The following is a 230,686-nucleotide window of genomic DNA, read 5'->3' as shown; positions in this document are numbered from 1 at the left end:
CAGTTTTAAGAAGGGCTAAATCGCCTTTAGCTGTCAGTGCCGAAATGGCGACAATGCTCTGCTGTCGCTTACTTAAAAATTCTTTACTTCCAGAGATTGTGGTTCCTTTTAAATATTCCTCATCACCTACTTTTCCAAGCCATACAACCGGGCCTTTATCGGCATTGGGGCCGATAGCAATATGTGTCATCCGGCTATCCGGTGAGGCACCATGCCAATGCTCCGTATTTGGTAAACATGTAACCAGATCACCTTTATGAAGGATTCTCTTAGGCTTACCTTTCTCCTGGTAATAGGCCGTACCTTCTTCAATCAGCAAAATCTGACCGCCGGCGTGCGAATGCCAATTGGTTCTTGCCCCAGGTTCAAAACTTACACTGCCTACTGAACAATCCAATCCATTTTTCGCATCCGTATGCATCTTCACTGAGGTCTTTCCCGTAAAATGAGAAACACTTGCAGGTGCTTTCTGATCTTGCGCGCTGGCCGCTGTAGCCACAAAAACTGCGCAAAAACTCGTACCTGCAATGATATTTTTTATGGTCATATCTTTTGGTGTTTTTAAGGAATCATTTTTAATTTACGCAGCCAGGTTTCTACCTGCACAGCAACCTCCCGTTCTTTATTGCCTTCCATCACAAACATCACTCCATCTCTCTCTATTCCACCTTTTGTAGAAAAACCTTCGAGGACTGTACTCTTTGGGGCCGTTTCTTTTACCGTTTGAAAAGTATTTCCTATCCCGTATCCTGCATTGGTATTAAAGGGGATGATCGTTTTCCCACTCAAATCATATTGTTTAAGAAAGCTTTTCATTGGAGGCGGCAGCTGCATACCCCATGTAGGGAAACCAAGAAAAATCGTATCATACTGACTGATCTTATCAATTTTTGTTTTCAGGGGCGGAAGAAAACCTGTAGAATTTTCATTCGATACCTGATCAACTATCTTTTTATAATCCTGAGGGTACGGGTTTACCAGTTCAAGCGCAACCATATCTCCACCCACTTTCTTATGAATAATTTGTGCGACTGCCTTGGTATTGTTTGTTCTGGACAGGTAAACTATCAGCACTTTTTTATTGATGAGTGAATCATTTGTTTCTGCCAGCTGGTCCTTGATGGCGGAAGTATTGCTTTTTGATTTCGAGCATGCCGCAAACAGGGCGCTGGACAGAACAATCAAAAAGCTTAGAGTGATCAGGTATTTCATAATGGAGTCCTCAAATTTATAACTACTTTTTCAAAGATGGATCTGCCCATATTTTTTTGGACTTTCACCAACTAATTTTTTAAAGCTGCGTGAAAAATGCTGGGGGTATCTGAAACCGAGTTCATAAGCAATTTCATTGATATTCTTTTCCCTGGAAAGAATCCGTGACTTGGCTTCAGCAAATAACTTTTCCATAATATAGTCCCTGGCGCTGATGCCAGTTTCTCTTTTCACTAAGCTGCCAAAGTAATTGGCAGAAAGTTCCAGCTCCGCAGCACAATAGGCCACTGAGGGTGTACCATATTTGAGCAAGCGAAGCGAGGCGAAATAATGCTCTAAAAGCATATCTAAACGTGATAAAACACCTTCTCCAGTAGAATTTTGCTGGTTTCCTGTTGCTGACATATGATTAGTTTGTCTGTTACAGGATAAAAATCAAAATAATAATTTGGGCTTATACCCCTAGTGGGAACAAAGCGAAAATCAGGGCATTTAAAACGAAGAAAAAATGAAAACTATTCTTTTGTCTGTCCGTTGACCATCCAGGATTTGAAATCTGCTGCCTTGTTTTTACTGATGTAGATGGGTTCCGGCACGACGGTATTCAGTGTGAGCAGCAAGCGGCTATCAAACCAAATAGTGATATTTTCAATGTTGCTGCGGGCAATAATGTATTGCTTGTTTGCCCGGTAAAAATGAGCAGGATTCAGAGAAGAATAAATCTGATCAAGTGTGTTCAAATAATTTAGCTGAGTGCCGTCTCGTAAGCAAATCAATGTATTCTTATCTGAGGTATAGAAGTATGAAATCTGCGCAACTTCTACCGGTATCAATTTATCTTTAACAGGAACCAGAATTTTATCATTATAGCTTTTTGGTATTGCCAACTGAGAAACCTTTGATAAGTAAGATATCACATCAACAGGTGATAACTTACTGAATTTCGACAATGCCCGTTGCATATCAGAGGTTTTTATCGGTTTCAGCAGGTAATCAATACTATTTACTTTAAAAGCTTCAATTGCATATTCATCGTATGCAGTGGTAAATATGATTGGAACATCTACGTCAATATAATTAAATATCAGGAAGGCAGAGCCATCGGATAAATGGATGTCCATGAATATTAAATCTGGTGCAGGATGAGTCTTAAGATAGTTAACCGTCTGACTCACGCTTTCTGTGTTTCCCAAAACCTTTGTATCCGGACATACTTCTTTCAGGATTTCCAGGAGGCTTTCATAAGCAGCAGTTTCATCTTCAACGATCAGCACCTTCATCGGCATTTATATCAATGGTAAATAAACCGTAAACATTTTTCCATCATTCTCCACCTTTATTGATTTGTTTGTCAACAACATACAGCGGCTCTCTAAATTTTCCAGACCGGTACCATTGGTGACAGGAACTGTCAACTTTGGATAAACAGGGTTAGAAACTACTAACTCATTTTCACTATTGGTTTGTATCACAACGTTCATCTTATGATCACTATCAATGCTGTTATGTACTACAATATTATCCAGCAGAGGAAGTATTGAAAGTACCGGTAACCTCAGGTTAAGTGCATCAGGATCAATATCAATTGTATATTTCAACTTGTTGGCAAAACGTACTTCCATCATATAGCGAAACGAATCTGCAAAAGCCAGTTCTTCATTTAGCGTAATTAACCCTTTTTTATCACTCTGGAGGATATAGCGGAACACATCAGAAAGCTTGTTTACATAATCGAGGGTCATCTCATCATCCTTCTTTCGGATCAGGGATGTAAGTCCGTTAAGCGAATTAAAGAAGAAATGCGGATTGATCTGATTGGTTAACGCATCATAGCGGCTCTGTAAATTTTTGACAATCAGTTCTTCGATCTGCTGTTCCTTTTTCCTCTTCTCGTGGTACAAAATAATAATATGCCCACCCAATGAAGTTAAAATGGAAACCATAAAAAACTGAAACAGTACAAGACTCCCAAAATGTCTCACCCTGGTAAAGATCAAAAATGATATGAATCCATATACGGCATAAAAACCCACAGCGATCAGGGTACTGTATATTACTCTTTGTTTGAATAAAGTTGTGGTAAGTTTATGCAGATTGATCCTGACCAGAAAAAATATCAGCACAACAAAGGAAATATACCTGAAGACAAAAAAGTAAACATGGTTTATCCAGTCTGAATGGTTGAGGCCACGCAGTTCAAATGGCAACCAGGTAATATCCGGGTATAAAATGAATAATGCAGCAACCAGACTGATGGCTATTAATTGATATATACTGTATTTCTTAGGCAATGTAATTCTCTCTAAAAATATTGATGATGCGGTAAAAATACATCTTCTTATTTTAAATCATGATGCAGAACATATGAACCGAATCAAATGAGTGAAAATGGTATAAATAACAGAGTTTCAGCACTCAGATACCAATTATATTTTCTTGAGATTAGCGATCTGTAACACTTAACCATTTATATTATGAAAAGCTCAGTTTTCACATTATTCCTAATCATCCTGGGTCTACATATATCCCGGGCGCAAACTTCTCCTCTTGAACAGCAAATTAAAGACCTGTCTGCCGCGAAATGGCAGTGGATGTCAGATAAAAATGTAGACAAGCTTAATCTTCTCTTCCATGATCAGGCAAAATTTGTACATATGAGCGGAACATGGAAAAAGAACGAGGAATTGGATATCATCAAAACAGGAAGCATCTGGTATAAAAAAGCTGATGTTCATGACGTAGCAGTAGAAGTTATTGATAAAACTACTGCCATAGTCTGGAGCCGCATTACACTTACTGCTGTAGTTCGGGGTAATGATGCAGTTACTGAATTTACCGTTACAGAAGTTTATAAAAAAGTAGGCAAAGACTGGAAACTGCTGGCATTAACATTCAGTAGTGTCAGGGATACACATGTGATCAAACACTAGTTTTCAACTGCACAAAAAAGGATGGATTAATCAGACGGCTTCGCGCTGAGTTTAAAATACTACTAAAAATTTATCTGCGCCTGTATCCTCAAAAGATTTCCCGTCTGCAGATTATCTGGCACCTCATGATCCTCAAAACGGCGTGAAGAAATCGTGTATTGACATACCAGCTCAAACTGTTTTACGGGCTGCCATTCCATACCAATCTCCAGCTCCTTTACATGATACATACGGGCATCTAACTCATGTTTTTTGCCCCCGTTGTAGTAATGAGCCCTGGTAAATGGTATAAAGACCTGGTTTTGAATCTTTGTTCTGTACGAAAGTGTAACGTAAGCACCGTCTAATTTTCTAACTTCAATAGAATCGGTAAGCTTATCATATGCTGGTCCCCTCCCCATGTTATATTCAGCCTGTATACCGAAAGGTTTAGGATAAAGTACAAATGATGCCGCCACCCTTTGGTCAGTATAATTGTGATCGGCAATGTATTTTGTTCCGGGACTTACATCATCTGAAGTAACCACATATTTGCCGGTATATGCCTGAAGAGAGGGCTCGATAATCTGATCCCCCACAAGGAAAGGGTAAGTAATTCTTCCCACCCTATGTTGCTGGTTATTCTGCTCCGGCTTGTTTGCAGTTTGTCCGTTGAAAAAACCAAAACCAAATACCCCGTAGTCGCCTGATCCTTTTAAACCACTGGAAACAAGCATGGCAAATCTCTCTCTGATCTTTTTAGGTGCCCAGTAGAAGAACACGCCCAAATCACGCTCATTAACAAAACCATTGGTACCATCTGCCCGGTCCAGTGGCAAACGATTCTGACTTGACTGCATATTTTCGAAACCAAATGGAATCTTACTTTGTCCTACCCTGAACCTATACTCATTGTCTTTATCAAGGCCTAAGTCGACATACGCATCCCGTAACTGTCCGAAATGCAAGTTATCGGAAGACACAGAACTTGCAAAATCAGGCTGAAGATAGAAATAAACCCTTTTACTAATCTGGCCTGAAAACACCAGACGTACCCTTCGGATAAATAATCCGCCGCCATCTCCCATACTTTTATCGCCCTGTTCATTGGTTAACTTCGGATTTGTTTCAAGAAGGCGATTATATCTGAATTGGGCATAACCCCTGATGTTAAAAGATTCATACCATTTGGGATCTTTAGCGGTATTGGTGCCAGTGCTATCCTGAGCAACCGCACTGAAAGTTAACACTGTAAGAAATAGGAATTGACAGATAAAATAAGAAAAACGCATCAGCAGCTATTTGTAAGACTATTATTGGCTCTAATTAATGTTACAAAAGTGTTAAGTACATGTTACCTGTAAATAGCTTTAATGTTAAGATTATATTATCAATACGAATTACTTAACATTCATATAAGAATAGATTTACATACAAGAAGGCTATCCTACATCAAGATCAACACTGATCAGGATTTTGTCGCAAATTCCCTTTAAATTGTCGCGTATAACCCCTTTCTACTAATCAGTATTTGCTGCATATTTGTTATGCAAGTTTTAATCTTTAAAACCACTCTTATGTCAGACAACAGCGTTTCATTACACAGAGTTATCAAAGCATCTCCTGAAAAGGTTTACCGTGCTTTCACAGAAGGCCTTGCACTGGCTTCATGGATGCCACCCTATGGCTTTCTCGGTACCGTTCATGAAATGGATGTAAAAACAGGAGGTACGTTCAAAATGTCTTTCCAGAATTTTACGACTGGAAAGACTGAAACTTTTGGAGGCGAATACCTGGAGGTTGTCCCGAACGAGCTGTTGATCTATACCGACAAATTTGATGATGCAAGCCTCCCTGGCACGATGGTGAATACTATTTGGTTTGAAAAAACATCGGTAGGTACAGACCTGAAAATTCTGCAGGAAAACATCCCTGAAATGATACCAGCGGAGATGTGTTATCTGGGATGGCAGGAGTCACTTGAAAAGTTGATTAAACTGGTTGAGCCGGAAATACCGGATGCTTAAGACGCCAGTGAAAAAGCCTCAGATCATTCCAAGGCTTTTAGATAAATTTTGTTTCAGTTACAAATCCTGTATACTCGTATCAGGGATATCGTTGATAATTGATTCTCCATAAGCTGAGGCCGGAGACTGGTAGCCCGGTTTAAATTCTCCGTTTAAGATCCGGGATGCAACTGCAACTACCGATAAAGGCGTTAGCGTATATCCTGAAGGTGCATCGACGATAGAACGAACCACCTTGCCGTCGGCATCTGTTACCTCCGCAGATAGCTTGGTTCTTCCTTCGGCCCGCTCTTCTTCAGTAGGCCCGTCAGGTAAATTATCCATGTCTAAAGATGGCATTCCCGCAGCCGGTAATTTAAGTTGAAAATATTCTTCGATATTTGGTATACCTGTGGATTTGAATGACAGGATGATCCCTCCCAGAGGTGTAGGCAAACATTCCTCTTCACCATTCCCAAAATCAAAAAACTTAGGCTCGGGGTCTTTCCAGAGTTTTACTTCAGCGGCTTCGCGAAAAAGCATACCGATATCCATAATATTTTTGCTGCTTTTTACAGATCCGCGGGAGAATCCTCCAAAATGTCTGAATGCAACGCTTAATTTTTGTGGAGAATTTACTCTTCGTGCGGTATGCAGCGCCAGCGCATCATAACTCACAAACATGCCAGCTCCGGAAATCAACATTACGCCAGCTTTTTTTGCCTCAGCATCCAGGCTCTCGGCAAGCTGATAACTATCCAGTTCTGCACTGATATCCAGATAATGAACTCCATTTTCAATACTTGCCTTCATTGCGTGAACAGCCGTTTCCTTAAATGGCCCCGCAGCATTGATCAAACAATCGACATCTGTCAAAGCATCTTTCCATGCCTCCTGATCCTCTACCGGAAAGGTATAAAACCCTACACCCAGAGCTGCAGCTAAAGATTCAAGAGCATCTGACGATCTCCCGGCTATGACAAAATCAAGGTTCAGCTCTTTAGCCCGCTCACTGATTAGTTTGCCTGTGTATCCTGTAGCTCCATAAATGAGCAATTTGTTTTTTGGCTTATTCATAATTATGTGTTATTGATGTAAAATATGACTCGGTCATTTCAGAATAAACTTCAAAAACAAACTCAAACCATATCCATGACAAAGTTACCCATAATTATAAAACAATTGTTTCAGAATTGTAAAGTAATATATGCTAAAAAAACATCTGAATAAAAGATCTCATTTTGAGATATGACTGATTAAATATTTAGCCATGTTCTTAATCCTGGCAGGGTTCTGATGCAATATGTATGATTCATACCAGCCGGTAAAAGCATTGAGAATATATTCCGTGATCATTCCTGCATCTTCTTCCGGATTAATTTCCCCCATGGCCATTGCTTTTTCTACCAGATCCAGCAGGAAAGCATAGGTAGAATCACTATCATTTTTTAGAATTACCTGAATATCCTGATCAGTAGCAGCAAGCTCAAATGTGGTTTTGATAGCCAGGCAACTGTTGCTGTTATACAGAATGGTATTTACAGAATCATTGATGAAGGCTATAACCGCCTTCAGAGGTGATTTAATTTTTGATGCATGCGCTTTGGTTTCAGCCATGCGACTTTCCGTATAATTATGGATACACCTTACAAAAAGCTCACGTTTATCTCCTATGCTGTTGTATAAACTACTGCTATTGATCTGCATGGCATCAGTCAGATCGCGCATTGAAGCTCCGTTAAAGCCCTTTTTCCAGAAAACTTCCATTGCTTTCTGAATAGCCTTTTCTTCATTGAATTCTATATTTCTTGCCATAATCTAGGTCAAAGATACTTATCTGATGATTAAATGGCGTATGTTTGAATTATTGCCGCACCTAAGAAAGGAGAAATATGTCTCATCAAATTATAGCCCCTGTTCGTCATGTCAATTACGGAAAAAAATGGGTACCGGAAAGTAATGAGATGCAGGCAGTTTTTCAGGTGCTCCCGATACCAGCAGATAATCAGCCTCTGATTTGCAAGCCATACAATATAAAGGGCCTCTTTAAGATTAGTATTCACCATGGTCATAACCGGATTCATTATGCCGATAAAGTAATTGAATTTAAAGAATATGCGATTCTCTTTTCCCGCACCAATATGGTTTACCAATTTGAACCTCTTGGGCCGCAACATCCAGGTTATTTATGTGTTTTCACGAATGAGTTTTTTGACAGGTTTGTAAACATTATTGATTATCCCCTTTTTGATCCGGAAGTTTCTCCTTTAATGGAAATTACTGAAGAGCAGATGAGCGCCTTCACAAAGGTTTTTCAGCAGATGGAGCAGGAGTTGGCCGAGGATTTCAGCTATAAATACGATGTAATCAGAACCATGGTCCTGCAGCTGATTTTAGATGCACTTAAACAACAGCCGGCGCCTGAGCTGCAAATCAGAGAGTCTAACAGTGCTCTGCGGATAGCCAGTCACTTTAAAGAACTCCTTGAAGGACAGTTTCCGATTATCAGTACTTCTCATAAAATACTGCTGAGACATCCCGTTGAATTTTCTGAAGCAACCGCCGTTCATGTGAACCATCTGAATCGTTCACTCAAACGGGTTACGGGTAATACTACCAGCCAGCTCATTGCAGAACGCATTGCTAAGGAAGCAAAAATATTATTACAGGATACCGCATGGAATGTGATTGAGATTTCATGGTGTCTTGGATTTGAAGACATTACCCATTTCAATAAATTTTTCAAGAAACATACAGGTCAGACCCCCAGCGCTTTCAGGAAAACCTTAGTTATTTGATTGGGCTTTCAAACCAGCCCTCTGCAGAATGACGATCATCCTTCTGCAGAGGGTAAAAACATTCGTTTTAAATGTCAGTGAGAACTGTTGAGTCGCCCGAGCGCCACACATTGTCGATCGTGACACGCTGAATAACCCATGCATCTCCCTGTCTGAGCAGCTCGACATCATACCTGTTTTTCATGAGATAATGACGTGAGTGGTCATTTGAAGGCAAGTGCTGTGCTTCTACCAATGCATCCATCACGGCTTTGTCACCATCAATGATAACTCTTTGATTGCTGATAGAATGTGTAGTATCAATTTTGCTAAGAGAACCCCTGAGTGCACTGACGATAGTTTCCCGGCCTTCCAGTACGGGATACTCAAAACCTGCCTTTTTTCCTGCAGGTCTGAAATCGGATATCGCATTTTCTGCAAAAGCAGAATTTAAAAGGTCATTATCGCGCAGGTCAAGCCCTGCCGCAAAGCGATTAAGTGTCTCAATTACAGCAAATTTATCTGCGGTTTCCTGAAGATTTTTCATGTGAATTCTATTTGAATAAATGGTATAATTTATATCACAAATCTCTGGATTGTACATCAGCGAAAGTGGGCATTTTCAAACCAATAACAGGCAAAATCAAGCAGTTGCCAGGATTAGTTATTGCCGCGCCTGGTTTACTTACCAACTAGTTTCTCTGTTTTAGTCAGAAACCGATCGAGTGCATCCTGTATATCAATATCCATACGTTTGGCCAGCACTATCAGCCACCAGATACTTTCCCCAAGTTTATGTTCCAGTTCTTTATTGGAATCTTTGCCCGCAGGCCATCTCCCCTGCTGCGACATGGTCAGCCTGCCTACCAATCCTGCATCTGTTAAAAATGCCAGAGCATCTTCTTCTACTGTCCATTCAGTACCATGATGCTGCACTTCCAGTTCATGGTAGCGCTCCCTGATCTTAAGGGATCTCTCTACCGCTTCATTAAAATCTAATTTTTTCATATGATTTATCTTAACCTGCTGCCCGTTTAGTTACCAGAAGCGAGGATAGTTGTGTATTCTGTTTATAAACTGCTTTAGTTAAATGATTTCCTGAAATCTGCCGGTGATAGTTTTGTCTTTTTGTTAAAGATCCGGTTAAAGGACTGAGGATGTTCAAATCCCAACTTGTATGCAATTTCGCCGATTGATAAGCTGCTGACTGACAAGAGTTCCTTGGCTTTTTCAATCATTTTTTCATGGATATGCTGTTGAGTATTTTGCCCGGTAACAGCCCTTAACATATCACTTAAATAATGGGCTGAGACATTCAATTGACTGGCGAGCTGTGCAACCGTTGGTAAACCGGTTACAGATGGCTGGTCAGTTTCGAAGTATTCGGACAGTATGGATTCAAAACGAACCAGCAGATCATTACTTCCTGTTTTACGGGTAATAAATTGCCGGGTATAAAAACGTTTGCTGTAACTGAGCAAGAGCTCGATTTGTGAAAGCAACACATCCTGACTGATCTGATCAATGGCTGACTCCAGTTCAGCTTCTATCTGATCAAATATTGATATGATCACTTTTTTCTCCTTCTCTGAAAGATAAAGGGCTTCAGCTACTGAATATTCAAAGAATCCATAAGTCCTGATCTTTGTCCCCAAAGCATGTCCCAGAATAAAATCCGGGTGTACAAGCAAGGTATACCCTCCATAATCTGCTTCATCCTCCAGTGCGGTAATCACCTGGTTTGGAGAAAAAAAAGATAATCCACCTTCATCAAAATCATAATGGCTTTGTCCATATTTTATCTTTCCTGTAAAGCTCTTTTTATAAGAAATTTTATAAAAATTGAAGACCATACCCTTTTCCAAATCAGAAGTATCAGTCTTGACATCACTATAGTCTACAAGGCTAATCAGCGGATGAAGCGGTTTTGGTAATCCCAGTGCCTTATGTAATTCTGATATCGAATTAAAGATGATGGGTTGTTTTGATCCTGTTTTCATTTGAATGGGCTTTTCAGGTTTAGGTAAGCTGTCAGGTCCTTACGATATGCTTCGGGTCCCTGGGCAAGTCGTTTGGCATATAAACGTACCGCATCATTCCCTGCTGGATAAGTCAATTGGTCTTCATCATCCGTCGCAGCCCGGTAGACGACTTCTGCAATGAGCTCAGGTTCCGTGAACTCCATTAGTGTACCATCCTGAAATCCTTCCATCATTTTCGCCATTGTCGCCTCGTATGCTTTATCTTCAGCTACTTGCATAGCTTTTGTAAAATCTGTTTTAATACCTCCCGGAGCTACATTTTTTATTCCTATTCCGAACTGAGCAAGGTCATATGACATGCTCTCCGCAAGTCCTTGCAGGGCCCATTTTGAAGCGTTATAAATCGCTGATTGGGGGTTTGATGTTAAACCGCACAATGAGGTTGTATTGATAAACAGCCCTGCTTGTTTATTTCTAAAGTAAGGAATAAATTCCTGGATCACCCAAACTGTTCCAAAAAAGTTGGTTTCAAACTGTGCCCTGATCTGTTCTTTGCTACTCGATTCCACTGCGCCAATCAGCCCGTAACCTGCATTGTTGAACACGACATCAATGTTTCCCAGGCTGATTGCTTTCTCTACCGTCTGCCTGATTTGTTCAACATTTGTGATATCAAGAGGTAGTAAGGTTACATTTTGCAGCTGGCTTAATTCTCTATCCTGCTCCGGGTTACGCATCGTTGCGATAACTTTCCATCCCTTAGCCAGAAACAATTTTGCTGTTGATTTTCCCAATCCGGTTGATGCTCCGTTAATAAAAATAGTTTTCATAATTTCGGTTGTTATTTGTAGGACAAAGTTGCTGAATAACAGCTTTACCCAAATAACCGAAACGGATCAGGTTGTAACCGAATTGAAGATACGTAGTGATTCTTTGCTGATCATGACAAAGGAAAAGGCGAATTAAGTATAGAATGATGATTATTAATTCTTCGAAATCTTCAGCTTAGATTACTATGAATACTTTTTTTTACAACTTTTGTTTTATCCATACGCTGTCCTTTCTGCAAAGACTGGGAAATAATAAAAGTTACCGCAGCAGCTCTTTCTTTTACAGGTTTACTCAACCAGTATTCCATGTCGTGCTGCTCGTCTTTAGCATCTTTCATCATTACCCTCCTCAACACAGGAACTATTTGCCTTATCTCAGTTTTGGCAATGGTCTTAGGTTTTGAGATTACATCTTTCCTTTCGATTCTAATCTCCTGGTTATCGTAAGCCATTTTAGCTTTGCTCAGATAATTACTGATAGTGTTATAATTATACTGCGGATAACTCTGGCAAAAGTTCTTCAAGTTCAAAAATATTTCAAACGGTTGTTCCTGTTTTTTTTTCCAAAAAACAACAATTACTCTTTTAGTTTGACATTTGCGAGATTTCATCTGAACAAATATCAGAATCATATTGCTCAAATGAAATAAAAAGAGGCAATGTAAATCTTAGATATTAGGTTATACCTCCTGGTAATGGCTAAATAATTTTATTTACACGAAAATCGAATTATATTTGGTTTAATCCCCTGCGGCATGACACAAACGAATAAACACATCAAGCTGATCATTATTATTTTTTGTACTATCAAATTGGTGCTTCATTTGGTTGCAGATGCTCATTCAGGTTTCCAGGGAGATGAATTGTTACATATTGAAACGGGTAATCACTTGGCTTTCGGCTATATGGAGTTTCCGCCGATGATCGGGCTCTTCGCTTTTCTTCAGAACCTGTTTAATTCTCAATCGGTATTTGTACATCATATCTTTCCACATTTGGCGATGTTGCTCATCATTGTTTACCTGGGAAAGATCATAGTAGAGCTTGGGGGCGGGGCTATTGCAGTATTTCTAACACTTTTTTGTCTGTTGATAGCTCCAGGATTTGAAGGTTCCCAGCAACCCTTTCAACCTGTTGTTTTTAGTCAGTTATTTTGGGTTCTCTGCTTTTATCAGCTGCTAAGATTTATCAAATATGAAGACAGGAAGTATTTGTGGTATCTAACAATCTTCAGTGCAATATTCTTTCTGACCAAATATGATGCATTGTTTTTTTGCTTTGGCCTGATATTGTTGTTGTTCTTTAGCAGAACCAGAGCCGCTTTAGTAAAGGCGAAATACTGGCAATGTGCGATGGTGGGGTTGATCATTTTGCTACCCAATATCATTTGGCAATTTGTAAATGATTTCCCTGTATTACAGATGTTTCACCGGCTGTATGAAACTCAACTGGATAAGGTAAGACCCTTACAGCTGCTGCATGACTTATTTTTAGCAGTAAATCCTATTGTATTTATACTGATCATCCCTTCTCTGTTTTTTATGTTTGCTCAGAAAAAAAACAAACTTTTATACAAACCCCTTGCCTTGTCAATCCTATTGTCGGCAGCCTTTCTCGCTTATTCAAAGGGAAAAGACTACTATTTCTTTCCAATCATTCTTACCGTACTGCCTTTCTGTGGTATATTTTGGGAAGGAGTCCTTCAGCCGAAAAGAAAATGGTTACTCTACCCATTGAGCTTAATTTTGCTGGCAGGAGCTGTACTGATCCCCTTTGGAATGCCTGTATATTCGTTTTCTCATTACCTGACCTCTGTCTATAAATACTATCCCGAAGAACTAAAGAACGGCAAGCGGGTTTTTCCTATCCAGGAATATTATGCTACGGAAAAATGGGAAGTAACGATGCAGGAGTTGCGATCGGTTTATAACAGCTTACCGGAAAAGGAAAAAAAAGATTGCCTGATCTGGGGGAAGCATTATTCTCAAGTGGGTGCAGTTAAATTGTTCAAAACGCAATACGGACTTCCGGATGCGTTTTCTTATCACGGTAGCTTTTACAGCTGGGCGCCATTGGGGCAGATGCCTGAAACAGTTATCGCTATTTGTTATAATGATGCAGGAAATGATTTCTTTAACCCCTATTTTTCTGACGTTACTCCGGCAAGAAAGATCTATAGCAAGTATGCAAGCAGTGAAGGCTGGGTGGTACAGACAATTTATGTATGTAAAAAACCGAGGCAGGATTTCAATATGATGAAGGAGCTGTTTAAGAAAAGGATATTTGAGTAATACTGTTTTCGTTAAGGGATACTGGTATTCAGATATTTGCTGTATATAATAGCTCTGAGAATCCTTTGGGAAGCGTTAGGGATGGCTTCGAGGCAATGCCGGATTAACAGGGGGCCAATAGCGGACCGGAGGCGGTCGTCAGGCGGTGATCAGGCGGTGCTCAAGCGGGGCTTGTATACCCCCCGCCCCCCTATGGACCGCTATTGATCCGTTATTGATCCCTTGTTGTTGAGCTGTTGCCTCGAAGGCATCCATAACAGATCCTAACTCATTCTTAACTTATCTGGCGACAAATTGGTATTATCGCGACAATGCTTTGTTTTTCAGTTGATTATAAAAATTTGTTATTTACTTTTGGGTTCACTCTTAACTCAAAATATAATGGCTATACAAAAAAATGGTTTTTTAGGACCCTTTACCGGGAAGCTCGGAAAGGTGATTGGTTATGTAGATCAATTTGGCCAGCAGCGGCTACGTACTATTGGCGAACGCAACTACGATAACCCAAGTATTGGTATGCAACAAACCTGGCGTAAAACAGCGCTGGTGACAGAATTGCTTAAGCCTGTGATGGATTTCATCAGACTCAGCTTTGCAGCAGAAGCCAAAGCAAAAAAGATAAGCGCGTATAATGTGGCATATGCTGAAAACAGAAAAGCAGTAACGGGAGTTTTTCCGGATTTGCAAATGGATTACAGCAAGGTAGTTTTGTCTAAAGGAGATCTGCTGCCTGCACAGAACCCAGAGGTTATTGCCATGAATGAAGGACTGATGTTCGCCTGGGATTATCAGTATGATGGTAAATTTTCTAAACCTACAGATCTGGCCATGCTGATGGCCTATTATCCGGCCGAAGGCCTGGCATTTTATCTCAAAGCGGCAGCTTCACGCAAACAGGGATATGCTGTCATGGATATGCCCTTCAGCCCCAATGGCCAGATGCTGGAAACGTATATTGTTTTCATTTCAGACGACCACAAGAGGATTTCCAATAGTGCTTATCTGGGGCAGATTGTCTTTGACAAGCCCTAAATTTCAATACCATTTGGTTAACATTAAATCAGATATCAGGATTATTTGGCAAAAATAAGTCGACTATCTCACGGCATCTAAACAACATTTATAAAGAAGAAGAACTCATCAGGGAAGCAATTGTTGCAAAAAATGCAACAGTTCAAATAGAAGCAAATAGGCATGTAGAAAGAAATATTGAATATTATAATTTAGATGTGATCATCTCTATCGGAGATAGGGCTAATTCAAAACAAGGGACAGCATGTAGAATTTGGGCCAATAAGATTTTAAAAGATCATCTGCTGATGAGTTATTCCATTAATGAAAAGCGCTAAAAGGAGCAGAATGAACAATTAAAACCAAAAAAGCCTTAGATTTCTCTAAGGCTTTTAGGCGTACACCTTAGCAACCTAGAATCACACCAGTTTCTGAATGGTTTGGCGGAATTAGCAAATATTCCAGACTTTCTTTCCGACAATATTCTAGGTAGGGATTTTAAGGGAAAGTACCGACGACGATTCACGGAGAAAGAGACAAAAGACAAGTCATTGCCCCAAATTTGGAAGGAAGCGGGGATAAATTTTTATACAGTACCAAGAAGCTAGAACATAATGCAAAATCTCTAGTAGTGATGAGTAATGCACTTATTTTATTTGTATCATCACTACTGTATATATTTCTAAATTGCCAGACTCATTTGGAAGAAAAGTATATTCAAAGAAATATAAAAAGATGTGATTTTTGATAGGATAACTAAATTAAGCTGGCTGATTCATTATTAGTTTCCGATTCGCCAGTGTCCATGATAAAACGCCGGAAATCTCCTCTTCATAATTTAAGATCTCAATATATCTTGCAACTCTTGTCTTTGTTGTGTGATTATGACGATCATAAACTATCGTTTGCTTATCGAATTTTTTGGTAACAAAATAATAATTGGCTTTCCCGATTGCTAGCCACTCAATTAGTTGCTAGAATATTATGTAAAAGTTGATCTATAAAAACGTTAACTAACCTGTGAGGTGTGGCAGATCAATGGCAAGCACGCGCAGCAGATCGATGAGATATTCCTGGAAGATCCTCGAAACAAAGTAAAGGATGTGTGTGATGAATTTAAGACGCGATATCCCTGGGGAAAAGTATCTGGATTGTTTCTGTATGGTGATCGTAAGTCAGTGAAGGAGGACACGAGGCTGGAGAAAGGAGAGAACTTCTTCAGTGAGATTGAAAAGCATTTAAAAGCGTACGGCCACAGTTACGTTTGCAGAGCCGAAACCCATCGGTGGCCCAGTTTGGAAACCTCATTAACGAGATCTATGATGGAACCGGCAACTCTGGTATAACCATCAGCATAAGTGATCGATGCAAAAATCCATATTTGATTATCAGTACACTATTGAAGATTCTGATAGTACCATCAAAAAGACTAAGAAGAGAAACAAGGTTACTGGGGTTACAGATGAGGAATTTGGGCATGTTTCTGACGCAAAGCTATACATTATCACCACTCCATTTGGTAATGAGTATACGATGTTCCTGAATCAGAAGAAAGAACTTGGTGTAAGGCTTTGAGTGAAATATGATCTCATCTATTTGATACTGAACTACTAAATTAACAAATAAAATTCCAATCTGTCATTACGATCCTATAAGTGTTGGTTCACGTTCAGTTTGGATTTCTGTTTCCACCTGTTCTTTAATAAGAACCAAAGTTTTTTGAGAATACCTGTTATTTACTGGATCAATGAAATATATATCAATAGCTATTTGTACTCCGTTAGAAAGATATACATCTTTCGGGCATGTAATAAGATATTGATGGTGAAAAATGGAGTTAACATGAATATGGTGTTTATAGAATTGTTTAGGAGAATTGTCTGTCAAATTAGAGTTTGATGACGTTAATACAATGGACACATACTGTATATGGCAATCTTCCAAAGTATAATTTATCAGCATTTCGCACAAGCATTGATCATCTTCATACTTATGTGAAAGTGACTCAATTTTAACGGTGAATCTTGGCATAGAGTCACGTCTATATTTTTCATTCTCAATTAGTGTTATTTTAGCTTGAAGTCTTTGGACTTCAAGCTGTGATTTTAGCGTTTCAACAAGGTAGTAAAGTGTATAACAAGTTACCATGACCATCGCCCATTCAGACATATTACCCCAAACATCTGATACGAAGGGGAACGTCTTTAGATCTGAATCTGTTATCAGAGAAGTGGTAACTACAATTATGATCAACCCAATAGCAATTACCTGAGGAATTCTTTCCTTGATCCTGCTATATATCCAGGTTATTAGCCAATACTTATCATTAATAGGAGAGCGAGGTTTACTAAACATAACAAGTAAGTATAGTAAAAAAATCGAACAAAACCGTTCCGTTATTTTTGTTTACATTGGAGCTAATCGAATTACAGGCACTTCTTGCCACACCTAAAGAACTTATTGAAGCGGTAAAGGAATTAGAACCTGTAATTCCAGATTACGTCTGTAATATTGAGCCTGAGGATCACAGAGCGATCAAGCATGAACAGTATCGCCCGTGGCGGGATGTTGAGGTTGCGACTGGCGTTCTGGATGCTGGCGGCAACATGACTTATCGAACTGAAAAGAAGGATGTTATTCGTATTCCTTCTTTTACCTAAAAAGCAGATACGGGACTGGGCTGGTCGGATGAACCTGAGCGGGGTAGTGATATTGATTCAACTATACATGAGGGAGTTGCAACTGACGAAACCATGTATGCGCCGCCATAGCTAACTATCGAAAAAGATGATAAGCCATTTTAATTTAACTTCATGGAAGTGCCCTCCAAGATGTGTTTAGCGATATCGGGTCTTAGTTTTTGTACAATTTGATCAAAAATTTCCTGCACCCCATTAGCAACCCAATATTCTGAATCTTCAGGTGGGGTCATATCACATTCCAAATGATCCATGTAATCTGAAGAAACCATATAATGTTCAGCGATAGAGAATATGTAAGCCAAATGCATCAAAATTAAGTGTTTTAAGTCATGTTGGATTGTATCTAAATACTTGCCTCGGTTCTCATTATAAACCTTACTATCATTAAGCATGACATTTCGGTAGAAATTGTAATGTGTATTATTATTGCAGCGATCTCTTATTCTTTCATATCGATCATCTTTATTAATTAAATTGTACAATGCCTTAGTATCTTTGTGATCCTTAATATAGTTGGTCATAGCTCGAAAATTTGGTAATTGTTCCGAACCTTCCATCCAACCTTGTATTTTCGTAACGATAAAATTATCTAAACTATGGTTATCCGAAAGATATAATGTGGTGTAAACATTCATTATAATCGCATCTTGATACTTTCTTATTAATGCGTATGCATCATTAATTTGACCATCCTGAAGCACCAGCTTAATTGACTGCAATGTCCCTTGGATCGATGAGTACACATATGTATCGATATTTATGACTGATTTGGTACCGCTAGTCATAAATGACATTATCGAAAATGACCACCAATCATAATAAGTGATAAGTTCATCTAGTAATTTGAATACTGTGTGGCCTTGATATCCAGCAGATTTTACATCCATAAATTATTTGTTATAATAAGCCCACTTTAGATTTCAAAAGTTGCATACCGTTAATTCAATACTTAGCACTTCTAAATTTAATTATTATCACATGACTTCTTAAGAAGATTTGGGAATTTATCTTCATAGTAATAATTTCCCTCGCCTAGATATCTAGCTTTTTAACACAGTCTTTTACAGCCGGGATCAAGGTCTCAACCGAGTTTGCCCGTGTAAAGGGAATTGGTTCGTTTTTTGAGACAAATTTAAAAGCGAATGTGAACGCCTATCAAAAATTCACCATTTTTTGATAGAAATTGAGATGAGTATTTGATAAACAGTTATAGAATTATTATGTCTTTTCTAGCAGGCCAGCGATGAAGTAAAGTCTACAGATGTTTCCTTTCAACCATTAAGAAAATGGAAGAATATAAGTTATCCTATGAGAGATTTTTAGCTATATTGTAATCACTTACATTTATTGAAATGAAAAACGACAAAACATCACAAAACTACACGTTAAACAGACGTAATTTTGTTACTGGAATTATCCCGGTGATAGCTGGTGCGACAATACCATCCTGGGCTTCCGCGAAGGAGATTCAACAAACCAGTCAAGACAGTGAATTTCCAGGACTTATTACGCGAGAGAAAAAGCCATTAAATATGGAGTTTCCATTTCCTACGTTAAAAAACAGGATTACTCCAAATAACCAGTTCTTCATCAGGAGTCATTTTAACATCCCCAATATTGATGCTACAAATTGGGAATTAGAGATTGGCGGCAACACCAATCATGTCATAAAGATCAATCTGAGCGAACTTAAAAAGCTTCCTGCAAAAAAGGTAATGGCTACTATAGAATGTGCCGGAAACGGACGTGCTAACCTCGCCCCAAAAGTGAAGGGTTTAGGATGGGAACAAGGTGGGATCAGCAATGCTGAATGGACAGGAGTACCTTTATCCGTATTGTTAAAGAAGGCTGGCATAAAGGTGGGTACGGTAGACATTATTTTGGAAGGGAATGATGAGGGGATGATTACAGAAGAGCCGAAATCACCAGGAAAAATCAAATTCGCCCGAAGCATTCCGTTAAATATAGCAATGCAGGATCACATCATCATCGCCTATGAAATGAATGGAAAACCATTGAGTGCTGAACATGGTTTCCCGGCAAGGGCAATTATTCCAGGATGGTATGGTATGGCATCTGTGAAATGGCTGATGAAAATTACTGCATCTGAAAAGCCGTTTGATGGCTATTGGCAGACGATTGAATATGCTTACTGGAAGCGTGTTGAAGGACTACCTACCTTGACGCCCGTAACCACTACATTGGTTAAGTCTGAAATATCAAGGCCGGTATTGTTTGAAGCGGTGCCGGCTGGAAAACCTTATCAAGTAAGGGGTGCAGGATGGTCAGGTGATAGTAACCTATCGAAAGTAGAAATAAGCACGGATAAAGGAAATTCATGGCAACCAGCAAAATTAATTGGTCCTGCTATCCCTTTCGCCTGGCAGCTATTTGAATTTGAATGGGTGGTTCCTGCTAAGACTGGAAGATATAGTTTAATGGCTAGAGCGACAGATCAAAATGGCAAAACGCAACCCATGGAGCATGATTTAGACAGAAGAACTTACATGGTTAATTTTATCTCGCCAATTGATGTAGATGTAATATAGCTCAATAAGAACAAATTTCAGGATCTTGCGGTTATCGCATAAGGCTTGTTTGGCATAAACAGTTTATCACAATTAATATTCTACATCAAACCATGATCAGATTCACGTCTATACTTCTACTATTTGCTAGTTTCTCTGCACGAGCACAACATGAACACATGCAAATGGCAACTAAAAAAAATGTCTTCCTTGGGCAAATGGCTCATATGATGATGAAGATGGATGAAATATCAGCTACCACATCTGCAGACAGAGATTTCATACAAATGATGATCCCACATCACCAGGGTGCTATTGATATGGCAGAAGAAGAGATTAAGACCGGAAAAAATAAAGAAATGATTCAGCTAGCTAAAAGTATCAAAGCTGAGCAACAAACCCAGATTCAGCAAATGCGACTCCTGCTCAGCCATCCTGAAGGATTTATCGCTACAGGCAACCAACATCAAAACGCCAACCAGAAGATGATGAAAGTGATGATGGAACAAATGCCTGAAGAAAAACAATTGTCTGATACTGATCTGTCCTTTGCAAGGATAATGCTTCCTCACCATCAGGCTGCCATCGACATGGCTAAAGTTGAGTTGCGGTATGGAAAAAATAAAAATGTAAAAAGACTGGCCGAGAATATTATCTCAGATGAACAGATAGAAATCCAACAAATGAAGACATTTACAAACTCCCATTAACATATGAAAAAGATATCCTTGTTTACGCTATTAATATTCAGTTTTGCCCTACAATCAAAAGCACAATCAATCTATGCCCAAGACAGGGTTTATACAGGCAATCAGATATCTAATACGGTTTCTGTCTTAGATCCCTCAACACAAACGCTATTAGGAAATATTGTTCTTGGTAAACCCCAACCTGATATCTTAAGTCCTCTATATAAGGGACAGGCCCTGGTTCATGGCCTGGGTTATTCCCCTAAAAGGCAATTACTAGCAGCGGTTTCCATTGGATCAAATTCAGTAACCTTTATTTCAACAGCAAAAAATAAAGTATTAAAAACTGTTTATATCGGACGTTCACCGCATGAGGCAACCTTTAACCCTTCAGGATCACAGGCATGGATATCGGTAAGAGGAGAATCGTATATCAGCGTAATTGATGCAAATAAACTGATTGAAATCAAGCAAATCCCAGTAGCCGACGGCCCGGGAATGGTTGCTTTTACTCCAGATGGAAAATGGGCTTATATTTGTTCCAGCTTTACTGCAGAAGTGGATGTAGTGAATGCAACTTCTTATGCTATTGTAAAGCGTATTCCAGTAGTTAGTCCATTTTCTCCAAATATATTCTGTAGTCCTGATGGGAAATGGATTGCATTGACACATAAGGATGTAGGGAAGATCACTGTCATCAGCACGGAGACAAATACGATACATACAGTACTAAATACAGGTCCAATTACCAACCATGTCACTTTTACTTTAGTTAATGATTCACCTGTGATGCTGGCAACCATTGGCGGAGAAAACAGCTTAAAAGTATTTAGTGTTTCACAAGATTTCAAGCTTACTGATAGCGTTGCGACAGGATCATTGCCACATGGCGTCTGGACTTCGGCAGATGGTAAATTTGCATATGTCGGATTAGAAAATGATGACCAGGTACAAGTGGTTGATCTGGTAAAAATGGCCGTTGTAAAAACCATTGCTATTGGACAATGTCCGCAAGCATTGTTGTACGCCGCTAATGCCAGCCCTGCAAATGCCTCAAAAGAAAATTTAACCCCGCTTAATCTTGCAGACAAAAGTCAGGTGATTAAATTGATGAATAAGGATAATTCAATGTCATCAGGCATGCTAAACGTAAGAAGCGTAGGCTTGACTGATCTTGTCCAACAGGACTTTAAAAAACTCGAGCCAAATACTTCGTATACTTTAGCGTTAACCAACTCCTCAAATGATACGTTTAACGCAGATTATGTCATCAATTCTTTTAAGACCGATGAAAAAGGAGCTTTTAGCGGTCAATCCTCGGGGATAATTAAGAGTGTAGGAACAGGTGGCGCCGATTATAAACATGTGGTTCTTATTGATGATCTTTCAAAAAAGCTGGTGATGATCAGTAACTAATGTATTTTAAACCAAAGATATAACTGCCCATAATGCAGCACTTGAAATTACTATCCATAAAATTACGCCTTGTAACAGTGGCATTATCCCCACTGCTTTCAAGATAGTAAATGAGAGTCCGCTTCCTATCAGGAACAAGGTTAAAGTTAAGCCTGCTTTTGCTAATGCTACAAAGTAGGGCGCAAAAGGCTTAATAAAAGGTAAGTAGGTGTTGGCGATCATTGCCAGGATAAATAGCCCTATAAAATAGGGTATACTAACTTTGCTATTGTTGCTTTTGAACAGGAAAGATGTACCAAACGCTACGGGAACAATCCATAGTGCTCTGGCTAACTTAACAGTTGTGGCTATCTGTAGTGCTTGTTCACCATATTTACTGGCTGCCCCAACAACAGAACTGGTATCGTGAATAGCAATGGCACACCACATACCAAATTGTGACTGTGACAAGTTAAGCGCATGTCCGATAGCGGGGAAAAGAAATAAGGCCACCGAGTTGAGTATAAAAACAGTACCCATTGCAACGGAGATCTGTTTTTCTTCTGCGTTCATTACAGGCGACAATGCAGCAATAGCACTTCCACCACAGATCGCCGTTCCAGCTGATATCAAAAAAGATGTTTTACGTTCTATTTTAAATACTTTTCCCAGGATAAAACCAATGATAAGCACTCCGAAAATAGAAACTACGGTAAACAGTACGCCTTCTTTTCCTGCTTTCATTGCACTGAATACATTCATTCCAAATCCTAGCCCGACAACAGAAATTTTTAGCAGCAGGTTTGTGGCCTTGTGATTTAAATGCAGATAGGGATGTTCCATTAGTTGCGCCAATACTAATCCTAGCAATAAGGCTAAAGGAGGCGACATAAATGGAAAGAGGCACAGCAAAACTGCCAGGATGAAGATAATTTTACGGGTGTTTAAATTTAAGTTTAGCAGGTTACCCGCCTTTATTTTAGAAGAATTTGAATTGTCTTTGATTTGTGTCATAATTTTGATTGTCTTTATTTTCTAATTCAAAGATCCATAACTAATAAACCCCGATCAAATCATTAAAACTTATCTTCCATAACTTCATGTTATAGAAGATAAGTTTTTAGACATTATTTATTCCCAACCCCATTTTTTGAAAATGAGATGTCCTTTATCGGATTGCATAAACTTGATAAAATCCTCAGTTTCCGACTTATGCGTACCAGTGCTACCCCTCACTACAGGTGTACCTCTATAGACTGTTTGTGTAACAGGAATCCTAACCATTGAGGTGAGGTCTGGTAAACGGTTATGCCAGGAGCCAAATGTTATCCAGGCATCATATTGAGGATCATTTTTCCATGCAGCAATACCCAATGCCGAATTTGCAAATGTACCTGCTATACGCTGCTGTATGTTTGCAATCAGATCTTGTCGACCTGCCAAATCTTCCCAAAGCCCCATTTGCCCAGCCCCATTCACATCAAGAATTTTCACACCTGGTTTACAGAGATCGCCCAGATTTTTGATGTTTTTAGGATTGCCGGGCCGTACCAGGATCGCTGCCGCACGTTTATATAACTCTGTCCGAGAGTTCGCCACTATCATGTTTGGGTGGTCAGACATGAATTTTGAAAGCATGTATTCTGCTCCTCCAAAGAACAGATCTGCATGTTTCATTGCATCCGGCATCCATTCATTATCTGGCCCGGCAGTGACTTTAATTACGATATCATGCTGCTTTCCAAAAACCTTCGCACATTCATTGATCGGTCCGAGCGGCCCACCGGGACCATAGACATATAAAGTATCGTTTGGGATTTGTGCATTCCCAATGGTCACTACAGCAACGACTGACAATATGGTTAAAAATATATTTTTCATTGTGTTTATGTTTAAGGTAAATCAAAACCAAACTTTTTGTAGATGGCAGCAGCCTGCGGACTGATCAAAAAATCCATAAAATCTTTTGCAGCGGCCGGATGTGGCGCATCTTTTAACTGTCCCGCTATATATTGCGCATGGATATTCTCTTTTTCAGGAATTTCAATGAGCTCAACAGGATGGCCAATCATTTTCTGATAGTAGGCCTCAGTATACCATACTGGAGCGGCGTCACTTTCGTTGTATAGGATCCTCATTGGTGATTGGCGATGATGGATCATGGTAAGATAAGTAGTCTTATCTTTAACTTTATCTTCCATGATGGTAGATTTTAATGTTTCCCCTCCAGCTTTCACATAGGCTTCTTCAATACGTTTACCGATCCCTTCATTCTCTGGATTGGGCATACTGATCCTCAGCTCTTTATTTGCTAAATCTTTGAGTGACTTCAATGCCTTCGGATTTCCCTTTTGGACCATGATTGCCAACCTGTTTCTAGCATATAAAGTCGTTTTGCTAAACCATTCAGGGGTCATGTCTATCCGGTTCTTACCAGCTGTATAAACATCCGGCTTTAAGGTAATTCTCATGTTGCCCACCACAATGCTACCGGTTTTTATTTGTTGGGCTAAAATGCCTGGGGGAAGCGTTTCGGCAAATACCCGCTGATAATGTGGATATGACTTTTTAAAGGCTGCAATTAATTCGTCAATGCACATAAACTGGTTACCGGCAAAGAAAACCACAAGTTGGGGATCATTAATGTCTCCAAAAAGATCAGGCACATTGTCTACTCCAGGTACTGTGAACTGAACTTTACTTTCAGGTGGAGTATTCCAGGGCGGATCAAAGCGATGATCCTGGGCCTTAACATTTCCACAAAGCAATAAAAATGCAACTGTGGCTAAAAAGGTGTGATTTATATATTTCATGATTTTCTAATTATTTGGTTTAAGGATGTACAACTGCCCATCCCTGATATTGACGGATGATGATTTCACCATTGCCGCTGGGTACATAACTGATAAAATCAAATAAGGTATTTTTTTCGATTTTCCTTTCTCTGACGGTATTTTCACATTGTGCAAGAATTACTCCTCTGGATTGCAGTTCTAACAATGTTTTTTCAAAAGATCCGTTCTTCTGGTAAACAGCTACGCCATCTCCAAAGGCAATAAGTTCTGCATTGATTTTCCCTTTTAACCTGGGATCGTCGAGTGCATTTTTTAGGTTTCGAAGTGTTCCTGCAATCTTTTTCTCATCACCGTTATTGATTACATACAGTGCCTTATAATTTTTCAGGGTGGCTTTTGCCCCTGTAAAATTAGCAGGTGTAGCTTGGGCAAAAGTGGCCGAGGTTGCTGCGATCAGCAAAAATAATGTACAGATTAAGGTTATTTTTTTCATGATTTTAGATTTTGATGATTTATTTAGTTGTTAGTTTTACTTGTTTTTCGGAGGTTACAATTGGTGCAAATGGACCATACTTATGTTGATTTTCAGAAAATTTGTCGGCATATGGTCCGTATGGCGCATCAAAAGGTTTTTTTAACAAATCAGGGTAATCTTTTCCCTGATCTTTATGTGGTCTTGGCTGTGAGTTCACAAAAGCAGCGAGATCCCAGGCCTCCTCATCACTTAACTGCGCATCTCCATATCTGGCACCATATGGCATATTGTTCTTTACGAACCCCGCAAAGTTACTGAGTCTATACATCCCTGCGCCATCATTGTAGCTGTGTTTGCCCCATAATGGCGGATAAACATAAGTTAGTTTGTCTTCATCGAGTATTCCCTCACCATTTGCACCATGACAACTTTGACATTTACTGGTATATAAAATCGCTCCATGTTTGACATTCGCTGCCCTATCCAGGAATTTTAATTTTTCGGTTCCCGTTCCAAACACTTTCTCCCCTTTTTTTACACCTGTTCCAAGCCATTTCATATAAGCCAGCATTGCCTGTATCTCTTTACTAGATTCGTCTGGTACTTTGCCTGCAAGACTTCGATTGAAGCACTCTGCAATACGTGCCGATGCAGGTTCAACCTTTCCTGATCTGCCACTCATTTTAGGAAAACTGGAAATAAAACCAGCATAATTATTTCCGAACAGTTTGGTTCCACCCTCGAGGTGACAATTCTGACAGTTCATACCATTTGTAATACGGGCTATGGATCCATTTGGCCCAAAATATTTGCTCGTATGTGCTATTAATTCTTTGCCATACCTAATCATCTGGCCGTACTTGGTGTCCGCCGGAATCGTATTTTCATCAGGCGCTTTCCAGGCATCAGCAGGTACAACCTGGCTTTTGACTTTAACAGCAGCTATACCGGTTTCCACATCCTGTTTGGTTTTTGCTGTCAATTCTACATCTGGCTGCCCATTAAAGAATAAAGTGCAGATGAAAATAGTTCCACAAGCAACAAATAGAATCGCAATGATAGCCGTTGTCCTGGCTGTATATATAAGTGCTTGTCTGATTTCTTTTTCTTTTGATTCCTTATTCATAACCAATGTTTTTCTGTTACAAATGTGCATTTATTCTACGCATCAGAAAAAGCATAAAAAGTTATTGATGATAACATAAGGTTATGATGTCAGTACCTGTTGAAACAAATTGTTTGTATCTTAGCTTATCTACTAAAACCGTGTATGATAGATTTCCGTTTGCAAGTATTTTATGCTGTCGCTAAAAGGCTGAATTTTACAAAGGCCTCGGCAGAGTTATTTATCAGTCAGCCTGCTGTAACCAAACACATTAAAGAATTAGAGCAGGAGTTCAAAATGTCATTATTTGAACGCAGTGGAAACAAAAAAATCAGCCTCACCCCAGCCGGCGAATTATTGTTGCATTACGCAGAACAGATTTTTGGAACCTACCGGGAACTGGAATATGATATGAATCTACTTACTAAACAGCATAAAGGAATATTGAGGATTGGTGCCAGCAGTACTGTGGCACAATATATCATTCCACCTGTATTGGCACAGTTTCACAATAAGTTTAAGGATATACAAATCCAACTGGTTACCGGAAATACAGAAGATGTAGAGCAGCGTTTGATTGCTAAGGAAATAGATTTTGGAATCATTGAAGGCATCTCCCGGAACCCACAGATTAAATACGAACAATATCTAAAAGATGAGCTGGTGCTGGTGTGTTCTGGTCACAATTATGCCATGAAAAAGGAAATAATCAAACCGAATGAGTTGAAGGATTATGATTTATTACTTCGTGAACCTGGTTCTGGTACACTAGATGTTATTGCATATGCTTTAAAAGCACACCGGATAAAGGTGGGGGACTTAAATATAGAAATGCAGTTAGGTAGTACCGAAAGCATTAAATCCTATCTGATTCACAGCAAATGCCTGGCTTTTTTATCTATCCACTCCATATTGAAAGAGCTCAAGAACAATGAATGCCGCATCATAGATATCAAGGATATGGTTATCGAAAGGCCGTTTCATTTCATTCAGCTTCATGGTCAGCCGGACGCTCTGGCGGAACTATTTATGCGCTTCGCTAAAAGCTACAACTACAATGTATAGTGTTACCGAAATTTCGAGGAAATATCAGCCAGCTAAAGTGCTGCTGCTCTTTGTTTCTGAAGCTCCTGGAGGTGGCGATAAACATTTTTACCTGGGAAATACTAATCTGTTTCGAACAATTTATCTTGCATTTAGTGAGGTATTTGGCGATTTTAAATCTGTAGAAGATTTTTTGCAGTTCTTTAAGGGCACTGGATGCTTTTTGGAACATCTAACTTGTACACCTATTGATAAATCGTCAGTGAAAATCAGAAAGAACCAAAGGCAGGGTGGAATAGAGCAATTAGCTCATAAAATCAGAACATATCAACCCCGATTAATCATGATCCTAATGAAAAGCATTGAACAAGAGGTTAAAGAATCTATTGACCTATCAGGCTTATCGTTTATCGAAGAAATTGCAGTTACCTGCTATCCTGCCGGCACTGAATCAAACAGGCTTGCTTGCATCCGGGATACCAGGGTTATCATCTCCAAACTGGCATCGATATTGACATAACATGCAAAATATGTTGCTTATATACCGATACAGAACAAGATGAAAATTCAAGAACAAGAAAATACCAAACAGCATGCAGGAGACCATTTGGCTAATGAAAGAACATTTTTGGCCTGGATCAGAACCAGTATTGGTATCATGGGATTTGGTTTCGTGGTAATGAAATTCTCGCTATTTATCAAGCAGATCAGTGCTGCACTGGGGAGTAAAGTACCACTGCACCAAACCGGAGATTCCCGCATTATCGGGATTTTTCTAGTTGCCCTGGGAGCAATTACTATCATTTGTTCTTACTTAAGATATAATTCAACGAAAGAACAATTGAATCAGGGGGTGTATTACCATTCAACACTTTTTGTTAAAGTTTTAACCGCTTTAGTTTTCATAGCTAGTATACTTTTACTGCTCTACCTTATTAAAACAACATAGGCAGTTAAATCATCTGTACTTGATGCTTTAGAAAAGAGAGGAAGGAAAGCGGTCGATATAGCGTTGTTTTTTGATATAAATTGCTGATTGCATTGGTCAAGGATCTTATAAAAATTTCACCTCTTTATGATAATCCACAGGAACAGGATAAGTCAATATTTTATGTTCCCGTAAATATTTTGGGTACCGCAATACGCTGTGAAGAATATATACCTGAATGGCCACTGAAAAAATAGGCTGTAAAACAGGCTACCGCAAAAAACATGGTGTATTCACTACCAAAAAGTTCTATACCCATAATCGTACAGGCAAGGGGTGTATTCGTTGCACCAGCAAAAACAGCAATAAATCCAAGGGCAGCAAACAAACTAACTGGAGCATTTAATAAGGTCGAAAGTGCATTGCCTAATGTTGCGCCAATATAAAACAAAGGCGTTACCTCACCACCTTTAAATCCAGTTCCTAATGTTAAAGTTGTGTAAATGGTCTTCCATAACCAGCTCCAAGTATCTGCTCCACCAGGCTGAAAAGCAGAGGGAATTGTAACGGCTCCTTGGTATTCGCTATCCACGCCCAAACTTAAGTAATCCGGTTTCCCGATGGCGTAAGTCAAGCCTATAATAATCAGACCACCGATAACAGCAATAAGCCACTGGATCTTACATACTTTAGAAAAAAAGGCCTTGATCTCATGCACCATTACAGCAAACAGGTAGCTGGCCAGACCAAACAATGTGGATGCTAGAATAACCTTACTAAGCAGGAGTAGGTTTACCGGCAGGTATTCAGATAGAAAGTAGGCACTTTTCTCTATGAGATCGATGTGATAAGCGGTATGATGGATGCCCCAGGCAGAGACAGTAAGATCACCAAGCACGCTGGCAATTAATGCGGGAAGTAAAGCCTTGTACTCTATTCTTCCAATGGCCAGAACTTCCATTGCAAATATGGCACCGGTGAGCGGTGTTCCGAACACCGCCCCAAACCCGGCTGCAATTCCCGCGGTAAGGAGCATCTTGGTGTCTACCTCATTTAGCTTAAACCAGCGGCTAAACATTCCTGCGATGCTTCCTCCGATTTGTACCGCGGTTCCCTCTCTTCCAGCCGATCCGCCAAACAAATGGGTAATCACTGTAGTTATTAAGATTACTGGCGCCATCTGCCTGGGCACTCCACCACCCGGCCTATGGATTTCATCCATGATCAGGTTATTTCCTTTTTCTGAGGACCTACCAACTGACTGATAAATCAGGTGGATCACAATACCTGCTAAAGGTAGCAGAAAAATGAGACAGGTATGCTGAAAGCGAAAGTGAATGGCCCAGCCTAGCAGCCAAAGGAACAAGGCAACCATACTTCCTATTGCAATGGCAACAGGAAGTATAAGCAGCGTCCATCGAACCGCATATTTAAAAACCGAAAGGTGTTCAAATAAAAATTTATTATGTTTCATTGTAGGTTAGCGGCTGATTTATAATTTTTTATAAAAAGTATTGATTCCTGCAAATGATGCCCTATCACCAAGTTCTTCTTCTATCCGAAGCAACTGGTTAAATTTAGATACCCTTTCAGAGCGGCAGCCACCTCCTGTTTTGATGTGCCCCGCACCGGTAGCGACAACCAGATCCGCAATTGTCGTGTCTTCAGTTTCACCACTGCGGTGAGAAATAAAGCAATTGTAACCGTTTTTTTGGGCTAGTTCTACGGCCTTTAGCGTTTCGGAAACTGTACCGATCTGGTTCAATTTAATCAGTACGCTGTTTGCAATGCCCTGGTCGATTCCCTGCTGGATAATACTCGGGTTGGTGCAGAATATATCATCTCCAACCAATTCCACTTTGTCTCCCAAAAGGCTGGTCAGCTTTTTCCATCCCTCCCAATCGTTTTCGCCCAACCCGTCTTCCAACAGGATAATTGGGTACTCTTTTAACCATCCTTCCCAAAAGCCAATCATTTCATCTGTTGTGATCCGTTCTTTAGAACTTTTATAAAATTCATATTTTCCATTATTCCACATTTCGCTGGTCGCTGGGTCAAGACAAAGGGAAATATCCTTGCCTGGAGCAAAACCGGCAATATGTATCGCTTCCATGATGATTTGGACGGCTTCCTCATTAGAACTCAGATTTGGCGCAAACCCACCTTCGTCACCAACTCCGGTATAATAGCCTTTCGCTTTTAGCAGACTTCTCAGGGAATGAAAAACAGCTTCGCCCATACGGATACTTTCCTTAAACGAGGGGGCGTTATGAGGGGCAATCATAAATTCCTGAAAATCGATGTTGTTATCAGAATGCCTTCCCCCATTAATGACATTCATGCACGGTACGGGCATTACGTAACCTTCCCTTTCCACTAGCTGCCTATACAAGGGAATCCCTTTTGCAACGGCCGAAGCCCGGGCGAAGGCGATTGAGGCCGCAAGCATCGCATTTGCGCCGAGCCTTGATTTATTCTCGGTTCCATCCAGACCAATTATATGATCATCGAAGGCCTGCTGACCCTCAAAGGATAAGCCGGTGACTGATTTGCCGACTTCGACGTTAATCCCTTTTACTGCTTTTTCCACGCCTTTACCATTATAGCGCTCTGGATCACCATCTCTAAGCTCTACGGCTTCTTTTTCACCCGTACTTGCCCCGGATGGAGAAATACCCCTTGCTGTTGTTCCGTTAAGAGTGACTTCTACTTCTACTGTCGGATTGCCCCTGGAATCCAAAATTTCACGGGCATGAATTTTAGTTAATTTCATAGTTTTTTGTTTTATATTGATTTTTAGTATTTCGGTTGCTTACAAATAATTGAGTTTCTCAAAAGATCAAAACCAGTGTTCCCCCAATGATCAGCAGGGCACCAAAGAATACTTTCAGGGTAAGAGCTTCTTTCAGGAACACCATTGCAAGTATAATAGTTAGGGCAACACTCAACTTATCAAAAGGGGCGACCTGGGACACTTTCCCGATCTGCAAAGCCTTGTAGTAGAATATCCAGGACAAGCCGGTGGCAAGGCCAGATAAAAAAAGAAATAGCAGGTTATGCTTTGACAGTTCCGTAATTCCTTTAAGTTCGCCTCTGGCCATTACGATCCCCCAGGCTACAATCAGTATTACCACCGTTCGTATGGCAGTAGCCAAATCAGAATTGACATTGGTTACGCCGACTTTTGCAAAGATGGCCGTAAGGGAAGCAAAGAAAGCTGATAATAGCGCGTAGATCCACCACATAGTTTTATGTTAATTTTCCGTTATTGAATAATTCCAAAGTAAATGAGTACAAGAACCGTTGCTCCGGCAATGATCCGGTAAATGCCGAACCAGCGGAAAGAATGCTTTTGAAGATAGGTGATGAAAGAGCGGATGGCCATCCATACATCCCACCCGCACCTGCTTTACTTAAATGAATGATCGTAGTTAGATTCGGTTCATGGGAAGGGCGTAGACGCTTAACGGTGTTTTTAATCAGTCCTGAAGCAATCTGATCTGCACTAGCAACTAGTAGCGCAATGGTAATAAGAACCTGCCAAATTTTTTTGCAGAAATTCTGGAAGAGGCAATAAATAATGAAGGCATAAAAAGGAAGCCAAAAACGCTTATCACTGGCCCAGTACATGATCGTATCCCAGAATGCATTATGGTGCTGATTTATCCACAAGAACCATTCAGTTTCAACCGGCAGGACCATTGCTAACACTGATCTCACTTTGGCAGACAGACAAAGTAAGACAAGCGCAATTAAGATAGCTGCCAGCAATAAGAGTTGAGAATTTATTTTTAATTTTTTCACCTACAATACTTTGACCGGCAGATTTTATTACCTGCTGGAATTTCTATTGTAGGCGCCATCAGCTTTTGAAAAAAGCGGTTGAATCGGAAGGACACCATTTCCGTATTGCAAATATAATACTAATAAAATGATGTGCAAAATCTTAAAGTAGGTGTTGAGAATTTAATTTATCACTATTCCTCCTTATTTGAATACGAGAACCAGTTTCTTATTCTTCTACCGTTTAAACAAGCATCATATCACGGGATTAAAGCTTTTCTTAAACAAAATGAAACCGCCTGGAAATAACCATGTTATCTATATAGGAATTTTTTTTATAACCCTAAAAAATTAAAGTTATGGGATACCATGAATGGAAAAACTGTATTGATGCATGCTTAAAGTGTGCTTCAATTTGCAATCATTGTGCAAGTTCATGCACTCAGGAAGAAGACGTGAAAATGATGGCGCGGTGTATTGAGCTTGATATGCAATGTGCAGCCATCTGCTACTCTGCCGCTCAATTGATGAGTATGGGTAGCTCTTTTGCTCAAGACATTTGCCGTATTTGCGCAGATATTTGCCAGCAATGCGGAGATGAGTGTAGTAATCATCATACCCAGCATTGTCAGGAATGTGCAGATGCTTGTAAGGCTTGTGCGGAAGAATGCAGAAGAATGACAGGAGTAGCTGCTTAAGATGCCAATCACCGTGAGCATTAATTGATTAAGGGCAGCATTCTAGTTGCCCTTTCATTTTTATAAATAGGCAAATTTATTCCATTCATTTTATTTTCATTATTCCCTGATTATTTAATAAGTTTTCAGGAGGCGTGGCTTAAGAATGGATTATACTTAGCAGAGTTGCCTACGATTATACTGCTGTACTCCGCTTTTTTCCTATATAATCATAAACTCATTTCATTAATCAAACTCAATTTTTAGTTTTTGATAATGAGTAAATGATAAAATATAATGACAAATTAAAGTTCGTTTTTTGAGACACCTCGCTATTTATATGGGGTAATTTAAGCCCTTCATTCATGAAAAAGTATAATATTCATTATTTTCTTGAATTTACAGGATTAGAAAGATAATATTTTTTCCTGATGTAAAAAGCAAGGTTCACCAGGGCGATCAGTGCAGGGACTTCTACTAAAGGTCCGATCACTCCGGCAAATGCCTGACCTGAATTGATCCCAAATACGCCAATGGCTACTGCAATAGCGAGTTCAAAATTGTTCCCGGTTGCCGTAAATGCGATAGAAGCGCTCTTGGAGTAATCTGCCCCAAAATAACGTCCTGCAAAAAAGCTCATGACAAACATGATGGAAAAATAAATGACCAGTGGAATGGCAATTCTAACCACATCCATCGGGATGTGTACGATTAACTCTCCTTTTAAACTGAACATGATCACAATCGTGAAAAGTAAAGCAATAAGGGTAATGGGCGAAATCATAGGTACGAAGACATTATTAAACCATTCTTTTCCCTTAAGACTGATCAGCGCATATCTTGAAATGATTCCAAGCGCAAAAGGTAACCCTAGATAAACCGCCACACTTTTTGCAATTTCGCCAATGGTAATATTGACTTCCAGGCCTTTCAATCCAAAATAAGGCGGCAATACCGTAATAAAAATATAGGCAAATACACTGTATAACAAGACCTGGAAAATACTGTTTAAGGCAATTAGTCCCGCTGCATATTCCCTGTTTCCTTCGGCAAGTTCATTCCAGACCACCACCATGGCAATACATCTGGCAAGTCCAATCAGGATCAGTCCCACCATATATTCCGGATAGTCTTTTAAGAATATGATGGCCAAAAAAAACATTAGTAAAGGCCCGACTACCCAGTTTAGTATTAGCGAAACGCTCAATACTTTGGTGTCTTTGAATACTTCTCCCATTTTTTCATAACTCACCTTTGCAAGCGGAGGGTACATCATCAGGATCAGTCCAATAGCTAAAGGGATATTTGTAGTGCCACTGGAAAACGAATTAATAAACCCGGAAGATGAAGGAACGAAATAACCTATGCTCACTCCCAGCGCCATAGCAATGAATATCCATAAGGTTAAATACCTGTCAAGGAAACCAAGTTTCTTTCTTTCGGACACAGGGGCACAATTATTTGCACTCATTAAATCTTTTGGTTTATATGTTCGCTGATAAAGTCAGCCGAGTAAACTTTGATCAGGTCTCTGACCCTTCTGAATTCGTCCATGATTTCTTCATCCGTTCCTGTTGCTTTTGCAGGATCCGGAAAGTTCTGGTGAAAGCGTTCTACCTTGCCTGGGAAATAAGGACAGGCTTCGTTTGCATTGTCACATACGGTGATCACTGCATCAAAATGAATAGACAAGTATTCATCTACGTGGTTAGAAGTGTGGGATGAAATGTCAATGTGGTCTTCTGCCATGACCTGAACCGCTTTAGGGTTCACACCATGAGTCTCAATCCCGGCACTATAGATATTGGCTTTACCTTCTGCATAATGATGCAGGTAACCTTCAGCAAGCTGGCTTCTGCAGCTATTTCCTGTACACAGGACTAATATATTTTTCAATTTACTTTAAATTATGGTTTGACTTCTTCTTTCTAATAGGACGGTATCCCGCCAAATGCCATGTTGTTTTCCAATCTTTTCCCTAATACCAAGGATCCTGAAACCAGCTTTCTCATGGATTTTTAAGCTTGATGCATTTTCCGGAAAAATTCCAGCCTGCAAAGTCCAGATGCCTTCCTGTTCACTTGTTTTGACTAGCTTATTAAGCAGACTAGATCCAATACCTTTTCCACTAAATGCCGGATCAACGTAAACGCTGACTTCTGCAACCCCGGCATAAACGCATCTGGAAGAAACAGGGGTTAATGCTGCCCATCCACGCACAATACCATTGAGATCATGGACAAACCGACAAGTTTTTAAATGTGAATCGTCCCATTCCTCAAAGGTTGGGGCAGTGGTTTGAAAAGTGGCATTGCCAGTCGCAATTCCCTTTTCATAAATAGATTTCACCTGGTCCCAATCTGAAGTAACTAAAATTCTAATCCCCATGTGCTTTTATTTAGCAGCAGCCACCACCTGGAGTACAAGTATTTGCATCACCTGCCAGGTTTACCATTTCCAGTTTTTCTTTTTTTGCCGGAATGCCGCATTTGTCCATGGCAAGGCAAGCAGTCGTTTTTGAGATTAAAACAAAGTTATCCCCATCAAAGGCTAGGTCATATTTACCAATGGTTTCAGATTGGTATTCTACTTCTATATCAAGATCTTCCATACCGATAACCTGCTCAGACAAAGAAATGATGTTCAATAATTTTCCTGCTTTCAAACGGTGCTCAAAGTCATTGGCATCCCAAAGCTGGAAATTTGCTACTTTCTCATGGCGCACGGTACCTCCACAGTCAATAAAATCTTTTGTGATCACACCAACTTCAGTAACATGAAAATGCTCAGGCACAGCCTGACCGTTCTCTAGTTTAAAATTAACACTTTCTCTTTTAGCCAGGATTTCTTTAATTTCTGATAGTTTCATAACGATATATTTAATATTGCAATTTAACGATTGATTTAATCTTTAAAAAAACTAACAGCAGTCAGCTTCTTGTTTGTAAGCGCCTAAAAAAGCGCCCATTCGGGTCTCTATTAATTTCCAGGTTACCGGATCAATACAGTAACAAACACTTACCCCTTCAATGGTACCCTGAATAATTCCAGCAGTTTTTAATTCTTTCAAATGTTGGGATATAGTAGCCTGGGCTAGACCCAGTTCTTCTACCAGGTCGCCACAAATGCATGTATTCGAAGCAAGGATCCTCTGCAAAATTGCGATACGGGCTGGGTGGGCCAGCGCTTTTAATAACGTTGCCAATTCATTCTGTTCAGTGCTGAATATTTCTGTTCTTGTAAGTCCCATAACTATGTATTGCAATATTACGATATATAATCTTATAGTGCAAACTATTTCTAATTATACCTTATGAGTTATTTTATTATTCTCTAGTTGGTAATCATTGATACTTAATGTTCGTTTTTTGAGAAAAATTTGAAAACTCCTAGAAGGTTGATTTTCTACCCTTCCAATATTAGATGTATATATTAATACAAAATAGGTAGGCATCCTACAAAGTGCATACAACGAGATAGAACCTTGTTATCGGTAGTTTTAGTTGCGTCAGTGAATCTTTGTCGGTTGTGCTTTTATCTTATTAGCCCAGCACTCATAAATAGGATACCAAACATGGTCACCGTTAGAGCCATTGCTAAGCAATATTAATCCACTTTTTGTCGGTAAATGCAAAAACATTGCAGCGCTCCAGCCTTCGTTCTCACCGGTGTGTCCAATCGTTCGAAAATTGTCATAATTTAAAAACCGGTATCCAAGACCACTTTCTCCTTCATTAGATGATGGGAGAATAGGTTGTTCCATTAATTGTATTGTCTCTGGTCTCAAAACATTGTGTAATTGCCTGGAATTAGTTGTAATAGATAATTCGGCGAAGTGGGCTAAGTCTACCACCGTTGTTTGTAATCCTGCTGCTGCCTGTTCTGTAAATATTCTATTTTTTATCGGATTACCCGAAGTGTCGTAAGCGGTTGCAGAATTTTTCATCATTTCTGCTGTCCATTCATAACTTGTATGATTTAATCCTAAAGGTTTGAAAACATTTCTTTTCATGTAGCCTGCAAATTTTTCTTTTGTCTTTTCTTCAAGAAGTAACTGCGCAAGAGTATAACCTCCTCCAGAATAGTCCCATTTTGTTCCTGGCTCGTTTATAAGTCGTACACTTTCCCGGTTTCTTTTTGTTTTACCATCAAGAGATTCCTCTAAACTTAACAATTGTGTTCCCTGTTCAATGCCTCCATAGCCATGTACAGAAAGTCCTGCTGTATGACTTAATATTCTTCGTAGTGTTACCTTTGATACATCATATGAAGATTTGGGTAATTTCCAACGGGTTAAAGATTGATCAACAGGGTCATCTAATTTTAAAAGCCCTTTTTCTGTCAACTGGATAAATCCCCACGCAGATATTACTTTGGATATTGAACCAATGTTAAAGATTGTCTGAGCAGTTACAGGTTTTTTATTTGCCACATCAGCATATCCAATACACTGTATCCATGCAACTTTTCCGTTTTGGATAACAGCCACTGCCATCCCAGGAACATTGTTCTTTTTGGTGAGGTCTAAACCAAGTCTTTGGATTTCGTAATAGAGTGAGTCTGATTTTTCGTGTACACCATTTTTTTTAATGGTCTCTTTCGTTGTCGAGCAAGAAAAGAGAATTATAATAAACGCTACAAATAAGAATTTGAATTTATTAATGCTCATTTGCGCTTCCATTTATTTTGTAATACTTTATGGTGTCAGTAAATATACTGTTTTAAGTGAAGATAGGATCTCAGAATTACCGCTGACGTATGGCAAGCAAACTGATAACGTTTCCGGGCTTTGAGATGCATGAACAAAGTTAAATATTATAACTTTTAATAAGTTCATTACCCAATATTATTGACTGGCGAAACGGAAAATATGATCGTTTTCTAAGATCAATTAGTTAATCAAAGCTCCATGTTAGGTTTGCTAGGATTAAAGAGATTCCATATCTCATCCAATGCACGATTGTAGTCATCATCCAAATTTTTTAATTTGTCTAGAATTTCTGGAACGTCTTGTTGGTAGACATTTTCCACTAGAACAGTGTAGGCATAATCTGAAATTGCATTTTTAAACTGATCTGGTTCCTCAGAATTCAGCCAATCTTTTATTTTAAGGGCTGGATTTAATAATCCAAATAATGAAAAAACACGACTGATTGCCTCTTCATCACTAATGTGTTCCCCAGGAATATGAATTTTTCTTGAGCTTTTGTCAATATCGACATAGAATGCCATTTCCTTTTCAACCGAGAATTTCCCCCTTGGTATAATTTCAGTTAAGAGCGGATCTGTAAGATTGTTAAGTTCTATTCGAATTGTGCAAAAAAATTCATACAAAAATCCTCTTGATGCCTTTAGATCATGTGAACGCCACTCTTTCCAGAATAATTTCCAATTAGAAATTTTGTGAGCTATTGAATATGCAGCTAATAAAGAATATGATTTTCCAAGTTCCTCTAAAGCAAGCTCAGCGATGCCAAGACTCACATACTTTTTACCCTCATACGAGGTGGCCATGTGCATAGAGGCTTTGAACAACTCAAAACAATTATCTATTGTCGCATTGTATAGAGCCAGAACTTCCCTTTTTTCCAGATTCATTTATTGAAATAACAATTATCACAGTTATTACCTTTTCTCCATTTTTTTTATTTCTTCATTGGTGTGGGTATCAAGAATCTTTGCATATCTATAGAAGGTTGCTCTTGTTAATTGAAGCCCTTTATAAATTTGCTCTGGTGTTTTATCCATATCCTTATAAACCGAACGCATAACCAACAATTTGGAAATCGTATCTTTGGTAAAACCTTTCGGCCTGCCTCCCGTACGGCCTCTTGCCCTCGCGGATTCTAAACCAGCTTTTGTTCTTTCTCTAATTAATTCCCTTTCATATTCAGCTAATGAAGCCATGATATTTAAAAAAAGTCGACCATTAATTGTTGAAGTATCAACTCCATCGGTTAAACCTTTGATAATAATTCCTTCTTCACTTAATCTTAAAACTAAATCAATTATATGTTTTAAGCTTCTTCCCAAACGGTCCAATTTCCAAACAACCAATTCATCACCTTTTCGAAACTGGCTAATCATTTTATCAAGTTCCGGGCGAACTTTTGTTGCTCCAGAAATTGTTTCTCTGAAAATGATTTCACACCCCGCTTTTTCGAGTGCTTCAATTTGCAAATTTAAATTTTGTTCTTTAGTAGAAACTCTAGCGTATCCGATCTTCATTGTTGTATCACTAAAACCTTTCTTTGTAAATTTAATAAACTTTGTTTTGTGATACAAGTTTTTGGGAAGCTGGGGTTTTAGAATAATGATTCAATCCTACACAGATTTGAAAATCTCATAAAACCACCGTTTATTTAAACAACCTTTTGCCAACTTACTGCGATCTGAAATAGGCATCGGTTTTCCTTTTCGCCTTTCAAAACGCAAACAAAGCAACCCAGGAACGACCAAGTTATAACCTTGCCTTCCTTTGTTGATAGAAAATTTCGCCTTCTATATGTTATTCCAGAACAGCAAACAGGGGCTATCACAGACTGACTAGATAAATTTGTATTGTTTTTCAATTCCCAACACCAAAAAAAATAATTTAATTAGTTTCTGTAAAACAATAATTAATTGTAGTTTTGCAGTATCAATTCAATTATATGAAGACTGTTAGAATAATTTCAACAATTCTGGAAATAACCACCAGAATCTTAGCAGCAGGTTATTTCTTCTCGTTCCTGCTTTCGGTAACTGCGTTTTCAACCGGCTGGTCATTAAATCTGATTAATGATAATCGCCGCTTTGAAATCTGCTATCCTTTCACCCAGACACCTTATCTTTTGGGTGAGTACAATGATGGCTATATCCTGATATTCGTTTTGCTGCTTGGCCTCTATTCTTTATTTTTCTTCCTGGTCGGCAATGTGTTCGCAGTGTTTAGTAAACCCAAGCTATTTACGGCTTATGGTGTACGTCAGCTCAGGCTTTTTTATCTGGGCAATCTAGTGCTGCCTTTAGCATCTGCCATCCTCGTCTCCATTTTTTATGACATGGAATCGCCGGCCGAAATCCTTATTACCCTACATATAATTCTCGGCGTGTTCTCTTATTTTATGGCCGCTATTTTTAAGGAAGGGTACCAGCTGCAAACCGAAAACGATCTGATCCTTTGATATGGCTATTATAGTAAATGTAGACGTGATGCTTGCCAAACGAAAGATGCAGAGCAAAGAACTGGCAGAAATCCTCGATATGACGCCAGCCAACTTTTCCATCCTAAAAACTGGAAAAGCAAAAGGGATCAGGTTTGATACGCTCCAAGCAATCTGCAAAGCACTGGATTGCCAGCCCGGGGATATTCTGGAGTATGTAGCTGACAAGTAAATATTATAAATAACGATACATAAGTTAAACCCTTCAAAACGAAGGGAAGGCCACCCTTTTGTCCAAAATTTCTCGATGATATGAATACATTATCAATTAAAAACCTGAATAAAACTTATCAAAATGGCATAAAAGCCTTTGATGATTTATCTCTAGAAATACATAACGGTATGTTTGGCCTACTCGGTCCTAATGGTGCCGGTAAATCATCATTGATGAAAACATTAGCAGGGCTACAACTTCCTGATAATGGCGAAATATACTTCAACGGTCTTGACATTGTGGACGACCCGCAGATAGTGAAAAAACAATTAGGCTTTTTGCCACAGGATTTTGGGGTGTATCCAAAAGTCTCCGCTTATGATTTGCTCAATCACATTGCCGTATTAAAGGGCTTAAACCATGCGCCATCCAGGAAGGAACAGGTGATGGCACTATTAGAACAGACCAACCTTTATGCGCAACGTCAAAAAGAAGTCCATACTTTTTCAGGAGGCATGCGTCAGCGATTTGGCGTAGCTCAGGCCTTGCTCGGTAATCCGCAGCTCATCATTGTAGATGAGCCAACCGCAGGTTTAGATCCTGAGGAAAGAAATCGCTTCAACAATTTACTTAGCGAGATCGGCGAAGAAAAGATCATTATCTTGTCCACTCACCTGGTTGAAGATGTCAAAAATCTGTGCCACAACATGGCTATCATGAACAAAGGAAAGATCATTGCCAGCGGACAACCAGCTGATTTTATTACTACTCTCGCGGGTAAGCTATGGCAGAAAACCATAGCCAAAAAAGATAAGCCATTTTATGAAAAGCAATTCCGCGTGATCTCCGCCCAGCTTAATCTAGGGAAGCTCACTATCCATGTTTACGCAGATGGCGATCCCGGAAGTGGATTCGAACCGCTTGCACCCGCTTTGGAGGATGTTTACTTCCACTTGCTTACCTCAAACAACTAACTCATGATCGCTTTATTGAAATTTGAACTGGGCGCTTATCTAAAGAAGCCTGGGATTTATATTGTCTTTGCTTTGCTGATAGCGCTTGGCTTTTTTATCGGTTTGAAACTGTCTTTTAGCCCAGGAACCGAGATTTATCGAAACGCGCCATATACAATCGCTAATATGGTGGGCTTGCTAAGCCTGACCGGGATTTTTATCACGACTATTTTAGCTGCTCAGATTCACTTTAAAGAGCATGATGCTGGATTTGGGCTAATCCTGTACGCTACGCCTGTCTCCAAAAGACAATATTTAAGTAGCAGGTTTTGTGCACTTTCCGGCCTTAGCTTCATTTGTTTTATCCTACTCGTGGCCGGTTACCTCACTGGTCATTTAGCTGACAGCGACAAACTGGCTTATCGTGAGTTCAATCTCTGGTTTTACCTGCAGCCCACCCTGTTGCTGGCACTTCCCAATATCTTTCTTTGCTCGGTATTGGTCAGTACAGTAGCATGGTTTAGCAGGAACAAATTGATAGTTTATATAACCGGCTTGTTCATCTACATAGCTTATCTGGTCGTACTAACCTATTCCGGTTCACCTTTGATGGCGGGTGGTTTGCCACAGTCAGCGCAGGCGCTCGAGCTGGCAGCAAAAGCTGACCCATTTGGTCTGTCTGCTTTTTATCAGCAAACAAATCTTTGGACCGCCGGGCAAAAGAATACATTACTGATAGAACTGACAGGAGATATTTTGTTAAACCGGTTGGTCTATCTGACTGCTGCTGCTGCACTATTGTTAACAGTTTATTTCAGATTCAAGTTGTACGTTGATAACAATGATAACACTCGATCCAAAAAAGCAGTGCCTGAACAGGATGAAGGCAGTGGAGCCTTTGCATATCAACCACTTTCTGAACTAAAGCAAGGCTTGAGCTATCAAACAGACGCGATCCGAAGTTTAGTTAGATTGGATACCAAAGTGGTATTTAAAAGCATCCCTTTTGTTTTGATTGCAGTAGGCCTGGTTTTTTATATGTGCATGGAATTCTATGGCAGCATTGATCAGGGTATCCGTTTGCCGGAGCAGTATGCCAGTAGCGCCTTGATGGTCAACCGTATCATCTATAATCTTCCGGGCTTGCTGCAGGTGGTGACTTTATTTTATGCGCATGACCTTTACTGGCGAAGTGCGGGTTCACGTTTTGAACTGATCGAGAATAGTACACCTGTAACCAAAAGCACCTTGTTGGCAGCTAAACTAATCACACTGTTAGTTGTCATTATACTGCTGACTTCGATTATAATTTTCACGGGTATCATTTTTCAGGCCATCTATCGGTATACTATGTTTGACTGGACGGTGTATGCTGCACTTTACTGGACCATCGATCTGCCATTAGGGATTTGTGCCGGCTTAATGCTCCTTATACAACAGTGGGTACACCGTAAATGGGCAGGTTTGCTCATTACCTGCATAGTGATCCTTCTGCTCACTTCTTCAATTGGTAAAGCCGCAGGCATTTTACATCCGCTTTTACGTTTTCCAGGGGCCTATATAGCAAAATATAGCGAAATGAATGGTTGGGATGACTATCTGCGAAGCTTTTCCTGGCGAATGTTGTATGGGGCAAGTCTAATTACAACTTTATGGATGATGACCACTACAAAGAAAAAAAACTTTTCGAGCCATAGCTGGAGTCCAGGCCTGCCGCTAACTATCTGTATTCTGACCGGAATTTACATTTATAGGCAAACGCCTCCATTAGAAACTGAACAAGATCTGCACAACCAGCAAACCTATGAACAGCGCTACCGCAAATACAATGAGCTTCTACAACCTGTAGTAACTGCAGTGAATACTAATGTCGATCTCTTCCCGGAAAGTAATGCTTATCAGGTCAGCGGCCGTTATATCTTGAAAAACAAAGGTAACAAGCCTATCGATTCGCTGTTAATCAACATTGACGAGGATGTAGTAATGGAAACAGCCACCTACCAATATGGCACATATAAGCAACCCGTTAGCAATAAAACCGGCTTGTTGAGGTTACTACAACCGCTTATTCCTGGTGACTCTGCCTTATTCCTTTTTAATTTTTCTTATCACTGGAGCGGATTCAGCGGGCACCAATCGTTTAATGCGATCGTTGACAATGGTTCCTTCATTCGGATCAGTAATTATTTCCCTCGATTTGGGTATCAGATGGAAAGGGAGATTAACTCAGCTGCTGAACGGCGCAAGCGGCATTTAGGCAAACAAACGCCATTAGTGAAATTACAAGCGCCGCGTGGCAGGAACGATTTTATCGACCTGCAAATGGCAGTGTCGGTTCCTTCAGGGCAAAGGGTGATTGGCGTAGGTGAACTGATACACGAATGGAAGGTTCAAGGCCGGGATCACTTTCTCTACCGGTCCGACAGGCCAATTCCATTCCGCTTCGGGCTATCTGCAGCACGCTATCAAAAGAGGGTGGTTACCTATAAAGGCATAGCAATAGAGGTGTATTATCATAGCAGACACTTTGAGAATGTGAATAAACTGATCCAAAATGCTTGTACGACCATGGATTACTGCCAGTCAAACTTTGGCCCTTATCCTTTTAAAAGCATCCGTTTTGCAGAAGTATCTTCCTTTACAGACGGGTTCGCCGGCACAGCATATCCCGCAACAATTTTTATGACCGAGCATTTGCTTTTTCATAATAACTTACAAGGAGACAAGGGACAGGATGTGATCAATGAACTTGCCGCCCATGAAGTATCACACCAATGGTGGGGCACTGCCCGACTTGCGCCAGACGAACGCGAAGGTTCAAAGATACTCACTGAAACTCTGGCTATGTACACCGAACTCATGCTGGCTAAGCATTTAGAAGGGGCTACTGCAGTAAAGGAAAAATTGACTGTTCACAAAGCGATTTACTTAAGTGAACGTGGCTTTGCCAAAGAAGCTCCGCTCTTGAAGGCAAATTCCGGTAACACGCATTTGTATTATTCAAAAGGACTATTGGTAATGGCTAAGCTGGAACAATTGACCGGTGAGAAAAATGTCAACAAAGCCCTCAGAAACCTTTTGAGGAAACACGCCTATCCTTTACCGCCACCAGTTGCCAGCGATTTATTAATTGAACTATATCAAGTCAGTGATCCAAGATTACATACCCAAATCGAAGATCTGTTTTTGAAAATTAAAAGTTTTAAATAGTACGGAGGCTTTTGATGGAAACATATGTGTCTCAACGACATATTAATTATGCCAGAATTATTGAAAGATAATATAAGTTCAGTTTAAATTTTACTTATTATATAGTATATGTATAATTGTATTGATGAATGGAATGCAACATTTTGAGGCAATTAAAAGTCTAATTGGTAATTCAAGTACCTATTATCTTATAGCAGTCGGTATGGATTCAAATTATACTTATCTGAATAAGCATTATTTAGAAAGGTTCAATCCCATTCATGGCGATCTTGTTGGTAAAAATTATGCTATAACCATCCATCAAGATGACCACCATACATGCCGTGTTGTTGCTGAAAAAGCTTTTATGCATAAGGAATCCGTTTTCCCGGCTACGTTGCGTAAACATGATGGTAAAGGTGGTTTTATTATCACCCGATGGGAATATAAGGCTATGTTTGATAATAGCGAGGTGCCTTTAGGTATGTTTTGTATTGGTCATGATATTACCGAACTTGTGCAAATAAGCGGTGAACTGCATGATATAAAGAATACTCAGTCTCACTCGATTCGTAGATATGTTGCAAATTTATTAGGCCTTAGCAAAATAATCCAAGAGTCTACAGAACTTGGTGATGTTCAAGATGCTGCAAAAATGATTCTCCAAAGTGCGACAGATTTGGATAACGTTATAAAAGACTCTGAATGATAAAAATATTTGATGTATCAAATCATCAATGATATACTTATGGAACTAGGGTTTAATTATGAACAAAATGGCCAGTTTTAACACGTTTATATATAAAAGATTTATTTAAATTCTTTGATTAAACATCAAACTGCACTGCGGCCTACCGTAAATCTGACTGTCTGGATGGAGGATACCCAAACTTATTTTTGTACGCTACTGAAAAATGGGACAAGCTTTCAAAACCCAGATCGAGGTAAAAGTCTTTAGGCTTTCTACCTAAGTGGTTAATCAAATAATGTGCTTCTTCCAACCTTTTGATAACAAGCCAATGGCTAGGCGTATCATTAAAGATCGTCTTAAAATCTCTCTTGAACGCCGATAGACTTCTGCCGGTTAAGGTAGCAAATCTTTCGTTGCTTACATTAAAAGCATAGTGTTTGTTCATAAAGGCTTCCAGATCTATTTTTCCCGGTTTTCTGAAATCAAACAGCACATCCGTCAAATCCGGATTTACTTTCAAAAGAATAAGAAGCAGTTCTTCGTATTTCACAGTTTCAAATTCTTTTTCCAGTTCCATAATTCCTTTATGGTAAGGCTTTATGGATGTAATGAAACTATTGATGAGCTTATTTTTTTGAAGTATTATAAAACTGTCCCTGATACGGATACCTTTGGTCTGTATGTTGTGCTTTAATTTAAATTCTCTCAAGAAATCTTCTTCGAAGCAGAACACAATGGGTTCAAAAGTGTCTCTGTTTACCGACAATTCATATTTTGCCAACCTGTTCTTTTGGGCAATGACAGCATCTCCCCTTTTAAAAAGGGATCTTTTATTCCCATCGTAAGTCTGGATTGTTCCTTTTGCAACGAACAAAAATATAGTATCCGGAATAAACTGTTCTTTCAACACACTGACTTGTCTGTCTGCACTCATTACAGTATTATAAGGATAGATTTTTTAAAGGATGGCCTAAATATATGAGGGTCAATGGCATCATTATAAATGGAATTTCAATCAATGCAAATTTATAATTTCCAGCTTTAAGCGCCAAAGCCATCATCACGACCAGGAGTATAGCCCTGAGCGTATTGCCCAGGAAAAATGTCTTGGGAAAAAGGATGAACAATGTAGAAAAAATAGAAACTACACCAAAGGCAATCCTCATTGGGCCGGTAATCTCTAACGTGTGCATCATTTCAAAATACTGTGCACTTGGTTTTTGAAATACCCGTGCGCCGTGGCTTAAGCCAAAATAGACGGTGAGGACTAAAAGTATTCCGCTGATTATTTTTGCTGTCATTTCGGTCGATTTTTAAAGTAATTCATATTTTTTCAGTGTGTCTACCGCGGCCAGTATAGTTTCCTCCTGAGTGGCAACAGGCTTCCAGTTCAGGATGGTCTTTACGTTTCGGGTACTCAGATTGCGGTTCATTTTGGCCAACAATATACCCTCTTTGGCCTGATGATTAAACAAGGAAGCTATGCTGAGCACGAAGTTGGGCATTCTTTTGGACGAAACTTTTTGCGACAGTTCGGGTCTTTTCCATTTTAAAAGCTCAGCAATTTCGGGCAACGAGATCTGGCCATCGGCCGAAGCGATAAAACGCTTTCCGTTGGCTTCCGGTATCTCCATCGCCTTGATATGGAGGCAAGCTACATCCCTTACATCCACAATGTTCAGGGGAATGTTAGGAATTACTTTTATCTTTCCGTTTAATAAATTTTGCAGCAGATGAAAACTACCTGAAACGTGTGCATCCAGTGATGGACCTAAGATAGCCACCGGATTGATGGTCGCAAATTCCAGGTTACCACCGTCTTTTCTAATGAACTCCCAGGCAGCTTTTTCCGCGATGGTTTTGGATCGTTCATACACTGAAACTGCTTTGTTCGTGGTGTCTGTCCAGTCTGCTTCAGTAGTTTCACGGGACGTGTCAGTTTGCGTAAAGCCCACGGCGCCAAAATTGGAGGTCATCACCACTCTTTTTACGCAGGCTTTTTTAGCATATTTTAGGATGCGTAAGATCCCTTCCGTGGCAGGTCGAAAAGCTTCTTCTTCATCTTTGGGTTTGTCAAAAAATACAGGCGATGCAACACTAATTACATAGTTGCAGCCCTGCATCGCTTCTTCCCAATTATTGTCCATTGTGAGTTCGGCCGCTATAAACGTAAGCTTTTCGAAGGATCGAATGTTGTTTTTGCGGAGGGTCTCTATGACCTGATCTGCACTTTTGAGATCTCTTACCGTAGCTTTCACGGTATAGCCATTTTCTAATAGCTGCAATATGATTTGCATTCCAAGAAATCCGGTTGCCCCGGTTACGAGGACGGTTGCTTTATCTTCCATTTGCTTACTGTCTATATTTATACTGCAAATATCGGGATGGCTACGAACCTACTGGTTGTCTGAAAAGTTCAAAACACTTTATTGAGCGGTTCATTTTAACCATGATACCAATTTTTCTGAATATGCTTTTTTCAACAAGATTGATCCAACTTTAAAGGGATATTTTCGCTTTTTTGGTCGATGGTGTGGAAAGCAGTCATTTCCGAGATAAAAAAGTGGGATAGTAATTGTCCCACGCGAAATGTCGCGACCTGTTTGATTAAATGAAGAAGATACAGAAATTTCTCTGTTACTTACCCTTCAGTTGCATAACCGGCATTGTTAAGCAGCAAGTCAATTTCCTGAAAGCGGATCTCCCTTTAACCATAGCCCTAATCGATTTGACCGGCGACAGCATTATAGCAACGCTTTTCGAATTTTTTATTGGCTGGCGTAACCAATTGTTTAATGAGCGAACAGAGTTAGCCTAGTATCTCGAAGCAATTACTTTCATTGAAGTGCCAGAATGAATATCACTGCAGATTCTCCATAGTGTGCATGTACGCAAAGCGGCCTGAGCAGATCGATGTCCATGATCTTCCCTAATTGTTTCAGTAGCCAAATCGTATATACCTGATCTTGTCCTCGACCCGTGGAAAATTCTCGATATCTTTTTGGAATCCATTATTTTTCACCGGCACACGGCAGGCAATGGTCATGCGTTCTTCGTGCATGTGATGGGCAGGGCCATAGAGAATCAGGGGGAAAAAAGCCCCTCATTATGTGAGGGGCAAACCAAATACATAATCGGCCACTGTTAAGGCCTATTACTCATCTACAACCGCATCCACGGATGTCCTAAACACTATTTATGTATTTGGCTATATTGTGTATCAAAAGATCAAAATTATTTTATTAAAACTTAATCAATTAGATACGTGCAAGTTTTTACATGGTGTTTATGATGATAACTGATACCATAACCTTTTGTTTTACTTTTTAATATAAAAGTTAAACTAAATATTTTTATATTTACCATAGGTCTAGAGAGCCAGTTTGTAATTGGGGATGGATCGAAAAATCCATTCCTTTTTGTAAAAAAGCCCTGCATTCATGCAGGGCTTACCAAATACATAATCATGTGAACTGCTACGAACTACATTGACTAACACCGAATCCACGGAGATCTTTGAAATCATCTATTTTTTAAACTTATTTATTCGTTGTCTCCGTATCTTTAGGCGATGATTAATTAATATTGGAATTAATTCATCAGCAGTAATTTTGGTGATTGATAGTGCAATCAGCAATCCATTAATTGTTGTGTTCATGTTTTTAGCGAGAAACTCCATATTACCACCATTATATGGTAAGATTCCGTTATGATTTAATGACGCAAAGTTTAATTTCATAGCTACAGGTTTTATATAGTCTAACCTGACGCTAATCCGATTGTTTCAACTATTTAAATATAACTTAAACTAAGCTATGATTTTATAAAAATAACATTATATTTACACTTAGGGTGTAGACAGCCCGTTCCATTTCGGGGGTGGCTCGGTGCGATCCATCCCTTTTTAAGTAACGCTGAAATTGTATTGGTTTGCCTTGACTTTAATGCTAATTCAATTGTTATAAAGCCAGTGCTCAAAATTATTATAAAAAGCTGTTTTTATTTAATAAGATAGCATTTCAACAGATTTTAACAACATCAAGGCTATTGTAGTTATATTTTTATTTGTTATATTCACTGAAAGATATTACCTAATAAAAAATCCGTCTACAAAATTGATACACCCTATTGAACAATTTACTATTGACTTTGTAATAAAACTCAAGCAAAAACATAATTTAAGGTCAATAGATATCGCAAATATTATTAATACTTCAGGTTCCTTTATCGGGAATGTTGAAAGTCCTACAAACCCGGCAAAATATAATCTGAAACATATTAATTCTTTAGCAGCTTATTTTAAAATATCTCCTCAATGTTTTTTGCCCGATGCGGCATTTAGAGATAAGGCAGAGGCTAATGTTCATACTATAACAAGTTTAGTTCAAGCTCTGTTAACGCATAGTACAGGATCTGGAGCTGATGGACAGATTTAACATCGTTTAATAGCGTATAACATCTATCGATATTAAGAGCAGTCATCCCATTTTGAGAAGATAAATGCATAATGGAGTTATTTATAAGATACCATTTATAAATCCTAAGCGCATCAACCGAAAGTTTGTTATCTTAGTAGGATTTGCTGAGGAATGACTGTTAACTTTTTATATTGGTTCAGTTGACGATAAATGCGGCACGCCTACTTGCTGAGTAACAATCCTATTCCCGCTGATACTAATCACAATATGCATTTTAAAGTTACCGGCACCTCCGGTAAGGTTAGATACCTATTCTTAAATCTGTTACTCTTACGATCTGTATTTATAAGTCGAAAATTATATTCGATTTTTCAAGAATCAATTTCCCATAACTTTGAATAAGCGTTAGTCGCACCACGTTAAATACCGTGAAAAATTTCAATAAAACACCGCCTCCAATTCGGCCATAGTGCGCGCTTTCGAAATTGATTGATAGTTTACTATTATTCCGGCAAAAAATTAAAGTTTCTATAATTACTATGGCTCAGTAAAGGACCAATTTGATAGGCATGAATAGGACTTCTTCCTAAATGAAAATATTTGTGCCTATATGAAGGAACTAATTTATCTTAAAAATCTCATTAAATTCATTTATACATTCCAATCTTATTTCCGCTAGGAGATCTTCCTTAACATACAATTCGATATTATGAGTATGATCATAGTAATAGCGGAAATAATTATAAATCTTATCCGGATAGTCTCCTGTTGTCATATTTATACGATTCTTGAACCAATAATCATTTTTCTGCTGTATAATTTCCATCTTTTGTTCAAACAATTCCCTCCTCCTAAAAAAAGCGTGAGTCAGCTATTATTGCTAGGTGTTGATTCATAATATTGTGTATCTATCTACTCAATACCATAAATCTTATTAAATGTTTTACTTATCAGAGCTCATTCGCCAAAAAATTAATTGTTATAAGTTGGTAAAGAGGAAAAGCCAAACTTTGGACTTTTGCTTAAAGTCAACAGTGAAAATTCTTGCCCTTACTTTTTTATGCCACTTTACTATTTTTAATGGCAAAATATCATAGAATATAATAATCATTAAGCATGAAAAATTGCTTCATTTTACAGGTGCCACAATGATTTAAAGGGATTTCTAATTAAAGAGGACGCTATTGACTGAAAGAAATAGCAAATATGCATAAGGATTATAAATATGCGCCGCGAAGGAATAGCAAGGCTAGTGCTAAGGATAACTCCATATCTATATAAAGCCTAGCATTTCTTCGCTCAATTTGCTATTGACTATTCAAATTTCGATCATCATAATGGAATTGTAGAGCAGAGCGACCTGTCCCTTGATCAGATGTGATAGAATTGTAGGAAAAGATATGATACTATAGACCAAGATGCTGCAGTAATATTTAATAAACACACTAACTTTTAAGTCACAATACTGTTTTTTAATTGTTACAATTCAGATTATGATGTAACATAGCAAAACTATTATATAAATCTAAAATAATGATGATTTTCATCGTTTAAATTTATATTGTACATTTGCTAAAACAAATAGTAAAACATTGGATAAAAATTTTCTAAACTCCACGATCATCTGTGAAGAGAATTTGTTAATCGCATTATCTCAAGCTTAAACTTTGACAGGCGCTCAGTTTTCTGCCTCCCATACACTACCTGAATAAAAGTGGCAAGATTAGCAAAACCGTTAAGATGCTAATAAGTGCGGGACGCTTACGAATTTACAATGTCCTTCAACAAAATAGGTTTACAATCTTTAGGTTTTGTCAACCTTAAAATTGTAAACCTATTCCAAAATTAGACGATCAACCCCATTATCAAAGCCAATCCCGGGAAGGACAGCTACCCTAAAAAAGTTAAAATTTAACCTTTTCTGGCCATATCAATCATCATAGAAATCTCCTCAACCGCGATATCATTTCCTCCTTCAAAACCCATGAGGTTAAAGCGAATATTCCCTTTTGGATCGATCACAAACTTTGACGGAATTCCTTTAACCTTATAGTCACCCACCACTTTATTCGCTTTAGTTTCAGGATCTTTAGTATCCATCAGCACATCAAATTTGTAATTCATGGATTTAATAAATTCAGATGCATCTTTTGTAGGAGTTGCCGACCTTTCCCAGGTATGGATAAACAGAAACTTGACATTGGGATCTGCTTTATACTTGTTCACTGCCATTTGCATGGCCGGGAAGGAAGCTTTGCAGGGACCACACCAGGTTGCCCAGAAATCCAGGATCACCACCTTCCCTTTCAGGCTGCTCAAAGTCACGGTGTTGCCGTCAATATCTTTTAGGACAAAGTCAGTAGCAGGCGCATTCAACATCTCTTTTTTAAGCTTCTGCTGGATATTGGCAAGAATACCTTTTCTGATCTCTGCGGCATATTGGTCAAATCCCTTTTCAGTTCCTTTAACCTTAACATATAGCTTCTTGAAGGCTTGGCTCATCTCATCATTTGCTTTGCCGGATTTTACTGCTTCTTCCAGCTTGGCATAGGCTTCTTGATTTCTGTTAAGTGCCATCAAAATCTTTGCATATTGGTAATTAGACGTTGGTGATGCTGTTTGCGGGTTCTTCATCACCATCTCTGCATATGTCAAGGCTTCCTTATAGCGCTTCATTTCAAAAAGCAGATTAGCATAAGTCATTGTCAGGCCTGGGTATCCCGAAGCAGCAAATTTGGAAGAGTTTTCGTCGGGAAGTTTTTCATCATAGTAAGTCTTGGCACTTTCCATCGCTTTTTTTAGATAGATCTCTGCATTGGTCAGGTCGCCAATAGCTTTAAACGCACCGCCCAAACCAGAGTAGGCATTTCCCATCCAGAAATCTACACGTAATTTGTTGATAAACTCAATTGCTTTTGACGTGTTCTTCTTTTTGGCATATTCCTGCGCAATACTGCTAACCATATAATCATTAATCAGCACATCCTCGCCATTTCCCTGCGGATTAAATTTCTGTATCCAGCCTCTGTAATCTGTATCCTTCTCCTCTACTGTTTTCAGCTTAAAGATCTCCTGTGCCGCTTCGTTACGCGCCCTCATACCTAGCGGGAATTTCTTGATCTGCACTGCTGAAAGAGAATCACTTGACCTCATATTTTCGCCGCGTGCGTAAAACACCACGGCCATGTCCACATCTTTTTCACTTTCGGAAGCAGACAAAACCTGAAGCTTCTGGTTGAATAAAGCTTTGTCGGTAGGTTCCTTTGACATCAATAATTTATTTAGATACGCTCTCGTGGTATCAGCAGGTTTGCTTTGCGATTTTACAACCGGTGCAAGGGTAAATACTGCCGCTGCAGACAGTATGATCGCTTTGTTTATTTGTTTCATACAATAAAATAGATAAGTTAGTTGAGTTCAAATATTATCGGGCTACTTTGTGTATATCCGGGTTATGGTTAAAATGGTTCCTAGTAACCTGGGTTCTGTGTTAAATTGGTATTTGCAATAATTTGTGACTGTGGTATCGGGAACAAGAGTGAAGTTGTTTTAAAGGCTGGTTTTAAACCCGTAAGGACCTGTACTGCGCGATCTGTGCGTTTCAGGTCAAACCAGCGATGGCCCCATTCGCCAAACAGCTCTACTTTACGCTCTTGTTCTACTGCTACTAACACTTCCGGTTGTGTTAATGTAGTACTGAGGGTTGGCAGTCCCGCTCTTGTTCTTACTGTATTCAAGTCCGCTCTTGCACCGGCAAGATTGTTCAGCTGTGCCCTGGCCTCCGCACGGATCAGGTATACCTCTGCCAGTCGCAGGACGACATTATACTCGTTGCCGCTTCCTGCACTCACTTTATACTTCGTGATGCCGTAGTAAGTTTTGCCGCCAATATTTTTCACTATCGTCCAGTTACTCCGTCGCAAGTCGGCAGGGCTCTCAAAGCTTCTGTAAATGACATCCCCAAGCGTGTAAGTCGGAATCACATTCACCGGCGTAAGGTATGACGCCCCCTGAATACTTATACCAAGGTTTGTCGCAATCTGCCATAAAATCTCATTACTTGAATTTACAAAAGCCAGTTCAGGTGCCGGCAGTGAATAGGTACCACTGGAAATTACCTGTGTAGCCTGTACATCAGCATTGGTATAGTCTTTTAAATAAAGATAAACTCTGGCAAGTAATGCCGTTGCAGTATATTTATTGATGCGCCCCCTTAAAGTCCCCGCATAGGCCACAGGCAGTAATGCCTGCGCTTCAGTAAGATCCTTCACTATCTGTGCATAAACCTCTGCTACCGTTGAGCGGGGCAAAAGCGCTTTATTAAACGCATCCTGGCCATCCGCCAGTACTAGAGGGACACCGCCAAAGATATTTACCAGCTGAAAGTAACAGAAAGCACGGAAGGTCTTAGCCTCACCCAGCAGTTGCGATTTCACCGCAGGCGTCAACGTATTGGAAGCTTCCAGCCCCGTAATACAATTGTTGGCATTCTTAATTGCTGAATAGCTAAGGCTCCAGTTAGACAAGGTGTATCCATTGGTATTTAAAATCGCGTTGTTCGCGAGCTCCTGTATAGAGGGATCTGATGCAGCATTGTACTGTAAATCATCACTTGATACACCCGTATAAAAATGATGATTTGCCAGGTATCCATTGCCGGACGTATTAACAAATGTATACATTCCCAGCGTTGCGCTTGTTGCGGAAGCATCGGTTTTAAAAGCGTCCTCCAAAACCACCTGCGTCGGTGGTGCCCCCAGTTCCACAAATTTTTTGCAGGAGCTAAAAGTTGCTGTCATCAGCATCATAGATACCTTTACATAGCTATGTCTTATCAATTTCTTCATTTTCTATGATTTTAGAATGTACAATTAAGTCCAAATACAATAGTTCTGAGGGGAGGTAAAACCTGCCCGAGTGTACCTGTTCCAAGGCCAGATGGACCGCCCTGGATAGTAGTTTCTGTATCAAGGGTATATTTGTTTTTAGCCCATGTAAAAAGGTTCTGACCCTGTACGAAAACATTGCAGGCAGATAAGCGTGCAGGTTTCAGCCATTTAGATGGCAAATTATAGGACAGATTTACCGACCGCAATTTCAGGTACGAAGCATCACCATATACCGCATCCGAGTTGGTGTAATTGTTATACGATGCAGAAACTGGTGTCCCAGCAGTAGCAGATGAACCGGGGATGGTGGAACCAGTATTTTCAGGGGTCCAGCGACCCAACCAATATTCATTCTGATTTGTCAGCGCTCCGGGACGAGTGCTTACAATATTTGTTACCCCAAAACGGTGGTTGAATTGGAAAAATACACCCAGCTCAAAACCCTTGTAAGTAAAACTATTGTTGAAGCCGCCGTAATATGGAGTACCAATATCAGCTACATACCGATCATCTGCGTTGATAATTCCATTACCATCCCGATCCTCATATGTTGCCGTACCATTGGCAGGGTTTACACCGAGATAGTGATACAGGCGAATTACGTTCACTGGTTCTCCAACCACGTACGAAGAGGCATAAAATGAAGAAGCAAGGTTAGGAAAATCCAGTAATTTGTTATTGGTAAAACTCACATTCAGTGCACTTTTCCAGCTGAAATCCCCGGCTATAACATTGGTGGTATTTAGTTCCAGCTCTATTCCTTTGTTCTGAATTACTGCAGGCAGGTTCGTTACATAAGAATTAAAGCCGCTTTGTGTCGGCAGAGCGTTAGAAGTGATCAGGTTTGAGGAACGGTTGCGGTAATAATTCGCCGTCAGATAAATACGGTCCCTCAGGAAACCCAGCTCCAATGCCAGATCAAGCTTTTTCGTAGATTCCCATTTGATCCCCTCGTTGGGCAGGCTAACGAGGTTCATCGCTGCGTTTCCTAAATAAGTACTGGCAGCAGAATACAATGGAAGATAAATATAGTTGGCAATCTGGTCATTACCCGTATTTCCGAAACTTCCGCGTAGCTTACCAAAGCTTAGGAAAGGCAGACTGTTTTTGACGAAATCCTCATTGGAGAAAATCCATCCGGCACCCAGGGCTGCAAAATTTCCAAACCTGTTTTGCGGACCAAACCTGGATGATCCATCCCTGCGGTAAGTTGCATTAATCAGGTATTTATCTTTCCACTCATAGTTAAGCCTTCCGAATATCGCATCATACTTATACTTCACAATGTTATGATAAGATACGGTGACAGTACCCGCTGCCGTGAGCGTGCCTAATAAAGCTTCGTTGCTGTAGTTTGTGCCACGTAAAAATAAAGTATTGGAGCTATTTTGCTGATAACTGGTACCAATGAGAGCAGTAAGCTTACCACCGCCAATATTTTTGGAATAATCGAGTGTTGGCTCAATAATCCAGTTCTGTGCATTTCCATTTGTAAAATCTGCCAGGCTATTAGGGTTGGCGGCAGGATTCTGAGAAGATGCAGGGTTCTTAGCAATCTGATCTAATCGATTACTTGTGTAACCAAAGTTAACCTTAGCATTCAAACCTTCTATTATCGTATACCTCAGATTTGCATTAGAAATCAGGTTATTGGTTACCCCTGAATACGTTTTTAGCAGAGAAGCCAACGGGTTGTTAAAATTTGTCGACCAAAAGAGCTTGCCCTGATCATCATATAGTGGTAAGTTGGGTGGCAGATTATAGGCCGATGTTACATCTGTTGTCGGTACAGTAGTATTATCATTTGTGTAAGAAACAGAAAGCGCTATTGCAAATTTCCTGTTTGCCGAAGTATGGTCAAGGTTCAGCCTGTTGGAGAAACGGCGACTTGCATTATTGCCTTGATATACGGTACTTTCTCTTCTGTATCCAGAATTGAAGAAGAATCGTGTCTGGTCATTTCCGCCTGAGAGTGACATCTGTGCTTCATTTACATATCCTTTATTTCCGAATAGCAATTTCTGGAAATCAGTACTCTTAGTTTGATCCCACACCGTCAGGTCTGGTGCATTACTGGTATTTGGGGTGACCCCGTCATTGGCAAAGGCCTCGCGGCGCATAGCAAGGTACTGCTCAAGGTTCATCATAGGGATTTTCCTATTTACTTCCGTGAACCCTGTATTCAAATTAACGTTCACTTTCACTTTACCGCTTTTACCTTTCTTCGTCGTGATGAGCACCACACCATTTGCACCACGTGATCCATAGATAGATGTAGCGTCTGCATCTTTTAACACATCTATCCTTTCAATATCCGAAGGGTTAATCATGCTAAAAGGACTAAGTCCACCGCTGGCGCCGGAGGTACCAAAAGCATTCAGGTTGTCCGTAGCCGGAGAACCGCCATTAAAGTTGGTGAAAGGAACACCGTCAATTACGTAAAGCGGGATACCTCCTGATTGCAAGGTATTTTGTCCGCGGATCTGAATCTGTACGGCACCGCCAGGCACCCCATTGTTCTGTGCAATCAGTACACCTGAAAGGCGGCCTGCCAGCGCCGCAAGGGGATTTCCTACAGGCTGCTGACCGATTTCACGTGCTGTTATGGAAGCCAGTGAACCTGTGCTTGTTTTGCGTGTGGTAGTTCCGTAGCCAATGATCTGTACTTCGTTCAGGCTGCCGGCGTCCGGGCTCATACTCAAACGCAGCGAGTTTTGTGTTCCAATAACCATCTCCCTGCTGGTGTAGCCGGTATAGCTGAAAATCAAAGTAGCATTTTTTGTAGCCGGGTAATTCAGGTTAAAATGACCATTCACATCAGTGGCGGTGCTATATTTATTGTTGCCTTTGAGACGCACAGACACACCCGGAAAAGGAACCCCGGATTCATCGGTGACCATACCTGCTACAGAAAGGTCTTGCGAGGCTGTTACATCTTTTGCAGCAACCATAATTTTCTGGTCCAGCTGTGTATAGGTCAATCCTGTATTGCGGAAAAGCAAATCAAGAGTTTCCTTTAAAGTGCGCGGTGCAGCGGGGATATCTCCTACTTTGACATTCTGCAGTTCCTCGTTGCGGTAAACGAATCTGAAGACAGTCAGTTCCTCAATCTTATGAATGGCAGAAAGGATATCGTCATTATTTGTGCTAAGTGTAATATTTACCTGTTCAGCATTTTGAGCCTTCACGTCTGTCGCCAATAAGCATTGCAATGTTGTCAACAGAAGGAAGGTAGTTAGCAAACCTATATGTATAAGTTTGCGTGAGAATTTAGAATAGCGCAGTTCTGCAGCAGAGGAAAGTGCATTTCTCTCCCTGCTCTCTGGTGATAAAGTAGAAAGGGGCATTAATTTCTGTGTTAAATGTTAATCCTTAAATTATTAAAGAGAGGCCGTTTTGCAGGCAACGCCTTTCAGTGTGGGTGACACTTTGGAGTTTAGTCAGGGATTCTAACAGGGAGTAAGTGTTTTGTAGTTGTTGGTCATGTGATTAGGTTTAGTTAATAGAGTTGATTATAAGCAGCCGGGACCGTTAATAATAATTCCGTCAGCATTTTTATGGTATTGGGCATTATTAAATGAACAAATCACCTTCAGCACTTCATCCAGGGTTTCGCCCTGAAGAAAAGTAGCAGTAAAACGACAGCTTTTTGCTTTGTCATCTGCTATGGTGATAGGTGTATTAAACTTTTTGGACAGGATGACCGTGGCCGCATCAAAGGTTATATTGTCAAAAAACAAGTCATTCTCCTGCCACTTGATAGAATTGCTGGCGACAACAGTTAAAACTTGCGGCCGGACGCCTGTTTGTGGTACGATGATGCGCTTGTTTGGCGTAAGTATGCCAAGGACATTGTGCCCGGATAAGACACTAACTTTACCACGGGTAACGGTAACTTCTACCTTATTGTTAATGTATGCCCTTACGTTAAAAGCTGTGCCAAGTACAGTGGTTTTCACTTTGCCGCTGCTCACAATAAAAGCCTTTTTGATATCATGTTTAATATCAAAGTACCCCTCACCAATAATCTCAACTTCACGCCTCTCCTGGTTGAAATTGCTTGCAATTTTTAGTGTACTGTTGTTATTCAAAATTACTGTACTGCCATCAGGAAGCGTAACCTTTTGATGTTCATTAGTAGTTACATAAGACCTTTTTGCTACAGGAACGGTCAGAGCCGACAACTGTCTGGCTGGCGCCGCAATTGGATCAGCAGGGCTTGGTTTAAAGAGCAGTACAGAAGATACAATCAGCGCTATGGCTGCTGCAGCAACTGCGATCCAGTTTTTATTTTCAAATAAGATTTTGTGACCCCATTTCACTTCTTTATGAGCAAAGATCTTTCTGAGAATATCTTGAGAAACTGTGGTATCTAACTCCACATCATTAGATGCAATCCAATGTTCATCCATGAGCCTGGAGGCAACGTGATCAAATTTGCCGCTTTTTAGCATTCCGGTATATTCCCGGTATTCCAATGCTGAACACTCGCCCTTCAGCTGTTGATTAAATAAGTAGATGAATCTTTCCTCTGTCATATAGTGCTAACAGGTCAGATTGATATAGAGTATTCAATCAGCCTCTTTATAAGATTGACAATCGTAAACAATAAAAGGGGTAGTGAGAATTAAATTATTTTGTGAAAAATAACTAATAGGCTCCCGAGCGTCCTGTTATGTACTACCAGAAAGCTGCGTATGCTCTTAAGTGCTGATTTAAGATGGGTTTTGGCCGTAGATGGTGTAATATGTAATTGCTCAGCAACGTCATCTAATTTAAGTCCTTCAATATTGAGCAGACTGTATACCTTTTTCTGCTGAGGAGGTAGACGATCAATGGCGAGATCCAGGATTTTGCGGGTTTCATTGAGCTGAATTACATTTTCGGTACCTGGGTCTAATTCAGATTGTGTAGCTTGCATGGCCTGATAATGCTTTTGCTGTACGGCTTCTTTTTTTAATGCATTTAAGGTTTCATTTCTTGTGCATACAGACAAATATGCTCCAAAATTACTGACATTTTTGAGTATGCGCCGGCGGATCCAGATCTTCATGAATACATCCTGAACTATTTCCTGAGCCAATGTTTCATCCTTAAGAAAGCTTAGGGCATATCCATAAACGCTTCTATGATAAAACTGATATAAAGTGGTGAAAGCAGCTCTATTTCCGGTAGTAATATCGGAAAGAATCAATTCTTCATCGGCCATTGCTGCTCTCATGCGACTAAATTATAAAGTTTATTGCAGAATAGCTATTTTGTCTACTAAAATAGTATACAAAACAATCTATGCTGTAACTATTTTATCAAGCACTAAGCATCATCTTCCCACCTAAATCAACTGAGCATGATTTGAAGTGACATTGATCTGAATGCTTAAACATAGATCAATTTTCTTTTCTGAGACACCAATCTAAAATAAATGTCATTAATTGACTCAAGAACTACACTAATATACCTGAGGTCAAACTGATTTAAAAGAATCTGAAGTTTATCAACGTTATTGGTACCATTTTTTTACTAAAATACTAATTTATCATAGTTAAGTTTACGCATCATTAGTTAAATAGAGAAAAAATACAAAATGATGTTTGTTTTAACCCTCAATAAATCATCGCAAACATCTTTATCCCAGCACTAGCCTTTCTTTTTAATGCCAAAAAAGTAAATGTCCTTCCCGCTTATTCCATAAAGCCTGTTATCGACAATCTTTACTGAAAAGTCTAAAGGATTTACACCCGACAGTTTCTTCAGGGCTTTGCCTATGGTATTCACAGAATAAACATTGTCCGGTCGGCTGCATAATATGTGAGGCTTTGGTTAAGATGTTCAGTATTTAAACCGCTGTGAGGTAAAGCGGCAACCAAACCTACAACCGAAGTAAATGACAGACAGCTTGGGGCGTTAAATGGTCCCGTAGTCCAACGGATAGAATAGAAGTTTCCTAAACTTTAGATATGAGTTCGATTCTCGTCGGGACCAAACTCTTTTGCAACAAAATAGAATAAAAAGCTGTAAATGAATGATTTACGGTTTTTTGTTTTTTCAGAAAAACCCCGTTTTTGCCCCCTTTTTGACCCATTCTGGTGAGCAATTGGTGAGCAAATCCGAAAAATCAAAAGTGCTCACCAGAAATGGCTTAACGAATTGACTATCAACATGTTCTAACATCGAACATCTTGTGTTTTTAGACCTCCAAAGGTACTTTTGCTAAACATTTTTTATCATTTCTGGTGAGCACTTTATGAAAACGAAATTTAGCCTGTTGTTCTATCTTAAGAAGAGAAGCAACTATCAATCTGGTAATGTACCTGTATATCTGAGGATTACGGTATGTGGAGAGCGGAGCGAAGTCGATATTAGCCGCGATATTGACCCTCTTAATTGGGACGTGAAAAAGGAAAAAGCGAGGGGCAACAAAGAAGAGGCAATCGAACTTAACCGACATATCGATAGCATTTCTACAAAGCTGAAAGCCCTCCAGAGCCAACTGGAAAAGGATGAAATCTCCTACACTGCCGAAGAACTTAAGGACGAATTTCTGGGAAGGGGAAGCAGCGGCAAGTTCCTATTGGAAGTTGTTGCGGAACACAACCTTGAGATGCAGAACGAAATCGGAAAGGAGAACGGATTTAGTTTGAATACCTTGAAGACTTGGAGGAGCACCCACTCGCATTTGAGGCGGTTCATTTTGGAAAAGTACAAGAGCGAGGATATCCAGATCCGAAAGATCGATGTCAATTTTATAAACGAGTACAGAAAGTTTTTGAGGAACAACAGAAACTGTATTCCCATTTCGGCCGATAAATATCTGAAGCACCTGAAGAAGATTATCCTTTTGGCACTCTCGAGAAAATGGATCATCGAAAATCCGTTCCTGTTCGTAAAGCTTACCGCCAGGCCTTCGCCACGTGAGTATCTGACCTCCCATGAACTTGAGGCTATCCGCACAAAGGAGTTTACGATAGATCGAATGGTTCATGTGAGGGATATCTTTGTTTTCTGCTGTTATACGGGACTGTCTTATGCCGATGTAAAGAAACTCCACAAGGATGAAATTGGGATAGGCGAGGATAATGGATAAGTCCTGTGAAAGCTACTTGATTTGTTTACTATTATATACTTGCAAAGCTTATCTAGAAATAGATTAGAACTAATGAACTCTCGCCAAATTGTGAAGCTTAAATGGTGGAGTTTCTGTCGTAAATTTCATGTAGCACTCCTAGAATAATAGGAGAATTGCCTGTTAACCCCAGTCATCCTCACCCTATATTCAATCATTTCAATACTCGCATTAAAATGTTCTGATAATTGATGATTAGTCATTTTCTTCCTTAAGCCCCACAAAAGACCTTCCCGAGTTATTTGTAAGCAAGAACCGAGGCATTTTGCTTCTTCTTCAAATAATTCATTATAGCTCCTCATGCCCATTGGCACCTCGAAATCAAGTTCTTCATCATTGAACGTATGATCACATATTATGTGGGAAAGTTCATGCATGACATCACTTTGTTGGCGAGCAGGGGTACTAAAAGGATTATGAATAATGATTTTCTTACCTGATGCTGGTATCATTGCTAGCGCACTCCATCCAAAATCATACGCTTGCATACTAGATGCTTCTTCAGGTAGGCTTAAAAATTCTGTAGCCTTACAAACTTCAATAGAAAGATGATCGGCTAATTTAAAGGCGCATAGTGGTGCTATTTCAGGTAAATCTAGTTCCTTCCTGTATCTAACGGCTGTGCGTTCAGCTTCAGCTTTAAATCCGCGTTTAAGTATACTTTTGAAAGCCAAATCTTTATCATTTAGAAGCGTATGCCAAATCTATCATTTTTAGCAACATATTTAAAGTTTCTTGAGGTAATTCTCTATCGGCTCTTAAATGTGCTAATACATGTTGCTTACTTGAAACAGGGGTAGTTGAATTACCACCTTTGATAAAGGTTTCTGTTGAGACTTCCAGCCATTTACAAAGCTTAATATAAGTTTCAACATCTGGAATTTTACCTTGTTCAATCCTTGACAATGTGGCGGAACTGATGTCACACTCCACTGAAATAGCCCTTAGGCCCTTTTTTCCTCTTTTGCCTTTTAGCATACCGGCAAGCAGTTCGGTGTTAAGTGTTGATTGCATGTGGAAAAATAATTATAAAATAATTCATGTCTCACTTGTGAAACGCATCGCCATGATGTATCTTTGATGATACAAAAACTATATTCGTCTTACCAATGAGACAAATATAAAACTAATAAGCCGAATATTAAAGGGAAATGTGATAAAAACAATAAACAAAAGTATGGATATCAACATAAACAATAAATATGAACTATAAAAAAGTACTGGGGCTGGAGCCGGGAGATAGGATTATTGAACCACTTTTCCAAACTGGATTTTCAAAACACCACGCTATTTATTTAGTAACCATAAATAATACAGACGAATTAATTGCTGAGAACCATAAGTTTAAAGGTGTGCAATTGATAAAAGCGAGTGATTATTTTGCTTCTGTAAAATCAATTGACCGAATCATTAAGTTTCAAGGCGATGCTAGCCAAAGATATAATGCTCTAGAGAGGGCAGTTGGCCTAAAAGGAAGGCGATATGATTTAGTCAACTACAATTGCGAGCATTATGCCAACGAAGTTCAAAATGGTGCTCCCATAAGTCATCAGGTAAGAAATGCTTTTCTAATATTTCTAGCTGTATTAGCTTTTTTAATTGCTTTACAATGGAAGTGATAAACATAACCGATAAATCTAAAAGGTTCAGAATTCTGTCAATTGATGGTGGTGGGATTAGGGGAATAATCCCTGCGAAGGTTTTAGCAGACCTTGAACAACAATTGCAGCAAATAGAGCCCGACAAAAAGCTACATGAATATTTCGACCTTGTCTGTGGAACTTCGACTGGTGCAATCCTTGCAATAGGAATTGCACTAGGAATTCCTGCGAAGGACTTGGTCAAATTCTACAAGGAAAATGCTAATGCTATTTTCCCCAAGTGGTATTTTCTAACAAGACAGGCAAAAGCGCTTATTTCACCTATCTATAGCAATAAGCAACTCAGGAAGCTATTAAAAACTATCTATAGTGGAGCAAATAACGGTATCCCCCCATTGCTAAATGATTTGAAGGTAAAAGTCTGCATCCCTGCATTTAATGGCGGTACTGGTGAGATAAATATTCTTAAAACTCGACATCATCCCGATTATACAAGGGACTATAAGCTTCCGGCGCACGAGGTTGCTTTATCAAGTGCATCAGCACCTGTTTATTTTCCGCCGCATTCCTTTGAATATGATAATGAATTTGGAAGTGGCGCAAATATAAATATGATTGACGGTGGCATCTTTGCTAATAACCCAACACTTGTTGGTGTACTTGAAGCTACTGAGAAGTTGGGCAAGGATTTTAAGGATTTACAAATTATATCACTGGGTACGGGTCGAGGCAGGCAGGTTATTAAGAAGCATTGGCTTCCAAAAAACTTCTGGTACTGGTTTCTGCCTAAGCCACGGCTACTTGACATTACGTTAGATAGCCAAGCAAAAATCACAGAGTCATATATAAACTTTATCAATAGTATACTTTCGAAGCAAGAGAATAGCTTCGATTATCAAAGGGTACAATATGAGTTTGGTAATGATTTAATTGCACTAAATGCTTCAAAGAAAAATGATCTCGATAAGCTCGAGGCCATTGGTGGAGAACTGTCAAAAAAACACATACATAATATTATTAAACTTATAAAGAAAGATAGCCATGGCGAACTGTAACAAATTATTTAATCAATACCAACAGGAAATCGCACTACCTGCTGGGAAAAAAAATAGGATGATAACTTCTAAAGATGCACTAAGATCTAGGATAAGAAAGTACTTTGAGGAGAACCATCCAGAATATGAACCGTTCTTTTATATACAGGGCTCTTACAAAATGGGAACTGTTATTCGCACTAAAGATGATATATGTGATTTGGACGATGGTGTATATTTTTTCAGAAAGCCTGGTATAAATGCAGAAACACTTCAGGGTTGGGTATGGGATGCTGTAAATGGATATACATCTAATCCGCCCGAACACCGTAAAAAATGCATCAGACAACCGTTCGTGAATGACTATGAAATTGATTATCCATGTTATTGCAAAGAAGAAAACAAGGAATACCAAATAGCCGTTAAAAATTCGGAGTATGAAAATAGCGATCCTAAATCAATGGTAAAATGGTTCAATAAAGAAAAGGATTCAAGGGGTATACTGGTTCGGGTCGTAAAAGATTTGAAAGGCTGGTGTGACAATTTAAGAAATAAAATGCCAAGTGGGCTCGCAATGACGATACTAGCTGCCAATGCCAAAAGCATGATAGTGCTCAATGAGCGTGAAGACATTTCATTGCGAGACATATTGAAGGAAATTAAAAAACAGCTGAATATCAAATTCGAATGCATAGTTCCTGCTGTTCCAAACGATGACCTTTTCGAAAATTATGATGAAAGCAGGAGGAAGAACTTTTTAGATTCGTTAGATAGATTTATAAATGATGCGGACCAAGCCCTTCAAGAAAAAAATCAGTTGGCTGCCAGTAAACTCTGGAGAAAACATCTTGGAAGTAGATTTCCTTTAGGTGAAGATAAAAATGAAGAAGGAGATGCAACAAGTACGGCGATAGCAGCGGGTGCCGCGACTTCAAGACCATGGGGGGATGAGTGATAGTGAATTGATGTTCAGAGAACAAGCGCTATTGATTTCTGACGATTTTCCAGAACTTGTGTTCTGCGAAGAAAACGGAAAACCATTGCTGAAGGGTCAGATAATTCTAAATGATTCCGATGGAAAATTCATCGATCAATATGAGGTTACAATCGAAGCAGTTGAAATGTATCCGTTTCGATTTCCATATGTTTACGAAACAGGAGGAAGACTCCCGATAAATGTTGATTGGCATTTATTTTCTGATGGACATTGTTGTATAAAAACGATTCCAGAAGAATACCTTCTTTGTAAGAGCGGCATAAATTTAAAGTGGTTTATCGAGTCGCAGTTAATACCATATTTTTTCAACCAAAAGCATCGTGAGATTCATGGATACTATTTGAACGAGCGGCCTCATGGCGGTCAAGGTGTTATTGAATTCTTCGAGGAATTATATGGCAGCGATAATTTGATGCATATCGGGAAATCGCTTCTCGGTGTTAGAAGCATAGGTACACCAAATAGGGTATCACTTTGTTTTTGCAATAGTGGTTTGAAGTATCGAAAATGCTGCCGCCCCCAATTTGAGACTGTTAGTCAATTTACAGCCGAGGAAATAAATTTCTTTTTGAAAATCATCACTAAATCTCCTAGATTTAACTAGCATTTAAACAGGGTTCTTGATTAATTGCGCTTCGCTTTTATTCATTTTGAAAAAAAAGATATTCCCTATATTACTATCATTTGGAGTCAAACCATGTCAAACGGTTTAGGTAAGCAATTGGTCGAAATAGTTGCGAAAAACCTCATTTGAGCGACAAAGTCTGGATAATGATTCGCTAATCGTTTCAAAAAAAATGATGGCAAATTTGCCTGAAAATCCTGGGCCGATCATATTGACGAATTTTCAGTGAGTTAATAGAAGATAAGTCTAAGCTGGAAGGATACATTTTATATGAAATGCATTTAAAAACCGACCACTTACTTAAAGTGATTTAATAGTAAGTGAAAACAGGAGTAAGACCTATAATTAGGGACCTGGAGCATTTAGTAATTTATTTACGACCACGTGGGGCCGGATAATTCTCAGGATATGTCAGTGGTTTTTGGAAAATATTTTGTTATGAGTTCCGCCTCATGATTAAATTCGTTTTCAGTTAGTAATTGCGATAATTTCTCACCATCTATAAAAATATCGAATTGGGATGGTTTTAGTGGATTTTTAGTGCTTTTAATAATTAAGTCTTTAGTGTCCGAATGGAAGCTCCCTGTAGTGATGTACAATGCTGTGATTTTATATTCGGAAAGCGAGCCATCGGCTTTATAGTATTCTTTGGCAACTGGGATACTGCCTTTTATAAAATATTGAAGAGTGTCCCTTGTATCTGCATCACCAAGTCGTATGAACGACTTTCCGGTGTAGCCTTTAAGTTCTACCAAAATGATTTCTTTAGGGTGGGAGGAAATAAAGATCAAATCGAATTTGCGGATTTTTTTCTTTTTTGGATTGCTGAGTAGTCTAGACTGTAATACCTGTGAATTTGGATAAAATCTTTTGATTACTGGATGCATCAGCGCCTCAAACAGCGCGCTTCTAATGGAACGCAACTCCTCCGTATGTCCACTTTGTTCAATTGCTTCCAAGACAGGCTCGATCTCTGCCAAGGCCAGTTCCTGACCGCCAAAAATACTTTTAAAGTTTTCAATAACAGCAGTGATGTTTCTGCCGAACATGGTTTTGATGTCAAAAGACAAGAATCCCAAGAGCTTCGCTCTGTTCAGGGTAATCTCGTCAATTTCATTGAATACGATGATAGGCATAGCTTTACGTTTACCTTCCTTTACAGAATTTAAATTGATTTGGACACGAGCCAGGAAACCATCTAAATCTACCTGCAGATATTTTCTGTGTATCACCACGTCGAGCACGACTAATGTTTGTTTTTCCGGTTCGTTCGATTCTGAAGCCCGGGCACTATTTATCCCAGTGGTTTTTGTGAAGGCAAATGCGTCCCACATGACATCATTCACTTTTACGCCAGTACCGGGAGTGATTACGTTTCTGTACGCGATTCCGGAATCTACCAGATTAATTTTTTTGAGCCAGAGGAGGATGTCGGGTATCAATATCGTGTCAAGTTTCATCGATCGCAGGTGCTGTTCGACTGCGAGGTCTTCCTGAACATCACGATGCCACTCTGGAGGAAAAGCCTCTTTGGTTAAAATATAATTATTCCCCCAACCATCTGTTTTTGTAAAAACGATGCCGAGCTTCTCCAGGTCATTAACCATATCGACCAACATAGAGATTTTCGTACTTCCTTTTTCATCTGGAGATGCTGTAATCTTTAACCCTTCATAAAAACTGATGAGGTGATAACCTTTTAACAATTCAAGCAGCCGGTGCAAAGGTTTTCTGGCGTTCTTGCTCGCCTCCCTTACCATGTCCAAGCCGAAATATTGACCAGGTTTAGCATATAGAAACTGACCTTTCCCGAAAGTCAGGGGCGTACTCGAGATGATCGTCCCTCTGTTTGTTGCGCGCTGGATTATTTTTCGCGCATTGTCCGGCTCAACACCAAACTTTTCGATAAGCGCGTCTGAAAGTTCGCTTCCAAGTCTGGACCATTTTTCATTAATCAATCCAAATATAAACTTATCATACTTGCTCATAAAACCTTATAAAATGTCACGCTGCCCTTATATATTAATTCTTTTTAATAATGGGTCAATATAAAAAAAATACAACAGAAAATGAATAGTTATAAATATTTGAAAATCAATTGATTAAAATCAATTTAATGCTTAGTAAGATGCGGTAATTGGAAAAATTATAGCACCTTTTGTCCTGAACGTATATTTTAGATGTATTATTTTGATTGAATAGCTTTACGTTTCGATCAGATTTCTTCTCTATTAATCCAAAGTAAAAGTTGACTGATCGCGCTCCGCCAATAATCTGGCGCAGAAAAATATCGACAAATTGAGCTATCTTTCGATACAATTAAAACTTCAAATCTAAACTGATGAATGCTCAATGGTTTAACGTTTATAGTGAAATAGCCAAACTGGTCTTTTCAAAGTTTCGGGATGAAAAGGATCCCGGAAATGCGCTTTTCAATCTTTTAATTTCGCACCCGAATTTCGTAGATGAAAACAATACCTGGCTCGACCGTATCGTAACCAATCAAAGCCAATGCATAGATCCCATACATCTCTTCGCAAGTTTTAATGCCAGCAATTTGACAGAAGAAAACCGGATGAGAAAAATAAACATCATTTTAAAAATTCTGGGTTCCATTTCCTTCTATCGCAAAGTTGATTTTCTCGGATGTCCAACCCCCAGAATGATTTACATTAATGCTCCCAGAAACCCCACAGTGGTGGCTGAAATCTGGCAGGTTTTCATAAATGTGATGCAGGACGGAAAATCCGCGCTTTCCCAATCAGTGTTCAGCCGTTTCAAGTCCTGGTATGGAGTTGATATACCTTCGTTTACCATTTTTCTGTTTTGGATCGATTCAGACACTTTCCTTTCATTAGATAAAAACACGGTTAACTATTTGATGAGCCGGGAAGTCATTAAAACTGAACCGAAGAATTATCGCGAATATGCTGCCCTATTAGAAAACCATTTGATAGAAAATTACCGCGTATTAAGCATAACTGCTTTGGGATTCAGTCCCCCTGAAAAACTTCCGGTGCAGCTTATAGTTAAGGAAAGAAAAACGAAACCGGAAATAAGAGCAGTAAATACAACGTTTTCTGATGCCCCTACGAAAGACTTCTCTGATTGCAGGATTGTTGGAGTATACCTTTACGAGCAAACGGACAGGAATCTCCGCAAGGTTCTTGAGGCAGGGGAGTACTTTTTTTATAAAGCTTTTCAGTTTGACCACAAAAAGAATTGTATATCCTTTTCACCGGAAAAAGATTTGCGGATATACCATCAGGAAGGTCTATCGATTAATATTTCCGCAATTGTCGGTGAAAATGGATCAGGAAAATCAACTCTGTGTGAACTGATTTTCATCGCGCTAAATAACTTATCCAAAAAAAGTAAGGCTATACCTGCCGGTAAGCTAACCTATGTAGAAGGGCTCAATATGGATCTTTTTGTGATTTCTGGAAGTATGTATAAGATTATGTTCAGGGAAGAAATCACCATCGAACGTTACCATTACAATACATCGCAAGCCCAATACGATAGTCCGACGCAGGTTACTTTGGACAAATTTAGTTTTGAACAATTTTTCTATACCATTGCGGTTAACTATGCACAGTATGGCTTAAATTCTTTGCAGGTCGGTTCTTGGATCCGGAATATGTTTTATAAAAACGACCAGTACCAGGTGCCGATTACCTTAACCCCTTTCAGGGATGAGGGTAACATCAACATCAACAGGGAAAATGACCTGTTAAGTTCTAGGTTGCTGGCCAATCTATTGATGCCGACTGGTAGAGACGATGAAAAAAATGGCGTAGATAATGTCAGAAAGCTGACACACAATAAATACGCTCAGAAGATTTCGCTTAGGTTAAACCGTGAAAAATTAAAAACCATTTATAAAGACAAGACACTAACCATTGAACGTAAGGATCTTTCGGTCTATTGGAAAGACGTTTTAACCCAATTTACCGATTCCTTCAAGCTGACATTAGAATTTCCACAAACGGTGCCAAAGCAGATAACAACCTATGAACAGGCGACCTGGATTTATATCGTTAAGAAGATCATTAACATTGCGGCTAATTACTGGCAATATAGTGGGTTCTTTGATCCAGTAACCAATACATTTATTGAATTGAAAGTCTACCTCGACAGACTGGCCACCAATTATACTCACGTTACCCACAAACTTTTTCAGGCAATCCATTTTTTAAAATTTGACCATATCAGTAAATATAAAGGTTTGCATACGCTTCCTTTTGAAATTACCTTGGCGGACCTTTCTGATGATGTTTTTGATGCCAAATCACTATCCGGTGACGAGCGCCTGGACCTCATTCACTTTCTTCCACCTTCGTTTTTCAAAGTTGAGGTTGTCCTTACCGGAGATATTAACTTCGATTCATTGTCTTCAGGACAAAAGCAAAAGATATATTCCATCAATTCGATTATCTATCATTTAAAGAACATTGATTCGATCAGCAGTGATTCTGGCCTCATTCCTTACCGTTTTGTAAATGTGATTTTTGATGAAGTTGAGCTGTACTTTCATCCTGAGATGCAAAAAAATTATATAGATTATTTCCTGAACTACCTTAAACTTGTCAAGTTTAAAAGGCTTTCGGGGTTAAATGTTCTCTTTATAACGCATTCGCCTTTCATTTTGTCGGACATACCTGCCGATAATATCTTGTTTCTGGGCGGTGCTGATCACGTTCAAATACGCACTCTTGGAGCAAATATCCACCAATTGCTAGCTGAAAGCTTCTTTCTAAAAAGCTTCATGGGTGATTATGCAAGAAAAAATATCAATGACTTGATTGATTTTTATACGTTGAAAGATTATGTTCATAATGATACGTTAAGAAAAGAACCATGGAATGACACAAATGCATTCAATTTCATAAACCGGATAGGCGAACCACTAATCAGAGAACGCTTATTAGATTTGCACGAGGAAAAGTTTAACTCTGGCCAGGACACTGTCGTTAATGCTTTAATGGCTAGGATAAAAGAATTAGAAGATGAGAAGAATAAAAGTTGACCCACAATTCCACCAAAGGGTTGTTGCGTTTAACAGCAGCCTCTTCTCAACCAGGAGCACCAAATTTAAAAACCCGCTTGCTGCACTTGGAACGATGTCAGTGCTTAAAGGGACAAGAAAAAAGTATGGAATCGAGAATACTGTTGCTGAAGCATACGTCAAAGCGATCATTGCAGAATATCAACATATCCTTTCTGCCGATGAGGCGGAGATGCAAATACTTATAGTAAAGTTTCGCGGTATTCTCCATGAAGACAACATTACCGAAAAATTCTGGAAGGCCATTGTGAAAGCAATGCAATATAGTGCCCTTCGTGGGAAAGAAATGCTGCAGTTTCTTCAAAAATCCAATATCAGGACCTGCGTCTACTGTCATTCACAACTAACTCTTGTGGTGAATAAAACAAAGACAACCCTGAAGGGCCTTCTCCAACTTGACCATAAATACCCAAAGTCTAAGTTTCCTTTTCTCTGTACATCTTTCTATAACCTTTATCCAATCTGCAGCAACTGCAACATGTCTAAGAGTGATGATCCGACTGACTTCAATTTTTACTGCAAAGATGATCAGCTGGATTTGTTAACCTTCGGAGTTAAAAGTTCCAGCGTGTTGCAATATGAGCGTACTGGTAATCTAGAGGATTTGGTGATTACAATAAAACAACTGGACCAGACCACCGACTTGAGCGAATACCATAGAATGTTCAACATAAAAAATATATATGAAACCCAAACGGATATTGTGCAGGAATTGATCGAAAAGAAGCAGGTCTATAACAATCCATACAATCAAACCCTGATAAATAACTTTAATAGGCTGTTTTCCGATCAAAGTATGATCAAACGTTTAATTATTGGGAATTATGATCGCCCAGAGGACATGCTCCAACGTCCAATGGCGAAGTTTACTCAGGAAATTGCTAGGGATCTTAAACTCATCAAATGATCAAACAGATGTAATTATCTATTTTGATCCATGTCGAATAAGACAGATCATTCTCTGCTATAAAAAGGCTATTGAGGTGGTGTGATTTTTAATTATTGCGGCAGTTTGATGATTAATTAACGAAGGCCTGTTATGAAAGGATATGCAGCCCATCTGTAACTTGATAGGTTTTGTAGCTAAAAGTTAAGAAAGGGATTTAAGCTTAAAAGCCATCCGATTTTTGGTTCTAAAAAACATTTCTTATCTTAGTATATCATTTGGAGCCAAAGCACGTCAAACCGTTTTGGTGAGCACATTGGTCGAAATCGTTGCAAAAAACCTCATTATAGGTAACGGGGAAATACTTCAATCATTCTCGTCGGGACTACTAGATAGCTAGTCAGAATGTATATAACGGCCTTATTTATACAATTAAGAACGTTTTGTTTTGTAAAGGATATCCAAAATATATGGCATTTGACTAGCATTAGGAATTTACGTCATATAAAAGAAAGGAATACGACTGTCCTGCCCTACTTCAGAGTCTACCAACATGTTCTAGCTGAACAGTATCGGCTTCACTTTCCAGATACACCTCGACCGGCTCTTTATGCTTAGTTTCGATCTATTAGTGCGCGAGTTCCAGACGTTCCTCTATTAACCAATTTTGGGGTGTGGTGCAAGAGGTCTTCTTGAAATCCATCTTAAATGAATTTGAGAGTGATAAATATTATAAAATGTGACATGGTTTCGAGTAACTATTTTTATTGATAATAAAAATGCGACAGTAATTTAATTTTCTCCAGTAATCTTTTTCAAGAGATCAACTTTCTCACGTTCACTAGCAAGCAGGCGTTCATACAGTTCAACAACCTTGTCAATAGGATTAAAAGTTGGGTGGATATTTATTGCATTGATGGTTGAACTATCATTGCTGGTGAACGTATTTGATATAATACTTAGTATAGATTCTTCATTGAAATGCTTTATAGCTTCTGCACTTACTCCTAATATATTAGCAATCTTTTCTAATACCGAATCTTCAACTTCCTCGCTTTGTTCAATTTTCGATATTGCTTGCTGGCTCATATTAAGTGCCGAAGCCAGATAGTCTTGTTTAATACCTCTAATCTCACGAATACGGCTAATTTTCTTGCCCAAGTACATTTTGCTAGATTTAATAGGTGTTTCCATAAAAACAAATATAATAATTTCTAAGATAGTAAAGAACAATCAGATGCTGGTAAAATACCACTGCAATTGGTGGGATACGGTTAATACAATAATCAATTTTGAGATCATAACTAAACCATTTGCCTATGAAAACCAAATTTCCACCATCTAGAGATGTTCCGAAAAATTACCTTTCACTTTTCCTCAATGGGTTAATCGGAAAGTTTCAACCGATTTACATATATTCTTTCGGTAGCAAAATAGAATCATTTGTTAAAGCCGGATGCTTTACGGAGCATGTTAACCAAGAGACCCATCATTATTTTTTACTACTCATAACTGAAAGCAATACCAGAATCGATCATGAAGTGCAAGAATACGCAAGTACACATTATAATTTCGGTTCAATAACGATTTTATCTCATGGTCAAATAGCAATTAAAGAAGCTATTAATGACGGTAGTAGATTTTTTATTTCAATTTATAATGAAGGCCAACTTTTATACAGCCACAATGGCTTAAGTAACTTTGAGCATATTGGAAAGGTTGATCCCGAAAAATCCGTAATGAAGGCACAACAATATCTTGAGCATCGTTTATCACTGGCTGAAGGTTTTTTGCAAGGTGCGCGAGAGTGTCTAGTTCAGAAAAAATATACAATTGTGAGCTTCATGCTTCACCAGGCAGTTGAGCAATGCTGTATTCTATTAATAAAAGTTCATCTCGGGTATAAATCAGAAATTCACAATCTCCTGCGTCTGCTACGCCTATGCCAATCTTTCTCCGATCGGCCAATAAAAACTTTTTTATCAGGTAGCCCGAAAGATGAAAAGCTATTTCATTTATTACTTAAAAGTTATTCTGAGTCTCGCTATGGGAGTAGTTTCTCAATAACTCAGAATGACGCTGAAAGTTTATACGAGCGCGTTACATCGTTCATTCTTCTCACAGATGAAATGTGTAAAGCTAAAATCGAAATTTTGAAGGCTGGAATCATTTAATCGATATGGGTAATTCAGTGATCAAAAGCCAAAAAGATTAATACTAATCATTTTAAATATTAGCTACATGAAAAGAAGAAAAATCATCAGGAATTTAAATTATCAGCCTTGCAAGCTTCAAAATTATCAGTTAAAAGCTCCCTTGACAGTTATGATTTATTTTTTTACCGACTATCCTGTGCATGAAGTCCGCGATAAACTTGCTGAACTCTATACCGTATGGTTACGGTATTCAGCAGGTCATGCAAGTAAAGAAACAATAATTGATACGCTAGATTTTTATACACAGTTCAAAGAATTGGTTGAAATCTGCTACTTCGACACAATGATGAAAAGGAGCATCAACAATGACTTATGAAGAAAAAGAATAATAAGACATTACAGATCCCAATAAATTTTCAAATTGCCTGTACACTTTGTAAGATCTGTCCAGTTGAAGTTCTTCAAACTTTTATTGATCACACTAATTTTTATAACCTTTTTGACGATACTTATGATGAAGGGTATTGGGAGGTCATGACAAGTATCAGAATATATATCAGTGGAAAATCAGGCCGTCTTCGCGAAAGTAAAGCTATAAGGAAATGTGCAAGCACTTTTGATTTGTGCATAGGTCAGTTAAGTATGATTGCTGACAAAGTAAATAATCAATTATCAATGGCCACAAAGCGCGAATACGCGAGACATGCAATCAATGCAATATTTGAGGAGATGGAACAGCCACATACAGCACTAAACGCGGTCTATTTAGATGAGTTTACATCTTTGAAACTAACTAAAGATTTTTGCATCCTCTGTGAAGTTTACAATTGTTATCCAAAAGAATATCTCGAATTCTTTATGGGAGTCATTTCTTTATCTCATGCCCATGCCCATATTGGATTGAATTTGAAATATGACATGCCCAGTTTTATATTCTTTATGAAGGTTGTTAATGGTTCTTTTGGGAACCACCGTCCACCCTCTATACTCACCGAAACGGAAGAAGAGTTTCGTGAGATAATGGCAGAAATTCCGCTTAAAATATATCACATAAGGAACGTTGAAAGACGGCATGAGCTTCTTTGCGAAGCATATTATCAACAGTATGAAAAACTTACCAAAAACTAAAAACCTATGGAAACTAGCATTCAGATAAGCTTAACAGATGACTTTAAAGATCTTTGCTGTATTTATCAAATAAGACCAGATGTATTTTTGCAAACAGTAATAGACCAGATTTCATATCCCAAATATTATAGTAACCCCCTTGGACATAATCGATGGGCGACATTTTGTTTCCTACATTTTATCCAGGAAGAAGAACCAAAATATCAGGTTAACCAGTTGATTGCGGATAAATATCTAGATCTCATCGATTCATCAATGTCGTATAACGTACACGCGCAAACGACAGATATTGAAATAGTATACAATAAAATTTCAAAAATTATGCAACAATGGCTTAAGGAGGTACTTGCACAGCGTTCCAGCTATATTACAGACCAATGGCAATCATTTGAATAGCGTTTATTTATATACACAAGATATATTTATAACTCACCTGTACATCTCCTTCCAAGATCTTATGCATAGATCTTGATTCTTAATTTATTCTATTAGAAGAAGTTGATGCCCGTTAGGGCAGCCCTCGTTTATATCTATTCGACATCAACGGGGGCTTATCCTCACAAGCTGTTACGTTTTAACAGTATAATAAAACAACTGCGAGTTTGAATTTATCATCCTTACTCCTCTCCGCAAATTTGATAATTCTGTCAATCACAAATAAACTGGTATATGTATAAAACAACTGATCAGAAAACACTTTACTACTTTTTTTCATATTATAACTATGCTTCTTTATGATGTCCATTGTGGCATTTGATAATGACAGCCAATAGCTAAATGGCATAAACGCAGTGTCCCACTCTTGCGAATAACTTTCTTTATTAGTTTCCAAGTCGATACATACTTTTTCAAGATGCTCTAAGAATATGGGCAACTCGTTAGGAAATAAGTCAAATAATAATTTATTTTTCATTGTGTTGGTAAATTCCAGTAATGGTTTCATATCTTATAATTTTTAAGGTCAAGTTTGACCGGTTTATAAATGGTTAATTAGGAGTTCATTGAAGTGTATGATCATAATCCTTTCTCCAGAATGCTTATCACTAATCCAGACATGATCACCTGATCGTCCAGTGATGTAGCTCTCCTCACATGGTTCTACATAAACTCTGCAATCACTGGCGATACATTTTAAAATAAAATTGCGATAGCTTTCTTTTGATCCTTTGTTTTGGGGATAGTTAAAACATGTTCGCCCTTCAGCGTTCCAAAAGGTTATACAATGAACCACTTCATATAAATCTACTGGTAGAGTATCGGCCTCCAAAACTCCTACTAATACCTCAGAATATTCACATTGGTGTCTATGCCCCCGAACAAAGTAAACTGCAACGGCAGTTTCAGCTCTTTGAGAATAGCCGTAATAATCACAGAAATTACTTGCCTGTTCTATGGTTTCCTCACAGTAATCACTGCTATCGACAAAAATTGGTAAACCATTATGATTAAATAGGATATATTGATCCTCTGGCGATTTAGAAATCCATTTCATAATATTGTTGATTAAAGGGGAACTAGGTTCCCCATATGAATTTTACATTGTTTAAAAGATTTTGCGATAACGTTTGGTCTTAATGACCTCTGAACCATATTTTTCGCGTATTTCATCAAGGGATTTCCTTCCCCCTTTGAAAACTTTATGCTCACCGGTTCTGAAGTACCAAGCGCGTTTCTTGGGCGCGAACAGATAACCTGCTGCTTTGAGATCTGCCCTGTGATGATATGTGCTGCCTGTAACCCAAATCCAAGAACCTACTACTTCAATCGTTATATCCTCAAAATGAACAATAGCCAAAATTGCTATTCTGTATTCTTCAGAGTTCTGGATTTCAGATTCTGTATCTTCTTCTGACAAGTTATTTTGATCAATAATTCGAGCTGTAGCAAAAGCGTACTCTTTATTAATCTCTTGCATTGTAATTGTATCACCTCCCAAATCTGGATGATACTGCTTAGCTAGAGATTTGTACAGGCCCTTGATCTGATCAAGGGTCGTACAGTTACCAAACCATTTCATAATCTGAGTCTGATGGTTTTTAGATAGCAATTAGGCTTTCAATGAGATTTGACCCTCTATCTCTGCCAGTTTCTCAACACATAAACTGTTGACGTTTTTTGCAACGGTATCAATGATAAAGGGATTTTTTGCGGAAAAGGTATTTCCTTGATCATCAGTAATCGTCAATGTACAGCCTTGAAAATGACTGGCAGTTGTTTCCTCTGCTTCGTCGAGTTGTTTGATTTCGAAAGCTTCGAGAGTGGCTATAGTTTCCATTAACTTATCCCTCTGGGAAGATAACCTTCCAAGTTCCTTGATTTTCTTTAACGTCTGCTCCAAATTCAGGGCTGGTTTATTATTTTCAAGTTCGGCCTTCAACTCTTTTTTAGTCTTTTCATGTTGGCCTTCCTTCTCCTGTTGGTCATTTTTAGGGGAATCCGAGGTCTCTGGGGATTGTTCTTTTTTGTTTGCATTAGGATCAGCAGGCATCACGCCATTAGCGTCTTTAGGAAATTCTTTTTTAACATCTGCCGTTTTTGATTCCTTGTTGACTGGATTTCCGGCCACAAATTTTTGCTCTTTGTTCTCTGCTTTTACGGTGTTAGCTACTTTAACTTGTCCGTTGTTTTTTGCATTAGTTTCCATTTTATTGGGGTTCTTAAGTTTGAACCTGCGTACTACATTTCGGCAGGAGCCTTTTCTGGCTTTTTGTTAAGCACCCTCATCTGATATAGCAGTTTAGCAATGCAAGGCTTTTTGAAAAAAAAAACAACCCGTAGGGTGGAGATTTTTTTTCAAAAACAAGCAGAGTTTACGGAGCCGCCTTGCATTGCTAAACTGCTAATCAGAACTTTCGAAACAAACAGCCACATAAGAATTCACAGATAATTTAAAAACCACACTTTTTCTTTCACTGAAATATAATTAAACAATTTTACATTGGGTATCTATATCGTTACAAATCTTAAACAAGACATACTCTCAAAATATTATATTTGCTAAATGAATTACTTATTTAACCCTCTCTCAAGTACAAGTGGTATATCCTCGCATTAGTTATAAGCTTCACTATAAGCAGCTGTAAAAAAGAATCATCTAATGATAACATTCTTACTAATGAGATTGACCAAGCAAAAGAAATCTTCGCTCTCAAATCAAAAAGCACTAGATTACAACATGGTGTAAACTCTTTGTTGCCGGATACAATTTTAAATGCCAGGGTACCAATGTGGGAAAAAGCATATGTCCGGCACTCAGGCGATACAAGCGTAGTGTTTGTCCCGATAGATCTGAAGTCAACAATCGTGGTCACCAAGGGTGGCAAAACAGGAAGCAATCTTAACAATAAAATATTTTTGCGAATCGTAGATTCAGGTAGGGGATTCGAAAACTCTCCAATTGAAATGGTTAGTATGATACCCAATCAAGATCAGTCTAGTAAAGATAGTTTCAGCGGGATTATGATTGTAGAAGACTGGTTCCATCCTGCTGCCCGTTTTATAGATTTAAGGTCAGGGTCTACAAAAAATACAAATAGAAAAATGTCGTCAACAAAAGGCGGTATGACAACGCAAGGCTATTACGAATGTGTACAAATTAATATAACTGCATGTGCTGGTGTTATAGGATATATGCACTGTGAAACTACAAGTTCAACAACTTGTTCAGGTGGTGGGGGGTCTACTGGTGGCAGTGGTTCTTCAGGTGAAGGGAGCAACCCAGGTAACGGGGGTGGTGGCAGCAACGGTAGCGTGACTGTCCCATTACCAGAATGGCTTCCAGTATCTAAAATATATAATCAAGTAACTGAACCTTGTTTAGCTAGAGTTATAGACGCTACGCTTAATAGTGGTGTAAAGGATGAAATCATGAATATTATCGATAAGTTTGTTGGTCGTGACCATTTAAATATCACGTATAAAAATGCCCCAATTTTAGAAAAAGGTGCAGATGCTAAAACTAAAGCTCAACGTACATTAGGTACGAATGGCGCTCTAGATCGGGTCGACGTAACTATTACTTTTAGCGACACAAACTTTGTGAATGTTAGTAAAGAATATATCACCACAACGCTTATTCATGAGGCAGTCCATGCGTACCTCAGAACTAATCCAAATACATTTTACGATTTAGAGGAGACTGATCATGAGACCTTATCTATCAGATATGTTGAGCCTCTAAGTGACTTTTTAATAAGTATGTATGGAATATCAGCTTTTGACGCATACTCTTTAACGTGGCGAGGACTCATGTCAACAAAGGCGTACAAAAATGCCAATAGTTTCAATGTTCAAGGTACAATCTACAGCAAAGAACTTATTGAACAGACTGGAGTTCAATATTTAATTTCACAAAAAGGACAACCCAAATGCGACTAACTAAGATCCTACTTTTCTGTATATGTTTTTTCTCTCTTTGTAAGAGTTTTGGCCAGGGTTCACAAAAAGATTTTAAAAAATTAAATACCTTTTTGCAACAGAACTTAACTCAGGGTTGGTTTCCAGACTCAACACATTTATACGTAGGTAAAGTTGAAATTTTAATACAGTCGGGTCTAAATTACAAACCAATTATCACTTCAACTGATACAACATTAACAAATAAGTTATCCAAATTTAGCACGCTTAAAGATTACGATTATAGATCTTTTATAATCAGGAATAAGACCATTCGTTTGATTGTACCCGTTTCAGTTAATTCCATCGCTTTCAAAGACAGAAAGAACCCCATGATTAAGGCAGATTCGCTGCACTTTGAATTATCAAAATTGTTTTATAAATCCACGACTGTAAAGAAACATGAAGTTATAATATATATGGAGCCAGTATTATTTCAAGTTCTTCATAGTTCAGGCTATTAAGATGAAACTTTCCAGCTTTAATCTATTGGTTACTGATGAGCGGTTATATCTTAAATGAAGCTTTTTGTATCTTAAGATTTAAATACAAGCTGCCGATATAAGTGGCAGCTTGTAAAAAAAGACGATATTCTGTCGGGAGGTTATCTAAATTCCAAGTCCAGCATCTTGGTCTTTCTGCCGTTGCTTGTTCTTTTCAACTCCAAACGATTTTTCTTTGTTCCTAGATTGACTCTGATCCTTCAAAAATGCTTCCCTCTTTTCCGGTTTTCCATCTGGTCGAAAGAAATTGATATTAGTATAACGGGGCACGGCTTCAACGTGTAATTTCATTGATTCTCCAGTTGAGTTGATAACCGTTATTAGAGGTCTACCACCATCCTTAATCTGGTCAATAATGAGATCCATCTTTTTAGGCTGATCGGCTTCCTTAATATTATATTTGGATAACTCCTTGGTCAAATCAAATCCATAGCCTTCGCTGAATTGCTTAACCTTATAATTATCATACCGATCTTTTGGCTCATTAAACTGGTATATACTCCAAGCTTTATATTGATTTCCTGCCCTACTGACCAAATCATCGCGATAAGCTGCACGACCTTGTAGCATATTGCCAGCTTGAACAACATTGAATCCGCGCCCATTATCAACGTAATGCGTGTTTTTTAAAACAGGACTGTAGAAAGTATTTTCAAATTGTTTAGCTACATAATCTACCCTACCCGCCTTCATGGACGCCAATCCTTGTTGAAACTTGAAGTCGTTAGGGTTTCCAACAGCAAGGGTGGCAGTGCCTTTCTGATCTTTAAAATAAGTCATGGCTTCGATCACGCTATCAAACTTGCGTACCAAGTTACTTCCCGATTTTTCAACGTTGGGAGTAATTACCATGTATTTTTGCCCTTCTTCAAGTGGCTTCGCTTTACTTAAGGCAACATCAAATTTGTTCAAGAAGTACAACCCCGAACTTTCACTAACTTTTAAATGAGCAGTTAAATCCAACTGCCCTCGATCAGCAGGAAGTTGTCCAGTAAATGTAATAGTGGGATGTCCTTCCTCCATACGTTTAATGATCTCTTTTACCATGTTTTCAGGCAACTTCAAGGCTGAAGCTTCTGCCTCGAACTTTTCTAATGCGTTTCTGTTCATATCATTAATATTTTATATGAGTCCAAAGACTTAGTACTTATTCTTTTTGGTATTATCCCTTAATAGCAAAGGATAACCTGCCTTGACTTTCTGTTTAACACGTTTAATCTTTTTATTAAACAGTCCCTTTGCTGCATCAATCCCGGCACCAGCTAACTGGGTGGTCACACCTTGATCAGATCCCATCAAATTAACTCCGGAAATTGCATCACTACTACCTCGATTAACTGCATCGATTAGTGATGCTTCTGGTGCATAAATCCCGGACATAGCGTCACGCCTGTCAAATACAGTTATATTAACTGGGATCACAGATGTTCCCAACCTAATATTTTTGATTTGCAGGTTCAAACGCTGATTACTGAACTCTGCCAACCCGAATATTGAATATCCTTTGGGAATCTTTTGATCATTAACAATAATGGTATCAGATAGAATGATTTCAACGACTGCACCTTGAACTACTTTTTGATCTTTTGCGATTGTCGCAGGAATGGCCTTAAAGAGACTATCAGGTTGTTCGGTTAAGCTTTGATTATTCTTTTCCTTAATCAATTCAGGATGTTGAATTTCCTGGATACTTTTTAAAATGCCAGCAAGTTGTTTCATTTCTGGATCTTCAGCCTGATCCGTTTTCATATTCTTCATCAACATTTCAAGCTTTGCTACATCTGCTGAAGTAGATGGAGATGAATATCCTGATGCAGTGGGTTGTTCGAGGTATCCTTTTGGTGAAATAGGAGTATTTATCTCTTTATTTATAGCAGCCAGCTTTTCATTGATCTCTGTAGTTCTACTGTCTTCGACCAATGGCATTTCTAATTTAGATGTAACCGCGTCAAAACCGTGATCATAACCAGATGACTCGTCCTTCGTCTGATTATAGACACTCATTTTGGTAATAGGCATCTCTTTTTTGAATTTCGCATCAGGCAGTTGGGAGTTGATACCTTTCGTCATAACTGAATTCAGATTCCCAGTCCCTCCTCCCATCAAACCAAAAGCGATGGCAAAGAATGGAAGTATTAATAAAGGCACAAATAAAAGTGCCTTCCGTTTGTCAATACGTTGTGTTTTCATATGATATTTAATTAGAAATTGGATAATAGATTACACATTAGCTCATCGTAAAGCATTCAATATCAAATTCAGGAAATACCCCCCGGATAGTAGACAAAAACCTAAAAGTATAAGCCTCCAGGTTCTCGCATTGAACCGATCTGTCTTTTTATTAAGATAGTTTGCAGCTTTGCGCTGTTTTTTCAAGATGATTAAAGAAATATTTTCAGCAAACCTCAACTGCTTGGGATTTAGACTATCCCTATTCTTGTGCGAAGATTTCATAATTGATCAGATTTATCTTTAATATCACTGTTTACTAATGTTTCCCACCTTTGAATTAAAAAACCATGAGGATTGTTATCCGTTTGAGTTTTCAAGATCCTGACTTCACCTTGAGTGACTAACTTCCTGAAGGTAGTGCTGCTTGACCTTACAAGTTTTTGCGTAGCATAGCACACAAAAGTATATGGCTGCGCATCAACATCTAACCTGATACTATCTACTTCTAATTCCTGAGAGATGTTCGCAGCTATCAAATTATTATAATAGCCAGCTTCTTTAAGATTCTCATATGCTCTCTTTGCACTTTCGTCAGCCAGATACAGAGCTTTAGATATACCTGATTGAATCGCTTTTTCATCAGGATCAAGGTTGAAAAAATACTGATGAAAGGTTTTAATGTGATCCCTTAATTCTACAGGCATATTTTGTTGTCGTGAGGCAGCGACAGCCTCCAATACTTTCCCATTGTAGAGGATATGTATTCGACCTTGAGCCTCGATGATCAGCTTATAGCTGAATAACAAACACCCAGCACAGATCAGGGCACATGATATGACAATAAAAATGCTGAAACGCTTAACATGCTGGAAGGCACTATCGATGTTTTTGAGTTGTTTAAACATAAGATCTAGTTTTATTTTCCTGACACCTTGTGTTTGAAGTAATTACTTCCACTTATTTCGGCCATTCCACCTGATAAGTTTCTTCGTGCATCATCAAAGCGGTCTACGATCATTCCTGCACCGCCTCTTGCTCCACCTACAGCAGCACTGGTTCCACCCATAACGAGAGAGTTTACTTTTGTCAGTATTCCATTTCCCCCTCCGGCATGTACAATGGCATTTGCTACGCTAGGCACCCGAGTATATCCTATGATACCAATGACCATGAAAACCAGATATGCAGTATCAGTAACTGTGAAAAAGGTATCTCCACCGCTACCAATTTGGGAAATATCGATCTTTAGCATATTCTCCTGAATCTTTCCAAGGATGCTTCCGAAGATATTTGCTACTGGCAGCCACATAAAAGTATTGATGTAGCGTGCAACCCAAACCGTTAAAGTATGCTGAAAGCCATCAAAAACCGCTATACCAAATACGATTGGGCCAAGAATTGCCAGGACAATGAGATAAAATGTCCGAATAGTGTTGATACACAGCGCAGCAGCAGCAAACAACAATTGCAAGATCTCACTCATCCACTGCTTGATGTTATTCCGGAAATTGTAATAACTTTTATCCATCCAAAATTTAACATCATTACCTATTCCTTCGAAAACCCCTTCCTGTGTACGCTCAGGATCAAGCGGGTGTGTCATCTTATACCATTTATCACTATCCCCCTGCCCGGTATCTCCTACATACATTTTCCACTGGTCACTTTTCTTGGTAGCTGCCTCTTTTATTTTTAATAAGGTCGCTATAGACTTATCCGAGTCAGTCACCATATCACGGGTGTATATGACGATGGGCTGTAGGATGCCATTCATTACTGAAATAACAACCGGAAATAACATAATTGCTAACCCGAGCCCAAATGGTCTTAATAAGGGATAGAAGTCAACCGCTTCCGCAGCCGCAATTTGGCGCCAGACTCTTGAGGCGATGTACCACAAAGCCCCAAATCCTGCAAGTCCACGTGCAACACCAATTAGCTTGCTACAAAGCGGTAGCATTTCATTATAAACATTATCCAATACCTTCTGTAGACCGCCAATCTCACCAGATAATCCTTGTGCGAAGGAATATTGGGGCAATAGCGTAGCTAAAGCCGCAAAAATTGCGATCATTAATACGTTCTTTTTCATAATTTTATTTAAGATTATAGAACTGCTTCTGATTTGCGTCTTCCAACTTTGATTGATGCTTTTGCAGGTTCAGCACATCCGCATGCCGATTAAAACTGCGTAAGAAAACGAGCTTATTTTCAGAATCTCCAAAGATTCGGTCAATAGCCGATAGGCGTTCATCGTCAGTCATTCGTAATTTACTACTTGTAATCACCATCAATAACTGATCAAGGTCATTTAGACTTTGCTTAAAGAGTTCATTGTAAACTTTTCCGAGGTAGTTCAGTTCATCTGCTGAGAAATTACCGTCGCGATTGTACCTTTTAAGGGCGGCCTTATATTCAACAACAAGCTTTGATTGGTAAGATATGATATCAGCTACCCGATGATATTTTTTCACCTCTGGACTAACTTTCATCAAACCATCCAAAAAAACTTCGTGAAGGGTAAAGTTCCCTTGTGCGATGTTCTTCACCGAATTATAGCCATTGGAGACGAGTTGATAACCCGTTTTCATATTGGAAAGAATACCTTTCAGTTGGCTTAATTTCTCAACATTTAAAAGAAGCTGCTCAACTTCCTGTGTCTGAGCGAAGGATATTTGTATGGAGCTAAACAATAAAATGATTAAAAATAAAGTTTTCATAGCTATTCTTTTATGAATGAAATCCTCTTCAGATAGCCAACATCGTCCTTTTCAGATTGCTTCTGACGAATGAGTTGATTGCTATTATTGATAAAATCTTGGGTAAAAGCTGATTTCTCAAGCATGCTTTGATAGATGCTCTCCAATCTCTTTAGCCTTTCATCATCATTCATTTCAGCTTTGCCAGAAGAAATCACTAATAACAGATCATCAAGATCCCCAGCGCATTCATTGAGAACTGCGCTATAAACTGACGAAACGTATTTACGATCACTGACACTTAAGAACTCGTTATCTTTTACTTTTGAAAAGGCTTTGGCAATTGATACTTGTAACACGAGTATCTCAGCGACGCGTAGATCATTTTTGATCACAGGGCTTACAAGTTTCAAGGAGCTGATAAAGAGGTTATGTAATTTAAATTCACCATTTGTAAACCCTTTTACTGTACTTAAACCATTGTCCACGATAGTATAACCTTTTTTAAGATACCCGGCATAAACCTGGAATGCGGCAATTTGCTGAAGCAGATACTTTTTTTGAGTCTTCCGCTGATTAAAAAATTCAGCAAATGTTTGCGAATAGACTGAAAGAGAACTGCAAAGCTGAATGATAAAAAGGATGAGACTAGCAATAATTCTAATTGATTTCATACATCTCTTTTAAAGTTTGCAACTCAAAGTTCGATTTTGATCGCTGAATGCTTAAAGTGATATTTTGGTTATTGAATTGTTTCAAGTCAGCATAATTTTGCTCCATCTGATCGGCTGCAATATTTAGCAGTTCTAATCTTTTAGCATCACTCATTTGTGTTTTAAAGGAATTAGTTACTACAAAAACTTGATCTAAATTCCTAACACTGGCATCTAGGATACCTCTATATACCCTTTCCATATATTCAAGTTCTTCGGGTTTAAAATGCTTGTCTTTTTTAAAAAGACTGATTGCCCATTTATATTCCTGAATGATGGCAGATTGGGTCTGAGCCAAAATTTTGATACGATTATAGGTAGATATTAATGCTTTAACCTTTACCAGTTCATCATAATAACCTGCGTACAATGTCTTTTGTCGCTGTGTCCAATCTGAAATCTCGTCCAATTTGAATTTGGACAATTGATTCTCAATAACCTTCTGGGCATTCTGAAGCCAAATTGTTTCATTTTGAAGACGCTGCACTTTGAGATCAACCGCCTTAATTACTTTTTTTACGCCTGCTTTAATGACCTCTGCAATTGCCAGTTGTGCATTCGCACCATTTGGAAGGGCAACTAGCAAAGTTATGGCACTAAGTGGCAGGACAACCATATAGGTTCTCATACGCTTAATGATATGTTTCATAATTCCGTTAATTAATTCGCTGGTGAATACTGTTTTTCAGCTTTAAGATTCCCTTGTCAAAATCAAATGAAATAATCCTTCCTTTTCGATTCTCTCGCAAAATTTGTGATTTCTCGTTGTATACTCCACTCCATTCCTCAGTATGAAAGTGGGTAGCTCCCGGTTTACCATCTGTTATCAGTTTAAATCCCGCTCTGCGATGGATGAGGTAATTATTATCTTTTTCATGCTCCACAATTAGTGTGTCCTCAGCAATGCTATACTCACTTTCAGCGTGGTTTACATATATACCGGGCAGGAGTAAAACAGGGTTTGAGTTGCAAGATGCAAGAAGTGAGATCGAAAAAATAATCATTACTGAAAAGTGAAGTTCTTTGATGTTTTTCATTTGATTAAAGATTAAAGGTTTACAATTTTGTTATTCCCTTACGGATATCATCTGCAAGCGCGGCAACACCTTTATAGATATCACCTTCCCTCGCAGAATATTCCTCGACTTTTAATTTTTCAGATTCTTCAGTAGTGTAAAGAAGATATTCTTCAAGAGACAATTCGTTCCTGTACACATTCATAAACTGCCCACCTTGATCTACAAAGATTTCTCGATAAGACCTACCATCTTCATTGGCTTTGTTGAGTGAGAGTAACAAGGTTTTAGCTTTTTCAGATAGTCCCAGGACTTCCTGCAACTTGTCAAACTTGTTCATGAATTTCCTCATGTCCAATAATAACTTTGTATCAGAAAGGTTGATTACTGTCTCCTTGATGATAGGTGAGCTAATTAAGTCATCTACCTCCTGAGTAACCAGAGCAGCGATTCCATTGAATTTTCGAACGGTTTTATACAGATATTTGATAAAATTCGCCATGCCAGACTTTGCAATTGCAATCCATGCCTCATCTATTGCAAGAATTTTCCTTTTGCCCTTCAGCTTACGCATTTTAGAAATAAACATTTCCATAATGATTATCGTAACTACTGGAAATAGGATTTCATGTGATTTGATGTTATCCAACTCAAACACAATAAATCTTTCATTAAGAAGATCAAGGTTTTCGGTCGCATTTAGTAGATAATCGTATTCTCCGCCCCTGTAATACGGATTAAGTACGTACAGAAAATTTGAAACATCAAAATCCTTGTCTTTTACATCTCCGTTCCTTAAAACAATCAAATATTCCTCCATCAGGAAATCGTAGAAGGAATTGAACCCGGGAAAAACATTTGGATTATCGTTTAAATAGGAATAATACAGATTGATCGCAGTGGAAATTGCAACGTATTCAGAACGATTGTAGTCATCGCTATCCTTTTTCCATAAAGCTATCAGCAATGTTTTTAGGCTCTCTTTCTTTTCGACATCTAAAACATCATCTTTTCCGAGATAAAACGGGTTAAATCGAATGGGTTTATCTTCTGTATAAGTGAAATAATAACCGTTAACAGCGTTACACAAGCCCTTATAACTACCTCCAATATCTATGGTTACACAATGTGCGCCTTCATCGTACAGACTTCGAAGTAAATGATTCATAAAAAGAGACTTCCCTGCACCACTGCTCCCGCAACAAAACAAATTACGGTTTGTAATCAACCCTGATTTCATTGGTGCATTAAAAAGATCAAGAAACAGTGGTCTACCGTTTAAGCGATCACCTAAACGTACACCTACGCTATCTGATCGGTTTGCACCCTCAATGTTGAGAAAGCAAGCAGCTTGCTCCACGAACGTATCAAAAGTGTCATTCATAGGGAAATCAGCTTCATTACCTGGCATTCCGGCATACCAAATTTGTGGCGCCCCGTCCGACTCTTCTTTACAAACTGCATCCATGACAGCCATTGACGAACTCACTGTATTCCTCAATTCACCTATTTCCGACGGTTTATCTGTCCAAACCAAAACGTTAAAATGAGCTTTAACTGGAAGTTTTTGTGTCGAGATAGCTTCATTTAAAAAGTCATTACATGCGTCACGGCTAATTGCATTCTCGCGGGAGTATGCTGATAATGATTGCAGCCGTAGCTTTTTGGCCTCCAAAGCTTTGATGGTCTTTTGTGCGTCTCCAATAAAAACATACTGGTTATAAATATGATTACAATCCAGTAATTGCCCAAGAGGAGTAGCAAAACCTATACTGTATCTGGTTTTATCTGTGGAATATTTATCAAAGTTAATTCTTGAACCGCATACAGAGGGTAGTTCCGTAGGATCAGAAAGAGTATACAGCTTACAGTATTGATCACCCACTTGTAGTTGATCCTTAATATGTATGTCCCTGATAACAGAATTCTGATTTCTGCCCAGCAAGAAACAGTATTTCTCAATTATACCAGGTTTGTTAGCTGTTCCTGCAAGTTCATCCTCATTCAATCTTCGCAAAGTGACGCTCCCACTATCAGACACTATTCTTTCAAATTGCCCACACGAAGAGTAGAACGAAGAAAGTTCTTTTTCATCGTTCAACGTCACAGGTGCTATAGATTTTCGTAAGATATTTGAATAAGCTGACGAGGAAAGTTTTCGATTTTGTGGTTTCTGCGTTAAAAAAATAAAGCATTGATGATCCAGATAGGGTCTTCCATTGAAAAACATGGCTGCTGCATTTGTTATGGGTTTGGTAACATTTTCCTCCGTTTCAACGCGAGATTTTAAGAACCAGTCAGCCTTATGGAATATCATTCCATTGCTTAAGACTTTTATAGCCTTAATAAAAGTTTGATGTACTGATTCAAAATCTGATATCGATTGTGTTCCTATTACTGGTAATGTTACCTCGTAAGCGATTGTGACATCACCGAGCATAGAAACCATTGCTCCTGATTCCACTTTCCAAATAGGAAGGATGCTTTCTATTTGAATCATGATAACCTCCCTTCTGATTTCAATCTAATAAATACGCGTCTAGAACTAAACTTTATATAATTCGGAAGCCCTCTCTTTGCCATAAACTTGCCTAAACCATCTACGCCAAATCTCTTAGAAAGCCTCGTAACGATAATGAAAAGAGCAGTTCCCGATCCAATTACTAAAGGAAGTAGGAACAAAAGAGGGACATTTAGAATGTAAAGTAGCGTAAAGGCGATCATTAAAACTACGAGCCCTACAGCTAAATAGGCGATATATTGTCCATATAATCCCCGAAACTCTATAGGTTTGTTAATGCCTTTGTTGATTTGATATATCGAACTCATAATCTTTTGTGTTAAATATGAATGAACGGAGCAAGGTGCTATTCTTGCTCAAGCGATTTGCTCCGTTCACCTTAATTTTATTTGAAACCTATTCCTCAGAAGCTATATCCCAAAAAATGATTTTAACACTGTTGCCACTACCACTAAGAAGATACAGGAGCCAAACCATGCTGCAGCAACCTTATTAGTATCAGGTTCACCTGCATTCCACTTATTGAAAACTTTGACTGCACCAATTAAACCTACAACCGCACCGATAGCGTACATTAGGTCGCAACCAGTATCAAAATAGCTTACTACCTTATTTGTTGCTTCCTGAATACCAGCGACTCCATCTTGAGCCAATGCGACTGACGCATTAAATAAATTGTAAGCACAAAGCAGTATTGTAAGCAGCCTGAACTTGCGTATCAATTGTTTGTTCGGTGTTTTAAATTGTTTCTTCATGTAATTTTTAATCTAGAGTTCCTTACAAAGCGGTAACTATAAGCCGCCATTCAATTTTTGGAAAGGAACCTTAATCAATTTTGCATTCAGAAATATTTTCAGCCTAAATCCATAGGTTATTCAGTTCTTCGTCAGAGAGGTAAAACGGGGCATGATCCTTTATTAGCTCATTGAGTATGGGCACAGATTCAGATATCAACGTGTGCCGATACCTGCTACGTACTAATTCAAATAGTGAAAAAAAATCTTCTTTGCTGCCGTCTTCCGCTGCCAACAGATTGAAAGTGTCTTTGATCTCCTTCTGAAAATCCGCGATTACCTCCAAAGTATCTTCATCCTCCTCTCCGTTTCTGGTTTTGGAAAAACTGAAATCTTCAGCTTCAAGTACTTCTACACCTTCCGCCTCGGCTTTAGTCCCAACTAAGTCATCATCTAGAAGATCTACATGATCATCCCAATGATGAGGAAGAGGGTCTAACACATCATCGTTTTTCCCTGAAATGAAATTCAAAATCTCCTTTCGATAAAAGAACAGACCGATAGCTACATACCAGATGCTACTAAGGATCATGGCGGCAAGCAGAAAGTCCTGCCAAGTGAAATTGTTCAAGTTCATATTACTGTTCTTTAATCCAATGCGACATTGCAATGGAATACGAAAGCAAAGTTTCAAATCCTGCAAACGGGTTGATCTCTAGTAGTGATCAAAAAATATTAATTCAGTTCAGAATAGGCTTGTGTACAATGGGACTTAATTAATTATCATCCTTATCCATATAATCCAATAAATCTGATCGTAAAGAATCTAAAAAATGAGTTCGTGTGATCCGCTTTCTCCGTTTTATTTCTCTAAATCGATTAGCGGGAATACCTAACTCCACACCAAATGATTCCTCCAGCCAGCGGAAAATGTCTGCTAATGATGCTTTACCGTCATTCATTTGTTTGGATACATACAATGAATATCCCATTTCAACGATGTTGATCATTTCCCCTGTCCAATCGAATCGCTTTTTGTCTTTCCCCAATGATGGCAGACGACTAGCATCTTTATTCTCTAATTTTTTAAGCTCATCCAGAATGTAGTCCCGCAGTTGTTCATATGCTATGAACTTAGCGAACAAATAGTCTCCTCCGGTTGAGAATTCGGGATCAAGGTCAGGAAGATCGATTAGCAAAGGAGATGCAATCAAGGATTCCCTAAGAAACAAAGGCTCATCCAGTTCTGTGAAACCAGATCGGTAATACTCATAATAGAAGGCATGTTGTTTGAAAAAACGTGAAACAAAGGCAAGTTCGTCAACGAAATATGTTTTGATCATTTCCACAGTTCCAACAGGCTTTTGATTCAGCAAAGTGAATAAGGCAACCTGATAGATTTTTTGTGCATAGTATTCTGGCTTTTCAAACTTGAAAAAGTAGATTTCTTCAAATTTGTCCTGAAATGCAACGCTTGTGACCTGAGACCTAACTTCATGCAAGAAATCATTGACCAGGGCAATTGACTGATTGAATTTTTCAATGAGGCTTAAATTACGATCTGCTATTAGTGCATCTAACTTAATCAATAATTTACGAAAGTCTTGTTTTGCGATGTTTTTGTACATAGGATAGAATTTTAAGTTAGCCTAACCTGCCTGTTAACTGGCGATAATTGGTATACTTCGGATAGGTGTTTGTACAAATGTTCTATAGGCAAATAATTTAAGAGAGAACCAATTTCCTAAAACGCCCAGAAAAAAAAGTAAGGATTGTCCCTGATTTTTATATATAGGGATAGTTCACTAGAAAAGAATCATCTACGCAATCATACGTATCTTTGACTATCCAACATATCCTAGTACATTTCGCAAATCGATTTTTTTATTAACCCCTGTTTTTCCAAAGATCTTTTGTACATGCGCATCAACAGTATTTTCCGCAATAAATAGGGTTGCTCCTACCTCTTTATAAGTTAAACCTCTGCACAGCAACTCAGCTATTTCGCATTCTCGCTTCGTTAAGTTATAGTTCCTGCAATTTTGTTTAAAATCTTCATTTTGCTTTTTAATCAGCTCATCTCGATCAATAAGTCGCAGTTTTTCAAATCGTTCAGCCTTGCCGCGTCTTTGCAGAAAAAGTATAGTGATAATAATAAATCCAATATTTGTGAAGAGCACCTCAATCCACTGGGTGATATTGAAGTATGAAAAGACTGCTAGACAAACCCAGGGAAAGACGGCTAAGTAAACAAGCAACATTTCAGTTCTTTTCAGAGGATAGCCATCTTCCCTGTTAATTTTTATGTAATGGCGAATTGCTTTCAGAATTGCCCACAGAACATATAGTGAATAAAGAAACGGAATAATGAGTCCATAGTGAATAGCAAAACCGAGATCTCTAGTAAAAGAATATATAATGACAAAAAATATAATGTACGGTAGCAGCACAAAGATTGGTATACCGAAAATTGCGACAAACCGCAAGCTCGAAAGGTTGTATGCTTTATAGAAATAGAAAGGGAAGTAAGAAGCCATAATAAAACCCGATCCGTATGCCAGTATATTCTGAATATACACAGGAATTAAAGTGATATGCTCATCAGGAAAAAGCCCACCCGTAACATTATAAATGATCAGTAATAATAGCAAGATAAGATAAAGCAGTCGCGCTCGATCTTTTGGCCAGATATAATAAGACCAGCATTGTATGGCAAACATCATTAACTCGATGATCAGGAAGACAAAAGTCAACACGTGCATCTCTGAGCCAAAAACCAACATAATCCGAAAGAAGTATCAGGAAGCGGAATAGATTATTTTACAATTGATTTAAAAAAGTAAAGCTTATATCCTACATCCACATCCGCATACAACCTCAGACCATTGGCTACGTAAAAAGGAAGATTTCTCTCGGTAGAAGTCTCTAATAAAAGTTCCCGATCCAATTTTGAACTTTCATCTAATAATTGACGAAGCAGGTCTGTCCCAATCCCCTTACCTTGGAATCTCTCATCTACGCCCAGAAACCACAAATAAAAACGCGGTTTCTCAGCATTTTGGACTTTTTTTATTATGGATTCTTTTTTGAGAATTTTTGAAATGTTAGAAATTCCAATTACAGAGAAGATCAATTTTAAATCGCGAAATAAGGACATCAAGTTCCCGTTCTTTTTTTCAGGAAAGATCACTAGGGCGCAAGCTTTGAAATCTTCTGAAAGATAGACCATGCCTGTATCCATACACTCCGCGAAAGCATAATTCATGAGCGACTTCAGCCTCTTTTCAGATCCTTTCTCAGTTCCCACCAAGCTGGTAATACTTTTGTTATTTACAAATGAACTCATCAGGATTTCTACCACAGCATCCCTGTCTGAATGTTTGGCTGTTATCATATTCTAACTACAATATTAATTATAGGCAAAAGTTAATTACTACGCTTCAGAGAGAACGGGTGTATTTTCGCTGAGGAATATCAAGATAACGCTAAAGCAACTATAATATTATTCCTATTAGTTGTGAGAAATGAATTATTTTTTATCTATCATTTATACGACATGCCTCTTAAGGAATTTCTTAATATTGGTGCCCATAATCAGCTCGCAGATCATCACATGATGATGTATCTAAATTATATTTAAACATTGTGATAATTCTTCAATTCTTCCCTGCTTACGATGACGTGAACACTAGTACCGTATACCAAATGTGCAGTATAACGCAGGTCAATTCGTACTTCAGTCATGTTACATTTAATACACCACTTTCTTAGTACTGGTTTCAATTGTTCAGTAAAAGCATTACAATATCTTTGAAAATTTGGCTCTACATGCTTCTGTAGGTATTCCTTAGAGAGATAGGATAAACTTATCTGTACGGAACAATTGCCCAACTGCGTCAAAAACTTGCAAGGGTGATCAGGTAAAGCTTTTTTGATTCTCGAATTGTCTACCCAATCCATGATGGCAGGTAGAAGTGTACGTATTGCATAATAGCCCATATCGATTTCTTCCATAGCAGCAAACGTATACTAATATTTTTAGTAAAACAATATCAATGCAAATGTTGCTAAATAAAATATCAATATTCATTTTTTATTTGCGGGAGAAATATAGCTTGGGACACGCGAGAGTTTAAGCTTACTGGTTATCCAAAAAATGGAAGAGTTTATAGTTTACTCTACCCCTTCTAATAGTTGAAGTATCGATACTTCCAATGCCTTGGCAACAATAGTTAACATGGTAATACTCATATCAACTGTAGCATGTTCATAAGTGTAAATAGTCTTGTCCTGAGTATTACATTTGAATGCAAGTTCTGAGATTGTTAACTTCCTCAATAATCGGTAATGACGGATATTTTCACCTAATTTTTTAAGTGCTTTTTCATTACGTCTTTTCTTATTGATTTCATTACCCATTACAGGTACTAATTGAAAGAAAATTAACACCTCTGAAAACGTGATATATCACGTTAAATTTTGAAAATTCGTATATTTGTGGGAACCCAATATTAGGATATGACAGGTACATTTATAGGGAATCGGGCATATTATGCCGTAAAGAAAACATTCCATAGTGACACTTACAGCATCGCTTGTGCATTTTTGGCTGAAAACCCTGATAGCCAATTCAGTCTAGAAAATCCACTTCATAGGAATAGTTGCATAGGTTGGAAAATTGAGAACGCTAATTTGATAAAGCATGTGCCGTTATCAATTATGCATAGTCATATTAAAAATCAGCAGCAAGCTTTCAGATTATCGGCAAAATTTAACTTACAAGTATTAGAGCGGTTTTTAGATGAAGCTACAATTGATCAAATGAAGGCCTATGTAGAATTTAATATAGAAGTGATTATCATTAAAATTCTCAATTCGAATTGAAATGAAATAATTATTTGCTCTCTCCGCTGTAATACTATTTTCAGCGTGTCAAAGAATTAATGTGTCATTTGAGTTTGCCAGTTACTAGCTTCACAATGAAATTGCCTTAGTCTCTTTAATTGATTTCACTGGTTTCTTTGACGTTGGCCTTCCGCGAGTCTTCTTTGATTTTGATTCGACGTTCTTGGTAGATAGTGGCTTGTCAGGTTTTTGCTCCCCAAGCTGATTTAAGATTAATTGCTGAATATCATTCTTAATCTTCAGGTAGTTTTCCTGAAGATCTTCAAAAGAAACCTTGCGAATTTCTGGAAGTGGAACATAATTAGCATCCTCAAGAGCTATAGCATTATGATCGTTTTGAAATTCCGCATGAAACATTTTCAACTTGATCCTTTCGTCAGGGCTATCAGATACCACTCCTACAAACTCACCCGAAGATAACGTTGCAATTTTAGATGCTGGAATTGCTGAGTCCATTTGAGTCGATCTTGTAACAGAAGTATCGCTACTGTTGATATTGAGACTCTCCCTGTCCTGCATTATTTTTCCGAAACTTTCGGACAGACGCTTAGCACTGTCTCCTGTTACTTGGCCACTGATGATGTTACCGGAGATTCCTGCGATAATTTCTGCAAATTCTGCCCCATACTCTTTTTTAACTTGTTCAATGGATTGTATTCCCAGTGTTACACTCACCAGATTACTTCTTGCTGTACTTATGGTACTAACAATACCCGTTGCAACAATAGTCGGAAATTCATCGAAAACCAAGCTAGACTTTAATTTTCCTTTTTTGTTCACCATCTTAAGCAGGCGGCTAACATATAAGGATAGTACTGCTCCATAAGTTTCTATTTTCTGAGGATTATTACCAATACACACAATTTTTGGCTCCTCCGGGTTATTGATATCAAGAGTAAAGTCATTACCAGACAAAACGTAATATAGCTGAGGAGAGGAAAGTCGAGCCAAACCAATTTTTGCACTGGCAATCTGCCCTTCTAATTGAGCACTGGCATTATTTCGGTATGCAGAAATAAAAGGGTTTATTAACGCTTTAACTTCCTCCTCTTGCTGCAATAAAGTGAATAAGGGATCGTAATCTATCATCATTAGTTCAATAACATGAGGCAGCGTACAATATTTGCCATTTTGATATTTTCTCAGGAACCATATCACAGCCGTTAAAAAATTGATTGGGCTTTCTACAAAGAAATCTCCCGATTTTTGAAGCCACTGTTTATTCAAACCGAGCATAATCGTTCGACTGGATTCAGTAGCGTCAGTTATGTCTAACATGCTGTCAGGATCAAGAGGATTACATCGATGTTTAGGATTTTCCAGATCAATCACATAAAATTTTGGTTTTACGTCATAATTCTTCGCATACTTCAATAGCTTATTGTAGGCCATTTTACTGAGGTCATCAAACTTAAAGTCATATAAAAGCATAGAAAATCCCTTTTGAAGATGTTGGTCTATGATGTGGCGGATAACGAAATACGTCTTACCTGCTCCTGCTGATCCCGAAACCAAAATACTCCTGAAAGGATTGATACAATTAAACCAACCGTCCCTGATCTGTCCTTTGAATTTATACTTGGTCGGAATATTTACTGAATATTCATTTTGCAGTAGTCTTTCCTCTTGGGGGAAGCTCTCATTCTCTGAATTGAATATATCTTTATTCGATTGAAGCTTCAGTACACGCGTTAACCATGCCCCACCCATTAAGATCATAACGTACCCTATAACGGTTACTGAAATGTATATTCCAGAAATCATTATGGTATTCACGGGTAGAAAGAATATCAGAACACTTAGCCAATAGAGAAAAAGGCCACATATTATATAGCCGCCTATATGTTTCATTTTAACGTTTTCGTCTTTCTTCCCACTCTTTCCAAATACTGAAATCACCAAAAACAAGAGTGCTGCTACCTTTGATCTTACAGAACCAACGAATAGACCGGTTTTTGCAATGTTGCCTAAGAGTTTGTCAGTAACTGCTGCGGTTAGACCAAAGTCATGGAAGACTTTGTAACAAATGAAATAAAAATGAAAGCATAATATAGTAACGCTGATCAATCTTGTAAGATCGATGACTTTGCGCAATCCTTGTATATCTTCTCCTGTTTCCATAACATATTATTTATAGTTTAAGTCCCTGATTAATTTGTTGATTGCGTTTTTTTCTTTTCTTCCTTCGTCTTGACATATTATAGTTCGCATCTGGTTCCAGAGGTATAGCTCTCGATTTCGGTGAAGAAATAAAATCATTTTTGATCGTCGTTGAAGGTAAAGGGCTCTTAGTGGTTTGATTGCGTCGTATTGAGGGACGTAAACTGCGTTCAGATTTTTGTTGAGGAATTGAATTACTCAGGAACTGGCTATTTACTGCTTTAGCCGCGTATGATTTACCCAACTCACTGCCATTAAAAACGACCTTGTTTTTATGATCGACGAACGTTATACCGAAAAGAAGTCCTTGCTCAGTTCTGCGATAAATGATATCCACATTCAATTTGGCAGCTTCTTCTTTTAAACTCCCCTCGTTAAAGTTACGGCCGGATTTAAGTATCGTATCAATGCGAGCCTTAAGATCTTCTTTGAAAACAGATTTTTTCTTGATGTTCTTTTCAAACTTTTTCTCCAGATTTCTCAAGGTAGGTTTTGAATAAAAGGAACTGGATTTTATAGGAACTCCAATAGGATTTCCCGCTTTATCAATTAATGAGAACATTAAACCTTTATTATTATACATTGGTGTATTCGATTCTCCTCGAAGAGCCATAACGTTGAAACATTTCAAAATCGCATTGTATTCAGCAAGGGTTGTAAACTTGTAGTCTCTTGTGACTGCTGTAACTGTATTGCTGATCGCCCTTTTTGTTGGGATCGCGCCGTACTGTACTTTCTCTAAATCCACTTGCTGAAGATCAGGTTGCAATTTGAGTTTATGGGATTCTGCCTTTATAAGATCATATTCCTCCTCAATAGCTTTCCGAGCAGGTTCCGATCTCTTTCTGCCTATGTCATGAAGATCTATTCGTTCAGCATTTGCAGTAATATTAGTGGTTAAAATATGTAAGTGCTGGTGCGCTGCGTCATCATGACGGTAAACTAAAAAAGGCTGATCTCCGAAGCCAATCCTATTCATATAGCTGGTAGCGATCTTTTGCAGTTTACTATCATCATGATTTTCACTCGAATGAAAATTTAATGAGATGTGGACGGTATTGGTTTTAACATCAGGTTTTAATTGTAAAAGATGATTAAAGCGGTTCAACTTCTGCATAAAGGTCATCTGTTCTATATCTCCTGCAAAGCCACTTGCCATTAAAAGATGAGCTTCCCCCCCATCCACCTTGTTTTCATTATAGTGCAGGGTTCCTCGGATGCTTTTACCGATACTTATTCGTGCAACCATCTTTGAGCAAGTTTAGAGATCACAAATAAAAGTCGATCCACTTTCGCATCTACCATTTTATATTGATCAGCAGCCTTCAACACATGGAAAGCTCGGTGCATTTCCGCTTTGTCCTGATTGAAGCTCCTTGTGATCTGGTTAATATTGACACCTATAGACCGTAGCTCTTTTCTAATTAAAGCCAATTCTTCCATGACCGTATTTAACGTCATGTCCTTATAGAACACTGTGATGTTCTCCTGGCTCAAAATTTTCCTCGCCACTTCACCAATAGAATGGCAATCGCTACTGAGACTGATTTTTTCCAAACGTTTGTAGACCGCCTCTGTCACTCTTGTTCGGACAAAGTGCGTTAAAACTTGATCAGGCTTTATGCTTTTTTTCCTTGGCATAACTAAAGTTTTTAAGATTTGTAAAGTGGCAAGTTCCGCAGCCCCTTTAAGCCAACTGGAACAGTGGCAAAGATTTTCGTGGACGAAAATACATCTTTGCTTAGACCGAGTGGGCTACAACGAAGCTCCTAAAAGCAGTAGTTTTGGAACACTGAAATGAGGGAAACAGCAAATCTATGCAATGATGAAATTACGTGCCCAGTAATTGATCATTGGTGGGCTTTGATCGTGTATGATCTGGAGCAATGCAAGCTCTAAGAAGTCGCTTAATTTTTTGTCGCGGTGAGGGTTTTAACAGCTTCAGTATAAGGTAGGGGCTGCCGTGAAACTTACGGCCTTTCACATTTGGATTTTTGTTGGTGTTCATGATTATCTGTTTTGATAATCAAAGTTGTAATTTAAGGATTTGGTTATATCACTAGTAGTGACCGAATATCTAAACGCTTACGTAATATGTCGACAGAAAAATCTTAAATTACTGTGCTATTCTTTTACGCTAACTACATTTGGATAAATATTATCTTAACATTAATTACTGCACAAAAAAATGGTTATTAATTATAAAAATGTAGTTTTATGTAAAAAATAATCACATCATCAATGGACAACCGAGTATATTACGGCCAGTACTCACTTATGCACTGGCTGGAACTAATTTTAAAAGGTAACATTATACTTCCCGATTATCAAAGGTTTTTTGTGTGGGATGAAAATAGAGTTAAATTACTTGTAGAAACCTTTAAGAAAAAACAATTTGTCCCACCGATAATCATCGGAGCATTCAAGAAGGATGAACATACCAATCAAAATCTTATTCTTGATGGTCAACAGAGATTAACTACTATACTTCTCGCCTATCTTGGATTATTTCCTGATTCAGCAACTTACATAGGAACAATTGAAAGATTGCCTAACGAAAATGACGATGATGTTGATGATGATGAGCCAGTTGATACTATTCTCAACTGGAGTATGCGTAATCTGACGGCGAAGGGAAAAACAAAAGCGGACATCCTTGCCAAACTTGGTCAGGGAAAATATAAATCGATAAATTTCGATGTAAACGATGAATTTTTAAAAAAAACATTTCTGGGTTTTTCTTATTTAGTTCCTCATACCGAAGATCATGATGCTCAACAACAATATTATTCCTCTGTCTTCCGTAATATTAATGCTCAAGGACAACGCCTACTTCCACAAGAAAGTAGAGCATCACTTTATTTCCTAAAAAATGACCTTGAAAAATATTTTAATCCAACTTTCATTAAGCAAATAACTATCAAGAATTTTAGTAGTGTTGCTGTTGTAGACTTTGTTAGATTTCTGGCATATTTATCACAATATGTTAAGGAAGGTAGCACAAGCCGAGTTGGAAGAGGATTTAAATCAAAAATGGAAGACTACTATGAAGAATATATATTTTCTGTTGCTGGAGATACTGCGTCACCAAAGTTCACCGAATTCACAACAATATTTCCTGAGGGCAATTATAATCAACGATTTGAGAGACTTGAACAAACTATAAATGATTTAGATATTCCAAAACAATTTGCTTCAATTATTGAAATGGATACATTTCTTTTTGGTTTAATTTACAGCATAGTATTCCAAGACAAAGTGGTTGATGCAGCTCAAAATAGTAATTTGAGAAATGATATTGACGCGAAAATTATTGAATTCAAAGCGGATGAAGGACATAGGAAAGCTCCAAGTGCTCTCAAATATTTAAGAGCTCGCATAGATGCGTCGATAGAAATTTACAATAAGTATTTAAATGGCTAAACATACAGATTTTATTTTATCGCCCATATTTGAAATTTTAAACGAGGTAGTACATGCAAATGCCGGTATTGGTAATGGTATGGAAACCTATCCTCTGAACGAATACGTCATGCAATCAGCTTTTTTAAGAATGACTGGTTTTCAAGAACAGAAAATGAAATGTATTTGTTGGGAAATGGCCACTGAAGATTACGAATTTAGATACGAATTCACACGGACTGGTTCTGGTGAATTTTCGACTTATAAGGATAAAGCTAAAGTTTTCACAGATCTAATTGCACAAATTGAGAAGAGAAATAGTTTCACCATTGGAGATTTAGATATAGCTGCAATAATAACAATGGCTACATCAGACGTAAAAAATGTTTTGTTACATTCAAATATTGCGAGTTGGGATCAGGATAGTTTTATTTCTCTGGATAGTATTTTAGTTGACATCAAGACGGAGCATATTGCCACCGACAATAAAACGTTATTCGCAGAAGTTAAAAATCAGAATTCAATCAAAAAAATTTACAATGAATACCTTATTAAACATAGGAATAGGTGCGCTCACAATACACAATCATACCAAGATAATTTGCCCACGCTGAAGACTTTAGCAGAAGCTAATCACAAATTCCACAATTACTTTTTATGGTATATCATATTAATAATAATTGATGAAATTTTCATAGAATTGTATAAAAAATATCTCATAGCAATTGAAAACCACTAATCTAAAACATTCGTTATCAGAGTAAAAAGGCATGAACTAATTTTGATGTAATTTCCTTAACCATTATTTTTTTTGAGTGAGTCTAATCTAATGAATTCATCGATCACTGAATTCATAAAGGCCAAATTTTTTATTGTTTCCTTTTCTTCTATTAGAATAGAGATTATGTATCGCATATCATCTATTCTAGCTGTATCAAAAGTATATGAACGCGTTGTTAACTCTTGATTGGCGCTAAAAAAAACAAGGGACTCTGAATTAACATACTTGACACGTTCTCGACTTTCCATACTAAGAATTTGTTTCGTATTATGATATTGATACATTTCCCCCACGTAAAATACTTCTTGGATACCCATAGTCTCTATCAAGCTAGATATTTCATAAAGTTTTCTGTAGGTGGTAGTTTTTATTGAGCTTTCAAAAGAGTTGAATTGCATCTTTCCATCATTATAAAGAATCAAACAAGTTGGCATAAGGAGCTTTTGTTGTTGAAAGATAACTAGGTGCATCATTACAAAATTGTAAAACACATCTTTGGAGCCAGGAAACAATTCCTCGAGGTTAGCGATAGGAACTTTTTGTTCTTGTCCAGGAAAATGAAACTCAGCTCTTGATGCTTTTTCAAATTCATTACTTTTCGTGTAAAAGACATAATCATCTATCAGGAGCATATTCCTAGGTATTCGAGAAAATGTCATTGTATCAATTTTTAATTGAAGTTGATCGGACAACTTGCAAGATTCACCTATCGACTCCTTCATTGCTCGCATAAATAATTTCATATACTCGATCCCGGCTATGAAATTGCTGTACAAATCCTCATCCTGTCCTTTCTCGAAGAATGAGAATTCTGCTGAAAACATAACTTCAACAAGTTTTAATTCAATGAGGGACTGTCGCATCGTATCAATTAAAGTGGTATATTCTATATCATTGTCAATAGTAAATACCCATTCTGGTAAGGATAAATGTCCTTTCGCGGTATATATTACTACGCGGATTTTTTTCTGCAATTCGAACGGTCTTTCTTTCAAAACTTCATTTCGCTTGTCCAAAAACCATTTGCAAATATTATTGATTAAATATTTTTGCTTATTCTGCTCGTATACTTTTAAATATTCTGTATGAGCTAGGGACTTTTGAAGCATAAAAGTGACATTTCTATACTCGGAAAAGAAGTTATCTAAATGAGAGATGTTGTCAAAGAAATCTGATCCTTTTTCGAATTTGTCTAAGCTGCTTAAGGCGCTGTAAAGTTTATGATAGGCTGGGTATAAAAGTCCCCTCACGCTTTCTTCTACGGTTTTACTTTCCATGAGGTATGTTTTAAGGTTATCTAAAAAGTATCGGGAAAGCCGAAGTTAAATTATTTGACACTATTTCAATAAATATTAAAATTCCATGTTAAAATCGTCAATCAAATCAATAATAACGTCTGCTGGGTCAATATTTTTATATTTACGTAATAACAAATCCTTTAAATGGTCATTATTTATAAACAAGATTAGCTTATTGTGTTCAATGAAAACGTCTTTCCTTTTTTGTAGACCACTCATATTAGGATGTTTTTTGCTGCAAATGATTCCAAATCTTCCAATTGTTTTTTTTAAATAATCATCTATCTGGAGAACGACATGCTTATCAATTTCTGCCCCATCGAAAGAATAATTTTTAAACTCAACGACGATATACTTAGCGTCATAATCTTCGCGTATAAATTTCCAATTTTCATTCGTAGATCTATTGGGATATATTGCATCTCTGATATCTATTCCTGATTCTCGCCTTGATTGAATACGGGGCATTTGTAAAGGGGGGACAAAGACACGGTTTAAAATTTTCACACAAATATCTTCATATTTTTGCCAGCCAAGCATTCCTTCGGGACAATTGTCCAGTTCTCTTATTAAATCTTGAGTGACTTGAAGTTCTTCGTCGATTAGTTTAACCGGCTCATCTTGTGGTGTTAACTTAGGAAAATATTTATGTATGAGATTTGTAGACTCGCTAAGTTTACTAATTAAGGTATGACCTTCCCACACTACAATCTTATGTGACAATTGATCTACATATTTTTTAGCATTACTAGTAAGTTCTGAACTAGTTATGAGCAGTGCTTTGTTGGCATTAGATAGAATAAGAGCACCATAAATTTCCCTTAATATCCCAATATTGATATTTGTTTTAAAATGCTTTATCTCTACAAGTATTGTTTCAGTCTGTCCCAAGGAGTTTTTTTCTTCAATTTCTAAGTCAAATCCAGAGTGGCGTACTTGAGGGAGTCTTCTAACATTATGGCTCTCCTGTATAAGTAGATCAAAGACAAACTTTTCAAAAAGCTTGGGACTAAAGCTATTCCAATCATTAAATTGATAAGTTGGTTGATCCGAAAGCTCTACCGCTTTTAAAATTGATTCAAGGGCATGATTTCGATCTTTTGATGCATCTATATATAAGTAGCTATTCAAATCATTGGGAACTGCCGATTCATCTATCTTAACAGGAATTATTTTAATGTTGTTTTTAGTTGCATTAAACATTAAAGCTGAGTTCAATTCATACTTCACCCATCGAGACATTTTTGAGTTTTCACTTAATATTATAATAAAAGAGGAACTCGCTTGAATACCATCTCTTATTTTAATTTTAATATAATCCCCAATTGCTATTTCTTGAGAATCCCACCATACATCGACTCCATTATGACGTAGACTATTTACTAACCAGGTTGTGAATTCAATGTCTTGATGCGAATAACTTATAAATATTTTAGACTTCATAACCATTGAGTAAAAAGGTATAAACATAAAAAATTTCACGAGAAAAGTATGTAGGTTCCATCGTAGTTTACTACTAATGGGTTAAAGACTTATTATCGATTCCATTTTATAGGTTTCAAAGGTAGCAACTGGTAATAGTCACTATCTTTGGAATCTTTATCTTTTTTGATTTATTGAATCAACAACTAAACATGTGAGTAAATGTAGTAATGAATGGCGCTAATGAAAATCACGCAAATAACATTCTAAAATTGTCAGCCTAATAATTTCCCACCTTATCGGCTAGTGATCTGTTATCCATTAATTTAGAGTAGTAATCCCCAAACATCACTAGTCATGTTTGAAAGGCCATATCCAAAATATATTTATCACGACTAGTGATGTACCTGTTCTCTCACTAAGCAATTTTGTATCTCAGACAAGAATATGACACATCATTTCCATTATACAAAGCGTACAATTTTCCCTGCTAAGGCCGTCAAAATTCTTAAAGAGCATGGAACTGAAATCACGATACAAGAAGCCGAAATAATTTTGAATTTGATGTACAAATTCGCTAAATTATCTATTATTCAAGCTATTGAAAAAGATTTGGGGCATAAATCGAATAGTAAAAAAACTCCCAGCAAACTTTTCAAATAGCACTGATTGTATTTTAAATCAAAAAAATGAAAGGAGAATAGTAAATGAAAAAAGCGTGCTTATACATCAGAGTCAGTACCGATGAACAAGCTGACAAGGGCTTCTCACAAAGAGATCAAGCCGAACGTCTACAACTTCATTGCGAACGAAACAATATCGAAGTAAAGAAGATCATCTTCGAGGATCATTCTGCCAAAACTTTCAATCGTCCAGAATGGAAACAATTACTGGATGAACTAATAAAAACGAAGGGAAAGAACTATGATTATGTAATGTTCACTAAATGGGATCGGTTTAGCAGGAACACCGCTGATGCCTACCAGATGATCCGTCTGCTTACGATGTCCTACAATATCGAACCTCTGGCAATTGAACAGCCTTTAGATCTATCTGTACCAGAAAGCAAAACCATACTGGCAGTGTATCTATCAATGCCAGAGGTAGAAAATGACCGCAGGGCACTCAATGTAACATATGGTATGCGTAGAGCAAAGAAGGAAGGTCGCTGGATGGGAAAAGCCTTGCCAGGCTATATCAATAAGAGTACAGAGGACGGAAAAACGAAATACATTGCCCTAAATGAGCCTGAAGCCAGTCACATGAGATGGGCGTTCGAAAATATCGCAATCGGGACTTTTGCTACTGAGCACATTTGGATGATGGCTAAAGAGAAAGGACTGAAATGCAGTAGAAATAGCTTTTGGGAGGCGATCAGAAATCCGATGTACTGCGGAAAAATAATCGTTCCTAAATTCAAGGACGAAGAAATGTATCTAGCAGATGGTGTGCACCAGCCTCTCATTTCTGAAAAGCTTTTTTATCAAGTTCAGGACGTCATTAATGGCAGGAGAAGAAATTATCTGCACGGTGGGGCAAAAGCATCCTCACCTGAAGAATATCCCCTGAGAGGCTTTCTAAGATGCCCTGTATGTGGAAGAAACATGACAGGAAGTTCATCTAAAGGCAGAAATGCACATTATTACTATTATCACTGCACACTTGCCTGTAAGCAACGCTTCCGATCTGAACATGTTAATCAAGCGTTCGAACGTGAATTAAAAAGATTCATACCCAGAAAAGGAATGGCTGAGTTGTTCCAAATGGTCATTTGTGATACCTTCAATGACAATTCTAAATTTCTTCAGTCAGAAAGAAAGAAGATTGCAGAAGCTATAACCACACAGAATAATAAGCTGACAAAAGCGCGGGAGCTATTGCTTCTAGAAACGATTACAGGAACTGAATATAAAGAGATTAAAAGTGAATCAGAACAAAGTATTGTCAGGCTTGAATCAGATCTGCAAGATTTAGAGAAAAAGGTATCTCATGGGCTTAATATTGAACTACTGGTTTCTGATGCGCTTCGTAGCCTAAAAAGCCTTGTTAAACTATATTCAGACGCGAATATTGAAGGTAAAAGGTATATAATTGGTGTGATGTTTCCAGAAAAATGGATTTTTGACGGAAAGGAACATCACACCACAAAAGTCAACGAAGCCGCCCTTCTTATTTACCACATTAACAATAAGTTACAGCATAAAAAAACCGGAGTATCATCTTCGAAAAGTGATTACTCCGGTTATGTACCCAGTGCCGGAGTCGAACCGGCACGGTTTCCCACAGGTGTTTGAGACCAGCGCGTCTACCAATTCCGCCAACTGGGCATTGCTTATTCAGCGGGATGCAAATGTATATATTCGGCCCTAATATTCCAAGCCTTATTTTAAATATTATCCTTTAACCTGATCCTCAGCACCTTCATGTAAACGTTTCTCTACTACGAAAGGAGCAAATGGCAGTAATGATGCTAAAAACACCAGGATGATCTTTCCAAACTTCCACTTATACTCCATTGCACACATAATCACCATCATCACATACAGTACAAACAGCAGTCCATGCGCCCAGCCGGTGTACTTAACCGCCAGAGGCATCCCTGCGAAGTATTTCAGCGGCATCGCGATTAATAACAGCGCCAGGTAAGAAACACCTTCAGCAACAGCTACTTTCTTAAAAATAGATAACGTGGTCATAATTTCAGATTTGCCCAAAAATAGAAAAACCGGGTAAGTTATACCCGGTTATCTTTATATTTTACATTGAACAAACACCTAATGTCATTTGATAAAGGCCTTAAAGATATCGTTACCGATCACAAACACCATCAGCGACAGCAGCATCACGAAACCTACAATCTGTGCATTTTCCATAAACTTATCCCCCAGAGGTTTCCCCTTTATCATCTCTATGCAAAGGAACACCACATGACCACCATCCAGAGCCGGAATAGGCAGCAGGTTCATAAAGGCCAGTGCAATCGAAATTAAAGCTGTAGAAGCCCAGAAGTGCGACCAGATCCACACTCCACCATAAACCTTTTGCGCAATAGCCACAGGGCCTGAGAATGCTTTATCTGCTTTAATTTTACCACTCAATACTTTCCAGATCCCCTTACCATTATCACTGAAGGAAGTCCATGCCTGGTTAATGCCTATCGGCAATGCTGCAAAAAGACTGTAGTTGATCGTTTCTTCTTTAATCTCATCATAATTGAAACCGATACCGATAGTACCAGTACTGTCAGCTGCCATTTCAAAGTGCAGCAGTTCAGCACCCCGGTAAGCATCTACATCAAATCTACCCTTGGTATGTTTCTTTAGCTCCTTACGTACATCTACATCATACTTTACAGGCACCTTATCAATGGCTACAATCCTGTCGCCTTTTTGCATGCCTACCCTTGAGGCGGTTCTGCCTTTAATTATTGTATCCACCGTAGTAGTGAGCAGCGGTGCCCTGCTGATAAACTCTTCGATCCCGAGGTCGGCCACCTTGTTCAGGATATTGTCAGGAACTTTAACATCCAGCGTTTTACCTTCACGGCTGATCGTCAGGTTTGTATTTCCCATCAGCACTTTAGAACTCAGTAATTCCTCAAAGCGGACGATCTTCTTTCCGTTCACCGCAATCACACGGTCACCCTGCTTAAGGCCAATCTGTTTTCCGATCACTCCAGGGTTGATACCCGTTACGACAGAACTGTTGGCAATGTACGTTTCACCGAATTTAAAAGTCAGCATCCAGAAGATGAATATACCCACAACAATATTTACAAATACCCCTGCAAGCATCACAATCAGGCGCTGCCAGGCCGGTTTAGACCTGAACTCCCATGGTTGCGCAGGCAGAGCCATCTGTTCTTTGTCCATCGACTCATCAATCATACCCGCAATTTTAACATAACCACCTAAAGGCAGCCATCCTATACCGTACTCCACACCACCTTTAGTGATACTAAACAACTTTACGCCCCAGGCGTCGAAGAATAAATAAAACTTCTCTACTTTAATACCAAAGGCCCGCGCTGCAAGAAAATGCCCCAGTTCATGCAAGATTACCAGTATCGATAATCCCAAAAGCAGCTGGGCAACCATAATCAATCCGTTCATATATTTCTTTTGTGTGTTTTTTTGTTTTACTATTAGATCGCTAAATGTTTTTTTGTTACCAGCTCACGGGCAAATATACGCGTAAGCTCGTCTGTTTCTATATAATTGTTGAGGTCTGGCTGCGCGATAAACGGCAGGTCAGACATACATTGTTCAATCACATCACTCATTCCCAGGAAACCAATCTGATCGTTCAGGAAGGCTTCGACCACTATCTCATTGGCAGCATTGATGATACAAGGCATATTCCCTCCTTTTTCCAGTGCTGTATAGGCAAGGCCGAGGTTGCGGAAAGTATCCATATCAGCTTTGGCGAAGGTAAATTCAGGATAATCCAGGAAGTTAAACCTCGGGAATTTACTGTCTATACGCTGTGGGTAAGCCATGGCATAGTGAATAGGAAGTTTCATATCAGGTAATCCCAGCTGCGCTTTCATCGATCCGTCATTAAACTGAACGATAGAATGTACAATAGATTGTGGGTGCACGATCACATCGATCTGACTGATATCCAGATTGAACAGCCATTTGGCTTCAATAACCTCAAGGCCCTTGTTCATCAGGGAGGCAGAGTCTATTGTAATCTTGGCCCCCATCACCCAATTGGGATGTTTTAAAGCCTGTTCTTTGGTTACTGTGGATAAGAAATTGCGGTCTTTTCCGCGAAAGGGACCGCCTGAGGCAGTCACATAAATTTTTTCTATGGTATCCAGATCTTCGCCCACCAGGCATTGATAAATGGCAGAATGTTCTGAATCTACGGGGATGATCTTTACGCCATGTTCCGCAGCCAGCCGCGTTACCAGCTCGCCAGCAACTACAAGCGTTTCCTTGTTGGCCAGTGCAATAGTTTTTTTAGCTTCTATAGCAGCAATGGTAGGTCTTAGTCCCACCGAGCCCATGAGCGCGGTAAGCACCAGGTCGGCACCTTGCAATGCCGCAGCCTCACATAAGGCCTTTTCACCGGCAAGCACATTTACAGCTGTACCGCTGAGACCTGCTTTTACTGCAGCATACTGACTTTCATCAGTAATCACCACCATTTCTGGCAGGAACTCCAGCGACTGCTCAATGAGCAGTGCCGCATTCGCATTCGCAGTGAGCGCAACTATACGATACAGCGCCGGATTTGCCCGGATCACGTCCAGTGCCTGGGTACCAATAGAGCCTGTAGACCCCAGTATTGTTATATTTTTCAAATTTTATTCGTCAATTTAATCAGGCCCTCTGCAATCTTCCTGTCATTCGATAAGCGGGGAACCTTATTCTGTCCTCCAAGTTTACCTTCAGCGCGCATATAGTTCACAAATGCATCTTTTGGTAGGTGCCGAATGATCAGCGGCTGCAGAATTTTGCCTTCAATAAGGTCAAAGTAGTAAATATTTTTCTTTTGCAATGCCTTATCTACTTTTTTACTGAAGGCTTCCATGTCTTCAGGCTCATTGGAGAACTCGATAAACCATTCGTGGTAAGGAAGTTCCCCAGCGGCAGGGTTCACCTGCGGGGCAACAGTAAATTCAGTGATGCCAATATTTTCCTCGTTGGCTACAGATAATAAGGCATGCTCCACCTCCTCGCCGATCACATGCTCCCCAAAGGCAGAGATAAAATGTTTAATCCTTCCTGTAACCAGAATTTTGTAGGGGTTTTTAGAAACAAACTTGATGGTATCTCCGATGCTGTAGCCCCAAAGGCCGGCATTGGTATTCAGTATCAGCGCGTAGTTGGTATTCAGTTCAACATCCCCCAGGCTCAAACGTGTAGGGTTTTCATTGTAATATTCATCTGCAGGGATAAACTCGTAAAACATCCCTGCCCTGGCCAGCAGCAGCAGGCTTTTGTCATTCTGTTTATCCTGGTAAGCGATAAAGCCTTCAGAGGTGGGATAAGTTTCTATCGTGTCAATCTTCCTGCCGATACTGGCTTCGATCTTTGCACGGTAAGGTTCATAATTCACCCCTCCATACACAAACAGCTGAAAGTTTTTAAAGATGTCCTTGATCTTCTTGCCACCAGTTTTCTCCGTTAACCTGTCGAAATACATTTGTGCCCAGGGCGGAATGCCCGAAATCAGCGTCATATCTTCGCGGTATGTTTCCTCCACGATTGCGTCCACCTTCTGCTCCCAGTCCTCGATGCAGTTGGTGGCATATGAAGGCAGCCTGTTCTTCTGGAGGTATGCAGGAACAAGGTTAGCGACGATTCCCGATAAACGGCCCAGCTTGATACCGTTCTTCTCCGTCATCACAGGGCTCCCCTGCAGGAAGATCATCTTGCCATTTACAAAATCAGCCTTGCCAGTTTCATGTACATAAGTAAGCAGTGCATTACGCGCGGCTTTGATGTGCTCCGGCATAGATTCTTTAGAGATTGGAATATATTTTGCTCCCGAGGTAGTGCCTGATGTTTTGGCAAAATACGAAGGTTTGCCCTTCCACATCACATCTTTCTCCCCGGCTACAACCCTGTCGATATAAGGTCTTAGATCCTCATAATCCCGTACAGGTACTCTTTTCTTAAAGTCTTCGTAGTTACTGATGTCAGCAAACTGGTGGTCTTTTCCAAAGGCAGTATCTTTTGCAGCCGCCAGTAAAGCCTTCAGCGTCTCCTGCTGAGCAGCTACTGCATTCTTTTTCCATTTCTCCGCAGCCTTTACAATTAAGGCCGCAAAGGGTTTACTTAATGCCGCTTTTAATCCCATAAAAGACTAAACTATATTGTGAATAATATCAGGATGTTCATCGCCCTGATACTCGCTCATCATTTTCCTGTACGCGATGGTTAGCGCCACGCTTGATAAAGGTACGATGATAAATGAACTTAAGATATTTACAAAAAATGCCACTACAGGTAATTGCAGGCCGATCAATACCAGGCAGAGTACGTAAAATCCGCCGAGCACCAGCAGGAGCAGCAGGATCTTGGTAAAGTTACCTTTGGTGATGGCCAGGCTGAACTTCAGCGAACCGAAAGGCGGCACATTTTTATCAATAATAAAAAAGGGGAAGAAAGAAATCCTTACCCAGGTAATAAATATCGCTACCACCCCTATCGCTATCGCGATGTTGGTAATCAGCTGCATCCGGATACCGGTATAGATAAATGGAAAAGCCAGCAGGATCACTACACAGTACACACCGATAATCACCAGCATAAAATAAAGCATACCTACTACAAACCTGATGATCTGCTGACGGGTAGGCAGCGTGCTGACAATACTGACATCATGCTCTTCATCATCCAGCAGGTGGAAGATATATTTTAAGAGCGAGAGGTTGATGGTGAAGTACATGATGATAAAAAAAAAGGCCATCAGCGCACTCAGCCCCTTGTTCACATCCTTGATTAAAAAAGCCATCAGTCCCGAGGCATTCGACGTGATAAACATCAGAAAGCATAAGGTTGAGATAGAAAAATAATGACGCCTGGTGAGGTCCCAGGACTTACCTATCACCTCGTTAACGGTAAAAGTGGTCTCTTTTAAAAATTGTATCATTGCTGTTTAAGTACTATTCTTTTGATAAAATCCTGTATAAATCCCAAGCCATAGGCTGTCAATTGAATAAATGAGGATATAATGCTCAAAAATGCAACTTTTAATGATCGGTTAAGGATTAGGGAATGAAAAAATATCAACATAAAGTATACCAGAAGGAATACGTTGCCAATATATGCCAGCGGCGGATAAATAATATTCAGCAGCAGCACCGTCATGATGCCCAGTGTGAACACTGCAGGGAAGAAATGTACTAATTTCAACTCAGACGGAAAATGTTTATAAATATTTATCCGGGCACGGCCGAAGAAATGGATTTGTTTGTAGAACTGCATGAGGCTGGTCCGCCTCTTATGAAAAACCTTTGCTCCGGGAATAAGCCCGATCTTAAAACCATGCTCATGTATACGGATACTGTACTCGATATCTTCGCCAAGTCGTGTGATTTTGAAGCCACCGGCTTTCTCCCAGGCTTCCCTGGATACCCCCATATTGAAACTACGCGGGTGAAACTGACCTACATGTTTTTTATTGCCCCTGATCCCCCCGGTGGTAAATACTGAAGTCATGCCATAGCTGATGGCCTTCTGCACATCGGTGAAGCTCTCATGTGCCGCATCCGGACCACCATAGGCATCCAGATTATGGTCGTACAGGTAATCCTTAACGATCTCCAGATAATCTGCCGGGATGAGGCAGTCGGAATCAAAGATCACAAAATAATCCCCTTTGGCGCGTTCAAAACCATAGTTTCTCGCAAAGCCCTGTCCGGCGTTCTCCTTAAAATAATAACTGATATCCAGCTGGTCTGTATATTTTTCTACAATGTCTTTTGCCGGGAGCGAAGAACCATCTTCGATCACCAGCACTTCAAACTGAGTATAAGTTTGTACCGTAAGTGTAGCCAGCAGTTCATCAATTTCCTGCGGCCTGTTGTATAAGGGGATGATGATCGAGAAAAACATATTAAAGAATTTCTTTTTCTATCAGGTATTGGTTACGTTCTGAGGCATTTCGGGTAACCAGCTCGGCTACAAATCCCGTAAGGAAAAGCTGTGAGCCCAGTATGATCGCTACCAATGCAATATAAAACATAGGTTGATCAGTGATTTCACGGTAAGAAGTATTCATAGAAATATGATACAGCTTTTCGCCGATGATCCACAGTGCCATAAAACTACCGATCAGGAAACTCAGTACCCCCAGCGAACCAAAAAAGTGCATCGGCCTCTTGCCGAACTTGCCCACAAAAAAGATAGACAACAGGTCGAGGAAACCATTGATGAAACGGCTCAGGCCGAATTTGGTAACCCCGTACTTTCTGGCGCGGTGTTCTACCACCTGCTCCCCGATATTTTTAAAGCCTGCCCATTTGGCAATCACGGGAATATACCTGTGCATTTCCCCGTAAACCTCAATAGTTTTTACCACATCACTGCGGTAAGCTTTAAGGCCACAGTTGAAATCATTCAGCTGAATGCCAGACATCTTGCGCGTGGCTGCGTTAAACAGCTTGGTGGGGATAGTCTTGGTAATGGGATCGTAGCGTTTTTTCTTCCAGCCGGAGATGATGTCCATCTTCTCTTCGCGCAACCTTCTGTATAATTCAGGGATCTCATCCGGGCTGTCCTGCAGATCGGCATCCATGGTGATGATCACATCGCCCTGTGAGGCTTCGAAAGCCACATTCAGCGCCGCAGATTTACCATAGTTACGTCTGAACTTGATGGCTTTAACCGCAGGAAAAGCAATTTTTAACTCCTCAATAACCTGCCATGAATTGTCGGTACTGCCATCATCCACGAAGAGAATTTCATAAGAAAAGTGATGCTCCATCATCACCCTGGCAATCCAGGAGGTCAGTTCGGGTAGCGATTCGTCTTCGTTATATAAGGGTATGACAACAGAAATATCCATGAGGGTATTACAGGGGGTTAAAAAATCAACGTGCAAATTTTATCATTTTAATTGATAAAATTTGCACGTTGTAAAATTTATGTTTGCGTACAAACGTTTAGTCGAATGTGATGGGTGGTACCCTTTTATTGATGGCTGCACCCACGATACTGATGACCAGTCCGTACAGCGTATAACTGATGGCAGCACCAAATCCTATCATGATAGGCATGTATGGTCCCATCGCTTTTACACTTCTTTCTGCTTTTGCACTGTCGCCGGCAGATTCCGCTGCCTTCTCAATCGCAATATCCAGGATGTGCTGCAGGGCAGCCGGGTCAAGCACTTTGTAATACAGGATCATCAGCAGTCCGATAAACATTCCTGCGGTGGCACTTACACGGAAGCCGGCAGAAAAGGCCCTTCCGAAAGTGATATACCCGCCAAGGTCAGACCGGTGTTTGATCTGCACATAGAGGATCACCAGCACATAAGGCAGGTAAGACAATACGGCACTCATCACCTTGGTAGCTACAGGAACGTTTTCTTCCTGTACATCGATACCCAATAATTTAAAAAGGAAGATCAGCACAATAGTATATACCGCAAAACCTGCCGCAACCTGAAATGCCAGCCTGTTTGGTCTGATTTCCATTTCCTTCAGTTGTTGTTCCATGATCCCGGGGCTTAATTCTGTACGTTGAACTCTGAGATCAGCGCATAAACGGCACTGTCAAATTCTTTATCTGCACTGAATTGTGCCAGCTCTGCAAAGGTTTCGGCATTTGCCCTTGGCTGAAGAAAGAAGCTCATGAAGGGAACAAATAACATCTCCATTTCTTCGCCCAGTTCAATCATCCCCTTATGGCTGCAGATATCTTCGATGCTGCTTTCTGCCAGTTGCTGGTTGCTGATCAGGTCTTCATAGATATGGTATTCGTCCTGGAATTCATCTTCCTCCACCAGCAGGAATTCCCTTAAGAAATCTCCCAGCTCAGGTTTAATCTGCTCGTCATGACATTCGTTGATGTAGAGCAGCAGGTTCAGGAGCTCCGTTCCGCGGTCTATCGTGTCTTCCTCAATGTTTGCCCATTCGTCAGTGTCCAGGTAATCCTCTTCGAGTTTCTTCACGTCGCTGGCGAAGAAATTGATCATCAGCAGATCGAAGAAAACCTCTCTGAGGTCCTCGAAAGCAGGATGCTCATCAAAAACCTCATCAAATTCTTCTACCTTTTCAAGGAAGCCCAGGTCTTTGCTGAACACATCTACCAGTTCCTGTTCCAGTTTTACCGAATCGTTACCTGAGAGTGCAGCGAATTTATCCAATGAAGCGACAAGAGCGCTTTGTACTTTACTATCCATATACTTGAATTTGATTGTTGTTATATACTAGTTTGACTTTACCAGTCAGGCTTTGATTTAATAATGGTGTATTCCTTGATTTTGAATAGTTGTTCTGGTGATTATACTCCCATTTCTCCGTCAGGTTAAACACTGTAAAATTTGCCGCTTCACCTTTTGCGATCACCGGTATTTTTAAGTTAAGCAATTTCCGTGGATTTATGGCTAATTTTTCTGCAATCTGTGCTGCATCCAGTCCGGCTTTCACCAGTAGTGGCAGCACGGTCTGCAGTGCAATGATACCGTAAGCGGCAATTTCAAATTCTACATTTTTAAACTCAGGCTCATGCGGGCGGTGTTGTGAAGAAATCGCATCGATGGTGCCCTCTTTCAATCCTGCCAGCAATGCTTTGATATCGGCTTTGCCACGTAACGGCGGTTTTACTTTATAGTTGCTGTCAAAATCATTCAGCAGCTCTTCGGTAAATACCAGGTGGTGAGCTGCCACATCGCAGGAGATCTGCAGGCCATCTTTTTTTGCTTTTTTGATCAGCGCTACTGATCCGGCAGTAGAGATATTGCTGATGTGGAGGGGCGACTGATGGTAGTTTGCCAGGAAGATATCCCGGCTGATGTGCATTTCTTCTGCCAGGGCAGGCATCCCCTTCATACCCAGCAGTACGCTGGTTTTGCTCTCGTTGATCTGCGTTTTGCCGGCGATGGATTTATTCTCCGGATACACCAGCAGCAGTGCATTGATACCTTTGGCGTATTGTAATGCGCGACTCATGAAGCCGTCATCACTTACAGGCTTGGTGCCGTCTGAGAAAGCTACCGCTCCTGCCTGCTGCATATCATACAGCTCGGCCAGTTCCTTACCCTCCAGATCATGACTGATGGCTCCTACCGGATAAATATCTACGAGGTTATTTTTTGCTTTGTTAACGATATACTCCACTTCTGCTTTCGAATGCACTACAGGTTTGGTATGCGGCAGTACGGCCAGTCCGGTAAAGCCACCTGCCTGGGCAGCGGCACTTGCGGTATGCAGATCTTCTTTAGTCTCCAGTCCGGGATCTCCTACAGAGCAGTTGAGGTCGAAAAATCCGGGACTCAGAAAAGCACCTTTTCCTTCTACCAGTTCTTCTTTTTGCTGTGGGTCTGATGACGACTGTGGTTTTAACGCCTTACCGATTTCAACGATCATTCCCTGTACCACACGAACATCACATACTTGTTGATTAAACTCGCTATTCGGATCGGCGATGGTTACGCCAGTGAGGAGAAGGTTCATGTTTTATATAGTTTTCTTGTTAAAAAATCTGATCAATAGGGCTTCGGCAGCTAAAAAAACAGCACACAAAACTATACAAAGTTTCCATAATTCGGTGTGGTTATTTTCCAGTGCCGCGGGAGACAAAGCTCGCCCATTGCCCTCAATAGTTAAAGTATTATTGCCAAAAAGCTGCTTCAGTTCGGCATCGCGGGTAAAATGCATGTCTGATTCTGCACGGCTTTCGTTAAAAGCATAGGTGCTGAGCAGTGAATCTGCCTTCATCAGGTCGTAGAATCCCGCAGCCCTGACCTGGTCTGCAATATACAGCAGGGTTTTCCCCGGTGTCTGTCTCAGCTCAGGAATCACTTCCTCTTTGCCGGCCCTGAGCCGCAGCGACTGGTTAGGATTGAGGTTGATCTGGACGCTGCTGAGCAGGTTATCTCTGCCTATTGTATAATACAGAGGCTGCTCCTGTATACTCGTAAAGGCGATTTTAAACATCAGCGGCACAAATACCGGATGCCTTGGCAGGTTGCTGTCTTCTTCTTTTAGTGAGGACGAAGATAAATAGATCTGTCCTGCCCCAAGTCTGTACCGGCTAAATAAGGATTGTCCCCCGGGCAGTGACATGATATCCTGTCTGCTGCTGCGCGTAGTTTTCTGGTACACCAGATGGCGGGTCAGCTTTGGCAGGTCAAGCTTTGCCGGGACTTCCTCAAATACATCATTGAAGAGGTTACTTTTCAGATCAATTGCTGTCACACTGACCGTATCTCTATTTAGCGAAAGTACCGGTGGCACTGAAAGCCCCTGAAGGAAGGACGACAGTTCTTCTGTTTTAGCATCCAGATCAGGAAAGATGACCACGCTGCCACCGTTTTGCACAAAACTCTTCAGCTGCTGGGCCAGTCCGCTGGAAGGGTGTTTTAAGCCCGAAAGGATAATGAGCTGGTAGCCGGGAAATGCAGCATATATAATATTGGATTCTGGCATGTTACTCAACCTGAAATAGCTGTCAGCCGCAAACAGAGAGCTAATATGGTTTTCTGAGGGATCACCGCTGATATGCAGGATATGGAGCCCGCTGCTCACCTTGAAGGTAAACTTCAGCTCATCATCAAAGGTCAGTGGAAAATCCTTGATACTCAGCAGCCCCTTTTGCCATCCCGCAGAGAGGCCGCTGAAGCTGAGTGTATCCGTAACGGACTTGCCCGCAGGAATATCCAGCCTTGCGAGTACCTTCTGCTGGTTGTTGACCATCAGTTTTAGGGGGATGTCTCTGGCAGCTTCAGCAGAATAATTATGGAGCCTGGCCACAAACTTCTCCTGCTCTCCCGGTTTGTGCGCCGGTGAAAGCGACCAGATACTGTCGACACCAACATTGGGTAATGTATTTGCCCGGAGTTTGATGAGTGAAAGGTGATTGTCAGGTTCAATTGTGATCGCTTTTACACCGGTAAAGGCCGTCTGGAAATCGGAGATGATAAAGTTGAAACGGTTTCTCTTGCCGGCTTCGGTCTGGTTCTGCCTGTTGATCACCTGCTGCAGACTGCGCTGCACCGGGGAGATCTTAATTTCATCTGCAAGACTGAGCAGCTCTTCAGCATTGACTATACGCTGGTGCCTGCCCTCAAAATCATTGGTGATCAACTGAAACCTGTCGTTGGGCGAAAACTTTGAGGTGATCTCCTTCGCTTTGCGCCGGGCTTCGTCCAAAAGGGTTCCTTCTTTATTGACGGAGCCCATGCTATAGGAATTGTCAATATAGATGCTGACGAGCTTTCCTGTTCCGGGATCATATCCTGTGCCCGACGATATATATGGCCGGGCGAATGCAAAAACCAGGAATACAATAGCCAGTATCCGGCTGAAAAGGATAAGCAGGTTTTTGAGTTTTTCTCTTGATGAATTTTGTTCCTGTGCCGACTTCAGAAACTGCACATTACTGAAATATACCTTCTTGAATTTCCTGAAATTAAATAGATGAATAAGGATAGGAATGACTACCGCCAGCAGTGAAAAAAGAAAACCTGGGTATAGGAAATTCATTAAAAACCAAAGGTAGAAATTTTATCTGAACTTTTTCATCGCAGTATAAATTGCATCATCCAGATCATAGATATCATTACGGTATTCTATCCTTCCGTTCTGTGCCCAGGCAGTCTTGTAATTAATAAAGACAGCAACGTTCTTTTTGGTGCCAAACCATTTGGGTTTCACCTGATAAACATTAACGGTATCCGCTTTTTTGGCGAGTTTCTTTTTGTAGGCTTCCATCCGGGTGGTGTCAATTGGCGGCAGGTTTACCTCCATCCTCAACTGGTCATACTGGTACTTATTGTCTACCAGCTTCTCGGCAAATTCAAGGGGTCTCTCTACCCGCACACAGCCGTGACTGATTGCGCGGTTATCACGCATAAAAGCCGATTTGTTGTTGGTGTCATGCAGGTAAATACTCGATCCGTTGTCGAAGATGAACTTGAATTTTCCCAAAGCATTGCCATCACCTGAACCTTGTTTAAACTGGAAAGGTAAATGCTCCCGGGCATACTTGCGCCACTGGATGGTATCAGGATCCGTGATCAGCTTACCTTTGTAATACACTTTCATGTTATTATTGGACAGGTAATATGGGTCGCGCATGGCCTGCCAGTAGATTTCGCTCTGCGCAATGCTCACCGGAATATTCCATACGGGATTTACCTGAATGGAGTTGAACTTGCTGAGCAGGATCGGCGTCTGGTGGTTCTTTGGCTTGTCATCCAGGGAATGTGTTTTCAGGAAGACCTTCATCTTTTCTTCATAATCCTTCTCACGTCTTCCGCCTACGCAGACTTTCATGTGGGTAACGGTATCCTGATGGTTAAACCAGGTGAGGGAGAAATCAGGGATATTCACCTCCACATATTCGTCGCCTATACCCGCAATTTTCCAGCGAAGTCTTTCCATATTCACCTCTAAAGCTTTTGTTGCGGCAGCACCGGCATCAGGATTTTGCCTTTGTTTACGCAGCTCATATTGCAGGGCACGGTAATCTTTACCCTCGGGCTGGATGGATTTCAGGAGTGCAGCAAGATCTTTAGTCTCGAGCACTTTGAGCATACTGCTACTGTCAGGCCTGATGGTGGTTACGTAATATCTGTTGAGCACTTTTCTTGGCACAATGCTGCCATAGGCGATAAAAGTATCATATTTTAACAGCGATGAGGCGGTCCGCAGTTCCAGATCGGCAATCACGGGATATACCTCAGCGATAGATTTAAACTGATGTGCTGAGAGCTGCGACAACAGTTCTTCCAGTGCTTTGTACCCGAATATTTTGGGATTAAAGCCATGGGCAGTACTTCTGGAAATATAATTTTTTAGGGTATCCAATTCCCCGTTTACATAAAAACGGGTAACCAGATCAGTCCTCCGGTTATTGTCGGCATAGTAGCTACCCATCACCTTTGGGTTGCTGAACGTAGTTTTCAGCGAGTCAAAATGGCGGGTAAAGATGACATTATAGGCTGCTGTATCAAAGTCTTTGTACAGTTTATTGTTGAAATGTTTAGACAAAACCAACCCTACTTCAGGCGTGGTTTTGAACCAGTTACATGCAGAGAGTAAGACTGAGAGGGTAAATAATAAGGGAAGTACTTTTTTCAAAACGTTTTTAATTAGATGACCGCGAGTTTTAAGCAGCACGGTCTTCGCAGTATGATCAAATAAAATGCCATATATTTTTTGATTTCTCAATTCAATCTATATATTTGCAACACCTCAGTGTGCAACCGCAGATTGAATAGGGACAAAAAAAATTATGAACAAACACTTGAACCATCACTTACATTTGCACCATCGCCAGTTGTGGCGATAGATATGTAATGTTTTGTACTTCAAAACTTGTTTCCGAATTATTTTCATGTTCCATTCAATAATTTCAATCAATTGAAAACACTAAAAATTGCTATCCAGAAATCTGGTAGATTAAACGAAAAATCAGTAGAAATTCTTAAAAATTGTGGTTTATCTTTTGAAAACTACAAGAGCTCATTGATATCAACCGTTACCAACTTCCCGCTGGAAATCCTTTTCCTTAGAGATGACGATATCCCTGAATATGTTCAGGACGGTATTGCCGATCTGGGTATCGTTGGCGAAAATGTCATTACTGAAGTAAATGCCGATGTAGAATATCTGCAGAAACTGGGTTTTGGTAAATGCACATTGAAGATCGCTATTCCAAACGATAGCGAAATCACAGACATCAAAGGCCTCGAAGGTAAGGCAATCGCAACATCCTACCCTGTTATCCTGGAGAAATTCCTGCAGGAAAATAATGTAAATGCAGTGGTACGCACCATCTCTGGTTCAGTAGAAATTGGTCCGGGCTTAGGCCTGAGCGATGCCATCTGTGACATCGTTTCAACAGGCGGAACATTGAAAAGCAATGGCCTGAAACCATTTGCCGAAGTGATGAAATCTGAAGCTGTACTGATCGGAAACAAAGGCATCGAACTCAACGAAGATGTGATCGAACTGCTGCAAAGAATCCGCTCTGTACTGCGTGCCAAAGAAACCAAGTACGTAGTATTGAACGTAGCTAAGTCTAACCTCGAAAAGGTGGTGAGCCTGTTGCCGGGTGTAAAAAGCCCAACAGTTGTTCCACTCTTTGAGCCGGACTGGGTAGCGGTACACTCGGTTATTGCTGAGCAGGATTTCTGGGAAAAAATCAACAGCCTGAAAGCTGCCGGTGCAGAAGGAATTGTAGTGATGCCGATCGAAAAGATCATCGCATAACTGAACTAATTAGCTGATTCACGGTTAACTATTGGTTAACACAAAAACTTAAGACATTGAAAATCTACAGTTATACTGATTTATCTAAACAGAATATTGAAGATCTCTGTTCAAGAACAATCGCTGATGACGATATCATCGCCGGGAGGGTAAAAAGTATTGTTGACAGTGTAAAGCATGAAGGCGACACTGCGCTTTTCAGGTACGCCAAAGACTTTGACAAGGTTGAACTGCAACAGCTCTACATCGAAAAATCAGAGGTCGAAGCTATCGCAGCCACGATCCCTGAGGAAGCGAGGAAAGCGATTGATACGGCTTATGCAAACATCAAAAAGTTTCACGCTGCACAGCTATACCAAGAGGCTGCCATAGAAACCATGCCAGGCGTAACCTGCTGGCGTGAAGCCCGCGCCATTGAACGCGTCGGTTTATACATCCCCGGTGGCTCTGCGGTATTGCCAAGCACCTTCCTGATGCTGGGTATCCCTGCGGTATTGGCGGGATGTAAAGAAATTGTAGTGTGCTCGCCACCTCAAAAAGATGGCAGGACCAATTGTTATCTGGCTTACTGTGCTGTATTACTCGGAATTGAGAAGATCTACATGGTAGGTGGTGCACAGGCCGTAGCTGCAATGGCTTTCGGCACTGCCACCGTACCTAAAGTATACAAAATCTTTGGCCCGGGAAACCGCTATGTAACGCAAGCCAAACAGCTGGTGCTGGCATCGGGAATGACGGCAATAGATATGCCGGCAGGTCCTTCCGAGGTACTTGTTTTTGCAGATGAAACCGCTGATCCTGCCTTTGTAGCGTCAGACCTGCTCGCACAGGCAGAACATGGTGCCGACAGTCAGGCGATCCTGGTTTCTACTTCTGCGCAGATCATTGAGAAGACGCTTGAACAGGTACAGGTGCAACTGAAGGCGCTACCAAGGGAAGCCGTTGCCGCACAGGCGATAGAAAATTCCTATGCTGTACTGGTGGAAAATACAGCGCAGGCGATGGAATTCAGTAATATCTATGCCCCTGAACACCTGATCCTGGCAACAGATGCTTATAACGCGCTCATTCCTGAGATCATTAATGCGGGTTCTGTATTTCTGGGTAACCTGACTCCTGAAAGTGCGGGTGATTATGCCTCAGGCACCAACCACACTTTACCTACCAGTGGTTTTGCAAAAGCCTACTCCGGTGTTTCAATAGATTCATTTATCAAAAAGATAACTTTTCAGCATATCAGTCCCGCAGGCTTAACCGCTATCGGACCAACTGTAGAAATATTAGCCGCCGCCGAAGGCTTGGAGGCACACAAAAATGCAATCACTATTCGTTTAAAATCATAGAGATGGATATCAAGAACTTACAACGTGAAAATATAAAAAACCTTCGCCCCTACTCTACGGCGAGGGATGAATATAAAGGGCAGGCGAGTGTTTTTTTAGACGCCAATGAAAACAGCTTTGGCTCACCGCTGCCAGAGAACTTTAACCGCTACCCTGACCCGCTGCAGCTGGACGTTAAAGACGCTATCAGCAAAATCAAAGGGGTGCCCATTGAGAATACATTTTTAGGTAATGGCAGCGACGAAGCGATAGATTTGCTTTTCAGGTGCTTTTGTAACCCGGGAAAAGACAATGTGATTATCCTGCCGCCAACATATGGTATGTATGAGGTTTCTGCCAACATCAATGATGTGGAGATCCGCAAGGTGAACCTGCTGCCAAACTTTCAGCTCGACCTGGATGGCATTGCAGAAGCAATTGATGAGAACACGAAACTGATCTTTATCTGCTCGCCAAATAACCCTACAGGAAACTCAATCATCCGTACGGATATCGAAACTATCCTGGCTAACTTTAAAGGCCTGGTGGTGATCGATGAGGCATACATCAATTTTGCCAAACAACGCACGTTCATCCAGGAACTAACGGAATATCCGCACCTGGTGATCCTGCAGACGTTCTCCAAAGCATGGGGACTCGCGGGATTGCGCCTTGGGATGGCTTTTGCCTCCAGTATTGTGATTGATATCCTGAACAAGGTGAAAGCACCGTACAACATCAGCCAGTCGACACAAGACCTGGCGTTAGCTGCATTGCAGAACGTAACACAAGTGAACGACTGGATCAAAGTGACGGTTGCCGAAAGGGAGATCCTGAGCCAAAAACTGCTGGGACTCCCAATGGTGAGCAAAGTATATCCTTCAGATGCTAACTTTGTTTTGGCAGAGGTAGCAGATGCTGCAGGGACATACCACGCGCTGGTAGACCAGGGAATCATCATCCGCGACCGCTCCAAAGTGGTGTTGTGCGATGGCTGTCTCAGGATTACCATCGGTACCCCTCAGGAGAACGAAATCTTATTATCCGCTTTAAAATCGATAAACTAAAACCATGAAGAAGTTCCTTTTTATAGACCGCGACGGCACCCTGATCACAGAACCTGAAGATGAACAGATCGACTCATTCGCGAAGCTGAAATTTTATCCTAAATCTTTATACTACCTGGCTAAAATCGCAGCTGAGCTTGATTTTGGCCTGATCATGGTAACCAATCAGGATGGCCTCGGAACGGATTCTCATCCGGAGCTTAACTTCTGGCCGGTACATAATTTTATCCTGGATACTTTTGCCGGTGAAGGGGTGGTTTTCTCTGAGGTGATTATCGACAGAACTTTTGCTCATGAGAATGCGATTACGCGGAAGCCCAATACAGGTTTACTGCAGCATTTCCTTACCGGAGAGTACGACCTGGCAAATTCCTTTGTGATTGGCGACCGCATCAATGATGTGATCCTGGCAAGGAACCTGGGTGCAAAGGCGATATGGCTGCGTAACAATGACCTGCTGGGTGCCAACGAGCTGCTGGATAAGGTGGATACACTGACGGATATCATAGCGCTGCAAACGCAGGACTGGGAACATATCTATACTTTCCTGAAAGCTGGCAGCAGACAGTTCCACCACATCCGCAAAACGAATGAAACGGATATCGAAATCGGTATCGACCTGGATGGAACGGGAAAAGGGGATATCAAAACAGGTCTGAACTTTTTTGACCATATGCTGGACCAGATTGCCCGTCACGGGGGGATCGACCTGAAGGTGATTGCCAAAGGTGACCTGCACATTGATGAACACCATACCGTTGAGGACACAGGTATCGCTCTGGGTGAAGCTTTTGCAAAAGCATTGGGCAATAAGCTGGGTATCGAGCGCTACGGCTTCTGCCTGCCTATGGACGACTGCCTGGCGCAGGTGGCGATAGATTTCGGCGGACGCAACTGGATTGTCTGGGATGCAGAGTTTAAACGCGAAAGGGTTGGTGATGTGCCTACAGAGATGTTCTACCACTTCTTCAAATCTTTCAGTGATGCAGCAAAATGCAACCTGAATGTGAAAGCTGAAGGTGACAACGAACACCATAAAATTGAAGCTATCTTTAAAGCTTTTGCAAAAGCGATCAAAATGTCTATCAAAAGAGACGCAGAAAAGTTAGTTTTACCAAGTACAAAAGGATTGTTATAAGGATTTATAAAATGATAGGTATCGTCAATTACGGGGCAGGGAATATATTTTCGCTGACCTCGGCTTTATCCAGGCTCGGGATTACTTACGGCATGATCAATTCTGAAGAGGAATTTGATCAGTATTCACATATCATCATTCCTGGAGTGGGTCACGCCGGAGCAGCGATGGACAAACTGAACAAGAGTGGCCTGGTAGACAAAATCAGGTCTTTAACCAAACCTGTACTGGGAATTTGCGTGGGCATGCAGCTGCTGACAGATCATTCTGAAGAAGGCGATGCAACCCTCACCAACATCATCCCGCTGCAAACAAAACTCTTTGATAAAGAGCTGGGAATCAAGATTCCGCATATGGGTTGGAATAATGTAGAGATCAAAAACAATTTATTGTTCGAAGGTGTTGAAAATCAGACACAATTTTACTTTGTGCATTCGTATTTTATTGAATATAACCCTATTTTTGGAATCGCTACTGCTGACTATGGCCTAAAGTATTCAGCAGCTGTCCAGAAAGAGAATTTTTACGGGGTGCAGTTTCACCCAGAGAAGTCCGGTGCTGCCGGAGAACGTTTATTATTGAATTTTTCAAACTTAAAATAACAAGATGTACATTATTCCCGCTATAGATATTTTAGATGGCAAGGTTGTCAGATTAACTGAAGGCGACTATAACCAAAAAACAGTTTATGAAGTTTCGATTGCCGAAATGATCGAGACTTATCGGTCTAACGGTACGGAGTTTATTCATATAATTGATTTAAATGGTGCCAAAGGGGATTTTAGCAACCAGGCTGAACTGTTCGATATCATCCACAAAACGGATATGCGCGTGCAGTACGGAGGTGGTATCCGCACTATCGATCAGGTGACTAAATTGCTGGATGCCGGTATTCACCGGGTGATCGTAGGTACACAGGCTATCACTAATCCGGATTTCCTTGCCGAACTGAGTAAAGAGGTGGGTAAAAAGTATGATTATGCTAACCGTATTGTGATCGCTATCGATGTACTGGATGAGGTGATCAAATATTCGGGCTGGATGGAGAGCTCTCCAATCAAGCTGATGGATTATGTGGATAAGTGTCTTCAGTTGGGCTTCTTCAGGTTCCTTTGTACTGACATCAACAAAGACGGTAAACTGGGCGGTGCCGCAGTAGATCTTTATAAAAAGTTACTGGACCACTCTCCGTTTATTAAACTGATTGCTTCAGGGGGTGTAAGCTCTATGCAGGATATCGAGGAACTGGCTAAACTTGACGTAAGGTCTGTAGTAGTGGGTAAAGCGATCTATGAAAACCGCATCACTATTGAAGAAATTAAGGAATGGAACCTTAGGGCGTTGACTTCCCTATAATCCATGCTGAGTAAACGTATCATTCCATGTCTCGACGTTAAGGACGGCAGGACAGTAAAAGGTGTAAATTTCGTAGATCTGAAGGATGCCGGAGATCCCGTAGAGCTGGCATGGCAATATGCGCAGCAAGGTGCTGATGAGCTGGTATTCCTGGATATTACAGCCACCTATGAACGTCGTAAAACGATGATTGAAATGGTGAAGTCTGTAGCCAGGCAGCTGAATATTCCCTTTACCATTGGGGGTGGGATTACAGAGATCGCTGATGCCGAAGCATTATTGAACGCTGGTGCCGACAAGATCAGCATCAACTCTGCCGCCGTAAAAAACCCGCAGCTGATTGCCGATCTGGCCGAAGTATTCGGCAGGCAGTTTGTGGTGGTTGCCGTAGATACCAAGCTTGTTGAGGGCAGAAATATGGTGCACCTGAACGGGGGCCGTCTGATCACAGAACTGGAGACAGAAAAATGGATCAAACAGGCCGAAGACCTGGGTGCCGGTGAAATTCTACTGACCTCAATGGACCATGATGGTACCAAACAGGGCTTTGATTGCAACCTGTTGCAAACGATCAGCCAGATGATCAATATCCCTGTCATCGCCTCTGGTGGTGCCGGAGCCATAGATCACTTTACAGAAGTTTTTACCACTACAGGCGTAGATGCCGCACTGGCAGCCTCGGTATTTCACTTTGGTGAGATCCCTATCCCTGTATTGAAAAACGAATTAAAAAAACACAACATACCAGTAAGGTTATGAATATAGATTTTGAAAAATCCGATGGTTTGGTTCCTGTGATCATTCAGGATGTACAAACATTGGAAGTGTTGATGCTGGGTTATATGAACCAGGAAGCATGGACAAAAACGCAGGCAGAAGGAAAAGTAACCTTTTACTCGCGCTCTAAAAACCGCTTATGGACAAAAGGTGAAGAAAGCGGAAATTTTCTTTTTGTAAAAGAAACGCATATCGATTGCGATAACGATACGATCCTGATCAAAGCTTCCCCGGTAGGTCCTACCTGTCATACCGGAAGCCGAAGCTGTTTTAAAACAAACTACAACCAGAACTTTATCTTTGAGCTGGAAAAGATCATTGGCGACAGGTATGACAACCCTACGGAAGAGTCGTATGTGAATAAGCTGCGCAAAAAAGGGCTGAACAAGATTGCACAAAAGGTTGGTGAAGAAGGTGTAGAAACTGTTATCGCTGCGCTAAACGAGACTGATGTTGATTTTGTGAACGAGAGTTCTGACCTGGTATTTCACCTGCTGGTATTGCTGAGGGAAAAAGGAAAGACTCTTGCTGACATTGGTGTAAACCTGGAAGGCAGGCATAAATAATGCTGAAGCATGTCAAATCATTAAGTGGTCATCAGAACCCGGTGTATGCATTGGCAAACTCCGGTAAGGAAGGGATCTTTTTTACCGGCGGCAATGATAAGGGTGTAGTGGAATGGTCGCTGGAGAAGATGTCTTTCCTGAAGGTGCTGATGCCGGTAAAAAGCTCTGTATATAGCCTGCACTATTATGGTGACCAGCTTTTTGCTGGGCAGCGCAGTGGTGAGGTGACGGTTTTCGATTTTACAACGCAGACCGTTAAAACTACGTTCCAGGCACACGAAAAACCTGTTTTTGATATCGTAGTGATCCCCTCAAAGGAGGAGTTCCTGACGGCCAGCGAAGATGGTACCGTGGGGGTATGGTCGCTGATCGACAACTTGCTGCTTTACCGCATTCCTGTTTCTTATGATACCGTAAGGGCGATAGCGATCAGCCCTGATGGCGAACATGCGGCGTTCGGCTGTAAGGATGGTATGATCCGCATTTACAATCTTACTGATTATAGTCTTGAGCATACCCTGGAGCAACATACCTTACCTGTAACGTCGGTCCAGTATTCGCCTGATGGCAAATACCTGATCTCTGGCGGCAGGGACGCGCAGTTAAATTTCTGGTCTCTGCCAACCTATGAGTTTAAGCATAACATCCCTGCACACTTGTTCAGTGTTTATGGTATCGCTTTTAACCCGGTACTTCCCTACTTTGCCACGGCAAGTCAGGACAAAAGTATCAAACTCTGGGGTGCCGATGATTTACGGTTATACAAAATCCTGAGTATAGAAAAGAATACGCACGGGCATACGCACTCCATCAATAAACTGGTATGGACACCCGACGGGAAATACCTGATCACTACAGGTGATGATAAGCTGGTGATGATCTGGAGCTGGGAATAAACCTGTTTCCCTTTAGAAAAACCTCTTGATAATCCTGGTGCGGTGGCTGTATCTGCCCAGCTCCGGGTTGTAGATCCCCTGATCATCGATGGGGTCTATACGTACCCTGCCGGAGGCATGAATAATCTTGTCTTTATCGAGTATGATACCCACGTGAATAATCCTGCCTTCAGCATTGTCGAAAAAAGCAAGGTCGCCGGTTTTTACTTCGGGCAGGAAATTGACGATCTGGCCCTGCTCTGCCTGCTGTGAAGCATCTCTCTTTATTCTGATACCTGCCAGTTTATAGACGGCCTGTGAAAATCCGGAACAATCAATCCCAAACAGCGTTCTGCCTCCCCATAGGTAAGGGGCGTTCAGGAAAAACAGAGCAAGTTCCCTGATCTTTTCTTCTGTTGGTGATGATACCTGGTGGGGATCAAAGTTAACTCTGAACTGCTGATTACCGATCTGACAGGCAGCATCTGCATATGCAGGCAGTGCAGCGGCAGCGGGTAAATAGAAGGCAGTACCATCTTCCGCAGTTACAGCATTGACCACCTGCGGTGGCACCATTAATTGATAATTCTGCGCCGCAATATACTCTTCGCGGCTCAGCACGATCAGCTGTTTGAAATCCATCCAGCCTTCATAATCATCATAGGCATTCCTGATTCGCCACCAGGGTTCTGCCTGTTCAAGAACTTCTACGGCATCGCCAAATAATAACTGAGTGGAGATCTCTGCCTTATCTGAGGGAGCTGGTCTCAGGGGCGCAATGGCTACCCTGCAAATTGCGAATTTCTGTTCCATAGGATAAAATTAATGATCCTGAACTAATAAACCCGATTTTAAACATTTGATTACAAAAATTGTTATGATTAGTATAACTAATTAATAGAACTCATTATGAACTTCAGGAAGATTTTAATAGCCGTTGATAACAGTACATGCGCTGAAAAGGCTGCAAAATCGGGCTATGAGATGGCGAAGGCCTTCGATGCCGAAGTTGCGCTGGCCAATATCATTGAGCCCATACCGGCAACAATTAACCAGGATCTTACTCTTGCCCCGGTATTCCTGGAAACCTACGATAACAGTGAAGAGAACAGCCACATTCTGCTGCAAGAAATAGAAAGAACCTATGGAAATGGGATCAAAACCACCTACCTCAGTATCATTGATAGTGCGGCACATGGAATTGTAAACCAGGCCGAAGAGTGGGGCGCTGATCTGATCGTGATCGGTACTTACGGCAGAACGGGTCTGTATCACTTCCTGATGGGCAGTGTAGCAGAACACGTAGCACGCAAATCTGCCTGTCCGGTTATGATCATACCGAATAAGGCGGAAGTATAAGTTAAAGCCCATATAACAAAAAAGGACGCAAATTGCGTCCTTTTTTGTTATATGTTATAAGAGGACTAGCCTTCCTGATGTAACCAGGCTTTTTTCTTCAATAATTCTTCTTCAGTTTCACGGATATCTTCATCATCCACGCAACAGTCTACCGGACAAACCGCAGCACACTGAGGCTCATCATGAAATCCTTTACATTCAGTACACTTATCCGATACGATATAATAAACCTCATCAGAAACTGCATCCTGAGAAGCTCCGGCATCAACTTCCTGATCACCGAAATCTATGATTCCGTCCAGACTTGTGCCGTCTGAAAATCTCCAGGCCGTGCCTGCGTCATAAATTGCATTATTTGGGCATTCAGGCTCACATGCTCCGCAATTAATACATTCGTCTGTTATTTTAATAGCCATGTCTTAGTATAAATCTATTTGCTAAAGTTACCTTTGCACTGCAAATATAACAATAAATCGTTTAAAATCATTCCAAACATGCCTATCCTCACCGCTGAAAAGTTAATTATTGCATTTCACAAACTAAGTATTTTCCTGAATCAGCCAGATGATGAATTTAACCGGGTTGTTGACTCCTCTCTGAACAGTAATGCCTGGTTCCAGCCGGAGGAAGTAAAGCGTTCCCTGGCGTCTTTGCAGGAGATGCTGCAGCGTGATGCGCTGGAAAAGTGGTTTGAGCAGATCAAAGTGACAGAATCACCGAAAACTATCGGGATGATCCTGGCAGGAAATATTCCAATGGTGGGCTTTCACGATATCCTTTGCGTTTTGGCTACCGGCAATACCGCCATGATCAAGTTGTCGTCATCAGACAACAAACTGTTGCCTGTCATACTGAAGCAGCTCATCAGCTTTGAACCGGCATTGGCCGAAAGGATCATCTTTGCAGAGAGACTGAAAGATTTTGACGCGATCATCGCCACAGGCAGCAACAATTCTTCCAGGTATTTTGATTATTATTTCGGGAAAGTACCCAATATCATCAGGAAGAACAGGAATAGCATTGCTGTACTGGACGGCAAAGAAAGCACTAAAGAAATTGCGTTGTTAGGTCACGATATTTTTGATTACTTTGGCCTGGGATGCCGTAATGTTTCCAAGATCTATTTGCCTGAAGGTTACGAGATCAAGAATCTTTTTGAACCACTGGAGGTTTTCCAACCGATCATCAATCACTTCAAATACAACAACAACTATGATTACAACAAGTCCATTTACCTGGTCAATGGCGAGCCGCATTTCGACAATGGCTTTGTGCTGCTGAAGGAAGACAAAGGACTCTCTTCACCGCTCGCGGTTCTGTATTTCGAGTATTATAAAAATCCGGAAGAACTGAAAGCAACGCTGACAGAGATGGAGGACCAGATCCAGTGTGTGGTATCACATACAGACCTGAAACTGGAGAATGATGTGGTAAGCTTTGGACAAAGTCAGCATCCTGAATTGTGGGACTACGCCGATAATGTAAATACGATCTCCTTCCTGAATAATCTGTAATACCATATGCCTGGTTCGTATGAAGCTCGTACCTTCCTCGTACTGGGATCTGTATGGGTTCTGAAAGTCTTCGCTGAGATTTCCTTACAACCCTACCTCAGGCTTACCTCAGACATACCTCAGGCTTACCCCAGCCTTACCTTTTAGGTAAGGAAAAGGTATGTTTGAGGTATGCCCGGGATACACCTCATTTATGTCTGAACGGAACTCAGTCTGAATGCTCAGTGAACACAGAGAGAGCGGACATACAACAATGCCCGGCCAGTACCCGAAGGACTTTCCTGTCATGTCAGGGCGATTAGGAAAGCTTTACAAGAGCAAAAGAATGCCGGAAGGCGCTCTTCCTTTCGTAATTCTCATTTTGAAACACTATTTTTGAACAAAATGTATGTAATCAAAGTTAAAGGCATTGCCAAAATACCGGACTATGTGCAGCTGCGCGACGATAAGTTTACGCTGCTGGCATATTTCAGGGTAGACAGACCGGATAAATCCCTGGATAAACTGGGTTTGGGCGACAAGCTGCCTTATATTATGGACCTGGTGAAAGACTTACCATTTGGTCAGATTGCAAAATTAGATATTTAACACAATGACAGGAAACGCAGTTATCAATTTAAGGAATGTAGATGTATTTCAACAGAAACACCTGGTGCTCTCCAACGTAAACCTCAATATAGATAAAGGTGAATTTGTTTTTCTGATCGGCCAGACCGGCTCAGGAAAAAGCAGTTTGCTGAAAATCATTTATGGAGATCTTCACATTGGTAATGGTGATGGACAGATTGCAGGCTTCGACCTGAAGAAACTGGCTGAAAAAGACGTTCCCTTTCTGCGCCGCAAGCTGGGTATTGTATTTCAGGACTTCCAGCTGCTGACGGACAGAACGGTAGAGCAGAATCTCGACTTTGTACTGAAAGCTACAGGATGGAAGGATAAAAAGCTGATCGAAGAACGTGTGAAAGATGTGCTTGAAAAAGTAGGCCTGCGTTCCAAAATCAGGAAGATGCCCCATGAGCTTTCGGGCGGAGAGCAGCAGCGTGTTGTTATTGCCCGTGCCCTTCTGAACAATCCCGATATTATCCTTGCCGATGAGCCTACCGGAAACCTCGATCCCGACACTTCTGAAGAGATCGTTCTACTGCTGAAACAGATCAGCCAAAACGGTACAGCAGTAGTAATGGCTACGCACGACTACCATATCATCCGTACTTTACCTTCACGCATCATCAAATGTGAATCAGGTATAGTGCACGAGGATGCTACTATCAATTAAATTATATCCCTGACAAAATTTTACTTTTCAGCCATTCTGTACAGTGTTGTTCAAACAAAACTGACAGCATGGCTGATATATGCTATTGGCAAACATTTTGACTTTATACCCAAAAATTCTACTATAGTATGTTTAGCAAGAAGAAACCGAACGATACAGAAAATCCTACTACGGAAAACGCTGCAGAAGGGCAGTTAAATAATGAGCAATTTGATGACGCGAGTGCGGCAACTGAGGAAACAGTAACAGAGCCTGTTGAAGAGATTTCTGCTGAAGAGAAACTAAAACTGGAAAATGCAGCGCTGAACGACAAATACTTACGTTTGTTCGCTGAATTTGACAACTATAAAAGACGTACACAAAAAGAGCGTGTTGAACTTCTGCAAACAGCTGGTAAAGACGTGATTGTTTCTATGCTGGCTGTACTGGATGATTTCGACCGTGCAAATAAAGCGACTGAAAATGCAACTGATATCAACGCTATCCGCGAAGGTGTGCAGCTGGTACATTCCAAACTGAAAAATATCCTGGGCCAGAAAGGTCTGAAGGAAATGGAAAGTATCAATACTGCATTTGATACAGATCTTCATGAAGCTATTACTAAAATCCCTGCCCCTACAGAGGAGCTGAAAGGGAAAGTTATGGATGAATTAGAAAAGGGATATACTTTAAATGACAAAGTGATCCGCTTTGCAAAAGTTGTTGTAGGTAGTTAATTATGAGTAAAAGAGATTATTACGATATACTTGGCGTAGCTAAAAGCTCTTCAGCTGAAGAGATAAAAAAAGCGTATAGAAAGCTGGCCATTAAATATCACCCGGATAAAAACCCGGACGATCATACTGCGGAGGATAAATTCAAGGAAGCTGCTGAAGCTTATGAAGTTCTGAGCAACCCTGAGAAAAAACAACGTTATGACCACTATGGTCATGCTGGCGTTGGAGGAGCATCAGGTGGCGGCGGCTACGGCGGCGGCGGTATGAACATGGAGGATATCTTCAGCCAGTTTGGTGATATCTTCGGTGGCGGCGGTGGCGGCGGCAGTCCTTTCGAAAGCTTTTTCGGCGGACAGCAGCGTGGCGGTGCCAGCGGCAGACGTGTGGCCAAAGGTTCTAACCTCCGTATTAAGGTAAAACTTACTCTTGAAGAGATAGCGCATGGCGCAGAGAAAAAAATCAAGGTAAACAAGCAGGTAGTTTGTAAAACTTGTGACGGCAGCGGTGCCAAAGATAAATCATCTATCAGCACCTGTAAAACATGTGGTGGTAATGGTTCTGTACGCAGGGTGACCAATACTATCCTGGGACAAATGCAGACTACTGCAACCTGTCCTACCTGTAACGGTTCCGGCAGCCAGATCACTTCAAAATGTAACTCTTGCCATGGTGAGGGTACAGTACGCGGTGAAGAAACGATTTCTATCAATATCCCTGCGGGTGTAAGTGATGGCATGCAGTTGAGCATGAGCGGAAAAGGAAATGCTGCCCCTAACGGTGGTATTCCGGGCGACCTGATCATCCTGATCGAGGAAATCCCTCATGAAACGCTGAAACGTGAAGGCAACAATGTAGTGTACGACCTGCACCTGAGCATTATCGATGCTGCCTTGGGTTACAGCGCAGAAGTGCCTACCATCGATGGTAAAGCGAAGATCAAAATTGAACCGGGAACTCAAAGTGGTAAATTACTGAGACTGAAAGGTAAAGGTATTCCAGAAGTAAATTCTTACCACCGCGGAGATCAGATTATTCATGTGAATATCTGGACACCGAAAGCATTGAGCAGCGAAGAGCGCAGTATGCTGGAGAAACTCAGAGAATCGCCGAACTTCAAACCTCAGCCAGGTAAGAACGACAAAAGCTTCTTTGAAAAAATGAAAGAATATTTTGAGTAAGATATAGGATCATTCCTGTGATTGCCCCTGAAAAACTTATATTTTCAGGGGCTTTTTTTATGCCCGAAACTTTTAGTAAGAAGTGTTGTTCTGTACATAACTATGGATAAACTTCAACACAGCATTTACGTACTTTTATTCTTTTTCCTAACCTTTGCCGGTCTGTATTTCGCAGCCCCATTTTTGATCCCTATAGCGCTCTCCGCTATCTTCGCAATGTTGCTCAGCAGACTTTCGTCATGGCTTGAGGGCAAAGGAATGGCAAGGGGCATCGCTTCACTTTTGTGCATTCTCATCTTCCTGTCTTCAATTGCAATAGTGATTTCACTGTTAGCATGGCAGCTGAGTGGCTTCGCCGAGAACATTGATGTGATGAAGGAAAGGGTGATCACTTTACTGACAGACCTGCGAAAATGGCTCTCTGAGACAACGGGGATTACGATGAAGCAACAGCAACAAATCGCCAAAGAAGGAAGTCCGGGAACCGGCGCAGGCTCTATGCTGGCCGCTTTTGCCTCGAGCATGATGGGGATTCTGGTGAATGCAGTGCTTGTATTAGTTTATATGTTCCTCTTTTTGGTTTACCGCTCACACATCAAAAAGTTTATCCTTAAGCTGGTGCCGGTTGACGAAAAAAATACTGCTGAAAACATTGTACATAAAGCCGGCAATGTTGCTCAGCAATATTTAGGGGGACTGGGTACAATGATCGTGATGCTCTGGATCATGTATGGCATCGGCTTCAGCATCGTTGGGGTGGAAAGTGCTATCTTCTTTGCGGTGCTCTGTGGTATTCTCGAAATCATTCCTTTCGTAGGAAACATCACAGGAACATCCTTAACGGTGCTTTCAGTGGTGGCACAGGGCGGGGATTCAAAAATGATTATCGGTGTACTCGTTACCTATGCACTGGTACAATTTATCCAGACTTACTTGCTTGAACCGCTTATTGTTGGCGAACAGGTGAACATTAATCCATTATTCACCATTCTGGTCATCGTTCTGGGTGAGATGGTTTGGGGTGTGGCAGGAATGATTCTGGCCATACCGCTTTTAGGAATCATCAAGATTATATGCGACCAGGTGCCTCAGCTTCAGCCCTATGGCTTTTTAATCGGAACTGAAAAGCAAAGGCAGAAAAAAACTGGAGTAATTGACAAAATCCGATCAATGTTTAATTAAATCTGTAACAATTTCCCTTATTTGTGTACTAATATAGAACTAAAACTATTTTCTATGTTAAGTGTAAACAATATTGTGAAGCAATATGCCGGGCACCGTGCACTCGATGATGTAAGTCTGACGGTGGAAAAAGGCAAAATATTTGGGCTGCTTGGCCCAAACGGTGCCGGAAAAACATCACTGATCAGAATTATTACGCAAATCACTGCACCCGATAGCGGCGAGGTAATTTTCAACGGTCAGCGTCTCAATTCAAACCACATTGCGCAGATTGGATACCTGCCCGAAGAACGTGGACTATACAAAAAGATGGAAATCGGCGAGCAGGTTCTTTATCTCGCAAGGCTGAAGGGGCTTACTACCGCCGAAGCCACGAAACGGGTGCGATACTGGTTTGAGAAACTGGAAATGGGCAGCTGGTGGAACAAAAAAGTGGAAGACCTGAGTAAGGGTATGCAACAGAAAGTCCAGTTTGTAGCCACCATCCTGCATCAGCCGGAACTGATCATTCTCGATGAGCCTTTCTCAGGGTTCGATCCCGTGAACGCAGAGATTATCAAAAATGAGATTCTCGAATTAAATAAACAAGGGGCCACCTTTATCTTTTCTACGCACAGAATGGAGTCTGTGGAGGAACTGTGTGACAACATCGCGCTGATCCACCGCTCTAAAAAGATCCTAGATGGGTCTGTAGAAGAGATCAGAAATAATTATAGAAACCAGACCTACTGGCTGGAATACGACGGGGCATTTGACACTGACATCCCTTCAGACATCTTCGAAATCCATCAGCAGGATCACAAAGAGGGTAAGACTAAACTGAAAGTACAGTTAAGAGAAGGAAAGTCTGCCAATGATATGCTGGCCGTCCTGCTACCTCTGGTGAATATCCAGCGTCTCGATGAGGTGATCCCTACGATGAACGACATTTTTATTGAAAAGGTAAAAACCCAAAATTAACGCCATGAACAAGATTTTACTCATTATACAACGTGAATACCTTTCGAGGGTAAAGAAAAAATCATTTATCGTGATGACCCTGCTCACCCCGGTGATCATCGCCGGATTCTATGGAATTACCATCTATTTCTCCATCCAGGGAATCAAGGGTACATCCAACAAGATCGCGGTAGTGAACGAAAATAAAACCTTAACGGAGAAACTGGTCTCTACAAGAAATGCAACATATACCTATGTGAACCAGTCGCTTCCGCAAATGAAAGCCAATCTGGCAACTGAAGGCTATGATTACGTGTTGTATTTACCCGAATTTAACCTGGATGCTCCTGCCGGCATACAGCTGCTGGGAACCAAACAGGCGGGACTTACCCTCAACAGCAAGGTGTCTGACGATATTGAAAATGTCATCCGCAATCAAAAACTTAAAGAGAGTGGCCTGGCACAGAAGGATCTGGATAATCTGAAATCATCCGTGGATATCGACATGAAAAAGATCGGTGAAACAGGTAAAGAAGAAGATTCCAGTGCGGGTGCCAGCACGGTGATCGCCTATGTCGCGGGAGTGCTGATGTTCATGTTTATCTTACTGTATGGTATACAGGTGATGCGTGGCGTGATCGAAGAAAAAACCAACCGTATCATTGAGGTAATGATTTCGTCAGTGAAACCATTTCAGCTGATGATGGGAAAGATCATCGGTATTGCCCTCGTTGGTCTTACACAGTTTATTCTCTGGATTGTCCTCACAGGTGCCATTTCTACAGCAGTAGTAAAAATCTACGCGAATAAAAGTACTGCCACCAAAACTGAAGTGGCCACGGCAATGAAAAATCAGAGCGACAGCAAGATGCTGAAAGACGCTACAGAAAAAAGTCCGATCGGGAGTATACAAAAGAGCCTTGCTAACCTGAATGTCACTAAGATCATTACCCTGTTCCTGTTCTTTTTTATCGGCGGCTACCTATTCTACAGTGCGTTGTATGCAGCTATAGGCTCTGCCGTAGACAGCGAAACGGAAACACAGCAGTTTATGTTTCCGGTGATGATGCCTCTGCTCCTCGGATATACATTGTCGCTGAGTGTCATTACGAATGATCCCTATGGCAACATGGCCTTCTGGCTATCGATGATCCCATTCACCTCTCCTATTGCGATGATGGTTAGGCTGCCATATGGAGTGCCCGACTGGCAGCTGGCTTTATCAATGGCCTTGCTGATACTCGGTTTTATTGGCACCGTATGGGTTGCATCCAGAATATACAGGGTAGGTATACTCATGTATGGCAAGAAAACCAGTCTGAAAGAAATGATCAAATGGTTTACTTACAAGAATTGATATCTTAGTACTCAAACATTCCTCCATGAAAGCAGCAGTTATAGATTTGGGTACAAATACCTTTCATTTGATCATAGCAGAGCTTACGCCTGCGGGCGTTGATGTCATCTATAAGACCAATGTTCCTGTAAGACTGGGCGAAGGCCGAATCAACGATAATGTGATCATCCCTGAAGCTTTTGAAAGAGGAATAAAAACATTAAGTGACTTCAGAAAAGAAATAGATCAGCAGGGCGTGGCAATTGTAAAAGCGATTGCCACCTCTGCTGTTCGCAGTGCAGGCAACGGTCAGGATTTTGTGAAAGCGGCGGCTGAAAGAGCGGGAATAAGTATTGAAGTGATCAGCGGTGAGGATGAAGCTGCATATATCTTTAATGGGGTAAAAGCCACAGGCCTTATTAAGGAACGCTCTCTGGTGATGGATATCGGGGGCGGCAGCACAGAATTTATTATCTGTGATGCAGATGGTCAGTTATGGAAGAAGAGCTACAACATCGGTGCTGCCCGTTTGATGCAGGCATATTTTCATTCAGACCCTATTAGCAGCGAAGATCAGTCGGCCATCATACAGCGCCTGGAACAAGAACTGCCAGACCTGAGGGCAGCATGTGCCAAACACCAGCCTAAAATGCTGATTGGTTCTGCCGGGGCTTTTGAGACTTTTGCAGCAATGCTGCTGCCCGATACGGACATCAAAACAATCAGTTCAGCACCGCTGGATATCGCAGCCTACAAAGTACTGGCAGAAAAACTGCTCCATTCTACCCATGCTGAGCGGGAACTGATGCCAGATCTGATCAGCCTGCGCGTGGATATGATCGTCATTGCTGCACTGATTACCAGTTACGTGATCGAGGTGCTGCAACTGTCAGAGATGAGCCTGTCCACCTATGACCTGAAGATGGGTGTGCTTCATCATATTCTGGAAGATCAGAAATTTGACAGCGCTGAATAAAGTTTTTCTGTGGGAAGCCCCATGACGTTAGTATAAGAACCCGTTATTTTTTCTACAGCGATAAATCCCAGCCAATCCTGAATTCCATAGGAGCCAGCTTTATCAAAAGGATTATAATTGTTGATGTAGTGATCTATTTCTTCGGGAGTGATTTCTCTGAACCACACTTCGGTCATGTCATAGAAAGTCTGGAGCCGGGTCTTGTGTACGAGGCTAACTCCAGTATACACCTGATGAACTGTACCAGACAATCTGCCTAACATTCTCCGGGCACTATCGGCATTAGCGGGTTTACCCATGATCTCGCCATCATAGGCAACAATGGTATCTGCAGTGATGACAAGGCTCTCCTGCCCTTCATCAGAGAAAGCAAGTGCTTTCTTTTCTGCGATATAGCAGGCGATCTCTGCAGGGGAAAGATACTCAGGGTAACTTTCTTCCACGTCTTTAAATAGTACATTAAATTTAAGCCCCATGGCTTGCAGGAGTTCTTGTCTGCGCGGAGACTTTGAGGCCAGAATGAGAGGAACAGTTTGCTTGTACATGATGAGTTGAATATGCGCTAAAATAATAAAAGCGGCCCAGAGCCGCTTCTATTTTTAAATATTAGTTTCTAAGGAATTAATTGTTTCCTCTTCCGCCCATTCTTTTCCCCATATTAGCTTTTCTTTCTTCCAGATAAGCAGCATAGGTTTTTTTCTGATCATCAGTTAATACACCTTTGATCTTTTCGTTATTGTCCTGCATCAGTTTCATCATTTTTTCGCGGGATGCCTTTCTGTCCTCACCAGCCTCTTCACGTGCTTTGGCTGCCTGCGTATTCTGATCTAAAAGAATTGCTTTTACCTTTGTCTGCTGATCAGCTGTGAGTGCTAATTTTTCGGTGAGCTGAGTGGTAGCTTTTGTTGCCCGTTCTTCCGGAGTACCCATCATTCTGCCACCTTGTGCATGTGCAAATGTTACCATACTGAATAACATACCGCAAATAATCATTAACTTTTTCATATTGTGTCTTTTTAAGTATAGGCCTGTCTAAGCAGGTTTTGTACACAATAGAGTAAGAAAAGGGAGGAAGGTTTAAAGATTAATAAAAAATTATTTGCTGGCATCAGCAGCCGATGGGTTGGCATCAAACCACCTGCCCTGAACTTTGAGTACTTTCTCTATCACATCCCGCGCAGCAGTTTTACCACCGTTGAAGGGAGAGATATAATGGCATATCGCCTTGATATCAGAAGAGGCATCTGCAGGACATGTGGGTATCCCCACCAGTTTCATGACGTTCAGGTCGGGGATATCATCACCCATATACAACACCTCTGCGGGATGGAGATTGTACTGAGCAAGAAAGGCATTAAAAACTTCTACTTTATCCCCAACACCAAGGTATACATCCGGTATGCCCAGTCCGGCAAAACGCCTGGCCATAGCCTGTCCACTACCTCCTGAGATAATGCAGACATGGTATCCCTTTTTCACAGCGAGCTGTAAGGCATAACCGTCTTTGATGTTGAAAGTACGCAGCAACTCCCCCGATTCCGATGCCAGCACATCTCCGGTAGTCAGTACGCCATCTACATCGAACACAAACGTGGTAATTTCCTTTAGTTTTTGCAGCAGCATTGGATAAATATATTGATAATTCTTCTAGAGATGCGTTTTTTTAATGCTGTCACTCAGTGTTTCATAGAGCTGCTGCAATTCCGGAGAGCCATTTAGCAGTTCCAGGTGTCTCTTCATTGTTTCCCGGTCATCTCTGACGGCAGGGCCAGTCTGTACATCTACTGGTTTCGCGAACTGTATTTTCTGGGCAGTCTCTGTGATAAGCGGCTTCAGCAGGTCGAAACTCAGCTGATGCTGCTCCATCAGCTGACTGCTGAGATGATAGAGGTGATTGGTAAAGTTACAGGCAAATACTGCAGCAAGGTGCAGGATCTTCCGTTGTTCAGTACTCACTGTGGCAACCTGCTGACTCAGCAAATGTGCGATGGCAGAGATTTTCTCCAGTGTTTCGGGACGGTCGGCCTCGATACAAAAAGGAACATTCGTCAGGTTTACGGATTTAGTTTTAGAAAAGGTTTGCAGTGGATAAAGTACTCCATAGCCTGTTCCAGCCCCAAACAGTGCTGCCATTGGCGTGGCACCCGAGGTATGTACTACAATTCCTTTCACATCTTTAAGATGTGAAACTACGGCTGATATGGCATCATCCTTTACGGCAATGATATACAGATCCGCAGACAGATCAAGCTCATTCCAGTTCAGGATGGGCTTCGCTTTAGTGAGTGCAGCAAGGATTTCTGCATTTCTGCTATCCTGGCTCCATACCTGCAGGATCCCGGCACCCATCGCTTTGAAGGCGATAGCCAGATGTGTTGCCACATTTCCCGAGCCTATGCAGACAATCTTCATTTAAGCCCTTATTTCTTTTTGTCTTCTCACGATAGAGATCAGGAAGCCAATTACCATCACAATCAAACCAACCCAGTAAAGATTGATAAATGGAAATTCGATCGACTTGAACACCACCCAGTCTTTTGCCTGCTGAGGCTTTTCAAATACCTGCAGCTCAACTTTTTTCTGTTCAGGGAGGATTTTGGTAAAGCGTACCCTTAAACCGAGGTCAGGAATGTTACGGGCAAAATCAAAAGTGTTATTACCCTTCACCAAAAAGATGGGCTCTGTTTTGTAGATTTTGCCATTGAGGTCTATTTCCAGGGGAAGTCCGACAGCAAGGTCGCCTTCTGCCAGGGCCAGACTTTTTGCAGTAGGTTTAAAGTTCAGGCTTTTCACAGTAATGATACCACTGCTGGTATGCAGCGTATCTCCTTCACTTACATTTACAACTCTAGGTTTTTTGTAGTTGGTTTCATCGCTCTCTGCATCCATTTCACCATGTGATTCCTTTTTATCAGGGGCACTGGTGATATGTGTATACACATCATAGGTGAGATAATGTTTGGTATCAGGAGAGGCAATCAGTCCCATTTTCTCATTGATCTGTATCCTTGGGTTCAGGTTGAAATCCTCCTTGAGTTTATTCGTTTCCTCATCATACACCTTGAAATTCAAGTTATAGTATGTATTCGGAGCAATCGTAGTATCACTCGTATACGTGACAGTAAAACGGCCCATTTTTTTTGGCTCATTTTTATACAGTACAATATTTTCACCCGGCTTATCTGCCTTCTCGAAATCTTTTACAGGAATAAAGTTAGAGGTATTGATCGAAATAGGTTTATTCGTGGCTGCCGCCACCAGTGCTCCTACAAGTAACAAGGCAAAACCGATATGGGCTACCGCAGCTCCAACAAGCTTGCCTTTGCCCGACAAGCCTTGCGACAGTATCCTTGCATTGGATAATATTGCAAACACGCAACTGAAAGACAAGAGTATGTAGATCAGGTTATTATATACATTGGTGACATATACAAATGCAGCGGTAACTACGATAGAAATAATGATTGTTGCGATCAGGCTGCTATAGAATTTACGTAAATCTGTACGTTTATATTTTAAGAATTGGGAGAAACCTGAAATTAAAGTCACCAGGATGGCGAATGGCGCCTGCCACTGGTTGTAGTACTTTACGGCATCGATTGGCGGTGCGAAATTGGTACCGAATGCTTTGTTAAATACGGGTACTGAAGTGGAGAAAATCACCTGAATACAGGCCACTGTAACCACCAGGGCACCGATGAACATCCAGAACTCTCTGGAATAGGTTTCTTCATCTTTATTGGTGATTGGTAATTCTTTCCATCTGCTGACAATGAGTACCACAGGGATGATCAGGAAGACAATATTGAAGAAAACCAGTTGACCAAACATACCCAAATCTGTAAAGGCATGTACGGAAGTCTCTCCAAGAATACCGCTCCTGGTTAAGAACGAAGCATATAAAACCAAAATAAAGCTGATCAGTACTAAAGCAATGGAAGTAAAAAAGGCATGCCCCGTATTTTTAAAGGCGATCATGACGTGCAGCGCACCAATTAGGGTCAGCCATGGAATCAGGGAGGCATTTTCTACCGGGTCCCAGGCCCAGAAGCCACCGAAGTTCAATGCTTCATAGGCCCAGAAGGAGCCCATGATAATTCCTGTACCCAATACCATTACAGCAAAAAGCACCCATGGCATCGCAGGTTTTACCCATTCCTTATATCTTTTGGTCCATAGTGCAGCAATCACATATGCAAAGGGAACAATCATACTTGCAAAACCAAGGAATAATGTTGGCGGGTGGATCACCATCCAGTAATTCTGCAGCAATGGATTCAATCCACGGCCATCAGTAATAAATTTAAGGTAGTTTTTGTAATTCTCGGCATCTGCAAAAACAACTGGCGCCATATCCTTCAGGTTCACTGCATCTCGTAACAAAATGAAGGGCGAGCTTCCTATACGGTAATGGAAGATCTCTATACCCAGCAACATTGAAGTAAGGAATACCTGTGAAAACGCAATGACTGTCATTACCGGGTTCTCCCATGACTTTGCTTTCCAGATCAGGATTGCCCCCAATAGTGACTGCCAGAAAGCCCATAGCCAGAAACTACCCTCCTGGCCTTCCCAGAAGGCGGAGACGATATAATAGACCGGAAGCGCTTTTGAAGAATGTGAATACACATAGTAGTATTCGTTAAAATGACTGAGGATCAGGTAAAACAAGGTTCCTCCAATGGCGATAATACTGATAAAGTTTAGCAGAAAGCCAATCCGCCCGAGCCGTTGCCAGGAGCGGTCTGCAAGATCTTTATTGCTTGTAGCGAAGAAATACGAAATAGTAGATAGTAGTGAAGCTGCAAATGCTAAAACAATAAAAAACTGCCCAACTTTACCGGGAAGGAGTGATTCTCCTGTGAATTGTATGTCCATTAAAATTATTTGTATTTTATCTCCTGTGGGCCATCCTGCTTAGACTGGGGTACAGGCATCACCTTTCCATCCTGAATAACTTTTCCGTCTTTGTTAATTTCAACCAGGTCGTTGTTATATTTTGAAGGGCATTTCATCAAAATCTTTGAGGCATAAAAAGTATCGTTATTCATCTTGCCCACCAGCACCAGCTTCTCCGAACGCTCAAAATCCTGTGGTTTTGTACCACTGTAGATCACTTTTTTCACATCACCTTTTTCATCTTTCATATAAAAAGAAAAATGGTTCGGATCTTTAAAAGCATCATAAAAAGTACCTTTATCTTTAGCCCAATGTCCCATTACGTGAAATTCTCTCGAATCTTTAGCCGCTTCATTGAAAGAAGAGTAGTTGCTGGTATCGGCATTTAAGCTAACCAGAAAACAAACGCAGATCGCAATCGTAATTAAGCCAATAATTGCACTTTTTTTCATTAGTTGATGTTGTTTAAAAAATAACACACAAAGATAAAAAATATAAGTTCGTAATGCCTTTTAGTCTTTACCTAATAGTTTAGATGACAATACATTGATAGTAGGCTGACATAAAGATTACAGAAATCAAACCACTCACTGTGGCGCTGGTATATTTTACTACTGTTTAAGGTATTCATTTTTAATCCATTGTGGAAATTCTTCCCGCACATGCATCACTTTAGGCTTGCAAATTCGGCGTACATATGGCTCCCAGGGGTTTCGTTTGTAATAGTCCTGATGTGAGCTTTCTGCCGGATAAAATACCTTGAATGGTTCCATTTCGGTTACAAAAGTGCCCTTGTAACGCTTTTGACGTTCCAGCTCTGAGATCACCTTAGTGATCATTTTGAGTTCCTGAGGATTTCTGTAGAAAGCCACAGAACGGTACTCCGGCCCTACATCCGGTCCCTGCCTGTTGAGCTCTGTGGGATTATGTGCGATAAAAAATGCCTTTAATAGTTGTTCATAGGAGATCACTGCAGGATTGTAGTACACCTGTACTGCTTCGGCATGCCCTGTTTGCTGTCCGGAAACTTCATCATAAGTAGGATTTTCAGTAATGCCGCCAGCATATCCGCTGATTGCGGTATTTACGCCTTTGAGCTGGATCATACTTTCCTGTACCGACCAGAAGCAGCCGCCAGCAAAAGTGGCCACAGCTTCATCAGCCGCAGGCTTTGGAAGAACGGCAAATCCATTCTCAGTAGCGATGTTCTGTCTTGTAGTAGTTGTTCCGGTGCAGGCACTCAGGATGAGGAGGGCCGACCATAAAAAGATGCTCACTTTCATACACCAATATACGCAATGACGCATCGGCAGATGTTAACGCAAGTGTCATATTAGCGGAGCAGGGAGATACTCAACCTGCTCCGTTAACAGATCATATTAAGGCCAGATGCCCAAATTCATATAGGAAACTGCAATTTTGTCGATCGAGCCAACAAATGCCGCTGTTCTCAAAGTTTGTATACCCGGCTTAGTCACCAGAGTTTCCCTTATCTCGTGATAAGAGTGGATCATCGTATCTTCCAGACCTGAGTTTACCAGCTCCAGCTCAGATGCTCCTTTAACGATCATCAGCCTGTGTTCTGCAGGGATACTCTGTCCGGTTAAACTTTCAAGCGTATTGATCAGGTTTGCGTTGGAGTTTTCTGCATAGCGTTTTTCCATACGGCCAAAAGCTACGTGAGAAAGGTTTTTCAACCATTCGAAGTAAGATACTGTAACACCACCGGCATTGCAATACATATCCGGGATGATGATCCCTCCCATTTCAGTAAAGATCTCTTCCGCTTCAGGAGTACATGGGCCGTTAGCACCCTCAGCAATAATCCTGGCTTTGATGTTTCTAATGTTATGTACAGTAATCTGGTTTTCCAGAGCTGCCGGAACGAGAATGTCGCATGGCTGCTCCAGTCCTTCCATAGAATTTTTAAATTCTTTTGCGCCAGGGAAACCGAGGATAGAACCTGTCAGCTTACGGTGAGCGAAAACCTCATCAACATTCAGACCATTTTCATTGTAGATAGCCCCTTCATATTCACAAAGGCCCACAATAGTTGCCCCAAATTCAGTCAGGAATTTCGCAGAGTGGTAACCTACATTACCCAGTCCCTGTACGATTACTCTTTTATCGCCCAGGCCAGCTTTCATACCCAGTTTCTGCATATCCTCGCTTACACGAACACATTCTCTGACCGCATAAGCTACACCTCTTCCGGTGGCTTCTTTACGCCCGCGGATACCATGCAGCGCTATAGGTTTACCTGTTACACAACCCAGTGCGTCAAGCTGTCCGGGATTCATCGTCATGTATGTATCTGCAATCCAGCTCATTTCGCGTTCCCCTGAACCATAGTCAGGAGCGGGCACATCGATACCAGGGCCGATAAAATTCTTTTTGATTAATTCTGTAGTATAACGGCGGGTGATGTTTTCAAGTTCTCCCGTAGTATAATTTTTCGGAGTGATCTTTATTCCTCCCTTGGCACCGCCAAAAGGAACATTTACAATTGCACATTTGTAGGTCATCAAGGCAGCAAGTGCCATTACCTCATCTTCGTTGACCATCTCACTGTAACGAATACCACCTTTTGTAGGACTCATGTGGTGTGAATGTTCGACGCGCCATGCATCAATGACCTCGAATCCGTTTCCTCTGCGAATCGGGAACTGGAAGCGGTACACACTGTTACATGCTTTGATTTGGGAGAGCAGGCCTTCCGGGTGACCGGTGAATTGTGCTGCGTTGTCAAAATTTTTACAGACGTCTGTAAAGAAGTTTGTCTCATTTGCTGAAGTAGCCATTATATTTGGTTTTTTTATTTAGTAGTGTTAGTTAGCATTCTTTAAGGCTGCAAAATTGCATTAAAATATTTCATTAATACAAATTAATAATTGCTTAGTGTATGTGAAACACATGTCACAACACTTAGCAAAAACTGCCCCAAAATGACCAAAAAGTCAATTTTATCTTAGGATTTTTTTTCCAGTTTTTTTAATCTGCGCTCGATAGAGAAGAGAAAAGCGAGCAGGCCAATGAGAATAATGGCCACACAGGTTACCACAACATAGATTTTCTCAGAGCCTGCAAGCGTGTCTGCGATAGCAGAACCTTCGCCCTGAGCAAATAATTGCAGGGTAAGCATTAACATCAGGAGGGTAGTTGTAAATTTCTTCATGTAGTTTTTCTATTTATTTTTTTCTAAAGCAGACACTCTGAACAGGATGGTGTAGATCCAGTATCCTATCAATATCCAGCCGAGGCAAGCCGGATAAAATACCATTCTCATACGGCTATCCAGATCATAGGCGTTGAAACCTGGATTTCCACCATTTCCCGGATGCAGGGAGTCTGACAAGCGCGGCAGTACAAAAAGCAGTACCACCATCATTGGAAAAGCGAAAATATTATAAATGGCAGAGATTTTTGCCCTTTTCTGTTCTTCATCAATTGCATTCCTGAGAATCAGGTAAGCGAAATACAACAACATGGCGATAGCAGCGAAGTTTTGCTTTACGTCAAAACTCCAGGCCTGTCCCCAGGTAAAACGTGCCCACACCGCACCGGTTACCAAACCAAGGATACCGAAAATGATGCCTGCATTTACACTTTGCACTGCTTTACTATCGTTGATCTGGTTATTGCTGCTCAGGTATTTGATGCTCTGAACTACGGATATGGTAAATAGCACAATCATGGCAAACCACATGGGCACGTGGAAATACAAATTTCTAATGCTTTGATGCAATATAGGCAATGGAGGTACCGAAGCCAGGAAACCGGCTATAGTAGAATACATAACCAGAACAGCGCCTAAAATTTTCCACCAAGATTTATACATTCATTTCAGATTTAGAATTTCTGCAAATGATACTGATGAATGTGACAGATCAGCAAAAATTTGCGAGTGCAAAGTTAATAAAGCTTTATATATATCAGTTAATTATTATAAATCCTTAATCACGCCACAAATATGGGAACAGCAACAGAGAAAACGCGGCCACCAATACATTGATGATCAACAAGGTAGCGATCTCATCCAGACTTACACTCCTATCCAGTCCGTCTACCGCATTTTTAGTCAGTTTGATCAGCATGACAATCACCGGTATAATTACCGGGAAACTTAGAATCGCCATCAGCATCCCGCCGTTCCCGGCCTTGGAGGCAATCGCCGATATCATGGTGAAGATCGTGGAAAAGCTGAGGCTGCCCAGTACTGTAGCCAGCAGATACAAGCCCATATCTTCGGGAACATAATCGAACACCAGCGTATAAAAAGCGAGTGCGATAAGTGTGACCAGCAACATCAGAAAAACATTGTAGATAGTCTTGGAGATGATCAGCGCCAGTGGGCTTGCGACGGTGTAGATATAAAGTTGGCGTCCTTTGCTCTCCTGCAGAAAGCTCTTGGATACCGTATTGATCGATGCAAACAACATAATAATCCAGAACAAAGCATTCCAGGTTACCCCTCTCAGGGAAACAAAGGACAGAAAACACACAAAAATTGTGGAGACTACATAGAGTACTACTCCATTCAGCGCATATTTAGACCGCCATTCCAGCAGTAATTCCTTACCTATTAAAAATTGAACTTCCCTGATCAGCTGCATTTATGCACAAAGATAATTTTATGTTACGTCTTTTTATGCAGATGCACAGATTTGGAAGATCAATTATTAATTTTATTGTTCTCTGATGATAAATTGTCGCGACTGATAATCAAGGGCACCGCACCTGCGACAATAACCAGCCATCCCCATCGAAATTTGACCATACCCGCAGCAATGTTGATCAGCTTTTTGAAATGAAAAAAGCTAAAAACGTCGTGCGACTTAAACCATACAGCTGCAATAGTAAGTACCACCCATACCAGTGCTATCCATCCGGAAAAGTGCATCAGTGCTGTATTATTGCGCCAGGACGCAAATAAGCCAAGCAGCACAATTACATAAAATACGATTCCCAGGACTGGGTCAATCTGAAAATAATTCCAGTTCCCGAGAAAGGTAACCCGAACCAGCGGACACATCGCTCCCACTGCCATGACTACCGCACCAGTAATACCCAAAGCTTTCATAATTGCTGAATTAAAATACGGAGGCAAAAATAAGATTTTATCTCAGTTCCCTGGCCCGGTATCGTCTGACATCGACATCACTGACAGAAAAGTAGCCCTGGGCATTGCCTGATATGTTGCCAGTAACGTTAACCGGTACACTGGAGAACAAGCCATTCCAGTCTGTTTCCAGGAATACCGCATACAAATACTTAGCATAGCCCTCAGAAATGGAAATCTTACTGATCGTCACAAAATCCTCGGCTCCGAGACTGAATGTTCTCCTAAGGTTGGTAAGCGGATACAATGAATTTGGAGAGCCCAGATAATGTGTGTAGCTGAAATACTGGGCCTGCGTAAAACGGGATGGTGCCCAGATTGGGATATCACCATAACTGATCCACCACTTATTGGGATTGAGATAACCGAATGTATGTTTAGGAATAATGCCGTTATACATACCTTCAGGGGTTTTGCTGACAGACAGGGGAAGATAATCATCGACGATATTCACCACCTGACGCAGGGTATCCACTGCAGTATAGGTCTGGTTATTATACTGAACTGTTAGCTTATAAGCGAAGTTGTAGTTCGGATTGTTCCTGTTCACTGCCGTATATACCCCCGGAACTGTCCCCTCCCTGAAGACCAGATCTGTCCTGCCATCATTTACTGTTACTACAGCCTTACGTATAGGCTGAGGGAGAGAATCCGGATGTAAAGAGGGTTTACTCAATCTGATATACTGTGTCTGGAAATAGGTATTTATTCCTCCTTCCACTGTCAGGTCATATTGTTTACGGGGTGCAGCAAACGCAATATCATCATGACTCTTCTTGCATGCTCCAAAAAAGAACTGCAGCAGCACAAACATGACTATGTAATAACCCGCTTTCATATCAGATCTTAAAACTATAGGCAATCCATGGATAAATCCCAAAAGCATATTCCAGCGAACTGCTTTGCGGCTGACTCGAATCAGTACTCAAATGATAATATAAAGGATTTTTACGGTTGTATAAATTGTAAACACCTGCGGAAATCATACTATTAAACATACGCTTTTTTGATATCCTGGAGCTCAGCTGGTATTGTCCGGAAATATCGAGTCTGCTAAAATTAGGAAACCTGAATGTATTTCGCCCCTCAAATATAGGCACATTAATGCCATCATGCTGATAGTACCCTACAGGAAGGGTAAGTGGTCTGCCGGTAGAATAGGTGAAGAACGACTGCACAGACAGTTTTTTTGTGATATTGTAGGCAGCTGTTACTTTGAGTTCATGAGGAATATCATAGTTGGCCGCAAACCGCTGTCCTTCATTGATACCCGCAATTGTACGAAACACCCTGGCGTAGGTATAGGCTACTGTAGCATTCAACTTAGTACCGGTCCTTTTCAATTCCAGTTCCAGCCCCGAAGCAGTAGAGTTACCCGTTTCCAACTGGCTCCTGATGTCAGGATTCTGGATAATCTGGGCATGTCCTGCGAGATCAAGCTGGTGGTACAGTTTTTTGAGGTAGCCACTTGCGGAGAGGGAGTAGCCATCCTGCACGTACCAGTATCCGCCGGAAAAATAATCAATATGTTGTGGCCGTATCGTACGCGATGCCGGAATCCAGGGTTCGAGTGAAGAAAATGCCAGCGTACTGTTCTGTATCAACTGTAAATACTGATAGCTTCTATTGTAGGTGATGGAAAAGCGTTGTTTGGGCGCGAGCAGGTAGCTGATATTCAGCCGCGGCTCAGGATTGAAATATGTTTGTTTATCCTCCTGTTGTACACGGTTTCCGCTCGGGTCAAAGATATCAAGCCGCTCTTCCGCATTTTTAAACAGCCCTAAACGCAAGCCGTAGTTAAACTCCCAGTGCCGTCCAACTGAAATCTGCTGATTATAATATAATGCAGATTCCAGAGATCTGTCCTTGGCGATATTCAGTTCATCATTGATAGAGTTATTGGTTTCACCCGGGATAAAGCGGTGATATACGCTGATCAGGCCAAATTTGATCAGATTGTCGGGGGTATTATAATATGTGTAATCTGCTTTCAGCGTAAGATCTTTAACCCCGGTTCTCCACTGGCTTTTTGTAGACAGCGTATCGGCATTCAGATCGAGCAGGTTGCTGTAATTGCTGTAGATTGCAGACAGGTTCATGAATAGTCTTGAGTTGAACAGGTGATTCCATCGCAAGGTAGAGGTAATATTACCCCAGTTATTGGCAAAGGAATTATCCGACAACAGATGGTCCTGCCCTCCGTAAACCGAATAGAAAAGATTATTCTTCGTATCAAGCTTATAGTTCACTTTGGCATTGATGTCGTAATACACCGAGCTTGGGTTAAACAACTTGAATTTACTATGGAAAACATCAAGTAAACTTCTTCTGAAAGCAACAATGAAAGAGCTTTTGTCTTTTACAATGGGACCTTCCGCCGCCAGTCTGGCCGACATCAGATTGACACCCCCGCTCACATGAAATTCCTTATTGTTTCCTTCTGCCATGCGGTTTTCAATGACAGAAGAAAGCCTGCCTCCAAAATTTGTAGGCATAAAATCTTTGTACACCTGCACACTGTTGATCGCATCAGGGTTGAAAACCGACACCAATCCATATAAATGTGAAGGATTGTAAATCACCGCTTCATCCAGTAAGATCAGGTTCTGGTCTGAATTACCACCCCTAATAAAAAGTCCGGAACTACCTTCAGATATGGCCTTGATCCCGTTTTGCATCTGCAGCGCCTTCAGGGCATCAGGCTCACCCGCATAGTAAGGAATATGGCGTAGCTGCCGCGGAGTATAACTCTGTTCGTTCAACATTAATGGATCCGGTGTAACGGGTTGCCTGATTTGCACTTCAGCAAGATTATTCGCCTCAACAGAAAGCTCTACCTCCAGCTGGTAATCCGCTGTCAGTTTTAGGGGTATCTTTTTAGTTTGGTAACCGAGGTTGGATACCGACAGCTCGTACACTCCCTCAGAAATGTTCAAAGCATAAAAGCCATATTGATTGGTGAGTACTCCTGATTTCAGTTCAGGTATAAAGACCGTGGCGCCGATAAGCACCTCACCATTGGCACGGTCGACCACGTGTCCGTGAACGGTACGTTTTGAAAGTTTAACTTCCGTGATGACAATATCGTTGCCCACCAGGGCAAAGCTGAGTGGTGTACCATTGAGGAGCGCCAGCATTACATCCCGTAAAGGTGTTCTGACCACCGTAATTTCTTTGATCTGGTATTTTCTTAAAAGGTCGGGATTGAAGGAGAAACTGGTGCCGGCCTTTTGCTGCAGCTTCAGCAATGCGCTGATCAGTGAATCAGGTTTTAGGTGGATAGTCACCGGCTTGTCGAGTCGCCCTGATTGCTGCGCATACAATTTACCTGTGTACTGCAAAGCCACAAATAAAAGCAAAGCGATAAGCCATTTAGACATACAACTTAATTATCAGATAAGATAAACCCTCCTTTTGAAACGGTTAACCTGCACTGTAGGGTTGCGGCAATGACGTTAAGCGCACTGTCCGGAGTTTGGTAATACAGATGTGCCGTCAGCTTTTTCTTTTTCAATTCATTACCATTTACAGCAATCTGTGTACGGTAAACTTTACTCAGCTGACTGGTCACTTCTTTTAATGGCGTTTCAACAAATACAAATTTCTTATCTGCCCAGGCCTTGTAATTTACATCCTGATTTTGTTCTTTGATCAGTTTTTTTGTTGACAAAGAATATCGGCCGGTAAGCCCCATCCCAAGCAATACCGACTCCGCGGTAGATGCCCGTTCCAGTGCTACTTTTCCTTCTTCAACAGTAACGGTGATATCCCGGTCATTCTTAATGATATTAAAACTTGTACCAATATCCCTGGCCTGAACCTCTCCGAGATCAACAACAAAGGGGTACTTCTGGTCATGTTTTACTTTTACAAAAACTTCACCCTTCAGCAGCTTCACTTTGCGGTCAGTATTAAAATCGGTGCTGATATACCTGATAGATGCTCCTCCGTTTAATGCGAGCTGCGTTCCGTCAGGCAGGAAAACATTCTTTACCGCAGCATTTTTACCATTCTCGACTATAGTATATCTTGCATTATTTACAAAATAATAACCAATAGAGAGAATCAGCATCACCGAGGCAGCAATCTTTAACCAGCTACCCAGCTCCCTGTTTCTCCTTACACTCATTCTGCCGGTTTGTGTTGCTGCCAGTTTCTGATCCAGCACTTCCCAGGATTCCTGAGGAGTGTAAGCCTGATTTTGATACAAGAGATCGATGTTCTGCTGAATGCTGACAAACTCCTGGTAGGTAGCTTCATTTTCCGGGCTTGCTGCACGCCAGCTTTGAAGCAGATGCTTTTTTTCCGGACTGATCAATTCATCCAGCTCATCGATGATCAGAGAGTAAATAAATTCTTCATTGGTCTCAAATTCTTCCATTTCTATTGTCTTTAGTAGCCGAGATATTTTAACAAAATAAATGCGGCTATCCATAATTGCTGTGGCTGGTTCCCCAGGTATTCACGTATTTTCTGAAAGCCGTAAGTCAGATGGTTTTTAACTGTCTTCACAGATATCTGCATCTGATCGGCGATTTCCTGTTGTTTCAATTTACCAAAGCGACTGAGATACATTACTTCCCGGCATTTAGGCGGTAATATTTCTATAGCATTTTCTAAGCTCAGCAGCAGCGCTTCCTGCTGATCTTCCTGATCCTTATCCTGAGGATCTTTGCTGCTCACTTTCATGTAAACATCCTGCTTCTCCCGTTGTGTCTTTTCTTTTTTTATATAATTCAGCGAGGTATTGACCACTGATTTATACAGATAACTTTTGATGGAGTGCTGAATAATCAGCTGCTCAGCCTTTTTCCAGATCATCAAAAACACATCGTGAACAATTTCCTCTGCTGCAGGCGCATTGCGTACATATCTGAACGCAAGGGCAAACAACTGACTGTAATGTTCCTTGTACAAACTTTCAAAAACATCCTTATCCTGGTTCCTTATCGCGCTGACGATATCCTGCTCCCTACTGCTCATTATCGCTTATTTTTGCTTCAGCGTAAGGCTTCCCGATATCTCAGGAGCAGCAGATATATTTGTACACATTGCAACGAACCACAATCCCTTCAGCAGGTTACGTTCCTGCAGCGGAGTTAAGTTCAGGGAACCTGTCAGCGGTTGTTTCAGGGGAACCTGGTTGTCATTTTTGTAGACTTCCCTGATCAGTTCACCAGCTGATCCCTTCAACCCACTTCTAAGTGTAATTAACGCCGGGCTGATGTTTTCATACTCAATCGCATAAGCAAAAACTTTACTTTGCTCATCATACGTCCCTTTCAAAACTGCTACACCCTCTGATGTAGTGTTGGTACCTTTTTTATCAATCCTGGCTGTGATGACATAGGCCCTTACCGGAGGTTCTATCTTTGCCTCCTCTGCCAGTTTTTCCTTCTCACATGCTGTCATGCTCAAACAAGTAAAAACTGCGAGCATGAAAACATAAAATCTAAAATTTTTAAACCCCATTTATCTCTAAAACAATGGGCTAAAATACTAAATAGAGATTAGAAGATGTTAAACATTTTTACACTTACAAAGCCAAATTCCATTCCACGCTGACGATAGAAATTTTTGTAATAACCACGCAAGAAAAATAAAACAGAACGACCAACAACAGCCGTTATCCAGCTGATATCTCCTTTTAGTTCATGTGTAGCTGTTTCTTTGTTCACTTTATATATTTGCGCCTTCGCCAGACTAAGTGCCTTTGCATAAGGTTTATAAATGTACCTAACAGAATTACGATCTAATTTGTATTGCAGATTTGACAAACAATAAGTCTTTTCATCAATATAAGAGAAATCATGAAAATGATAGAATATGAGATCAAATTTGTTACCGGAAACCAGTTCTACACCATGTGTATGTTTAGCCCTGCTGCTGAAGTCATACTGCTGAACATTCCATGGGGCTACACCTCCACCGAGATGCTCCAGAACATGTACACAGTCGAAACGGGTAAGCCAGTCGTCAAGGTATTTCTGGTCGCCAAATTTATTGTCTTCAAATCTGTTAAAGCACCAGTCGATACAGGCATCCACCCACCAGTTCAGCACTTCCATTCCCTTGATATCGTTCTTAAAAGTCACAAACTGCACACAGTAAACACCACTGGTCTGCGTCTGATCATAGCCAGCCGTATACCTGTGTTCGGTGATCAGGACCGACTTTGTACCCATTTCATTAATCAGTACTGAAGGATCACTGAAAAATAACAGGTCGGCATCAACATAAGTACAATGATCGAGGCGGAATTCTTCAATACAATACTTGATAGTTGAAGAAGCACAGGTCCAGCAGTATTCACCCGCCGTACGCTCCTCCTTTATTGCCAGCAGCCTGGGATTTTCAAATGCGTACAGACTGACGATGGTAGCATGTTCCAGCTCCATTTTTGCCAGCAGTTCGTAACTGTTGTTGTCAAATGCAAAGATGTACAAATGAAAATCTTTGCATTGCTGCAAAAGCGAATTATACATTGCTAATCCGCGTGAAAGATAGGTAGTGTTAAAAAGTGTGCAGAAATTAAGCATGGAGAGATCTATTAATCAGATAAAAGCCTTTGTTGAAGCCCGCAGGCTTGTTATCAATAAACATCACTGTTTCTCCTTCGACATATGAAGGAAGCTCAGAGACGATCTTGTAGTTTAATTTAAAATGATTCAGAAATTTGTCTATGGCAAAGAACCATGAGGGGTAAGAAGCCTCATAAATTTCCGGAGGTACAGTCTGTAAGGTTAAACGGTCAGCTGCCTGGTCATGGAAGGGCGTACGGTCGAACACTACAAAATCAAAATTGTAGGCAGCCATTTTTTCCAGCATCAGATGTGGTTCTTCCAGATATTGTATAGATCCAGAGATTAGGATGAGGTCAATTTTTTTGTCCTGCAGACATGCATCTATGCTGTGGTAGAACTTCAGACGATCGTCTTCGAAGTTCTGCTTACCACAATTTACGTAATGTTCCTGTTCAACAATATTCCAGCTGGCACAGCAGTCAGCACCGATAAAATCTTTCACCTGGTAATAAGTGCTGCCTAAAGATCCGCCGAAATCCAGGATATGGAGCGGGCGTTTTGACAATGCGGCGCTGCGCAACAGGCATGATATTAAAGGAAAAGGGTATTCTATTTTGTCGAAAATAACGGAGTCACGCTCATACACAGCAGTTCCGTTTTTTACCTGTAGCAGGGCATCCTTGGTTTTCCGGAGAATATTGCCGGAATCGTAGCCACCAGCCAGGATCGCAGCATCCTTCCAAGAAGCATAATTCCCGAACCAGCCATACTGGGCTTCTTTACGTTTTGAAGAAAATAGTTTAAACATCTGACCTAATAGAATTTCGGTTTTTCATGTGCATGACAAACGTTTATTCAAAAGGTCCTAGAAGATTTCAAAGTAATCTAACTCCCTGAGTGTTTAAAAACACAAATATGTGGGCATAAAAAAACAGGTCCTGTATGGGCCTGTTTTTATTGTAAGTATTGGTATTTACAGGATTCTTATTTTCCCGGATCAATACCCATTTTATCTGCAAAATGTGCACAGTAATCACGTAAATCTTCAATGATTAGTTTTTCACCAGTAGCTTTCAGGAAGCTATCGCCCATAGTCTGCAGCGTTTCATAGAAAAATCTCTTCATCTCATCCACGGGCATATCTTTTGTCCACAGATCGATACGCATCGAGTTTTTATAGTTATGGTCCCACAGGGCAAGCATCATCGACTTCACAGGTACTTTTTCCTGTGTTTCTGCGTCAGTAGATTCCCAGGTTAAATTCTCAGGGACATTGTTATCATCTAATTCAACCGTAATTTTAATTTCTGCTGTCTTCATTATTTTTTATTCAGGAGCTTACAAGCCCGGTTTGTTTACGCGTTTTTTTTAAGGTTATTAAGCAAAGGTGATTTTTAAGATCACCATTAAAACAAGGGTAAATACAATGAATGCACACTCTACAATCCATAAGTTTCGGAGCAAAGGTATAAACTTCCGGAAGATCAAGTCTGAAATGAAAGCAATAATTGCGGCCAGAAAGCACAGTCCGGTAAGCAGGCCATTCATTCCTTTCTGAACCGGATTATGCTGGTCGGGACTAAATAGCATGACCAATGCCAGCACCAGAGCAGCCGAAGTAATGATGTTTAATGGCGTTAATTTCAAGCTCAGGTCTTTTTAAATTTCTTTTTCTTCCAGGCCGGAGTTTTATTCATCTTTTTCTTTGCAGCGGCAGCAGCAGATGCAGCGATGGCCGCAGCATGTTTTTTCTCATGGAAGGCTCCTTTGAAATCAGGATCTTCTTTCCGCTTCTGCGTATCAATCTCCCTGGCGATATACTGACGTTCTTCATAAGGAGTTTCTTCAATAAAGACTTCTGCAGGCATAGGGGCTACAGGTATACTCTGACGCATCAGTTTTTCAATCTTTCTGATATAGTATTTCTCTGCTTCGGTACAGAATGTCAACGCATCACCCTTGGCATAAGCCCTGCCTGTACGGCCGATACGATGCACATAATCTTCAATAATAATCGGCACATCAAAGTTGATCACATGGCTTACTTCAGCTACGTCAATACCTCTGGATGCTACATCAGTTGCTACAAGCACACGCAGATTGCCTTCCTTAAAGGCTGCTATAGAATTGATCCTTGTGTTCTGCCCTTTGTTGGCATGAATCACACGAACTGCTTCCGGACCAAACCTCCGTTCGATAAAGCTGAATATGTTATCTGCAACAGTTTTTGTCTTGCAGAAGATCATCAGTCGTTTAAATTCCACATCGTTTTTCAGCAAATGCTGTAACAGGTTGATCTTGGTCTTGAAATTTGGGACTTCATACAGCACCTGCGTAACCGTTTGCGCCGGTGTGGCCTGCTCCCCTGCTTCGATAATGGTAGGATTCTTCAGAAAATCACCCGCGATTTTATGTACCAGCTCGCTCATGGTTGCCGAGAACAGCAAGTTCTGTCTTCTGCGGGGCACTACTTCCAATATGCGGTGGATAGAGCCAATGAAGCCCATGTCCATCATCTTATCGGCCTCATCGAGTACCAGGAACTTCAGGTATTGGGTGTTGATATGTCCTGCGAGATAAATATCCAGGAAACGTCCCGGCGTGGCGATGATGATATCTACCCCAGCCTTGATCTGTTCAATCTGAGTCTTGGGACCAATGCCACCAAAGACAACAACGGATCTCAGATCAGTATATTTGGAGAACACCTTTGCATGCTCGGCAATCTGCATCGCCAGCTCACGTGTAGGTGCCAGGATCAGCGCACGTGCGGCATCACCCTGTGCATATTTAAGCTTCATTAATATTGGCAGCAGGTAAGCTGCGGTTTTACCGGTACCCGTTTCAGCGATACCAAAGATATCCTGCCCGGATAAGACCGGCGCAATTGCTTTTTCCTGTATAGGGGTGGCAACTGTAAAGCCTGCATCAGCAACAGCATTTAAAATTTGCCTGTTCAGGTTAAATTCCTCGAATGTTTTCGACATTTTACAAATATACGTTAATCTAAATTAGCTATCTAGTTTTTAGTTTATAGCTTTGGGATATGAACAGTATCCTTATCAAAGGCGCAACACTGGTTAACGAGGGAAAAACCTTCGTTGCAGATGTCTATATCAAAGACGGACTCATTGATGAGATCAGTCCGCAGATCGGCAGAAAAGCTGATCAGGAAATCAATGCAGAAGGACTTCACCTGCTCCCGGGTATGATTGACGACCAGGTACACTTCCGGGAGCCCGGCTTAACGCACAAAGCAGATATTTTCTCTGAAAGTATGGCCGCTGTGGCCGGCGGTATCACTTCTTTTATGGAAATGCCCAATACCGTTCCCAATACTTTAACCCAGGAACTGCTGGCCGATAAATATGCGATAGCCTCGGAGATGTCTCTCGCCAACTACTCCTTCTTTATGGGGGCCTCCAATAATAACATTGAGGAAGTGCTGAAGACTGACCCCGCCAATGTCTGCGGCATCAAAGTCTTTATGGGTTCTTCTACAGGAAACATGCTGGTAGACAATGAGCAGGTGCTGGAAAATATTTTTAGTCAGGCCCATATACTTGTAGCTACGCACTGCGAGGACGAGCTGACCATACGCCGTAACATGGCTGCTTTCCAGGAGCGCTACGGCGAAAACGTCACGATTGATATGCACCCCCTGATCCGTTCTGCAGAGGCTTGTTACATTTCTTCATCTCTGGCGGTATCACTGGCAAAAAAATACAATACACGTCTGCATATCCTCCATATTTCTACCGCAAGAGAGGTTGGGATATTTGATAATGTAACTCCATTAAAAGATAAGAGAATCACTGCTGAAGCCTGTGTGCACCACCTCTGGTTTGACGATCGCGATTACGCAGAAAAAGGCAACCTGATCAAATGGAACCCGGCGGTAAAAACTGAGGCTGACAAAGATGCGATTTTAAAAGGCGTGCTGGACGGACATATCGATATCATAGCGACAGACCATGCTCCCCATACTATCGAAGAAAAGGCTCAGCCGTATTTACAGGCACCTTCTGGTGGACCACTTGTGCAACATGCTTTATCGGCACTGCTGGAAATGTACCACCAGGGAAAAATCACGCTGGAGCAGATTGTGGAGAAGACCGCCCACAACGTGGCTACCTGTTTCCAGATCGACAGGAGAGGATTTATCAGGGAAGGTTACTGGGCAGATCTGGTGCTGGTAGCATTGAATGATCCCGTTAAAGTGACAAAGGCTAACATTTTATACAAATGTGGCTGGTCGCCTTTTGAAGGGCAAACCTTCCAGGCTGATATCACCCATACTTTTATTTCGGGTAATCTGGCCTATTATAAAGGTAAATTTATGACCAATCAAACTGGTAAAAGATTAGCCTTTAACAGATAGATGCAGCCCGCAATCCGAATTCAATTGCGGCGACTGGCCATTATCTTCGGCATTGCTCTACTGATCTTCCTGTTCGGACTCAGCAGCAATGCCGTAGAAAAGATCTATTCTGATGGCCTGTACCAATGGACTTCGGTCGCGCAGCGTTTCATATCTGCAATTGTCCCTTTTGCACTGGGAGACTTCCTATACGCGGCACTGATCATTTTCTGCTTGTGGTCTGTCTACAAAGTGATCAAAAAAGCCGTACGGAAAGAGCTGACATCGGCAGACCGCTTGGTTATCCCTCTACAGTTGATCTCCTTTCTGCTCATCTTGTATATCGTATTTAAACTACTCTGGGGATTGAACTATTCAAGACCTTCGATCTCTGAGCGACTGGGTATCAGTGATCAAAAATACAGCACAAAAGAATTGGTGATGCTGGGTGGATTTCTTGTTGACAAGGTAAACCTGCTCGATCAGGAACGTAAAAGCCATAAACGCATATATGATATCAATGACCTGAGGGATCACTCAAAAGCCGGATATGACCTGATGGCAAAAGAAAATTCTTTTTTCTCTTATCGGGCACCAGCAGTGAAACCGGTAATGTTTAGCTGGCTGATCAGCAAAATCGGAATTGAAGGCTACTACTGCCCACTTTCCGGCGAAGCCAATGTCAATATGCGGCTGCCATATATGGAGCTGCCATTTGTCACCAGTCACGAAATATCCCACACCCTTGGAATCGCCCGTGAGGATGAAGCTAACCTGATCGGCTATCTCGTCAGCATCAACAACACTGATGTCAATTTCCGTTATTCTGGCTATTACAATATTCTCAGAAGTGTTTTATTTGAGATCAGGCTCAAATCTCCTGAAGATTTTTCAAGACTGCTGAAGGAAATCAATGCCAACACGCTGGCTGATTTTAAAGAAGAACATGAATTCTGGAGAAAATATAATGGCGATATGTCTGCCTACATGGGCACGGCGCTGGACAAATTTCTGAAGATTAACAACCAGAAAAAGGGAACTGATAGTTATCAGGATATTGTGCTTTGGGTATTTAACCTGCACAAAAAGGAGATGACTGAAACTGCGGCAACGACTCAAAAAACATTACAACTCCAAAACAAATAAACTTCAAAACATTCCTAGATTTGCCTTATGGCAAAAATATCCATTAACCTGGCAACGGGTACATTACAGAAAGCAGAGATCATTGTAGGCATTGATTTGGGAGCAAGCAACAGCCTGATCGCCTTTATAGATCCTGATCGAAACCCAAAAGTGATCAATGATACCGGCAAAGGTCATTTGATGCCCTCAATTGTACATTTCGATGCTGCCGGTGTACCTCTGATAGGAAATGAGGCCAGAGCATTACTGATTACTGATGCCGCCAATACCGTTTTGTCTCAGAAAGCCCTGCTTGGACGCCCTGAGAATGAGCTTCCTCAAAACCAGGTATACAAACCGCTGCAGGTGACAACAGAAATCCTGAAAGAACTAAAAAAACGTGCTGAGCATGCCTTGAAAACCCCGGTTAACAAAGCAGTGGTTACCGTTCCTTCATACTTTACTGACAGTCAGCGTATGGCTACCAGAAATGCAGGCCGTCTGGCGGGTTTAGATGTGATCAAGATTGTAAATGAAACTACTGCTGCCAGTTTAACCTATGGTATTGGCTTAGATCCTATGGACCAAAAGACTATTGCTGTCTACGATCTTGGCGGGGGATCATTCACAGTCTCTGTAATGCGCATCCACAACGGCATATTTGAGGTGTTGTCCACCAAAGGAAACAGTTTCCCCGGCGGGGATGATTTTGACCGCACGATCCTCAACTATTGGATTGATAAAAATAACCTGGATGCCGCATCAACAGCAGCCACTCCAAGTCTGATGCAGCAGCTGCGCCTGAAAGCAGAAGAAGCCAAGATCGCACTGAGCACCCAAAATATCTATAACGAAAAGCTTGGAGAAATCTGGTGTACACTTGACAGGCAGACTTTTGAACAGCTGATTGCCGCTATGGTAACTGACACCATCAACCTTTGTAAACAGGCAATTGCCGATGCAAAACTGACAACAGCAGCTATTGACGACGTACTGCTGGTAGGAGGTTCTACCCGTACGCCATATGTGAAAGCACAGGTGACTGAGCTTTTTGGGAAACAGCCAAATGAGCAGATCAACCCTGATGAGATTGTTGCTCTTGGTGCAGCCATACAAGCCGACATCATGGATGGAAACCGTTCTTTCATCAGCTTGCCGGATGAAGATATGTATAAGGAGCCTGCCCCATCATCAGCGGCGGCACAAAGGATGCTTGATCAGGCAAGGGCTGAAGGCGAGCAGCTGGCCTATCTTGCCGGACAGTTTATCGAAAGGCACAGATTTGTGCTGACCTCAATGGATATTTCCGGAACGAGGGAAATTCTGGACAAACTGCGTGCGGCGCTTAGCCAGGATGATACAGACATGATCCGCAGCCTTACTACGGAACTAAATGAGTTTACACGCCCTTTCGCATCGCGTTTGCTGAAACCATCCTGATCTTTCAGATCACATAATGATTGACTACAAGATCATGATAGCTTCATGACCGCTAAAAAAAATTAAATTCACATGAAAATTTAATTACCAGCATATCAGCTTTTGACATTACATTCCGGGGATGAAAAAATACTTCATCTCCGGAATGCTCCTTACCACTCTCCTGCTCACCTGTTCCTGGGGCTTCTTCGCTCATATGCGGATCAATGAACTCGCCGTATTTATCCTGCCGACAGGGATGAACAGGTTCTTTAAAAACAATATCTCCTATATCAGCAGCCATGCCACCGACCCTGATAAGAGGCGTTATGCCGATACAGCTGAAGCAGCCCGGCACTATCTGGATGTCGAAGTATATGAAAGAGTTATCGATAGTATTCCCCGCAAATGGGATGATGCCCTAAAGAGATACGGAGATACTCGACTGCAGAAAAATGGGATTCTTCCCTGGCAGATTCAGCGCAGCTACTACCAGCTCGTGAATGCTTTCAAAGACCGGGATTCTATGAGGATCCTGAGCAGATCCACCTACCTGGGGCATTACCTGGGCGATGCACACGTACCGTTGCATACTACAGAAAACCACAATGGACAGCTGACAAACCAGACAGGTATCCACGGTTTCTGGGAGAGCAGGCTCCCCGAACTATTTTCTGAACGATACAATTTTGTGGTAGGCAGGGCAGTCTATATCGAAGATCCGCTAAAGGAGGCATGGAAAATTATTCAGCATACCCACGGACTGGTAGACAGCACATTAAAACTCGAAGCTGAGCTGAACAATACCTTCCCCTCCTGGCGCAAATACAGCTACAGCAAAAGGAAGGGACAGCTGGGCAAACAGTATTCATTCGAGTACTCCAATACCTACCACCACAGGCTAAACCACATGGTAGAAAAACAGATGCGCGCAGCAGTCCTGGCTACCGGCTCCTACTGGTATTCTGCATGGGTTGACGCTGGCCAGCCAAACCTTGAAAACATGCCTCCTTCTAAGTAGTTTCCTTAGGCTTGAACATTGATTTCACTGCTGCAAAAACAATTGGTGCAAACGTCACGATGGCAATGAATGCAATTACCGCAGAAAAGTTATTTTTAATGAAAGGGATCTGCCCCATTAAGAAGCCCGCGAACAATAAGGTAGAGATCCATGCAATACCACCCAGGACATTGAAGTAGGTGAATTTTCCGAAAGGCATCCTGGCCACACCGGCAACAAATGGAGCTACAGTTCTGATAATAGGAAGGAAACGGCTGAAAATAATTGCCTTTCCACCATGTTTCTCAAAAAACATATGAGATTTGTTGTAGTATTCCAGTTTCAGGATTTTATTCTCCTCCTTGAAAACCTTAATGCCGAAGAACATGCCAAGACGGTAGTTCAGACTGTTACCCAAAATACCGGCAGCGGTAAGAAGGAAAAACATCAGCCAGATATCAAGGCCGGTTCCACCTTTTGCGATCAAAGCACCCACGGCGAATAACATCGAGTCTCCCGGTAAAAAAGGAGTCACCACAAATCCGGTTTCGGCAAAAATAATAAGGAATAAAATGAGGTAGGTCCAGGTTTGGTAACTACTTACGAGTTTTACTAATTCTACATCTGTGTGCAGAATAAATTGTATCAGCTGATTAATGATGTCCATAGGTAGGTATCTTGCTTATAAAAAAACGTCATTATGAAAGAATATCTGAATCCTGCATAATGACGCTCAAAGGTAGTATCTTTTTAATTAGTTATAGTTATTCAGCATCACCGGCATCACCAGCATCAGCACATCTTCATTGTCATCATTTGTCTGAGGGATAAGCAGTCCTGCACGGTTAGGTGTAGATAGCTCCAGGGTAACTTCCTCGCCACCGAGATTGCTCAGCATCTCGATCAGGAAACGTGCATTGAAGCCAATCTCCAGGTCTTCACCTTCATACTGGCAGCTCAAACGTTCGTGAGCTTCATTCGCGAAGTCCAGATCTTCAGAAGAGATATTAAGTTCACTTCCGTTGATTTTTAATCTTACCTGGTGAGTGGTTTTGTTAGCAAAAATAACCACACGGCGTAAAGTATTCAGGAACAAAGCCCTGTCAATAATTAATTTGTTAGGATTATTGGCAGGAATTACCGCTTCATAATCCGGGTAACGCTCATCAATCAGACGGCATACCAGGTTGATATTTTCAAATTTGAAAAAAGCACTTGTAGCATTATAATCTACAGAAACATTGATGTCTGTAGAAGGCAAGGCAGCTTTCAACAGTGTCAAAGCTTTTTTAGGAAGAATGAATGAAGCTGTTTTATCAGCTTTGCTGTCCATACGTCTGTATCTAACCAATTTATGGGCATCAGTAGCTACAAAAGTGATAAACTGGTCAGAAAGCTGGCAGAAAACACCTGTCATCGCCGGGCGTAGTTCATCACTGCTCACGGCAAAAATTGTCTTTGTGATGGCCTCAGTCAGTACAGATGCCGGAAGATTTACCGAAGAAGCATTTTCTACTGTAGGGATCTTTGGAAAATCATCTCCGTTTTCACCACTCAGTTTGTACTTTCCGTCACCTGCGCTGATCTCTATTGAAAATGAAGCATCATCAATATTGAAAGAAATCGGCTGATCAGGAAGTGTTTTTAAAGTATCTAACAAGATTCTCGCCGGTACAGCTACTTTTCCGCCTTCTTTAGACTCTACAGGCAATGACGTAGTCATGCTGGTCTGCAAATCTGTAGCAGAGATAGTCAGACTGCCATCTTTGATCTCGAAAAGAAAGTTTTCCAGTATCGGCAAAACAGTACTGCTGCTTGAAGCACCATTGACTGTTTGTAAATGTTTTAAAAGTGTTGATGTGGATACTATAAATCTCATAATTATGAACTTGTCAATTCTCAAAAATATAAAAATTACCTTGCATACTTATACTTGCGGTAATAATGTTGAAAAATCGCGAATGATATTAACAGCAATAAGGGCACAATCACATTGATCAGCTGCCATTTCAGCTTTTCACTGCGCAGAAGCTGTTTATCCAGTAACCTGACTCTGACCTCTTTATTGCGAAGATCAATCAAATTATCATCTGAAGACAGATAATCTGCGATATTTAAAAGCAATGCCTTATTTCCGAAATTTCTTTGTGTGTACCGGTCAAATCCAAGCGGAAATACTGATCCGTCACGGCCGCTAACCTGATTTTTAAAGATATCTCCATCACCGATGACGATCATTTTGGTGGGTTTGCTCAGCGCTCCGGCAGGGAAGTTTTCTGTAATCCCGGCGGGTGCCTGCCTGTTGAGAAACACCGAGGGAAAGGATCCCTCCAGCAATACCGCTGCCATTGCAGGAGGATGAAGGTACCGGCGCTGATCCGGGGCTTCAGCAACAATCTGCAGGGATAATACTTCGGGGGTATTGTGCTCAATGTGGTAGGGTGATGTATGTAGCAGTACAGTCTTGCGTACCCCTTTCACACCAATAGTATCTACAGTACTCAGGAACTCTGTACGGATCCCATCAATGTTTTTTACCAGACCCGGGGAGGCATCAGGGACGAGTACAGGATAGTATACCCATGGTGCCATCTGGATGTCGCGATGCTCTCCGCCGCCCATTGCCAGGGGGATCTCCGCAGCGTTTAAATCCGCCACCAGGTTGTAGTTTATTCTGGCCCCATACATAAAAAGCATGTCATCCAGGTTGAGCTTGTTGTTAAAGGCAAGCTGCTCCCCTTTCCCTTTCAGACTATCCAGATCCGCACTCACCTGGTCGATGCTCCAGACTATACGTCCGCCATTCATCACAAAGTAGTTGATCTTGTATTTTAACGCTTCAGAAAATTCTTTCTGAGGTTTGGTGATAAAGAGAACTTTCAATTTGTCCAGTCCCTCCTTACTGATTACATTCAGGTCTACCCTTCCCACCTCATAGCTGTCGGAAAGTGATCTCATCGCGTCACTGATAAAAGGGTCTGCCGGCTCACCATTGCCTTCAGTAAATCCTATACGCGGGTTTTCACCAGTACTGACTTTTTTAATCGCCGAACTGAACACATATTCCAGATTCTGGATTGAGTTGTTGATATTTTGTTCGTAGTTACCAGCAGCATCGAGGTTCTGTAATAGTTTTACCGGCAGCTGCCTGTCGCCAGCCTGTACAACAGCCATAGGGAAAACTGTCTTTTGGGTAAAGCCAGCCTCGTTTTTAATATTCAGATTGGTAGGCTCAATACCAATGCTGTATAGATTTTGCAAAACTGTATCCTGTGCCTGCTGGTCGAGCCCCTCCAGAGGATCAGTAAAAACAACCTTGATCTTTACTCCTGAACTGGCCTTGTAGTCGTCCAGCAAATCTGAAGTAGCGTTTTTAAGCCTTTTAAATGCAGCCGGCAGATTGCCATCCAAAAATACGGTAACGGTAATTTCTTTATCGGCTTTCGCCAGAATAGCCATCGACTTTGGATGTAGTGTAAACCGCTTTTCACGTGTGAAATCAAAGCGCGTATAAAAATAGGAAGATCCAATATTTGCAATGATGAGAACGATGATAAAAAGCAATGGCATTAACCATTTATTTTTCTTGCCTGCTACCATTTTCTACCTCCGATCACAAGTTTGGTTGCTCCCAGAAACAATAACGTGAAGCTGATAAAATACACCAGATCGCGGGTATCCAGAACACCCCTGCTCATCGATTGAAAATGAGCGTTTACACTCAGCCATATAAATACATCTTCCAGCAGGCCTAGCGCAAAGATTTTACTCATGGCATCAAAGCCGCTATAAACAATAAAGGAGATAAAAACAGATACCGCAAAAGCAATCACCTGATTTTTGGTGACCGATGAAGAAAAGACACCGATAGCTGCAAAAGCTCCGCCCAGCAGCAGCAGCCCTATATAGGAACCTGCTACAGCCCCTCCGTCAATATTTCCTTTAGGCATGCCCAGCTGAACAATGGTATAATAATATAATAAGGTAGGCAGCAGCGCAAATAAGATGAGCAGCAGGCAGGCAAAGTATTTGGCCAGGATAATCTGCCAGTCGGTTAGCGGTCTGCTCGCCAGCAAAATATAAGTACCTTCTCTACGCTCTTCGGCAAATGAGCGCATGGTAATCGCAGGAATTAAAAACATGAACAGAAATGGCGTCAGATTGAAAAACCCGTTCAGTTCTGCATAACCGTACTCCAGAATTGATGTATCAGGGAAAAACCAGAGGAGCAAGCCGGATACCAACAGGAATACACCGATGGTAATGTAGGCCATCAGGGAATTTAACAAACTGAATATTTCGCGTTTAAATACTGCGTACATGAATGATGATAATGATGCCGAAGTTAGATGAATTATGCTACATATGCCAATTACGCATAAAAAAAAGGCAGCCCTTGTCAGGACTGCCTTTTATAATTTTTAGCTGATGGATTACAAACCGAAGTTATAAGCCAGCCTTAAGCCAACAAATCTTGATTTGAAATTGAAGTTGGTATTACCTGGTCCATCATAGTTGGTTGACCACTCTTCGTATCTTGCGCTAAGATCCAGAGATCCTTTGTCAGATACAGGGAACTCAATACCGATATGCGGTGTATAGGCAAAAGAAGTTTTTGAATTATCACCTGTACCAAAAGCAGCACCCAGCTCACCACCTACATAAAAGTTTTCTGCAAGGAAGTAGTTGATACCTGCTTTAACCGGAATTACATTTAAATCTGCATTTCTGATAGTAGTTCCACCTATTGTAGCGATATCCTCACCTCTAAAGGTCAGGTAGCCCGCAGATGCAGTGAAATTCAATTTCTCTATGATTGGTGTCTGGAATTGTAACGTTCCACCATATCCCAATTTATAAGCATCACCAAAGTCACCTGTTGGGAAAGCAAATTCAGCACCTATTCCAATTTTGGAGCCAGACATAGCCGGATCTTTAGTTTGTGCAGACACATTTGAGAATGCAAACATACCGGCGATAGCGGTTAGTAAAAATAACTTTTTCATAATTGTCTTTATTTAGTTAGCGGGACAAAATCCCGTTTATAGCTAAACAAAAAGGTTGCCAAACAAAATAGTTGTTAAACAAAACGCTATATTTCAGTGTGTTAAAGATCTGAATATTTCTTCTAAAGAGTCAGTTTTATGTTTGCTTTTGAGATCAGTTAACAGAGAATCTGCCACAATTTTCCCTTTATTGATGATCACAACCTGCTCACAAAGAGCTTCCACTTCCTGCATGATATGTGTGGAGAGAATCACCGTTTTGTCCCTGCCCAGATTTCTGATCAGTTCGCGGATATCAGTAAGCTGGTTGGGATCAAGCCCTGTAGTAGGTTCATCAAGGATCAGGATCTGCGGGTCGTGGATCATTGCCTGGGCCAGCCCAACACGTTGTTTATAGCCTTTGCTGAGCATAGAGATTTTCTTATGCTGTTCATCACCCAGACCTACCCTTTCAATAACCTCCCTGACTTTAAGTTTTGGTTGATGCAGCTGATAGGTATCTGCTACGAAGGCCAGAAATTCCCTGACATACATATCCGTATATAAAGGTGTATTCTCTGGCAGGTATCCCAGAATGCGCCGCATCCCCAGGCTTTCACGCTGTGTATCAAAGCCACCCAGGGTTGCTGTTCCTGACGTTGGCTGCAAATACCCCGTCAGCATCCGCATGGTGGTAGATTTACCTGCACCATTGGGACCCAGAAAACCCAGAACTTTTCCCGGAACAGCTGTGAAACTGATCTGGTCTACTGCCTTTTGCTCTGCAAATGTTTTAGATAAACCTTCTACCTGTATACTCAATGCCTGAATTTTAAAATCTTTAATGATATGGAAAAAGCCCTTTTTAACAGCTCCACCGCTATCCCTTTCAAAAGTAATAATTAGTACTTACTTATTCGGTCAAAATTACCCTCAACTTTCTATCTTTGCAGTATTATGGCCAAAACGAATAACGACGAACAATTTAAAAATGTGATCTCTCACGCTAAAGAATACGGTTTTGTATTTCAAAGCAGTGAAATTTATGATGGATTAAGTGCCGTGTATGACTACGGTCAGATGGGTGCTGAACTGAAAAATAATATCAAAACATACTGGTGGAAATCAATGGTGCAGATGCACGAAAATATTGTAGGTATCGATTCCGCGATATTTATGCACCCTAAAGTATGGAAAGCCAGCGGACATGTAGACGGCTTCAGTGATCCGATGATCGATAATAAAGATTCAAAAAAACGTTACCGTGCCGACCAGTTACTAGAAGATAAAATTGCCCGTTATGAAAAAGACGGGAAAACAGATAAAGCAGCAAAACTTCAGGCCGATATGAATGAGGCGCTGAAAGCAGAGAACCTGCCGCAGCTAAAAGTACTGATCGAGGAGCATGAAATTGCATGCCCGGTGAGCGGTACAAAAAACTGGACAGATGTACGCCAGTTTAACCTGATGTTCAGCACCCAGTTTGGTGCCATGGCTGAAGGTGCCGAAGAAGTGTACCTGCGTCCGGAAACTGCACAGGGTATTTTTGTAAACTTCCTCAACGTACAAAAATCAGGAAGAATGAAAATTCCTTTTGGTATTGCCCAGATTGGTAAAGCCTTCAGAAATGAGGTGATTGCCCGTCAGTTCATCATGCGTATGCGCGAATTTGAACAAATGGAGATGCAATTTTTTGTTCGTCCGGGCGAAGAAATGAAATGGTACGCTTACTGGAAAGAAGCCAGGTTGAAATGGCATACTGCCCTGGGTACAGACCCTGCGAAATACAAATATCACGACCATGCCAAGCTGGCTCATTATGCCAATGCAGCAGTGGATATTGAGTTCGAATTCCCATTCGGATTCAAAGAAGTAGAAGGTATTCACAGCCGTACAGACTTCGATTTGAGTCAGCATCAGGAGTATTCCGGTAAAAAAATGCAGTACTTTGACAACGAGCTGAATGCAGAAGGCAAACCTTATGGAAACTACATTCCATATGTGATTGAAACTTCAATCGGTTTAGACCGCATGTTCCTGCTGACGATGATCAATGCTTTTGAGCAGCAGGACCTTACTGAAGGTGATAAAGTTGACAGCCGTACCGTGCTTCATTTACACCCATGCCTTGCACCAATTAAAGCTGCCATCCTGCCTTTGACAAAAAAGGACGGTTTGCCGGAAAAAGCACAGGCGATCATGAACAATCTGATGCTGGATTACAACGTCGTTTACGAAGAAAAAGATTCGATTGGAAAACGCTACCGCAGACAGGATGCCATAGGTACGCCTTTCTGTATCACAATTGATCACCAGACTCTTGAAGATGACACCGTTACCATCCGCCACCGCGACAGTATGGAGCAGCAGCGCATCGAAATTAAAGATCTGAATGAGCTGATCGAAAGCAGGGTAAGCTGGAAAAACCTCCTGAGAAAATCTTAAACTCTTTACAATATAAAACCTGTCTCCCGGCAGGTTTTTTTATTTAAACCATTTGCAATAGCATTGGTCTCATTATTGTTACTGTGGCATCAACACATAAACCCGGTATCAACACGACAAATGAAACTCAATCCGATTCTTTTCTTTCTTTTACTGATTTGTTCTTTTACACTAAAGGCCCAATCCAACAGCAATATGTGGAGCCAGGAAGAACTTGACAATGCCAACACCGCCAGAAACGCAGATTATCTCAACGAAGAAGAAAAACAAATTGTATTTTACATGAACCTTGCCCGCACAGACGGCAGGAAGTTCTTTGAGACCTATTTTCAGGATTTTGTCAATGCTTATAATGTAGACATGCAACGCTACAGCAATTATGATGAGCTGAGGGTAAATCGTAAAGACAGATACTACAGGGGACTTAAAGAGGATCTGGAAATCATCAGGGACCTGCCCCTGTTCAGTCCCGATGAAACGCTGACATGGGTGGCGCAGCAACATGCCAAAGACCTCAGCAAAAATAATAAAGCCGGCCATAAGTCTTCGGATGGCAGAACTGTTCAGGACAGGATTGGTAAATACTATCCTCGGAGATCCATGGGAGAAAACCTCGCATTCGGTTTCTCCAAAGGTCTGGCCAATGTATGTATGTTACTGCTCGATAAGAATGTTCCTGATCTGGGCCACCGTAAGACGATCTTAGGAACAGCCTACCAACTGAGACTAGTGGGTGTAAATATCAGGAACCATACAGGTTACAAATACTGTGCAGTGATCGATTTTATCTCTGCCCCCCCGGCACGCTAACTATACATAATTTCGGGAAATGATATGCAATCCCTAAATTGCGCCGCTTATCGAGTACCAAATTTAAATATGCGCAAAGCCCTTCTCAGATTTATTGACTTCTTTTATCCACCATTTTCACGCTGGCTGTCTTTGCATACTTTCAGGTACATCGTTTCCGGTGGCACGAATACCGCAATAGGCATTATTTTATATTTCCTGATTTACAATTATGTACTGCATCAGCAGGATGTAAACCTGAGCTTTCGGCCCTATCTGATTACTGCGCCCGTAGCAACGCTGATTATTGAGGCCCCGCTGACGTTTATTGTTGGCTTTACACTCAATAAATATCTGGTATTTACCACGTCGGAACTCAAGGGAAGAATACAGATGTTCCGCTACGCCATCGTAGTGAGCACCAATCTGATGCTAAATTTTGCGATGATCAAGATCATGGTACAGAGTTTCAACTTCTACCCTTCAGTAGCAAAATTTGTTACTACCATCATTTTAGCTGTAGCCAGTTATTTTATCCAGACGCACTTCTCTTTCAAGGTGAAAAAATAAATCAGCCAAAAGTAAAAGGATGGCCGGTCTCTTGATTAATCCTTCATACAGGTTTAACTTTAGACCCATCAAATATAAAAGGGTTATGAGCGATTTTAATGACTTTAACAATCCGCAGGTAGCAAAACTGCCGCGGCATTTAAGGCAGTTTATTGTAGATCAGAACTACGATAAATATACCCCGGTAGACCAGGCCGTATGGCGTTATGTGATGCGTCAGAATTACAGTTACCTCAAGGATGTAGCCTACTATCCATATATTAAAGGATTACAGCGTGCCGGACTAAGCATTGAATATATTCCGGATCTGCAAACCATGAACGACAATCTGGGTAAACTGGGATGGGGTGCAGTCACAGTAGATGGCTTTATTCCTCCTGCAGCATTTATGGAGTACCAGGCTTACCGCGTACTGGTTATCGCCGCAGACATCCGCCAGATCAATCATATTGAATATACCCCAGCCCCGGATATCATCCACGAGTCGGCCGGCCACGCCCCTATTATTGCAGATGCTGATTACAACAGTTACCTGAGTTATATCGGATCTATTGGCGCAAAAGCGATGTTCTCTGCCAAAGATTTTGAGTTGTACGAAGCAATCCGTGCCTTGTCTATTCTCAAAGAAGCTGTGGATGCGCCTGAATATGAAATCGCGAAAGCGGAACAAGTGCTGCAAGAAATTGCTGACAATATGGGTGAACCTTCAGAAATGGCTTTACTCAGCAGGTTGCATTGGTGGACGGTAGAATACGGACTGATCGGCAGTCTTTCCGACCCAAAGATCTATGGTGCAGGATTACTCTCTTCAATTGGTGAAAGTGCTTCATGTATGATGGATAGCGTAAAAAAGATCCCCTATACAATTGACACGCTCAATTACGCATATGATATCACTAAAACGCAGCCTCAGCTGTTTGTCACAGAGACTTTCCAAAACCTGATCGACGTGCTGGAGCAGTTTGCGGATACGATGTCATTCAGGAAAGGGGGATCAGAAAGCATCATCAAGGCGATGGAATCGCGTAATCCTGCTACAGCAGTCTACAGCTCAGGTTTACAGGTTACTGGTGTTTTTAACGACATGGGCATCGATATGCATGATGAACTGACCTTTGTTAAAACCACCGGCCCCTCTGCATTGGCTGTTGATCATAAACAGCTGGAAGGACATGGCAAATCTTATCATCAGGATGGATTTTCTTCGCCTGTTGGCAAACTAAAAGACATATCGCTGCCTTTGGAAAACTTTAGCAGGGCAGATCTGGAAAACATTCAGATAGCGGAAGGAAAAACTGGCATTCTTAACTTTGAAAGTGGGATCGTGGTTTCAGGACTTGTGAAAAACATTTTGCGCAGTGCTGATAAAATTGTGATGATTACCTTTGAGCAATGTACCGTGAAGGAAGGCAATGGAAACGTACTGTTTATGCCTGAATGGGGAACATATGATATGGCTGTTGGAGAAAAGATAGTATCAGTTTTCAATGGTGCCGCAGATAAGGAAGCTTATGAGGAAATCACGCATATCAGTGAAAAACAAACCACGAAGCTGAGTTATGATGCCACTACCACACGGTTACATGGCATTTACAGGTCGGTAAGAATGATCAGAGATGGAAAGGCCAGTCCTGAGGAAATCCCGGCTTTGTTCAGTCAGTTGAAAACAGACTTCAGAACAGACTGGCTATGTGCGCTGGAAATGTTAGAAATATTGCATTACACCGGTTCGTACCCCGAACTGGAAAAAGAAATCAGGATTTACCTGGAGATGAAAGCTTCCAATGAACCTGACCATAAAAAATTAATTAACGACGGACTGCATGTGATTGCCAATCCGGTTACCCAACTGATTACAGAAGAAGACTAAGATGAATATTGTATTAACAGGCGCCAGCAGTGGAATAGGTTTCGAAACCGCATTGGAATTTACTTTAAAAACGGAAAACAAGGTGGTTTGCATTGCCAGATCTGCCGATAAACTGCGGAAACTGCTGGAAATTGCACGCAGCATTAACCCCGATTGTACACTGCTGCCTGTTGAATTTGACATTGTACATGACGACTATGCAGCGCTGGTACCATTTCTTCAACAGCGTTTGGGCCATGTAGATATCCTGATCAACAATGCAGGAGCACTGGTCAACAAATCTTTCGCCGACACTACCGCAGAGGATATGCAGAATATGTTCCAGAGCAATGTCATAGGTCACTTCAATATGATCAAAAATGTACAGCCGCTGATGCAAGCCGGCGGCCATATTGTAAATATCAGTAGTATGGGAGGTTTCCAGGGTAGTGTAAAGTTTCCCGGTCTTGCGGCCTATTCTTCGAGTAAAGGAGCCCTGGCCACATTGACAGAATGCCTGGCCTATGAGCTTGCAGATACCGGAGTCAAAGTGAACTGCCTGGCACTGGGTTCTGCACAAACAGAAATGCTGGAGCAGGCCTTCCCTGGATATGAATCACCTGTGATGGCCTTTGAAATGGGCAAATATGTTGCTGATTTCGCTGCAACGGGCCATAAATTCTTTAACGGTAAGATTCTTCCCGTTGCCGTTACTACCCCATAATTTTTTATGGGGTATTTGTCCTAATGAATATTATTTTAATATCTTTAGGGCAAATAATATGAAAAAAGTCCTCATTTTATTCTTTTTCAGTCTGTTTTTCGCCACCTCCGGCGAAGCGCAGACGGTTCCTGCAAAGTACAGGGAACTGGTCGACAAGCTCAATTCACACTTTAGTACTGAAACACCGGCAAGCAAACTGATCAGCTTTGCAAAAACAATGATCGGTGTTCCTTACCGTTACGCCTGCAGTAACCCCTCGGTAGGTTTCGACTGCTCGGGATTTGTCAGCTATGTTTTTCACAATTTCGGTTTTGATGTTCCGCGCTCATCAACGGAATTTAATGTAGCCGGAAAACCAATCAAACTGGAGAATGCAAAAGTTGGGGATGTACTGGTATTCACGGGAACCAATCCACGCAGACGGGTTGTAGGCCACGTAGGCATTATTGCAGAGATAGAGTGTGATACGATACACTTTATCCATTCTACCTCGGGGAAGGCACATGGCGTAACGATCACTACCCTCAATGCCTATTACCGCAGCAGGCTGATGAAAGCCGTAAGTATTCTTTAACTTTCCAGCAGTACTACTTTTAAGGCACTGAGCACTTCACCTCTTTTGAGCATTTCTTTTGCCAGTTCATGTAATTCACGCTGACGGTTTACCGCATCACCAATCGTGGCATCCAGCACCTCTTTTACAGCTTCATCATTCCTGATCATATCGATTTCTTCTTCTGAAGGTATATGTTCGATATTTCCCAGCATGCCGAGGTCATTTCCGGTGAGCACATATGAATTTCTAACCTGCTTTGGCAGTGCATCCACCCCTATCCCCAGTGTAGTTAGGGGCTTCGCCACCTGAAACAGGTTATCCTGTGTGACACGGCAATACCAGTCACCCCCCAGCCGCGCCACCAGGTCGATCTTAGCCTGATCAATCTTGCCTTCGTTGTCCAGAATCTCTTCTTTGATATGGATCAGCTTTACTTCTGCCAGCACCAGATTACCTGCCCCGGGCTGCTCCCCAAGATGGATAACCTCCTTTACTATACACTCCATCTGCACCGGAGCCTCGGCAACCCGCGGTGGCCTTACCAACTGCGAAGCCTGCATGGTAAAACCGGCCTTCTCAAATTCGTTGATACCTTTTGCATATTCGGTACTCGCCAGGCTCATCTGCTGCACCATGGGATAATTGACGATATTAATAACACACTCCTTCACCTCCAGGATATTCTCCAGCGTATGTTTGGTCGTATTGTCCCGTACCCTTCTGGCAGGAGAAAATATACACATCGGTGGATTTGTACTAAACATATTGAAAAAACTGAAAGGACTCAGATTTACATTTCCCGCCTTATCCACAGTTGTCGCGAAGCAAATGGGCCTTGGTGCTACAGCATAATGCATATAGTTCTGAAGCTGGGCAGGAGTTAACTCGGAAACATTGAGGCTAAGCATTATTTTTTTAGTGCTAAGATAGAAAAATCTGTGTCAGCCTTGCGGATGGTATTGCTCAAACGGCCAAGACCTGTAATCTCCATCTCTACCACATCCCCATCCTGCAACCATTGAGGCTGATAATTGGGATCATTCAAAAGACCGGTACCATTGAGTTCCAGAAAGCATCCCGTTCCAACGGTTCCTGATCCGATTACATCACCAGGAAGGATATCCACACCATAAGCACAGCGTTCTATAATTTCCGCAAAGGTCCAGTCCATATCTGCCATATTCCCTGCCGATACCTGCTTGCCGTTCACTGTACAGGTCATCTTTAAGTTATAGGCATTACCGGTATGTCCCGGTTTGGCATCGGTACGAAATTCTTCAAGCTCATCAGGAGTAACCAGCCATGGACCAATTATAGTAGAAAAATCTTTACCCTTTGCAGGCCCCAGGTTGAGCAGCATTTCCTCCATCTGAAGTGTGCGTGCACTCATATCATTCATGATCATGTACCCGGCAATATAACTATCGGCTTCGGCAGCAGTGATATTCCTTCCCTTTTTCCCGATCACAATAGCTACCTCCAGTTCAAAATCCAGTTTCTGGAAATGATCCGGCATACATTCGATCTCCCCGGGCCCGCTGACAGCGTTGTGGTTGGTAAAGTAAAATATAGGATACTGGTCGAACTCGGCAATCATATCCACTTTCCTGTTTCTCCGTGCAGCAGCTACATGCTGGCGGAATGCATAACCGTCGCGGCATGACGCAGGATGTGGTACCGGCGCGATCACTTCATAGAAGGCCTCTTCTTTGGGTTCTATTTCAGCAGATTTAATTTTGGCATCAATTGCCAGTGCCCGTTCCATCAGCACTTCGGCATCCTTCAGAAATGCATTCATGTCATTTGGAATTTGCTTATCACAGGAATGGAGGTTATAGATATGACCATTGACGAAAACCCCCAGGTGCTCTCTGTCTTCTGTTATGTAAGATACTAGCTTCATATAGTTTATGTTTGGCAGCGGTTACGCTTGATATAGATCAAAGCTAGAGATTTTCAATGGAATATGATTTAAATCTACAACAATTAGAATCTAAGGATAATTTTGATTACTGCTGATTTAATTCTTAAATTAGCAAACGTATTATATGACAAATAGCAATATCAAATATCAGGAACGGATTTCCAGCCAGGTTTTGGCTTCCTTCAGATATGCTATGCTCTCTAAGCTCATTTTTGCCCAGTACTCCATTTAAGCTCTTCCCAGCAATTCAGTGTATTTAACGTTCTCACGTTTTTTATACGTTCCCATATTTTAACCAATATATATTCCTATAGTTATGCCCATTTATCATACTTTAGGTACCATTCCGCCTAAAAGGCATACTGTTTTCCGTAAACCAAACGGCGAGCTTTATGCAGAGGAACTGGTATCCACAGAAGGGTTTTCAAGTTTATACTCGCTTGTTTATCACTGTCATCCCCCAACAATCGTCAAGTCACTGGGCGAACCGTATTCGGTAGAGCCCAAAATCGCCAGGGAGAAACACCTGAAGCACACTTCGCTGATCGGTTTTAATATCGCGCCAGAAGATGATTACCTGCAAAGCAGGAAGCCTGTGCTGGTGAACAGCGACCTGCACATTTCGCTCGCCGCTCCGCGGAAATCCATGACGGATTACTTCTACAAAAACAGCCAGGCCGATGAGGTGATCTTCATCCATGAGGGTTCAGGACTGCTAAAAACCGGGTTTGGAAAGATCAGGTTCAGTTACGGTGATTATCTTGTAGTACCGCGCGGCACAATTTATCAGCTGCAGTTCGACGACGAGAAAAACCGTTTGTTTATCGTGGAGAGCTTTAGCCCCATCCGCAGCCCCAAACGCTACAGGAATGAGTACGGACAGCTGATGGAACATTCTCCTTATTGCGAACGCGACATCAGGAAACCCACAGAACTGGAGACCAATGATGAACTGGGAGATTTTAAAGTGCTCATCAAGAAACAAGGTCTCATCTATCCTTATACCTATGGTACACATCCCTTCGACTTTGTGGGCTGGGATGGCTTTCACTACCCCTGGGCTTTTTCCATACACGACTTTGAGCCGATCACAGGCCGTTTGCATCAGCCGCCTCCGGTGCACCAAACCTTTGAAGGACATAATTTCGTCATCTGCTCTTTTGTACCCCGCAAATACGACTACCACCCACTCTCCATTCCTGCTCCCTATAATCACAGTAATGTTGACAGTGATGAAGTTTTATATTATGTAGATGGTGATTTCATGAGCAGAAAGAGCGTGGTCAAGGGACAGATTACGCTGCATCCCGGCGGTATCCCCCACGGACCGCACCCGGGTACTGTAGAGAAATCCATAGGAAAGGAAAAAACTGAAGAACTGGCCGTAATGATCGATCCCTTTCGCCCGCTGATGCTTACAGAAGATGCTGTAAAAATTGAAGACGAAAGCTACCACAAGAGCTGGCAGATCAATATAGAATAACAAAAACTGATACTAACGAAAAATTAAATAAAAAATCATGCAAACTCAATTTGTAGAAAAAGAAACATTAACGCAGGATTTCCTTCCGCTCAACGGGACAGACCATGTGGAGCTGTATGTAGGAAATGCCAAACAATCAGCACACTTTTATAAAACGGCCTTTGGCTTTAACAGTGTGGCTTATGCTGGTCCTGAAACCGGCCTAAGGGACAGAGCTTCATACGTTCTGCAGCAGGGAAAGATCAGGTTGGTTTTAACTACCCCCCTGAAGTCTGAGGGCCCAATCATGGAGCACATCAAAAAACATGGTGACGGTGTAAAAATTCTGGCACTTTGGGTGGATGATGCCTACAAATCCTACGAAGAAACAATTAAAAGGGGGGCAAAATCCTATCAGGTACCTCAAACCCTGACTGATGAATTCGGAGAGATCCGCACTGCCGGGATTTATACCTACGGTGAGACAGTGCACCTATTTATTGAAAGAAAGAATTATACAGGTGCCTTTATGCCGGGATATGTAGCTATTGAAGGTGGTTATCAGCCTGAAAGTACCGGACTGCTGTACATTGATCACTGCGTAGGTAACGTGGGCTGGAACAGGATGAATGAAGCCGTAAAATGGTATGAAGATGTGATGGGCTTCAGAAACATCCTTTCATTTGATGACAAGCAGATCAATACCGAATACTCTGCCCTGATGAGCAAGGTAATGAGCAATAAGAACGGATATGTGAAATTTCCTATAAATGAACCTGCAGAGGGCAAAAAGAAGTCTCAGATCGAAGAATATCTGGAGTTTTATGAGGGTGAAGGCGTTCAGCATATCGCCGTAGCTACACATGACATCATCAGTACCGTAAGGGCAATGAAAGCCAGGGGAGTAGAATTTTTGAGTCCGCCACCACTTGCTTATTATGAAACTTTGCTGGAACGGGTGGGTAAAATTGATGAAGATATTGCACCGCTGCAGGAACTGGGGATTTTGGTAGACTACGATGAAGAAGGTTACCTGTTACAGATTTTCACAAAACCTGTGCAGGACCGCCCTACCCTGTTCTTCGAAATCATTCAGCGGAAAGGTGCACAGTCTTTCGGGGCAGGCAATTTCAAGGCGCTGTTTGAGTCGCTGGAGCGCGAACAGGAGTTACGCGGAAACCTGTAAATCAGAGAAAGAGAAAGCAGTGCCTCCGCTGCTTTCTCATTTCAATGTCAGCTGATTCAAAAAAAATCTGTAATTTCGGACATTAGCTGTAATCAAGGAGGCATGTCCCATAACATTATTCAACGAACCCGCTTATTTTCTGAACACCTCAGGTCAGCATTTAAACTGTTCCAGAAGAATGACCCGTTGAGACTGGCAGGTGCTACAGCATTTTTCACTAACTTCGCCTTACCACCTATATTATTGATTCTGATCAGGTTATTCGGTTTTTTTATGGACCGTAAAATACTGGTAACGAGGATTTTTGAACGTTTGTCCAGTATTCTTGATGAAAGCAGTACCACACAGATCAGGCAAACGCTTAGGAACATCCGGGGTATTGATCATCAATGGTATGCTACTCTGGTCAGTTTTGTGTTCTTCCTGTTTGTTGCAACTACACTCTTTAGTGTAATCAAAAATTCAATGGACCAGATCTGGTCGATCGGTATAAAAGAGCATTCAAGCTTTCTTTTTAAGTTAAAAATCAGGGCAAGGGCATTTATTATTATCCTGGTTGCAGGTTTACTATTTTTTGTAGGTCTGCTTACAGATAGTATCCAGGCGTTTATTGGCCCATATATCAACACTGCCGCACCTACGGCCGGAAAGGTGTTCCTGATCATCCTCAATCAGATACTGTTTATTATTATTGTGACTACCTGGTTCAGTGTGCTTTTTAAATTCCTTACTAACGGCAGGCCTACCTGGATCTCCTCTATCAGGGGCGGACTACTTACAGGGATTCTATTTACGCTGGGTAAGTATATTCTCCGTTTCGCTTTACCACTTAGTAATATTGGAAATATCTACGGAGCGTCAGGATCTATTGTACTGATTATGCTGTTCGTTTTTTACTCTTCTTTTATCTTTTACTTCGGCGCCTGCTTTGTGAAAGTGCTGAGTGATGCACAAGAGACTCCCATACGCCCCATTAAAGGAGCGTTTAATTATGAGATCAAAGAGGTGCTGAAAACAAACTAATTCAGTTCTTCGGTTGCGGTTTTTTCAAATCCGTGCATTTCAAATACTGCCAGTTTATTAAACAGATTGTAGTGTAAGGTTCCAAAGAAATTGATAATTCCGTCCTGGTTTTTTCCTTCGATACAGATACTTTCCTTTGATAGTTCCGGGTGTTTGAAAAACTGGTCAGCCAACAGTTCTTCATCTTTAATTTTGATATCAGCGATATCAATTGCGTATTGTTTCATCAACAATAAAAAGCTACTTCCGTTTAATAATAAGTCTTTGATATTCATAGCAGTTCAGGGTTTAGGTGGGGAACAAGAACGCTGCAAATTTGACGCCAAAAAAAGGGTAATCCTATGAGGATTACCCTTTTAATTTTGCTAATACGATATACCAGATTAAAAAACGCGCAATGCCAATCCGAGGGTAAATAAGTTCAGTCTACTGTCATCATAACCGGATTTCCCAATTTTGGACAATCCTGTCTCATATCGTAGATCCACCCCCAGTTTTCCGAAGTCAAATCCCGCCCCAAACTGCCATGCTACCGATTGATTTTTGAACTGTCCTCTGAACACGCTGCCAGCGGCATCACCAAATGACTGTTTGTCATCCAGGATAAAGGACACTACCGGTCCTGTATTTAAACGAAGTCCCACACCAGCTGCACCGATCTTGGTACCAACCAGTAAAGGCACATCCAGACTCGTCAATCTCACTTTGTTTTCCAGTCCGGCGTCGTTGGTTAATGTCGAGTTTTTTCCTGCCAGGTAAAGCTCCGGCTGAAAGTGTATGCCCGCAGCACCCAACCTTGCCCAGACCCCTGCGTAATAACCTGAACGGTTGTCACTTCCCAACGTATTATCCGTTGTCAGCTTGGAAAGGTTTGTACCCCCTTTTATACCAAACTGGAAACTTGGCAGTACCTGGCCAAATGCAATTACACTAAAGCAAATAAATAATGCCGATAGTATCAATTTTTTCATAATGTGTGTCTTTTATTTTTATTTTGTATTTTAGCTACTCACAATTTTACAGCCAAAAAAATAAATGGCTTTTGATTTTAACGTCTACGCACTCGCTTTAGTCTTTTTAGGAAGCATCACAATGCTGCTGTCTTTCTATATCCTGAGCAATGAATCCGGAGTAGCGCGCTGGGTAGGCTTACTGATCTTATCAAACTCCATATGGTCGATCGGCTATGGACTGGAACTGGCCAGTTCTGTCTTGCTGCAGATGAAACTGCTGGTCAACATTGAATACATTGGTATCGTTGCTCTTCCCTTCAACTGGTTTTTGTTTTGCCTGGTACTGGCAGGAAAGGAACAGTGGTTAAAGAAAAACAGTAATAAAGTGCTGATTACCATTGTGCCACTTTTCACCTTACTGATGTTGTGGACCAACAGTTATCATCACCTGTATTACAAAGAACTAAGTGTGGATCAAAGCGGCAGCTTCCCCATGCTCAAGATTACTCCCGGTATAGGATACTATCTATTTACCTTTTATTTTTATTCGCTGCTGGCGATAGGGAACTATCAGATCATCAAAAAATTCAGTAAATCTGATGCCGTATACCGCAAACAGAACAGGGCTGTTCTTGCCGGAGCAGTGATCCCATGGGTTGCAAATCTCTGCTATATGATTGGACTGCGCCCAATGGGGCATCTGGATATCACTCCCTTTGCCTTCATGATCGCCAATGCGATGATATTTATTGCTATCTACAGATTTGAATTATTTGATACCCTGCCCCTGGCCCGGGAGAAGGTTCTTGAACTGATGCGGGATGCATTCGTAGTGCTCGATCACGAAAACAGGGTTATAGACTATAATTCCGCATTTAAGAAATATATCCGGACGGGTCAGCATGGAGAGCTGATTGGCAAGACCTTAAACGATATCCTGCCCGACCAGCAGGAGCTGATCTTTTTCCTTGATAAACATGTGTCCGGAAAAACAGAAATACTGGTGCGCAGTGACGATGGTATCTTTGACCTCGAAGTGGATTTCACTTTTCTGAACGAAAATAAACTGAACAGGAATGCAACAATTATCAAATTCCAGGATCTGACAAATCTGAGGCAGCAGGCGCTTAAATCCCAGCAGCAGGCTGAAGAACTGCAGGTGCTGAATCAGCTGAAAGACCGTGTGTTTTCGATTATGGCGCATGACCTGAGAGGCCCGCTCCTGAACGTTACGGAGATCCTGAAAATGATGTCGGATGATATTATCAGTCCCGAAGAGTTTAAATTTCTTGCACCAAAACTTACCAAAGACATATCATACACTGCAGATCTTCTGGAAAACATCCTGCACTGGTCGAGAAGCCAGTTAAAAGGTTACAGCATCAATAAGGATTACTGTGACCTGAAAGCCCTGGTATCCGGCGAAATCAGTTACCATATGAAGGCTGCTGCTGATAAAGAGATCATCATCACACATTCCCTCGAGGGCGACCTGACGGCCTTCGCTGATCTGCTGATGATCCAGATGGTGGTAAGAAACCTGCTCAGCAACGCTATCAAGTTCTGCCACTCCAACTGTCATATCGATATTTCGGCATCCTGCCAGGATAACGACTATATTGACATCAGCATAAGCGATACCGGTGTAGGTATAGCAAAAGAAAATATCCAGAGAATCTTCAAGGGTGAAAATGTATCCAGCAGGGGTACAAAAAATGAGAAAGGTACAGGCATCGGCCTGATGGTATGCTGGGAATTTATGGAGAAAAACGATGGCCACATCACTATGGAAAGCGAACTGGGCAAGGGTACCAGGTTTGATCTTAAAATCCCCAGAGCCGATAAAAAAGAAAACCCCTCATTGAGGGGTTCCAATATTGCTGAGTAAGGTAATGCTTAGTTGTTACCTAAGGCCTCATTGATGGTCTGTTGTTCTTTCAGGGCATCCACATTATTTTTATTTCCAAAATTCTGCGTTTTATCTGCAAAGTAATCCAGGATTCCAACAATAGTATCCAGGTTATCTGCTACCCTTTGGTGCATATCCGGTAAATCTTTATCGAGTCTTTTATCACTCAGTTCAATATTATCCACCTCAATTTTTCCTATCTTCTGAATGATTGCTTGTTGTGAATGCTGTAAGTCTTCTAACTCCCTTACAATTTTCTCCATCAGTTCAAACTTCTTTAAAGTATCCATATTATTAAAATTTTAAGTTCGTATTTGTTTTATAACTACTAAATACTAACCAATTACCTTGCCAGTAATTGGAAAAACCTATCATTTATATGGATTAGGATGTTTGCAGCAGTCTGGCAACATATTTGCCAATGATATCAAATTCCAGATTTACGGTATCTCCCTTATTCACCTCCTGCAGGTTGGTATGTTCAAAAGTGTAGGGGATGATGAACACCGAAAATTCATCCTTCTCAGAGTTTACAACCGTAAGACTTATTCCGTTTACACAAATTGAACCTTTCTCTACGGTGACGTTACCCTTGCTGCTATCATACTTAAAACGGTACTCCCAGCTGCCATCCAATTCTTCACGCAGGACACAAACCGCTGTCTGGTCAACATGGCCCTGAACGATATGTCCGTCCAGCCTGCCGTTCATCTGCATACAGCGCTCCAGGTTTACTCTCATTCCTTTTGTCAGGTGCTGCAGATTGGTCTTTTCCAGAGTCTCCTGTATCGCAGTAACTGTATGAGTACTGTCTGTAAGTGCCACTACCGTTAAGCAAACGCCATTGTGTGCAACACTCTGATCAATTTTTAATTCGTTACTCAAGTTCGATTCAATGGTGTAATGAAGGTTTGTACCTTCTTCTATAACATCAACCACCTTTCCGAACGTTTCAATAATACCTGTAAACATAAATTTTTAATAATTAACCCGGTTTTTAAGCCAGTTGTTTGGTGTTCCTGTCTCTGGCAATCCTGTATTTATATTGTGCTTCTTTTTCAATTGCTGCAGGGCTACAATAGCAGCGATCAGCGCCTCGTCTTCTGCTCCGCTTTCCTGCCTGATCAGTTCAGGTTTGAAATATTTCGCCACAAAATGGGTATCGAAGTTACCTGAAGTGAATGCCTCGTGTTCCATCACAAATTTACCAAAGTTCAGAGTGGTTTGAATGCCAGTAATGTCATATTCTGAAATAGCCCTGATCAATCTCGCGATAGCTTCCTCCCTGTTGGCACCAAATGTGATCAGCTTTGCGATCATCGGATCATAGTATACCGGGATCTCCATGCCTTCTTCAAAGCCGTCATCAACTCTCACACCGTTCCCCTTGGGTGTACGATATGTTTTTAATGTTCCAATATCCGGCATAAAATTCTCCATAGGATCTTCTGCATACACCCTCAGCTCTATGGCGTGGCCATTTAGTTTAATATCATCCTGCGAAAATGACAGCGCCTCTCCCCGGGCAATTTTTATCTGTTCCTTTACCAGGTCAAGCCCCGTGATCAGCTCAGTTACCGGGTGCTCCACCTGCAAGCGGGTATTCATTTCAAGGAAAAAGAAATCCAGGTGCTCATCAAGGATAAATTCAACTGTCCCTGCACCTGTATAGTTTACAGACCTGGCCACATCAACCGCACATTTACCCATCTTTGCCCTAAGCTCCGGACTGAGTACACTCGATGGTGCTTCTTCAACTACTTTCTGATGTCTACGCTGAACAGAACACTCTCTTTCAAAAAGGTGCACAATATTTCCATGGCTATCACCAAGTACCTGAATCTCGATATGTCTGGGTGAGGAAACATAGCGCTCGATAAACACCGCGCCATCGCCAAATGCAGATTGTGCTTCACTCACAGCAAGCTGCATCTGCTCTTCAAAATCTGAGAGCTCATCAACGATACGCATCCCCTTTCCACCACCGCCTGCAGCGGCTTTAATCAGGATAGGAAAGCCCACTTCTGCGGCTCTTTTCTTGGCTTCGTCAATGTCAGTAACTGCTTCTTCAGTACCGGGCACCATCGGAATATCATATTGTAATGCTGCAGCTTTCGCCGAGAGCTTATTGCCCATGATGGCCATAGCTTCCGGACTCGGGCCAATCAAAATCAACCCGGCTTCAGCTACCATCCTTGCAAATGCAGGATTCTCCGACAAAAAACCGTAGCCCGGATGGATAGCTTCCGCACCGGTGAGTCGGCAGGCATCGATGATCTTCTCAGCCACAAGGTAGGACTGATTTGCCGCAGAAGGGCCTATAAATACCGCTTCATCTGCATAACGCACATGCAGTGCTTCTCTGTCGGCTTCAGAAAAAACGGCTACCGTAAGTATGCCCATCTCCCTTGCCGAACGCATGATGCGCAGGGCAATTTCGCCTCTGTTTGCAATTAAAATTTTATTCATTACATGATCCTGAGTGGTTTTAATTCCTTTATCGTCTCTATGGCAGCTGCCATCATCTCCTCTGTAATATTTAAGTGTGTGACAAACCTGATGGTATCAGGCCCTGTTGTTCCGCATAGTATGCCTTTATCATTCAAGCTGCCAAGCACTGCCGCAGTAGTAAATCCTTTGGCCAGCTTAAAGATGACGATATTTGTTTCTACAGGCATCACTTCTTCTACATATGCTACTGAATTCAGTGCCTCTGCCAGTAAAACTGCATGCTGATGATCTACAGCCAGACGTGTGACATGGTGATCAAGGGCAAAAATTCCCGCAGCGGCAAGAAAACCTGCCTGGCGCATGCCCCCACCAAAGGCCTTACGGATCTTTCTGGCTTTATTGATTGTTTCCTTTGAGCCCAGCAACACTGAACCTACCGGCGCTCCAAGTCCCTTCGAGAGGCATACTGAAATGCCATCAAAATATTGTCCGTAATCATACGCATTGTCACCGGTAGCTACAAGGGCATTGAATACTCTTGCACCATCCAGATGCAGTTTCAGTCCGTTCTCTTTACATAACTCATAAATGGGCGCAATCTGATCCAGGGTATAACATGCACCACCTCCTTTGTTTACGGTATTTTCAAGAACTACCAGACTTGAATTCGGATAATGAATATTGTCTTCATTGATTTCCGGCGCGATAAGTCCAGGACTCAGAATGCCTCTTGGCCCATTAAGCAAACGAACCGAGGCCATAGAATGATAAGCAATGCCCCCACCCTCATAACGGTAAACATGTGCGGTCTGATCACAAATCACTTCGTCCATAGGCTGGGTAAAACACTTGATAGCAATCTGATTGGTCATCGTTCCCGAAGGACAAAACAGGCCAGCCTCCATATTGAATATTCCTGCCAGTTTATGTTCCAGCTCCGCAACTGTTTCATCTTCTCCATAAACATCATCACCCACCCGGGCATTCATCATTGCCGCTAACATCCCCGGTGTTGGGACAGTCACTGTATCACTTCTAAAATCTGTTTTTATCTGCATTATATCTTCTGGTAAAGAATACAAATATTACATTTTTATCATTCCTTTTTTGATTAGAGGCTAAATTATTACAAATCGCCATATTTAATTCTTTATTAGCTAATTATGAGCGCTTTAAATCTTAACCTGTTGTTATTATTAAAGAATATAATGACATTTACCAGGTTTCAAAAAATTTTAAAATTTGGATTTTAAAATAACTAATGTAATTTTAGCTTAGTGTTATTTTGACAATATGTACCAGCCGCCAATTTAAGCTTCTGAATACCTGACACTTAACATAACAATATTTTAACTAAACCAGAATTACCCTGGCTCAGCGGGAAACTACCTGAAGAACAGAGGATATAGAGAGAACTAACCAAATAAAAACGCAGGATCGGACAAAAACATAAATGATCATGTGTAACTAATAATGATAAAAAGAAAATCAAATGGAAAAGAACAAATTTGAGTTGTCAGGATTATTTACTTTTACACCCCAAAAAACAAATTAAGATGATAGTTATTGCAGATGGTGGTTCAACCAAAACCAATTGGTGTTTAATTAATGAAGCTGGTAGAAAAATTCATTTTAATACTGAAGGTTATAATCCGTATTTCTCAGATACCGATTACATTATTGGATCTTTAAAAAAATCTTTACCAGATCACTTAGAGGCTGATAAATTAACAGGAGTCTATTACTACGGTGCCGGATGTTCAACCGAAGGCAAGAAAAAGATAGTAGCGGATGCAATGTCACAGGTGTTTGTAAATGCGGATATTAACATTGGACACGATTTACTGGCATCCTGCAGAGCATTACTGGGTGATGAGCCGGGCTTTGCTGCCATCCTGGGTACAGGCACAAATTCATGCCTTTATGATGGAACTGATATTTCCTTAAATATCGATTCTCTGGGTTATTTCCTGGGTGATGAAGGCAGTGGATGTTTCATTGGAAAGCGTATCCTTAGTGATTACATGAAAGGTTACATGCCTAAAGGCCTTAGGGAGAGTTTCTATGACAATTTTGCCCTGACAAACGAAGATATCTTTGATCATATTTATAACAAACCACTTCCAAACCGCTTCTGTGCTGGTTTTAGCAAGTTTTTGTATGACTTCAAAGACAACTATGAAGATTATACATTCTCTACAGTAGAATATGCGTTTACAGCTTTCTTTGAGAATCTGGTTATTCATTATCCAAATTACAAAGAATATAAACTGAATTGTGTAGGTTCTGTAGGTTATAGCTTCAGGGATATCCTGAGTATCGTCGCTGACAGATATGAAATGGGTGTAGGGAAGATCATCCGCTCACCTATAGATGACCTGGTGGATTACCACATGCAAGCTGCTAAAAAATTGGCGAAATAAGCAATGAGCCGGGTTAATCCGGCTTCGCTAAAAAGAAGAGCATTGAATGAATTCAATGCTCTTCTTTTTTTAGAATGAAATCTCTTTCCCGAATAACTTTCCGTACTTGCGCTTATCAAAGCGATACAGAGTAGCAGCCCTGAAAGAAACGCCCTTCTGTTTCTCATTGAGATCTTTCAGTACGTTAAAGCTGAGCATTTTCTTTCTGAAATTCCTTTTATCCAACTTTTTGCCAAGAATCACCTCATACACATTTTGTAATTGGGTAAGGGTAAACTTCTCCGGCAGCAGTTCAAACGCAATAGGCTGATGTTTGATTCTCCTTTTGATCTTCTCCAATCCCTGATCAAAGATTTTCTGGTGGTCAAAGGCAAGTTTTGGCAGTTCTTTAACGTTGATCCAGTAGGCCTGTTTCGCGTAGTTACTGATAGGCTTCAGGGCTTTGTCGCCACCAAGGCGCAGCATCGCATAGTAGGCCACAGAAATGATCCTCCCCTGCGGGTGACGACCGACATCGCCGAAGGTGTAGAACTGCTCCATATACACATTTTCTATCCCCGTAAGCTCATGAAGGATGCGGGATGCCGACTGATCAAGGCTCTCGTTCTCACTTACCAGATTTCCTGGTAAAGCCCACCAGTCTTTAAAAGGTTCTTCGTTCCTCTCAATCAGCAGAACTTTTAATTCTCCTTCATCAAAGCCGAACAAAATACAGTCAATGGAGAAGGTGGAATTAAATTGTGGTAAGACTTCTATCAAAACAATAAGTGTTAGTTTTACAATATCTGGTTATAATCTGCTCCTCTCTGCTATCTGAAATAGCTTTCAAAGCGTGAATTGTCGTAAATGTATTAAACTTTTTTTATAAATTTCATACTGTAACTAACATGAATTTGAGCTGATGTATTGTAACATTCTGGTCACATGATTTATAGTAGCCGACGAAGATAGAGTGAGATTAAAACTTTTAAAAGCTAAAGCAATTTAATATACTTGCCTGCGATTTACAGAGAAAAATCAAAATAAATTACTTAGTGTAATATATACACGGTATATTCGTAACCTATAAGATGAGACCAAATATCAAAAATATAGCGGTTCTGACCTCAGGAGGTGATGCTCCCGGAATGAACGCATGCATTAGAGCAGTTGTACGCACCGGCATATACAATGGTATAAATATGTTTGGTGTACTACAGGGCTATCAGGGTTTAATAACTAACAATATTATCCCGATGGATGCACGTTCTGTAAGCAATATCATCCATATGGGTGGAACCATATTAAAAACAGCACGCTGTTTAGAATTTAAAACAGATGAGGGTATGGCCCTTGCATACGAAAACCTGAAGGCACATAATATTGATGCCCTGGTTGTGATTGGAGGAGACGGGACTTTTACAGGTGCGCGTCGTTTTGCACAAAAGCATGGTGTCCATGTGATCGGTGTTCCCGGTACAATTGACAATGACCTCTATGGTTCTGATTTTACGCTGGGTTATGATACTGCCATGAATACGGTGATCGAAGCGATTGATAAAATCCGTGATACCGCAGATGCTCATGACAGGTTGTTTTTTGTGGAAGTGATGGGCCGGGATTCCGGTTGTATCGCCTTGAGAAGTGCTGTTGCCTGTGGTGCAGAAGCAGTACTGCTGCCTGAAAAAGAAACCAGCATTGATGACCTGGTAAAACAGCTCGGTGCAGGTGCCGTTACGAAAAAAACTTCCAGCATAGTGATTGTATCAGAAGGCCACAAACAAGGTGGTGCTTATGATATTGCCAAACATGTAAAAGAAAAATTCGACCATTACGATACCAAAGTGACTATCCTTGGGCACTTACAACGCGGTGGTAGTCCGAGCAGCTTTGACAGGATCTTAGCCAGCAGACTGGGCTATGCCGCAGTGAATGAATTGCTGAAAGGTAGTTCAGAAATGATGGTTGGGTTAAGAGGAAATGAAATTGCGCTGACGAGCCTTGATGAGGCACTGACAGAACATAACTTTAAACTGGAGAGTGATCTCCTGGAAATGACGCACGTTTTATCCATTTAAAATATGATAGCCGTAGTATACAGTGGTACAAAAACTGCAATCTGGAAAATAGCGAAGGACGGAAAGACGATTGCTGAATGCAGTATGCCCGGCATCAATCCATTTTTTGTGGATCAAAAATTATTGCTGCAGCAGCTCAATAAAAAATCTATCCTGATTAATCACGCTGAGCAGATTAAAAAGATCTACGTTTTTGCCGCTGGTGCTACCTGTGTGGAAAGAAGAAATGAACTGGCATCATCCCTGTCGCTTTTCTTTAAATACGCCAAGATCAGTGTTCATGACGACCTTCATGGGGCAGCGATAGCCGCATGCTTTAATAAAACCGGCATTGTCGGTATTTTAGGCAGTGGTGCCAATTGCGCTTATTTCAACGGGCATAATCCTGTGGCCAATAACTTCGGACTAGGCTTTATACTGGGTGACGAAGGGTCAGCCAATTATCTCGGCAAAATCATCTTAAAGCATTTTCTGCAGGAAAAACTGCCAAATGAGCTGTTAAAGAAATTCGGCACGAAATATGATCTCGATAGACCAGAGATACTGGAAAGAGTCTATAAAAAGTCATTAGCACAGCAATTCCTGAGTTCTTTCCTTGATTTTTATATAGATAATAGAGAACATCCGTATATTCAACAATTAATAGATGATGCTTTTCAACGTTATATCACGACCTACCTGCTACCTACCATTAAACAGTACCCCAACAAGGAAATACATTTTGTGGGCATCGTAGCCGGAAACTTTCAGGACCGCCTTCGTTTAGTTGCTGAGAGAAATAACTTTGAAATTACGACGATTACAAAAGAACCAATATATAACTTACTTAATTACTATTCAAATTAATAATAATGACAAAGATTGGAATAAACGGTTTCGGCCGTATCGGCAGATTAGTATTTAGAGCTGCTTTAAAAAGAGGTTTAGACATCGTTGCTATTAATGATCTGGTTGAGCCGGATTACATGGCTTATATGTTAAAATACGATTCTACTCACGGTCGTTTCGACGGAACGATTGAAGTAGTAGGTGGTAACTTAGTAGTAAACGGAAAAACTATCCGTATCACTGCAGAAAGAGATCCTGCAAACTTAAAATGGAATGAAGTAGGTGTTGAAACTGTAATTGAATCAACTGGTTTATTCTTAACTCAGGCTGATGCAGAGAAACACATTACTGCAGGTGCAAAAAGAGTTGTTCTTTCAGCACCAGCTAAAGATGATTCTATCCCTACATATGTAATGGGTGTGAACCATGATCAGTTAACAGCAGATCAAACTGTTGTTTCAAATGCTTCTTGTACTACAAACTGCCTTGCACCAATTGCAAAGGTATTACACGATAACTGGGGTATTGCTGAAGGCTTAATGAGTACTGTACACGCGGTTACTGCTACGCAGAAAACTGTTGATGGTCCTTCTGCAAAAGACTGGAGAGGTGGACGTGGTGGTTTCTCTAACATCATTCCTTCTGCTACAGGTGCTGCAAAAGCGGTAACTAAAGTAATCCCTGCCCTGAAAGGTAAATTAACAGGTATGGCTTTCCGCGTTCCGGTTGCTGACGTTTCAGTAGTAGATTTAACAGTACGTTTAGAAAAACCAGCAACTTACCAACAGATTAAAGATGCGATGAAAGCAGCTTCTGAAGGTGACCTGAAAGGTGTTCTTGGTTATACTGAAGATGAAGTTGTTTCTTCTGACTTTATCGGTGATGACCACGCATCTATTTTTGATGCCAATGCAGGTATTGCATTGAATGATAACTTCGTAAAAGTAGTTTCATGGTATGATAACGAGTGGGGCTATTCATCAGCCTTAGCAAAATTCGTTGAATACTACGGAAACTTAAAGTAAAACCCGTTCATACAGGTTTATATTTGGTTAGAATAGGGATGAGTCCGGATGGATCATCCCTTTCTTTTTAACCATTATTTTGTTGTTTTCAGCACCATTGCCCCTAGTGGAGCGATATTGATCTGTATAGAGTACTCTCTCCTGTTTGCTTCAACCTTTTCTACTTTGAATACTTCAGCGTTGAGCTTGCCGCTGCCAAAAAAGACCTTGTCATCACTGTTAAAAATCTCCTTCCATTTCGCTTTAAAAGGCAATCCCATTCTATAGTTCTCGCGGTATACCGGAGTCATGTTCAGAATCACAATCAAAGTATCTTCAGCTTTGTGCCCCTTACGGATATAGGCAAAAATGGAGTGATCAGCATCGTCAGCACTCAGCCATTCAAAACCTTCCGGAGAGAAATTAAAGTTGTATAGCGCCGGCTCGGTACGGTATAATTTATTGAGCGACTTTACAAAGGTCTGCATACCCCTGTGAGATGCATACTGCAGGAGGTCCCAATCCAGTGAGCGCGTAAAATTCCACTCTCCGTTCTGTGCAAACTCATTGCCCATAAACAATAACTTAGTTCCCGGCTGGGTAAACATATAGGCATACAACAAACGCAGATTGGCATGTTTCCGCCATTCATCCCCCGGCATCTTATAAATCATCGAAGACTTACCGTGTACGACCTCATCGTGCGAAAACGGCAGCATAAAGTTCTCCGTAAATGCATAGGTGATACTGAAAGTCAGCTGATGATGGTGATGTTTTCTTGCCAAGGGATCAGTCTTGAAATACTTCAGGGTATCATTCATCCAGCCCATCATCCATTTCATACCAAATCCAAGCCCTCCATCGGCTACAGCCCTGGTCACACCCGGATAGGTACTGCTCTCTTCGGCGATCGTTTGTACGCCTTTAAAATTGGTGTAAATCGAATCGTTCAGGTCTTTCAGGAACTGTATAGCCCCCAGATTTTCTGAACCTCCATATTCATTTGTAGCTGCATCACCATGTTTTCTTGAAAAATCAAAATAAAGCATCGATGCAACGGCATCTACCCGCAGCCCGTCTGCATGGAAAAGATCCAGCCAGTACATGGCATTACTGATCAGGAAGGATCTTACCTCGTTCCTGTCATAGTTAAAAATATATGATTTCCAGTCGGGATGAAAACCCTTGCGCATATCTGCATGCTCATACAGATGTGTACCATCAAACTGGTATAACCCATGGGCATCTCCTGGAAAATGCGAAGGCACCCAATCCAGAATCACTGCAATATCGTTGGCGTGCAGCTGCTCGATGAGATACATCAATTCCTGCGGTGTACCGTGTCTTGAACTCGCCGCAAAATATCCTGTGATCTGGTAGCCCCATGATGGGTAATAAGGATATTCCATGATCGGCATCAGTTCTACATGGGTAAAACCCATTTCCAGAACATAGGGGATCAGGCTGCTTGCAATTTCTTTGTAGGTGAGTATCCTGGCTGGTTCAGATGGATCTCGCTGCCAGGATCCCAGATGTAATTCATAAACAGACATCGGCTGGTCCAGCGCATTGAGTTTCGGCCTTTTCTTTAACCAGCTTTTATCCTTCCAGGAATAATCCATCTCCCACACGATCGAGGCTGTCTGCGGTGGGTGTTCCCATCTTGTAGCAAAGGGATCGCCCTTCTCAATGGCAGAACCGTCAAAACCCCTGATAAAATACTTATAGACTGTGCCTTTTCCTGTACCGGGAATAAAGCCCTCCCAGATACCTGATTCATCCAGCCTCTTATATAAACGGTGCGAAGTTTTGTTCCATTTATTAAAGTCGCCCATCACATATACATCCTGTGCATTTGGAGCCCAGACAGAAAAGTAGGTACCCTTTACATTCTCGGATTCAACCAGATGAGCACCCATTTTCTCATACAGGCGAAAATGCTTACCCGAGATAAAAAGGGCAACATCAAAATCTGTCAGCAGACTAAATATCCATACCGGTGCATCATCACGTTTCGTTACTGTCTCATCTGCAGGTTTACGCTGCTTAGCTTTAGCCATTATATATAGGGTTACATTTGATTCTTAAATTCCTCCAGGCAAATACGGGATGTTTAATTAAACACCCTGTATCTGTATTTCTGAAAAGTTTTTGTTGGATTTAAAGCGTAAAGAATTACGGTCGTCCATAAAGTAATCCTTAATTTCCATTCCATCTACGCTTACCTTCTTTACTCCAAAAGGGATGCCAATTAAATTGTAATTATACAATTCATAATTTGGTGTGTAAAGCCCTTCCAGTTTTTGTTCAATGATCAAATTGTTTTCTGTACCCTTTACAATGAATTTTTTCTCGGAATAGATATCCTGTTCATAGGCAAAAGTATCTCCGTGGTCTTCAAAGAAAAATGAATTGACCTCATAGTTAGCATAGTAAATATTGAGCAGTACTTCTTCTATATTTTTTTCACCTGTAAACTGCATCACCGGGTATTCAGGAATCACAGCACCGGCACGGATAAAGATCGGCATATCCTCCAGAGGTGCCTCGATATGGTGCTCTTTCTCCCCGGCCAGCAGCTCGTGTGTCCAGAAATTATACCACTGTCCTTTCGGTAAATAGACGGTCCTGGAAACGGCATCCTTTTCCAGGATAGGGCATACCAGGATCTTGTCCCCATAGGCAAACTCATCCTGTCTGAAATGGTTGGCTACATTTTCCTGCTCCAGCATGACCAAAGGCCTGAGGATCGGGAATCCGTAACGATGGTGCTCCCAGAATACAGAGTAAAAGTAAGGCATCAGGCGGTATCTCAGCTCAATGAACTTCCTGTTGATACTCGTATAGGGCTCTCCAAAGCTCCATGGCTCCCGCTCAGCGGTATCACCGGCAGAGTGGGCACGCATAAAGGGAGAGAAAGTACCCAGCTGTATCCAGCGGGTGAACAGTTCACCATCAGGTTCGCCGCTAAATCCGCCGATATCGGTACCGCAGAACGGAACCCCGGATACAGACATACGCTGGCATTGTATATTCCCGATCTTCAGATGCTCCCAGCTGGCTACATTATCTCCTGTCCATACACAACCATAACGTTGCATCCCGGAATATCCTGCACGGGTAATCGTAAAGGGACGCTTGTTGCGCATCAGTTTTTTTAATCCGTCATAGGTAGAACGCACCATCTGCATTCCATAAACGTTGTGTGCTTTTCTGTGTGAGCCCCTGAAGCCATCATAGTTATGGCGCACATCATTTGGAAATGTACCTGCTCCAAATACAGCAGGCTCATTCATATCGTTCCAAACACCGGCTACACCCATGTCTACCAGCTCTTTGTAGAGGCCTCCCCACCATTCCCTTACTGTGGGATTGGTGAAATCTGGAAACTGACACCGGCCCGGCCAAACATGGCCTTCCATAAAGTAGTCATCACTCCTGCGGCAGAAGTAGTTATTCTCCTTGCCTTCTTTGAATACCCAGTAATTGTCATCCACTTTGATACCCGGATCGATCATTACAACCGTCTTAAAACCATCGTTAGCCAGCTCCTTGATCATCTTACGCGGATCAGGGAAATGCTTTTTATTCCAGGTAAAACAGCGGTATCCATCCATGTAATCAATATCAAAGTAAATCGCATCACATGGAATCTTGTTGGAGCGGAAGCCATCGGCAACCTCTTTCACCTTCGTTTCAGGATAGTAGCTCCAACGGCACTGGTGATAACCCAGCGCCCATTTTGGCGGCATGGGATGTGTACCAGTAAGCGTTTGATAACGCTTGATCACATCCATCATATGCGGGCCGTGGATATAATAGTACTGCAGCTCACCTCCGTCTGCCCAGAAACTGGTTTTATTGTTGTCCTCTCTTCCAAAATCGAAGTAAGAGCGGAAAGTGTTATCAAAAAATATTCCGTAGGCCGACTGCTCGTGAACGCCGGTGTAAAAAGGTATAGTTCTATACAAGGGGTCCTGGTCCCAGCCAAAAGAATAGGCATCAGTATTCCAGTTTTGGAAATGGCGGCCACGCAGGTTCATATTGCCCGACTTATCCCCTAATCCAAAGAAATTCTCCTCGGGAAAGCATTTTTTGGTGGCAAAAACATAGTAACCCCCAAATTCAGCATTCTCTTCCCAGTGCATTGGCGAAGCGTCTTCGCTCATCACAAGCTGAGTCAGGTTTTCCGTAAAAGAGATGTGGAAATCGTTTTTCCTGATTTTACAAGTAATAGTGTTGGTAGCGATATGATAAGCATCCTCCATCTCGACCATATTGAAAGTACTTACTTTCTGGTCTACCACAGGAACAGCATAGGAGAAATCATCAAGGAACACACTATGCGGAGCCAGTCGTACCCTGATGATTTCGTCGCTCACAACCCTTACTTCAACACTGGCTTCTCCATCTGAAAAGAAAAATCTGTTGCCTTCTTTACGAACACTGTGAACCTGGGTCAGATATTTTTTAACGATCGGCTTGAGATCAAGGACCGGGTTGTTTAAATGCTGTATCGTTTCTTCTACTATTTCTTTAATGTTCTCGCTGTTCTTTATTTCGTTTCCTTGTTCTTCAAATTCTTCCATAGAAATGGTTTCTGTAAAATGCTGATATAGTAATAACACCTGTTTGGCATGGCTAAAGTGTTAATTATTATATCAAAAGACAAGGTTTATCGGTATTAAATTGTTTTAAACAATCCCCGAACTACAGAATATTGAAGCCATAGGAGATGTAATATAATGCCCCAATTGCAGGATCGCCAAAGGAGCTGATATAGTATTTATTCAGCAAATTGGTACCGCCCAGTTTAATGATAGAATTGACAGCAGGGATCTTATAATTCAGTTGTCCGTCCAGCGTCCCATAGGCAGGCACACGTCCGGCAACAAATGGGGTACTCCAGTTAAAGGCCTGCTGCCAATGGTAATTCAGGTTAAAGCCTACGTTCCTGATTACATTTTTATTCCCTAGTCCCAGGTTAAGACGAATCTTCGGTGTATTAAAGCCATAATCGTTGGTATAATCCACCGGCAGATCCCCAAGTTTGTTGTACGATATATTTCCGGTAATGCTAAATTTCCTAAGGTAGTAATCCAGTCCGGCCGCAGCTCCATAGGCTTCTATCACACCGTTCACATTTACCGGCACATTCACACCAATAAAATCTCCGCCATTATTCTGGTATACCTCAATCTCTGAGATAAAATTATGGTAACGGTTGTAATAAGCATAGGCATCTAGCAGCAAGTTCGGCGCGATCAGCACCTTATCTCCCAGTTCAAAGGCATGGACGGTTTCTGGCTGTATACCCTCCGGGTTGAAGTTATATGTTTTAAGCAATGACGGATCTGCCGCCCCCACTGCGGCCGAGCTGAGAAAGGCATGATAGCTATCGGCAGTAAAAGGCTTATTATCAAACAACTGATATTTATTCAACATCTCCGGCAAACCACCAATCAGGCGCAGAGAACCTCCGCCGGCAGATAAATCGAGGTACTGGTTTTGTGTCGTTGGGTTACGGTAGCCCGTCTGATATGAAGCCCGGATATGATGGTTCTCAGCAAGAGTATATACCGCCGTAGCCCTGGGGGTAAAATGTGCATCAAAGTTCTCACTCTTATCATACCTGCCTGCAAGCGTCAGTTTCAGTTTATCATCCAGAAACTTCCTTCCTGCAACGCCATAGGCACCATATTCATTGATATTGAGTTTCCTGTTAAGATCATCAAATATTGTCCCCCCGGATCTGAGCTGATAAATTCTGTAAGAGCTACCGACCTGCAGTTCAATGACATTTTTTAGCATATTACTAAAGTTGTACATCCCTTCATAATGATAGAGGTTAGTTTTATCATCAAAACGCGCCCCTTCTCCAGAACTGATCGTTTTACCAATGATCGCATTTTTAGCCGTTTCAAATGCAGGTGTGCCCGGAATAAAACGCCCCTGGTCTGCCGCTGCACGGGCCAGACTGTGCGCCTGTGCATCTGTTACTCCGGGAGTCAGTTTCGCACCAATAAAATTCCCGATATATTCTGGAAACCATTGCTGGGATACTTTAGACTGCTCATTGATGTAGCTGCCCAATATGGAGGTGATATAGGAATCTCCCGAGCGTTCCTGCGTCGTATAACCACGTATAAAGAAGTCCTCCCCCTTCAACTCCAGTTTATACTGACCAATACTGAAATTGCGGAATACGTAACGGTCAGATCCCGTATACATCGTAGATCCCCTGCCCCAGTTGGCCTGTGCAATGGCCTGGATGGTATTGTTAAATTTATAATACAAGGCAGTAGATGTTTTGAGTGACTCCGCCTTCTGATTAGCCAGGTCACTTTCTTTGTATCCTGTACGGGAGATACTTTCATTGGGAAGCAGGCCAGGCGTATTTATGCCCGCAAAAAAAGGAGCTGTCTGGGCATTCGTCTGCAGAAAGCCATTGATCTGATCCCTGCTGGGAATCAATCCCCCGGTTGTCTCCCCATATTGCTTCACAAAGGCACTTTCACCTGCATTGAGTACCGATTGTGCTACGTTTCGCATGTTCTGGCTCACTTCATCACCATACACATGAATCCCGTCATAATTGGGGTCACTTTCCCTGTCGCCCGGAATCACGTTCCTCGATACCCTATTGTAATTGCTGCTATTGTTGGCAATCCAGTCTTCGGCCTGCAGAAAAGAAAATGAAGATTTAAATCCAAACCTGTTGTTCCAGGCCTTCGCAACCCTCACATCCAGCTGATTGAAAGGTTGTACGGAGGACTGATCATCATTCACATGATTGATCCCGCTTTTAAACTGAAAACTTATACCCGGGAATTTAAACGGATCTTTGGAGGTCATCAGCAAGGTTCCGTTGATACCTCCTGAACCATACAAGGCAGATGCTGCGCCCGGCAGTAATTCCGCATTGTCCAGATCCAGGTCGCCTACGCCCACGATATTTCCTACAGGAAAATTCAGTCCCGGCGCCAGATTGTCCATCCCGTCTACAAACTGATTTAATCTGAAACCAGCGTGTGAACCAAAGCCCCTGGTATTAACAGTCTTGTAGGTTAAGCTCTGAGTAGTTACATCCACTCCTTTCAGGTTATTCAGGGCATCATAAAATGAAAGCGCCGGTGCTTCAGCCACTGAAGCACCACTGACCCTTTCTATCGATACAGGTGATTCCAGAATCCGTTGCGGCGTCCTGGTTGCAGAGATCACCACCTCCTGACCGAGGATCACCTTAGTAGTATCCGGCACAGGTCCGACTGGTTTAACCTGCTGAGCATGCACACACGTAAAGGCGCAGACAGAAGTCAGCAATATCAACGATTTTTGTAGAAATCTTTTCATAATCACTATTTTATATAAATTTTATCGCCACAAAATTAAATAAGCATTCTTCTACTATAATAATATTAACCCCATTACCCCCGATTTTGGGGATAGAATCCCTTTCCCGCCCGTCAAGAACATATCCGTCGTTTATGTACATTTGCCAGGCTGAAAAATCATTATTGAATTCCCCTGTTTTATCTTAAATTGCCTTATCACAATTATGAAGAATAAACTCAAAGCACTGATCTGCGTCATTATACCTGTTGTACTGGCATTTGCCTTCAACACCAAATTCGGCAGTCTTCCGCCACTGCTTAAATTCCTCAATCCCTTTACAGGCTTTTGGCAGAATGCCGAATCTGTCAGGCAGAAGAAAAAGATCAGTCTTAAACTGAAGGGCAGCAGAGAAGCCATACAGGTGGTGTTTGATGACAGGATGATCCCGCATGTGTTTGCTAAAAACGATCATGACGTATATTTTGCTCAGGGTTACCTGACAGCAAAAGACCGGCTTTTCCAGATGGACTTCCAGACGCGGTATGCTGCCGGCAGAATTTCCGAAGTTGTGGGCATAAAAGCTATAGAGCTCGACAAATATCAGCGCAGAATGGGAATGGTTTATGGTGCTGAGAATTCCCTGAAAGGCATGATGGCTGATCCTAAATCGAGAGACATGATCAATGCCTATACCGAGGGGATCAATGCCTATATCCGCTCCTTATCCAATGCTCAATTACCACTCGAATATAAACTTCTTGATTTCAAGCCCGAAGACTGGACGCCCCTGAAATGCGCTCTTCTTCTCAAGCAAATGTCGGCCACACTGGCTATGGGTTCTACAGAATTCTACATGACCAATATCCTGCAGAAATTTGGCCCTGAGGTTACTTCAGATCTTTTCCCTGATTATCCTTTTAAAGAAGACCCTATTATCCCTGCCGGAACATCATGGAACTTTAAGCCGCTCCAGCTACCGCAGCCACCGGCCTCATTTACTGAAAAAACTACCGGCAATGTCCGCACAAAGACACTGGAAGAAGGAATTGGTAGCAACAACTGGGCGCTTGCCGGTGCTAAAACAGCCTCGGGATATCCTATCCTGGCAAACGACCCGCACCTCAATCTCACTCTGCCCTCCATCTGGTACCAGATCCAGCTCCATGCACCAGGGTTAAATGTCTATGGCGTATCCCTGCCGGGTGCTCCGGGCGTAATCATCGGTTTTAACGACCGTGTTGCCTGGGGTGTAACCAATGTGGACGCCGATATACTCGATTATTACCAGATTAAGTTCAAAGACAACTCTCACCAACAGTACTGGTACAATAATGAGTGGAAAAACACAACCAAAAGAATGGAAGTGATCAAAATACGGGGTAGCAGGAACCTGACAGACACTGTGTACTATACGCATCACGGCCCGGTTGTATACTTCCAGAAACCTTCAAAACTTAAACTGGCAGACAACGTACCTACAGGAAACGCGCTGCGATGGATCGCACATGACTCGTCCAATGAACTCAGAACTTTCTATGATCTTAACCGCGCCAAAAGTTATACTGATTACCGGAAAGCACTTACCTATTATACAGCCCCTGCGCAGAACTTCATCTTCGCATCTGCGGATAACGATATATCTATTACCGCCAACGGAAAGTTCCCGTTGAAATACAGGGACCAGGGAAAGTTTATTCTGGATGGCACCGATCCCAAAGACGACTGGCAGGGATGGATTCCGGCTGCCGAGAACCCTACAGTAAAGAATCCTGAAAGGAACTTTGTCAGCTCCGCAAATCAGTCGTCCACAGACCCTTCCTATCCCTATTACATCAACTGGGAGTTTGGCGACTATGCGCGGGGAAAGCGTATCAATGACAAGCTTAAATCGATGAACAAGGCTACTGCGGATAGCATGAGAGTGATGCAAAGTGACAGCTACAGCATTCTGGCGCAGGATATTTTACCGGCCCTGCTCAGCAGGGTGCAGCAGGATAAACTAAATGCCACACAAAAAGAAGCTTTTGACACCATCAGCAAATGGGACAAATCCTACAGCGCCCACTCCATTGGTGGCAGCATCTTTAACTTATGGACTAATCTTCTCCTTACAGCTATCTGGAGCGACGAATTTACGGATGCAAAAAGCCCGATGCAGTACCCTTCCAAATACCGTACAGTTGAACTGATCCTCAAAGACCCGGGTTCAAAGTGGTTTGATAAAGTAAATACACCTGCGAAAGAAACTCTGGACGACCTGGTGAATGAATCTCTAAAAAATACCTGCGACAGTCTGGAAAGAAAGTTTGGCCCTATAGGTACACCATGGGAATGGGCAAACCTGAAACAGACAAATGTTCCTCACCTCCTTAACATTACGGGCTTTGGTTCAAAGAAACTCATGATCGGAGGTGCAAAGGGCACCATCAATGCGCTTAGTGAAAGCAACGGACCTTCATGGAGGATGGTTGTAGAACTTGGGAAAAAACCTAAAGGACAGGGAGTATATCCCGGGGGACAGTCTGGCAATCCCGGCAGTCCTTTCTATGACAACATGATTGATACCTGGGCCGGGGGCAAATTATACGACCTTTACCTGATGTCTTCTCCGGAAGATCAGCAGGGCAAAACGATTTCACAGCTGACCATCACTAAAAAATAAAACATGGTTTTTCTCATTATACTTATCGCTTCCTTTCTTTTACAATTGGTTTTGCCATGGTGGATCATCGTCATCATCTCCTTCGCCACCTGCGGTATCCTTGGCAAAACGGGTAAGGTGTCATTGTGGCATCCCTTTTTTGCAATCTTTGCACTGTGGACCGGCATGGCGCTGTTTCAAAGTATACCTAACGATAATTTGCTGGTAAGTCGTGTAGCTCAGCTTTTTGGGCTGCAGGCCTGGTGGTGGATCCTGATCGTTACTGCCCTCATCGGTGGTTTTGTAGCAGCCGTAAGCGGCTTCTGTGGTTATCATTTCCGCAAAGCGGTACTCGCTCTTAAATCGAATACTAAAGTTTAATTGTATTTTTGCGCTGTGAAAATTTCAATTCCTTCAGTCTTTTCTATCCGCAGCGAAAAAGAGTTTAACGATGCCGCATTAGCTATCTTCAGGCATCAGGCAGCACATTGTGCACCTTACCGCGACTTTATCAGCCATCTCCGTGTGGATCCGCTACAGATAGACAGCTTAGCCGATATCCCTTACCTGCCTATCAGCTTTTTCAAAAGCCACCGGGTAATTAGCGGCATAGATCAAGAAGAAATCACGTTTAGCAGTTCAGGCACTACAGGCATGGTGCAAAGCCGACATTTTGTTACCGACCTCAGTCTCTATGAGCAAAGTTTCAATGAGGCCTTTGCCCGGTTTTATGGCAGTACCGAAGATACCTGCCTTCTTGCGCTGCTCCCTTCGTACCTCGAGCGGGATGGTTCTTCACTGATCTATATGATCGATGCATTGCTGAAACAAAGTAAACATCCCGACAGCGGATATTTTCTTCATAACCACGAAGACCTTTACAAAAAGCTCAGCAGCCTGAAAGAGAAGGGTCAGAAAACTATCCTCATAGGGGTTACATATGCCTTGCTGGATTTCCTGGAGAAATATCAGATAGACTTTCCCGAACTCATTGTCATGGAAACCGGCGGCATGAAAGGGAAGAGAAAAGAGATGGTGAGAGAAGAACTGCATGAACTGCTCACTTCCGGCTTCGGCGTAAAGGCCATACATAGTGAATATGGCATGACCGAGCTGCTTTCGCAGGCCTATTCCAGCGGACATGGTATTTTTAATTGCCCCGCCTGGATGAAGATTGTGCTGAGAGATACCAATGATCCGCTGACCCTGCTGCATACCCATCAAACGGGTGGCATCAATGTGATCGACCTGGCAAATATCAACTCCTGTTCCTTTATTGCTACACAGGATCTGGGGAGAGTATACCCGGATGGATCTTTTGAAGTACTGGGCAGGTTTGACAACGCCGACATCAGGGGTTGCAACCTATTGGTACAATAAAGGGCTGTACCTATGCACAGCCCTTGTAAAATTTATTCTGCGATCAGCAGGAAATAGTTCTTTTTCCCCTTCTGAACGATGATGTATTTGTCGTTGATCAGGTTGTCTGTCGTATAAACCGTACTGGCTTCTGCTACTTTTTCTTTGTTGATACTCAAACCGCCACCCTGTACAGTTTTCTTCAGCTCTCCTTTTGAAGGGAAAACCGTAGTTTTTTCTGCCAGCAGCGTCGCTGTATCTATACCTGCGGCAAGCTCTTCCCTGCTCAGTACAAACTGAGGTACACCTTCAAAGATTTCCAGCACATGTTCATGGCTTAAGGTTTCAAGGAAAGAAAGGGCTCCGTTACCAAATAAAAACTCAGAAGTCTTCAAAGCGGTTTCCAATGCTGCTTCAGAGTGAGTCCTCACGGTGATATCATTGGCCAGTGCCTTTTGAAGGATCCTCAGATGCGGCGCCGCCTCATGTTCCTGCTCCAGTTGCTCCAACTCTTCTTTACCTTTCAGGGTAAAGATGCGGATCCACATTTTAGCATCAGCGTCGGTCGCGTTTAACCAGAACTGATAGAATTTATAGGGAGAAGTTTTCTCAGGGTTTAACCAGATTGCACCACTTTCAGTCTTGCCAAATTTGGTACCATCAGTTTTTTTGATCAGCTGTGTGGTGATGCCAAAAGCCGTTCCGCTTCCTTTTCTCCTTACGAGTTCAGTACCGGTAACGATATTGCCCCATTGGTCAGATCCACCCATCTGGATACTGCAGTTGTGGTTTTTCCACAGATAATAGAAATCATATCCCTGTACCAGCTGGTAGCTGAATTCGGTGAACGACAAACCATTGTCGCCCTCCAGACGTTTTTTCACGCTGTCCTTCGCCATCATATAGTTTACCGTAATGTGTTTACCCACATCCCTGATAAAATCTAAAAAGCTGAAGTTCTTAAACCAGTCGGCATTGTTTACCATCACCGCACCATTGCCTTCATCACTAAAAGTAAGGAACTGCTGCAGCTGTTTTTTTATCCCTTCCAGGTTAACTGCCAGCGTCTCTTCATTGAGGAGGTTTCTTTCGTCCGACTTACCCGATGGGTCTCCTACCATCCCTGTAGCTCCTCCAACAAGCGCAAAAGGCTTATGCCCTGCACGCTGAAAATGGATCAGCGTCATGATCTGTGTAAGGTGACCAACATGTAATGAATCTGCCGTAGGATCAAAGCCGATATATCCCGAGCACATGCCCTCATTTAATTTATCTTCTGCATTGGGCATGATATCATGTAACATGCCTCTCCATCTTAATTCGTCAACAAAATTGGTCATTCTTCTATACTTTTTGGCAAAGATAAGAAAAGCCTTGTTAAAAAATTTCTACTTTTAAAGCGATGAACTTCCTATCCCATTTTTACTTTGAGCGCGAAAACACGAACGATTATATGGTAATAGGAGTTGTACTGCCGGATCTGATTAAGAATGCGGATAAAAACTGGAACCTCAATCCCCAGAAAGATGAATACCTTTTCAGGGACGTTCCGGAATATAATGCGCTGCTTACCGGATGGAAAAGACACCTGGAAGTAGACCGCGTGTTTCATTCCTCAGAATACTTCAAAGAGCAAACGGCTATACTTAAACAGATGATTCTTCCTGCTGTGGAAACCGGCCCCGTGAAGGCATTTTTCCTGGCCCATATCGGCCTTGAACTGATTCTGGATCACCTGCTGCTTACACAACAGATCGTTAACGCTGATGATTTTTATGTGCAGCTACAGGCATCCCGCACAGATGAACTGACCGGATTTCTCAGGCTTGCAGGATTACCGGGACAGCAGAAGTTCTCCAGCTTCCTCGATGATTTTATAGAAAGCAGATACCTGTTCAGCTACGCGGATATGGAGAACATCACCTATTCCCTCAACAGGATTTGCATGCGCCTATGGCCAAATCCCTTCCAGAAAGAACAGCTGGATATGCTGACCATACAGCTTGAAAAATTTAAGCTGCAGCTGCAGAATAATTTCCTTACGATCTTCCATGAGGTAGGAACAGAGCTCGATAAAATTAAATAACTTCGCGTTATGTCACAATCTTCTATTCAGGACACCATGGATGCCATGGTGAAAGAACTTAACCAGCACAGTTATAATTATTATGTCCTGGCGATGCCTACCATTGCCGACTATGAGTTTGATAAAAAACTGGAAGAACTCAGCAAACTTGAAAAAGCTCATCCTGAGTTTGCAGATCCTGATTCACCTACCTTGAAAGTGGGCGGAGACATCACCAAAAACTTTGTTACTGTCAAACATAAATGGCCGATGCTCTCACTGGGTAACACCTATAACGAGCAGGACCTGCGGGATTTTGATGAAAGAATCAAAAAATCAATAGGCGAAAATTTTTCATATGTATGTGAACTCAAGTTTGATGGCTTGTCTATCAGTCTGAATTACGAGAATAATAATTTACTGCGGGCTGTTACACGTGGAGACGGCAGCAAGGGTGATGACGTGACTTCAAATGTAAAAACCATCAGCAACATTCCCCACCACCTGAAAAAAGCAGCAGCGCCTCCCCTTTTTGAAATCCGGGGAGAAATCCTGATGCACAGGGCTGCCTTTGAAAGACTGAACAGGGAAAGGGAAGAGCTGGGAGAGGTAACGTATGCCAACCCCCGCAATTTTGCCTCCGGCACGATCAAGATGCAGGATCCTAAAGAAGTAGCGAAGCGGCCCCTGGACGCATTTTTCTATTCGCTGAATACCGAAAAGGAATATTTTAAAACACATTGGGATAGTCTGCAGGCACTCAAAACCTGGGGTTTCCACGTTTCTGAACACACAAAACTGACCAGCGGGATCGAAGAAGTGCTTGAGTTTATCCATTATTGGGAACAGGAGCGTTTTAAGCTTACTTATGATATCGATGGGATTGTAATCAAGGTCAACAGCTTTGCACAACAGCAGGAGCTTGGTTTTACAGCAAAATCACCCAGATGGGCAATTTCCTATAAATACAAAGCTGCAGAAGTAGAAACTATACTGGAACGCGTAAGCTACCAGGTAGGAAGGACAGGAGCCGTAACGCCGGTAGCCAATCTGAAACCGGTGCTGCTGGCGGGAACAACGGTAAAACGGGCAACGCTGCACAATGCCAATGAGATTGAGCGACTCGACCTGCATGTGGGCGACAGCGTGCTGGTAGAAAAAGGGGGTGAGATTATTCCCAAGATCATGAATGTGAATCTGGACAAGCGCCAGCCTGGTGCCCAGCCGGTGATCTATCCTACCCATTGCCCTGAATGCGGTACCATGCTCATCCGTAAGGAGGGCGAGGTCGCCTATTACTGCCCGAATGACGAAGCCTGCCCGCCACAGATCGTTGGTAAGATGCAGCATTTTATCTCCCGTAAAGCCATGAACATCGACGGACTTGGAGATGAAACGATAGAATCATTTTATCAGAGGGCTCTCGTTAAACACATCAGTGATATCTACCTGCTGAAAGACAAAGCTGAAGAACTGAAGAATATAGAGCGGTTTGGCGAACGGTCGATCGACAACATGCTGAAAGGCATTGAACTATCCAAACAAATGCCTTTTGAAAAAGTACTTTTCGGACTTGGAATACGTTATGTTGGAGAAACAGTAGCCAGGAAACTTGCTTTCGCTACAAAAAATATTGACAACCTGATCGCAGCTTCTCTTGAAGAACTCACTGCCATAGATGAAATCGGCCAGCGCATCGCCGAAAGCATCATTGAATACTTTAGTTACCCCGCCCATATTGAACAAATTAACCTTCTGAAATCCTACGGGTTACAATTTGAAGCAATAAACACGGTGATAACTCTTCAAAGTGACAAATTAACTGGAAAAACATTCGTAATTTCGGGGGTTTTTGAAAATCACAGCAGGGATGAGCTTAAAGAGATCATTGAGAGCAATGGTGGCAAGATATTAAGTAGTATCTCAGCAAAACTGAATTACCTGGTTGCCGGTGATAACATGGGGCCATCTAAATTAGAGAAAGCCCAGAAACTGAATATTCCCCTGATTTCGGAGGAAGATTTATTAGAGCTATTGAAGTAAAAAAGTTAAATAAAAATGAACAGATTCCATGGAACGGGTGTAGCGCTGGTTACACCATTTAATGCAGATGGATCGGTAGATTACGACGGTTTAAAAAAACTGATCAACTACCAGATCGACGGAAAGGTAGAATACCTGGTATCATTGGGTACCACAGGCGAGTCGGCAACACTCAATAAGGAAGAAAAGAAGAAGATCTGGGCATATACAGCAGAAATAAATAACGGAAGGTTACCACTGGTAGCTGGGATCGGAGGAAATTATACAGCAGAACTAATTGAGGCAATCAAAGATTTTGACCGTAATGGCTATGATGCCATCCTTTCTGCGAGCCCTTATTACAATAAACCTACCCAGGAAGGAATTTATCAGCATTACAAAGCCATTAGTGAATCTACTGACATGGATGTGCTGTTATACAATGTACCTGGCCGCACAGCCAGTAATGTAAGTCCGGAGACTACCTGCAGGCTGGCACATGATTTTAAGAACATCATCGGCACCAAGGAAGCTTCAGGAAGTTTTGATCAGTTTAACCAGATCATGAGAGATAAACCGGAAGATTTCATGCTGATCTCAGGCGATGATCCCGTGGCACTGCCAATGATTGCCCTGGGTGGTGCAGGTCTGATCTCAGTAGTAGGCAACGCACTTCCTTTCGAGCTGTCTGAAATGATCAGACTTTCTCTTAAAGGGGATTTTAAGGCCGCTCAGCCATTGCATTTGCAGCTGGTAGAGTTTACCCGTCTGATCTTTGCTGAAGGCAACCCGGCGGGCGTAAAGGCTGCCCTGAAGCATGTAGGAATCTGCGGAGAGCATGTACGCCTTCCACTGGTATCTGCCTCTGCTGACCTGGCGGCATTAATAGCTGCTCAGATCCAGAAAATAAGGTCCTGACACTAAAAATAAAAACGCCCCGGTATAGCCGGGGCGTTATCATCAAATCAAAAGAAATTGGTTAAGCTTCTTTGTTTTTGGTTTCCTGAATCTCCAAACGAATAGCCTGAGCTATATTTTTAAGATCCTGCATTCCTTTACGCACCCGCGTGCCGGCAGCACTGTTGGCTTTGTTGTAAAACTTATCGGCATCGATCTCCAGCGAATCCACAAGTTTCTTTAAGTCATCAAATTTTTTCATTTTGAATTACCTTTTGGTTTATATTTTAGGTTTGATTAATACTTGATTACTAATGTATTGGATTATTCTAATAAATGAAAATTTCGCCGTACAAAACAAAAGGGTGTAAAGGACCTTTTTTTCCACAAAAAACCGGGTTATCCACAAAATTCATCCATAGTGAAATATATCCGACTGATTATCAATGCGATTTAAATAGTCACCTAAAATAAACGCCCTCTAATGATGATTAGAGGGCGTTTATATCACAGCAGCAAAGACTATTTTGCTACAAACTTATTTTCATTATAATAGCCAGTATTTAACTTCTCAGCAACTTCACTGAATGCTTCAAGTGTACGGTTAACGTCCTCAATGGTGTGCATGGCTGTTGGGATCAGACGCAGCTCAATCAGTCCTTTCGGGATAACAGGGTATACAACTATAGAACAGAAAATTCCATAATTTTCACGAAGGTCCATTGTCAGCGCTGTAGCCTGGTCAAGTTCACCCTTTAAAAATACAGGGGTAACCATGGTATCCGTAATACCAAGATCAAATCCGCGATCCCTCAATCCTTTCTGTAAGGTGGTAGCAATATTCCAGAGACGTTCTCTCAGCTCCGGATTGTTTTTAAGCAGCTCCAGACGTTTCAGCAAGCCGATTACCATAGGCATAGGCAAAGCCTTTGCGAAGGTCTGTGAACGCATGTTATAGCGCAGGAAATTCGTAATCTCTTCCGTAGATGCTACAAATGCCCCTATACCCGCCATCGATTTGGCGAACGTTCCAAAGTAAACGTCTACTCCTTCTATACAATTCTGCTCCTCATGTGTTCCCGCACCGGTTTTACCCATTGTACCAAACCCATGAGCATCGTCAATCAGCAGTCGGAAACTAAATTCTTTTTTCAGGTCTACGATGTCTTTCAGCTTACCCTGTGCACCAGACATACCGAATACACCTTCAGTGATCACCAGGATACCGCCACCTGTCTGTTCTACCAATTTCGTAGCACGTTCCAGCTGCTTGCGGGCACTGTCAATATCATTATGTTTATAGACAAAACGCTTCCCAAGATGAAGGCGTAGTCCATCTATAATGCAGGCATGGCTTTCCGCATCATATACAATTACATCATTTCTGTCAACAAGGCTATCGATGATAGATACCATACCCTGATAGCCAAAGTTTAAAAGAAAGGCGTCAGGCTTACCAACAAAGGCGGCAAGTTCAGCTTCAAGCTGTTCGTGGTATTTAGAGTTTCCAGACATCATCCTGGCACCCATTGGATAGGCCATACCAAATTCTGCTGCACCTTTCTCATCGGCTTCCCTAACCTCAGGATGATTTGCCAGCCCCAAATAATTATTTAAACTCCAAACCAGGTGCTCTTTACCCCGAAAATTCATATGCGGAGCAATCTCTCCCTCTAATCTGGGAAAAGAAAAATATCCGTGTGACCACTTGTGGTGCTGCCCAAGCGGCCCCATATGCTTTGCTATCTTTTCAAAAATATCCAATGTTACTGTATTTAAGTTATCTTATTTGGGTCAAATTTAAGCTTTCTGTAGCTGATATACAAGTTCTACTAATTTAGTATACTTTATTACATGCTGCAACAGCTTTTATAATGCTAAAAAAGCCCTAACAAATTCTTGTTAAGGCTTTCTGTTAATAATTTAGAAAGGGTTAATCAACATTATCGTGTAAAAATGAATTGTTAGGCCTGATTTCAGTACCTCCGTCTTCATCGCTGCTTAATGTAAATCTAGATACCTGCGATTCTGATGAATGCTGCACCTGCTGCAATTGCATTTGCTTGCGCTTGTAGGCAGGTTCATTTTCCATTTCCTGCAGTCCGTTAGTGGTACGCAGTTTCATGCTCAGGTCTTTCAGGCGCATGATACGCTCTTTCGATTTCTGCAACTGATCTGCAATAGATTCATCGCTTTTATCGTCATCCAGTCCTGGTTCAGCAACTTCTTCCTGCTGCGCTTCCGCCACAGGCTCCACATAATTTGCTTTTGGGGCTTCGAACACAAAATCCGTTTCAGAAACTTTAAGTTCAAAATCAATTCCGCCTTCCTGTTTTGCTTCAGTCGCAGGAGTTTCTTCTTCAACCAGTGTATGTCTGATCATAGAAGGTTCAGACTCTTCAGTCTGCCTTCCTCTGTTGCCGCTATACATGTCACCAAAAAGATCAGACTGTTTAATGTCCTCTTTCAGCTTCATCACCGGTTCAGCAGCAGCTGCAGTTTTAGGCTCCATAAAAGAGTTAACTGGTTCCACTGGTTTTACCAATGGCGCCTCTTCAGGAGTCAGTAAAGAGATTTTCTTTACATTCTTCCTGTCCTGTGCACGTTGCTCTGTAGTCTGGAATCCTGTAGCAATAATCGTTACCGATAATTTATCACCAAGGTTTTCGTCGATACAGTTACCCCAGATCAGGTCAGCAGATAAACCTGCCTTATCCTGGATATAATCAGTAATAATTGCTACCTCGTCCATCGTCACTTCACGTACACCAGAACTGATGTTCAGCAATATATATCTTGCACCTTCAATTTCGTTATCTTTTAATAATGGAGATGCCAGGGCACCTTCTACAGCCATCAGCGCTCTGTTTTCACCTTCACAGGCAAAGCTACCCATGATGGATACACCACTGTCTTTCATTACCGTACGCACATCCTTAAAATCCACGTTGATATATCCCGGAACAGTAATGATCTCTGCGATACCCTTGGCCGCGGTTGTTAAGATATCATCCGCCTGTGCAAATGCAGAGCCCAGCGTCAGGTTTCCAAATATCTCACGTAACCTGTCGTTTGAAATCACCAGGTAAGAGTCTACATATTTTTTCAGTTCATCCAGACCATCTTCGGCCTGCATCTTACGTCGCTTACCTTCAAATGAGAATGGTGTAGTAATGATGGCAACAGTTAAGATATCCAGTTCCTTCGCTGCCTGGGCAATGATCGGACTGGCACCGGTACCTGTTCCACCGCCCATACCTGCGGTAATGAACAACATTTTTGTAGTACTGCCCAACATGCTTTTGATATCGTCTATATTCTCAATAGCCGAATTTTTTCCTACTTCCGGAATCGAGCCTGCACCCATTCCTTCGGTTAAACTTGCACCTAGCTGTACTTTATTGGGTATAGGACTAAACTCCAATGCCTGAGCATCAGTGTTACAAATAATAAAGTCTACACCTGCAATTCCCTGACGGTACATATGGTTAACCGCATTACCACCACCGCCACCAACACCAATTACCTTGATGATTGATGACTTATCTTTTAACATTTCAAAATACATATATTTATGAATCAGTTACTTAAAAATTGGTTCTACCTGTTCATCTCTCAACGTAATATTAACACTTTTTCCACACTAGTTATCCACAACTGTCAATAATGTGGAAAAGTCGCGCTTTGTTGATAAATTATTACGGTTTTATATAATCCTCATCGCTTACGTTCATGTCATCTTTGATAAAGTCCTTTGTCTTAGCAAGTAACTTATCAAACAATCCACCTCCCGGGCGTTTAACTTTTGGCTGTGATGTCACTTGTTTTTCCATGTACACACCAGGTTGCTTCAGCTCTTCCATCTGCTCTTCAGCCTTCTGAATTCCTTTGATCAGCAATCCTACACTCGTCGCATACATCGGGCTTTTCAGATCATCATAGATGGTCTTAGGCATATCCTCGTACTTCGACAAATGCTCGTTAGGGTAACCTACACGGCAGTCTAATCCAGTAACATATTCCACCAGTTGTGAGAGATGTTTCAGTAAAGCACCACCACCAGTAATCACTACGCCACCAATCAATTTTTTCTCATAACCAGAAGATTTGATCTCGTAATAAACATGCTCAATGATTTCTTCCATACGGGCCTGGATCACATAGGCAAGGTTTTTTACCGAAATTTCTTTAGGCTCTCTGCCCCTTAACCCGGGAACACAGATAATTTCATTTTCTTTATTTTCTTCTGCAAGAGCCGATCCGAAACGAGTTTTCAGCAATTCTGCCTGGTTTCTCATCACCGAACAACCTTCTCGGATATCTTCAGTTACACTGTTTCCTCCAAAAGGAATCACGGCCGTATGACGGATTATACCTTCATGGAAGATCGCGATATCAGTAGTACCACCTCCAATATCTACCAGAGCGATCCCTGCTTCTTTCTCTTCTTCACTCAATACAGATTCTGAAGAGGCTAAAGGCTCCAGTATCAGCTCCTGAGTCTGCAAGCCGGCATTGCTCACACATCTCATGATATTTTTCACTGCAGTAACCTGGCCGGAAATGATATGGAAGTTGGCTTCTAAACGAACACCAGCCATACCAATTGGGTCTTTAACTCCCGGCTCATTATCTACAGTAAATTCCTGCGGCAGCACATGAATGATTTCTTCTCCCGGGGGCATAACCAGTTTGAACATATCATCAATCAGCTTATCCAGGTCTCTCTTGCTGATTTCATTATTTAACTCCCTTCTTGTCAGAATTCCGCGGTGCTGCAAACTCTTGATATGCTGACCTGCAATACCAACATTCACCACACGCACCTCCACATTGGACTGGCCGCTGGCCAGCTCCACTGCCTGCGAAATACCCTGTACAGTTTTTTGTATATTCGACACAACACCACGGGTGACGCCCGCTGATTCTGCTTTGCCTATACCCAAAACCTCAACTTTCCCATGCTGTGTTCTGCGACCAACTATCACACAGATTTTAGTGGTACCGATGTCTAATCCCACTACTATCGGAGATTGAACGGCAGTTTTTTCTTTGCCCATAACTATATCTATTTGTCGAATTGTATACTATTTGTTTTTCTTGGTATCTTTCTCATCCTTTGGTTTAGCTGTCTTCGTCACCGGTTTGATCCATCTGATTTCTGGCATTGCCGATGTATGTGCTTTCGCCGGCGCTTTCACCACAGGTTTTACTGTTTTCTTTTCTTCTGTCTTTACCGTTGTTTTTACTGCCGGCTTCACCGTTGCTTTTACCTCAGGCTTTTTTACTTCAGTTTTTTTCTCATCCGTTTTTACTGCAGCCGATTTCGCAACTACTTTTTTCTCTTCAGTTTTCAGCACCTTTTTTTCTTCAGGTTTCCAGCTGCTCTTTACCTCCGGCTTCTTCGTTTCAGCCTTTTTCACCTCAGGTTTCTTCGCCACTGGTTTCTCCACCTTCTTGGGCTCAGCTTTCTTCACTTCCACCTTCGGACTCTCTTTTTTTACTTCAACTTTCTTCGGTTCAGGTTTACGCACCGCTACCACTACCGGGGGAACAAACTTTTCATCCGGCACAGTCGTCATTACATCATTTTCATCAGGGTTATTCTTCAGTTCCGAAGCAATTTCGGCCTTCACCAATGAGTCCATTACCTTTTTCGCTGCTGCCATAGTAGGCTTAAATGCATTGGCGGCATTCAAGGCACGGTGCAGCGAATCCGGATTGTTTTTTTCACAAACAATCTGATTAGCGTATTTTATATTGATAGTTTTATAGGTATCCCAGCCCACCTGAGGCATAGCTTTTTTGTAAAAGGTAAGCAGGTTTGTCATTTTAACATCCAGTGAATCCGCAGTGCCCAGGATAATGCGCTGTTGCCCCACCCTTGGCACCAATTCAATATCATCCTTATCATTAACAAATATCTGTTCGATTTGTGCGTCCCATAGGGTATCTTTTTTCAAAAATAATGCCGTTTTATACAAGTCTGAGGCCATTTTTGAAATCAAGGTATCTACTTTACCACTGAAGTGCTCCAGTATATGCCCGTTTGCCACCAGCACATTGGCAGTGAAGTTGGGTGATACCGGCATTTTTAATCCATTGCGGTCAATATAATAGTCCTGTCCGCTGGCATTAATGACCCTCAGAATAGGTTGCCGCTGACTGATCTCAATATGGATAACTCCATCCATATCAGCATATACCGTAGATAACGCGATGTAAGGATTCGATTTAATTCTCTGTTCAATCGCATGGAGGTTGATCCCTTCCAGGCTGCGCCCGATCAGTTGTCCTTCACTCTGTTTCAGAATAGCATCTATTTCTTCTCTTTCAATAAAATTATCTGCTCCAGGAATAAGAATTTTGATATTGGTACAATGGACTGTATGTTTTTTTACCTCAACAAAGCTCATTAAGGTCACTATTCCGCCCAGACTGATCAGCCAGGCAAAACATTTAAAAACAAATTTCCAATTGATCCTCTTAAACATGGGTTAAAATATTTTTTAAGGGTTGAATCAACGTATCTATATCACCTGCACCTACTGTAAGCAATAATTCAGGCTGTATTTCACTAACATATCCCAACACTTCGTCCTTCGTATAAACTGCACAGGCAGAAAGCGTCATTTGTTCCAGTAGCCAGGCAGAAGTAACACCATCCATCGGGAGTTCACGTGCAGGGTAAATATCCAGCAGCAGCAGTTCGTCTACAGTGCTTAGCACTTCCGCAAATTCAGCTGCAAAGTCCCGTGTACGGCTAAACAGGTGTGGCTGGAAAATCACCGTTAGCTTCTTTTCCGGATAAAGCTGCCTTACCGCATGAAAACACGCACGAAGTTCTTCAGGATGATGTGCATAATCATCGATATAGATATGTTTATCTTCTCTGACAATATACTCAAAACGTCTTTTAACCCCTCTGAAACTGGCCACAGCAGCTTTCACCTTTTCCGCCGCAATACCCAACTTCAGCGCTGCAGCAATCGCAACAGTGGTATTTTCCACATTATGTTTCCCCGGCAGCATAGATTTGATGTCAGGGATTGACACCTCATCATCGGTGTAGTCGAACACAAAATCACCGTTCTCCACCCTTATATTTTCTGACCGAACCTGCGAAGCTGGTCCTGCACTATAACTGATACCTGAGCTCAATGGCAAACCCTCTTTTACGAACAGCGTTCCACCTTCCTTCAGCTGACCCGCAAAAAGATAGAATGATTCATGCAGCTGGGCCGCATCCCCATAAATATCCAGATGATCTGCATCCATAGAAGTGATGACCGCGATATCCGGATGCAGCGTCAGAAAAGAACGGTCATACTCGTCCGCTTCAACCACCACCACATCATTGTCTCCTATCAGGAAATTACTGCCGTAGTTGGTAGCGATACCCCCTAAAAATGCAGTACAACCATAGCCACTGTCCGTAAGGATATGCGCAACGATGGTCGACGTAGTAGTTTTTCCATGCGTTCCTGCCACAGCAATACAAAACTGGCCTCTGCTGATAATGCCCAGCACCTGCGAACGTTTCTGGAGATCAAAGCCATGGTCCCTGAAATAATTCAGCAGTACTGAATCTTTCGGAATAGCAGGTGTATAAACCACCAGGGTTTCTTCATCTTTAACCAGGTAGTCATCCTGTAAAGCACTCAGGGAATCTGTATAGGTAATCTGTATTCCTTCTTCTTCCAAAGCTGAAGTTAAAATGGTGCGGGTTTTATCATATCCGCTAACATGGCATCCGCGTTTCTTAAAGTAACGCGCAAGCGCACTCATTCCGATGCCACCGACACCCACAAAATAAACGCGTTTGATTAATTCCAGTTCCATTTTTATATCTTTCTTTTTGCTGCCAGTTTAAAAATTTCTGCCGCGATCAGCTCATCAGCTTCAGGCAGGGCCATCCTGCCGATGTTCTCTGATAACAATTCGCAACGCTCTTCATCCCTGAGCAGATCAAGTGTTTCTTTTACTAAAGTATCCTCAGCAGAGCGGTCGTTGATCAGCATTGCTGCATTGTTCTTTACCAGTGCCAAAGCATTTTTTGTCTGGTGATCCTCGGCCACATTTGGCGAAGGCACCAGGATCACAGGTTTTTTAATCAGGCAAAGCTCAGCGATTGTGCCGGCACCTGCCCGCGAAATGATCACATCTGCAGCAGCGTAGGCCAGGTCCATCTGGTTCAAAAATTCCAGAATACGGATATTCGGATGGAAGTTTGCTCCAATTCGCTCCATGATCCCTGTATAATAATATTTTCCTGTCTGCCAGATCAGCTGAACATCCTGTTCAACAAAATCCTGCAAATGTTTTTCTATACTCTTATTCAGCGTTCCCGCACCGAGGCTTCCACCGGTCACCAGGATAGTTTTCTTCAGCGGATCCAGCTTCAGCAACTCGGCACCACGGAAGTGTTTGTTCTGAATGTCAACCACCTCCTTACGCACAGGATTACCAGTTTTCAGGATATTCGCCGCAGGAAAAAAGGCATCCATCTCATCAAAAGCTACACAGATCTTTGAAGCATTTTTACCCAGCCTCTTATTGGTGATACCTGCGTAAGAATTTTGCTCCTGTATCAGGTAAGGTACCTTTTTCCATGAAGCAGCAAAAAGTATTGGTCCCGAGGCATATCCCCCAACACCCACTACCACATCCGGCTTGAACTCTGCAATCAGTTTCATCGCCTTTTGCACACTGCCCATCAGTTTGAAAGGCAGTGCAAGATTTTTAACAATAGATCCGCGCTGGATACCAGCGATATTCAAACCCACGATTTTATATCCGGCAGCAGGAACTTTTTCCATCTCCATCCTACCGGTTGCGCCAACAAATAATATTTCACAGGCAGGTTCTGCCCGCCTTAGCGCATTGGCTATAGCGATGGCCGGAAAAATATGTCCCCCAGTACCACCTCCTGAAATAATTACCCTTGTTGCTCTCATCCTTGTTTATTTATGCAATTGCCGATAAATCGCCGACAATTACTTTTCTATTATTGCTGTCACTCTTATTAGTAACGGTATCTCCCAATGATTTCTTGCCATTTTCTTCAACATCCCTACTCACACTCAGAATAATGCCGAAGGCGATACTGGTAAAGATCATTGATGTTCCCCCCATACTCACCAGCGGCAGCGGCACCCCTGTAACAGGACCTAAACCTACTGCTACAGCCATATTTGCAAAAGCCTGTATGGTCAGACTGAAACTCAGCCCTGCGGCCAGCAGGGCACCAAAGGCCTTAGGACTCTGCGTTACAATCCGCACACAACGGTACAGCAGAATCAGGTACAGCACAATGATAATCAGCGCCCCCAGAATGCCATATTCCTCCACAATGATCGCAAAGATAAAATCTGAATACGGGTGTGGGAGGAAGTTACGCTGTGTGCTATTTCCGGGACCTTTACCAAAAAAACCACCTGTTGCCAAAGCAATCTTCGCCTGATCTGCCTGGAACGTTTTATCTGAATGCTGCTGCTCGGGATGCATAAACGAGTTGATACGTGATTTGTACGTCTCCCTCCTCGGACCGAGGAAAAATACGAACATCAGCAACACAAAACCTCCTGCACACACAAACATGATCTGCTTGATACTGATCCTGCCGATGATCAGCAGTAAGATACTTACGCCAAAAAGCATTAGCGCTGTGGATAAATTTGCCAGTGCAATCAGTACAAAAACCAGACAAACCGATCCCATGATCGGTATGAATGATGTTTTTACATCTTTGATATTCTCCTGTTTCTTTGTCAGCATCCTGGCCAAAAATGTAATCAGGGCCAGTTTTGCCAAATCTGAAGTCTGGAAGGTGAGCCCTATGATAGGGATTTTCACCCAGCGTGAAGCATCGTTCAGGCTGGCACCAAAGATCAGCGTGTAAAACAGCAGCGGTATCGTAATGATCATCAGGATCTTTGAAATCCCTGCATAATATTTATAATCCAGTAAATGGGCAATATAGATCATACCAATCCCCATCACCACAAAGATCAGGTGTTTGGTCAGCAATAGTTTTTCCACGGTCTTGCCCTGTTTAAAGGCCAGCGTTCCGGTAGCACTATAAACAGCAAGAATAGAAATCAGGGAAAGCAGGATAATGATCAGCCATATCCAGCGGTCTCCCTTTGTTTTTTCTAAAAGCAACTGTACTGCACTCATGTTTACAATTCTTTAACGGCCATCTTAAATTGATTGCCACGGTCTTCATAATTTTTAAACAAGTCAAAACTTGCACAGGCAGGAGATAACAATACCGTATTGCCTTTCGTTGCCAGGTGATACGCCACCTGAACTGCCTCATGTGCAGAAAAAGTATTGACAATCACTTCCACATCATTTTCAAATGCTTCGTGAATACGTTTGTTGTTTTTACCCAAGCAAACGATCGCTTTCACTTTCTGTCTTACCAGGTCTCTCAGCATATCATAATCATTCCCTTTATCCACACCACCCAGGATCAGGATCACCTCAGGATTTACACTTTCCAGGGCATACCAGGTAGAATTTACATTGGTAGCTTTGGAATCATTGATATAATCCACCCCGGATATTTTAGCCACATGTTCTAACCGGTGTTCAATATTTTTGATATCCCCCATACTCTCTCGGATAGTTGCGTTGCGGATATCCAGTACTTTCGCAACTATGCCCGAAGCCATTGAGTTGTAGATATTGTGCTTGCCCTGAAGGGCTAACTCTGTAATTGACATGGTTAATGGATCTAATGGGTTTATGTTGATATGTAAGTTATTGCCTTCCAGATATGCACCACCTTCTAACTTTTTACGGATAGAAAATGGACTCTGTGTGGCGTTCACCTTTGTATTTTTTAATGCCTTTAATGTTTCTTCATCATCGGCACAGTAGATAAAATGATCTTGAATCCGCTGGTTTCTTGTAATGCGCATCTTGGATGCTGCATAATTTGCCATTTTGTAGTCGTACCTGTCTAAATGGTCTGGGGTAATGTTCAGCAGAATGGCAATATCAGCCCTGAAGTCGAACATGTCATCCAGCATAAAACTCGAAATTTCCAGTACGTACCAGTCAAAATTTTCCGTAGCCACCTGCGCCGCAAAACTATGTCCGATGTTCCCTGCCAGTCCGACATTTAATCCCGCTTTTTTCAGGATATGGTACGTCAGCATGGTAGTTGTTGTCTTCCCGTTTGATCCCGTGATACAGATCGTTTTTGCGGAAGTATATCTTTTGGCAAACTCAATTTCCGAGATCACCGGGATATTCTTTTTCTTCAGCCCTTTGATGATCGGTGCCGAATCCGGTATACCCGGACTTTTAATCACTTCAGCGGCATTCAGGATCAGCTCATCTGTATGCTGTTTTTCCTCGTAGGCGATGTTCAATTCCACAAGCGTTTGCTTGTAACGCTCAGCGATAGCACCGAAATCCGATACAAAAACATCAAAACCCTGCTGCTGCGCCAGCATTGCTGCACCTATTCCGCTTTCACCAGCGCCTAATATGACTATCCTTTTTCCTTCCATTACCTCAGTTTTAAAGTGATAATAGTAATAATTGCCAGCAGGATACTGATTATCCAGAAACGCGTGACGATTTTGGCTTCATGGTATCCTTTCTTTTGATAGTGGTGATGTAGGGGGGACATTAGAAATACCCTCCTGCCTTCTCCGAAACGCTTTTTTGTATATTTAAACCAGGAGACCTGGATCATTACCGACAACAGTTCAATTACAAAAACCCCGCATAAAATCGGGATCAGCAGTTCTTTCCTGATCATGATGGCAAAAGCAGCGATAATACCGCCTATGGCCAAACTTCCGGTATCCCCCATAAATACCTGGGCAGGATAGGAATTGTACCACAGAAATCCTACACAGGCCCCTACAAAGGCACCTGCAAAAATCATCAGCTCACCCGAGTTTGGGATGTACAGAATATTGAGATATTCTGCCATCATCGTATTTCCAGAGACATAAGCCAGTAGCCCCAGTGTGATCCCTATGACCGCGGAAGTACCTGTGGCCAGTCCGTCAATCCCATCGGTGATATTCGCCCCATTGGATACCGCCGTAATGATAAATACCACGAAACAGATAAATACGATGAATGCATATTTCTCAGAGCCCGGCAGAAAATTCAGCACCTTCGCATAGTCAAGCTCATTGTTCTTCCAGAATGGAATATTCGTGATCGTTGATTTGATATCCTGTGTGTAGTAGAACTTGCCCCCTTTTTGTCTCAGGACCATTGGTGCGGCATTTTTGGTCATCGCTGTTTCATCCACCGTTTTTCTTACCACGATATTGGGATTGAAATACATGGTCCATCCGATGATCAGTGCCAGACCTACCTGTCCAACAATCTTGAATCTGCCGGCCAGTCCTTCTTTATTCTTTTTAAATACCTTGATATAGTCATCCACAAACCCAACCGTACCCATCCATACGGTTGTAACGATCAGCAGCAGCACATAGACATTGGTAAGATTAGCCAGTAAAAGTGTAGGCACAAGAATACCGGCAAGGATGATCAGTCCACCCATGGTTGGCGTACCCTGTTTCTGCATTTGCCCTTCCAGTCCGAGGTTTCTCACCGTTTCACCTACCTGCATTTTATGCAGATAATTGATCAGCCTCCTGCCATAAACAGTCGTGATGATCAATGAAATGATAATCGCCATTGACGTACGGAACGTAATGTACTGGAACAACCTGAGGCCAGGAAATTCGTAGTGTGCGTTTAAATATTCAAATAGGTAATATAACATCAGCTGATTAAGTTTAATTGTTCGGTTAACACTTCTTTATCATCAAAATGATGCTTTACTCCGTTGATATCCTGATATTTCTCGTGTCCTTTCCCCGCAATCAGAATGATATCTCCCGGTCTTGCCAGATGACACGCCGTTTTGATAGCCTCCCTACGGTCGGATATAGTTAATGTTTTACGTTTGTTTGTAGGTGATACACCTGCCTCCATCTCCTTCAGGATCTCCAGCGGATCTTCAGTTCTTGGGTTATCAGAGGTGAGGATCACCTTATCACTCCAGTCGCAGGCCACCTGTGCCATCACCGGACGTTTCGTTTTATCCCTGTCGCCCCCACAGCCAATCACAGTAATCACCTGCTCTGTACCTTTCCTGATATCCTGAATAGTACTCAATACGTTCTGAACTGCATCCGGTGTATGTGCATAATCGACGATGCCAATGATCTGCTGTGCATTGCTTACATAGTCAAAACGCCCTTCAGCACCGCTCAGATTACTCAGAATAGTCAGCACTTCTACCTTATCCTGACCCAGCAACATCGCCGTGCCATACGCGGCAAGCAGGTTGTAGGCATTGAATGAACCCACCAGTTTAAAGAACACATCCACCTCATCAATTTCCAGGTTTAGTCCGCTGAATCTGTTTTCAATTACCCTGCCTTTGTAGTCAGCCAGCTGTTTCAGTGCATATGTTTTTTTTGATGCCTTTGTATTCTGTAGCATCACCATCCCATTTTTATCATCCGCGTTGGTAAGAGCAAATCCTGATTTGGGAAGCCCGTCGAAAAACGCTTTTTTAGCTTTGATATAATTATCAAAAGTCTTGTGGAAATCAAGGTGGTCGTGGGTGATATTGGAGAATACACCGCCCACAAATGTCAATCCCTCTATCCTGTGCTGTACTACGGCATGGGAGCTTACCTCCATAAATGCATGTGTACAGCCCGCCGTAACCATATCCCTTAACAGCTTGTTCAGCGCCAGCGGGTTTGGTGTGGTATGGGTAGCAGGAATAACCAGTTCATCAATCTGGTTTTGAACGGTAGAGATCATGCCCGTATGAAAGTCCAGGCTTCTGAACAGTTTAAATAAGATCGTAGCAATAGTTGTCTTACCATTGGTACCGGTAATACCTACCAGCTGTAATTGAGCGGAAGGATTGCCATAATAATTTGAGGCCATGATCCCCAGTGCAACACCGGTATCAGCCACTTCAATATAAGTTACTGCAGGATCTTTTTGCTCAGGTAAATCCTGACAAATGATCACTGAAGCTCCTGCACTGATCGTCTGAGAAATAAAGGCATGGCCGTCAGACAGCGTTCCCTTTACAGCAAAAAAGACAGCATCCTGCTGCACCTCGCGCGAATCGAAAGTTAACATGCTGATTTCCCTGTTTGTTGAGCCAACCAGGTTCGTCATCGCTACTCCATATAAAACATCCTGCAGTTGCATACTTATCTTAAAGCTAATTGTACCAAAAGGCCTTTTCCAATCTTGGTTCCCGAGGGAATAGACTGGGCCATTACTTTTCCACTTCCATTGACCCGTGTTTTTAATCCGGCATTACCGAGCAGGTAAAGGGCATCTTTTAATCCCATTCCTACCACATTTGGCATCATGCCTTTCACAGAACTATATTCTTCATAAACAATCCCGTTGCTGGTATCCACACTGTTGAAATAGTCTGACTTTGCAGCATACAGCGTTTTTATTCCAAGGGCATTGTAAACTTTTTTCACCGCCTTACTTTGTCCCGCCTTCGCCTCAGGACTCTTTGTATTACCTACCAGGCGCACATCACTTACGTTGTTATACATCTCCAGATCGCTTGCATAAATACGGTCTGCAATTTCTTTAAATACCGGTCCTGCAACCGTCGAACCATAGTACCCGTGTTTAGGCCCGTTGATACAAACAATGATCGAGTATTTTGGCTTATCTGCTGGAAAATACCCGGCAAATGATGCCTGGTAGCTTCTCTTCGCTTTATAACCTTTATTGCCGTCGGCAACCTGGGCAGTTCCCGTTTTACCAGCAACTCTGTAAAATGGCGATCCCATCAGCTTTCCTGTACCTTCTGTCACTACCCCTTCCAGCATGGCATGCATCTTCTTCATTGTTTTTTCTGAACAGATCTGAGGATTGATTACCCTTGCCTTGAATTGCTCTACAGGGTTTCCAAGACGACGAATTTCCTTCACAAAGATTGGAGAGATATACTTTCCGTTATTGGCGATGGCATTATAAAAAGATAACATCTTCAATGGAGTCAGCTGCATCTCATACCCGTAGGCCATTTGTGGCAGCGTCAGGTTTTTGTTCCAGCTTCTGTTCTTCGGATTCTTAACAACCGGCTGTGCCTCTCCCGGAATCTGAAGCTTCATTTTTTCATTCAGGTGCCAGTCGTACAAATGATCAGAAAACTTAGACTGATCATCTTTATAATGTTTACTCACTAGTTCCGCAATTGCTGCGTTTGAAGATTCTTCAAATGCTCTTTTTACCGTCACCACGCCGATACTGCCGTGAGAATCCACGATAGTTTTTCCCGGAACATGGTAAGAACCGGTGTTCACCATCGTATTGGTATCTACTTTTTCATCTTCGAGCAGCGCCATGTAGGAAGCCACTTTGAAAGTCGACCCCGGATCCTGGTTTCCTGCAATTGCATAGTTAAATTGCTCTTTATATTCTCCGGGAGCTACCTGGGTATAGTTTGCAATAGCCCTGATCTCACCAGTATTTACTTCCATCAGAATCACTGTACCGTGGTCTGCATCGCTCAGAATCAGCTGTTTTTCCAGTGCACTTTGCGCAAGATCCTGCATGTTGATGTCTATCGTAGAGATGATATCTGCACCCTCTTTCGGTGCAATCTCTGCTTCATCGTTTACCGGCATCCAAACTCCACCCGCAATACGCTGTACCAAACGTTTTCCACTTTCACCATTGATATACTTTCCGTAAGCTCCTTCCAAACCTACACCGTTGGCAACGTTTTCATTTTTATATCCAATGGTCCTGGCAGCCAGAAACTGGAAAGGCTTAATCCTTTTATTTTGCTGGATCGCCATCAGGCCCCCGCTGTATTTACCAATATTGTACAAAGGAAAAGTCCGGATGGTCTTTAACTCCTGATAGTTCACTTTACGTTTGATCAGCAGATATCTGGCACTGTCTGCCCTTGCACTGCGCAGCATACGGGAATATTCCTTTGGCGTTTTATCCCCAAAGAACTGCGAGAGCTTTATACCCAGCGAATCTACTTTGCTGTAGAAGATCTTGCTGTCGCTGATTCCGCCGGCATACATATCCATACGCAGTTCATATTCCGGTACAGAAGTGGCGAGCAGGCTGCCATCATTAGAATAAATATTACCACGTGCGGCCTCTACGTTGACATACTTTGTAGAGAGACTATCGGCCATGGCACGCCACTTATGCCCCTCTACAAATTGTACATCGCATAATCTGATCAATACTGCCACGGCAAGCAGTACAATCAGTCCGAAGGACAAATAAACACGTAATAATATGTTAGCTCTAATGTTCATTACTACTTATCACAATTTTTTTTGGTGGCTCTATGAGCTCCTTTATACCTAGTGTATCAACTTTTTTTGCTACCTCTGTCAGCTTGCTTTTGAACATCAGATCGGCTTTGAGCGACTTATATTCCCAGCTGAGTTCTTTTACTTCTTTATTTAATTTATCTATATCTCTGATATTCTTTACGGCCATATGGCTGTTCGCGATATACAACATCGTGAGCAGCGATAAAAAGATCAGAAAAGGCATAATCGCTGTCGCCGTTTCTTTTGACACAGCACCCTCAGTGAAAAGCTTTTTAAAAAAAAGGCTGGTATGCTCCGTATCCCTTTCCTTTTTGGGTTTCAGTTTAATTAGCGGTTCTTCCGGTAATTCATCTTCTTCCTCTATCTCTTCTCTGAACTGGTTATTCATATCTTTTCTCCAATCCTTAGTTTTGCACTTCTTGCCCTGCTATTCCTTTCCAGCTCTTCCTCATCTGCCACAACAGCTTTACGAGTAATCGCTTTAAAAGGCTTTTCTTCGTTGCCAAAGAAATCTTTATCCGCTTCGCCTCTGATCTTTCCCTTTGCAATGAAGTTCTTTACAGGTCTGTCTTCCAGCGAATGGTATGACATCACTACCAGTCTTCCACCGGTATTCAATACCTCGGCCGACTGCAATAAAAAGTTTTCGAGCACATCGATCTCAGCGTTTACTTCAATGCGTAAAGCCTGGAACACCTGCGCCATATATTTATTTTCTTTTCCTTTCGGGATGTGGGCGGCAGCTGCAAGTTTGAAATCTGCCAGCGTCACAATGGGTTGGTTGGCACGGAAGGTCACGACCGACTTAGCCAGGGATTTCGCGTTTTTCACTTCCCCGTAGATACCAAAGATCCGGTGCAGTTTTTCTTCAGGATAGGTATTGAGCACATCAGCAGCGGTAAGCTTGCCTTGTTTATCCATACGCATATCCAGCGATGATTCAAATCGTGTGGAGAACCCCCGTCCTGGTTCGTTAAACTGATGTGAAGAAACTCCCAGATCAGCCAAAATACCATCCACCTGCTTGTAGCCAAGCAGACGGAGATTATTTTTCAGGAAAGCGAAGTTCTGGTCAACAAACAGGAAACGCGGATCGTCAATTTTATTGCGCTGAGCATCAGGATCCTGATCAAAAGCGATCAGTATTCCATTTTTTCCCAGTTTGCTCAGGATTTCTCTGGAATGGCCACCACCCCCAAAAGTAACGTCCACATAAACGCCATCAGGTTTGATATTCAAACCATCAATACATTCCTGCAGCATTACTGGTACATGATAATTATTCTCCATCTTCCACCTTCCTTTTATTACCCATTACCTCTTCAGCGAGTCTCGCAAAATCTTCAGGCTCACTGTCCATGAAGTTATCATAGGCCGACTTAGACCAGAGTTCAATTTTATTGAACTGGCAGGCCAGTACAACCTCAGATTCAATACCGGCATATTCAAGCAGCGACTTAGGCAAATTTACCCTGCCGGCAGAATCCAGCGTCAGTTCTGTAGCACCGCGCGTAAAAAAACGTATAAATTCTCTGGTTTTTGCTTCAAACTGGTTCAGTTTGCTGAGCTCAGTAACGATGTCTTCCCATACTTTTCTGGGATAAATCACCAGGTGTTTCTCAAAACCCCTGTTTACCACAAGTCCCTCCTGGTCAACGTTTGGCAATTGTTTCTTTAGACCCGAAGGCACCATCATGCGGCCTTTGGCATCCAATTTACAATCAAATTCTCCTAACAATTGAACCATTATAGTATCTACACTTTTTATGTAGTGTAAAAATAGATACTTCTACCACTTTTTACCACATTCTACCACAAAAAAGTTATCAACATACTATTTTCCCCATTTTTCCCCACCTCACACGCAAAAAGGCCAATTTTCATTGGCCTTTAAGTTTGGACTTCTGTCCGTATGACGGGAAAATCTGGTGTTTAACTCCTTGAATATCTGAGTTAAAATTCTCGTTTTCTGCTTATTTTAGTCATTTATTGCTTTTACACCCGGCAATTCTTTACCTTCCATATATTCCAGTAAAGCACCACCACCGGTAGAAACATAACTTACTTCTTCTTCCAATCCGAATTTTGCAATTGCAGCAGCAGAATCACCACCACCGATCAGAGAAAAAGCATCATTTTCTTTAGTCCCTGCCACTACTGCATCAGCGATAGCACGTGTTCCCTGCTCAAAATTTGCCATCTCGAAAACACCCATCGGGCCGTTCCACAATAAGGTTTTAGAGTTTTTGATCACCTCAGCAAACAGCGCTACAGACTTAGGGCCTATATCTAATCCCATCCAGTCAGCCGGAATCTGACCTGCATCAACATTTTTCTTTTCTGCCTCATTATCAAATTTATCAGCGATCACGGTATCTACCGGGAGCAACAGGTTAACGCCTTTAGCTTTCGCTTTTTCAAGCAGCTCAAGACAAAGTTCCATTCTGTCGGCTTCGAGTAAGGAAGTACCAATTTCACCACCCTGTGCTTTAGCAAAAGTATAAGCCATACCACCACCAATGATCAGGTTGTCAACTTTTTCCAGCAGACTTTCAATCAAAAGGATCTTGTCTGAAACTTTTGCGCCACCCATAATTGCTGTGAAAGGTTTGTCAGCGTTGTTGTTGATCTTTTCAGCGTTTTTCAGCTCTTCGGCCATCAGGTAACCAAAATATTTTTCAGCAGGGAAGAACTGAGCAATGATTGATGTCGATGCATGCGCACGGTGTGCCGTACCAAAAGCATCGTTTACATATACATCACCTAACTTAGCCAGTTTACCGGCAAATTCTTTATCTCCTTTTTCTTCTTCTTTGTAAAAACGCAGGTTTTCAAGTAACAGTACTTGTCCGGCCTTCAGGTCTTTCGCTTTATCAGTTGCCTGGGCACCAATGCAGTCATCCGCAAATTGCACTTCAACATTCAGCATTTTTGACAGATCGGCCAGGATGTGCTTTAATGAATATTTCTCTTCAGGGCCACCTTTTGGGCGACCTAAATGCGACATTAAGATCACAGAACCGCCATCATTCAAAATCTTGGTGATAGTTGGTAAAGCTGCACGCATTCTTTTATCATCTGTGATGGTAAAATCTTTATCCAGAGGGACATTAAAATCTACCCTGATTAAGGCTTTCTTGTCTTTGAAATCACATTGGTCAACTGTCTTCATGTTATAATTTTATGTTTATTCGTTGCACCAAATATAAGAAGCCTGAGCAGATCTATGCCGATTAATTGCAAATTAATCGTTTCTGCCCGCTTTTTTCTCTGCGATTTTGAGCACGAGATCCACTAACCTCGCTGAATAACCCGACTCATTATCATACCATCCCACTACCTTTACGAGATCACCCACTATGGAAGTGAGCTGGGCATCAAAGATGCATGAATGTGGATTATCAAGGATATCGACAGAAACAATGGGATCCTCAGTGTATTCCAGCACTTGCTTCATTTCGTTTTCGGCAGCACGTTTAAATGCAGCATTGATCTCTTCAATAGTTGTTGGCTTTTTCAGAATGCAGGTGAAATCCGTAAGCGATCCATTTAACACAGGCACGCGGATTCCTGCGCCGCCGAGCTTACCATCCAGGTGAGGAAAGATATTGGTTACCGCTTTTGCTGCGCCGGTGCTGGTAGGTATAATCGATGCCGAAGCTGCCCTGGCTCTTCTTAAATCTTTATGCGGTGCATCATGCAGATTCTGGTCACCCGTCATGGAGTGCACAGTGGTGATATAACCATCCAGGATGCCCCAGTTATCGTCAAGGATCTTGAGCATGGGTGCGACATTATTTGTGGTGCAGGAAGCATTGGAAAGAATGCTGGCCGTAATATCAATTTCATGATCATTTACGCCGAGCAGATACATTGGTATATCCTTATCTGCAGGTGCAGTAATCAGTACCTGTCTGGCTCCGGCATCCAGATGCTGCTCCGCTCCCATTCTATTGGCAAACTTACCTGTAGCTTCCAGTACAAGATCTATTTCTAAGGTAGCCCAGGGCAAACTTTTTGGCTGAGGCTCCTTAAAAACCAAAATCCTCTTCCCGTTGATCACCAGCGCTTCGTCATCAAAAGACACCTCACCTTTGAAACCACGATGAACAGTATCATATTTAAAAAGATGCGCAAGCGTTGCCGGATCTGCAAGATCATTGATGGCCACTACATTGATGTCTTTTTCCAGTGCCGCACGTAAAAATACGCGGCCTATCCTGCCAAAACCATTAAGAGCTACTTTCATTCTGTATGTATTAACGCCGGCAAAACTAGCTATATTCTGCTGAGAAAAGGGAGTATTTATAATTGTTTTACATCAGGTTTATATATTCCTACCGGCACGATAACTAAATTCCGGTGCCAACTGCGAAAATAAAAAAGGCTGCTTCAAGTAAATGAAGCAGCCTTTATTTAAGATCTGGCACCGACCTACTCTCCCACGTGTTACCGCAGTACCATCGGCTCTGGTGGGCTTAACTTCTCTGTTCGGAATGGGAAGAGGTGGACACCACCGATATAGACACCTGAATATTTTGACATTTTATCATCAGATAAAATGTTTATGTCTTTATTGATGTCCAAAGATAGCCAAATTTCCCATATATACGGCATTTATATCAAATACTTTAATGCGCTGTAACTCCAGCGTTTAATTATTCGTATATTCAATTAAGAAATTCTAACCAGGTATCTTTTCCTATTACTCCTCATCATGGACTGGCCTTTAATTCAAGTCGAGCGATGGAAGTCAATGTTATGCATTGCACTGTTGTTGTCCCTTGCCATGTCCATCAACACCTCTTGTTCTGCACAGTATTTCAAACTGGACGGCAACAGAAAGAAAGACGCCATAGATTTTATACGGATTAAAAACCTGATCGTCATACCGCTATATATCAATAACAATGGCCCCTACAATTTTTTACTGGATACTGGTGTAGGACAGATGATCATTACGGATACCTCTTTCCTGAAGATCTTAAATGTGAAACAGTTCAAAACGTATAAAATTCAGGGATATGGTTTAGGTACGGAAATAGATGCAATTTTAACCAGGAACATTACCGCCAGAGTAGGGAACTCGGAGATCAAAAATATTCCAACGGCCATATTTAAGGAAGATATTTTTGATCTCTCTTCCTATCTTGGGATCAAGATTCATGGTATCCTGGGATATTTTTTCTTTCAGAGTTTTACTGTCAGGATTAATTATCTGGCGAATAAGATCACGTACTTCCGGCCTGATGCAAACCGGAAGATTAAAGGTGTAAAGGTCCCCATAGAAATTATCAATGCTAAACCCTACCTGAAAGCGGAAGTGAGTATCGACTCCACGACAAAGACCCGCCTGAATCTGCTGGTAGATAATGGATCCAGTCATGCCCTGCTCCTTGAATCCATCAATGAGCAGGCCTTTCCTCTACCTAAATACACAATCCCTGCAAATCTTGGGGTCGGTATCAACGGAGAGATTACGGGCGCTATGGGCAGGCTGCATTCTTTAAAGATCAGCGACTTTACGTTCAAAAATATTCTCGCAGGGTTTCCGGTTTACGATGTACAAAGAACAGACCTGGAGGGTACTCCCAGAAACGGGAGCCTGGGAGCCGAAGTGCTGAAACACTTTGTAGTTACTTTCGACTACCAGAATGAAGCGATGTACCTGAAAAAGAGCAATGCATTCAAAAGAAAATTTGAACACGACATGTCAGGAATAGAAATCTATGTGTTGAAAGAACCAAATGACAGGTATTATATCAGCAGAGTGGAGCCCGGCTCACCGGCTGAAAGCATAGGTTTAACTGCCGGCGATGAAATACTGTCCGTAGATTTCAAAAGTATTGATCACTTTAACCTAAATGAGCTATCTGAACTATTCCGCGACAGGGATGGCAAGCAGATGTTGCTCGAAGTACTGCACGAAAAGGAAAGACGGATCGTAATACTGAGGCTGAAAAGAAGGATCTAGCTG

At 41.4% G+C, this 230,686-nt stretch carries 222 protein-coding genes, 2 tRNA genes, 1 rRNA gene and 1 riboswitch (1 of these 226 cut by a window edge); of the genes, 82 read left to right on the top strand and 143 right to left on the bottom strand.

From position 1 onward, the window contains the following. The 5 genes from OQY15_RS10055 to OQY15_RS10035 all read right to left on the bottom strand — a co-directional run. Nucleotides 1-547, bottom strand: partial view of a carboxymuconolactone decarboxylase family protein gene (locus OQY15_RS10055; RefSeq protein WP_265790942.1) — the 5' portion only. It extends 494 nt beyond the left edge of the window; the window shows 547 of its 1,041 coding nt (coding positions 1-547); its start codon is at nucleotides 545-547; the stop codon falls past the left edge of the window. A gap of 14 nt (nucleotides 548-561) precedes the next feature. Beyond that, nucleotides 562-1,212, bottom strand: coding sequence for a flavodoxin (locus tag OQY15_RS10050; RefSeq protein ID WP_265790940.1), 651 nt, complete (start codon nucleotides 1,210-1,212; stop codon nucleotides 562-564). A gap of 30 nt (nucleotides 1,213-1,242) precedes the next feature. Continuing rightward, nucleotides 1,243-1,617: a helix-turn-helix transcriptional regulator gene (locus OQY15_RS10045; RefSeq protein WP_265790938.1), complete on the bottom strand. Its 375-nt coding sequence runs from the start codon at nucleotides 1,615-1,617 to the stop codon at nucleotides 1,243-1,245. Between the two features lie 110 nt (nucleotides 1,618-1,727). After that, complete coding sequence (locus OQY15_RS10040) at nucleotides 1,728-2,498, bottom strand: LytTR family DNA-binding domain-containing protein (RefSeq protein WP_265790936.1); 771 nt, start codon at nucleotides 2,496-2,498, stop codon at nucleotides 1,728-1,730. Beyond that, nucleotides 2,499-3,503, bottom strand: a complete 1,005-nt coding sequence (locus OQY15_RS10035) for a histidine kinase (protein WP_265790934.1) — start codon at nucleotides 3,501-3,503, stop codon at nucleotides 2,499-2,501. It abuts the gene before it with no gap. A 183-nt stretch (nucleotides 3,504-3,686) separates the two neighbouring features. Here OQY15_RS10035 and OQY15_RS10030 point away from each other — a divergent pair, with 183 nt between their 5' ends. Next, entirely contained in the window at nucleotides 3,687-4,142 is a 456-nt protein-coding gene (locus OQY15_RS10030) for a nuclear transport factor 2 family protein (protein WP_265790932.1), read from the top strand. Between the two features lie 62 nt (nucleotides 4,143-4,204). Here the strand turns inward: OQY15_RS10030 and OQY15_RS10025 are convergent, their stop codons facing one another. Beyond that, on the bottom strand, nucleotides 4,205-5,413 hold the full coding sequence (locus OQY15_RS10025) for a porin (protein WP_265790930.1): 1,209 nt from the start codon (nucleotides 5,411-5,413) through the stop codon (nucleotides 4,205-4,207). Nucleotides 5,414-5,698: 285 nt separating this feature from the next. Between OQY15_RS10025 and OQY15_RS10020 the strand changes: the two genes are divergently transcribed. After that, nucleotides 5,699-6,148 carry an SRPBCC family protein gene (locus tag OQY15_RS10020; RefSeq protein ID WP_265790928.1) on the top strand — a complete coding sequence of 150 codons (450 nt, stop codon included), beginning with the start codon at nucleotides 5,699-5,701 and terminating at the stop codon, nucleotides 6,146-6,148. A 57-nt stretch (nucleotides 6,149-6,205) separates the two neighbouring features. Here OQY15_RS10020 and OQY15_RS10015 read toward each other — a convergent pair whose 3' ends face one another. Together OQY15_RS10015 and OQY15_RS10010 are read right to left on the bottom strand one after the other, a co-directional pair. Next, on the bottom strand, nucleotides 6,206-7,204 hold the full coding sequence (locus OQY15_RS10015; RefSeq protein WP_265790926.1) for a saccharopine dehydrogenase NADP-binding domain-containing protein: 999 nt from the start codon (nucleotides 7,202-7,204) through the stop codon (nucleotides 6,206-6,208). Nucleotides 7,205-7,363: 159 nt separating this feature from the next. After that, nucleotides 7,364-7,942, bottom strand: coding sequence for a TetR/AcrR family transcriptional regulator (locus OQY15_RS10010; protein WP_265790924.1), 579 nt, complete (start codon nucleotides 7,940-7,942; stop codon nucleotides 7,364-7,366). Between the two features lie 77 nt (nucleotides 7,943-8,019). Between OQY15_RS10010 and OQY15_RS10005 the strand changes: the two genes are divergently transcribed. After that, on the top strand, nucleotides 8,020-8,925 hold the full coding sequence (locus tag OQY15_RS10005; protein ID WP_265790922.1) for a helix-turn-helix transcriptional regulator: 906 nt from the start codon (nucleotides 8,020-8,022) through the stop codon (nucleotides 8,923-8,925). 67 nt (nucleotides 8,926-8,992) lie between these two features. Here the strand turns inward: OQY15_RS10005 and OQY15_RS10000 are convergent, their stop codons facing one another. From OQY15_RS10000 to OQY15_RS09980, 5 genes are all read right to left on the bottom strand, one after another. Then, the gene (locus OQY15_RS10000; protein WP_265790920.1) at nucleotides 8,993-9,451 is read right to left on the bottom strand and encodes a nuclear transport factor 2 family protein; all 459 of its coding nucleotides are present in this window, start codon (nucleotides 9,449-9,451) and stop codon (nucleotides 8,993-8,995) included. A gap of 134 nt (nucleotides 9,452-9,585) precedes the next feature. Further along, nucleotides 9,586-9,912, bottom strand: coding sequence for a MazG-like protein (locus tag OQY15_RS09995; protein ID WP_265790918.1), 327 nt, complete (start codon nucleotides 9,910-9,912; stop codon nucleotides 9,586-9,588). A 74-nt stretch (nucleotides 9,913-9,986) separates the two neighbouring features. After that, nucleotides 9,987-10,904 carry a helix-turn-helix transcriptional regulator gene (locus OQY15_RS09990; RefSeq protein WP_265790915.1) on the bottom strand — a complete coding sequence of 306 codons (918 nt, stop codon included), beginning with the start codon at nucleotides 10,902-10,904 and terminating at the stop codon, nucleotides 9,987-9,989. Beyond that, on the bottom strand, nucleotides 10,901-11,716 hold the full coding sequence (locus OQY15_RS09985; RefSeq protein ID WP_265790913.1) for an SDR family oxidoreductase: 816 nt from the start codon (nucleotides 11,714-11,716) through the stop codon (nucleotides 10,901-10,903). Before OQY15_RS09985 ends, OQY15_RS09990 begins: the two co-directional genes overlap by 4 nt. 170 nt (nucleotides 11,717-11,886) lie before the next feature. Then, nucleotides 11,887-12,327 (bottom strand): hypothetical protein, encoded by a 441-nt coding sequence (locus OQY15_RS09980; protein ID WP_265790911.1) that lies wholly within the window; start codon nucleotides 12,325-12,327, stop codon nucleotides 11,887-11,889. A 144-nt stretch (nucleotides 12,328-12,471) separates the two neighbouring features. Between OQY15_RS09980 and OQY15_RS09975 the strand changes: the two genes are divergently transcribed. The 3 genes from OQY15_RS09975 to OQY15_RS09965 all read left to right on the top strand — a co-directional run bounded on the left by OQY15_RS09975 (nucleotide 12,472) and on the right by OQY15_RS09965 (nucleotide 16,593). Next, on the top strand, nucleotides 12,472-14,007 hold the full coding sequence (locus OQY15_RS09975) for a glycosyltransferase family 39 protein (RefSeq protein WP_265790909.1): 1,536 nt from the start codon (nucleotides 12,472-12,474) through the stop codon (nucleotides 14,005-14,007). Between the two features lie 381 nt (nucleotides 14,008-14,388). Continuing rightward, the gene (locus tag OQY15_RS09970) at nucleotides 14,389-15,039 is read left to right on the top strand and encodes a DUF6266 family protein (protein WP_265790907.1); all 651 of its coding nucleotides are present in this window, start codon (nucleotides 14,389-14,391) and stop codon (nucleotides 15,037-15,039) included. A 1,344-nt stretch (nucleotides 15,040-16,383) separates the two neighbouring features. Next, the gene (locus tag OQY15_RS09965; protein ID WP_265790905.1) at nucleotides 16,384-16,593 is read left to right on the top strand and encodes a hypothetical protein; all 210 of its coding nucleotides are present in this window, start codon (nucleotides 16,384-16,386) and stop codon (nucleotides 16,591-16,593) included. Nucleotides 16,594-16,659: 66 nt separating this feature from the next. On the opposite strand, the gene OQY15_RS09960 is transcribed toward OQY15_RS09965, so the two are convergent. Next, nucleotides 16,660-17,373, bottom strand: a complete 714-nt coding sequence (locus OQY15_RS09960) for a hypothetical protein (RefSeq protein WP_265790903.1) — start codon at nucleotides 17,371-17,373, stop codon at nucleotides 16,660-16,662. Nucleotides 17,374-17,429: 56 nt separating this feature from the next. On the opposite strand from OQY15_RS09960, the gene OQY15_RS09955 reads away from it, so the two are divergent. Next, on the top strand, nucleotides 17,430-17,678 hold the full coding sequence (locus tag OQY15_RS09955; protein WP_265790901.1) for a hypothetical protein: 249 nt from the start codon (nucleotides 17,430-17,432) through the stop codon (nucleotides 17,676-17,678). 140 nt (nucleotides 17,679-17,818) lie between these two features. On the opposite strand, the gene OQY15_RS09950 is transcribed toward OQY15_RS09955, so the two are convergent. Continuing rightward, nucleotides 17,819-18,607: a hypothetical protein gene (locus tag OQY15_RS09950; protein WP_265790899.1), complete on the bottom strand. Its 789-nt coding sequence runs from the start codon at nucleotides 18,605-18,607 to the stop codon at nucleotides 17,819-17,821. 465 nt (nucleotides 18,608-19,072) lie between these two features. Here OQY15_RS09950 and OQY15_RS09945 point away from each other — a divergent pair, with 465 nt between their 5' ends. The 3 genes from OQY15_RS09945 to OQY15_RS09935 all read left to right on the top strand — a co-directional run bounded on the left by OQY15_RS09945 (nucleotide 19,073) and on the right by OQY15_RS09935 (nucleotide 22,353). Beyond that, nucleotides 19,073-20,269 carry a sulfite oxidase gene (locus OQY15_RS09945; protein WP_124910977.1) on the top strand — a complete coding sequence of 399 codons (1,197 nt, stop codon included), beginning with the start codon at nucleotides 19,073-19,075 and terminating at the stop codon, nucleotides 20,267-20,269. 92 nt (nucleotides 20,270-20,361) lie between these two features. Continuing rightward, on the top strand, nucleotides 20,362-20,958 hold the full coding sequence (locus tag OQY15_RS09940; protein WP_082489588.1) for a DUF305 domain-containing protein: 597 nt from the start codon (nucleotides 20,362-20,364) through the stop codon (nucleotides 20,956-20,958). A 3-nt stretch (nucleotides 20,959-20,961) separates the two neighbouring features. Next, the gene (locus OQY15_RS09935; protein ID WP_056095402.1) at nucleotides 20,962-22,353 is read left to right on the top strand and encodes a beta-propeller fold lactonase family protein; all 1,392 of its coding nucleotides are present in this window, start codon (nucleotides 20,962-20,964) and stop codon (nucleotides 22,351-22,353) included. Between the two features lie 6 nt (nucleotides 22,354-22,359). Here the strand turns inward: OQY15_RS09935 and OQY15_RS09930 are convergent, their stop codons facing one another. From OQY15_RS09930 to OQY15_RS09910, 5 genes are all read right to left on the bottom strand, one after another. Next, nucleotides 22,360-23,346, bottom strand: a complete 987-nt coding sequence (locus tag OQY15_RS09930; protein WP_008245480.1) for a putative sulfate exporter family transporter — start codon at nucleotides 23,344-23,346, stop codon at nucleotides 22,360-22,362. 117 nt (nucleotides 23,347-23,463) lie between these two features. After that, nucleotides 23,464-24,213 (bottom strand): substrate-binding domain-containing protein, encoded by a 750-nt coding sequence (locus tag OQY15_RS09925; RefSeq protein WP_008245473.1) that lies wholly within the window; start codon nucleotides 24,211-24,213, stop codon nucleotides 23,464-23,466. An 11-nt stretch (nucleotides 24,214-24,224) separates the two neighbouring features. Then, nucleotides 24,225-25,145: a substrate-binding domain-containing protein gene (locus OQY15_RS09920; RefSeq protein WP_056870676.1), complete on the bottom strand. Its 921-nt coding sequence runs from the start codon at nucleotides 25,143-25,145 to the stop codon at nucleotides 24,225-24,227. Between the two features lie 19 nt (nucleotides 25,146-25,164). After that, nucleotides 25,165-25,620 (bottom strand): DsrE family protein, encoded by a 456-nt coding sequence (locus tag OQY15_RS09915; protein WP_008245470.1) that lies wholly within the window; start codon nucleotides 25,618-25,620, stop codon nucleotides 25,165-25,167. 19 nt (nucleotides 25,621-25,639) lie between these two features. After that, the gene (locus OQY15_RS09910) at nucleotides 25,640-26,728 is read right to left on the bottom strand and encodes a c-type cytochrome (protein ID WP_124910976.1); all 1,089 of its coding nucleotides are present in this window, start codon (nucleotides 26,726-26,728) and stop codon (nucleotides 25,640-25,642) included. Nucleotides 26,729-26,827: 99 nt separating this feature from the next. On the opposite strand from OQY15_RS09910, the gene OQY15_RS09905 reads away from it, so the two are divergent. Genes OQY15_RS09905 through OQY15_RS09895 form a run of 3 tightly spaced genes read left to right on the top strand, consistent with a single transcriptional unit; the run spans nucleotide 26,828 to nucleotide 28,700 of the window. Beyond that, entirely contained in the window at nucleotides 26,828-27,772 is a 945-nt protein-coding gene (locus OQY15_RS09905) for a LysR family transcriptional regulator (protein ID WP_265790877.1), read from the top strand. Further along, nucleotides 27,765-28,271 carry a hypothetical protein gene (locus OQY15_RS09900; protein ID WP_056849797.1) on the top strand — a complete coding sequence of 169 codons (507 nt, stop codon included), beginning with the start codon at nucleotides 27,765-27,767 and terminating at the stop codon, nucleotides 28,269-28,271. The genes OQY15_RS09905 and OQY15_RS09900 overlap by 8 nt, the downstream gene beginning before the upstream one ends. Nucleotides 28,272-28,310: 39 nt before the next feature. Then, nucleotides 28,311-28,700: a DUF202 domain-containing protein gene (locus tag OQY15_RS09895; RefSeq protein WP_056849798.1), complete on the top strand. Its 390-nt coding sequence runs from the start codon at nucleotides 28,311-28,313 to the stop codon at nucleotides 28,698-28,700. A gap of 160 nt (nucleotides 28,701-28,860) precedes the next feature. Here OQY15_RS09895 and OQY15_RS09890 read toward each other — a convergent pair whose 3' ends face one another. From OQY15_RS09890 to OQY15_RS09875, 4 genes are read right to left on the bottom strand one after another with little or no spacing between them, the layout of a single operon-like run. Beyond that, complete coding sequence (locus OQY15_RS09890) at nucleotides 28,861-30,153, bottom strand: voltage-gated chloride channel family protein (RefSeq protein ID WP_124910975.1); 1,293 nt, start codon at nucleotides 30,151-30,153, stop codon at nucleotides 28,861-28,863. 18 nt (nucleotides 30,154-30,171) lie between these two features. Beyond that, the gene (gene eno, locus OQY15_RS09885) at nucleotides 30,172-31,452 is read right to left on the bottom strand and encodes a phosphopyruvate hydratase (RefSeq protein ID WP_265790867.1); all 1,281 of its coding nucleotides are present in this window, start codon (nucleotides 31,450-31,452) and stop codon (nucleotides 30,172-30,174) included. Between the two features lie 58 nt (nucleotides 31,453-31,510). Beyond that, nucleotides 31,511-31,924 (bottom strand): EamA family transporter, encoded by a 414-nt coding sequence (locus OQY15_RS09880; RefSeq protein WP_124910973.1) that lies wholly within the window; start codon nucleotides 31,922-31,924, stop codon nucleotides 31,511-31,513. Between the two features lie 4 nt (nucleotides 31,925-31,928). Beyond that, complete coding sequence (locus OQY15_RS09875) at nucleotides 31,929-32,483, bottom strand: hypothetical protein (protein WP_124910972.1); 555 nt, start codon at nucleotides 32,481-32,483, stop codon at nucleotides 31,929-31,931. A gap of 42 nt (nucleotides 32,484-32,525) precedes the next feature. Then, nucleotides 32,526-32,594, bottom strand: a riboswitch (Fluoride riboswitch). Between the two features lie 227 nt (nucleotides 32,595-32,821). On the opposite strand from OQY15_RS09875, the gene OQY15_RS22415 reads away from it, so the two are divergent. Then, nucleotides 32,822-33,160, top strand: a complete 339-nt coding sequence (locus tag OQY15_RS22415) for a four-helix bundle copper-binding protein (RefSeq protein WP_008245450.1) — start codon at nucleotides 32,822-32,824, stop codon at nucleotides 33,158-33,160. A gap of 364 nt (nucleotides 33,161-33,524) precedes the next feature. Here OQY15_RS22415 and arsB read toward each other — a convergent pair whose 3' ends face one another. From arsB to OQY15_RS09830, 8 genes are all read right to left on the bottom strand, one after another. Continuing rightward, complete coding sequence (arsB, locus tag OQY15_RS09865) at nucleotides 33,525-34,610, bottom strand: ACR3 family arsenite efflux transporter (protein WP_124910971.1); 1,086 nt, start codon at nucleotides 34,608-34,610, stop codon at nucleotides 33,525-33,527. Then, nucleotides 34,610-35,035: an arsenate reductase ArsC gene (locus OQY15_RS09860; RefSeq protein WP_124910970.1), complete on the bottom strand. Its 426-nt coding sequence runs from the start codon at nucleotides 35,033-35,035 to the stop codon at nucleotides 34,610-34,612. The genes arsB and OQY15_RS09860 overlap by 1 nt, the downstream gene beginning before the upstream one ends. A gap of 6 nt (nucleotides 35,036-35,041) precedes the next feature. Next, a complete protein-coding gene (locus tag OQY15_RS09855; protein WP_124910969.1) occupies nucleotides 35,042-35,527 on the bottom strand; it encodes a GNAT family N-acetyltransferase in 486 nt (161 codons plus the stop codon). 10 nt (nucleotides 35,528-35,537) lie between these two features. Next, a complete protein-coding gene (locus tag OQY15_RS09850; RefSeq protein WP_124910968.1) occupies nucleotides 35,538-36,008 on the bottom strand; it encodes a DUF6428 family protein in 471 nt (156 codons plus the stop codon). A gap of 51 nt (nucleotides 36,009-36,059) precedes the next feature. Continuing rightward, nucleotides 36,060-36,389: a metalloregulator ArsR/SmtB family transcription factor gene (locus OQY15_RS09845; protein ID WP_124910967.1), complete on the bottom strand. Its 330-nt coding sequence runs from the start codon at nucleotides 36,387-36,389 to the stop codon at nucleotides 36,060-36,062. A 258-nt stretch (nucleotides 36,390-36,647) separates the two neighbouring features. Further along, the gene (locus OQY15_RS09840) at nucleotides 36,648-37,820 is read right to left on the bottom strand and encodes a serine hydrolase domain-containing protein (RefSeq protein ID WP_124910965.1); all 1,173 of its coding nucleotides are present in this window, start codon (nucleotides 37,818-37,820) and stop codon (nucleotides 36,648-36,650) included. A 218-nt stretch (nucleotides 37,821-38,038) separates the two neighbouring features. Next, entirely contained in the window at nucleotides 38,039-38,737 is a 699-nt protein-coding gene (locus OQY15_RS09835; protein ID WP_124910964.1) for an AbiV family abortive infection protein, read from the bottom strand. Between the two features lie 27 nt (nucleotides 38,738-38,764). Continuing rightward, nucleotides 38,765-39,367: a recombinase family protein gene (locus tag OQY15_RS09830; protein WP_124914957.1), complete on the bottom strand. Its 603-nt coding sequence runs from the start codon at nucleotides 39,365-39,367 to the stop codon at nucleotides 38,765-38,767. Nucleotides 39,368-39,792: 425 nt separating this feature from the next. Here OQY15_RS09830 and OQY15_RS09825 point away from each other — a divergent pair, with 425 nt between their 5' ends. The 5 genes from OQY15_RS09825 (at nucleotide 39,793) to OQY15_RS09805 (ending at nucleotide 45,349) form a co-directional block, all read left to right on the top strand. Continuing rightward, nucleotides 39,793-40,305: a hypothetical protein gene (locus tag OQY15_RS09825; protein ID WP_265790851.1), complete on the top strand. Its 513-nt coding sequence runs from the start codon at nucleotides 39,793-39,795 to the stop codon at nucleotides 40,303-40,305. Nucleotide 40,306: 1 nt separating this feature from the next. Further along, on the top strand, nucleotides 40,307-40,516 hold the full coding sequence (locus tag OQY15_RS09820; protein ID WP_265790849.1) for a helix-turn-helix transcriptional regulator: 210 nt from the start codon (nucleotides 40,307-40,309) through the stop codon (nucleotides 40,514-40,516). Between the two features lie 80 nt (nucleotides 40,517-40,596). Beyond that, complete coding sequence (locus OQY15_RS09815) at nucleotides 40,597-41,472, top strand: ABC transporter ATP-binding protein (protein ID WP_265790847.1); 876 nt, start codon at nucleotides 40,597-40,599, stop codon at nucleotides 41,470-41,472. Nucleotides 41,473-41,475: 3 nt separating this feature from the next. Further along, a complete protein-coding gene (locus OQY15_RS09810; RefSeq protein ID WP_265790845.1) occupies nucleotides 41,476-44,661 on the top strand; it encodes a M1 family aminopeptidase in 3,186 nt (1,061 codons plus the stop codon). Between the two features lie 124 nt (nucleotides 44,662-44,785). Further along, nucleotides 44,786-45,349 carry a PAS domain S-box protein gene (locus tag OQY15_RS09805; protein WP_265790843.1) on the top strand — a complete coding sequence of 188 codons (564 nt, stop codon included), beginning with the start codon at nucleotides 44,786-44,788 and terminating at the stop codon, nucleotides 45,347-45,349. A 142-nt stretch (nucleotides 45,350-45,491) separates the two neighbouring features. On the opposite strand, the gene OQY15_RS09800 is transcribed toward OQY15_RS09805, so the two are convergent. From OQY15_RS09800 to OQY15_RS09790, 3 genes are read right to left on the bottom strand one after another with little or no spacing between them, the layout of a single operon-like run. Then, nucleotides 45,492-46,265: an AraC family transcriptional regulator gene (locus tag OQY15_RS09800; RefSeq protein ID WP_265790840.1), complete on the bottom strand. Its 774-nt coding sequence runs from the start codon at nucleotides 46,263-46,265 to the stop codon at nucleotides 45,492-45,494. Between the two features lie 7 nt (nucleotides 46,266-46,272). Further along, nucleotides 46,273-46,632 carry a hypothetical protein gene (locus tag OQY15_RS09795; protein WP_265790838.1) on the bottom strand — a complete coding sequence of 120 codons (360 nt, stop codon included), beginning with the start codon at nucleotides 46,630-46,632 and terminating at the stop codon, nucleotides 46,273-46,275. A gap of 12 nt (nucleotides 46,633-46,644) precedes the next feature. Next, on the bottom strand, nucleotides 46,645-47,679 hold the full coding sequence (locus OQY15_RS09790) for an aldehyde reductase (RefSeq protein ID WP_265790836.1): 1,035 nt from the start codon (nucleotides 47,677-47,679) through the stop codon (nucleotides 46,645-46,647). A 1,767-nt stretch (nucleotides 47,680-49,446) separates the two neighbouring features. Between OQY15_RS09790 and OQY15_RS09785 the strand changes: the two genes are divergently transcribed. After that, complete coding sequence (locus tag OQY15_RS09785; protein ID WP_265790834.1) at nucleotides 49,447-49,767, top strand: hypothetical protein; 321 nt, start codon at nucleotides 49,447-49,449, stop codon at nucleotides 49,765-49,767. 1,893 nt (nucleotides 49,768-51,660) lie between these two features. On the opposite strand, the gene OQY15_RS09780 is transcribed toward OQY15_RS09785, so the two are convergent. The 5 genes from OQY15_RS09780 to OQY15_RS09760 all read right to left on the bottom strand — a co-directional run bounded on the left by OQY15_RS09780 (nucleotide 51,661) and on the right by OQY15_RS09760 (nucleotide 59,859). Continuing rightward, nucleotides 51,661-53,139, bottom strand: a complete 1,479-nt coding sequence (locus tag OQY15_RS09780) for a redoxin domain-containing protein (RefSeq protein ID WP_265790832.1) — start codon at nucleotides 53,137-53,139, stop codon at nucleotides 51,661-51,663. A gap of 80 nt (nucleotides 53,140-53,219) precedes the next feature. Next, entirely contained in the window at nucleotides 53,220-54,596 is a 1,377-nt protein-coding gene (locus tag OQY15_RS09775; RefSeq protein WP_265790830.1) for a RagB/SusD family nutrient uptake outer membrane protein, read from the bottom strand. Between the two features lie 11 nt (nucleotides 54,597-54,607). Continuing rightward, a complete protein-coding gene (locus OQY15_RS09770) occupies nucleotides 54,608-57,985 on the bottom strand; it encodes a SusC/RagA family TonB-linked outer membrane protein (RefSeq protein WP_265790828.1) in 3,378 nt (1,125 codons plus the stop codon). A gap of 165 nt (nucleotides 57,986-58,150) precedes the next feature. Further along, nucleotides 58,151-59,176, bottom strand: coding sequence for a FecR domain-containing protein (locus tag OQY15_RS09765; protein WP_265790826.1), 1,026 nt, complete (start codon nucleotides 59,174-59,176; stop codon nucleotides 58,151-58,153). Nucleotides 59,177-59,265: 89 nt separating this feature from the next. Continuing rightward, nucleotides 59,266-59,859, bottom strand: coding sequence for an RNA polymerase sigma-70 factor (locus OQY15_RS09760; protein WP_265790824.1), 594 nt, complete (start codon nucleotides 59,857-59,859; stop codon nucleotides 59,266-59,268). Between the two features lie 689 nt (nucleotides 59,860-60,548). On the opposite strand from OQY15_RS09760, the gene OQY15_RS09755 reads away from it, so the two are divergent. Further along, nucleotides 60,549-60,620 (top strand) — tRNA-Arg (locus tag OQY15_RS09755). A gap of 262 nt (nucleotides 60,621-60,882) precedes the next feature. Next, complete coding sequence (locus OQY15_RS09750; protein ID WP_265790822.1) at nucleotides 60,883-61,722, top strand: site-specific integrase; 840 nt, start codon at nucleotides 60,883-60,885, stop codon at nucleotides 61,720-61,722. Nucleotides 61,723-61,847: 125 nt separating this feature from the next. On the opposite strand, the gene OQY15_RS09745 is transcribed toward OQY15_RS09750, so the two are convergent. Together OQY15_RS09745 and OQY15_RS09740 are read right to left on the bottom strand one after the other, a co-directional pair. Then, entirely contained in the window at nucleotides 61,848-62,435 is a 588-nt protein-coding gene (locus OQY15_RS09745; protein ID WP_265790820.1) for an ImmA/IrrE family metallo-endopeptidase, read from the bottom strand. 7 nt (nucleotides 62,436-62,442) lie between these two features. Beyond that, a complete protein-coding gene (locus OQY15_RS09740) occupies nucleotides 62,443-62,775 on the bottom strand; it encodes a helix-turn-helix transcriptional regulator (RefSeq protein ID WP_265790814.1) in 333 nt (110 codons plus the stop codon). Nucleotides 62,776-62,963: 188 nt separating this feature from the next. On the opposite strand from OQY15_RS09740, the gene OQY15_RS09735 reads away from it, so the two are divergent. From OQY15_RS09735 to OQY15_RS09720, 4 genes are read left to right on the top strand one after another with little or no spacing between them, the layout of a single operon-like run. Next, nucleotides 62,964-63,380: a hypothetical protein gene (locus OQY15_RS09735; protein ID WP_265790812.1), complete on the top strand. Its 417-nt coding sequence runs from the start codon at nucleotides 62,964-62,966 to the stop codon at nucleotides 63,378-63,380. Continuing rightward, nucleotides 63,371-64,417 (top strand): CBASS cGAMP-activated phospholipase, encoded by a 1,047-nt coding sequence (locus tag OQY15_RS09730; protein ID WP_265790810.1) that lies wholly within the window; start codon nucleotides 63,371-63,373, stop codon nucleotides 64,415-64,417. The genes OQY15_RS09735 and OQY15_RS09730 overlap by 10 nt, the downstream gene beginning before the upstream one ends. Beyond that, nucleotides 64,404-65,351, top strand: coding sequence for a CBASS cGAMP synthase (locus tag OQY15_RS09725; RefSeq protein WP_265790808.1), 948 nt, complete (start codon nucleotides 64,404-64,406; stop codon nucleotides 65,349-65,351). The genes OQY15_RS09730 and OQY15_RS09725 overlap by 14 nt, the downstream gene beginning before the upstream one ends. Next, a complete protein-coding gene (locus OQY15_RS09720; RefSeq protein ID WP_265790806.1) occupies nucleotides 65,344-65,997 on the top strand; it encodes an SEC-C metal-binding domain-containing protein in 654 nt (217 codons plus the stop codon). The genes OQY15_RS09725 and OQY15_RS09720 overlap by 8 nt, the downstream gene beginning before the upstream one ends. Nucleotides 65,998-66,419: 422 nt before the next feature. On the opposite strand, the gene OQY15_RS09715 is transcribed toward OQY15_RS09720, so the two are convergent. Beyond that, the gene (locus OQY15_RS09715) at nucleotides 66,420-68,006 is read right to left on the bottom strand and encodes a hypothetical protein (protein WP_265790804.1); all 1,587 of its coding nucleotides are present in this window, start codon (nucleotides 68,004-68,006) and stop codon (nucleotides 66,420-66,422) included. A 353-nt stretch (nucleotides 68,007-68,359) separates the two neighbouring features. Between OQY15_RS09715 and OQY15_RS09710 the strand changes: the two genes are divergently transcribed. Both OQY15_RS09710 and OQY15_RS09705 read left to right on the top strand, forming a co-directional pair. Then, complete coding sequence (locus tag OQY15_RS09710; RefSeq protein ID WP_265790802.1) at nucleotides 68,360-71,047, top strand: hypothetical protein; 2,688 nt, start codon at nucleotides 68,360-68,362, stop codon at nucleotides 71,045-71,047. After that, entirely contained in the window at nucleotides 71,028-71,993 is a 966-nt protein-coding gene (locus OQY15_RS09705; protein ID WP_265790801.1) for a hypothetical protein, read from the top strand. The genes OQY15_RS09710 and OQY15_RS09705 overlap by 20 nt, the downstream gene beginning before the upstream one ends. A gap of 771 nt (nucleotides 71,994-72,764) precedes the next feature. Here the strand turns inward: OQY15_RS09705 and OQY15_RS09700 are convergent. Further along, nucleotides 72,765-73,166 carry a helix-turn-helix transcriptional regulator gene (locus OQY15_RS09700; protein ID WP_265790799.1) on the bottom strand — a complete coding sequence of 134 codons (402 nt, stop codon included), beginning with the start codon at nucleotides 73,164-73,166 and terminating at the stop codon, nucleotides 72,765-72,767. A gap of 125 nt (nucleotides 73,167-73,291) precedes the next feature. On the opposite strand from OQY15_RS09700, the gene OQY15_RS09695 reads away from it, so the two are divergent. From OQY15_RS09695 to OQY15_RS09680, 4 genes are all read left to right on the top strand, one after another. After that, nucleotides 73,292-74,146, top strand: a complete 855-nt coding sequence (locus OQY15_RS09695) for a HEPN domain-containing protein (protein WP_265790797.1) — start codon at nucleotides 73,292-73,294, stop codon at nucleotides 74,144-74,146. A gap of 67 nt (nucleotides 74,147-74,213) precedes the next feature. Continuing rightward, entirely contained in the window at nucleotides 74,214-74,504 is a 291-nt protein-coding gene (locus tag OQY15_RS09690) for a hypothetical protein (protein WP_265790795.1), read from the top strand. Beyond that, nucleotides 74,501-75,256, top strand: coding sequence for a hypothetical protein (locus OQY15_RS09685; RefSeq protein WP_265790793.1), 756 nt, complete (start codon nucleotides 74,501-74,503; stop codon nucleotides 75,254-75,256). Before OQY15_RS09690 ends, OQY15_RS09685 begins: the two co-directional genes overlap by 4 nt. Before the next feature lie 6 nt (nucleotides 75,257-75,262). After that, complete coding sequence (locus OQY15_RS09680; RefSeq protein ID WP_265790791.1) at nucleotides 75,263-75,652, top strand: hypothetical protein; 390 nt, start codon at nucleotides 75,263-75,265, stop codon at nucleotides 75,650-75,652. 178 nt (nucleotides 75,653-75,830) lie between these two features. Here OQY15_RS09680 and OQY15_RS09675 read toward each other — a convergent pair whose 3' ends face one another. Genes OQY15_RS09675 through OQY15_RS09660 form a run of 4 tightly spaced genes read right to left on the bottom strand, consistent with a single transcriptional unit; the run spans nucleotide 75,831 to nucleotide 77,900 of the window. Continuing rightward, the gene (locus OQY15_RS09675; RefSeq protein WP_265790789.1) at nucleotides 75,831-76,199 is read right to left on the bottom strand and encodes a hypothetical protein; all 369 of its coding nucleotides are present in this window, start codon (nucleotides 76,197-76,199) and stop codon (nucleotides 75,831-75,833) included. Between the two features lie 33 nt (nucleotides 76,200-76,232). After that, nucleotides 76,233-76,748 carry a hypothetical protein gene (locus OQY15_RS09670; protein ID WP_265790787.1) on the bottom strand — a complete coding sequence of 172 codons (516 nt, stop codon included), beginning with the start codon at nucleotides 76,746-76,748 and terminating at the stop codon, nucleotides 76,233-76,235. Between the two features lie 51 nt (nucleotides 76,749-76,799). Further along, nucleotides 76,800-77,273, bottom strand: coding sequence for a J domain-containing protein (locus tag OQY15_RS09665; protein ID WP_265790785.1), 474 nt, complete (start codon nucleotides 77,271-77,273; stop codon nucleotides 76,800-76,802). 30 nt (nucleotides 77,274-77,303) lie between these two features. Continuing rightward, entirely contained in the window at nucleotides 77,304-77,900 is a 597-nt protein-coding gene (locus OQY15_RS09660; RefSeq protein ID WP_265790783.1) for a hypothetical protein, read from the bottom strand. A gap of 581 nt (nucleotides 77,901-78,481) precedes the next feature. Between OQY15_RS09660 and OQY15_RS09655 the strand changes: the two genes are divergently transcribed. Beyond that, nucleotides 78,482-79,633 (top strand): hypothetical protein, encoded by a 1,152-nt coding sequence (locus tag OQY15_RS09655; protein ID WP_265790781.1) that lies wholly within the window; start codon nucleotides 78,482-78,484, stop codon nucleotides 79,631-79,633. A gap of 626 nt (nucleotides 79,634-80,259) precedes the next feature. Here OQY15_RS09655 and OQY15_RS09650 read toward each other — a convergent pair. The 16 genes from OQY15_RS09650 to OQY15_RS09575 all read right to left on the bottom strand — a co-directional run bounded on the left by OQY15_RS09650 (nucleotide 80,260) and on the right by OQY15_RS09575 (nucleotide 94,428). Then, entirely contained in the window at nucleotides 80,260-81,264 is a 1,005-nt protein-coding gene (locus OQY15_RS09650) for a hypothetical protein (protein ID WP_265790779.1), read from the bottom strand. Between the two features lie 30 nt (nucleotides 81,265-81,294). Then, complete coding sequence (gene traM, locus OQY15_RS09645; protein ID WP_265790777.1) at nucleotides 81,295-82,344, bottom strand: conjugative transposon protein TraM; 1,050 nt, start codon at nucleotides 82,342-82,344, stop codon at nucleotides 81,295-81,297. Nucleotides 82,345-82,604: 260 nt separating this feature from the next. Then, nucleotides 82,605-83,231 (bottom strand): conjugative transposon protein TraK, encoded by a 627-nt coding sequence (gene traK / locus OQY15_RS09640; protein WP_265790775.1) that lies wholly within the window; start codon nucleotides 83,229-83,231, stop codon nucleotides 82,605-82,607. An 11-nt stretch (nucleotides 83,232-83,242) separates the two neighbouring features. Next, nucleotides 83,243-84,400 (bottom strand): conjugative transposon protein TraJ, encoded by a 1,158-nt coding sequence (traJ, locus tag OQY15_RS09635; RefSeq protein ID WP_265792115.1) that lies wholly within the window; start codon nucleotides 84,398-84,400, stop codon nucleotides 83,243-83,245. A 22-nt stretch (nucleotides 84,401-84,422) separates the two neighbouring features. Beyond that, entirely contained in the window at nucleotides 84,423-85,046 is a 624-nt protein-coding gene (locus tag OQY15_RS09630; RefSeq protein WP_265790773.1) for a TerB family tellurite resistance protein, read from the bottom strand. Between the two features lie 2 nt (nucleotides 85,047-85,048). Further along, entirely contained in the window at nucleotides 85,049-85,699 is a 651-nt protein-coding gene (locus tag OQY15_RS09625; protein ID WP_265790771.1) for a hypothetical protein, read from the bottom strand. Then, nucleotides 85,686-86,387 carry a conjugal transfer protein TraI gene (locus OQY15_RS09620; RefSeq protein ID WP_265790768.1) on the bottom strand — a complete coding sequence of 234 codons (702 nt, stop codon included), beginning with the start codon at nucleotides 86,385-86,387 and terminating at the stop codon, nucleotides 85,686-85,688. Before OQY15_RS09620 ends, OQY15_RS09625 begins: the two co-directional genes overlap by 14 nt. A 7-nt stretch (nucleotides 86,388-86,394) precedes the next feature. Beyond that, a complete protein-coding gene (locus tag OQY15_RS09615; RefSeq protein ID WP_265790766.1) occupies nucleotides 86,395-86,775 on the bottom strand; it encodes a hypothetical protein in 381 nt (126 codons plus the stop codon). 19 nt (nucleotides 86,776-86,794) lie between these two features. After that, nucleotides 86,795-89,254 carry a TraG family conjugative transposon ATPase gene (locus tag OQY15_RS09610; protein ID WP_265790764.1) on the bottom strand — a complete coding sequence of 820 codons (2,460 nt, stop codon included), beginning with the start codon at nucleotides 89,252-89,254 and terminating at the stop codon, nucleotides 86,795-86,797. After that, nucleotides 89,251-89,583 (bottom strand): DUF4133 domain-containing protein, encoded by a 333-nt coding sequence (locus OQY15_RS22410; protein ID WP_265790762.1) that lies wholly within the window; start codon nucleotides 89,581-89,583, stop codon nucleotides 89,251-89,253. The genes OQY15_RS09610 and OQY15_RS22410 overlap by 4 nt, the downstream gene beginning before the upstream one ends. A 102-nt stretch (nucleotides 89,584-89,685) precedes the next feature. Next, nucleotides 89,686-90,030 (bottom strand): DUF4134 domain-containing protein, encoded by a 345-nt coding sequence (locus OQY15_RS09600; protein ID WP_265790760.1) that lies wholly within the window; start codon nucleotides 90,028-90,030, stop codon nucleotides 89,686-89,688. 103 nt (nucleotides 90,031-90,133) lie between these two features. After that, the gene (locus OQY15_RS09595) at nucleotides 90,134-90,646 is read right to left on the bottom strand and encodes a hypothetical protein (protein WP_265790758.1); all 513 of its coding nucleotides are present in this window, start codon (nucleotides 90,644-90,646) and stop codon (nucleotides 90,134-90,136) included. Between the two features lie 139 nt (nucleotides 90,647-90,785). Then, nucleotides 90,786-91,637 carry an RteC domain-containing protein gene (locus tag OQY15_RS09590; protein ID WP_265790756.1) on the bottom strand — a complete coding sequence of 284 codons (852 nt, stop codon included), beginning with the start codon at nucleotides 91,635-91,637 and terminating at the stop codon, nucleotides 90,786-90,788. Nucleotides 91,638-91,853: 216 nt separating this feature from the next. Next, nucleotides 91,854-92,792 (bottom strand): helix-turn-helix transcriptional regulator, encoded by a 939-nt coding sequence (locus OQY15_RS09585; protein ID WP_265790754.1) that lies wholly within the window; start codon nucleotides 92,790-92,792, stop codon nucleotides 91,854-91,856. 32 nt (nucleotides 92,793-92,824) lie between these two features. After that, entirely contained in the window at nucleotides 92,825-93,403 is a 579-nt protein-coding gene (locus OQY15_RS09580) for a GNAT family N-acetyltransferase (RefSeq protein WP_265790752.1), read from the bottom strand. Nucleotides 93,404-94,182: 779 nt separating this feature from the next. Then, on the bottom strand, nucleotides 94,183-94,428 hold the full coding sequence (locus OQY15_RS09575) for a helix-turn-helix transcriptional regulator (RefSeq protein ID WP_265790750.1): 246 nt from the start codon (nucleotides 94,426-94,428) through the stop codon (nucleotides 94,183-94,185). Nucleotides 94,429-94,527: 99 nt separating this feature from the next. Here OQY15_RS09575 and OQY15_RS09570 point away from each other — a divergent pair, with 99 nt between their 5' ends. Beyond that, nucleotides 94,528-94,893 (top strand): hypothetical protein, encoded by a 366-nt coding sequence (locus tag OQY15_RS09570; protein ID WP_265790748.1) that lies wholly within the window; start codon nucleotides 94,528-94,530, stop codon nucleotides 94,891-94,893. 90 nt (nucleotides 94,894-94,983) lie between these two features. Here OQY15_RS09570 and mobC (OQY15_RS09565) read toward each other — a convergent pair whose 3' ends face one another. From mobC (OQY15_RS09565) to mobC (OQY15_RS09555), 3 genes are read right to left on the bottom strand one after another with little or no spacing between them, the layout of a single operon-like run. Next, nucleotides 94,984-97,035: a conjugal transfer protein MobC gene (gene mobC, locus OQY15_RS09565; RefSeq protein ID WP_265790747.1), complete on the bottom strand. Its 2,052-nt coding sequence runs from the start codon at nucleotides 97,033-97,035 to the stop codon at nucleotides 94,984-94,986. Nucleotides 97,036-97,045: 10 nt separating this feature from the next. Next, a complete protein-coding gene (locus OQY15_RS09560) occupies nucleotides 97,046-98,323 on the bottom strand; it encodes a relaxase/mobilization nuclease domain-containing protein (protein ID WP_265790745.1) in 1,278 nt (425 codons plus the stop codon). After that, a complete protein-coding gene (gene mobC / locus OQY15_RS09555; RefSeq protein ID WP_265790742.1) occupies nucleotides 98,308-98,715 on the bottom strand; it encodes a plasmid mobilization relaxosome protein MobC in 408 nt (135 codons plus the stop codon). The genes OQY15_RS09560 and mobC (OQY15_RS09555) overlap by 16 nt, the downstream gene beginning before the upstream one ends. Before the next feature lie 600 nt (nucleotides 98,716-99,315). Between mobC (OQY15_RS09555) and OQY15_RS09550 the strand changes: the two genes are divergently transcribed. Next, nucleotides 99,316-100,497 (top strand): DUF262 domain-containing protein, encoded by a 1,182-nt coding sequence (locus OQY15_RS09550; protein WP_265790740.1) that lies wholly within the window; start codon nucleotides 99,316-99,318, stop codon nucleotides 100,495-100,497. After that, nucleotides 100,490-101,215, top strand: a complete 726-nt coding sequence (locus OQY15_RS09545; RefSeq protein WP_265790738.1) for a hypothetical protein — start codon at nucleotides 100,490-100,492, stop codon at nucleotides 101,213-101,215. The genes OQY15_RS09550 and OQY15_RS09545 overlap by 8 nt, the downstream gene beginning before the upstream one ends. A 56-nt stretch (nucleotides 101,216-101,271) precedes the next feature. On the opposite strand, the gene OQY15_RS09540 is transcribed toward OQY15_RS09545, so the two are convergent. Next, nucleotides 101,272-102,534 (bottom strand): hypothetical protein, encoded by a 1,263-nt coding sequence (locus tag OQY15_RS09540; RefSeq protein ID WP_265790737.1) that lies wholly within the window; start codon nucleotides 102,532-102,534, stop codon nucleotides 101,272-101,274. Between the two features lie 75 nt (nucleotides 102,535-102,609). Further along, complete coding sequence (locus OQY15_RS09535; RefSeq protein ID WP_265790735.1) at nucleotides 102,610-103,998, bottom strand: TIR domain-containing protein; 1,389 nt, start codon at nucleotides 103,996-103,998, stop codon at nucleotides 102,610-102,612. A 686-nt stretch (nucleotides 103,999-104,684) separates the two neighbouring features. On the opposite strand from OQY15_RS09535, the gene OQY15_RS22405 reads away from it, so the two are divergent. Further along, entirely contained in the window at nucleotides 104,685-106,271 is a 1,587-nt protein-coding gene (locus tag OQY15_RS22405; protein ID WP_265792114.1) for a recombinase family protein, read from the top strand. Here OQY15_RS22405 and OQY15_RS09525 read toward each other — a convergent pair. The 13 genes from OQY15_RS09525 to OQY15_RS09465 form a co-directional block, all read right to left on the bottom strand. After that, a tRNA-Leu gene (locus tag OQY15_RS09525) sits at nucleotides 106,225-106,304 on the bottom strand. The two genes, OQY15_RS22405 and OQY15_RS09525, sit on opposite strands and share 47 nt — an antisense overlap. Before the next feature lie 66 nt (nucleotides 106,305-106,370). Continuing rightward, nucleotides 106,371-106,673, bottom strand: a complete 303-nt coding sequence (locus OQY15_RS09520) for a DUF3817 domain-containing protein (protein WP_265790733.1) — start codon at nucleotides 106,671-106,673, stop codon at nucleotides 106,371-106,373. 84 nt (nucleotides 106,674-106,757) lie between these two features. Continuing rightward, entirely contained in the window at nucleotides 106,758-108,089 is a 1,332-nt protein-coding gene (rseP, locus tag OQY15_RS09515; RefSeq protein WP_265790731.1) for an RIP metalloprotease RseP, read from the bottom strand. 32 nt (nucleotides 108,090-108,121) lie between these two features. Then, the gene (locus OQY15_RS09510) at nucleotides 108,122-109,288 is read right to left on the bottom strand and encodes a 1-deoxy-D-xylulose-5-phosphate reductoisomerase (protein ID WP_265790729.1); all 1,167 of its coding nucleotides are present in this window, start codon (nucleotides 109,286-109,288) and stop codon (nucleotides 108,122-108,124) included. Continuing rightward, nucleotides 109,285-110,790 (bottom strand): GH3 auxin-responsive promoter family protein, encoded by a 1,506-nt coding sequence (locus tag OQY15_RS09505; protein ID WP_265790727.1) that lies wholly within the window; start codon nucleotides 110,788-110,790, stop codon nucleotides 109,285-109,287. Before OQY15_RS09505 ends, OQY15_RS09510 begins: the two co-directional genes overlap by 4 nt. A gap of 6 nt (nucleotides 110,791-110,796) precedes the next feature. Continuing rightward, on the bottom strand, nucleotides 110,797-111,585 hold the full coding sequence (locus OQY15_RS09500; RefSeq protein ID WP_265790725.1) for a hypothetical protein: 789 nt from the start codon (nucleotides 111,583-111,585) through the stop codon (nucleotides 110,797-110,799). Then, complete coding sequence (locus tag OQY15_RS09495; protein WP_265790723.1) at nucleotides 111,582-112,550, bottom strand: glycosyltransferase; 969 nt, start codon at nucleotides 112,548-112,550, stop codon at nucleotides 111,582-111,584. The genes OQY15_RS09500 and OQY15_RS09495 overlap by 4 nt, the downstream gene beginning before the upstream one ends. A 1-nt stretch (nucleotide 112,551) precedes the next feature. Then, nucleotides 112,552-113,502 carry a glycosyltransferase family 2 protein gene (locus OQY15_RS09490; protein ID WP_265790721.1) on the bottom strand — a complete coding sequence of 317 codons (951 nt, stop codon included), beginning with the start codon at nucleotides 113,500-113,502 and terminating at the stop codon, nucleotides 112,552-112,554. 97 nt (nucleotides 113,503-113,599) lie between these two features. Further along, nucleotides 113,600-114,157: a DUF4199 domain-containing protein gene (locus OQY15_RS09485; RefSeq protein WP_265790719.1), complete on the bottom strand. Its 558-nt coding sequence runs from the start codon at nucleotides 114,155-114,157 to the stop codon at nucleotides 113,600-113,602. A gap of 11 nt (nucleotides 114,158-114,168) precedes the next feature. Continuing rightward, nucleotides 114,169-114,843, bottom strand: a complete 675-nt coding sequence (locus OQY15_RS09480) for a hypothetical protein (RefSeq protein WP_265790717.1) — start codon at nucleotides 114,841-114,843, stop codon at nucleotides 114,169-114,171. Next, nucleotides 114,836-116,116: a dihydroorotase gene (locus OQY15_RS09475; RefSeq protein ID WP_265790715.1), complete on the bottom strand. Its 1,281-nt coding sequence runs from the start codon at nucleotides 116,114-116,116 to the stop codon at nucleotides 114,836-114,838. Before OQY15_RS09475 ends, OQY15_RS09480 begins: the two co-directional genes overlap by 8 nt. 3 nt (nucleotides 116,117-116,119) lie before the next feature. Continuing rightward, nucleotides 116,120-118,147 carry a BatA domain-containing protein gene (locus tag OQY15_RS09470; protein ID WP_265790708.1) on the bottom strand — a complete coding sequence of 676 codons (2,028 nt, stop codon included), beginning with the start codon at nucleotides 118,145-118,147 and terminating at the stop codon, nucleotides 116,120-116,122. Nucleotides 118,148-118,168: 21 nt separating this feature from the next. Next, nucleotides 118,169-119,746 carry a L,D-transpeptidase family protein gene (locus tag OQY15_RS09465; protein WP_265790706.1) on the bottom strand — a complete coding sequence of 526 codons (1,578 nt, stop codon included), beginning with the start codon at nucleotides 119,744-119,746 and terminating at the stop codon, nucleotides 118,169-118,171. A gap of 282 nt (nucleotides 119,747-120,028) precedes the next feature. On the opposite strand from OQY15_RS09465, the gene hisG reads away from it, so the two are divergent. From hisG to OQY15_RS09420, 9 genes are read left to right on the top strand one after another with little or no spacing between them, the layout of a single operon-like run. Next, on the top strand, nucleotides 120,029-120,880 hold the full coding sequence (hisG, locus tag OQY15_RS09460; protein ID WP_265790704.1) for an ATP phosphoribosyltransferase: 852 nt from the start codon (nucleotides 120,029-120,031) through the stop codon (nucleotides 120,878-120,880). A gap of 56 nt (nucleotides 120,881-120,936) precedes the next feature. Next, entirely contained in the window at nucleotides 120,937-122,223 is a 1,287-nt protein-coding gene (hisD, locus tag OQY15_RS09455; protein WP_265790702.1) for a histidinol dehydrogenase, read from the top strand. A gap of 2 nt (nucleotides 122,224-122,225) precedes the next feature. Continuing rightward, nucleotides 122,226-123,269: a histidinol-phosphate transaminase gene (hisC, locus tag OQY15_RS09450; protein WP_265790700.1), complete on the top strand. Its 1,044-nt coding sequence runs from the start codon at nucleotides 122,226-122,228 to the stop codon at nucleotides 123,267-123,269. Between the two features lie 4 nt (nucleotides 123,270-123,273). Next, on the top strand, nucleotides 123,274-124,407 hold the full coding sequence (gene hisB, locus OQY15_RS09445) for a bifunctional histidinol-phosphatase/imidazoleglycerol-phosphate dehydratase HisB (protein ID WP_265790698.1): 1,134 nt from the start codon (nucleotides 123,274-123,276) through the stop codon (nucleotides 124,405-124,407). An 11-nt stretch (nucleotides 124,408-124,418) separates the two neighbouring features. Continuing rightward, nucleotides 124,419-125,009 carry an imidazole glycerol phosphate synthase subunit HisH gene (gene hisH / locus OQY15_RS09440; protein ID WP_265790696.1) on the top strand — a complete coding sequence of 197 codons (591 nt, stop codon included), beginning with the start codon at nucleotides 124,419-124,421 and terminating at the stop codon, nucleotides 125,007-125,009. A gap of 4 nt (nucleotides 125,010-125,013) precedes the next feature. Then, nucleotides 125,014-125,763: a 1-(5-phosphoribosyl)-5-[(5-phosphoribosylamino)methylideneamino]imidazole-4-carboxamide isomerase gene (gene hisA / locus OQY15_RS09435; RefSeq protein WP_265790694.1), complete on the top strand. Its 750-nt coding sequence runs from the start codon at nucleotides 125,014-125,016 to the stop codon at nucleotides 125,761-125,763. 3 nt (nucleotides 125,764-125,766) lie between these two features. After that, nucleotides 125,767-126,522 (top strand): imidazole glycerol phosphate synthase subunit HisF, encoded by a 756-nt coding sequence (hisF, locus tag OQY15_RS09430; protein WP_265790691.1) that lies wholly within the window; start codon nucleotides 125,767-125,769, stop codon nucleotides 126,520-126,522. Continuing rightward, nucleotides 126,519-127,106, top strand: a complete 588-nt coding sequence (hisIE, locus tag OQY15_RS09425) for a bifunctional phosphoribosyl-AMP cyclohydrolase/phosphoribosyl-ATP diphosphatase HisIE (RefSeq protein WP_265790689.1) — start codon at nucleotides 126,519-126,521, stop codon at nucleotides 127,104-127,106. The genes hisF and hisIE overlap by 4 nt, the downstream gene beginning before the upstream one ends. Further along, nucleotides 127,106-128,002, top strand: a complete 897-nt coding sequence (locus tag OQY15_RS09420) for a WD40 repeat domain-containing protein (protein WP_265790687.1) — start codon at nucleotides 127,106-127,108, stop codon at nucleotides 128,000-128,002. Before hisIE ends, OQY15_RS09420 begins: the two co-directional genes overlap by 1 nt. A 12-nt stretch (nucleotides 128,003-128,014) precedes the next feature. Here the strand turns inward: OQY15_RS09420 and OQY15_RS09415 are convergent, their stop codons facing one another. Continuing rightward, complete coding sequence (locus OQY15_RS09415; protein ID WP_265790686.1) at nucleotides 128,015-128,794, bottom strand: C40 family peptidase; 780 nt, start codon at nucleotides 128,792-128,794, stop codon at nucleotides 128,015-128,017. 96 nt (nucleotides 128,795-128,890) lie between these two features. Here OQY15_RS09415 and OQY15_RS09410 point away from each other — a divergent pair, with 96 nt between their 5' ends. Then, nucleotides 128,891-129,340, top strand: a complete 450-nt coding sequence (locus OQY15_RS09410) for a universal stress protein (protein ID WP_265790679.1) — start codon at nucleotides 128,891-128,893, stop codon at nucleotides 129,338-129,340. 65 nt (nucleotides 129,341-129,405) lie between these two features. Here the strand turns inward: OQY15_RS09410 and OQY15_RS09405 are convergent, their stop codons facing one another. Continuing rightward, complete coding sequence (locus OQY15_RS09405) at nucleotides 129,406-129,756, bottom strand: 4Fe-4S dicluster domain-containing protein (protein WP_265790678.1); 351 nt, start codon at nucleotides 129,754-129,756, stop codon at nucleotides 129,406-129,408. 78 nt (nucleotides 129,757-129,834) lie between these two features. On the opposite strand from OQY15_RS09405, the gene OQY15_RS09400 reads away from it, so the two are divergent. The 10 genes from OQY15_RS09400 to OQY15_RS09355 all read left to right on the top strand — a co-directional run bounded on the left by OQY15_RS09400 (nucleotide 129,835) and on the right by OQY15_RS09355 (nucleotide 138,457). After that, nucleotides 129,835-130,854, top strand: coding sequence for an acyl-CoA reductase (locus tag OQY15_RS09400; RefSeq protein ID WP_265790675.1), 1,020 nt, complete (start codon nucleotides 129,835-129,837; stop codon nucleotides 130,852-130,854). A 6-nt stretch (nucleotides 130,855-130,860) separates the two neighbouring features. After that, nucleotides 130,861-131,001 (top strand): hypothetical protein, encoded by a 141-nt coding sequence (locus tag OQY15_RS09395; protein ID WP_265790673.1) that lies wholly within the window; start codon nucleotides 130,861-130,863, stop codon nucleotides 130,999-131,001. 237 nt (nucleotides 131,002-131,238) lie between these two features. After that, nucleotides 131,239-131,442 (top strand): fructose-6-phosphate aldolase, encoded by a 204-nt coding sequence (locus OQY15_RS09390; protein ID WP_265790671.1) that lies wholly within the window; start codon nucleotides 131,239-131,241, stop codon nucleotides 131,440-131,442. 4 nt (nucleotides 131,443-131,446) lie between these two features. After that, a complete protein-coding gene (locus OQY15_RS09385; RefSeq protein WP_265790669.1) occupies nucleotides 131,447-132,130 on the top strand; it encodes an ATP-binding cassette domain-containing protein in 684 nt (227 codons plus the stop codon). Nucleotides 132,131-132,258: 128 nt separating this feature from the next. Continuing rightward, nucleotides 132,259-132,846 carry a nucleotide exchange factor GrpE gene (locus tag OQY15_RS09380; RefSeq protein WP_265790667.1) on the top strand — a complete coding sequence of 196 codons (588 nt, stop codon included), beginning with the start codon at nucleotides 132,259-132,261 and terminating at the stop codon, nucleotides 132,844-132,846. 2 nt (nucleotides 132,847-132,848) lie between these two features. Further along, nucleotides 132,849-134,024: a molecular chaperone DnaJ gene (gene dnaJ, locus OQY15_RS09375; protein WP_265790665.1), complete on the top strand. Its 1,176-nt coding sequence runs from the start codon at nucleotides 132,849-132,851 to the stop codon at nucleotides 134,022-134,024. Between the two features lie 102 nt (nucleotides 134,025-134,126). After that, nucleotides 134,127-135,206 carry an AI-2E family transporter gene (locus OQY15_RS09370; protein WP_265790663.1) on the top strand — a complete coding sequence of 360 codons (1,080 nt, stop codon included), beginning with the start codon at nucleotides 134,127-134,129 and terminating at the stop codon, nucleotides 135,204-135,206. Nucleotides 135,207-135,260: 54 nt separating this feature from the next. Next, entirely contained in the window at nucleotides 135,261-136,166 is a 906-nt protein-coding gene (locus OQY15_RS09365) for an ATP-binding cassette domain-containing protein (protein WP_265790661.1), read from the top strand. Between the two features lie 4 nt (nucleotides 136,167-136,170). After that, entirely contained in the window at nucleotides 136,171-137,502 is a 1,332-nt protein-coding gene (locus tag OQY15_RS09360; protein ID WP_265790659.1) for an ABC transporter permease, read from the top strand. 25 nt (nucleotides 137,503-137,527) lie between these two features. Further along, nucleotides 137,528-138,457, top strand: coding sequence for an exopolyphosphatase (locus OQY15_RS09355; protein WP_265790657.1), 930 nt, complete (start codon nucleotides 137,528-137,530; stop codon nucleotides 138,455-138,457). On the opposite strand, the gene OQY15_RS09350 is transcribed toward OQY15_RS09355, so the two are convergent. The 22 genes from OQY15_RS09350 to OQY15_RS09245 all read right to left on the bottom strand — a co-directional run bounded on the left by OQY15_RS09350 (nucleotide 138,433) and on the right by OQY15_RS09245 (nucleotide 157,986). Beyond that, a complete protein-coding gene (locus OQY15_RS09350) occupies nucleotides 138,433-139,002 on the bottom strand; it encodes a Maf family nucleotide pyrophosphatase (RefSeq protein ID WP_265790655.1) in 570 nt (189 codons plus the stop codon). The two genes, OQY15_RS09355 and OQY15_RS09350, sit on opposite strands and share 25 nt — an antisense overlap. A 76-nt stretch (nucleotides 139,003-139,078) precedes the next feature. Continuing rightward, nucleotides 139,079-139,462 carry a hypothetical protein gene (locus OQY15_RS09345; RefSeq protein ID WP_265790653.1) on the bottom strand — a complete coding sequence of 128 codons (384 nt, stop codon included), beginning with the start codon at nucleotides 139,460-139,462 and terminating at the stop codon, nucleotides 139,079-139,081. Nucleotides 139,463-139,552: 90 nt separating this feature from the next. Continuing rightward, complete coding sequence (locus OQY15_RS09340) at nucleotides 139,553-140,080, bottom strand: HAD-IIIA family hydrolase (protein ID WP_265790651.1); 528 nt, start codon at nucleotides 140,078-140,080, stop codon at nucleotides 139,553-139,555. Nucleotides 140,081-140,104: 24 nt separating this feature from the next. Beyond that, nucleotides 140,105-140,869: a Rossmann-like and DUF2520 domain-containing protein gene (locus OQY15_RS09335; protein WP_265790649.1), complete on the bottom strand. Its 765-nt coding sequence runs from the start codon at nucleotides 140,867-140,869 to the stop codon at nucleotides 140,105-140,107. After that, a complete protein-coding gene (gene ccsA, locus OQY15_RS09330; protein ID WP_265790646.1) occupies nucleotides 140,870-143,335 on the bottom strand; it encodes a cytochrome c biogenesis protein CcsA in 2,466 nt (821 codons plus the stop codon). 5 nt (nucleotides 143,336-143,340) lie between these two features. Continuing rightward, a complete protein-coding gene (locus OQY15_RS09325; RefSeq protein WP_265790644.1) occupies nucleotides 143,341-143,808 on the bottom strand; it encodes a cytochrome c maturation protein CcmE in 468 nt (155 codons plus the stop codon). Nucleotides 143,809-143,967: 159 nt separating this feature from the next. Further along, the gene (gene msrA / locus OQY15_RS09320) at nucleotides 143,968-144,639 is read right to left on the bottom strand and encodes a peptide-methionine (S)-S-oxide reductase MsrA (protein ID WP_265790642.1); all 672 of its coding nucleotides are present in this window, start codon (nucleotides 144,637-144,639) and stop codon (nucleotides 143,968-143,970) included. Between the two features lie 96 nt (nucleotides 144,640-144,735). Then, a complete protein-coding gene (locus OQY15_RS09315) occupies nucleotides 144,736-146,157 on the bottom strand; it encodes a Glu/Leu/Phe/Val dehydrogenase (RefSeq protein WP_265790640.1) in 1,422 nt (473 codons plus the stop codon). Nucleotides 146,158-146,324: 167 nt separating this feature from the next. After that, nucleotides 146,325-146,531, bottom strand: a complete 207-nt coding sequence (locus OQY15_RS09310) for a CcmD family protein (protein ID WP_265790638.1) — start codon at nucleotides 146,529-146,531, stop codon at nucleotides 146,325-146,327. 9 nt (nucleotides 146,532-146,540) lie between these two features. Beyond that, the gene (gene ccsA, locus OQY15_RS09305; RefSeq protein ID WP_265790636.1) at nucleotides 146,541-147,194 is read right to left on the bottom strand and encodes a cytochrome c biogenesis protein CcsA; all 654 of its coding nucleotides are present in this window, start codon (nucleotides 147,192-147,194) and stop codon (nucleotides 146,541-146,543) included. A gap of 115 nt (nucleotides 147,195-147,309) precedes the next feature. Then, nucleotides 147,310-147,969, bottom strand: a complete 660-nt coding sequence (locus OQY15_RS09300; RefSeq protein WP_265790634.1) for a heme exporter protein CcmB — start codon at nucleotides 147,967-147,969, stop codon at nucleotides 147,310-147,312. A 59-nt stretch (nucleotides 147,970-148,028) separates the two neighbouring features. Next, a complete protein-coding gene (locus OQY15_RS09295) occupies nucleotides 148,029-148,436 on the bottom strand; it encodes a hypothetical protein (RefSeq protein ID WP_265790632.1) in 408 nt (135 codons plus the stop codon). A gap of 37 nt (nucleotides 148,437-148,473) precedes the next feature. After that, entirely contained in the window at nucleotides 148,474-149,313 is an 840-nt protein-coding gene (locus tag OQY15_RS09290) for a hypothetical protein (RefSeq protein ID WP_265790630.1), read from the bottom strand. A 1-nt stretch (nucleotide 149,314) separates the two neighbouring features. Next, entirely contained in the window at nucleotides 149,315-151,855 is a 2,541-nt protein-coding gene (locus OQY15_RS09285) for a TonB-dependent receptor (RefSeq protein WP_265790628.1), read from the bottom strand. Between the two features lie 5 nt (nucleotides 151,856-151,860). Beyond that, nucleotides 151,861-152,856 (bottom strand): FecR domain-containing protein, encoded by a 996-nt coding sequence (locus tag OQY15_RS09280; protein ID WP_265790626.1) that lies wholly within the window; start codon nucleotides 152,854-152,856, stop codon nucleotides 151,861-151,863. 11 nt (nucleotides 152,857-152,867) lie between these two features. Next, the gene (locus tag OQY15_RS09275) at nucleotides 152,868-153,458 is read right to left on the bottom strand and encodes an RNA polymerase sigma-70 factor (RefSeq protein WP_265790625.1); all 591 of its coding nucleotides are present in this window, start codon (nucleotides 153,456-153,458) and stop codon (nucleotides 152,868-152,870) included. Between the two features lie 6 nt (nucleotides 153,459-153,464). Then, nucleotides 153,465-153,887 (bottom strand): hypothetical protein, encoded by a 423-nt coding sequence (locus OQY15_RS09270; RefSeq protein ID WP_265790623.1) that lies wholly within the window; start codon nucleotides 153,885-153,887, stop codon nucleotides 153,465-153,467. A 98-nt stretch (nucleotides 153,888-153,985) separates the two neighbouring features. After that, nucleotides 153,986-155,014 carry a glycosyl transferase gene (locus OQY15_RS09265; RefSeq protein WP_265790621.1) on the bottom strand — a complete coding sequence of 343 codons (1,029 nt, stop codon included), beginning with the start codon at nucleotides 155,012-155,014 and terminating at the stop codon, nucleotides 153,986-153,988. Continuing rightward, nucleotides 155,007-155,807 carry a TIGR04325 family methyltransferase gene (locus OQY15_RS09260; RefSeq protein ID WP_265790619.1) on the bottom strand — a complete coding sequence of 267 codons (801 nt, stop codon included), beginning with the start codon at nucleotides 155,805-155,807 and terminating at the stop codon, nucleotides 155,007-155,009. The genes OQY15_RS09265 and OQY15_RS09260 overlap by 8 nt, the downstream gene beginning before the upstream one ends. Nucleotides 155,808-155,983: 176 nt before the next feature. Then, nucleotides 155,984-156,319, bottom strand: a complete 336-nt coding sequence (gldC, locus tag OQY15_RS09255; protein ID WP_265790616.1) for a gliding motility protein GldC — start codon at nucleotides 156,317-156,319, stop codon at nucleotides 155,984-155,986. 57 nt (nucleotides 156,320-156,376) lie between these two features. After that, complete coding sequence (locus tag OQY15_RS09250) at nucleotides 156,377-156,646, bottom strand: hypothetical protein (protein WP_265790614.1); 270 nt, start codon at nucleotides 156,644-156,646, stop codon at nucleotides 156,377-156,379. A 2-nt stretch (nucleotides 156,647-156,648) separates the two neighbouring features. Then, a complete protein-coding gene (locus OQY15_RS09245; RefSeq protein ID WP_265790612.1) occupies nucleotides 156,649-157,986 on the bottom strand; it encodes a DEAD/DEAH box helicase in 1,338 nt (445 codons plus the stop codon). Between the two features lie 59 nt (nucleotides 157,987-158,045). Between OQY15_RS09245 and OQY15_RS09240 the strand changes: the two genes are divergently transcribed. From OQY15_RS09240 to OQY15_RS09225, 4 genes are all read left to right on the top strand, one after another. After that, nucleotides 158,046-159,380 (top strand): dihydroorotase, encoded by a 1,335-nt coding sequence (locus OQY15_RS09240; protein ID WP_265790610.1) that lies wholly within the window; start codon nucleotides 158,046-158,048, stop codon nucleotides 159,378-159,380. Beyond that, on the top strand, nucleotides 159,381-160,505 hold the full coding sequence (locus tag OQY15_RS09235) for a DUF3810 domain-containing protein (RefSeq protein WP_265790608.1): 1,125 nt from the start codon (nucleotides 159,381-159,383) through the stop codon (nucleotides 160,503-160,505). 27 nt (nucleotides 160,506-160,532) lie between these two features. Beyond that, on the top strand, nucleotides 160,533-161,924 hold the full coding sequence (locus OQY15_RS09230; protein ID WP_265790606.1) for an Hsp70 family protein: 1,392 nt from the start codon (nucleotides 160,533-160,535) through the stop codon (nucleotides 161,922-161,924). Nucleotides 161,925-162,045: 121 nt separating this feature from the next. Beyond that, on the top strand, nucleotides 162,046-162,924 hold the full coding sequence (locus OQY15_RS09225) for a zinc dependent phospholipase C family protein (protein WP_265790604.1): 879 nt from the start codon (nucleotides 162,046-162,048) through the stop codon (nucleotides 162,922-162,924). Here the strand turns inward: OQY15_RS09225 and OQY15_RS09220 are convergent. From OQY15_RS09220 to OQY15_RS09195, 6 genes are all read right to left on the bottom strand, one after another. After that, on the bottom strand, nucleotides 162,917-163,570 hold the full coding sequence (locus OQY15_RS09220; RefSeq protein ID WP_265790602.1) for a VTT domain-containing protein: 654 nt from the start codon (nucleotides 163,568-163,570) through the stop codon (nucleotides 162,917-162,919). The two genes, OQY15_RS09225 and OQY15_RS09220, sit on opposite strands and share 8 nt — an antisense overlap. Nucleotides 163,571-163,657: 87 nt before the next feature. Further along, complete coding sequence (dnaN, locus tag OQY15_RS09215) at nucleotides 163,658-164,782, bottom strand: DNA polymerase III subunit beta (RefSeq protein WP_265790600.1); 1,125 nt, start codon at nucleotides 164,780-164,782, stop codon at nucleotides 163,658-163,660. 35 nt (nucleotides 164,783-164,817) lie between these two features. Beyond that, complete coding sequence (gldG, locus tag OQY15_RS09210) at nucleotides 164,818-166,473, bottom strand: gliding motility-associated ABC transporter substrate-binding protein GldG (protein WP_265790598.1); 1,656 nt, start codon at nucleotides 166,471-166,473, stop codon at nucleotides 164,818-164,820. 23 nt (nucleotides 166,474-166,496) lie between these two features. Continuing rightward, nucleotides 166,497-167,225, bottom strand: a complete 729-nt coding sequence (gldF, locus tag OQY15_RS09205; protein WP_265790596.1) for a gliding motility-associated ABC transporter permease subunit GldF — start codon at nucleotides 167,223-167,225, stop codon at nucleotides 166,497-166,499. A 111-nt stretch (nucleotides 167,226-167,336) separates the two neighbouring features. Further along, nucleotides 167,337-167,909 (bottom strand): outer membrane beta-barrel protein, encoded by a 573-nt coding sequence (locus tag OQY15_RS09200; protein WP_265790594.1) that lies wholly within the window; start codon nucleotides 167,907-167,909, stop codon nucleotides 167,337-167,339. Nucleotides 167,910-168,002: 93 nt separating this feature from the next. Continuing rightward, nucleotides 168,003-168,710 (bottom strand): ATP-binding cassette domain-containing protein, encoded by a 708-nt coding sequence (locus tag OQY15_RS09195; RefSeq protein ID WP_265790592.1) that lies wholly within the window; start codon nucleotides 168,708-168,710, stop codon nucleotides 168,003-168,005. A gap of 135 nt (nucleotides 168,711-168,845) precedes the next feature. Here OQY15_RS09195 and OQY15_RS09190 point away from each other — a divergent pair, with 135 nt between their 5' ends. The 6 genes from OQY15_RS09190 to OQY15_RS09165 all read left to right on the top strand — a co-directional run bounded on the left by OQY15_RS09190 (nucleotide 168,846) and on the right by OQY15_RS09165 (nucleotide 174,839). Further along, nucleotides 168,846-170,333, top strand: coding sequence for a glycine--tRNA ligase (locus OQY15_RS09190; protein ID WP_265790590.1), 1,488 nt, complete (start codon nucleotides 168,846-168,848; stop codon nucleotides 170,331-170,333). Nucleotides 170,334-170,453: 120 nt separating this feature from the next. Further along, on the top strand, nucleotides 170,454-171,143 hold the full coding sequence (locus OQY15_RS09185) for a CAP domain-containing protein (protein WP_265790587.1): 690 nt from the start codon (nucleotides 170,454-170,456) through the stop codon (nucleotides 171,141-171,143). Between the two features lie 69 nt (nucleotides 171,144-171,212). Beyond that, nucleotides 171,213-171,692: a GtrA family protein gene (locus OQY15_RS09180; protein ID WP_265790585.1), complete on the top strand. Its 480-nt coding sequence runs from the start codon at nucleotides 171,213-171,215 to the stop codon at nucleotides 171,690-171,692. Nucleotides 171,693-171,777: 85 nt separating this feature from the next. Then, complete coding sequence (locus tag OQY15_RS09175; RefSeq protein ID WP_265790583.1) at nucleotides 171,778-173,562, top strand: aromatic amino acid hydroxylase; 1,785 nt, start codon at nucleotides 171,778-171,780, stop codon at nucleotides 173,560-173,562. A 1-nt stretch (nucleotide 173,563) separates the two neighbouring features. Next, nucleotides 173,564-174,265 carry an SDR family oxidoreductase gene (locus OQY15_RS09170; protein WP_265790581.1) on the top strand — a complete coding sequence of 234 codons (702 nt, stop codon included), beginning with the start codon at nucleotides 173,564-173,566 and terminating at the stop codon, nucleotides 174,263-174,265. A 58-nt stretch (nucleotides 174,266-174,323) separates the two neighbouring features. Further along, nucleotides 174,324-174,839 (top strand): C40 family peptidase, encoded by a 516-nt coding sequence (locus OQY15_RS09165; protein WP_265790579.1) that lies wholly within the window; start codon nucleotides 174,324-174,326, stop codon nucleotides 174,837-174,839. Here OQY15_RS09165 and OQY15_RS09160 read toward each other — a convergent pair. Together OQY15_RS09160 and OQY15_RS09155 are read right to left on the bottom strand one after the other, a co-directional pair. Continuing rightward, nucleotides 174,836-175,729 (bottom strand): flavin reductase family protein, encoded by an 894-nt coding sequence (locus OQY15_RS09160; protein WP_265790577.1) that lies wholly within the window; start codon nucleotides 175,727-175,729, stop codon nucleotides 174,836-174,838. The genes OQY15_RS09165 and OQY15_RS09160 overlap by 4 nt on opposite strands. After that, a complete protein-coding gene (locus tag OQY15_RS09155) occupies nucleotides 175,729-176,724 on the bottom strand; it encodes a fumarylacetoacetate hydrolase family protein (RefSeq protein WP_265790575.1) in 996 nt (331 codons plus the stop codon). Before OQY15_RS09155 ends, OQY15_RS09160 begins: the two co-directional genes overlap by 1 nt. 337 nt (nucleotides 176,725-177,061) lie before the next feature. Between OQY15_RS09155 and OQY15_RS09150 the strand changes: the two genes are divergently transcribed. From OQY15_RS09150 to OQY15_RS09140, 3 genes are all read left to right on the top strand, one after another. Beyond that, on the top strand, nucleotides 177,062-178,228 hold the full coding sequence (locus tag OQY15_RS09150) for a homogentisate 1,2-dioxygenase (protein ID WP_265790573.1): 1,167 nt from the start codon (nucleotides 177,062-177,064) through the stop codon (nucleotides 178,226-178,228). A gap of 37 nt (nucleotides 178,229-178,265) precedes the next feature. After that, nucleotides 178,266-179,393 (top strand): 4-hydroxyphenylpyruvate dioxygenase, encoded by a 1,128-nt coding sequence (gene hppD, locus OQY15_RS09145; protein WP_265790571.1) that lies wholly within the window; start codon nucleotides 178,266-178,268, stop codon nucleotides 179,391-179,393. Between the two features lie 102 nt (nucleotides 179,394-179,495). After that, entirely contained in the window at nucleotides 179,496-180,416 is a 921-nt protein-coding gene (locus OQY15_RS09140) for a YihY/virulence factor BrkB family protein (RefSeq protein ID WP_265790568.1), read from the top strand. Here the strand turns inward: OQY15_RS09140 and OQY15_RS09135 are convergent. Together OQY15_RS09135 and OQY15_RS09130 are read right to left on the bottom strand one after the other, a co-directional pair. Next, a complete protein-coding gene (locus OQY15_RS09135; RefSeq protein ID WP_265790563.1) occupies nucleotides 180,413-180,691 on the bottom strand; it encodes a hypothetical protein in 279 nt (92 codons plus the stop codon). The genes OQY15_RS09140 and OQY15_RS09135 overlap by 4 nt on opposite strands. Nucleotides 180,692-180,799: 108 nt before the next feature. Then, nucleotides 180,800-181,387: a porin family protein gene (locus OQY15_RS09130; protein WP_265790561.1), complete on the bottom strand. Its 588-nt coding sequence runs from the start codon at nucleotides 181,385-181,387 to the stop codon at nucleotides 180,800-180,802. A gap of 64 nt (nucleotides 181,388-181,451) precedes the next feature. Here OQY15_RS09130 and OQY15_RS09125 point away from each other — a divergent pair, with 64 nt between their 5' ends. After that, nucleotides 181,452-183,257: a histidine kinase N-terminal 7TM domain-containing protein gene (locus tag OQY15_RS09125; protein ID WP_265790559.1), complete on the top strand. Its 1,806-nt coding sequence runs from the start codon at nucleotides 181,452-181,454 to the stop codon at nucleotides 183,255-183,257. Between the two features lie 8 nt (nucleotides 183,258-183,265). Here the strand turns inward: OQY15_RS09125 and OQY15_RS09120 are convergent, their stop codons facing one another. The 4 genes from OQY15_RS09120 to OQY15_RS09105 form a co-directional block, all read right to left on the bottom strand. Next, nucleotides 183,266-183,568, bottom strand: coding sequence for a hypothetical protein (locus tag OQY15_RS09120; protein WP_265790557.1), 303 nt, complete (start codon nucleotides 183,566-183,568; stop codon nucleotides 183,266-183,268). A 94-nt stretch (nucleotides 183,569-183,662) separates the two neighbouring features. Then, nucleotides 183,663-184,250 carry a riboflavin synthase gene (locus tag OQY15_RS09115; protein ID WP_265790554.1) on the bottom strand — a complete coding sequence of 196 codons (588 nt, stop codon included), beginning with the start codon at nucleotides 184,248-184,250 and terminating at the stop codon, nucleotides 183,663-183,665. A 6-nt stretch (nucleotides 184,251-184,256) separates the two neighbouring features. Then, entirely contained in the window at nucleotides 184,257-185,747 is a 1,491-nt protein-coding gene (accC, locus tag OQY15_RS09110; RefSeq protein ID WP_265790552.1) for an acetyl-CoA carboxylase biotin carboxylase subunit, read from the bottom strand. Further along, on the bottom strand, nucleotides 185,747-186,787 hold the full coding sequence (locus OQY15_RS09105; protein ID WP_265790550.1) for a GntG family PLP-dependent aldolase: 1,041 nt from the start codon (nucleotides 186,785-186,787) through the stop codon (nucleotides 185,747-185,749). Before OQY15_RS09105 ends, accC begins: the two co-directional genes overlap by 1 nt. A gap of 498 nt (nucleotides 186,788-187,285) precedes the next feature. On the opposite strand from OQY15_RS09105, the gene OQY15_RS09100 reads away from it, so the two are divergent. After that, nucleotides 187,286-188,152, top strand: coding sequence for an N-acetylglucosamine kinase (locus OQY15_RS09100; protein WP_265790547.1), 867 nt, complete (start codon nucleotides 187,286-187,288; stop codon nucleotides 188,150-188,152). 69 nt (nucleotides 188,153-188,221) lie between these two features. Here the strand turns inward: OQY15_RS09100 and OQY15_RS09095 are convergent, their stop codons facing one another. Next, on the bottom strand, nucleotides 188,222-188,911 hold the full coding sequence (locus tag OQY15_RS09095) for an NUDIX domain-containing protein (protein ID WP_265790545.1): 690 nt from the start codon (nucleotides 188,909-188,911) through the stop codon (nucleotides 188,222-188,224). A gap of 311 nt (nucleotides 188,912-189,222) precedes the next feature. Here OQY15_RS09095 and pfkA point away from each other — a divergent pair, with 311 nt between their 5' ends. Genes pfkA through gap (OQY15_RS09080) form a run of 3 tightly spaced genes read left to right on the top strand, consistent with a single transcriptional unit; the run spans nucleotide 189,223 to nucleotide 192,062 of the window. Continuing rightward, entirely contained in the window at nucleotides 189,223-190,209 is a 987-nt protein-coding gene (gene pfkA / locus OQY15_RS09090) for a 6-phosphofructokinase (protein ID WP_265790543.1), read from the top strand. Nucleotides 190,210-190,212: 3 nt separating this feature from the next. After that, complete coding sequence (locus OQY15_RS09085) at nucleotides 190,213-191,055, top strand: hypothetical protein (RefSeq protein ID WP_265790525.1); 843 nt, start codon at nucleotides 190,213-190,215, stop codon at nucleotides 191,053-191,055. A 5-nt stretch (nucleotides 191,056-191,060) separates the two neighbouring features. Next, nucleotides 191,061-192,062, top strand: a complete 1,002-nt coding sequence (gene gap / locus OQY15_RS09080; RefSeq protein WP_265790523.1) for a type I glyceraldehyde-3-phosphate dehydrogenase — start codon at nucleotides 191,061-191,063, stop codon at nucleotides 192,060-192,062. Nucleotides 192,063-192,136: 74 nt separating this feature from the next. Here gap (OQY15_RS09080) and glgB read toward each other — a convergent pair whose 3' ends face one another. From glgB to OQY15_RS09065, 3 genes are all read right to left on the bottom strand, one after another. Then, the gene (gene glgB / locus OQY15_RS09075) at nucleotides 192,137-194,101 is read right to left on the bottom strand and encodes a 1,4-alpha-glucan branching protein GlgB (protein ID WP_265790521.1); all 1,965 of its coding nucleotides are present in this window, start codon (nucleotides 194,099-194,101) and stop codon (nucleotides 192,137-192,139) included. A 57-nt stretch (nucleotides 194,102-194,158) separates the two neighbouring features. Further along, nucleotides 194,159-196,630 carry a glycoside hydrolase family 31 protein gene (locus OQY15_RS09070; protein ID WP_265790519.1) on the bottom strand — a complete coding sequence of 824 codons (2,472 nt, stop codon included), beginning with the start codon at nucleotides 196,628-196,630 and terminating at the stop codon, nucleotides 194,159-194,161. Nucleotides 196,631-196,751: 121 nt separating this feature from the next. Continuing rightward, a complete protein-coding gene (locus tag OQY15_RS09065; protein WP_265790517.1) occupies nucleotides 196,752-199,394 on the bottom strand; it encodes a TonB-dependent receptor in 2,643 nt (880 codons plus the stop codon). Nucleotides 199,395-199,599: 205 nt separating this feature from the next. Between OQY15_RS09065 and OQY15_RS09060 the strand changes: the two genes are divergently transcribed. The 3 genes from OQY15_RS09060 to OQY15_RS09050 are packed head-to-tail and all read left to right on the top strand — an operon-like array spanning nucleotide 199,600 to nucleotide 203,397. Further along, nucleotides 199,600-202,038, top strand: coding sequence for a penicillin acylase family protein (locus tag OQY15_RS09060; RefSeq protein ID WP_265790515.1), 2,439 nt, complete (start codon nucleotides 199,600-199,602; stop codon nucleotides 202,036-202,038). A 3-nt stretch (nucleotides 202,039-202,041) separates the two neighbouring features. Then, entirely contained in the window at nucleotides 202,042-202,398 is a 357-nt protein-coding gene (locus OQY15_RS09055) for a hypothetical protein (protein ID WP_265790513.1), read from the top strand. Nucleotides 202,399-202,413: 15 nt separating this feature from the next. After that, on the top strand, nucleotides 202,414-203,397 hold the full coding sequence (locus tag OQY15_RS09050; RefSeq protein ID WP_265790511.1) for an acyl transferase: 984 nt from the start codon (nucleotides 202,414-202,416) through the stop codon (nucleotides 203,395-203,397). Nucleotides 203,398-203,429: 32 nt separating this feature from the next. On the opposite strand, the gene tyrS is transcribed toward OQY15_RS09050, so the two are convergent. Next, a complete protein-coding gene (gene tyrS / locus OQY15_RS09045; protein ID WP_265790509.1) occupies nucleotides 203,430-204,716 on the bottom strand; it encodes a tyrosine--tRNA ligase in 1,287 nt (428 codons plus the stop codon). A gap of 62 nt (nucleotides 204,717-204,778) precedes the next feature. Here tyrS and OQY15_RS09040 point away from each other — a divergent pair, with 62 nt between their 5' ends. Genes OQY15_RS09040 through dapA form a run of 3 tightly spaced genes read left to right on the top strand, consistent with a single transcriptional unit; the run spans nucleotide 204,779 to nucleotide 208,381 of the window. Beyond that, nucleotides 204,779-205,462, top strand: a complete 684-nt coding sequence (locus OQY15_RS09040; RefSeq protein ID WP_265790507.1) for an ACP phosphodiesterase — start codon at nucleotides 204,779-204,781, stop codon at nucleotides 205,460-205,462. Between the two features lie 9 nt (nucleotides 205,463-205,471). Next, nucleotides 205,472-207,484, top strand: a complete 2,013-nt coding sequence (ligA, locus tag OQY15_RS09035; protein WP_265790505.1) for an NAD-dependent DNA ligase LigA — start codon at nucleotides 205,472-205,474, stop codon at nucleotides 207,482-207,484. 15 nt (nucleotides 207,485-207,499) lie between these two features. Continuing rightward, on the top strand, nucleotides 207,500-208,381 hold the full coding sequence (dapA, locus tag OQY15_RS09030) for a 4-hydroxy-tetrahydrodipicolinate synthase (protein WP_265790503.1): 882 nt from the start codon (nucleotides 207,500-207,502) through the stop codon (nucleotides 208,379-208,381). A gap of 61 nt (nucleotides 208,382-208,442) precedes the next feature. Here the strand turns inward: dapA and OQY15_RS09025 are convergent, their stop codons facing one another. The 18 genes from OQY15_RS09025 to rrf all read right to left on the bottom strand — a co-directional run bounded on the left by OQY15_RS09025 (nucleotide 208,443) and on the right by rrf (nucleotide 229,242). Beyond that, entirely contained in the window at nucleotides 208,443-208,622 is a 180-nt protein-coding gene (locus tag OQY15_RS09025) for a histone H1 (protein ID WP_265790501.1), read from the bottom strand. 260 nt (nucleotides 208,623-208,882) lie between these two features. Beyond that, on the bottom strand, nucleotides 208,883-210,124 hold the full coding sequence (locus OQY15_RS09020) for an aminotransferase class I/II-fold pyridoxal phosphate-dependent enzyme (protein WP_265790499.1): 1,242 nt from the start codon (nucleotides 210,122-210,124) through the stop codon (nucleotides 208,883-208,885). A gap of 169 nt (nucleotides 210,125-210,293) precedes the next feature. After that, the gene (gene ftsZ / locus OQY15_RS09015) at nucleotides 210,294-211,928 is read right to left on the bottom strand and encodes a cell division protein FtsZ (protein ID WP_265790497.1); all 1,635 of its coding nucleotides are present in this window, start codon (nucleotides 211,926-211,928) and stop codon (nucleotides 210,294-210,296) included. 130 nt (nucleotides 211,929-212,058) lie between these two features. After that, on the bottom strand, nucleotides 212,059-213,420 hold the full coding sequence (gene ftsA / locus OQY15_RS09010) for a cell division protein FtsA (RefSeq protein ID WP_265790495.1): 1,362 nt from the start codon (nucleotides 213,418-213,420) through the stop codon (nucleotides 212,059-212,061). Between the two features lie 27 nt (nucleotides 213,421-213,447). Next, nucleotides 213,448-214,854, bottom strand: a complete 1,407-nt coding sequence (locus OQY15_RS09005) for a cell division protein FtsQ (RefSeq protein WP_265790493.1) — start codon at nucleotides 214,852-214,854, stop codon at nucleotides 213,448-213,450. After that, a complete protein-coding gene (gene murC, locus OQY15_RS09000) occupies nucleotides 214,847-216,202 on the bottom strand; it encodes a UDP-N-acetylmuramate--L-alanine ligase (protein ID WP_265790491.1) in 1,356 nt (451 codons plus the stop codon). Before murC ends, OQY15_RS09005 begins: the two co-directional genes overlap by 8 nt. Nucleotides 216,203-216,204: 2 nt before the next feature. Continuing rightward, complete coding sequence (gene murG, locus OQY15_RS08995) at nucleotides 216,205-217,317, bottom strand: undecaprenyldiphospho-muramoylpentapeptide beta-N-acetylglucosaminyltransferase (RefSeq protein WP_265790489.1); 1,113 nt, start codon at nucleotides 217,315-217,317, stop codon at nucleotides 216,205-216,207. 10 nt (nucleotides 217,318-217,327) lie between these two features. Continuing rightward, a complete protein-coding gene (locus OQY15_RS08990) occupies nucleotides 217,328-218,539 on the bottom strand; it encodes an FtsW/RodA/SpoVE family cell cycle protein (RefSeq protein WP_265790487.1) in 1,212 nt (403 codons plus the stop codon). 2 nt (nucleotides 218,540-218,541) lie between these two features. Beyond that, nucleotides 218,542-219,885, bottom strand: coding sequence for a UDP-N-acetylmuramoyl-L-alanine--D-glutamate ligase (murD, locus tag OQY15_RS08985; RefSeq protein WP_265790486.1), 1,344 nt, complete (start codon nucleotides 219,883-219,885; stop codon nucleotides 218,542-218,544). Next, entirely contained in the window at nucleotides 219,885-221,129 is a 1,245-nt protein-coding gene (mraY, locus tag OQY15_RS08980; RefSeq protein WP_265790484.1) for a phospho-N-acetylmuramoyl-pentapeptide-transferase, read from the bottom strand. Before mraY ends, murD begins: the two co-directional genes overlap by 1 nt. After that, a complete protein-coding gene (locus tag OQY15_RS08975) occupies nucleotides 221,129-222,586 on the bottom strand; it encodes a UDP-N-acetylmuramoyl-L-alanyl-D-glutamate--2,6-diaminopimelate ligase (protein ID WP_265790482.1) in 1,458 nt (485 codons plus the stop codon). The genes mraY and OQY15_RS08975 overlap by 1 nt, the downstream gene beginning before the upstream one ends. Before the next feature lie 2 nt (nucleotides 222,587-222,588). Continuing rightward, nucleotides 222,589-224,688: a penicillin-binding protein gene (locus OQY15_RS08970; protein WP_265790480.1), complete on the bottom strand. Its 2,100-nt coding sequence runs from the start codon at nucleotides 224,686-224,688 to the stop codon at nucleotides 222,589-222,591. Next, nucleotides 224,678-225,097 (bottom strand): FtsL-like putative cell division protein, encoded by a 420-nt coding sequence (locus OQY15_RS08965; RefSeq protein WP_265790478.1) that lies wholly within the window; start codon nucleotides 225,095-225,097, stop codon nucleotides 224,678-224,680. Before OQY15_RS08965 ends, OQY15_RS08970 begins: the two co-directional genes overlap by 11 nt. Continuing rightward, nucleotides 225,094-225,999 carry a 16S rRNA (cytosine(1402)-N(4))-methyltransferase RsmH gene (rsmH, locus tag OQY15_RS08960; RefSeq protein ID WP_265790476.1) on the bottom strand — a complete coding sequence of 302 codons (906 nt, stop codon included), beginning with the start codon at nucleotides 225,997-225,999 and terminating at the stop codon, nucleotides 225,094-225,096. Before rsmH ends, OQY15_RS08965 begins: the two co-directional genes overlap by 4 nt. Then, nucleotides 225,989-226,456 (bottom strand): division/cell wall cluster transcriptional repressor MraZ, encoded by a 468-nt coding sequence (mraZ, locus tag OQY15_RS08955; RefSeq protein WP_265790474.1) that lies wholly within the window; start codon nucleotides 226,454-226,456, stop codon nucleotides 225,989-225,991. Before mraZ ends, rsmH begins: the two co-directional genes overlap by 11 nt. A 231-nt stretch (nucleotides 226,457-226,687) precedes the next feature. Beyond that, nucleotides 226,688-227,881, bottom strand: a complete 1,194-nt coding sequence (locus OQY15_RS08950; RefSeq protein ID WP_265790472.1) for a phosphoglycerate kinase — start codon at nucleotides 227,879-227,881, stop codon at nucleotides 226,688-226,690. Nucleotides 227,882-227,953: 72 nt separating this feature from the next. Next, the gene (gap, locus tag OQY15_RS08945; protein ID WP_265790470.1) at nucleotides 227,954-228,958 is read right to left on the bottom strand and encodes a type I glyceraldehyde-3-phosphate dehydrogenase; all 1,005 of its coding nucleotides are present in this window, start codon (nucleotides 228,956-228,958) and stop codon (nucleotides 227,954-227,956) included. Between the two features lie 172 nt (nucleotides 228,959-229,130). Next, nucleotides 229,131-229,242 (bottom strand): 5S ribosomal RNA (gene rrf, locus OQY15_RS08940). 184 nt (nucleotides 229,243-229,426) lie between these two features. Here rrf and OQY15_RS08935 point away from each other — a divergent pair. Further along, nucleotides 229,427-230,683, top strand: a complete 1,257-nt coding sequence (locus OQY15_RS08935; RefSeq protein WP_265790468.1) for an aspartyl protease family protein — start codon at nucleotides 229,427-229,429, stop codon at nucleotides 230,681-230,683. Nucleotides 230,684-230,686: the final 3 nt, after the last annotated feature.

This window comes from Pedobacter sp. MC2016-15 (assembly GCF_026239695.1).
GTDB lineage: Bacteria > Bacteroidota > Bacteroidia > Sphingobacteriales > Sphingobacteriaceae > Pedobacter.
This window is presented reverse-complemented; position numbering and strand designations above follow the sequence as displayed.

Excerpts from the sequence above, each read along its gene's own strand:
- OQY15_RS10050 (WP_265790940.1), bottom strand. The coding sequence starts at position 1,212 with ATGAAATACCTGATCACTCTAAGCTTTTTGATTGTTCTGTCCAGCGCC.
- OQY15_RS10045 (WP_265790938.1), bottom strand. The coding sequence starts at position 1,617 with ATGTCAGCAACAGGAAACCAGCAAAATTCTACTGGAGAAGGTGTTTTA.
- OQY15_RS10040 (WP_265790936.1), bottom strand. The coding sequence starts at position 2,498 with ATGCCGATGAAGGTGCTGATCGTTGAAGATGAAACTGCTGCTTATGAA.
- OQY15_RS10030 (WP_265790932.1), top strand. The coding sequence starts at position 3,687 with ATGAAAAGCTCAGTTTTCACATTATTCCTAATCATCCTGGGTCTACAT.
- OQY15_RS10025 (WP_265790930.1), bottom strand. The coding sequence starts at position 5,413 with ATGCGTTTTTCTTATTTTATCTGTCAATTCCTATTTCTTACAGTGTTA.
- OQY15_RS10020 (WP_265790928.1), top strand. The coding sequence starts at position 5,699 with ATGTCAGACAACAGCGTTTCATTACACAGAGTTATCAAAGCATCTCCT.
- OQY15_RS10015 (WP_265790926.1), bottom strand. The coding sequence starts at position 7,204 with ATGAATAAGCCAAAAAACAAATTGCTCATTTATGGAGCTACAGGATAC.
- OQY15_RS10010 (WP_265790924.1), bottom strand. The coding sequence starts at position 7,942 with ATGGCAAGAAATATAGAATTCAATGAAGAAAAGGCTATTCAGAAAGCA.
- OQY15_RS10005 (WP_265790922.1), top strand. The coding sequence starts at position 8,020 with ATGTCTCATCAAATTATAGCCCCTGTTCGTCATGTCAATTACGGAAAA.
- OQY15_RS10000 (WP_265790920.1), bottom strand. The coding sequence starts at position 9,451 with ATGAAAAATCTTCAGGAAACCGCAGATAAATTTGCTGTAATTGAGACA.
- OQY15_RS09995 (WP_265790918.1), bottom strand. The coding sequence starts at position 9,912 with ATGAAAAAATTAGATTTTAATGAAGCGGTAGAGAGATCCCTTAAGATC.
- OQY15_RS09990 (WP_265790915.1), bottom strand. The coding sequence starts at position 10,904 with ATGAAAACAGGATCAAAACAACCCATCATCTTTAATTCGATATCAGAA.
- OQY15_RS09985 (WP_265790913.1), bottom strand. The coding sequence starts at position 11,716 with ATGAAAACTATTTTTATTAACGGAGCATCAACCGGATTGGGAAAATCA.
- OQY15_RS09980 (WP_265790911.1), bottom strand. The coding sequence starts at position 12,327 with ATGAAATCTCGCAAATGTCAAACTAAAAGAGTAATTGTTGTTTTTTGG.
- OQY15_RS09975 (WP_265790909.1), top strand. The coding sequence starts at position 12,472 with ATGACACAAACGAATAAACACATCAAGCTGATCATTATTATTTTTTGT.
- OQY15_RS09970 (WP_265790907.1), top strand. The coding sequence starts at position 14,389 with ATGGCTATACAAAAAAATGGTTTTTTAGGACCCTTTACCGGGAAGCTC.
- OQY15_RS09965 (WP_265790905.1), top strand. The coding sequence starts at position 16,384 with ATGCAAAAATCCATATTTGATTATCAGTACACTATTGAAGATTCTGAT.
- OQY15_RS09960 (WP_265790903.1), bottom strand. The coding sequence starts at position 17,373 with ATGTTTAGTAAACCTCGCTCTCCTATTAATGATAAGTATTGGCTAATA.
- OQY15_RS09950 (WP_265790899.1), bottom strand. The coding sequence starts at position 18,607 with ATGGATGTAAAATCTGCTGGATATCAAGGCCACACAGTATTCAAATTA.
- OQY15_RS09945 (WP_124910977.1), top strand. The coding sequence starts at position 19,073 with ATGAAAAACGACAAAACATCACAAAACTACACGTTAAACAGACGTAAT.
- OQY15_RS09940 (WP_082489588.1), top strand. The coding sequence starts at position 20,362 with ATGATCAGATTCACGTCTATACTTCTACTATTTGCTAGTTTCTCTGCA.
- OQY15_RS09935 (WP_056095402.1), top strand. The coding sequence starts at position 20,962 with ATGAAAAAGATATCCTTGTTTACGCTATTAATATTCAGTTTTGCCCTA.
- OQY15_RS09930 (WP_008245480.1), bottom strand. The coding sequence starts at position 23,346 with ATGACACAAATCAAAGACAATTCAAATTCTTCTAAAATAAAGGCGGGT.
- OQY15_RS09925 (WP_008245473.1), bottom strand. The coding sequence starts at position 24,213 with ATGAAAAATATATTTTTAACCATATTGTCAGTCGTTGCTGTAGTGACC.
- OQY15_RS09920 (WP_056870676.1), bottom strand. The coding sequence starts at position 25,145 with ATGAAATATATAAATCACACCTTTTTAGCCACAGTTGCATTTTTATTG.
- OQY15_RS09915 (WP_008245470.1), bottom strand. The coding sequence starts at position 25,620 with ATGAAAAAAATAACCTTAATCTGTACATTATTTTTGCTGATCGCAGCA.
- OQY15_RS09910 (WP_124910976.1), bottom strand. The coding sequence starts at position 26,728 with ATGAATAAGGAATCAAAAGAAAAAGAAATCAGACAAGCACTTATATAT.
- OQY15_RS09900 (WP_056849797.1), top strand. The coding sequence starts at position 27,765 with ATGTATAGTGTTACCGAAATTTCGAGGAAATATCAGCCAGCTAAAGTG.
- OQY15_RS09895 (WP_056849798.1), top strand. The coding sequence starts at position 28,311 with ATGAAAATTCAAGAACAAGAAAATACCAAACAGCATGCAGGAGACCAT.
- OQY15_RS09890 (WP_124910975.1), bottom strand. The coding sequence starts at position 30,153 with ATGAAACATAATAAATTTTTATTTGAACACCTTTCGGTTTTTAAATAT.
- eno (WP_265790867.1), bottom strand. The coding sequence starts at position 31,452 with ATGAAATTAACTAAAATTCATGCCCGTGAAATTTTGGATTCCAGGGGC.
- OQY15_RS09880 (WP_124910973.1), bottom strand. The coding sequence starts at position 31,924 with ATGTGGTGGATCTACGCGCTATTATCAGCTTTCTTTGCTTCCCTTACG.
- OQY15_RS22415 (WP_008245450.1), top strand. The coding sequence starts at position 32,822 with ATGGGATACCATGAATGGAAAAACTGTATTGATGCATGCTTAAAGTGT.
- arsB (WP_124910971.1), bottom strand. The coding sequence starts at position 34,610 with ATGAGTGCAAATAATTGTGCCCCTGTGTCCGAAAGAAAGAAACTTGGT.
- OQY15_RS09855 (WP_124910969.1), bottom strand. The coding sequence starts at position 35,527 with ATGGGGATTAGAATTTTAGTTACTTCAGATTGGGACCAGGTGAAATCT.
- OQY15_RS09850 (WP_124910968.1), bottom strand. The coding sequence starts at position 36,008 with ATGAAACTATCAGAAATTAAAGAAATCCTGGCTAAAAGAGAAAGTGTT.
- OQY15_RS09845 (WP_124910967.1), bottom strand. The coding sequence starts at position 36,389 with ATGGGACTTACAAGAACAGAAATATTCAGCACTGAACAGAATGAATTG.
- OQY15_RS09840 (WP_124910965.1), bottom strand. The coding sequence starts at position 37,820 with ATGGAAGCGCAAATGAGCATTAATAAATTCAAATTCTTATTTGTAGCG.
- OQY15_RS09835 (WP_124910964.1), bottom strand. The coding sequence starts at position 38,737 with ATGAATCTGGAAAAAAGGGAAGTTCTGGCTCTATACAATGCGACAATA.
- OQY15_RS09830 (WP_124914957.1), bottom strand. The coding sequence starts at position 39,367 with ATGAAGATCGGATACGCTAGAGTTTCTACTAAAGAACAAAATTTAAAT.
- OQY15_RS09825 (WP_265790851.1), top strand. The coding sequence starts at position 39,793 with ATGAAGACTGTTAGAATAATTTCAACAATTCTGGAAATAACCACCAGA.
- OQY15_RS09820 (WP_265790849.1), top strand. The coding sequence starts at position 40,307 with ATGGCTATTATAGTAAATGTAGACGTGATGCTTGCCAAACGAAAGATG.
- OQY15_RS09815 (WP_265790847.1), top strand. The coding sequence starts at position 40,597 with ATGAATACATTATCAATTAAAAACCTGAATAAAACTTATCAAAATGGC.
- OQY15_RS09810 (WP_265790845.1), top strand. The coding sequence starts at position 41,476 with ATGATCGCTTTATTGAAATTTGAACTGGGCGCTTATCTAAAGAAGCCT.
- OQY15_RS09805 (WP_265790843.1), top strand. The coding sequence starts at position 44,786 with ATGAATGGAATGCAACATTTTGAGGCAATTAAAAGTCTAATTGGTAAT.
- OQY15_RS09800 (WP_265790840.1), bottom strand. The coding sequence starts at position 46,265 with ATGAGTGCAGACAGACAAGTCAGTGTGTTGAAAGAACAGTTTATTCCG.
- OQY15_RS09795 (WP_265790838.1), bottom strand. The coding sequence starts at position 46,632 with ATGACAGCAAAAATAATCAGCGGAATACTTTTAGTCCTCACCGTCTAT.
- OQY15_RS09790 (WP_265790836.1), bottom strand. The coding sequence starts at position 47,679 with ATGGAAGATAAAGCAACCGTCCTCGTAACCGGGGCAACCGGATTTCTT.
- OQY15_RS09780 (WP_265790832.1), bottom strand. The coding sequence starts at position 53,139 with ATGAAACAAATAAACAAAGCGATCATACTGTCTGCAGCGGCAGTATTT.
- OQY15_RS09775 (WP_265790830.1), bottom strand. The coding sequence starts at position 54,596 with ATGAAGAAATTGATAAGACATAGCTATGTAAAGGTATCTATGATGCTG.
- OQY15_RS09770 (WP_265790828.1), bottom strand. The coding sequence starts at position 57,985 with ATGCCCCTTTCTACTTTATCACCAGAGAGCAGGGAGAGAAATGCACTT.
- OQY15_RS09765 (WP_265790826.1), bottom strand. The coding sequence starts at position 59,176 with ATGACAGAGGAAAGATTCATCTACTTATTTAATCAACAGCTGAAGGGC.
- OQY15_RS09760 (WP_265790824.1), bottom strand. The coding sequence starts at position 59,859 with ATGAGAGCAGCAATGGCCGATGAAGAATTGATTCTTTCCGATATTACT.
- OQY15_RS09750 (WP_265790822.1), top strand. The coding sequence starts at position 60,883 with ATGAAAACGAAATTTAGCCTGTTGTTCTATCTTAAGAAGAGAAGCAAC.
- OQY15_RS09740 (WP_265790814.1), bottom strand. The coding sequence starts at position 62,775 with ATGCAATCAACACTTAACACCGAACTGCTTGCCGGTATGCTAAAAGGC.
- OQY15_RS09735 (WP_265790812.1), top strand. The coding sequence starts at position 62,964 with ATGAACTATAAAAAAGTACTGGGGCTGGAGCCGGGAGATAGGATTATT.
- OQY15_RS09730 (WP_265790810.1), top strand. The coding sequence starts at position 63,371 with ATGGAAGTGATAAACATAACCGATAAATCTAAAAGGTTCAGAATTCTG.
- OQY15_RS09725 (WP_265790808.1), top strand. The coding sequence starts at position 64,404 with ATGGCGAACTGTAACAAATTATTTAATCAATACCAACAGGAAATCGCA.
- OQY15_RS09720 (WP_265790806.1), top strand. The coding sequence starts at position 65,344 with ATGAGTGATAGTGAATTGATGTTCAGAGAACAAGCGCTATTGATTTCT.
- OQY15_RS09715 (WP_265790804.1), bottom strand. The coding sequence starts at position 68,006 with ATGAGCAAGTATGATAAGTTTATATTTGGATTGATTAATGAAAAATGG.
- OQY15_RS09710 (WP_265790802.1), top strand. The coding sequence starts at position 68,360 with ATGAATGCTCAATGGTTTAACGTTTATAGTGAAATAGCCAAACTGGTC.
- OQY15_RS09705 (WP_265790801.1), top strand. The coding sequence starts at position 71,028 with ATGAGAAGAATAAAAGTTGACCCACAATTCCACCAAAGGGTTGTTGCG.
- OQY15_RS09700 (WP_265790799.1), bottom strand. The coding sequence starts at position 73,166 with ATGGAAACACCTATTAAATCTAGCAAAATGTACTTGGGCAAGAAAATT.
- OQY15_RS09695 (WP_265790797.1), top strand. The coding sequence starts at position 73,292 with ATGAAAACCAAATTTCCACCATCTAGAGATGTTCCGAAAAATTACCTT.
- OQY15_RS09690 (WP_265790795.1), top strand. The coding sequence starts at position 74,214 with ATGAAAAGAAGAAAAATCATCAGGAATTTAAATTATCAGCCTTGCAAG.
- OQY15_RS09685 (WP_265790793.1), top strand. The coding sequence starts at position 74,501 with ATGAAGAAAAAGAATAATAAGACATTACAGATCCCAATAAATTTTCAA.
- OQY15_RS09680 (WP_265790791.1), top strand. The coding sequence starts at position 75,263 with ATGGAAACTAGCATTCAGATAAGCTTAACAGATGACTTTAAAGATCTT.
- OQY15_RS09675 (WP_265790789.1), bottom strand. The coding sequence starts at position 76,199 with ATGAAACCATTACTGGAATTTACCAACACAATGAAAAATAAATTATTA.
- OQY15_RS09670 (WP_265790787.1), bottom strand. The coding sequence starts at position 76,748 with ATGAAATGGATTTCTAAATCGCCAGAGGATCAATATATCCTATTTAAT.
- OQY15_RS09665 (WP_265790785.1), bottom strand. The coding sequence starts at position 77,273 with ATGAAATGGTTTGGTAACTGTACGACCCTTGATCAGATCAAGGGCCTG.
- OQY15_RS09660 (WP_265790783.1), bottom strand. The coding sequence starts at position 77,900 with ATGGAAACTAATGCAAAAAACAACGGACAAGTTAAAGTAGCTAACACC.
- OQY15_RS09655 (WP_265790781.1), top strand. The coding sequence starts at position 78,482 with ATGTGGGAAAAAGCATATGTCCGGCACTCAGGCGATACAAGCGTAGTG.
- OQY15_RS09650 (WP_265790779.1), bottom strand. The coding sequence starts at position 81,264 with ATGAACAGAAACGCATTAGAAAAGTTCGAGGCAGAAGCTTCAGCCTTG.
- traM (WP_265790777.1), bottom strand. The coding sequence starts at position 82,344 with ATGAAAACACAACGTATTGACAAACGGAAGGCACTTTTATTTGTGCCT.
- traK (WP_265790775.1), bottom strand. The coding sequence starts at position 83,231 with ATGTTTAAACAACTCAAAAACATCGATAGTGCCTTCCAGCATGTTAAG.
- traJ (WP_265792115.1), bottom strand. The coding sequence starts at position 84,400 with ATGATCGCAATTTTTGCGGCTTTAGCTACGCTATTGCCCCAATATTCC.
- OQY15_RS09630 (WP_265790773.1), bottom strand. The coding sequence starts at position 85,046 with ATGAAAACTTTATTTTTAATCATTTTATTGTTTAGCTCCATACAAATA.
- OQY15_RS09625 (WP_265790771.1), bottom strand. The coding sequence starts at position 85,699 with ATGAAATCAATTAGAATTATTGCTAGTCTCATCCTTTTTATCATTCAG.
- OQY15_RS09620 (WP_265790768.1), bottom strand. The coding sequence starts at position 86,387 with ATGAAACATATCATTAAGCGTATGAGAACCTATATGGTTGTCCTGCCA.
- OQY15_RS09615 (WP_265790766.1), bottom strand. The coding sequence starts at position 86,775 with ATGAAAAACATCAAAGAACTTCACTTTTCAGTAATGATTATTTTTTCG.
- OQY15_RS09610 (WP_265790764.1), bottom strand. The coding sequence starts at position 89,254 with ATGATTCAAATAGAAAGCATCCTTCCTATTTGGAAAGTGGAATCAGGA.
- OQY15_RS22410 (WP_265790762.1), bottom strand. The coding sequence starts at position 89,583 with ATGAGTTCGATATATCAAATCAACAAAGGCATTAACAAACCTATAGAG.
- OQY15_RS09600 (WP_265790760.1), bottom strand. The coding sequence starts at position 90,030 with ATGAAGAAACAATTTAAAACACCGAACAAACAATTGATACGCAAGTTC.
- OQY15_RS09595 (WP_265790758.1), bottom strand. The coding sequence starts at position 90,646 with ATGAACTTGAACAATTTCACTTGGCAGGACTTTCTGCTTGCCGCCATG.
- OQY15_RS09590 (WP_265790756.1), bottom strand. The coding sequence starts at position 91,637 with ATGTACAAAAACATCGCAAAACAAGACTTTCGTAAATTATTGATTAAG.
- OQY15_RS09585 (WP_265790754.1), bottom strand. The coding sequence starts at position 92,792 with ATGTTGGTTTTTGGCTCAGAGATGCACGTGTTGACTTTTGTCTTCCTG.
- OQY15_RS09580 (WP_265790752.1), bottom strand. The coding sequence starts at position 93,403 with ATGATAACAGCCAAACATTCAGACAGGGATGCTGTGGTAGAAATCCTG.
- OQY15_RS09575 (WP_265790750.1), bottom strand. The coding sequence starts at position 94,428 with ATGGGTAATGAAATCAATAAGAAAAGACGTAATGAAAAAGCACTTAAA.
- OQY15_RS09570 (WP_265790748.1), top strand. The coding sequence starts at position 94,528 with ATGACAGGTACATTTATAGGGAATCGGGCATATTATGCCGTAAAGAAA.
- mobC (WP_265790747.1), bottom strand. The coding sequence starts at position 97,035 with ATGGAAACAGGAGAAGATATACAAGGATTGCGCAAAGTCATCGATCTT.
- OQY15_RS09560 (WP_265790745.1), bottom strand. The coding sequence starts at position 98,323 with ATGGTTGCACGAATAAGTATCGGTAAAAGCATCCGAGGAACCCTGCAC.
- mobC (WP_265790742.1), bottom strand. The coding sequence starts at position 98,715 with ATGCCAAGGAAAAAAAGCATAAAGCCTGATCAAGTTTTAACGCACTTT.
- OQY15_RS09550 (WP_265790740.1), top strand. The coding sequence starts at position 99,316 with ATGGACAACCGAGTATATTACGGCCAGTACTCACTTATGCACTGGCTG.
- OQY15_RS09545 (WP_265790738.1), top strand. The coding sequence starts at position 100,490 with ATGGCTAAACATACAGATTTTATTTTATCGCCCATATTTGAAATTTTA.
- OQY15_RS09540 (WP_265790737.1), bottom strand. The coding sequence starts at position 102,534 with ATGGAAAGTAAAACCGTAGAAGAAAGCGTGAGGGGACTTTTATACCCA.
- OQY15_RS09535 (WP_265790735.1), bottom strand. The coding sequence starts at position 103,998 with ATGAAGTCTAAAATATTTATAAGTTATTCGCATCAAGACATTGAATTC.
- OQY15_RS22405 (WP_265792114.1), top strand. The coding sequence starts at position 104,685 with ATGAAAAAAGCGTGCTTATACATCAGAGTCAGTACCGATGAACAAGCT.
- OQY15_RS09520 (WP_265790733.1), bottom strand. The coding sequence starts at position 106,673 with ATGACCACGTTATCTATTTTTAAGAAAGTAGCTGTTGCTGAAGGTGTT.
- rseP (WP_265790731.1), bottom strand. The coding sequence starts at position 108,089 with ATGAACGGATTGATTATGGTTGCCCAGCTGCTTTTGGGATTATCGATA.
- OQY15_RS09505 (WP_265790727.1), bottom strand. The coding sequence starts at position 110,790 with ATGGGATTAAAAGCGGCATTAAGTAAACCCTTTGCGGCCTTAATTGTA.
- OQY15_RS09500 (WP_265790725.1), bottom strand. The coding sequence starts at position 111,585 with ATGATACAATTTTTAAAAGAGACCACTTTTACCGTTAACGAGGTGATA.
- OQY15_RS09495 (WP_265790723.1), bottom strand. The coding sequence starts at position 112,550 with ATGTTTTTCTCGATCATCATCCCCTTATACAACAGGCCGCAGGAAATT.
- OQY15_RS09490 (WP_265790721.1), bottom strand. The coding sequence starts at position 113,502 with ATGGATATTTCTGTTGTCATACCCTTATATAACGAAGACGAATCGCTA.
- OQY15_RS09485 (WP_265790719.1), bottom strand. The coding sequence starts at position 114,157 with ATGGAACAACAACTGAAGGAAATGGAAATCAGACCAAACAGGCTGGCA.
- OQY15_RS09480 (WP_265790717.1), bottom strand. The coding sequence starts at position 114,843 with ATGGATAGTAAAGTACAAAGCGCTCTTGTCGCTTCATTGGATAAATTC.
- OQY15_RS09475 (WP_265790715.1), bottom strand. The coding sequence starts at position 116,116 with ATGAACCTTCTCCTCACTGGCGTAACCATCGCCGATCCGAATAGCGAG.
- OQY15_RS09470 (WP_265790708.1), bottom strand. The coding sequence starts at position 118,147 with ATGAATTTCCTATACCCAGGTTTTCTTTTTTCACTGCTGGCGGTAGTC.
- hisC (WP_265790700.1), top strand. The coding sequence starts at position 122,226 with ATGGATATCAAGAACTTACAACGTGAAAATATAAAAAACCTTCGCCCC.
- hisB (WP_265790698.1), top strand. The coding sequence starts at position 123,274 with ATGAAGAAGTTCCTTTTTATAGACCGCGACGGCACCCTGATCACAGAA.
- hisH (WP_265790696.1), top strand. The coding sequence starts at position 124,419 with ATGATAGGTATCGTCAATTACGGGGCAGGGAATATATTTTCGCTGACC.
- hisA (WP_265790694.1), top strand. The coding sequence starts at position 125,014 with ATGTACATTATTCCCGCTATAGATATTTTAGATGGCAAGGTTGTCAGA.
- hisF (WP_265790691.1), top strand. The coding sequence starts at position 125,767 with ATGCTGAGTAAACGTATCATTCCATGTCTCGACGTTAAGGACGGCAGG.
- hisIE (WP_265790689.1), top strand. The coding sequence starts at position 126,519 with ATGAATATAGATTTTGAAAAATCCGATGGTTTGGTTCCTGTGATCATT.
- OQY15_RS09420 (WP_265790687.1), top strand. The coding sequence starts at position 127,106 with ATGCTGAAGCATGTCAAATCATTAAGTGGTCATCAGAACCCGGTGTAT.
- OQY15_RS09415 (WP_265790686.1), bottom strand. The coding sequence starts at position 128,794 with ATGGAACAGAAATTCGCAATTTGCAGGGTAGCCATTGCGCCCCTGAGA.
- OQY15_RS09410 (WP_265790679.1), top strand. The coding sequence starts at position 128,891 with ATGAACTTCAGGAAGATTTTAATAGCCGTTGATAACAGTACATGCGCT.
- OQY15_RS09405 (WP_265790678.1), bottom strand. The coding sequence starts at position 129,756 with ATGGCTATTAAAATAACAGACGAATGTATTAATTGCGGAGCATGTGAG.
- OQY15_RS09400 (WP_265790675.1), top strand. The coding sequence starts at position 129,835 with ATGCCTATCCTCACCGCTGAAAAGTTAATTATTGCATTTCACAAACTA.
- OQY15_RS09395 (WP_265790673.1), top strand. The coding sequence starts at position 130,861 with ATGCCTGGTTCGTATGAAGCTCGTACCTTCCTCGTACTGGGATCTGTA.
- OQY15_RS09390 (WP_265790671.1), top strand. The coding sequence starts at position 131,239 with ATGTATGTAATCAAAGTTAAAGGCATTGCCAAAATACCGGACTATGTG.
- OQY15_RS09385 (WP_265790669.1), top strand. The coding sequence starts at position 131,447 with ATGACAGGAAACGCAGTTATCAATTTAAGGAATGTAGATGTATTTCAA.
- OQY15_RS09380 (WP_265790667.1), top strand. The coding sequence starts at position 132,259 with ATGTTTAGCAAGAAGAAACCGAACGATACAGAAAATCCTACTACGGAA.
- dnaJ (WP_265790665.1), top strand. The coding sequence starts at position 132,849 with ATGAGTAAAAGAGATTATTACGATATACTTGGCGTAGCTAAAAGCTCT.
- OQY15_RS09370 (WP_265790663.1), top strand. The coding sequence starts at position 134,127 with ATGGATAAACTTCAACACAGCATTTACGTACTTTTATTCTTTTTCCTA.
- OQY15_RS09365 (WP_265790661.1), top strand. The coding sequence starts at position 135,261 with ATGTTAAGTGTAAACAATATTGTGAAGCAATATGCCGGGCACCGTGCA.
- OQY15_RS09360 (WP_265790659.1), top strand. The coding sequence starts at position 136,171 with ATGAACAAGATTTTACTCATTATACAACGTGAATACCTTTCGAGGGTA.
- OQY15_RS09355 (WP_265790657.1), top strand. The coding sequence starts at position 137,528 with ATGAAAGCAGCAGTTATAGATTTGGGTACAAATACCTTTCATTTGATC.
- OQY15_RS09350 (WP_265790655.1), bottom strand. The coding sequence starts at position 139,002 with ATGTACAAGCAAACTGTTCCTCTCATTCTGGCCTCAAAGTCTCCGCGC.
- OQY15_RS09345 (WP_265790653.1), bottom strand. The coding sequence starts at position 139,462 with ATGAAAAAGTTAATGATTATTTGCGGTATGTTATTCAGTATGGTAACA.
- OQY15_RS09340 (WP_265790651.1), bottom strand. The coding sequence starts at position 140,080 with ATGCTGCTGCAAAAACTAAAGGAAATTACCACGTTTGTGTTCGATGTA.
- OQY15_RS09335 (WP_265790649.1), bottom strand. The coding sequence starts at position 140,869 with ATGAAGATTGTCTGCATAGGCTCGGGAAATGTGGCAACACATCTGGCT.
- ccsA (WP_265790646.1), bottom strand. The coding sequence starts at position 143,335 with ATGGACATACAATTCACAGGAGAATCACTCCTTCCCGGTAAAGTTGGG.
- OQY15_RS09325 (WP_265790644.1), bottom strand. The coding sequence starts at position 143,808 with ATGAAAAAAAGTGCAATTATTGGCTTAATTACGATTGCGATCTGCGTT.
- msrA (WP_265790642.1), bottom strand. The coding sequence starts at position 144,639 with ATGAAAGTGAGCATCTTTTTATGGTCGGCCCTCCTCATCCTGAGTGCC.
- OQY15_RS09315 (WP_265790640.1), bottom strand. The coding sequence starts at position 146,157 with ATGGCTACTTCAGCAAATGAGACAAACTTCTTTACAGACGTCTGTAAA.
- OQY15_RS09310 (WP_265790638.1), bottom strand. The coding sequence starts at position 146,531 with ATGAAGAAATTTACAACTACCCTCCTGATGTTAATGCTTACCCTGCAA.
- ccsA (WP_265790636.1), bottom strand. The coding sequence starts at position 147,194 with ATGTATAAATCTTGGTGGAAAATTTTAGGCGCTGTTCTGGTTATGTAT.
- OQY15_RS09300 (WP_265790634.1), bottom strand. The coding sequence starts at position 147,969 with ATGCAGCTGATCAGGGAAGTTCAATTTTTAATAGGTAAGGAATTACTG.
- OQY15_RS09295 (WP_265790632.1), bottom strand. The coding sequence starts at position 148,436 with ATGAAAGCTTTGGGTATTACTGGTGCGGTAGTCATGGCAGTGGGAGCG.
- OQY15_RS09290 (WP_265790630.1), bottom strand. The coding sequence starts at position 149,313 with ATGAAAGCGGGTTATTACATAGTCATGTTTGTGCTGCTGCAGTTCTTT.
- OQY15_RS09285 (WP_265790628.1), bottom strand. The coding sequence starts at position 151,855 with ATGTCTAAATGGCTTATCGCTTTGCTTTTATTTGTGGCTTTGCAGTAC.
- OQY15_RS09280 (WP_265790626.1), bottom strand. The coding sequence starts at position 152,856 with ATGGAAGAATTTGAGACCAATGAAGAATTTATTTACTCTCTGATCATC.
- OQY15_RS09275 (WP_265790625.1), bottom strand. The coding sequence starts at position 153,458 with ATGAGCAGTAGGGAGCAGGATATCGTCAGCGCGATAAGGAACCAGGAT.
- OQY15_RS09270 (WP_265790623.1), bottom strand. The coding sequence starts at position 153,887 with ATGACAGCATGTGAGAAGGAAAAACTGGCAGAGGAGGCAAAGATAGAA.
- OQY15_RS09265 (WP_265790621.1), bottom strand. The coding sequence starts at position 155,014 with ATGCTTAATTTCTGCACACTTTTTAACACTACCTATCTTTCACGCGGA.
- OQY15_RS09260 (WP_265790619.1), bottom strand. The coding sequence starts at position 155,807 with ATGTTTAAACTATTTTCTTCAAAACGTAAAGAAGCCCAGTATGGCTGG.
- gldC (WP_265790616.1), bottom strand. The coding sequence starts at position 156,319 with ATGAAGACAGCAGAAATTAAAATTACGGTTGAATTAGATGATAACAAT.
- OQY15_RS09245 (WP_265790612.1), bottom strand. The coding sequence starts at position 157,986 with ATGTCGAAAACATTCGAGGAATTTAACCTGAACAGGCAAATTTTAAAT.
- OQY15_RS09240 (WP_265790610.1), top strand. The coding sequence starts at position 158,046 with ATGAACAGTATCCTTATCAAAGGCGCAACACTGGTTAACGAGGGAAAA.
- OQY15_RS09235 (WP_265790608.1), top strand. The coding sequence starts at position 159,381 with ATGCAGCCCGCAATCCGAATTCAATTGCGGCGACTGGCCATTATCTTC.
- OQY15_RS09230 (WP_265790606.1), top strand. The coding sequence starts at position 160,533 with ATGGCAAAAATATCCATTAACCTGGCAACGGGTACATTACAGAAAGCA.
- OQY15_RS09225 (WP_265790604.1), top strand. The coding sequence starts at position 162,046 with ATGAAAAAATACTTCATCTCCGGAATGCTCCTTACCACTCTCCTGCTC.
- OQY15_RS09220 (WP_265790602.1), bottom strand. The coding sequence starts at position 163,570 with ATGGACATCATTAATCAGCTGATACAATTTATTCTGCACACAGATGTA.
- dnaN (WP_265790600.1), bottom strand. The coding sequence starts at position 164,782 with ATGAGATTTATAGTATCCACATCAACACTTTTAAAACATTTACAAACA.
- gldG (WP_265790598.1), bottom strand. The coding sequence starts at position 166,473 with ATGCCATTGCTTTTTATCATCGTTCTCATCATTGCAAATATTGGATCT.
- gldF (WP_265790596.1), bottom strand. The coding sequence starts at position 167,225 with ATGTACGCAGTATTTAAACGCGAAATATTCAGTTTGTTAAATTCCCTG.
- OQY15_RS09200 (WP_265790594.1), bottom strand. The coding sequence starts at position 167,909 with ATGAAAAAGTTATTTTTACTAACCGCTATCGCCGGTATGTTTGCATTC.
- OQY15_RS09190 (WP_265790590.1), top strand. The coding sequence starts at position 168,846 with ATGGCCAAAACGAATAACGACGAACAATTTAAAAATGTGATCTCTCAC.
- OQY15_RS09185 (WP_265790587.1), top strand. The coding sequence starts at position 170,454 with ATGAAACTCAATCCGATTCTTTTCTTTCTTTTACTGATTTGTTCTTTT.
- OQY15_RS09180 (WP_265790585.1), top strand. The coding sequence starts at position 171,213 with ATGCGCAAAGCCCTTCTCAGATTTATTGACTTCTTTTATCCACCATTT.
- OQY15_RS09175 (WP_265790583.1), top strand. The coding sequence starts at position 171,778 with ATGAGCGATTTTAATGACTTTAACAATCCGCAGGTAGCAAAACTGCCG.
- OQY15_RS09170 (WP_265790581.1), top strand. The coding sequence starts at position 173,564 with ATGAATATTGTATTAACAGGCGCCAGCAGTGGAATAGGTTTCGAAACC.
- OQY15_RS09165 (WP_265790579.1), top strand. The coding sequence starts at position 174,324 with ATGAAAAAAGTCCTCATTTTATTCTTTTTCAGTCTGTTTTTCGCCACC.
- OQY15_RS09160 (WP_265790577.1), bottom strand. The coding sequence starts at position 175,729 with ATGCTTAGCCTCAATGTTTCCGAGTTAACTCCTGCCCAGCTTCAGAAC.
- OQY15_RS09155 (WP_265790575.1), bottom strand. The coding sequence starts at position 176,724 with ATGAAGCTAGTATCTTACATAACAGAAGACAGAGAGCACCTGGGGGTT.
- OQY15_RS09150 (WP_265790573.1), top strand. The coding sequence starts at position 177,062 with ATGCCCATTTATCATACTTTAGGTACCATTCCGCCTAAAAGGCATACT.
- hppD (WP_265790571.1), top strand. The coding sequence starts at position 178,266 with ATGCAAACTCAATTTGTAGAAAAAGAAACATTAACGCAGGATTTCCTT.
- OQY15_RS09140 (WP_265790568.1), top strand. The coding sequence starts at position 179,496 with ATGTCCCATAACATTATTCAACGAACCCGCTTATTTTCTGAACACCTC.
- OQY15_RS09135 (WP_265790563.1), bottom strand. The coding sequence starts at position 180,691 with ATGAATATCAAAGACTTATTATTAAACGGAAGTAGCTTTTTATTGTTG.
- OQY15_RS09130 (WP_265790561.1), bottom strand. The coding sequence starts at position 181,387 with ATGAAAAAATTGATACTATCGGCATTATTTATTTGCTTTAGTGTAATT.
- OQY15_RS09125 (WP_265790559.1), top strand. The coding sequence starts at position 181,452 with ATGGCTTTTGATTTTAACGTCTACGCACTCGCTTTAGTCTTTTTAGGA.
- OQY15_RS09120 (WP_265790557.1), bottom strand. The coding sequence starts at position 183,568 with ATGGATACTTTAAAGAAGTTTGAACTGATGGAGAAAATTGTAAGGGAG.
- OQY15_RS09115 (WP_265790554.1), bottom strand. The coding sequence starts at position 184,250 with ATGTTTACAGGTATTATTGAAACGTTCGGAAAGGTGGTTGATGTTATA.
- accC (WP_265790552.1), bottom strand. The coding sequence starts at position 185,747 with ATGAATAAAATTTTAATTGCAAACAGAGGCGAAATTGCCCTGCGCATC.
- OQY15_RS09105 (WP_265790550.1), bottom strand. The coding sequence starts at position 186,787 with ATGCAGATAAAAACAGATTTTAGAAGTGATACAGTGACTGTCCCAACA.
- OQY15_RS09100 (WP_265790547.1), top strand. The coding sequence starts at position 187,286 with ATGATAGTTATTGCAGATGGTGGTTCAACCAAAACCAATTGGTGTTTA.
- pfkA (WP_265790543.1), top strand. The coding sequence starts at position 189,223 with ATGAGACCAAATATCAAAAATATAGCGGTTCTGACCTCAGGAGGTGAT.
- OQY15_RS09085 (WP_265790525.1), top strand. The coding sequence starts at position 190,213 with ATGATAGCCGTAGTATACAGTGGTACAAAAACTGCAATCTGGAAAATA.
- gap (WP_265790523.1), top strand. The coding sequence starts at position 191,061 with ATGACAAAGATTGGAATAAACGGTTTCGGCCGTATCGGCAGATTAGTA.
- glgB (WP_265790521.1), bottom strand. The coding sequence starts at position 194,101 with ATGGCTAAAGCTAAGCAGCGTAAACCTGCAGATGAGACAGTAACGAAA.
- OQY15_RS09070 (WP_265790519.1), bottom strand. The coding sequence starts at position 196,630 with ATGGAAGAATTTGAAGAACAAGGAAACGAAATAAAGAACAGCGAGAAC.
- OQY15_RS09065 (WP_265790517.1), bottom strand. The coding sequence starts at position 199,394 with ATGAAAAGATTTCTACAAAAATCGTTGATATTGCTGACTTCTGTCTGC.
- OQY15_RS09060 (WP_265790515.1), top strand. The coding sequence starts at position 199,600 with ATGAAGAATAAACTCAAAGCACTGATCTGCGTCATTATACCTGTTGTA.
- OQY15_RS09055 (WP_265790513.1), top strand. The coding sequence starts at position 202,042 with ATGGTTTTTCTCATTATACTTATCGCTTCCTTTCTTTTACAATTGGTT.
- tyrS (WP_265790509.1), bottom strand. The coding sequence starts at position 204,716 with ATGACCAATTTTGTTGACGAATTAAGATGGAGAGGCATGTTACATGAT.
- OQY15_RS09040 (WP_265790507.1), top strand. The coding sequence starts at position 204,779 with ATGAACTTCCTATCCCATTTTTACTTTGAGCGCGAAAACACGAACGAT.
- ligA (WP_265790505.1), top strand. The coding sequence starts at position 205,472 with ATGTCACAATCTTCTATTCAGGACACCATGGATGCCATGGTGAAAGAA.
- dapA (WP_265790503.1), top strand. The coding sequence starts at position 207,500 with ATGAACAGATTCCATGGAACGGGTGTAGCGCTGGTTACACCATTTAAT.
- OQY15_RS09025 (WP_265790501.1), bottom strand. The coding sequence starts at position 208,622 with ATGAAAAAATTTGATGACTTAAAGAAACTTGTGGATTCGCTGGAGATC.
- ftsZ (WP_265790497.1), bottom strand. The coding sequence starts at position 211,928 with ATGTATTTTGAAATGTTAAAAGATAAGTCATCAATCATCAAGGTAATT.
- ftsA (WP_265790495.1), bottom strand. The coding sequence starts at position 213,420 with ATGGGCAAAGAAAAAACTGCCGTTCAATCTCCGATAGTAGTGGGATTA.
- OQY15_RS09005 (WP_265790493.1), bottom strand. The coding sequence starts at position 214,854 with ATGTTTAAGAGGATCAATTGGAAATTTGTTTTTAAATGTTTTGCCTGG.
- murC (WP_265790491.1), bottom strand. The coding sequence starts at position 216,202 with ATGGAACTGGAATTAATCAAACGCGTTTATTTTGTGGGTGTCGGTGGC.
- murG (WP_265790489.1), bottom strand. The coding sequence starts at position 217,317 with ATGAGAGCAACAAGGGTAATTATTTCAGGAGGTGGTACTGGGGGACAT.
- OQY15_RS08990 (WP_265790487.1), bottom strand. The coding sequence starts at position 218,539 with ATGAGTGCAGTACAGTTGCTTTTAGAAAAAACAAAGGGAGACCGCTGG.
- murD (WP_265790486.1), bottom strand. The coding sequence starts at position 219,885 with ATGGAAGGAAAAAGGATAGTCATATTAGGCGCTGGTGAAAGCGGAATA.
- mraY (WP_265790484.1), bottom strand. The coding sequence starts at position 221,129 with ATGTTATATTACCTATTTGAATATTTAAACGCACACTACGAATTTCCT.
- OQY15_RS08975 (WP_265790482.1), bottom strand. The coding sequence starts at position 222,586 with ATGCAACTGCAGGATGTTTTATATGGAGTAGCGATGACGAACCTGGTT.
- OQY15_RS08970 (WP_265790480.1), bottom strand. The coding sequence starts at position 224,688 with ATGAACATTAGAGCTAACATATTATTACGTGTTTATTTGTCCTTCGGA.
- OQY15_RS08965 (WP_265790478.1), bottom strand. The coding sequence starts at position 225,097 with ATGAATAACCAGTTCAGAGAAGAGATAGAGGAAGAAGATGAATTACCG.
- rsmH (WP_265790476.1), bottom strand. The coding sequence starts at position 225,999 with ATGGAGAATAATTATCATGTACCAGTAATGCTGCAGGAATGTATTGAT.
- mraZ (WP_265790474.1), bottom strand. The coding sequence starts at position 226,456 with ATGGTTCAATTGTTAGGAGAATTTGATTGTAAATTGGATGCCAAAGGC.
- OQY15_RS08950 (WP_265790472.1), bottom strand. The coding sequence starts at position 227,881 with ATGAAGACAGTTGACCAATGTGATTTCAAAGACAAGAAAGCCTTAATC.
- gap (WP_265790470.1), bottom strand. The coding sequence starts at position 228,958 with ATGAAAGTAGCTCTTAATGGTTTTGGCAGGATAGGCCGCGTATTTTTA.
- OQY15_RS08935 (WP_265790468.1), top strand. The coding sequence starts at position 229,427 with ATGGACTGGCCTTTAATTCAAGTCGAGCGATGGAAGTCAATGTTATGC.